240 protein-coding genes and 3 pseudogenes (1 of these 243 running past the window's edge) are annotated in these 219,326 nt (G+C 73.6%); 133 read left to right on the top strand and 110 right to left on the bottom strand.

Going from position 1 to position 219,326, the window contains the following annotated elements; translation table 11 throughout:
• On the top strand, positions 1-187 hold the end of the coding sequence (locus ACFPBZ_RS07095) for a uracil-DNA glycosylase family protein (protein WP_378035316.1). The gene continues 476 nt to the left of window position 1, outside the view; 187 of the gene's 663 nt are visible here — the last part of the coding sequence; its start codon lies beyond the left edge, outside the window; the stop codon is at positions 185-187.
• Positions 187-612: a hypothetical protein gene (locus tag ACFPBZ_RS07090; protein ID WP_378035315.1), complete on the top strand. Its 426-nt coding sequence runs from the start codon at positions 187-189 to the stop codon at positions 610-612. The genes ACFPBZ_RS07095 and ACFPBZ_RS07090 overlap by 1 nt, the downstream gene beginning before the upstream one ends.
• 188 nt (positions 613-800) lie before the next feature.
• On the opposite strand, the gene ACFPBZ_RS07085 is transcribed toward ACFPBZ_RS07090, so the two are convergent.
• Positions 801-1,178, bottom strand: a complete 378-nt coding sequence (locus tag ACFPBZ_RS07085) for a hypothetical protein (RefSeq protein WP_378035314.1) — start codon at positions 1,176-1,178, stop codon at positions 801-803.
• A 191-nt stretch (positions 1,179-1,369) separates the two neighbouring features.
• On the opposite strand from ACFPBZ_RS07085, the gene ACFPBZ_RS07080 reads away from it, so the two are divergent.
• Positions 1,370-1,807 carry a hypothetical protein gene (locus tag ACFPBZ_RS07080; RefSeq protein WP_378035313.1) on the top strand — a complete coding sequence of 146 codons (438 nt, stop codon included), beginning with the start codon at positions 1,370-1,372 and terminating at the stop codon, positions 1,805-1,807.
• A 56-nt stretch (positions 1,808-1,863) separates the two neighbouring features.
• Here the strand turns inward: ACFPBZ_RS07080 and ACFPBZ_RS07075 are convergent, their stop codons facing one another.
• A complete protein-coding gene (locus tag ACFPBZ_RS07075; RefSeq protein ID WP_378035312.1) occupies positions 1,864-2,328 on the bottom strand; it encodes a hypothetical protein in 465 nt (154 codons plus the stop codon).
• A 674-nt stretch (positions 2,329-3,002) separates the two neighbouring features.
• Between ACFPBZ_RS07075 and ACFPBZ_RS07070 the strand changes: the two genes are divergently transcribed.
• The 3 genes from ACFPBZ_RS07070 (at position 3,003) to ACFPBZ_RS07060 (ending at position 7,476) form a co-directional block, all read left to right on the top strand.
• The gene (locus ACFPBZ_RS07070; RefSeq protein WP_378035311.1) at positions 3,003-3,188 is read left to right on the top strand and encodes a hypothetical protein; all 186 of its coding nucleotides are present in this window, start codon (positions 3,003-3,005) and stop codon (positions 3,186-3,188) included.
• Between the two features lie 899 nt (positions 3,189-4,087).
• Positions 4,088-6,379 carry a hypothetical protein gene (locus ACFPBZ_RS07065; RefSeq protein WP_378035310.1) on the top strand — a complete coding sequence of 764 codons (2,292 nt, stop codon included), beginning with the start codon at positions 4,088-4,090 and terminating at the stop codon, positions 6,377-6,379.
• Complete coding sequence (locus tag ACFPBZ_RS07060) at positions 6,361-7,476, top strand: hypothetical protein (RefSeq protein ID WP_378035350.1); 1,116 nt, start codon at positions 6,361-6,363, stop codon at positions 7,474-7,476. Before ACFPBZ_RS07065 ends, ACFPBZ_RS07060 begins: the two co-directional genes overlap by 19 nt.
• On the opposite strand, the gene ACFPBZ_RS07055 is transcribed toward ACFPBZ_RS07060, so the two are convergent.
• Positions 7,377-8,390, bottom strand: a complete 1,014-nt coding sequence (locus ACFPBZ_RS07055; protein ID WP_378035309.1) for an NlpC/P60 family protein — start codon at positions 8,388-8,390, stop codon at positions 7,377-7,379. The two genes, ACFPBZ_RS07060 and ACFPBZ_RS07055, sit on opposite strands and share 100 nt — an antisense overlap.
• 131 nt (positions 8,391-8,521) lie before the next feature.
• Between ACFPBZ_RS07055 and ACFPBZ_RS07050 the strand changes: the two genes are divergently transcribed.
• From ACFPBZ_RS07050 to ACFPBZ_RS07035, 4 genes are all read left to right on the top strand, one after another.
• A complete protein-coding gene (locus ACFPBZ_RS07050) occupies positions 8,522-9,037 on the top strand; it encodes a DUF4760 domain-containing protein (RefSeq protein WP_378035308.1) in 516 nt (171 codons plus the stop codon).
• Positions 9,038-9,060: 23 nt separating this feature from the next.
• Entirely contained in the window at positions 9,061-9,990 is a 930-nt protein-coding gene (locus tag ACFPBZ_RS07045) for a hypothetical protein (RefSeq protein ID WP_378035307.1), read from the top strand.
• A gap of 82 nt (positions 9,991-10,072) precedes the next feature.
• Complete coding sequence (gene murD / locus ACFPBZ_RS07040) at positions 10,073-11,416, top strand: UDP-N-acetylmuramoyl-L-alanine--D-glutamate ligase (protein ID WP_378035306.1); 1,344 nt, start codon at positions 10,073-10,075, stop codon at positions 11,414-11,416.
• Between the two features lie 223 nt (positions 11,417-11,639).
• A complete protein-coding gene (locus ACFPBZ_RS07035) occupies positions 11,640-12,053 on the top strand; it encodes a hypothetical protein (protein WP_378035305.1) in 414 nt (137 codons plus the stop codon).
• Between the two features lie 37 nt (positions 12,054-12,090).
• On the opposite strand, the gene ACFPBZ_RS07030 is transcribed toward ACFPBZ_RS07035, so the two are convergent.
• The 4 genes from ACFPBZ_RS07030 to ACFPBZ_RS07015 form a co-directional block, all read right to left on the bottom strand.
• The gene (locus tag ACFPBZ_RS07030) at positions 12,091-12,657 is read right to left on the bottom strand and encodes an Eco57I restriction-modification methylase domain-containing protein (protein ID WP_378035346.1); all 567 of its coding nucleotides are present in this window, start codon (positions 12,655-12,657) and stop codon (positions 12,091-12,093) included.
• Positions 12,585-12,809, bottom strand: coding sequence for a hypothetical protein (locus ACFPBZ_RS07025; RefSeq protein ID WP_378035349.1), 225 nt, complete (start codon positions 12,807-12,809; stop codon positions 12,585-12,587). Before ACFPBZ_RS07025 ends, ACFPBZ_RS07030 begins: the two co-directional genes overlap by 73 nt.
• A gap of 279 nt (positions 12,810-13,088) precedes the next feature.
• Complete coding sequence (locus ACFPBZ_RS07020; protein WP_378035304.1) at positions 13,089-15,221, bottom strand: hypothetical protein; 2,133 nt, start codon at positions 15,219-15,221, stop codon at positions 13,089-13,091.
• A 407-nt stretch (positions 15,222-15,628) separates the two neighbouring features.
• Complete coding sequence (locus ACFPBZ_RS07015) at positions 15,629-17,779, bottom strand: NACHT domain-containing protein (protein ID WP_378035303.1); 2,151 nt, start codon at positions 17,777-17,779, stop codon at positions 15,629-15,631.
• Between the two features lie 1,072 nt (positions 17,780-18,851).
• Between ACFPBZ_RS07015 and ACFPBZ_RS07010 the strand changes: the two genes are divergently transcribed.
• Positions 18,852-18,974, top strand: coding sequence for a hypothetical protein (locus tag ACFPBZ_RS07010; RefSeq protein WP_378035302.1), 123 nt, complete (start codon positions 18,852-18,854; stop codon positions 18,972-18,974).
• Between the two features lie 625 nt (positions 18,975-19,599).
• Complete coding sequence (locus tag ACFPBZ_RS07005) at positions 19,600-20,412, top strand: hypothetical protein (protein WP_378035301.1); 813 nt, start codon at positions 19,600-19,602, stop codon at positions 20,410-20,412.
• Positions 20,413-20,541: 129 nt separating this feature from the next.
• On the opposite strand, the gene ACFPBZ_RS07000 is transcribed toward ACFPBZ_RS07005, so the two are convergent.
• From ACFPBZ_RS07000 to ACFPBZ_RS06990, 3 genes are all read right to left on the bottom strand, one after another.
• Complete coding sequence (locus ACFPBZ_RS07000; protein WP_378035300.1) at positions 20,542-21,105, bottom strand: DUF4760 domain-containing protein; 564 nt, start codon at positions 21,103-21,105, stop codon at positions 20,542-20,544.
• A 491-nt stretch (positions 21,106-21,596) separates the two neighbouring features.
• The gene (locus ACFPBZ_RS06995; protein WP_378035299.1) at positions 21,597-22,832 is read right to left on the bottom strand and encodes a glycosyltransferase; all 1,236 of its coding nucleotides are present in this window, start codon (positions 22,830-22,832) and stop codon (positions 21,597-21,599) included.
• An 88-nt stretch (positions 22,833-22,920) separates the two neighbouring features.
• Entirely contained in the window at positions 22,921-23,820 is a 900-nt protein-coding gene (locus ACFPBZ_RS06990) for a chitosanase (protein WP_378035298.1), read from the bottom strand.
• Positions 23,821-24,053: 233 nt separating this feature from the next.
• On the opposite strand from ACFPBZ_RS06990, the gene ACFPBZ_RS06985 reads away from it, so the two are divergent.
• The 7 genes from ACFPBZ_RS06985 to ACFPBZ_RS06955 are packed head-to-tail and all read left to right on the top strand — an operon-like array spanning position 24,054 to position 28,240.
• Positions 24,054-24,806 (top strand): alpha/beta fold hydrolase, encoded by a 753-nt coding sequence (locus tag ACFPBZ_RS06985; RefSeq protein ID WP_378035297.1) that lies wholly within the window; start codon positions 24,054-24,056, stop codon positions 24,804-24,806.
• 54 nt (positions 24,807-24,860) lie between these two features.
• The gene (locus ACFPBZ_RS06980; protein WP_378035296.1) at positions 24,861-25,148 is read left to right on the top strand and encodes an SAV_915 family protein; all 288 of its coding nucleotides are present in this window, start codon (positions 24,861-24,863) and stop codon (positions 25,146-25,148) included.
• Positions 25,145-25,417: a hypothetical protein gene (locus ACFPBZ_RS06975; RefSeq protein WP_378035295.1), complete on the top strand. Its 273-nt coding sequence runs from the start codon at positions 25,145-25,147 to the stop codon at positions 25,415-25,417. The genes ACFPBZ_RS06980 and ACFPBZ_RS06975 overlap by 4 nt, the downstream gene beginning before the upstream one ends.
• A 1-nt stretch (position 25,418) precedes the next feature.
• Positions 25,419-26,531, top strand: coding sequence for a hypothetical protein (locus ACFPBZ_RS06970; protein WP_378035294.1), 1,113 nt, complete (start codon positions 25,419-25,421; stop codon positions 26,529-26,531).
• Positions 26,528-27,193: a hypothetical protein gene (locus ACFPBZ_RS06965; protein WP_378035293.1), complete on the top strand. Its 666-nt coding sequence runs from the start codon at positions 26,528-26,530 to the stop codon at positions 27,191-27,193. Before ACFPBZ_RS06970 ends, ACFPBZ_RS06965 begins: the two co-directional genes overlap by 4 nt.
• A 7-nt stretch (positions 27,194-27,200) precedes the next feature.
• Entirely contained in the window at positions 27,201-27,728 is a 528-nt protein-coding gene (locus tag ACFPBZ_RS06960; protein ID WP_378035292.1) for a GNAT family N-acetyltransferase, read from the top strand.
• 32 nt (positions 27,729-27,760) lie between these two features.
• A complete protein-coding gene (locus ACFPBZ_RS06955) occupies positions 27,761-28,240 on the top strand; it encodes a cupin domain-containing protein (RefSeq protein WP_378035291.1) in 480 nt (159 codons plus the stop codon).
• On the opposite strand, the gene ACFPBZ_RS06950 is transcribed toward ACFPBZ_RS06955, so the two are convergent.
• The 5 genes from ACFPBZ_RS06950 to ACFPBZ_RS06930 form a co-directional block, all read right to left on the bottom strand.
• Positions 28,237-29,571, bottom strand: coding sequence for an MFS transporter (locus ACFPBZ_RS06950; protein WP_378035290.1), 1,335 nt, complete (start codon positions 29,569-29,571; stop codon positions 28,237-28,239). The two genes, ACFPBZ_RS06955 and ACFPBZ_RS06950, sit on opposite strands and share 4 nt — an antisense overlap.
• 93 nt (positions 29,572-29,664) lie before the next feature.
• Positions 29,665-30,567 carry an alpha/beta fold hydrolase gene (locus ACFPBZ_RS06945; protein WP_378035289.1) on the bottom strand — a complete coding sequence of 301 codons (903 nt, stop codon included), beginning with the start codon at positions 30,565-30,567 and terminating at the stop codon, positions 29,665-29,667.
• Positions 30,564-31,406, bottom strand: a complete 843-nt coding sequence (locus ACFPBZ_RS06940; RefSeq protein ID WP_378035288.1) for a short-chain dehydrogenase/reductase — start codon at positions 31,404-31,406, stop codon at positions 30,564-30,566. The genes ACFPBZ_RS06945 and ACFPBZ_RS06940 overlap by 4 nt, the downstream gene beginning before the upstream one ends.
• The gene (locus tag ACFPBZ_RS06935; RefSeq protein WP_378035287.1) at positions 31,403-33,388 is read right to left on the bottom strand and encodes an SDR family NAD(P)-dependent oxidoreductase; all 1,986 of its coding nucleotides are present in this window, start codon (positions 33,386-33,388) and stop codon (positions 31,403-31,405) included. The genes ACFPBZ_RS06940 and ACFPBZ_RS06935 overlap by 4 nt, the downstream gene beginning before the upstream one ends.
• Complete coding sequence (locus ACFPBZ_RS06930; protein ID WP_378035286.1) at positions 33,385-34,179, bottom strand: alpha/beta fold hydrolase; 795 nt, start codon at positions 34,177-34,179, stop codon at positions 33,385-33,387. Before ACFPBZ_RS06930 ends, ACFPBZ_RS06935 begins: the two co-directional genes overlap by 4 nt.
• A gap of 144 nt (positions 34,180-34,323) precedes the next feature.
• Between ACFPBZ_RS06930 and ACFPBZ_RS06925 the strand changes: the two genes are divergently transcribed.
• From ACFPBZ_RS06925 to ACFPBZ_RS06880, 10 genes are all read left to right on the top strand, one after another.
• Positions 34,324-34,482, top strand: a complete 159-nt coding sequence (locus ACFPBZ_RS06925; protein ID WP_378035285.1) for a hypothetical protein — start codon at positions 34,324-34,326, stop codon at positions 34,480-34,482.
• 216 nt (positions 34,483-34,698) lie between these two features.
• Positions 34,699-35,385, top strand: coding sequence for a GntR family transcriptional regulator (locus ACFPBZ_RS06920; RefSeq protein WP_378035284.1), 687 nt, complete (start codon positions 34,699-34,701; stop codon positions 35,383-35,385).
• 100 nt (positions 35,386-35,485) lie between these two features.
• Positions 35,486-36,415, top strand: coding sequence for an acyl-ACP desaturase (locus tag ACFPBZ_RS06915; RefSeq protein ID WP_378035283.1), 930 nt, complete (start codon positions 35,486-35,488; stop codon positions 36,413-36,415).
• A gap of 124 nt (positions 36,416-36,539) precedes the next feature.
• A complete protein-coding gene (locus ACFPBZ_RS06910) occupies positions 36,540-37,358 on the top strand; it encodes a DUF4397 domain-containing protein (RefSeq protein ID WP_378035282.1) in 819 nt (272 codons plus the stop codon).
• 41 nt (positions 37,359-37,399) lie between these two features.
• A complete protein-coding gene (locus tag ACFPBZ_RS06905) occupies positions 37,400-38,008 on the top strand; it encodes a class F sortase (protein ID WP_378035281.1) in 609 nt (202 codons plus the stop codon).
• A 67-nt stretch (positions 38,009-38,075) separates the two neighbouring features.
• Positions 38,076-38,687: a sigma-70 family RNA polymerase sigma factor gene (locus ACFPBZ_RS06900; RefSeq protein WP_378035280.1), complete on the top strand. Its 612-nt coding sequence runs from the start codon at positions 38,076-38,078 to the stop codon at positions 38,685-38,687.
• Positions 38,668-39,462 carry an anti-sigma factor domain-containing protein gene (locus ACFPBZ_RS06895; protein WP_378035279.1) on the top strand — a complete coding sequence of 265 codons (795 nt, stop codon included), beginning with the start codon at positions 38,668-38,670 and terminating at the stop codon, positions 39,460-39,462. Before ACFPBZ_RS06900 ends, ACFPBZ_RS06895 begins: the two co-directional genes overlap by 20 nt.
• A gap of 46 nt (positions 39,463-39,508) precedes the next feature.
• Complete coding sequence (locus tag ACFPBZ_RS06890; RefSeq protein WP_378035278.1) at positions 39,509-40,057, top strand: TetR/AcrR family transcriptional regulator; 549 nt, start codon at positions 39,509-39,511, stop codon at positions 40,055-40,057.
• Positions 40,054-40,746 (top strand): GAP family protein, encoded by a 693-nt coding sequence (locus tag ACFPBZ_RS06885; RefSeq protein WP_378035277.1) that lies wholly within the window; start codon positions 40,054-40,056, stop codon positions 40,744-40,746. The genes ACFPBZ_RS06890 and ACFPBZ_RS06885 overlap by 4 nt, the downstream gene beginning before the upstream one ends.
• Before the next feature lie 83 nt (positions 40,747-40,829).
• Positions 40,830-41,039, top strand: a complete 210-nt coding sequence (locus ACFPBZ_RS06880; protein WP_378035276.1) for a DUF4236 domain-containing protein — start codon at positions 40,830-40,832, stop codon at positions 41,037-41,039.
• On the opposite strand, the gene ACFPBZ_RS06875 is transcribed toward ACFPBZ_RS06880, so the two are convergent.
• Positions 41,028-41,780: a GAF and ANTAR domain-containing protein gene (locus ACFPBZ_RS06875; RefSeq protein WP_378035275.1), complete on the bottom strand. Its 753-nt coding sequence runs from the start codon at positions 41,778-41,780 to the stop codon at positions 41,028-41,030. The two genes, ACFPBZ_RS06880 and ACFPBZ_RS06875, sit on opposite strands and share 12 nt — an antisense overlap.
• Before the next feature lie 393 nt (positions 41,781-42,173).
• Between ACFPBZ_RS06875 and ACFPBZ_RS06870 the strand changes: the two genes are divergently transcribed.
• A complete protein-coding gene (locus ACFPBZ_RS06870) occupies positions 42,174-42,800 on the top strand; it encodes a hypothetical protein (protein ID WP_378035274.1) in 627 nt (208 codons plus the stop codon).
• Between the two features lie 172 nt (positions 42,801-42,972).
• Positions 42,973-43,449, top strand: coding sequence for an STAS domain-containing protein (locus ACFPBZ_RS06865; protein ID WP_378035273.1), 477 nt, complete (start codon positions 42,973-42,975; stop codon positions 43,447-43,449).
• A 48-nt stretch (positions 43,450-43,497) separates the two neighbouring features.
• On the opposite strand, the gene ACFPBZ_RS06860 is transcribed toward ACFPBZ_RS06865, so the two are convergent.
• The 4 genes from ACFPBZ_RS06860 to ACFPBZ_RS06845 all read right to left on the bottom strand — a co-directional run bounded on the left by ACFPBZ_RS06860 (position 43,498) and on the right by ACFPBZ_RS06845 (position 46,480).
• Positions 43,498-44,256: a GAF and ANTAR domain-containing protein gene (locus tag ACFPBZ_RS06860; RefSeq protein WP_378035272.1), complete on the bottom strand. Its 759-nt coding sequence runs from the start codon at positions 44,254-44,256 to the stop codon at positions 43,498-43,500.
• The gene (locus ACFPBZ_RS06855) at positions 44,253-44,960 is read right to left on the bottom strand and encodes a GAF and ANTAR domain-containing protein (RefSeq protein ID WP_378035345.1); all 708 of its coding nucleotides are present in this window, start codon (positions 44,958-44,960) and stop codon (positions 44,253-44,255) included. Before ACFPBZ_RS06855 ends, ACFPBZ_RS06860 begins: the two co-directional genes overlap by 4 nt.
• A 276-nt stretch (positions 44,961-45,236) precedes the next feature.
• Complete coding sequence (locus tag ACFPBZ_RS06850; RefSeq protein ID WP_378035271.1) at positions 45,237-45,863, bottom strand: Asp23/Gls24 family envelope stress response protein; 627 nt, start codon at positions 45,861-45,863, stop codon at positions 45,237-45,239.
• The gene (locus ACFPBZ_RS06845) at positions 45,860-46,480 is read right to left on the bottom strand and encodes an RNA polymerase sigma factor (protein WP_378035270.1); all 621 of its coding nucleotides are present in this window, start codon (positions 46,478-46,480) and stop codon (positions 45,860-45,862) included. The genes ACFPBZ_RS06850 and ACFPBZ_RS06845 overlap by 4 nt, the downstream gene beginning before the upstream one ends.
• Before the next feature lie 129 nt (positions 46,481-46,609).
• On the opposite strand from ACFPBZ_RS06845, the gene ACFPBZ_RS06840 reads away from it, so the two are divergent.
• The 3 genes and pseudogenes from ACFPBZ_RS06840 to ACFPBZ_RS06830 form a co-directional block, all read left to right on the top strand.
• Complete coding sequence (locus tag ACFPBZ_RS06840; RefSeq protein ID WP_378035269.1) at positions 46,610-47,848, top strand: PP2C family protein-serine/threonine phosphatase; 1,239 nt, start codon at positions 46,610-46,612, stop codon at positions 47,846-47,848.
• Between the two features lie 286 nt (positions 47,849-48,134).
• The gene (locus ACFPBZ_RS06835; protein WP_378035268.1) at positions 48,135-48,404 is read left to right on the top strand and encodes a DUF2277 domain-containing protein; all 270 of its coding nucleotides are present in this window, start codon (positions 48,135-48,137) and stop codon (positions 48,402-48,404) included.
• 30 nt (positions 48,405-48,434) lie between these two features.
• A pseudogene (locus tag ACFPBZ_RS06830) lies at positions 48,435-48,704 on the top strand (winged helix-turn-helix transcriptional regulator); the annotation flags it as partial.
• Here the strand turns inward: ACFPBZ_RS06830 and ACFPBZ_RS06825 are convergent.
• Complete coding sequence (locus ACFPBZ_RS06825; protein WP_378035267.1) at positions 48,687-49,304, bottom strand: TetR/AcrR family transcriptional regulator; 618 nt, start codon at positions 49,302-49,304, stop codon at positions 48,687-48,689. The pseudogene ACFPBZ_RS06830 and the gene ACFPBZ_RS06825 overlap by 18 nt on opposite strands.
• 103 nt (positions 49,305-49,407) lie before the next feature.
• On the opposite strand from ACFPBZ_RS06825, the gene ACFPBZ_RS06820 reads away from it, so the two are divergent.
• Genes ACFPBZ_RS06820 through ACFPBZ_RS06810 form a run of 3 tightly spaced genes read left to right on the top strand, consistent with a single transcriptional unit; the run spans position 49,408 to position 52,471 of the window.
• A complete protein-coding gene (locus tag ACFPBZ_RS06820) occupies positions 49,408-50,541 on the top strand; it encodes a cytochrome P450 (protein ID WP_378035266.1) in 1,134 nt (377 codons plus the stop codon).
• A complete protein-coding gene (locus ACFPBZ_RS06815) occupies positions 50,541-51,491 on the top strand; it encodes an MBL fold metallo-hydrolase (RefSeq protein ID WP_378035265.1) in 951 nt (316 codons plus the stop codon). The genes ACFPBZ_RS06820 and ACFPBZ_RS06815 overlap by 1 nt, the downstream gene beginning before the upstream one ends.
• Positions 51,488-52,471, top strand: a complete 984-nt coding sequence (locus tag ACFPBZ_RS06810; RefSeq protein ID WP_378035264.1) for a fumarylacetoacetate hydrolase family protein — start codon at positions 51,488-51,490, stop codon at positions 52,469-52,471. Before ACFPBZ_RS06815 ends, ACFPBZ_RS06810 begins: the two co-directional genes overlap by 4 nt.
• A 4-nt stretch (positions 52,472-52,475) precedes the next feature.
• Here the strand turns inward: ACFPBZ_RS06810 and ACFPBZ_RS06805 are convergent, their stop codons facing one another.
• Positions 52,476-52,658 carry a hypothetical protein gene (locus tag ACFPBZ_RS06805; RefSeq protein ID WP_378035263.1) on the bottom strand — a complete coding sequence of 61 codons (183 nt, stop codon included), beginning with the start codon at positions 52,656-52,658 and terminating at the stop codon, positions 52,476-52,478.
• 77 nt (positions 52,659-52,735) lie between these two features.
• Here ACFPBZ_RS06805 and ACFPBZ_RS06800 point away from each other — a divergent pair, with 77 nt between their 5' ends.
• Complete coding sequence (locus ACFPBZ_RS06800) at positions 52,736-53,539, top strand: PrsW family intramembrane metalloprotease (RefSeq protein ID WP_378035262.1); 804 nt, start codon at positions 52,736-52,738, stop codon at positions 53,537-53,539.
• Here ACFPBZ_RS06800 and ACFPBZ_RS06795 read toward each other — a convergent pair.
• Entirely contained in the window at positions 53,527-54,432 is a 906-nt protein-coding gene (locus ACFPBZ_RS06795) for a hypothetical protein (protein ID WP_378035261.1), read from the bottom strand. The two genes, ACFPBZ_RS06800 and ACFPBZ_RS06795, sit on opposite strands and share 13 nt — an antisense overlap.
• A 1,062-nt stretch (positions 54,433-55,494) precedes the next feature.
• Between ACFPBZ_RS06795 and ACFPBZ_RS06790 the strand changes: the two genes are divergently transcribed.
• Complete coding sequence (locus ACFPBZ_RS06790; RefSeq protein WP_378035260.1) at positions 55,495-55,881, top strand: nuclear transport factor 2 family protein; 387 nt, start codon at positions 55,495-55,497, stop codon at positions 55,879-55,881.
• On the opposite strand, the gene ACFPBZ_RS06785 is transcribed toward ACFPBZ_RS06790, so the two are convergent.
• Positions 55,869-56,312: a nitroreductase family deazaflavin-dependent oxidoreductase gene (locus tag ACFPBZ_RS06785; RefSeq protein ID WP_378035259.1), complete on the bottom strand. Its 444-nt coding sequence runs from the start codon at positions 56,310-56,312 to the stop codon at positions 55,869-55,871. The two genes, ACFPBZ_RS06790 and ACFPBZ_RS06785, sit on opposite strands and share 13 nt — an antisense overlap.
• Positions 56,313-56,503: 191 nt before the next feature.
• Between ACFPBZ_RS06785 and ACFPBZ_RS06780 the strand changes: the two genes are divergently transcribed.
• The 3 genes from ACFPBZ_RS06780 to ACFPBZ_RS06770 all read left to right on the top strand — a co-directional run bounded on the left by ACFPBZ_RS06780 (position 56,504) and on the right by ACFPBZ_RS06770 (position 58,457).
• Positions 56,504-56,932: a nuclear transport factor 2 family protein gene (locus tag ACFPBZ_RS06780; RefSeq protein ID WP_378035258.1), complete on the top strand. Its 429-nt coding sequence runs from the start codon at positions 56,504-56,506 to the stop codon at positions 56,930-56,932.
• 75 nt (positions 56,933-57,007) lie between these two features.
• Complete coding sequence (locus tag ACFPBZ_RS06775) at positions 57,008-57,532, top strand: hypothetical protein (RefSeq protein WP_378035257.1); 525 nt, start codon at positions 57,008-57,010, stop codon at positions 57,530-57,532.
• Between the two features lie 31 nt (positions 57,533-57,563).
• Positions 57,564-58,457: an alpha/beta fold hydrolase gene (locus ACFPBZ_RS06770; RefSeq protein ID WP_378035256.1), complete on the top strand. Its 894-nt coding sequence runs from the start codon at positions 57,564-57,566 to the stop codon at positions 58,455-58,457.
• A 49-nt stretch (positions 58,458-58,506) separates the two neighbouring features.
• Here the strand turns inward: ACFPBZ_RS06770 and amaP are convergent, their stop codons facing one another.
• The 8 genes from amaP to ACFPBZ_RS06730 form a co-directional block, all read right to left on the bottom strand.
• Positions 58,507-59,079 carry an alkaline shock response membrane anchor protein AmaP gene (gene amaP, locus ACFPBZ_RS06765; protein WP_378035255.1) on the bottom strand — a complete coding sequence of 191 codons (573 nt, stop codon included), beginning with the start codon at positions 59,077-59,079 and terminating at the stop codon, positions 58,507-58,509.
• Between the two features lie 9 nt (positions 59,080-59,088).
• On the bottom strand, positions 59,089-59,637 hold the full coding sequence (locus tag ACFPBZ_RS06760) for a DUF6286 domain-containing protein (protein ID WP_378035254.1): 549 nt from the start codon (positions 59,635-59,637) through the stop codon (positions 59,089-59,091).
• The gene (locus tag ACFPBZ_RS06755; protein ID WP_378035253.1) at positions 59,634-60,173 is read right to left on the bottom strand and encodes an Asp23/Gls24 family envelope stress response protein; all 540 of its coding nucleotides are present in this window, start codon (positions 60,171-60,173) and stop codon (positions 59,634-59,636) included. Before ACFPBZ_RS06755 ends, ACFPBZ_RS06760 begins: the two co-directional genes overlap by 4 nt.
• A 10-nt stretch (positions 60,174-60,183) precedes the next feature.
• Positions 60,184-60,378, bottom strand: coding sequence for a hypothetical protein (locus ACFPBZ_RS06750; protein ID WP_378035252.1), 195 nt, complete (start codon positions 60,376-60,378; stop codon positions 60,184-60,186).
• 53 nt (positions 60,379-60,431) lie between these two features.
• Entirely contained in the window at positions 60,432-60,908 is a 477-nt protein-coding gene (locus ACFPBZ_RS06745) for a hypothetical protein (protein WP_378035251.1), read from the bottom strand.
• Positions 60,905-61,420: an Asp23/Gls24 family envelope stress response protein gene (locus ACFPBZ_RS06740; RefSeq protein ID WP_378035250.1), complete on the bottom strand. Its 516-nt coding sequence runs from the start codon at positions 61,418-61,420 to the stop codon at positions 60,905-60,907. Before ACFPBZ_RS06740 ends, ACFPBZ_RS06745 begins: the two co-directional genes overlap by 4 nt.
• A gap of 139 nt (positions 61,421-61,559) precedes the next feature.
• A complete protein-coding gene (locus tag ACFPBZ_RS06735) occupies positions 61,560-62,729 on the bottom strand; it encodes a glycosyltransferase (RefSeq protein WP_378035249.1) in 1,170 nt (389 codons plus the stop codon).
• Positions 62,726-63,709, bottom strand: coding sequence for a glucosyl-3-phosphoglycerate synthase (locus ACFPBZ_RS06730; protein WP_378035248.1), 984 nt, complete (start codon positions 63,707-63,709; stop codon positions 62,726-62,728). The genes ACFPBZ_RS06735 and ACFPBZ_RS06730 overlap by 4 nt, the downstream gene beginning before the upstream one ends.
• 64 nt (positions 63,710-63,773) lie before the next feature.
• Here ACFPBZ_RS06730 and ACFPBZ_RS06725 point away from each other — a divergent pair, with 64 nt between their 5' ends.
• The 3 genes from ACFPBZ_RS06725 (at position 63,774) to ACFPBZ_RS06715 (ending at position 66,588) form a co-directional block, all read left to right on the top strand.
• Positions 63,774-64,727, top strand: coding sequence for a Gfo/Idh/MocA family protein (locus ACFPBZ_RS06725; RefSeq protein ID WP_378035247.1), 954 nt, complete (start codon positions 63,774-63,776; stop codon positions 64,725-64,727).
• Positions 64,720-65,814, top strand: a complete 1,095-nt coding sequence (locus tag ACFPBZ_RS06720; RefSeq protein WP_378035246.1) for a zinc-dependent alcohol dehydrogenase — start codon at positions 64,720-64,722, stop codon at positions 65,812-65,814. The genes ACFPBZ_RS06725 and ACFPBZ_RS06720 overlap by 8 nt, the downstream gene beginning before the upstream one ends.
• A gap of 108 nt (positions 65,815-65,922) precedes the next feature.
• Entirely contained in the window at positions 65,923-66,588 is a 666-nt protein-coding gene (locus ACFPBZ_RS06715) for a DUF3159 domain-containing protein (protein WP_378035245.1), read from the top strand.
• Positions 66,589-66,605: 17 nt separating this feature from the next.
• Here the strand turns inward: ACFPBZ_RS06715 and ACFPBZ_RS06710 are convergent, their stop codons facing one another.
• Complete coding sequence (locus ACFPBZ_RS06710; RefSeq protein WP_378035244.1) at positions 66,606-67,130, bottom strand: L,D-transpeptidase; 525 nt, start codon at positions 67,128-67,130, stop codon at positions 66,606-66,608.
• Positions 67,131-67,256: 126 nt separating this feature from the next.
• Positions 67,257-68,423: an MBL fold metallo-hydrolase gene (locus tag ACFPBZ_RS06705; RefSeq protein ID WP_378035243.1), complete on the bottom strand. Its 1,167-nt coding sequence runs from the start codon at positions 68,421-68,423 to the stop codon at positions 67,257-67,259.
• 70 nt (positions 68,424-68,493) lie between these two features.
• Here ACFPBZ_RS06705 and ACFPBZ_RS06700 point away from each other — a divergent pair, with 70 nt between their 5' ends.
• Entirely contained in the window at positions 68,494-69,744 is a 1,251-nt protein-coding gene (locus ACFPBZ_RS06700; protein WP_378035242.1) for an APC family permease, read from the top strand.
• Here the strand turns inward: ACFPBZ_RS06700 and ACFPBZ_RS06695 are convergent.
• The 4 genes from ACFPBZ_RS06695 to ACFPBZ_RS06680 form a co-directional block, all read right to left on the bottom strand.
• Complete coding sequence (locus ACFPBZ_RS06695; RefSeq protein WP_378035241.1) at positions 69,731-70,363, bottom strand: TetR/AcrR family transcriptional regulator; 633 nt, start codon at positions 70,361-70,363, stop codon at positions 69,731-69,733. The two genes, ACFPBZ_RS06700 and ACFPBZ_RS06695, sit on opposite strands and share 14 nt — an antisense overlap.
• Before the next feature lie 314 nt (positions 70,364-70,677).
• On the bottom strand, positions 70,678-71,091 hold the full coding sequence (locus tag ACFPBZ_RS06690; RefSeq protein WP_378035240.1) for an arsenate reductase ArsC: 414 nt from the start codon (positions 71,089-71,091) through the stop codon (positions 70,678-70,680).
• On the bottom strand, positions 71,084-72,187 hold the full coding sequence (arsB, locus tag ACFPBZ_RS06685) for an ACR3 family arsenite efflux transporter (protein ID WP_378035239.1): 1,104 nt from the start codon (positions 72,185-72,187) through the stop codon (positions 71,084-71,086). The genes ACFPBZ_RS06690 and arsB overlap by 8 nt, the downstream gene beginning before the upstream one ends.
• A complete protein-coding gene (locus tag ACFPBZ_RS06680) occupies positions 72,184-72,549 on the bottom strand; it encodes an ArsR/SmtB family transcription factor (RefSeq protein WP_378035238.1) in 366 nt (121 codons plus the stop codon). Before ACFPBZ_RS06680 ends, arsB begins: the two co-directional genes overlap by 4 nt.
• A 72-nt stretch (positions 72,550-72,621) precedes the next feature.
• On the opposite strand from ACFPBZ_RS06680, the gene ACFPBZ_RS06675 reads away from it, so the two are divergent.
• Positions 72,622-73,038: an ArsI/CadI family heavy metal resistance metalloenzyme gene (locus ACFPBZ_RS06675; RefSeq protein WP_378035237.1), complete on the top strand. Its 417-nt coding sequence runs from the start codon at positions 72,622-72,624 to the stop codon at positions 73,036-73,038.
• A 4-nt stretch (positions 73,039-73,042) separates the two neighbouring features.
• Here ACFPBZ_RS06675 and ACFPBZ_RS06670 read toward each other — a convergent pair whose 3' ends face one another.
• Entirely contained in the window at positions 73,043-73,390 is a 348-nt protein-coding gene (locus ACFPBZ_RS06670) for a hypothetical protein (RefSeq protein ID WP_378035236.1), read from the bottom strand.
• Between the two features lie 165 nt (positions 73,391-73,555).
• On the opposite strand from ACFPBZ_RS06670, the gene ACFPBZ_RS06665 reads away from it, so the two are divergent.
• On the top strand, positions 73,556-73,801 hold the full coding sequence (locus ACFPBZ_RS06665) for a hypothetical protein (protein WP_378035235.1): 246 nt from the start codon (positions 73,556-73,558) through the stop codon (positions 73,799-73,801).
• 12 nt (positions 73,802-73,813) lie between these two features.
• On the opposite strand, the gene ACFPBZ_RS06660 is transcribed toward ACFPBZ_RS06665, so the two are convergent.
• Positions 73,814-74,680, bottom strand: a complete 867-nt coding sequence (locus tag ACFPBZ_RS06660) for an amidohydrolase family protein (RefSeq protein ID WP_378035344.1) — start codon at positions 74,678-74,680, stop codon at positions 73,814-73,816.
• 252 nt (positions 74,681-74,932) lie between these two features.
• Here ACFPBZ_RS06660 and ACFPBZ_RS06655 point away from each other — a divergent pair, with 252 nt between their 5' ends.
• From ACFPBZ_RS06655 to ACFPBZ_RS06645, 3 genes are all read left to right on the top strand, one after another.
• Positions 74,933-75,526 carry a hypothetical protein gene (locus ACFPBZ_RS06655; RefSeq protein WP_378035234.1) on the top strand — a complete coding sequence of 198 codons (594 nt, stop codon included), beginning with the start codon at positions 74,933-74,935 and terminating at the stop codon, positions 75,524-75,526.
• A 46-nt stretch (positions 75,527-75,572) separates the two neighbouring features.
• Positions 75,573-76,667: an alpha/beta hydrolase fold domain-containing protein gene (locus tag ACFPBZ_RS06650; RefSeq protein WP_378035233.1), complete on the top strand. Its 1,095-nt coding sequence runs from the start codon at positions 75,573-75,575 to the stop codon at positions 76,665-76,667.
• 88 nt (positions 76,668-76,755) lie between these two features.
• The gene (locus tag ACFPBZ_RS06645) at positions 76,756-76,911 is read left to right on the top strand and encodes a hypothetical protein (RefSeq protein WP_378035232.1); all 156 of its coding nucleotides are present in this window, start codon (positions 76,756-76,758) and stop codon (positions 76,909-76,911) included.
• On the opposite strand, the gene ACFPBZ_RS06640 is transcribed toward ACFPBZ_RS06645, so the two are convergent.
• Together ACFPBZ_RS06640 and ACFPBZ_RS06635 are read right to left on the bottom strand one after the other, a co-directional pair.
• Positions 76,908-77,657: a GAF and ANTAR domain-containing protein gene (locus ACFPBZ_RS06640; RefSeq protein WP_378035231.1), complete on the bottom strand. Its 750-nt coding sequence runs from the start codon at positions 77,655-77,657 to the stop codon at positions 76,908-76,910. The two genes, ACFPBZ_RS06645 and ACFPBZ_RS06640, sit on opposite strands and share 4 nt — an antisense overlap.
• Before the next feature lie 296 nt (positions 77,658-77,953).
• Positions 77,954-78,361, bottom strand: coding sequence for a VOC family protein (locus tag ACFPBZ_RS06635; protein ID WP_378035230.1), 408 nt, complete (start codon positions 78,359-78,361; stop codon positions 77,954-77,956).
• 246 nt (positions 78,362-78,607) lie between these two features.
• On the opposite strand from ACFPBZ_RS06635, the gene ACFPBZ_RS06630 reads away from it, so the two are divergent.
• Positions 78,608-79,141, top strand: coding sequence for a hypothetical protein (locus ACFPBZ_RS06630; RefSeq protein WP_378035229.1), 534 nt, complete (start codon positions 78,608-78,610; stop codon positions 79,139-79,141).
• Positions 79,142-79,156: 15 nt separating this feature from the next.
• Here ACFPBZ_RS06630 and ACFPBZ_RS06625 read toward each other — a convergent pair whose 3' ends face one another.
• Entirely contained in the window at positions 79,157-79,501 is a 345-nt protein-coding gene (locus tag ACFPBZ_RS06625) for a cupin domain-containing protein (protein ID WP_378035228.1), read from the bottom strand.
• A gap of 193 nt (positions 79,502-79,694) precedes the next feature.
• Here ACFPBZ_RS06625 and ACFPBZ_RS06620 point away from each other — a divergent pair, with 193 nt between their 5' ends.
• On the top strand, positions 79,695-80,270 hold the full coding sequence (locus ACFPBZ_RS06620; protein ID WP_378035227.1) for a TetR/AcrR family transcriptional regulator: 576 nt from the start codon (positions 79,695-79,697) through the stop codon (positions 80,268-80,270).
• Here ACFPBZ_RS06620 and ACFPBZ_RS06615 read toward each other — a convergent pair.
• A complete protein-coding gene (locus tag ACFPBZ_RS06615) occupies positions 80,267-81,070 on the bottom strand; it encodes an alpha/beta fold hydrolase (RefSeq protein ID WP_378035226.1) in 804 nt (267 codons plus the stop codon). The genes ACFPBZ_RS06620 and ACFPBZ_RS06615 overlap by 4 nt on opposite strands.
• Before the next feature lie 109 nt (positions 81,071-81,179).
• On the opposite strand from ACFPBZ_RS06615, the gene ACFPBZ_RS06610 reads away from it, so the two are divergent.
• The 3 genes from ACFPBZ_RS06610 to ACFPBZ_RS06600 all read left to right on the top strand — a co-directional run bounded on the left by ACFPBZ_RS06610 (position 81,180) and on the right by ACFPBZ_RS06600 (position 83,009).
• Positions 81,180-81,788, top strand: coding sequence for a TetR/AcrR family transcriptional regulator (locus ACFPBZ_RS06610; RefSeq protein WP_378035225.1), 609 nt, complete (start codon positions 81,180-81,182; stop codon positions 81,786-81,788).
• Between the two features lie 89 nt (positions 81,789-81,877).
• On the top strand, positions 81,878-82,618 hold the full coding sequence (locus ACFPBZ_RS06605) for an SDR family NAD(P)-dependent oxidoreductase (protein ID WP_378035224.1): 741 nt from the start codon (positions 81,878-81,880) through the stop codon (positions 82,616-82,618).
• A 1-nt stretch (position 82,619) separates the two neighbouring features.
• Positions 82,620-83,009: an ester cyclase gene (locus tag ACFPBZ_RS06600; protein ID WP_378035223.1), complete on the top strand. Its 390-nt coding sequence runs from the start codon at positions 82,620-82,622 to the stop codon at positions 83,007-83,009.
• 5 nt (positions 83,010-83,014) lie between these two features.
• Here the strand turns inward: ACFPBZ_RS06600 and ACFPBZ_RS06595 are convergent, their stop codons facing one another.
• The 8 genes from ACFPBZ_RS06595 to ACFPBZ_RS06560 form a co-directional block, all read right to left on the bottom strand.
• Positions 83,015-84,604, bottom strand: coding sequence for a Na+/H+ antiporter (locus ACFPBZ_RS06595; protein ID WP_378035222.1), 1,590 nt, complete (start codon positions 84,602-84,604; stop codon positions 83,015-83,017).
• Positions 84,605-84,624: 20 nt separating this feature from the next.
• Positions 84,625-85,764: a PucR family transcriptional regulator gene (locus tag ACFPBZ_RS06590; protein WP_378035221.1), complete on the bottom strand. Its 1,140-nt coding sequence runs from the start codon at positions 85,762-85,764 to the stop codon at positions 84,625-84,627.
• A 53-nt stretch (positions 85,765-85,817) separates the two neighbouring features.
• A complete protein-coding gene (locus ACFPBZ_RS06585; RefSeq protein WP_378035220.1) occupies positions 85,818-86,243 on the bottom strand; it encodes a nuclear transport factor 2 family protein in 426 nt (141 codons plus the stop codon).
• Positions 86,240-86,698, bottom strand: a complete 459-nt coding sequence (locus ACFPBZ_RS06580; RefSeq protein WP_378035219.1) for a VOC family protein — start codon at positions 86,696-86,698, stop codon at positions 86,240-86,242. Before ACFPBZ_RS06580 ends, ACFPBZ_RS06585 begins: the two co-directional genes overlap by 4 nt.
• 174 nt (positions 86,699-86,872) lie before the next feature.
• Entirely contained in the window at positions 86,873-87,916 is a 1,044-nt protein-coding gene (locus ACFPBZ_RS06575) for a 2,3-butanediol dehydrogenase (protein ID WP_378035218.1), read from the bottom strand.
• A 29-nt stretch (positions 87,917-87,945) separates the two neighbouring features.
• Positions 87,946-88,704 carry an SDR family NAD(P)-dependent oxidoreductase gene (locus ACFPBZ_RS06570; protein ID WP_378035217.1) on the bottom strand — a complete coding sequence of 253 codons (759 nt, stop codon included), beginning with the start codon at positions 88,702-88,704 and terminating at the stop codon, positions 87,946-87,948.
• A 330-nt stretch (positions 88,705-89,034) separates the two neighbouring features.
• A complete protein-coding gene (locus tag ACFPBZ_RS06565; RefSeq protein ID WP_378035216.1) occupies positions 89,035-89,544 on the bottom strand; it encodes an Lrp/AsnC family transcriptional regulator in 510 nt (169 codons plus the stop codon).
• A 22-nt stretch (positions 89,545-89,566) separates the two neighbouring features.
• A complete protein-coding gene (locus ACFPBZ_RS06560; protein WP_378035215.1) occupies positions 89,567-89,872 on the bottom strand; it encodes a hypothetical protein in 306 nt (101 codons plus the stop codon).
• A 324-nt stretch (positions 89,873-90,196) separates the two neighbouring features.
• Between ACFPBZ_RS06560 and ACFPBZ_RS06555 the strand changes: the two genes are divergently transcribed.
• From ACFPBZ_RS06555 to ACFPBZ_RS06545, 3 genes are read left to right on the top strand one after another with little or no spacing between them, the layout of a single operon-like run.
• Positions 90,197-92,140, top strand: coding sequence for an acetoacetate--CoA ligase (locus ACFPBZ_RS06555; protein WP_378035214.1), 1,944 nt, complete (start codon positions 90,197-90,199; stop codon positions 92,138-92,140).
• A gap of 55 nt (positions 92,141-92,195) precedes the next feature.
• Positions 92,196-92,804 (top strand): hypothetical protein, encoded by a 609-nt coding sequence (locus ACFPBZ_RS06550; protein WP_378035213.1) that lies wholly within the window; start codon positions 92,196-92,198, stop codon positions 92,802-92,804.
• Complete coding sequence (locus ACFPBZ_RS06545; RefSeq protein ID WP_378035212.1) at positions 92,801-93,202, top strand: hypothetical protein; 402 nt, start codon at positions 92,801-92,803, stop codon at positions 93,200-93,202. Before ACFPBZ_RS06550 ends, ACFPBZ_RS06545 begins: the two co-directional genes overlap by 4 nt.
• A gap of 71 nt (positions 93,203-93,273) precedes the next feature.
• Here ACFPBZ_RS06545 and ACFPBZ_RS06540 read toward each other — a convergent pair whose 3' ends face one another.
• The 5 genes from ACFPBZ_RS06540 to ACFPBZ_RS06520 form a co-directional block, all read right to left on the bottom strand.
• A complete protein-coding gene (locus ACFPBZ_RS06540) occupies positions 93,274-93,684 on the bottom strand; it encodes an NUDIX domain-containing protein (protein WP_378035211.1) in 411 nt (136 codons plus the stop codon).
• A gap of 17 nt (positions 93,685-93,701) precedes the next feature.
• The gene (locus ACFPBZ_RS06535; RefSeq protein WP_378035210.1) at positions 93,702-95,213 is read right to left on the bottom strand and encodes a class I adenylate-forming enzyme family protein; all 1,512 of its coding nucleotides are present in this window, start codon (positions 95,211-95,213) and stop codon (positions 93,702-93,704) included.
• A gap of 64 nt (positions 95,214-95,277) precedes the next feature.
• Positions 95,278-98,145: an AfsR/SARP family transcriptional regulator gene (locus ACFPBZ_RS06530; RefSeq protein ID WP_378035209.1), complete on the bottom strand. Its 2,868-nt coding sequence runs from the start codon at positions 98,143-98,145 to the stop codon at positions 95,278-95,280.
• A gap of 15 nt (positions 98,146-98,160) precedes the next feature.
• Positions 98,161-99,807 carry an FAD-dependent monooxygenase gene (locus ACFPBZ_RS06525; RefSeq protein WP_378035208.1) on the bottom strand — a complete coding sequence of 549 codons (1,647 nt, stop codon included), beginning with the start codon at positions 99,805-99,807 and terminating at the stop codon, positions 98,161-98,163.
• Between the two features lie 104 nt (positions 99,808-99,911).
• Positions 99,912-100,367, bottom strand: coding sequence for a limonene-1,2-epoxide hydrolase family protein (locus ACFPBZ_RS06520; RefSeq protein WP_378035207.1), 456 nt, complete (start codon positions 100,365-100,367; stop codon positions 99,912-99,914).
• A 202-nt stretch (positions 100,368-100,569) separates the two neighbouring features.
• On the opposite strand from ACFPBZ_RS06520, the gene ACFPBZ_RS06515 reads away from it, so the two are divergent.
• A complete protein-coding gene (locus ACFPBZ_RS06515; RefSeq protein WP_378035206.1) occupies positions 100,570-100,980 on the top strand; it encodes an ATP-binding protein in 411 nt (136 codons plus the stop codon).
• On the opposite strand, the gene ACFPBZ_RS06510 is transcribed toward ACFPBZ_RS06515, so the two are convergent.
• Positions 100,975-101,718, bottom strand: a complete 744-nt coding sequence (locus ACFPBZ_RS06510) for a GAF and ANTAR domain-containing protein (RefSeq protein WP_378035205.1) — start codon at positions 101,716-101,718, stop codon at positions 100,975-100,977. The genes ACFPBZ_RS06515 and ACFPBZ_RS06510 overlap by 6 nt on opposite strands.
• A gap of 364 nt (positions 101,719-102,082) precedes the next feature.
• Between ACFPBZ_RS06510 and ACFPBZ_RS06505 the strand changes: the two genes are divergently transcribed.
• Positions 102,083-102,418 (top strand): hypothetical protein, encoded by a 336-nt coding sequence (locus ACFPBZ_RS06505; protein ID WP_378035204.1) that lies wholly within the window; start codon positions 102,083-102,085, stop codon positions 102,416-102,418.
• A gap of 6 nt (positions 102,419-102,424) precedes the next feature.
• Here the strand turns inward: ACFPBZ_RS06505 and map are convergent, their stop codons facing one another.
• A complete protein-coding gene (gene map / locus ACFPBZ_RS06500) occupies positions 102,425-103,207 on the bottom strand; it encodes a type I methionyl aminopeptidase (RefSeq protein ID WP_378035203.1) in 783 nt (260 codons plus the stop codon).
• A gap of 50 nt (positions 103,208-103,257) precedes the next feature.
• Here map and ACFPBZ_RS06495 point away from each other — a divergent pair, with 50 nt between their 5' ends.
• Positions 103,258-103,521, top strand: coding sequence for a helix-turn-helix domain-containing protein (locus ACFPBZ_RS06495; RefSeq protein ID WP_378035202.1), 264 nt, complete (start codon positions 103,258-103,260; stop codon positions 103,519-103,521).
• 14 nt (positions 103,522-103,535) lie between these two features.
• Here the strand turns inward: ACFPBZ_RS06495 and ACFPBZ_RS06490 are convergent, their stop codons facing one another.
• Together ACFPBZ_RS06490 and ACFPBZ_RS06485 are read right to left on the bottom strand one after the other, a co-directional pair.
• A complete protein-coding gene (locus ACFPBZ_RS06490; RefSeq protein ID WP_378035201.1) occupies positions 103,536-104,390 on the bottom strand; it encodes a GAF and ANTAR domain-containing protein in 855 nt (284 codons plus the stop codon).
• A 135-nt stretch (positions 104,391-104,525) separates the two neighbouring features.
• A complete protein-coding gene (locus ACFPBZ_RS06485) occupies positions 104,526-105,344 on the bottom strand; it encodes an ANTAR domain-containing protein (RefSeq protein WP_378035200.1) in 819 nt (272 codons plus the stop codon).
• Positions 105,345-105,636: 292 nt separating this feature from the next.
• On the opposite strand from ACFPBZ_RS06485, the gene ACFPBZ_RS06480 reads away from it, so the two are divergent.
• From ACFPBZ_RS06480 to ACFPBZ_RS06470, 3 genes are read left to right on the top strand one after another with little or no spacing between them, the layout of a single operon-like run.
• Positions 105,637-106,119: a hypothetical protein gene (locus tag ACFPBZ_RS06480; protein WP_378035199.1), complete on the top strand. Its 483-nt coding sequence runs from the start codon at positions 105,637-105,639 to the stop codon at positions 106,117-106,119.
• Complete coding sequence (locus ACFPBZ_RS06475) at positions 106,109-106,678, top strand: GAF domain-containing protein (protein ID WP_378035198.1); 570 nt, start codon at positions 106,109-106,111, stop codon at positions 106,676-106,678. Before ACFPBZ_RS06480 ends, ACFPBZ_RS06475 begins: the two co-directional genes overlap by 11 nt.
• On the top strand, positions 106,657-106,818 hold the full coding sequence (locus ACFPBZ_RS06470) for a hypothetical protein (protein ID WP_378035197.1): 162 nt from the start codon (positions 106,657-106,659) through the stop codon (positions 106,816-106,818). The genes ACFPBZ_RS06475 and ACFPBZ_RS06470 overlap by 22 nt, the downstream gene beginning before the upstream one ends.
• A gap of 9 nt (positions 106,819-106,827) precedes the next feature.
• Here ACFPBZ_RS06470 and ACFPBZ_RS06465 read toward each other — a convergent pair whose 3' ends face one another.
• Positions 106,828-107,649, bottom strand: coding sequence for an LLM class F420-dependent oxidoreductase (locus tag ACFPBZ_RS06465; RefSeq protein ID WP_378035196.1), 822 nt, complete (start codon positions 107,647-107,649; stop codon positions 106,828-106,830).
• A 323-nt stretch (positions 107,650-107,972) separates the two neighbouring features.
• Here ACFPBZ_RS06465 and ACFPBZ_RS06460 point away from each other — a divergent pair, with 323 nt between their 5' ends.
• On the top strand, positions 107,973-109,406 hold the full coding sequence (locus tag ACFPBZ_RS06460) for a collagen-like domain-containing protein (RefSeq protein WP_378035195.1): 1,434 nt from the start codon (positions 107,973-107,975) through the stop codon (positions 109,404-109,406).
• Between the two features lie 49 nt (positions 109,407-109,455).
• Here the strand turns inward: ACFPBZ_RS06460 and ACFPBZ_RS06455 are convergent, their stop codons facing one another.
• A complete protein-coding gene (locus tag ACFPBZ_RS06455; RefSeq protein WP_378035194.1) occupies positions 109,456-110,295 on the bottom strand; it encodes a helix-turn-helix transcriptional regulator in 840 nt (279 codons plus the stop codon).
• A 177-nt stretch (positions 110,296-110,472) separates the two neighbouring features.
• On the opposite strand from ACFPBZ_RS06455, the gene ACFPBZ_RS06450 reads away from it, so the two are divergent.
• Positions 110,473-111,459 (top strand): SDR family oxidoreductase, encoded by a 987-nt coding sequence (locus ACFPBZ_RS06450; protein WP_378035193.1) that lies wholly within the window; start codon positions 110,473-110,475, stop codon positions 111,457-111,459.
• Here the strand turns inward: ACFPBZ_RS06450 and ACFPBZ_RS06445 are convergent.
• Positions 111,444-113,042: an ABC-F family ATP-binding cassette domain-containing protein gene (locus tag ACFPBZ_RS06445; RefSeq protein ID WP_378035192.1), complete on the bottom strand. Its 1,599-nt coding sequence runs from the start codon at positions 113,040-113,042 to the stop codon at positions 111,444-111,446. The genes ACFPBZ_RS06450 and ACFPBZ_RS06445 overlap by 16 nt on opposite strands.
• A gap of 325 nt (positions 113,043-113,367) precedes the next feature.
• On the opposite strand from ACFPBZ_RS06445, the gene ACFPBZ_RS06440 reads away from it, so the two are divergent.
• The 5 genes from ACFPBZ_RS06440 to ACFPBZ_RS06420 all read left to right on the top strand — a co-directional run bounded on the left by ACFPBZ_RS06440 (position 113,368) and on the right by ACFPBZ_RS06420 (position 116,341).
• Complete coding sequence (locus ACFPBZ_RS06440; protein ID WP_378035191.1) at positions 113,368-114,663, top strand: DUF222 domain-containing protein; 1,296 nt, start codon at positions 113,368-113,370, stop codon at positions 114,661-114,663.
• 169 nt (positions 114,664-114,832) lie between these two features.
• Positions 114,833-115,123, top strand: a complete 291-nt coding sequence (locus ACFPBZ_RS06435; protein WP_378035190.1) for a hypothetical protein — start codon at positions 114,833-114,835, stop codon at positions 115,121-115,123.
• A 25-nt stretch (positions 115,124-115,148) separates the two neighbouring features.
• Entirely contained in the window at positions 115,149-115,397 is a 249-nt protein-coding gene (locus tag ACFPBZ_RS06430) for a hypothetical protein (RefSeq protein WP_378035189.1), read from the top strand.
• Between the two features lie 28 nt (positions 115,398-115,425).
• Positions 115,426-115,692 carry a hypothetical protein gene (locus ACFPBZ_RS06425; RefSeq protein WP_378035188.1) on the top strand — a complete coding sequence of 89 codons (267 nt, stop codon included), beginning with the start codon at positions 115,426-115,428 and terminating at the stop codon, positions 115,690-115,692.
• 166 nt (positions 115,693-115,858) lie between these two features.
• A complete protein-coding gene (locus ACFPBZ_RS06420; RefSeq protein WP_378035187.1) occupies positions 115,859-116,341 on the top strand; it encodes a hypothetical protein in 483 nt (160 codons plus the stop codon).
• A gap of 5 nt (positions 116,342-116,346) precedes the next feature.
• On the opposite strand, the gene ACFPBZ_RS06415 is transcribed toward ACFPBZ_RS06420, so the two are convergent.
• From ACFPBZ_RS06415 to ACFPBZ_RS06380, 8 genes are all read right to left on the bottom strand, one after another.
• On the bottom strand, positions 116,347-117,183 hold the full coding sequence (locus tag ACFPBZ_RS06415; RefSeq protein ID WP_378035186.1) for a CHASE3 domain-containing protein: 837 nt from the start codon (positions 117,181-117,183) through the stop codon (positions 116,347-116,349).
• Positions 117,184-117,203: 20 nt separating this feature from the next.
• Positions 117,204-118,397 carry an RNA polymerase sigma factor gene (locus ACFPBZ_RS06410; protein ID WP_378035185.1) on the bottom strand — a complete coding sequence of 398 codons (1,194 nt, stop codon included), beginning with the start codon at positions 118,395-118,397 and terminating at the stop codon, positions 117,204-117,206.
• Positions 118,398-118,405: 8 nt separating this feature from the next.
• Positions 118,406-118,753 carry a YciI family protein gene (locus ACFPBZ_RS06405; protein WP_378035184.1) on the bottom strand — a complete coding sequence of 116 codons (348 nt, stop codon included), beginning with the start codon at positions 118,751-118,753 and terminating at the stop codon, positions 118,406-118,408.
• Between the two features lie 28 nt (positions 118,754-118,781).
• Complete coding sequence (locus ACFPBZ_RS06400) at positions 118,782-119,201, bottom strand: DUF6069 family protein (RefSeq protein ID WP_378035183.1); 420 nt, start codon at positions 119,199-119,201, stop codon at positions 118,782-118,784.
• Positions 119,202-119,250: 49 nt separating this feature from the next.
• Complete coding sequence (locus ACFPBZ_RS06395) at positions 119,251-121,734, bottom strand: PEP/pyruvate-binding domain-containing protein (protein ID WP_378035182.1); 2,484 nt, start codon at positions 121,732-121,734, stop codon at positions 119,251-119,253.
• A 61-nt stretch (positions 121,735-121,795) separates the two neighbouring features.
• Positions 121,796-123,055: a cytochrome P450 gene (locus tag ACFPBZ_RS06390; RefSeq protein WP_378035181.1), complete on the bottom strand. Its 1,260-nt coding sequence runs from the start codon at positions 123,053-123,055 to the stop codon at positions 121,796-121,798.
• 276 nt (positions 123,056-123,331) lie between these two features.
• The gene (locus tag ACFPBZ_RS06385) at positions 123,332-123,796 is read right to left on the bottom strand and encodes a hypothetical protein (protein WP_378035180.1); all 465 of its coding nucleotides are present in this window, start codon (positions 123,794-123,796) and stop codon (positions 123,332-123,334) included.
• Positions 123,797-123,837: 41 nt separating this feature from the next.
• A complete protein-coding gene (locus ACFPBZ_RS06380) occupies positions 123,838-124,761 on the bottom strand; it encodes a LysR family transcriptional regulator (protein WP_378035179.1) in 924 nt (307 codons plus the stop codon).
• Between the two features lie 113 nt (positions 124,762-124,874).
• Here ACFPBZ_RS06380 and ACFPBZ_RS06375 point away from each other — a divergent pair, with 113 nt between their 5' ends.
• Positions 124,875-127,232 carry an arylsulfatase gene (locus tag ACFPBZ_RS06375; RefSeq protein ID WP_378035178.1) on the top strand — a complete coding sequence of 786 codons (2,358 nt, stop codon included), beginning with the start codon at positions 124,875-124,877 and terminating at the stop codon, positions 127,230-127,232.
• A gap of 10 nt (positions 127,233-127,242) precedes the next feature.
• On the opposite strand, the gene ACFPBZ_RS06370 is transcribed toward ACFPBZ_RS06375, so the two are convergent.
• The 4 genes from ACFPBZ_RS06370 to ACFPBZ_RS06355 are packed head-to-tail and all read right to left on the bottom strand — an operon-like array spanning position 127,243 to position 129,976.
• The gene (locus tag ACFPBZ_RS06370; protein WP_465251508.1) at positions 127,243-128,049 is read right to left on the bottom strand and encodes a formylglycine-generating enzyme family protein; all 807 of its coding nucleotides are present in this window, start codon (positions 128,047-128,049) and stop codon (positions 127,243-127,245) included.
• Positions 128,050-128,099: 50 nt separating this feature from the next.
• Positions 128,100-128,339 carry a hypothetical protein gene (locus tag ACFPBZ_RS06365; protein WP_378035176.1) on the bottom strand — a complete coding sequence of 80 codons (240 nt, stop codon included), beginning with the start codon at positions 128,337-128,339 and terminating at the stop codon, positions 128,100-128,102.
• Between the two features lie 11 nt (positions 128,340-128,350).
• Complete coding sequence (locus tag ACFPBZ_RS06360) at positions 128,351-129,295, bottom strand: molybdopterin-dependent oxidoreductase (RefSeq protein ID WP_378035175.1); 945 nt, start codon at positions 129,293-129,295, stop codon at positions 128,351-128,353.
• Between the two features lie 39 nt (positions 129,296-129,334).
• Positions 129,335-129,976, bottom strand: a complete 642-nt coding sequence (locus ACFPBZ_RS06355; RefSeq protein ID WP_378035174.1) for a LysR substrate-binding domain-containing protein — start codon at positions 129,974-129,976, stop codon at positions 129,335-129,337.
• A 162-nt stretch (positions 129,977-130,138) separates the two neighbouring features.
• Between ACFPBZ_RS06355 and ACFPBZ_RS06350 the strand changes: the two genes are divergently transcribed.
• The 5 genes from ACFPBZ_RS06350 (at position 130,139) to ACFPBZ_RS06330 (ending at position 134,697) form a co-directional block, all read left to right on the top strand.
• Positions 130,139-130,489 (top strand): STAS domain-containing protein, encoded by a 351-nt coding sequence (locus tag ACFPBZ_RS06350; RefSeq protein ID WP_378035173.1) that lies wholly within the window; start codon positions 130,139-130,141, stop codon positions 130,487-130,489.
• A 178-nt stretch (positions 130,490-130,667) separates the two neighbouring features.
• Complete coding sequence (locus tag ACFPBZ_RS06345) at positions 130,668-131,270, top strand: TetR/AcrR family transcriptional regulator (RefSeq protein WP_378035172.1); 603 nt, start codon at positions 130,668-130,670, stop codon at positions 131,268-131,270.
• Between the two features lie 231 nt (positions 131,271-131,501).
• On the top strand, positions 131,502-132,653 hold the full coding sequence (locus tag ACFPBZ_RS06340; RefSeq protein ID WP_378035171.1) for an acyl-CoA dehydrogenase family protein: 1,152 nt from the start codon (positions 131,502-131,504) through the stop codon (positions 132,651-132,653).
• Positions 132,653-133,498 (top strand): phosphate/phosphite/phosphonate ABC transporter substrate-binding protein, encoded by an 846-nt coding sequence (locus ACFPBZ_RS06335; RefSeq protein ID WP_378035170.1) that lies wholly within the window; start codon positions 132,653-132,655, stop codon positions 133,496-133,498. Before ACFPBZ_RS06340 ends, ACFPBZ_RS06335 begins: the two co-directional genes overlap by 1 nt.
• On the top strand, positions 133,495-134,697 hold the full coding sequence (locus tag ACFPBZ_RS06330; protein WP_378035169.1) for a ferritin-like domain-containing protein: 1,203 nt from the start codon (positions 133,495-133,497) through the stop codon (positions 134,695-134,697). Before ACFPBZ_RS06335 ends, ACFPBZ_RS06330 begins: the two co-directional genes overlap by 4 nt.
• A 15-nt stretch (positions 134,698-134,712) precedes the next feature.
• Here ACFPBZ_RS06330 and ACFPBZ_RS06325 read toward each other — a convergent pair whose 3' ends face one another.
• The gene (locus ACFPBZ_RS06325; protein ID WP_378035168.1) at positions 134,713-135,186 is read right to left on the bottom strand and encodes an ATP-binding protein; all 474 of its coding nucleotides are present in this window, start codon (positions 135,184-135,186) and stop codon (positions 134,713-134,715) included.
• Between the two features lie 108 nt (positions 135,187-135,294).
• Between ACFPBZ_RS06325 and ACFPBZ_RS06320 the strand changes: the two genes are divergently transcribed.
• From ACFPBZ_RS06320 to ACFPBZ_RS06280, 9 genes are all read left to right on the top strand, one after another.
• Entirely contained in the window at positions 135,295-135,792 is a 498-nt protein-coding gene (locus ACFPBZ_RS06320) for a protein-tyrosine phosphatase family protein (protein ID WP_378035167.1), read from the top strand.
• An 81-nt stretch (positions 135,793-135,873) separates the two neighbouring features.
• Positions 135,874-136,782: an alpha/beta fold hydrolase gene (locus tag ACFPBZ_RS06315; protein ID WP_378035166.1), complete on the top strand. Its 909-nt coding sequence runs from the start codon at positions 135,874-135,876 to the stop codon at positions 136,780-136,782.
• A gap of 19 nt (positions 136,783-136,801) precedes the next feature.
• Positions 136,802-137,041, top strand: a complete 240-nt coding sequence (locus ACFPBZ_RS06310; RefSeq protein WP_378035165.1) for a hypothetical protein — start codon at positions 136,802-136,804, stop codon at positions 137,039-137,041.
• 56 nt (positions 137,042-137,097) lie between these two features.
• A complete protein-coding gene (locus ACFPBZ_RS06305; RefSeq protein WP_378035164.1) occupies positions 137,098-138,114 on the top strand; it encodes an acyl-CoA dehydrogenase family protein in 1,017 nt (338 codons plus the stop codon).
• The gene (locus ACFPBZ_RS06300) at positions 138,111-139,304 is read left to right on the top strand and encodes an acyl-CoA dehydrogenase family protein (protein WP_378035163.1); all 1,194 of its coding nucleotides are present in this window, start codon (positions 138,111-138,113) and stop codon (positions 139,302-139,304) included. The genes ACFPBZ_RS06305 and ACFPBZ_RS06300 overlap by 4 nt, the downstream gene beginning before the upstream one ends.
• Positions 139,305-139,329: 25 nt before the next feature.
• Complete coding sequence (locus ACFPBZ_RS06295; RefSeq protein ID WP_378035162.1) at positions 139,330-140,934, top strand: class I adenylate-forming enzyme family protein; 1,605 nt, start codon at positions 139,330-139,332, stop codon at positions 140,932-140,934.
• 194 nt (positions 140,935-141,128) lie between these two features.
• On the top strand, positions 141,129-141,458 hold the full coding sequence (locus ACFPBZ_RS06290) for a DUF6247 family protein (RefSeq protein ID WP_378035161.1): 330 nt from the start codon (positions 141,129-141,131) through the stop codon (positions 141,456-141,458).
• Positions 141,459-141,719: a hypothetical protein gene (locus ACFPBZ_RS06285; RefSeq protein ID WP_378035160.1), complete on the top strand. Its 261-nt coding sequence runs from the start codon at positions 141,459-141,461 to the stop codon at positions 141,717-141,719.
• A gap of 107 nt (positions 141,720-141,826) precedes the next feature.
• Positions 141,827-142,054 carry a hypothetical protein gene (locus ACFPBZ_RS06280; RefSeq protein ID WP_378035159.1) on the top strand — a complete coding sequence of 76 codons (228 nt, stop codon included), beginning with the start codon at positions 141,827-141,829 and terminating at the stop codon, positions 142,052-142,054.
• A 229-nt stretch (positions 142,055-142,283) separates the two neighbouring features.
• Here ACFPBZ_RS06280 and ACFPBZ_RS06275 read toward each other — a convergent pair whose 3' ends face one another.
• On the bottom strand, positions 142,284-143,414 hold the full coding sequence (locus ACFPBZ_RS06275; RefSeq protein WP_378035158.1) for a CaiB/BaiF CoA transferase family protein: 1,131 nt from the start codon (positions 143,412-143,414) through the stop codon (positions 142,284-142,286).
• A gap of 18 nt (positions 143,415-143,432) precedes the next feature.
• Between ACFPBZ_RS06275 and ACFPBZ_RS06270 the strand changes: the two genes are divergently transcribed.
• Positions 143,433-144,179 (top strand): SDR family NAD(P)-dependent oxidoreductase, encoded by a 747-nt coding sequence (locus ACFPBZ_RS06270; protein ID WP_378035157.1) that lies wholly within the window; start codon positions 143,433-143,435, stop codon positions 144,177-144,179.
• Here ACFPBZ_RS06270 and ACFPBZ_RS06265 read toward each other — a convergent pair.
• From ACFPBZ_RS06265 to ACFPBZ_RS06250, 4 genes are read right to left on the bottom strand one after another with little or no spacing between them, the layout of a single operon-like run.
• Positions 144,176-145,282, bottom strand: a complete 1,107-nt coding sequence (locus ACFPBZ_RS06265; RefSeq protein WP_378035156.1) for an LLM class flavin-dependent oxidoreductase — start codon at positions 145,280-145,282, stop codon at positions 144,176-144,178. The genes ACFPBZ_RS06270 and ACFPBZ_RS06265 overlap by 4 nt on opposite strands.
• A gap of 7 nt (positions 145,283-145,289) precedes the next feature.
• On the bottom strand, positions 145,290-146,462 hold the full coding sequence (locus tag ACFPBZ_RS06260; RefSeq protein WP_378035155.1) for a thiolase family protein: 1,173 nt from the start codon (positions 146,460-146,462) through the stop codon (positions 145,290-145,292).
• Between the two features lie 5 nt (positions 146,463-146,467).
• On the bottom strand, positions 146,468-147,331 hold the full coding sequence (locus tag ACFPBZ_RS06255) for an SDR family NAD(P)-dependent oxidoreductase (RefSeq protein ID WP_378035154.1): 864 nt from the start codon (positions 147,329-147,331) through the stop codon (positions 146,468-146,470).
• A 25-nt stretch (positions 147,332-147,356) separates the two neighbouring features.
• On the bottom strand, positions 147,357-147,809 hold the full coding sequence (locus ACFPBZ_RS06250; RefSeq protein ID WP_378035153.1) for a MaoC family dehydratase: 453 nt from the start codon (positions 147,807-147,809) through the stop codon (positions 147,357-147,359).
• Between the two features lie 73 nt (positions 147,810-147,882).
• Here ACFPBZ_RS06250 and ACFPBZ_RS06245 point away from each other — a divergent pair, with 73 nt between their 5' ends.
• Both ACFPBZ_RS06245 and ACFPBZ_RS06240 read left to right on the top strand, forming a co-directional pair.
• Positions 147,883-149,199: a phytoene desaturase family protein gene (locus ACFPBZ_RS06245; RefSeq protein WP_378035152.1), complete on the top strand. Its 1,317-nt coding sequence runs from the start codon at positions 147,883-147,885 to the stop codon at positions 149,197-149,199.
• Entirely contained in the window at positions 149,196-149,993 is a 798-nt protein-coding gene (locus ACFPBZ_RS06240) for an enoyl-CoA hydratase-related protein (protein WP_378035151.1), read from the top strand. Before ACFPBZ_RS06245 ends, ACFPBZ_RS06240 begins: the two co-directional genes overlap by 4 nt.
• Position 149,994: 1 nt before the next feature.
• Here the strand turns inward: ACFPBZ_RS06240 and ACFPBZ_RS06235 are convergent, their stop codons facing one another.
• Together ACFPBZ_RS06235 and ACFPBZ_RS06230 are read right to left on the bottom strand one after the other, a co-directional pair.
• Positions 149,995-151,689, bottom strand: coding sequence for a class I adenylate-forming enzyme family protein (locus ACFPBZ_RS06235; RefSeq protein ID WP_378035150.1), 1,695 nt, complete (start codon positions 151,687-151,689; stop codon positions 149,995-149,997).
• A 109-nt stretch (positions 151,690-151,798) separates the two neighbouring features.
• Positions 151,799-152,566, bottom strand: coding sequence for an enoyl-CoA hydratase/isomerase family protein (locus ACFPBZ_RS06230; protein ID WP_378035149.1), 768 nt, complete (start codon positions 152,564-152,566; stop codon positions 151,799-151,801).
• Positions 152,567-152,619: 53 nt separating this feature from the next.
• Between ACFPBZ_RS06230 and ACFPBZ_RS06225 the strand changes: the two genes are divergently transcribed.
• The 7 genes from ACFPBZ_RS06225 (at position 152,620) to ACFPBZ_RS06195 (ending at position 160,123) form a co-directional block, all read left to right on the top strand.
• The gene (locus ACFPBZ_RS06225; RefSeq protein WP_378035148.1) at positions 152,620-153,834 is read left to right on the top strand and encodes an enoyl-CoA hydratase-related protein; all 1,215 of its coding nucleotides are present in this window, start codon (positions 152,620-152,622) and stop codon (positions 153,832-153,834) included.
• Positions 153,835-153,853: 19 nt separating this feature from the next.
• Positions 153,854-155,122, top strand: a complete 1,269-nt coding sequence (locus ACFPBZ_RS06220) for an aromatic ring-hydroxylating oxygenase subunit alpha (protein WP_378035147.1) — start codon at positions 153,854-153,856, stop codon at positions 155,120-155,122.
• On the top strand, positions 155,119-155,658 hold the full coding sequence (locus tag ACFPBZ_RS06215) for an aromatic-ring-hydroxylating dioxygenase subunit beta (protein WP_378035146.1): 540 nt from the start codon (positions 155,119-155,121) through the stop codon (positions 155,656-155,658). The genes ACFPBZ_RS06220 and ACFPBZ_RS06215 overlap by 4 nt, the downstream gene beginning before the upstream one ends.
• Entirely contained in the window at positions 155,655-155,930 is a 276-nt protein-coding gene (locus ACFPBZ_RS06210) for a hypothetical protein (RefSeq protein ID WP_378035145.1), read from the top strand. The genes ACFPBZ_RS06215 and ACFPBZ_RS06210 overlap by 4 nt, the downstream gene beginning before the upstream one ends.
• An 11-nt stretch (positions 155,931-155,941) precedes the next feature.
• Positions 155,942-156,577, top strand: coding sequence for a TetR/AcrR family transcriptional regulator (locus ACFPBZ_RS06205; RefSeq protein ID WP_378035144.1), 636 nt, complete (start codon positions 155,942-155,944; stop codon positions 156,575-156,577).
• A gap of 33 nt (positions 156,578-156,610) precedes the next feature.
• A complete protein-coding gene (locus ACFPBZ_RS06200) occupies positions 156,611-157,762 on the top strand; it encodes an acetyl-CoA C-acetyltransferase (RefSeq protein WP_378035143.1) in 1,152 nt (383 codons plus the stop codon).
• 114 nt (positions 157,763-157,876) lie between these two features.
• Positions 157,877-160,123, top strand: coding sequence for an HNH endonuclease signature motif containing protein (locus tag ACFPBZ_RS06195; protein ID WP_378035142.1), 2,247 nt, complete (start codon positions 157,877-157,879; stop codon positions 160,121-160,123).
• Here ACFPBZ_RS06195 and ACFPBZ_RS06190 read toward each other — a convergent pair.
• Both ACFPBZ_RS06190 and ACFPBZ_RS06185 read right to left on the bottom strand, forming a co-directional pair.
• Positions 160,120-160,929, bottom strand: a complete 810-nt coding sequence (locus ACFPBZ_RS06190) for an enoyl-CoA hydratase/isomerase family protein (RefSeq protein WP_378035141.1) — start codon at positions 160,927-160,929, stop codon at positions 160,120-160,122. The two genes, ACFPBZ_RS06195 and ACFPBZ_RS06190, sit on opposite strands and share 4 nt — an antisense overlap.
• A gap of 15 nt (positions 160,930-160,944) precedes the next feature.
• On the bottom strand, positions 160,945-162,213 hold the full coding sequence (locus ACFPBZ_RS06185; protein WP_378035140.1) for a cytochrome P450: 1,269 nt from the start codon (positions 162,211-162,213) through the stop codon (positions 160,945-160,947).
• 73 nt (positions 162,214-162,286) lie between these two features.
• On the opposite strand from ACFPBZ_RS06185, the gene ACFPBZ_RS06180 reads away from it, so the two are divergent.
• Genes ACFPBZ_RS06180 through ACFPBZ_RS06170 form a run of 3 tightly spaced genes read left to right on the top strand, consistent with a single transcriptional unit; the run spans position 162,287 to position 164,949 of the window.
• Positions 162,287-163,081 (top strand): SDR family NAD(P)-dependent oxidoreductase, encoded by a 795-nt coding sequence (locus ACFPBZ_RS06180; RefSeq protein ID WP_378035139.1) that lies wholly within the window; start codon positions 162,287-162,289, stop codon positions 163,079-163,081.
• Between the two features lie 58 nt (positions 163,082-163,139).
• A complete protein-coding gene (locus ACFPBZ_RS06175; RefSeq protein WP_378035138.1) occupies positions 163,140-164,312 on the top strand; it encodes an acyl-CoA dehydrogenase family protein in 1,173 nt (390 codons plus the stop codon).
• Between the two features lie 31 nt (positions 164,313-164,343).
• Positions 164,344-164,949 carry a TetR/AcrR family transcriptional regulator gene (locus ACFPBZ_RS06170; RefSeq protein WP_378035137.1) on the top strand — a complete coding sequence of 202 codons (606 nt, stop codon included), beginning with the start codon at positions 164,344-164,346 and terminating at the stop codon, positions 164,947-164,949.
• A gap of 18 nt (positions 164,950-164,967) precedes the next feature.
• Here the strand turns inward: ACFPBZ_RS06170 and ACFPBZ_RS06165 are convergent, their stop codons facing one another.
• The 6 genes from ACFPBZ_RS06165 to ACFPBZ_RS06140 are packed head-to-tail and all read right to left on the bottom strand — an operon-like array spanning position 164,968 to position 170,281.
• Positions 164,968-165,627, bottom strand: a complete 660-nt coding sequence (locus tag ACFPBZ_RS06165; protein ID WP_378035136.1) for an NADPH-dependent F420 reductase — start codon at positions 165,625-165,627, stop codon at positions 164,968-164,970.
• 41 nt (positions 165,628-165,668) lie between these two features.
• Complete coding sequence (locus ACFPBZ_RS06160; protein ID WP_378035135.1) at positions 165,669-166,703, bottom strand: NAD(P)/FAD-dependent oxidoreductase; 1,035 nt, start codon at positions 166,701-166,703, stop codon at positions 165,669-165,671.
• Positions 166,700-167,218, bottom strand: coding sequence for an isoprenylcysteine carboxyl methyltransferase family protein (locus ACFPBZ_RS06155; protein WP_378035134.1), 519 nt, complete (start codon positions 167,216-167,218; stop codon positions 166,700-166,702). Before ACFPBZ_RS06155 ends, ACFPBZ_RS06160 begins: the two co-directional genes overlap by 4 nt.
• Positions 167,215-168,285: a type III polyketide synthase gene (locus tag ACFPBZ_RS06150; RefSeq protein WP_378035133.1), complete on the bottom strand. Its 1,071-nt coding sequence runs from the start codon at positions 168,283-168,285 to the stop codon at positions 167,215-167,217. Before ACFPBZ_RS06150 ends, ACFPBZ_RS06155 begins: the two co-directional genes overlap by 4 nt.
• Positions 168,273-169,451, bottom strand: a complete 1,179-nt coding sequence (locus tag ACFPBZ_RS06145; protein ID WP_378035132.1) for an NAD(P)/FAD-dependent oxidoreductase — start codon at positions 169,449-169,451, stop codon at positions 168,273-168,275. Before ACFPBZ_RS06145 ends, ACFPBZ_RS06150 begins: the two co-directional genes overlap by 13 nt.
• The gene (locus ACFPBZ_RS06140; protein ID WP_378035131.1) at positions 169,448-170,281 is read right to left on the bottom strand and encodes a UbiA family prenyltransferase; all 834 of its coding nucleotides are present in this window, start codon (positions 170,279-170,281) and stop codon (positions 169,448-169,450) included. Before ACFPBZ_RS06140 ends, ACFPBZ_RS06145 begins: the two co-directional genes overlap by 4 nt.
• Before the next feature lie 115 nt (positions 170,282-170,396).
• On the opposite strand from ACFPBZ_RS06140, the gene ACFPBZ_RS06135 reads away from it, so the two are divergent.
• Entirely contained in the window at positions 170,397-170,843 is a 447-nt protein-coding gene (locus ACFPBZ_RS06135) for a MarR family transcriptional regulator (RefSeq protein ID WP_378035130.1), read from the top strand.
• A 6-nt stretch (positions 170,844-170,849) separates the two neighbouring features.
• Here ACFPBZ_RS06135 and ACFPBZ_RS06130 read toward each other — a convergent pair whose 3' ends face one another.
• Entirely contained in the window at positions 170,850-172,151 is a 1,302-nt protein-coding gene (locus ACFPBZ_RS06130; RefSeq protein WP_378035129.1) for a PP2C family protein-serine/threonine phosphatase, read from the bottom strand.
• Positions 172,152-172,456: 305 nt separating this feature from the next.
• Here ACFPBZ_RS06130 and ACFPBZ_RS06125 point away from each other — a divergent pair, with 305 nt between their 5' ends.
• The 3 genes from ACFPBZ_RS06125 (at position 172,457) to ACFPBZ_RS06115 (ending at position 174,283) form a co-directional block, all read left to right on the top strand.
• A complete protein-coding gene (locus tag ACFPBZ_RS06125; RefSeq protein ID WP_378035128.1) occupies positions 172,457-172,690 on the top strand; it encodes a hypothetical protein in 234 nt (77 codons plus the stop codon).
• Entirely contained in the window at positions 172,687-173,121 is a 435-nt protein-coding gene (locus ACFPBZ_RS06120) for a hypothetical protein (RefSeq protein ID WP_378035127.1), read from the top strand. The genes ACFPBZ_RS06125 and ACFPBZ_RS06120 overlap by 4 nt, the downstream gene beginning before the upstream one ends.
• A gap of 178 nt (positions 173,122-173,299) precedes the next feature.
• Complete coding sequence (locus tag ACFPBZ_RS06115) at positions 173,300-174,283, top strand: alpha/beta fold hydrolase (RefSeq protein WP_378035126.1); 984 nt, start codon at positions 173,300-173,302, stop codon at positions 174,281-174,283.
• 32 nt (positions 174,284-174,315) lie between these two features.
• Here ACFPBZ_RS06115 and ACFPBZ_RS06110 read toward each other — a convergent pair whose 3' ends face one another.
• On the bottom strand, positions 174,316-176,046 hold the full coding sequence (locus ACFPBZ_RS06110) for a sigma-54-dependent Fis family transcriptional regulator (RefSeq protein WP_378035343.1): 1,731 nt from the start codon (positions 176,044-176,046) through the stop codon (positions 174,316-174,318).
• Between the two features lie 122 nt (positions 176,047-176,168).
• Between ACFPBZ_RS06110 and ACFPBZ_RS06105 the strand changes: the two genes are divergently transcribed.
• Both ACFPBZ_RS06105 and ACFPBZ_RS06100 read left to right on the top strand, forming a co-directional pair.
• Positions 176,169-177,086 (top strand): alpha/beta hydrolase, encoded by a 918-nt coding sequence (locus ACFPBZ_RS06105; RefSeq protein WP_378035125.1) that lies wholly within the window; start codon positions 176,169-176,171, stop codon positions 177,084-177,086.
• 34 nt (positions 177,087-177,120) lie between these two features.
• Positions 177,121-178,725, top strand: coding sequence for a flavin-containing monooxygenase (locus ACFPBZ_RS06100; RefSeq protein ID WP_378035124.1), 1,605 nt, complete (start codon positions 177,121-177,123; stop codon positions 178,723-178,725).
• Between the two features lie 26 nt (positions 178,726-178,751).
• On the opposite strand, the gene ACFPBZ_RS06095 is transcribed toward ACFPBZ_RS06100, so the two are convergent.
• Positions 178,752-179,372, bottom strand: a complete 621-nt coding sequence (locus ACFPBZ_RS06095; protein ID WP_378035123.1) for a trimeric intracellular cation channel family protein — start codon at positions 179,370-179,372, stop codon at positions 178,752-178,754.
• 57 nt (positions 179,373-179,429) lie between these two features.
• Positions 179,430-180,182: an MIP/aquaporin family protein gene (locus ACFPBZ_RS06090; protein ID WP_378035122.1), complete on the bottom strand. Its 753-nt coding sequence runs from the start codon at positions 180,180-180,182 to the stop codon at positions 179,430-179,432.
• Between the two features lie 220 nt (positions 180,183-180,402).
• On the opposite strand from ACFPBZ_RS06090, the gene ACFPBZ_RS06085 reads away from it, so the two are divergent.
• Genes ACFPBZ_RS06085 through ACFPBZ_RS06065 form a run of 5 tightly spaced genes read left to right on the top strand, consistent with a single transcriptional unit; the run spans position 180,403 to position 184,559 of the window.
• Positions 180,403-181,161: an OmpA family protein gene (locus tag ACFPBZ_RS06085; RefSeq protein WP_378035121.1), complete on the top strand. Its 759-nt coding sequence runs from the start codon at positions 180,403-180,405 to the stop codon at positions 181,159-181,161.
• Positions 181,162-181,167: 6 nt separating this feature from the next.
• Entirely contained in the window at positions 181,168-182,190 is a 1,023-nt protein-coding gene (locus ACFPBZ_RS06080; protein ID WP_378035120.1) for a DUF1206 domain-containing protein, read from the top strand.
• A 58-nt stretch (positions 182,191-182,248) separates the two neighbouring features.
• The gene (locus tag ACFPBZ_RS06075) at positions 182,249-183,247 is read left to right on the top strand and encodes an isopenicillin N synthase family dioxygenase (RefSeq protein WP_378035119.1); all 999 of its coding nucleotides are present in this window, start codon (positions 182,249-182,251) and stop codon (positions 183,245-183,247) included.
• 38 nt (positions 183,248-183,285) lie between these two features.
• The gene (locus tag ACFPBZ_RS06070) at positions 183,286-184,269 is read left to right on the top strand and encodes a ring-cleaving dioxygenase (protein ID WP_378035118.1); all 984 of its coding nucleotides are present in this window, start codon (positions 183,286-183,288) and stop codon (positions 184,267-184,269) included.
• Positions 184,266-184,559, top strand: coding sequence for a hypothetical protein (locus tag ACFPBZ_RS06065; protein WP_378035117.1), 294 nt, complete (start codon positions 184,266-184,268; stop codon positions 184,557-184,559). The genes ACFPBZ_RS06070 and ACFPBZ_RS06065 overlap by 4 nt, the downstream gene beginning before the upstream one ends.
• Before the next feature lies 1 nt (position 184,560).
• Here the strand turns inward: ACFPBZ_RS06065 and ACFPBZ_RS06060 are convergent, their stop codons facing one another.
• Positions 184,561-185,358 (bottom strand): SAM-dependent methyltransferase, encoded by a 798-nt coding sequence (locus tag ACFPBZ_RS06060; protein ID WP_378035116.1) that lies wholly within the window; start codon positions 185,356-185,358, stop codon positions 184,561-184,563.
• A gap of 176 nt (positions 185,359-185,534) precedes the next feature.
• Between ACFPBZ_RS06060 and ACFPBZ_RS06055 the strand changes: the two genes are divergently transcribed.
• Both ACFPBZ_RS06055 and ACFPBZ_RS06050 read left to right on the top strand, forming a co-directional pair.
• Positions 185,535-185,663, top strand: a complete 129-nt coding sequence (locus ACFPBZ_RS06055; RefSeq protein WP_378035115.1) for a hypothetical protein — start codon at positions 185,535-185,537, stop codon at positions 185,661-185,663.
• Complete coding sequence (locus ACFPBZ_RS06050; protein ID WP_378035114.1) at positions 185,656-186,852, top strand: CaiB/BaiF CoA transferase family protein; 1,197 nt, start codon at positions 185,656-185,658, stop codon at positions 186,850-186,852. The genes ACFPBZ_RS06055 and ACFPBZ_RS06050 overlap by 8 nt, the downstream gene beginning before the upstream one ends.
• A gap of 6 nt (positions 186,853-186,858) precedes the next feature.
• Here the strand turns inward: ACFPBZ_RS06050 and ACFPBZ_RS06045 are convergent, their stop codons facing one another.
• Together ACFPBZ_RS06045 and ACFPBZ_RS06040 are read right to left on the bottom strand one after the other, a co-directional pair.
• Positions 186,859-188,025, bottom strand: coding sequence for an acyl-CoA dehydrogenase family protein (locus ACFPBZ_RS06045; protein ID WP_378035113.1), 1,167 nt, complete (start codon positions 188,023-188,025; stop codon positions 186,859-186,861).
• A 17-nt stretch (positions 188,026-188,042) separates the two neighbouring features.
• Positions 188,043-189,167 carry a helix-turn-helix domain-containing protein gene (locus tag ACFPBZ_RS06040; RefSeq protein ID WP_378035112.1) on the bottom strand — a complete coding sequence of 375 codons (1,125 nt, stop codon included), beginning with the start codon at positions 189,165-189,167 and terminating at the stop codon, positions 188,043-188,045.
• Between the two features lie 141 nt (positions 189,168-189,308).
• Here ACFPBZ_RS06040 and ACFPBZ_RS06035 point away from each other — a divergent pair, with 141 nt between their 5' ends.
• The gene (locus ACFPBZ_RS06035) at positions 189,309-190,811 is read left to right on the top strand and encodes a flavin-containing monooxygenase (RefSeq protein ID WP_378035111.1); all 1,503 of its coding nucleotides are present in this window, start codon (positions 189,309-189,311) and stop codon (positions 190,809-190,811) included.
• Positions 190,812-190,837: 26 nt separating this feature from the next.
• The gene (locus tag ACFPBZ_RS06030; protein ID WP_378035110.1) at positions 190,838-191,653 is read left to right on the top strand and encodes an alpha/beta fold hydrolase; all 816 of its coding nucleotides are present in this window, start codon (positions 190,838-190,840) and stop codon (positions 191,651-191,653) included.
• Here the strand turns inward: ACFPBZ_RS06030 and ACFPBZ_RS06025 are convergent.
• Complete coding sequence (locus tag ACFPBZ_RS06025; RefSeq protein WP_378035109.1) at positions 191,650-192,435, bottom strand: NAD-dependent epimerase/dehydratase family protein; 786 nt, start codon at positions 192,433-192,435, stop codon at positions 191,650-191,652. The genes ACFPBZ_RS06030 and ACFPBZ_RS06025 overlap by 4 nt on opposite strands.
• Positions 192,436-192,616: 181 nt before the next feature.
• Between ACFPBZ_RS06025 and ACFPBZ_RS06020 the strand changes: the two genes are divergently transcribed.
• The 7 genes from ACFPBZ_RS06020 to ACFPBZ_RS05990 all read left to right on the top strand — a co-directional run bounded on the left by ACFPBZ_RS06020 (position 192,617) and on the right by ACFPBZ_RS05990 (position 198,338).
• On the top strand, positions 192,617-193,483 hold the full coding sequence (locus tag ACFPBZ_RS06020; RefSeq protein ID WP_378035108.1) for a DUF2188 domain-containing protein: 867 nt from the start codon (positions 192,617-192,619) through the stop codon (positions 193,481-193,483).
• A 261-nt stretch (positions 193,484-193,744) separates the two neighbouring features.
• Entirely contained in the window at positions 193,745-194,242 is a 498-nt protein-coding gene (locus ACFPBZ_RS06015; RefSeq protein WP_378035107.1) for a hypothetical protein, read from the top strand.
• A gap of 482 nt (positions 194,243-194,724) precedes the next feature.
• The gene (locus ACFPBZ_RS06010; RefSeq protein WP_378035106.1) at positions 194,725-195,573 is read left to right on the top strand and encodes a hypothetical protein; all 849 of its coding nucleotides are present in this window, start codon (positions 194,725-194,727) and stop codon (positions 195,571-195,573) included.
• A 61-nt stretch (positions 195,574-195,634) separates the two neighbouring features.
• Positions 195,635-196,246 carry a TIGR03086 family metal-binding protein gene (locus ACFPBZ_RS06005; RefSeq protein WP_378035105.1) on the top strand — a complete coding sequence of 204 codons (612 nt, stop codon included), beginning with the start codon at positions 195,635-195,637 and terminating at the stop codon, positions 196,244-196,246.
• A complete protein-coding gene (locus ACFPBZ_RS06000) occupies positions 196,243-196,995 on the top strand; it encodes a DsbA family protein (RefSeq protein WP_378035104.1) in 753 nt (250 codons plus the stop codon). The genes ACFPBZ_RS06005 and ACFPBZ_RS06000 overlap by 4 nt, the downstream gene beginning before the upstream one ends.
• A gap of 7 nt (positions 196,996-197,002) precedes the next feature.
• Positions 197,003-197,878 (top strand): cytochrome c biogenesis CcdA family protein, encoded by an 876-nt coding sequence (locus ACFPBZ_RS05995; RefSeq protein WP_378035103.1) that lies wholly within the window; start codon positions 197,003-197,005, stop codon positions 197,876-197,878.
• 67 nt (positions 197,879-197,945) lie between these two features.
• Positions 197,946-198,338 carry a hypothetical protein gene (locus ACFPBZ_RS05990; protein WP_378035102.1) on the top strand — a complete coding sequence of 131 codons (393 nt, stop codon included), beginning with the start codon at positions 197,946-197,948 and terminating at the stop codon, positions 198,336-198,338.
• Positions 198,339-198,345: 7 nt separating this feature from the next.
• On the opposite strand, the gene ACFPBZ_RS05985 is transcribed toward ACFPBZ_RS05990, so the two are convergent.
• Complete coding sequence (locus ACFPBZ_RS05985) at positions 198,346-198,720, bottom strand: helix-turn-helix domain-containing protein (protein WP_378035101.1); 375 nt, start codon at positions 198,718-198,720, stop codon at positions 198,346-198,348.
• Between the two features lie 186 nt (positions 198,721-198,906).
• On the opposite strand from ACFPBZ_RS05985, the gene ACFPBZ_RS05980 reads away from it, so the two are divergent.
• Complete coding sequence (locus ACFPBZ_RS05980; protein ID WP_378035100.1) at positions 198,907-199,782, top strand: mechanosensitive ion channel family protein; 876 nt, start codon at positions 198,907-198,909, stop codon at positions 199,780-199,782.
• A 77-nt stretch (positions 199,783-199,859) separates the two neighbouring features.
• On the opposite strand, the gene ACFPBZ_RS05975 is transcribed toward ACFPBZ_RS05980, so the two are convergent.
• Positions 199,860-200,663 carry an MBL fold metallo-hydrolase gene (locus tag ACFPBZ_RS05975; RefSeq protein WP_378035099.1) on the bottom strand — a complete coding sequence of 268 codons (804 nt, stop codon included), beginning with the start codon at positions 200,661-200,663 and terminating at the stop codon, positions 199,860-199,862.
• 74 nt (positions 200,664-200,737) lie between these two features.
• On the opposite strand from ACFPBZ_RS05975, the gene ACFPBZ_RS05970 reads away from it, so the two are divergent.
• The 4 genes from ACFPBZ_RS05970 to ilvD all read left to right on the top strand — a co-directional run bounded on the left by ACFPBZ_RS05970 (position 200,738) and on the right by ilvD (position 204,249).
• Positions 200,738-201,175, top strand: coding sequence for a TIGR03618 family F420-dependent PPOX class oxidoreductase (locus ACFPBZ_RS05970; protein ID WP_378035098.1), 438 nt, complete (start codon positions 200,738-200,740; stop codon positions 201,173-201,175).
• A complete protein-coding gene (locus ACFPBZ_RS05965) occupies positions 201,172-202,203 on the top strand; it encodes a Gfo/Idh/MocA family protein (RefSeq protein WP_378035097.1) in 1,032 nt (343 codons plus the stop codon). The genes ACFPBZ_RS05970 and ACFPBZ_RS05965 overlap by 4 nt, the downstream gene beginning before the upstream one ends.
• A 61-nt stretch (positions 202,204-202,264) precedes the next feature.
• The gene (locus tag ACFPBZ_RS05960; protein ID WP_378035096.1) at positions 202,265-202,492 is read left to right on the top strand and encodes a hypothetical protein; all 228 of its coding nucleotides are present in this window, start codon (positions 202,265-202,267) and stop codon (positions 202,490-202,492) included.
• A gap of 47 nt (positions 202,493-202,539) precedes the next feature.
• Complete coding sequence (gene ilvD / locus ACFPBZ_RS05955; protein ID WP_378035095.1) at positions 202,540-204,249, top strand: dihydroxy-acid dehydratase; 1,710 nt, start codon at positions 202,540-202,542, stop codon at positions 204,247-204,249.
• A 46-nt stretch (positions 204,250-204,295) separates the two neighbouring features.
• Here ilvD and ACFPBZ_RS05950 read toward each other — a convergent pair whose 3' ends face one another.
• The 3 genes from ACFPBZ_RS05950 to treS all read right to left on the bottom strand — a co-directional run bounded on the left by ACFPBZ_RS05950 (position 204,296) and on the right by treS (position 209,161).
• Positions 204,296-205,495, bottom strand: a complete 1,200-nt coding sequence (locus ACFPBZ_RS05950; RefSeq protein ID WP_378035094.1) for a hypothetical protein — start codon at positions 205,493-205,495, stop codon at positions 204,296-204,298.
• 213 nt (positions 205,496-205,708) lie between these two features.
• Positions 205,709-206,881 carry an MFS transporter gene (locus tag ACFPBZ_RS05945; RefSeq protein ID WP_378035093.1) on the bottom strand — a complete coding sequence of 391 codons (1,173 nt, stop codon included), beginning with the start codon at positions 206,879-206,881 and terminating at the stop codon, positions 205,709-205,711.
• A 48-nt stretch (positions 206,882-206,929) separates the two neighbouring features.
• Positions 206,930-209,161, bottom strand: coding sequence for a maltose alpha-D-glucosyltransferase (gene treS / locus ACFPBZ_RS05940; RefSeq protein ID WP_378035092.1), 2,232 nt, complete (start codon positions 209,159-209,161; stop codon positions 206,930-206,932).
• Between the two features lie 214 nt (positions 209,162-209,375).
• Here treS and ACFPBZ_RS05935 point away from each other — a divergent pair, with 214 nt between their 5' ends.
• The 3 genes from ACFPBZ_RS05935 (at position 209,376) to ACFPBZ_RS05925 (ending at position 212,312) form a co-directional block, all read left to right on the top strand.
• Entirely contained in the window at positions 209,376-211,028 is a 1,653-nt protein-coding gene (locus ACFPBZ_RS05935) for an adenylate/guanylate cyclase domain-containing protein (protein WP_378035091.1), read from the top strand.
• A gap of 2 nt (positions 211,029-211,030) precedes the next feature.
• A complete protein-coding gene (locus ACFPBZ_RS05930) occupies positions 211,031-211,825 on the top strand; it encodes an enoyl-CoA hydratase-related protein (RefSeq protein ID WP_378035342.1) in 795 nt (264 codons plus the stop codon).
• Between the two features lie 100 nt (positions 211,826-211,925).
• Positions 211,926-212,312: an STAS domain-containing protein gene (locus ACFPBZ_RS05925; protein ID WP_378035090.1), complete on the top strand. Its 387-nt coding sequence runs from the start codon at positions 211,926-211,928 to the stop codon at positions 212,310-212,312.
• 32 nt (positions 212,313-212,344) lie between these two features.
• Here the strand turns inward: ACFPBZ_RS05925 and ACFPBZ_RS05920 are convergent, their stop codons facing one another.
• On the bottom strand, positions 212,345-213,763 hold the full coding sequence (locus ACFPBZ_RS05920) for an alpha,alpha-trehalose-phosphate synthase (UDP-forming) (RefSeq protein ID WP_378035089.1): 1,419 nt from the start codon (positions 213,761-213,763) through the stop codon (positions 212,345-212,347).
• 144 nt (positions 213,764-213,907) lie between these two features.
• Here ACFPBZ_RS05920 and ACFPBZ_RS05915 point away from each other — a divergent pair, with 144 nt between their 5' ends.
• The 3 genes from ACFPBZ_RS05915 (at position 213,908) to ACFPBZ_RS05905 (ending at position 216,856) form a co-directional block, all read left to right on the top strand.
• Complete coding sequence (locus ACFPBZ_RS05915) at positions 213,908-214,633, top strand: GAF and ANTAR domain-containing protein (protein WP_378035088.1); 726 nt, start codon at positions 213,908-213,910, stop codon at positions 214,631-214,633.
• 23 nt (positions 214,634-214,656) lie between these two features.
• Complete coding sequence (locus ACFPBZ_RS05910; RefSeq protein ID WP_378035087.1) at positions 214,657-215,835, top strand: zinc-dependent alcohol dehydrogenase; 1,179 nt, start codon at positions 214,657-214,659, stop codon at positions 215,833-215,835.
• A gap of 127 nt (positions 215,836-215,962) precedes the next feature.
• Positions 215,963-216,856 carry a type IV toxin-antitoxin system AbiEi family antitoxin domain-containing protein gene (locus ACFPBZ_RS05905; protein ID WP_378035086.1) on the top strand — a complete coding sequence of 298 codons (894 nt, stop codon included), beginning with the start codon at positions 215,963-215,965 and terminating at the stop codon, positions 216,854-216,856.
• A gap of 196 nt (positions 216,857-217,052) precedes the next feature.
• Here ACFPBZ_RS05905 and ACFPBZ_RS05900 read toward each other — a convergent pair.
• From ACFPBZ_RS05900 to ACFPBZ_RS05885, 4 genes and pseudogenes are all read right to left on the bottom strand, one after another.
• Positions 217,053-217,637, bottom strand: a pseudogene (locus tag ACFPBZ_RS05900) (glycosyltransferase family 2 protein); the annotation flags it as partial.
• Positions 217,634-218,263, bottom strand: coding sequence for an SAM-dependent methyltransferase (locus tag ACFPBZ_RS05895; protein ID WP_378035085.1), 630 nt, complete (start codon positions 218,261-218,263; stop codon positions 217,634-217,636). The gene ACFPBZ_RS05895 and the pseudogene ACFPBZ_RS05900, both read right to left, overlap by 4 nt.
• Positions 218,251-219,024, bottom strand: a complete 774-nt coding sequence (locus tag ACFPBZ_RS05890; RefSeq protein WP_378035084.1) for a PIG-L deacetylase family protein — start codon at positions 219,022-219,024, stop codon at positions 218,251-218,253. The genes ACFPBZ_RS05895 and ACFPBZ_RS05890 overlap by 13 nt, the downstream gene beginning before the upstream one ends.
• A pseudogene (locus tag ACFPBZ_RS05885) lies at positions 219,021-219,326 on the bottom strand (hypothetical protein); the annotation flags it as partial. The pseudogene ACFPBZ_RS05885 and the gene ACFPBZ_RS05890, both read right to left, overlap by 4 nt.

Below are 219,326 nucleotides of genomic sequence, written 5' to 3'. Positions count from 1 at the left end.
GGATCGCGGCCAGGGGCTGGAAGTGATCGAGACCTACCACCCCGGCCGCAGGGCCCTGCTCAGCAAGGGGTCGAGAGAGGAGATGGCGGCTAAGCGCGCTGCGCGGCAGGCCCATCGCCGGCAGGCCTGGCTACGCGCCGGGGAAGTCCTCAACCGTCCGCAAAGCTCCTACCGCGAGGAAGTCTGATGCCGCAGCGATGGTTGTGGGTGGCCGATATGGATCGCTGTTTCGACGAGGCCGGGGAGTTCCTGCCCGACATCGAGCCCGGCACGCAGAAGCGGGGCGACTGGTGGTCGTGCGACGAGCGGACCCGGACGGGAGACACGGCGCTGCTCTACGTGACCCGTCCCCTCTCCCAGATTGTGGCGTTCGTCGACGTCAAGTCGCCTGCGCGGGAGCCGCGGCCCTACGAGCACGCCGAGCGCCGCTGGCCGCATGTCTGCGACTACCGCGTCTCTGAGCTCCTCGACGGGCCGACCTACCGGACGATCGGCGCAGACGCCGAACTCGACGCATGGCGTAAGGAGTGCCGGAACTTCCAGGGAAGCGCCTTCGAGGTTCCCCCACCGATCTGGGGGAAGTTGGTTTACCTCGCCCGCTCCGGACCCTGACGTGCTCCGCAGCTGCAGGGAGTAGCCGTGACCGACCTCGACCCCAGGGCCCCTTGCGGCGGACCCGAGAACCGGGTCCGCCGCTCGCGAGCCTCAGCTCGCCGTGGTGGCTCCGGCAACTTGGAGCGACCACATCGGGTCTCGACGAGAGCTGTTCGGATCAGCTCGTGACGCCGCGCCTACGAACTTCAGACGTGCACGAACTTGCGGAACTGTGCGCTGCGCCGGGTGCCGTCGTCGCTGTCGAAGACGGCGATGCCGGTTCCGGGCCGCACGCTGCAGAGCACACCGCGGCGGCCGTTGGCCAGGACGCGGTCACCGAGGCGCAGCTCGACACCGTCGGCATCGACCGGGATCGGCACCGGGGGACTGTCCGGGCCGAAGCCGTGGGCGACGACGAACTTGGCGATGCTGCCGTCGTAGCGGGCGGCGAGAACCGCGGTCTCGGCCTTTCGGTCGTGGTGGGCCAGGAAGTATCGGCCCGGCTCAGCGGCGCCTCCACAGCCGCAGAAGCAGCGGCCCGTCGGCGCGACCTCGGCGGGCACCGACACCTGGAACTCCGTCACTAGCTTCTCCATTCGCTTCTCCGGAAGCTTGTCTTCCGGAAGACACGTTCCACGCTAGCTGCCCGTCGTGCCTTCGTCTAGACGTATTTCTTCCGGAAGACTTTGGCCGTGGTGTAACAGCGGAGGGCACAGCTGCGAGTCAACAGCGATCGCAGGTGTGCGCTCGGAGGTGTACGGAGGTCGGGGGACACATGCTGCTCGAGGACGACCAGATCGACGAGGCGTGCGATCGCTACGCGGCGGCAGACAAGACGCAGTGGGGGTTCGACGACGCGAGCTGGCGTCTCCTCGCCCGCGAGCTCCGCGACCGGCAGGAGCAGATCGCACGGCGAGGGCGGACGATCTCCTACAGCGAGCTCGTGGCCGGCACCGCTGTCGCCGATCTCGATCACTGGTACCGCGTCGTTGGCGACCTGCTGCTCGTCGTCGCCGATGCCGCCCACGAGGCGCGGCTGCCGATGCTCACCGCGGTCGCGACGAAGAAGGCCGGAGATCGACCCGGAGGCGGCTTCTACGACGCCGCCCGCCACTTCGGCGCGCTCTCGCCCGGTACCGGTGACGACGAGGGCTTCTGGATCAAACAGCTCAAAGACGTCTACGCGCACTGGCACAAGACGCGCAGCGCCTGACCACCGGAGAACCAGCCGGTCTCGATCTCGTGGACGCGGCTGCTGCTCGAATCTGGTCAGGGCGCCAGGGTCTCGCACACCACTCGGGCGGCTCGATCCTGCGTGGCGTAGACGTCCATCTGGGCACCCCAGGTGGCCCGCTGCAGTTCGTCGTAGCGCGGCTGCAGCTCGGCGAGCCGGGCCCAGGACGCCCGTGCCGGCCCCTCGGACTCCTCGAACCCTCGGGTGGTGCGGTCGAGCTCGGCCCGGGCCCGGTCGACCCGGTCCTGCGCGGCCGCGATCTGCTCGGCATCGCCGCCGGCCTGGGCCGCGACGAGAGCCTCGGAGGCGCGGTCGAGCTCGTACCGGGCCGCCCCCTGAGCGTTCTGGGCTCCCCCGCGGACATTTTGGTCGTTGGCGAACTGGCTCTGGGCTGCGAACAGGGGGCCGCGCCGCTCGTCGAGCTCGGCGTTGATCGCGTCGAGGCGAGCCTGCGCGGCGTCGGCCTCGTCCTGGGCGGCGACCGCAGCCGCGCACGGCACGTCGACGATCGGATCGGTCGGCGCCGGCTGGCTCGGCGATCCCGAATCCGGCGTACCCGGCGTCGACGGGGAGGTCGGAGCGCTCGGGAGACCCGGCAGGTTCGGCAGCGATGGCCCGGTGGGCGAGCTGTGCCTCGGGATGGACGGTGGACCGTTCGTCGCCAGCGCGACCCCGCCGCCCGCGGGAAGCAACGCCACCCCGACCAGCGCTCCCAGACTGATCCGCTGCGTCCAGCCCAGATCCTGTCCCCGCCTGCTCCGCACACTGCCCCCTGACCCGATCGAGTGACCCCTCAACGACACCGGGCGTTGAGCAGTGACGGCCGCTTACCCAGCCTGGGCCTTAAGCTCGCTGAGGCCGACCGGGCGTTCCGTAACCCGTCGGTGGTGGCGCGCTGCCGTAGCACTAGCGAAGGTCCTCGACGTCTCCACCGACCCTTCAGCCCTGATGATCGAGTGGGCCGACCGGGTCGGTGAACCGCACCCACGAGCCCCAGGTCCCCGAGCAGTGAAGGGGCGCTCTTGCAGGGCTTTCCCGGCGCGCTCGTCCTCGGCTAACGGGCAGGAGCTTCGAACTCCGAGGGACTCGCCCTCAGGACCAGGTCTCCGCATACCGCGTGCCGGTCTACCGAAACCGCACTCGCAGTGGGGCGTCGCTTCGTAGCGTCCCCGACGTGTCCGACGACCTGATTGGCTTCCTCAACGCAGTCGGGCCTGCGCGCGGGCTTCTACTCGTCGCGACTGCCGTCGCGGCCTGGCGCGCTGTCGTCCTCGACCGGCTCGATGGCTACCGCAGCCCTCTCCCCTGGGCCGTCCTAGTCATCGTCTGCGTCGCCACACTTGCACTGCTGAGCCTGTGAGTGTCCCGGGCACTGCGCCGGCCAGCGAGCCGCAGGACATTCATCCACCGACGTAGGTGGCCGGTCGAACCCGCCGGACGGCCAGCGCCGAGGCTGCTCGCTGATCGGCCTCTTGGACGAAGGCCGTGTATGTCCGCAGAGTGGTCGCGCCACCGCCCGCGTGCCCAAGTCGGCCAGCCACCAGTACGAATGTCCAACCCCGCAGCGATCAGCTCCGTCGCCGAGTAGTGGCGCAGGCTGTGCAAGCGAGTGTCGATCCCGAGTCGCGCAGCGAGTCGCCCGTATCGCTCCGTCACACTGTCGGGCTTCGTCGGCTCCGAGCCGGCGAGAACACGTAGGGCTCCCGCGCGAGCGAGAGCCTGAGACTCGCCGCCCGCGCCTCACATCGAGCCCGGTGCTCCGCCAGCACCTGCACGATCTCGGAGTCGAGCGTGACACGGCAGTCCTGATGGGCCTTGGTGTCCTTCTCCCAGAGCTCGGCGCCGACGGCGTTGGGTCATGACTACTCTCGCCTCCGGAAACCGGAGATCGCCCCGGACGACTCAGTGCGCATGACCGGTTGGTCCCGCCGCTGGTCAACGACGCGGTCGCGGTCCTGGCCGGCACGCCGCCGCCGGTGACCACTGGGCCCCAAGCCCGCCGAGCCCGAGCCTCGTCCCCGCGATGTGTAGCGCTCAGTCCCTTCGAGCCCCGGCCATCGGAGGCCGGGATCCAGTCCGCGACGCGTGACCCGCATCATGGAGAACTTGGACCCCTACTGGACTTGAGAGGTCAGCGGATGCGGGAGCGGCTGTGCCGAGTCACATGGAGTGCCACGCAGCCTGTACTCAGGCAGGACGGCCGCGTCCGACGGGTCATGTCCCCGCAGCGATCAGCTCTGATCCCCTACTTGCGCATGGATGGATGACGACTTGCCCGACCGACGTGTTCGTGACGTAGACGAAGTGACCCTTACTGAAGTGCCGATTGCGGTTCTTGTAGGCAAACGCAAGATAGTTCTGCAGCTCTGCCAGCTGGACGCGCCGCTGACGGAGACGCTGCGCCCGGACGCGGCCCATGTGGAGCGACAGATCCAGGCGACCCTCGACACGGCGCACGCAACGAGTTGCGGCCTTGGGGTCACGGTGTACCCGGAGGCCTCCGTCCCGGTGTCGGGCTACGAGATGGTTGTCGAGGCTCACCGCAGCCTGGGACGGCCCGCTATATCAGTAGTCGGCCTGGAACTATTGCGAGCGGACGCAATGAAGGAGGCGCTCGACTTCGAGGCTTTCAATGATGTTTCGCGCGACCAGCTCCAACTCATCGACCGGGCCGAGCCGGATCAGCTGGTGAACCTAACCGCCATTGTGGTCACCGACTCCGAAACGAACGTGACGTCCTACGCGCAGCTGAAGTTGGCTGCCTCGAGCGAGGAATTGACTCCCTATAGCGAGTCCTCCCTACTCTGCGGTGAAGAGCTGCTCGTGCTCCGAGGAAAAGACATATCACTCGCAGCTCTCACTTGCTCAGACTTCTTCTCGCGAAGCCCGACTCGCGACAAACGAAATCTCGATGAACTCGAATATCAGTATATTCGCACCACCCTACCCGGAAGCGGCTTAAACTTTTTGGTGAACCATCAGTACAACAGATCGCCCGATCACCCCTTTTTCAATGAAGGACTCACACGTCTCTTCGCGGATCGCGACTACGCTCGGCGCCTCGTCGTGGCCACGGCGAATGCAGTGGACAGCAAGGCTCGCGTCGTCGGGAGGTCCCGTGCGTTGTTTCACGCCGAAGTTCGGGTGTTACCCACAGACGCCATCACAGAAGCCTCTGCGCCGGTCCGTGGCTACCATCTCGGATCGACTCCCGGCTCGATGCTCGTGACACTGGAGTCGCCACCTCATTACTGGATCGATGATCAACCGCTTATCTCGTGCAGAGCGGCCGACGTAGGCGGGAATACTCAGCAAGTCGGCACCTACGTTCCTCCGATAAGGCGAACTCCAATACGATTCTCTGGCGAGTCGCAACTAATTTCCCGACTAAGCGCCCTCGGCGATTACAAGGGCGCCGAGGGCCTTGCCAAGGAAGCTCTCGCTAGAGTTCCCAAGTGGGAGCACCTGCGTCGCGCCGAATCGTGTCGGATCATTGCACAGCAGCGACGGAATCGGGGAGAGACCCGCACTGCGCTCTCAGCACTTGCCGCAGCGGAGACAGAACTCGCCGAGATCGAATCCGAGGCGACCCGAGTACGACTCGAGCGCTGGCGAATCGAGTACCAGAGGGTCTTTCTCGAGACGCTGCAAGAGCGGGGGCAGTATTCGCTCGCCCTACAACGGTACCGCTCAATCGAAGAGTCGATCAAAACGGCGGTCGAGCAGGAGCCCGAAGGCCCCGATCGCCAGCAGCTCGTAACTTATCTCGGACACGCTGAGAGGCAGTGCGCCGAAGTTCACTACCTGTTGGGCGATTACCGCACCAGTCTGAAGATGCATCAAGACGCGAGGAAGTCGTACTCCTGGTTTAACGTGCGAGAGATCGCCTACGCCAAGAAAGGAGAAGCGGACTCTCTTCGAATGCAGGGGAAATCGACAGAGGCGCGGGCCCTATACCGCGACATCATCAGATATTGCGACGCCGAAGGCAATCTGCGGCTGCGTAATCGCGCCTCCATCGGACTGCTTGAGCTGGATCGCACTGAACCCGGACTGACGTTGAGTTCGACCGAAGATCTCCTCGAGCGAGTGAGTGAAGCATCGGAGCGGTCGATCTCAGACTCATATCGATTGGGAAACATTCAGTGCCTTCTCATCGAAGCGGCCATGCTACTCGAGAGAGATCCGGAGGCGTCTGCGGCTCGATTCAAAGAAGCCGCGGCGCTCTGTGAGGGCGTGCAGTCCGGTCGAGGAGGAAGGGACCGCCTCGCGTCTGAACTTCCACACTGCGTCTTGGGGTCCGCCGAGGCGAGTCGTTACATGGGTGACCATGCGGGCGGGCTCGCACAATACGCGAGAGCGTCGAAGCTCTATCGACAGTCCGGGATGCCGTGGGGTGAGAGGCGAGCCGATCTAGGCATCGAGGTGTGCTCGGCTAGTGGCGCGCCGGCTAAAATACCACGCACCGCCGATTACTACTTGCGAAAGATCGCTCCCGGCGTCGCGAACGGTGTTGGTCCAACATTATTCGGATGTGTGCCGTGGCGCTAACGACAGGCCGCATAAAGCTTCGCGTTCCCGAACTGGAACGGGCCGGGCTCGACCCCGACCCGGATGTGAATTATCGCCATGCTTTCGCCGACCTGGCGATGCGCGACGGCTCCGACCCGTATCTCGCAGTTGGAAGGGCTGAGGTCGCCCGTCGACTGGGGCGACCGGACGAGGCGCTGCACCTCGCGAAGGGTGCGGCCGAGACTTTCGTTAGAGCTGGCGACGTCGGCGGTGCAGCGTGGTCGCTCTGGTCTGTCGGGTCGACCCTACGACAGGTCGGAGCACTCACCGAGGCCACGCACGTCCTCCGCGATGCCGTCGCGGGCTCTGCCTACGCCCAAGACGAGACGGGATATCGATACGCGGTCGCCGGAGTGGCCGAGTCCTTGCGGACTCGGGGCGAGTACCGGCCCGCCTGGCACGGCCACATCAGGGCGTTAAGCCTGTTCCGCCAAGCCGGTGACATCCGAGGCGTTGTATGGGCCCTTGAAGGTCTCGGCCAGATCAGACGTATGCGACGTGACTTTGTACGAAGCAAGGACCTCTTCGAACGAGCGCTGCACTGGTCTGAGGTCAGTGAGGATGTACGAGGTCGCGGATACGCGCGCAAAGGCGTTGGCGAAGCGTTATCGTCCATGGGAGACCACGCGAACGCCGTTCGTTATCTAATCGACGGCTGCGTGGACCTCGAGCGCACCGGCTCCATCATTGCGCACGGCTATGGACGAAAGGCGCTAGGAGATGGTTGTCGACGGGCCGGGCGCTTGAACGAGGCGTTGCAGGAATATTCGAGGGCACGCACGTTGTTCGTGGCTGCTAACGACCCGCGTGGTTGGGGCTACGTTGAGGACGGCATCGGCGACGTGCATCGTGCTACCCGAGACTTCTCGGCAGCGATCGAGCATTATCAGCTGGCCATCTCGCTGTTTCGCGCGTCGGGCGCACAATCCGGTCTAAGAATTTCGTGCACATCCCTCGCAGCGGTGGGCGGAGAGGATTACTGGGAAGGGGACCACACAATTGAGCCGGTTGCAATGGGTGGCGCGATCGCTCCCGTCCGAATAGCATACAGAACGTTGATCGGGTCGGGCCCGTAATCCCCTGGCCGCTTGAGTGGCCAAAGCGTCTGCTGATACGGCAGTTCGCTGGACTGGACATTGATGTGCAAGTGCTTCTGACCTGTCCTAAAGGTGTTGCAACCGACTCTAGTTGTGTGATGACCCGCACTGACGCCAAGGACCGCCCCGGGCCGCACTAAGTCCCCCACCGTCGGCGCATCGTTGAGGTCGACCGGGCCGATTTCGACGATTGTACTACCCGAGGCCGAGGTGATGGATAAATCGCAGGCGCCCCGTCCGCGGGAGACCGATGTGACGGTACCCCGAATTGGAGCCAGCACCTCGACCGCCGAATTCAGGTGAATGTCGAATCCTTCATGTCGACCGCCTCCTGCGGTCAGGCGCGCTCCGTACCGCGCCAACTTCGGGGTGGCGATAGCGAGCTCCCTCCACCCGAGATGGCGTCGCTCGAACTCGGCATTGCGTGTTTCCGGACGATCGATTACAAAGCGACGGGCGGAAACCACCGGCCCGAAGCAGCCCAGGGTCGACATCGAGACTCCGGTTTGTTCGGTGGATTCTATCAACAACGGTTCATCGTCCACCGTCCAACCACCCATGAGCGCTACGTGATTGTGCGGCCGTGTCGCGGTCACTCCAGCGTACTTGAACACGAGATCGCCGGGGATCAACGCATCAACTGGGACCACACGCCCCAATCCCGAGGTACGTTGGTTCTCTGCAAGGAAAGGAATGAGTAGTCCAGCGCCCTCCCATAAGGCTTGCGACGTCAAAGTCGAACAATCCATGCGCTCGGATACGTGGCGAGAAATACCGTACTCCCGCCCGAGGAATCTCAGGCCCTCCTCGACGACGAGAGCACCATCGTGATGTTGATCGAATCCTCGCCGGTCCCAGGATTCGCGCAGGAACTGCTGAGAGTGTCGAATCATGACGCCAGCTCGCCACAGATGCTGTCCGCGGGAAGGGGCGATCTCGCGCCACCATGCCGTTGAAGGCAGTGGTGTGCCACGCGCCTGGTAGCGTACGCTCGCATTCTAACCTCTCGAAAGGGAGCCGCTCCGTGACCATCGCTACGACCGTCTCGATCGTTTCTGTCCTGGTGACGCTCTCGCTGGCAGTCTGGGGATTCCGGCGGACCTCCAACGCGGACCAACTGCGTGCATTCTCGGTTGTGCACGACCGCTATCTCGAGGAGAGGGTTCGCATAGGGCGACGTGCCATCCATCAGCACGTCGCGAGCGGCGGAAAGGCGACGCTCTCAGACGAGATGCGCTCGAATATGACGTACGCCCTCGCGGTCATGAATTCGGTCGCGGTCTCGTGTGACACTGGCTTCGTTGACCAGAAGCTCATCGCGAGAACCATGGGGCGGTCGTTCGTCTCCGCGGTCGACGGGGCACGGTGGTTCATCGATGAGTCGGAGCAGGTTCGTGGGTATCGACCTTACGGCTATGCGGAGCAGCTCGCTGATCAGCTGCGGCGCCGGGTTGACCTCGGCGGCTCCAAGCCACCGCAGGACGGGGTAGAAGATCGCAGAGCGGAGGACCGCAACTCCGGCCGGAATGATGAGGCGTGACACCGCGGGGGAGGGCGGGGAACATGGTCAACCCCCTCAGGTTCACGCCAGGGTCGGACCCGACCGAGATGATCGACGCGTGGTTGGCCCGGCCCGCGTTGCGAGCGATGGTTGAAGCGTACGGCGGCGAGTGGCCCGACGGCAGCCTTCTAAGCCGCCTCGAACAGTTGGTCGAGTTTTCTGCTGTCTGGGATCTCCGCGGCGGCAGCTCTCGACTGGGTATCAACGTCGCCAGTGGGCCCGGGCGGGCAGATCGGACGCTCGGGTGGGCGCAGGACCTCGGTTTGATCCAGTTCGCGGCTCCGACCCGACGCGAGGTCGACGCGGTACTAGTCCTTGGAGGGCTCGTAACAGGATGCGTGAGCAGGGTCGAGTACCTCAGGGACTTGCTGGCGGACGGTCTGGTGAGCACGGCGCACATCGCGCTGCTCGGATCGTTCCGAGGGCTGCAAGACCAGGAACGCAGCCTCGTAGATGAGTTCGCCCCAGGCGCGGAAACAGAGGTCGACGTGCTTATGGCCCTGGCCGCTCACCTCGACGCTCGCCCCACGGAGTGGGAGCTAACTGTGACCGGCAACCCCGCTTCAGCGGGTGCGCTTACGGAGCTCGTCGGACGGCGTGGAGGGCGACCGCAGACCTGGTTGCTCGCCGCTCGCAGCAGCGACCCCGACCGTCGTTCGGCGAACACTGCCGATACCTACCGCTTGGCGGCTGACCATCTGAAGTTCGCTGCCGGCACCCGGCTGCTGATCGTCACGAACCAGATTTACGCCTTCTTCCAACACTGGGACGCGGTTCGCGTACTCGGCCTGCCCTTCGACGTCGACCTGGAGACGATCGGTACACCGCCGTCCTCGAACCGCCGCACGTTCGGCCCCGAGTGGTACGCCCAGGAGGTACGCAGCACGCTGCGGTCGGCGCGGGACCTCGCGAAAGCGTGGACGGCCCGATGACCGTTTCGGATGGCTAGGTAACGAACGTGTGACATCTAGCGACGGCACGATCGCTGTAGGTCGCGACTAGCGCTTCCCAAGCGTGGGAGGAGTCAACATCAAGATTGCCATCGTTGGCTGGTGTGAGCAGGGCCGCTCTGCGTGCCGGTATTGGAACCCCGACGAGCACGAAATCGTGGTTCATTCGCTCGTGCGCCCTGCGGACCTCCCTGTGGGTGTCCGGCACATCGATGGTCCAGACCACGTGCGCGCACTCCGAGGTGGCGGCTACGACAAGGTGCTGCGGGTGCCAATCGTCCACCCAGAGGAATTCAATCTTTCGGACGGCCGAGCCGTTGCCTCGGAGAAAGTCACGACCGCCACAGACGAGTTTCTCCGCGCCTGGCAGCGATCGCGGGTCATCGGGGTCACTGGGACCAAGGGCAAGTCGACAACCTCGGCTCTCATCGCGAGGCTTATCGCTGCCACGGGGGCAGCTGTCAGAACCGGTGGGAACAACGGGACCTCGCCACTAGATCTTCTCACGTCAGCTTCCGCCGCGGGCGAGTGGGTTGTACTTGAACTGGCAAACTTCCAGCTCATCGACCTAGACTCCAGAATTCCGAACATGGTGCTTCTGCCTGTCGATTTGGACCACCTCGACTGGCATCGCAGCGAGCAAGAGTATCTCGACGTGAAGTTTAGGCCCCTCTCAGCGCAGTGCGCTGACGACTGGGCTTTCATGCACGAAAGTCACCGCTCACGATCGCAGACGCGCCAGGCCCTGAGTCGTCGAGTCTTCTATCCTGGGTCTGATACCGCTCATGTCCGCGAGGGTTGGGTCTTCTTCGGCGAGTATCGCGTCATCCCGGTAGACCGGCTCGCGATCCCTGGGGTGCACAATCTGATCAACGTCTGCGCAGCGCTGACGACGGCGATCACGCTGCTGGGCTGGCATCAGGAGTTCGTCGACGTACTTGAGTCATTCGCGGGGTGTGCACATCGGTTGGAGAAGATCCCGGGAGCCTCCGATCTCTGCTGGGTCGACGATTCGGCGGCTACGACGCCAGCCGCGGCCGCCGCTGCGTTGCGAACGGTCTCGATTCCTATGGTCATCATCCTGGGCGGGAGTGATAAGGCGTTGAGCTGGTCACCATTACTGGAAGCCATGGTTTGGGCCCGTTCTGCGGGACGGCTCCGCGCCGCGATTACGGTGGGAGCGGTCGCTTGCGGGCTGGCTGATGCGATATACGACCGTCTCCCAGGACTCCCGGTCATAACCGTGACCCCGCCGGGACGGATGGACATGGCAGTCGACGCCGCCCGGTCGCTCGCGTCCCCCGGCGATTGCGTCCTGCTGAGCCCGGGCTTTGCTAGCCTCGACCAATACGAGAGCTATTCCCATCGCTCAGAAGAATTTCGCAAGTCCGCGGCCGGCGCCGATTAGCGCGACAGCCTGTTGCATACCTTGACGTCCCTGCCGCAAGAGCTTCACGTCGAGTTGCGTGCGAATCCCGAAATAGGTTCGCCATGTCGGTCGTTTACGAGGATTGGTCCACCATGGGCCCTGCACGTCACAGCGATCCGTCGCTTAGTCTCGACGAGGTCTTGAGGCAGCAACTCGGCCGGGACGCCTCGCTTTGCCGGACAACGAGGGTCATCCTGAGTACGTGGATGTGACGGAATCGGACGTCGCCGGGCTCCCGCCCGGCAACATCCGCGTGGCCCGCCAGGAGTTCGCCTCGGTCTGGCGCACGGCGTCCGCCCACGACCTGGAGAGCCCCGGCGACTGGTACGCCGCCGCCGTGGCGACGACCTGCCGGTGGCTCGCCACTGCTCCTGCGCGGTTACCCAATGGGACCGCGGGCCTCCTTCGCTCCCCCGCCACCCGGCGCGAGGGCGTGGCATACGAGGAGCTCGTCGAGGCTGAGTACCTCGCGGCCGAGCGGCTCGAGCAGCGACGACCCAGCCTCGCGCGGTCCCGCCCTGGTTGGTGTGACGGCGTGCGCGACACCCTCCGCTGCACATGGCGTCGCGAGGGTCCCGCGCCCTACGAAGTCAGGCAGGAGCAGGTCGCCGGCTGAATCGGCTCAGACCTCCAGCGGCTCCTCCTCGGCGTAGTCAGCTTCGTCGTTCACCTCCAAGGTGTCGTACTACCTCTTCAAGGACTCCGGGAAAGACTCGCTCAGTGAAGAGTACAAGCCGTACTTGAGCGAAGCTCTCCGTTAGAAATCGACGAACACCTGCTGCGTAATTTACACTAAGTAGCTCGGCTGGTAGCACTAGGCCGAGGCGGCCTCCGGGCTTACAGAACAGCGCCGCATGCACGGTGAAGGTCGCCCAGGACGAGGCTAAATCGGACACCTGGACACCCGCGCGCAGAGCAGCTTCACGCGCTCGGGCTCGAGCTGCACCGCTAAAGTCCTGGTAGCGCACGTATGGCGGGTTCCCGACGACCGCGTCATACGTCGGTTGGGGGGTAAACTCGAAGAAGTCTCCAGCACGGACCTGCGAGTCGTACCCAGCGTCCCGCAGCAGCTGCTCGGCCTGCAGCGCACTTTGAGCATGGAGTTCGACGCCGTCGAGCTGGGTGCGAGCGCCCGCTAGTACCGGATCTACTTCGAGACCGGGTAGCTCGGGTTGTTCGCCGCCGGCGAGGTCACGAAGGCGTGCCCCTGCAGCAAGCAGGAACGCCGCTTCCCCGCAGGAGGGTTCAGGACCGTGTCCTGGCTGGTCTGCACCGCCCAGTCGACGACGTAGCGCGCGAGGCTGGGTGGCGTGAAGAACGCGCCACGTGCCTTGCGTGCACTCGCGCTGTCGTTCGTCGCCAAGCCGGTCACCAGCGGAGTGTCCCTCACGGCACCGACAGTGTCGCGGGCGCGCGCCGATAGTGCCCCTTGTGGTCGGGCTGCTAGCTTCCCCCACCTCCAACGGCAGGCAGGCCAGCATGTGAGGGCCCGGCCCTTGACGACTTGGCCGACGATGAGCTGCGGAGCAGCCGCAGGAGTCCGGGCTGTCATCGTCCAGCAGCTCGCACGACGAGCCCACGGCGTGATCCCGCCGAGGTCGATGCCCAGTGGGCGCTCACGTCCATCAACTCAGCTACGTGGCCGAAGCAACTAGGGGGCGTTAAGCCGGGCGATTAGTTCTAGGACCTCGTTGCTCGGTGATCCGTCCACCACTGCCCCCCAGCTGATACCAAACTTGCCGAGCTCGCTGGTCGAAAGATAGTAGTGCCCTTCTTGTCGAACCACAATCTTGAGTTCGACCATCCGGTTCAGGAATTTCAGGCGCACCGGACTTTCTTTTACAATCCTCTTATCAAGTAATTCTCCGTACACGCTGGGCATGCTACCTGCACCTTGACGGAAAGCCTTGATCAGGGCTCGAAGATGTACGTAGTCCGAGAACGATGCTTTGTCTCTGACCTCGATCTTGCGCTGAAATGCTTGAAGCCGCGGCCAGACGGTATCCCCATAGACCACCAAGCTGCCCTCTCCATAGGAGTCGACACCTGTGAGGTAGTTCGCCTGAACGGTATCGCGACCAAAAAGAATGCTCGGCGGGCGGACAGTCCCTAAACCTGGCTCTACAGACAAACGCTCAGCTTCGATGAGAATGTCGGCGGCCACCACAGTGACATAAGGACCGAGAACTAGAACCTGGCGACGGGTCCCCAATACGACCGTATCGTCACACAGAATCAGACCGCGGGTCAAACGATCTGGGAAGCTGCTGACGCCCGAGGGGTCCTCAACAATGAAGGATAGCGGGAACAGTGAATCGTCGTATTCGAGTTCCATCAGCGAGACTTCTTGCCCTTGCATATAGGTGTATGCAATATACCTGGGACTACGGTGCATAGAACTTATATGCGAATCAAGCAAAAGAGGTAACAGATCCTCGTGGACGGAGGCTGACTGAGCGACGACCGGGGCAAATCGGTGCACGAAACGGGCGAAGAATGGGCCAGCCCCTATGACCGCTGCAGCAGGGTCCGGGGTGAGTGACAACTTGCACTTCGCATCTATCGACGCTTTGGCTTTGATAAAATCGCCAAAAACCACATTCAACGCTTCCCTACCCGCAAGAAAAGGATGGTCAGCGGTAAATTGCTTCGCGGCCTGCTCGTAGGAGTCTCTAATAGACACCGGGACGCTAGCAGGGAGTTCGACTCTAAGTTCTAAGTCGAGATGTCGGGATACCAACCTTACGGCTTGTTCGTCGGCGGAGTAGACGTCTGACCGGTTTGGCCAATCAACGTTTGCTGGCAACTTGGCGTAGAGCTGCGTTAGTTTATTGTCGTGAAATTTACCCTGCTCGCGATCGAGAATCTCAGTAATGATCTGAAGTAGTATCTCATCAGGCGCCACATCACGCGCTAGGTCTGACTTCAAAGAAGCGTGAGGGTTGGGAACAGCTAAGAATTCCGCGAGAACACTAAGGACTGGCGCGTACCCCAAGAACTCCCGAACAGACTCCCAGACCACAGCAACGTCGTCTACACGGTCATTCGTAAGCGCGCCGGCAATCTCATTTAGTTGCGCGTCTCGAAATTGACCGAAGGGCACGGGCGCCTTCGCCGATACGTCATAATTGCGTCCAGGCTTTGCAGAGTTCTTTCTGGCTAAATGCGAGTCCATAAAGGAGTCCGCTTGCGCTTTTGTGAAGAATGATATTGTCGCACAATCAAGAGGCAGCCCTGTCTCTTCAAATTGTGCACGTATCAGGTCTGCCGTGTCGGGTCTCGAAAAGAGAAAGATATTTACAACGTTGGCAGTCGTCCCATTAGCAAACCAGGCAATATTCTCTAGGAAAGCTTGGAAATTCGAAGTACCCGCTTTGAGGTGCGCCTCATCAAGCGCATCAATTACAAGACCCACTTCACCGCGCGACATCTTGGGTAAAAATTCAGAATCCATGCCGAAGGCGGCAAATACCTGACCCGTAAGCGTATAATCTCCTACCTGCATTCTTGCGGAGTCGATTAGCGGCCAGTTCAGGTGTTGAGATATTGCCCTGGCGGCCTCTGACTTGCCCACGGCACCTGCAGCCTCGACGAGCATAACCTTCGCCGATTGCGACCGAACAATCCCGCTCAGGTCGGGCCATACGTAGTCACCGCTGGGGACCGCTCGCGCCGAGAGCGCGGGAGCCTTACCCTCGAGCTTGGCGAGCGGCGTCGTTAGCCGAGGAAAATCCCCGATGAAGTCTAGGAGATTCGTCACGCTGCGTTCCTCCTGATTTATCATTTTGTTGCCGCTGATCCTACCGTGTCTGGTTGATTGGGCTCGCGTTCTGGAGAGACGAACATGTGCCGCCACGGCGCTTACGATCGAACAGCTTGTGAGACTTGCGAAATCCCACGAATGTCCGGGAGTTGCTCGCTTGCTGGTGCAGACGTTGGCGTCGAGACCACTCCGCAGGAACAAAGTCCACCTTGATGTGCACCTGAGCCCGACCGCAGGAGATGGTGCGGCTGCAGGGCATTAGGGTGTCGCGCCCGTCGGCGTAGTCGTTCGGGTCGAATGAGTTCTTGACCGGGAAGCACTGATTGTCCTCAGGGCTCTCACCGGCGGTCGTCACTGCTGCGTCCCTTGTTGGGCGGCCAGTTGCTGCCAAGCTCCGTTTGGGGAAAGACCCTACGTCGATACGCGAATCACTCGCGACCAGTTTTCTTATCTATGGGTACGCAGAAGAGGTCGCCGGCAAGATGCTTCCTAATTCGCTCGTGCCCGAACTGGTATTGCCAGCCAGCAGAGTGAATAACCGCGTTGCGTCGGAGGCTATCAATAGCCTTATCATTGAGCCCCGGATCGGAACGTAGACCTAGGGTCTCTAGGACGACCTTGCCGCAGGAAGCACTCATGGCAAGCATTATGTGCACCAACGAGAATCCAGCGACAATAGAAACTATAGAAGTGATCACTCCGACAACAACAAGCCACAACACGGGAGAAGCATTCAGCAGGTCGCCCGATGGTGTGGCATCTACAAAATGAAGATATTCGGCGGCTAAGTTGAGCAGCCACACGTCCCGATGGCGGGCAGGGTTGATATCCCTTATAGTAGCGATTAACAACCAGGTTATTGATCCGCCTGCGAGCCCAATGGCCATCCCACCCAGACCAAATATTAGCCCGGCGGGTTCCTCTTTCGTGTCCAACCTGAGTCGGTGCGACTCCTCTACCACCTCGCGCTTGAGGACGGTCTTACCAATCGCCCACAGACCAGCCATTATCACTATGATCCACATGGCAATGATCTTCGGGTCGGCTCGCGAAGAGATCTGCGTCAGAATAGGAAAGGCTATAGTGACTAAGATTGCAAAGAGGGAGCCAAGCACTTCCCAAAAAGACAGTTCAGTCAGTCGCTTGAACGCAAATCTTCGCTCGGGTTCCACCTCGGCGGGCTTCGCGCTGGTGGCGTCCATGTCTTGGCCAATCGATCGAATTGCGAGGGCAAACAAGGCTGCGCCGATCGCACCGAGAATTGCTACAACCGCAGTACTGCCCGTTAGGAACCAGCCGCATCCCATTCCGACTGCGAGACCCAACAGAGCGTTCAACGCTGCGTAGGTTCGCAGAATCTTTCTGGCTTGGGAATCTGCAATCATGCCGAGGTCGTACATCCCGGACATATAGAAGTAGTGACTCCGGCTAGTCATGAGCCGAGCGAGCCACTGTAGATAAATCGAAAGAGTAGATGTCGGTTCGGCAGCTGCGGCCTCGGCGCGGTCTAGAGCGTCTTCCAACCAATCGTTCAGGACAATTTCCCGCGTTAAGGTTTCCGAGCCTCGCAGCCGGTGCCTTGTATCCGTAAGGGTCATAGCAGCAGCATTATAAATAAGAGGATTCGACAAGACTTCGACGGTCTCGTGAGCGATACCATCGAGAAGCCTTCGGTGCTGGCCTGTGTTGGCGAGTGAGCGCCGCACAACTGATGGTTCCGGAGGCAGCAGGTCAATGTAGGTGATGCGCTCGGGAAGTCGAGCAGCAACGGCCAACGTCAGCGGCTGGACAGCAAGGGCAATCGATCGTTGAGGGTGGCCTTCGAGAAAGTCACCAATGCTACGGAAAAGAGTCGCCAACTCCCCTGGCCCCAGCTCTTCTACATCGTCGAGCAGCACTATGGCGTCGTCGTCAAGCAACCACCTCGCGACGGCGAACTCGTCGATCTGATATCGAAGCGAAACAGACTTGACCACCCACCTCAACAAGTCAGTCTCGGCTTCGTACTGACTAGCTGAAAGCAGCAGCGGAACTGGAGAGAGCGGGTTGGCTTCGGCACGCTGTGCAGCCTCACCTGCCAGTTTTCGCAACTGATGCGACTTTCCGGAACCGCTAGGACCAACGAGACAAAGTTTCCCGTGAGTTGCATTGAACAGCTCAATTGGATCGAACACGAGCGGCAGTGCAGGCAAACTCCGAAGTTCCTCACTTGTGGAGTCGTTTAATTCCCACGGCAGAGGCAACGCGTCGACGGAGAATTCGAGCCGGACCATCTCCCCTAGAGCGGTATCACGCAGAACTGCAAGGTCCTGCTTGACTGACGCTATTAGACGTCCACGGTCACGCTGGATGCGGTTGCTTCGGCGAGCATCATCCTGTGATTGGTGTCCAGAGTAGTGCGCGGCCTCATCGTCGCGCGAGCTAGACGCCACACGAGCAGCCCAACCGGACAGTAACGCGGCCGCTAGCAACAGCACACCAACCAGCGCCCACGCGTTAAGAGGAGTCTTAATCCAGCTTAAGATATCTGGAACATCTGCTGTTGCAAAATTTGTAGCGATGGCCAACGCGCCGAGCACAAGGGCAATCAGTATTGCTAAGGTCGAAGCGGTCCACCTCGATGACGACCGGCGTCCTCTCCGCAAAGCCAACCCCCAATCATCTGCCGCGAACTATAGCCAACTTCCTCCACCACTCAACCGACCCCTTGGCTACCGCGTTCCCTAGCGCTGTCCACTTGACACCGTGCCTCGGTCCTACGGCTCGAGACCCCGGTCCGTCCAGACACCCCTGACTCGTGAACTCCGGCGACCGGTGCCGCAAGACTGGCTCGCGCATGATCGGTGGGAGTCGCCGCCGGCGGCTCCGTGATCACCCCGTCGCGAGTCCGAGCTCGTACGGGCTGGACCGCAGGGTCTCGCCCGCGGTCCTTGGGGGATAGCACCTGCTCCCCCCTCCCCCGCAGCGCCCGCTCCGGCCTGCTTGCAGATTCGGGGCTGGTCATGCCGCGCCCCACGGCGGAACGGTGGCCATCCTCGGCCGGCCCCTGGCACGCATTCCCGAGCGCCCTGGTGTTCTCGACCGTCACCCATCGACGACGGCTTCGCTCCAAGGATGGCAACCAAAGAGTCCGAGGAGCTCAAGCGTCTGCGACGGGAGAACGCCGAGGTCCGGCGGGCGAACGAGATCTCAAGACCGCCTCGACGTTTTTCGTGGCGGCGGAGCTCGACTGCCTGATCGTCAACTACATCGATCTGCACGAGGCCCGGTTCGGGGTCGAGCCGATCTGCGAGGTCCTCACCAGCGAGGGCATCGCGGTCGCCCGAAACAGAGCTAGTACGCTCATCAACCAGTCCGAGCCGGACCATGCCCGAGCTAGAGCACTCGTCCAGCCCACGGTGAAGCTTCCTGACGCGGTCGCCACCCTCAGCGTTGCTCGGCCACCCCGTCCTGGTCACGCTCGATCTGAGCATCGCGGCACTGCGCGCCATCCTCCCCTGAGCCCCGGAAGGTGCCCCACGTCACCTTTTGACCTGCGGCGCGGGAAAAGCAACTCGGGCGCCGACCCACCGATCGCGTGCTCTACCTGTAACGACGGTCGCCATTGCGGCGACACCCCATCGGTGAGGGCATAGCAGGCCTGGGGGTGTCGTGAGCAACGAACCGCGACCGCTGGGGCGACCGGAGAAGACGGTACTGCTCGGCACCGCCGGCCTCATCCTTGCCGCCTGCGCCGTGGTCACCTTCGGCCACCAGGCAGGGCCGCCGCCCTGACCCCACGCGGTCACCTACGCAGTGCGGACCACCGCCCCGAGCGCCACGACGACGACCACACCGCCGGTAACGACGACGACGTCGACGACGACCCCGACGGGCAGGATCGACGTGGGCGCGGACATCGACGACGACGACCTGCCGGACGGGGCCCTGACCGGCGGCTACTGCCCACAAGTGGTGCTAGCCCCGAGCGGCCCTACCGGGCCCGCTGCTCAAGGTGCAGCATCACATCGCCACATGCGGTACTGGGGCAGGTGCCAGCCTTCGCGCCGGTCACGGGCGCACCGCGCCTCGTGTGGGCTCAAACCCACACCGTCACTGGCAGAAGTTGCAAGAGAAGCTGTGGCGACCTTAACCGAGAGCTACCAATCATCGCGCCTCACCGGCCGGCCACTCGTCCATCGCGACGATCCCGGCCTCGTCGTCGACGCCATCCTGAGCGCCCGCCGCGACGTCGGCCGCACCAGCGTCAGTATCCGTAACGTTCAGGCTGTGAGCACGCGATAGTCCATCTGCATCGGCGCCAGCACTGCCCGACCCAGGGGGGAAGCGTATGGCTTGTCCAGAATGCCATGGCAGCCAACGAGTGGCGATCGCACCGAGCTACTTCGAGTGCCGGACGATGGTCGAGAACTTCGCAATGGGCGGGGACGGCAACATAGTCGGTTTGCTCGACCCCTGCGGTGCCCGCTACCAAGAGGGCCCGCCGCCGACTAGCGGCTCCCCCGTGTGCTCCTGTCGCACGTACGCCATCCGCAGTTGCACGACTTGCTCGGCGCCACTGTGCGGCGACCACAGCGAGATATACAACAGGTCGTGGACCTGTTCACGCTGCGTACGTATTCTACGGAAGGTCGACGTCCAGCGCAGCCAACAGCGACGCGACGCCGCCCTCGCTCCCTACCTGGCGCTCCCCCCGCTCGACACCGCCACCATGAGGGCTTACCTCGACGGCCGAGTCGACGACATTGAGGACGGCGTCACGCATCAAATATGGAACTGGAGCAACGGCGACGTCGCCCGGATCATGCGGGAACTCCTGGGCGACGATCTCCTGCTCGGATGTCAGTACATCGGCATTTACGGCGGAGAAGAGCTCACCCAGAACGGCGACCGCGTTATGTCTGAAGTGGACACCAGCAGCGACAGCTGGCGGCCCCACTACGCTGCTCCCTCCACGGAGGTCGTAGAGAGAGCAGGCCCAACCGAGCGGTTCAACGCCCCATTCATCCGCGATTCCGAAGCTGACGGACCGCAAGTAGTATTGGACCGCCTCCAACTGCTTAGGAATGCTATAGCAGAGCAGCGCAAGCACGGTGACTACCGAAGATGGGCCGAAGCGGAGGAGTCGCGACGCCTCCTGGTCAAAGTTTGTTTGATCATCGCTCTGGCCCTCGTGGTGTTCGTGTTACTCGTCATAAACGCGCAGTCGTAGAACCAGGTGCGCCCGGTACGTGGGCGTCCGCAAGACGTTCTACCGTAGCCCTCGGTAGTGCGTTCGAATGACCATCGGCGAGCCCGACACGTGGGATAGAGACCCTCTGCTGCCGCCAACAAGGTGAAACTATTCACTGTTCCTCACCACCTGTGAACGCAGTGCAATCGGAACGTAGGAATTCTCAGGGCCGCGCAGATGTTGTATCTGTAGACCTAGCCGTTCTAGCTCCACGTAGTGTGCTGAACGTCCGGGAGTGGCCCTGACAGCTTCAAAGAAGTGCTGGTAGCTGTCCGCGATGTAGCGGATACTGGCACCGTCCATTGCATCCAATGTCTCAAGATCGTATACATCTGAGGCGATAGCCACGGCCATCGTCTCGTAGAATCCAAGGTAGTCTCCGATTAGTCGGCGACAACGCGCGTCACCATCTAGAGCGCGCTTCACGGCATCCTTGACGTCTGCCGATGCACTTGGGTCGGGTAGTTCACTAGCCAGCTCAGCTCTCTCGACGACAGTACTCATAAAATAGTCGATCGTTGCCTGACGCTTTCGTCGTCTTATCTCGGCTTCATTGGTGTGTTGAGCATGCTTTAGTTGGCGGTTTGCGATTGCGACCTGCCCCGCAACGAAGAGAAGCGCTAGGAAGTTCACACCAGCACCAACGAATGCTGCAATAGCCTCGGCCGACACGGCGGTCTTTATACACGAGAGTTGCTGTCGCTGTCCGCTGGCGACCTACCAGCCGCTGGCATCCGCGGTTCGACGGCGCCAGGTGGTCGGGTGTGGCTGGGCCAACTTCTCGGGGCTGGTGGACCGAGCGACGGCGTGGTCTGGGTACGTGCTCCTCAGCCTCGACGTTATCTTCGACGGTCAGTCGCGGGGCTGCGAACGGCCAACTGGGGCCCTGATTGGGGACCGCTTACGCCACGCCATCACTGTTCGTGGGGGCCGAGGGCACAAGATCACACGGGCTCGATCATGTCGCTGAGCAGCACAGATGCACTCCATGGCCTACGACGGCCGACGTGAACCCTGTCCACTGGGTTCGGGGGTCGAGTCCCTGCCGGCGCACTCTTCTTCGAGCTCTCCACCCGAGTTCGGAGTCGAGAAATCCTCACCCACAACGGTCAGGCGTGGTGAGCGGCCCGGTATCTGTTCATCGGCGTCCGTGTCCTGGCTCCTCAGCGGGCGCCTCGTGCCGACGAGGTGATCACCGCGACGGCCTCGTCGGTCGGCGGTAGCGCGTCGATCTCGCGCGCCACGCGACGTGCCACCTCGGCCGGGTCGGGGTCGGCCAGCACATCGGTGATCGCACGCCGCAGGTCGGCCGGCTCGATGGCGCTCGTCGGAGCATCGTGGGCGCGAGGACCGACTGCCACGCCGGCGCCGAGGTCGGCAACCCGTCGGGCGTTCTCCGGCTGGTCGGCGAACAGCGGGGCGATGACCAGCGGGACCCCGGCCGCCAACGCCCCGAGCGTCGTTCCCGAACCTCCGTGGCAGACCACCACGCTCGCCGACGCGAGGACGTCGGCCTGCGGTATCCACGGGGCGATGCGCACGTTCGGTCCCGGCGGGACCAAGGGGCCGTCTTCGAACCCATGGCCGGTGGTGAGCAGCACTCGGGCCGGGAGGTCGGCCACCGCCTCCAACGCGACCTCGTAGATCGGGGCCGCCCACGGGACGCCCGCCGCCACGCTGCCGAACGTCACGTAGACCAGGGGGCGGTCGTCGCCGTACCAGTAGTCGGGCAGTGGTGCGGGCGCGGCCTGCGGGACCCGGAAGCGGAAGGTCGGCGACGCCTCGCGATCGCCGTCGAGCGACGGCGGGAAGAACGTCAGGTACGGCGTGGCCGCGATCCGCGCCGACAGCGCCGGGCGCCACGCCTCGACCGCGTCCGCCGCCACCTCCATGATCTGCCGTTGCGAGGAGATCAACCCGATGCCGACCTGGACGTGCGGAATCCCCTCCTCGTCCGCCACCACCGCGGACGCGACCTCGGCGGGCTCACGGACGATCACGTCGGGCCGCCACCCGCGCACGGTGTCGCGCATCGCGGGAAGCATCGCGCGGACGTTCAGCGTCGCGAAGACCTGCCCGATGACCAGGCGTTCCGCCTCGGCATAGGACAGGTCCGGGACCCGGGCCCACACCGGACCGGTCTCTGCCTCGTCCGGCAGCGCGCCTGCGGCGAAGGCCAGACCCTCCCGCTCCGCGGTCCCCTCAAGGCCGGGCGGACCCACCAGCAGGACGTCGTGCCCAGCCCGCCGACAGACCTGGGCGAGCGGAAGCATCGGAGTGATGTGCCCCGCCCCGCCGGTGCTGGCGAACAGAATGCGCATGGGTGACGGTATCGCCGTTGAACGTGGTGATCGCCGAACAGAGCGGCCGGACGAGGACCCATTTGCGTCACTGCGCAATCAAAGACCGGTAACCCTTGCAGAACATCGATTCCTGCAGATCAGGCCAGGGATCGCCGCCTCGGGGAACCGCACACACGCGGCCCGCTCAGGGGATCGAGTAGGGATCTCCGTAGACCGACCACGTCAGCGGAGTCCGCAACGAGTAGTTGCCCTCCCTCGCGAACTTCTGCTGGAGGTCGGTGATGCGGGAGACGTCCTGGTGGGCGGGTTCGGAGCGCATCACCGCGATCCTCGCCTTCCAGAACGCGTCCAGGTAGCGAGTGAGGCTGCCGCCCTGGGCGGGGGTCTTCGCCTGCTTCATCGCCGCGGAACGGATGCCCCCGAAGCTCTCGGAGTCGGTGCCCGGACCGTGCACCACGGCGGCGTCGTAGTAGACGAACTGCCCGAGGAGCGGCAGCCCGTCGGTCACCGCCGCGTCGACCGCGGGATCGAAGTAGGCCTTGTCCCGGAGGCGGTCCTGCGCGGCGACGAACGTCGCCGCGAACCGGGGGTCGGTCGCGGTCTGGCGCCAGGCGTCCTCGAACGCCTCGCCGAGACCGTCGTGCGAGTCGCTCCCGTTCACCGCCCGCAGGGCCGGGAGGAACGGGGCGAGCGGGTTCTTCGGGGCGGTGGCGGTGAGGTTCTTGACCAGGGTCAGCATGTCGCCGGTTCCCGAGGTGAAGCCGATCAGTCCGCCGGTGTAGCCGCGCCCGTCCCCGATGTCCTCGAGGTAGCCGTACTGCCCCCGCCAGTTCAGCGTCGAGTTCTCGGCGCTGGACACCAGCGCCATCGCCAGGTCCTTCTTCGCCGGATCGCGGAGGCTGGCGGGCTCGCTCGGCGTCGCCTCGACGACAGGGCTGGGGGCCGCCGGCGGAGCACTCGCGGGCGCCAGGGGCGCCACGCTCAGGGGGGCGACGGCAGGCGCCTCCGTGCTGCCGCACGCGGACGAGAGCAGCACCACGGCGAAGATCGCCGCCGCCACGCTCACGCGGTGCGTCCTCGTCATTCCGTCCCTCCTCGGCCGCCGGCGACGATCAGGGCCCCCGATGCGTCGACCTCAAGGATCGCGGATCACCCGGAGCCGGCTCGACGCGGGTCATGTCGCTCAGGACCGTCGAGCGGTCGTGCGTTCCCGGAGCTCGCACCCACGCGGGGGAACGGTCCCGAGAACCCGGGTGACAGGACTCCCTGCCGTTCGTCGTCACCGGTACGGTCTCCTGCTCCGGCAGGGGGGACCACATGGGCGAACGCCAGGTCGTGCTGGGTGGGATCCCGACCCGCGTGGTCGACGAGGGCAGCGGTCCGGTGGTCGTGCTCGTGCACGCCACCCCGTTCGACCTCGAGGGCTGGGACGGGCTGGCGGCGGCCCTCCGCCCCGACCACCGCGTGATCCGCTACGACCTGCCCGGGCACGGGGCCGCGGCGGGCGCAGCGTTCCCCACGGCCGACGGCCTCGCCCGTGGCCTCGTCGAACTCCTCGACCTCTACGACGTACCGACGGCGCACGTCGTGGGGCACTCCCTGGGCGCGACCATCGCGCAGCGCTGCGCGCTCGACCATCCCGGACGGGTCGGGCGGCTCTCGCTGCTCAGCGCCCGGGCTACTCCCTCGCCGGTGTTCTCCGCGCTCGCCAACGCCCTTCGTCGGGATCCCGCCGCCGTGGACCTGCCGATGGACCGGTGGTTCACGCCCGAGCAGCTGGCCCGGAACGGCCGCGTGGTGCGGTACGCCCGGCGGCTGGCCGAGACGATCTCGATCGAGGCCTGGGCTGCCGGCCTCGACCTGCTCTCCGAGTCCGACTTCCTCGCGGAGCTCCCCCGGCTGACGATCCCGGTGGACGTCGTGGTCGGCGAGGAGGACCACGGGGCCAAGCCCGAGCACGGTCGCGAGATCGCTGATGCCATCCCGCAGGCCCGGTTCCACCTCGTCGAACGCGCCCGGACCCTCGTGGCGCTGGTCGACCCGGAGCTCGTGGCTCCCCTGCTCATCTGAGGAACCACCCGGAACGGCCCCACGCTCCTCGGCGGTCTTGCCAGACTGTCGACCATGACGCCCGGGGAGCAGCGGCTCCTGCTCGACACGGTGGTGGTGCCGCTGCACGAGCTGCCGCGCGACGACGAGGCCGTGTGCGAGCTGCGGCGGTCGACCGACGGCCAGCTGGCGCTCCCGGTCTACGACACGGTCGAGGACCTCGTGGCGTGCTGCGGGCGGGCGCAGCCGTGGATGGCGGTGCGCACGGACCGGGTGGCCGAGCTGGCGGACGCCACGGGGGCGGACCTCGTCGTGCCCGGCCTCGAGCTCCCACCCGAGCTGCGTCACGGGGACCGACAGTGAGCGCGCCGGGCTTCGACGTCGACGTCGCCCGGGTCGAGGGGATCGCCGCCGGCCTGGACGCCGCGGCCACCCCGTTGTCCGGTGCGGCGGGCGCGGCCCCGGACGTCCCGCAGGCGGGTCCCGTTACCGGGGAGGTGATCGCCTACGTCGCAGCCCTCGCGCGGGCGGTGTCGGGGCTGATCGAGGGCACCGCCACGACGGCGGACGCGGTGCGGTCGGCCGCGTCGTCCTACCGCGGCGCCGACGCGAGCGCGATCCTCGGGTCCTGACGTGCCCATCGACACCACGGTCGACGCCGAGGCCGGGTCGTGCCGGGCGACCGCGGCCTGGCTCGACGCGGTCTCCCGGGGCGCCGAACAGACCGCCGACGGGGTCAACGCCGCCCGCCGGCAGTCGTCCGGTGCCTGGGAGGGCGCCGCCGGGGACGGCTTCCGCGACCGGGCGGCCCAGCTGTGCGCGGACGGGGACGAGGTGGCCGGCCACGCCCGCGACGCCGCCCGCGCGATGACCGACTTCGCCGGCGCCGTCGACGCGGTCGAGGCCGACATGGCGCGGGCCCGGGCGATCGCGACCGGGGCCGGACTCCCCGTGGTCGGGAAGGTCATCGGCGAGCCGACCACGCTCACCCCGGACGGGGCCGCGGCCCAGCAGCGGGCCTTCGACGAGGCGGACGCCGTCGCCACGCACGCCCGCTCCCGCTACGTCGAGGCCCAGGACCGACTGCGGGCCGCCCTCGCCGAGCCGACCGGCCTGCTGAACACCCGGGGCTTCACGTGGACCTACCGCGGCGCCCTCGTGCCGCTGGCCACCGGCTCCACCCTGCTCGGAGCCGCCGACCGGTGGGCGAAGGTCGGCGCGCACTACGACGACGAGGCCCGCCGGTGGCAGCAGGCCCTCCACGTGGCGCCGGCGGCCCCCGGCGCGGGTTCGGTCGCCCCCCGGGCGCGGTACGACGAGGCCCGGCGGCTCGCCGCGCGCGCCGACGCCGCCGCCGCGTCGAACCGCCGCCTCCTGCTCGGGCTGCAGGACAGGCCGGTGATCGGACCTGCCCTCCACGGCGCCCGGGCCGCCCCGGAGCTCGAGGGCGCCACCGGCGTGCTGGGCAGGGCCGCGCCGGTGCTGCGCAGCGTGCCCTACCTGAGCCTGGCGACGACGGGCCTCGGCATCGGTCTCGACACCGCGGCGGGTCGCTCCGTGGAGTCGGCCACCGCCAAGAACGTCACCCAGACCGCCGCCTCGATCGTCACGACGGCCGGCGTCGCCGCGCTCACCGGACTCGCCATCGCCGGCGGCCCCGCCACCCTGGTCGCCGTCGGCGCCGGTTTCGCCGTCTCCTGGGCCATCGGCGACCACTGGGACACCATCGAGGGCTGGGTCACGTGAGCACCCGGACCTGGGGCCTCGGCGACCGGCCGCTGCCCGCCCGTCCCGACCCCGCCACCGGACTCCCCCGCCCGCCCGCCGGCCCCCGGTGGTCGCTGGCCGGGCCCCTCCCCCACGGCGCCCTGCACCTCGGCGGCGACGGCCCCGACCCGGTCGACGACCGGCTCCGCCCACCCCCTCCCGGCCGTGGCCGCGTCCTCGAGGTCCACCGCGGGACCCGGTGGGACGGGCTGGTCTTCGTCGGGATGACGGCCGCGCTCCTGGGCCTCGGCGCCCTGCTCGACAGCCGCATCCTCGGGTTCTGGTGGCTCTGGGCGCTCTTCGGCGTCGTCGCGGTGCTCGGCGCCCGCAACGTGTCCCGCACCTACCTCGCCGCCGGCGCCGACTACCTGCAGGGCCGGCGCACGTGGGTCGACCTCTACGCCCTCACCGAGATCACGGTCGCCGCCGGCAACGGGCAGCACTGGATCACCCTCGTCGACCGCGACGAGCGTCGCACCACCGCCGGCACCAACGACCTGCACGCCAACCCCGCGCTCTGGGACCTCGTCTACAACGGCATCCGCCACAGCGTCGCCGCGGGTGCGCACGTGAAGGGCAGCGGAGCCCGCAACCTCCGGCCTACCACCGCCCGGGACGAGGCGGACGGGCACGGGAGATAGGGGACGGATGTCGACCCGTCGACGGATCAGGGACGTCGCCGAAACGGACTCGGCGAGCATCGCGGCGATCCACGGGTACTACGTGGTCAACTCGGTGCTGCCGATCACGGCGCCGAGCCCGCTGAGCCCGGAGCAGTGGCGGGCGCGCATCGTCGAGACGAGGCGGGCGGGCCACCCGATGCTCGTGGCCCTGGAGGACGACGTCGTCGTCGGCTACGCCGAGCTCTCGCGCTGGTTGGGACACGCGGTGTTCAGCTCGAGCGCGGAGGACTCCGTCTACGTGGCGCCGTCCGCCCTGCGACGAGGTCACGGCGGTCGCCTGCTGGACGTCCTCCTCGAGAAGGGTCGCGACGTCGGGTTCCGGGAGGTCGTGGCCGTCATCGCCGACGCTGACGACGAGGGTCGCGCGTCGCGGGCGTTGCACCTGGACGCCGGTTTCCTGCCGGCGGGGCAGCTGCGCCGGATCGCCCACAAGCGCGGACGGTGGATCGACCTGACCCTGCTTCAGCGAACTCTCGGGCCCCGCGAACGATGACCGGCGGCCGGTCCGAGCACTACGGTCCGGGCATGTTCGACGGTGACGAGATCGTGCTGGGTCCCCTGCCCAAGGGCATCGTGCGCGCCGGGGAGGGTCAGCACCGGCGGGTGTGGAACGTGCTCGGCCACACCTACTGGGCGCGGGCGGTCAGCGAGTCGAGCTTCGCGTTCGAGACCCTCGACCCGCCCGGCACCGGCGTCCCGCCCCACGTGCACCCGACGCAGGACGAGCACATCCACGTCCTCGACGGGGTCTTCACGCTCTACCTCGACGGCCAGTGGGAGACGGCGGGGCCCGGCGACACGGTGCTGATGCCGCGCGGCCTCCCGCACGCCTACTACAACCGCACCGAGGCCGACTCCCGCGCGCTGTTCTGGGTGAGCCCCACGGGCAAGCTGGCCCACCTGTTCGACCAGCTGCACGACCTCTCGGATCCCGCCGAGGTGGTCCGGCAGTCGGCGCTCCACGACGTGGAGTTCCTCCCGCCCGGCTCGGTGCCGGGCGCCTAACTCCCCACCGGGACCGGCTCGCGCGCCTGCTTCAGCGACTCCCGGTACGGGTCGGGCGACAGGAACGCCGTGACGATGGTGATCAGCACCATCGCGGACATGTAGACCGCGATCCAGTCGTAGCCGCCGGTCGCGTCGAGCAGGGCGGTCGCGATGACGGGGGCGAGGCCGCCGGCGAATACGCTCGCGCCCTGGGCGCCGATCGAGGCCCCGCTGTAGCGGACCTCCGGCTCGAACAGCTCCGAGAAGTAGGCGGGCTGCGGGGCGTAGACCGCGGAGTTCCCGACGTTCACCGCGATCACCGTCGCGAGCACGATGAGCGGCAGGGAGCGCGTGTCGAGGGCCCAGAAGTACGGCCAGCTCATCGCGAGCAGCACGAACGATCCCCAGAGGACGACGGGCCGCCGGCCGAACCGGTCGCAGGCCCAGCCGTAGAACGGGATCGTCGCGAGCCCGATCGCCGAGGAGACGATCACCGCGAACAGCAGGTCGCTGCGCGCCATTCCGAGCACGACGGTGCCGTAGGTCAGGACGAACGTGGTGTGGATGTAGAAGGTGCTGTTCTCCGCGAACCGGAGGCCGGCGGCTCGCAGGACGTTGAGCGGCTGGCGGCGGAGCACGGCGATCACCGGCTGGCGCTCGATCCGCCCCTCGGCGCGGGCCGCCTCGAAGACCGGCGACTCGGCCACCTTGAGCCGGATCGCGATCCCGACCGCGACCAGCACGATGGAGGCGAGGAACGGCACCCGCCAGCCCCACGAGAGGAACGCGGCGTCGGACATCGCGGCCGACATGATCAACAGGGACACGTTCGCGATCAGCATCCCGGCCGGGACGCCGATCTGCGGGAAGCTGCCGAAGAACCCGCGCCGGTTCGGCGGCGCGTACTCCACCGCCATCACCGCGGCCGCGCCCCACTCCCCGCCGAGCCCGATGCCCTGGATGATCCGCAGCAGCACCAGCAGGATCGGCGCCGCGAGACCGATCGTCTCGTAGGTCGGGAGCAGGCCGACGACGAAGGTGCCGCCGCCCATCATGCAGACCGACAGCACCAGCATCGACTTGCGGCCGATCCGGTCGCCGAAGTGCGCGAAGATCACGCCGCCGAACGGCCGGGCGACGAAGCCGACCCCGAACGTCGACAGGGCGAGCAGGGTCCCGGTGAGCGGGTTCGCCGTCGGGAAGAAGACCTTGTTGAACACGAGGGCGGCCGCGGCGCCGTAGACGAAGAAGTCGAACCACTCGATCGACGTGCCGATCAGCGTCGCGGAGGCGACGCGGCGCGTCTCCTTCGCCGTGGGCGCGGGCCGTGAGGTCTGAGCAGGGTGCATCGACGGACTCCCGACCTGAGCGAGGCGGCAGAATGTGACCTACACCATACGGCCGCCCGGCACGACGACGCCAGGTTCGTCCTCGATGTCCGCTCAGGCCGCGCCGGTGGCCCAGCGGTGCAGCCGGTCGGAGAAAAGCTGCGGCTGGCGGACCCAGTCGACGTGCGGGCGCCCGACGGGCAGGGCGTGGTGCTCCAGCGTGACGGGCGCGCCGGTGAACAGGCCGGCGAGCGCGGTCGTCGTGGACCGGGGGGCGAGCGGGTCCCCCTCGAAGGACACCGCGAGCACCGGGACGTCGACCCGCGCGGCACCGGCGTCGACGTCGAGCCCGGCCGCGCCGCTCGATGACCCGACGACGAACCTCCCGGTCCGGCTCCAGCGGGCCCACTCGGTCATCTGGGTGCGCGCCTCGCGGCCGGCGAAGCCGACCCGCTGCCCGGGGAAGTGCCCGACGACCGTCGTCAGGACGAGCAGGGCCTGGCTGCGCAGCAGGTGCCACGGGGCGAGTCGGCCCCAGGCGCGCCAGGCCACGCTGCCCGTGGCGACCAGGGCGAGGGCGTCGGGTCGGGCCGGGTCACCGGCCGCAGGGTGCGCGGCGGCCTGCGCGGTGGCGACGTGTCCCCCGAAGCTGTGCCCGAGGGTGACCACCCGCGCGTCGGGCCACTTCTCCCGGACCGCGAGCACGGCCGCGGACAGGTCCTCGACGAGGTCGGCGTAGCCGAAGTCGTAGCGGCGGCCGGGCAGCGGTGCCGCGGCCCGCTGGTGCCCGCGCAGCTCGAGCACCCCCGCGTGCACCCCGCCGCGGGCGAGGGCCTGCAGCAGCGGGGCGTAGAACGACGCCCGCATCCCCATGGCGGGCACCACGACGTACGCCGGCGCCGCCGGGTCGGCGGCGGGCCACACCGTCAGCTCGACCGGGGTCGGGGCGGGACGGTCGAGCTCGACGACGACCGGTCCGGCCTCCGGTTCCCGGGCGTCGTCGACGGAGCGGGTCACCGGCCCACCGCCTCGTGCTCCATCGCCGGCACCGTGTCGTGCGCGCGCAGCCCGACGGCCCGGTCCCAGAGCGCGCCGGTGAACACGCCCCGGACCTTGTCGACGTAGCGCAGGGCCTCGGGCACGTAGATCTTGCGCTGCCGGCGCTCGATGCCGCGCAGGAAGGCGGCACCGCACTCCTCGACCGGGGAGACCACGTTGAAGGGCCACGGCAGACGCCGGATGCCGTCGTTGAACGCCTGCGACGCCGTCTGGGCCTCGAACATCGGCGTCCGCACCCATGCCGGGTGGGCCACGCCCACGGCGACGCCCCGGTGGGCCACCTCGAGGCGCAGCGCCCCGCCGAAGGCCTCGACGCCCGCCTTCGAGGCCGCGTAGCACGATCCGCCCGGCACGTTCTTCAGCGCGGCCGCCGAGGAGACGAGCAGGAGGTAGCCCCGACGCTCGACGAGGTGGGGCAGGGCGGCGTGGGCGGTGCGGACCACGCCGCCGAGGTTGATGTCCACCGTGCGGAGCAGCGCCTCGACGGGCCGGGTGGCGACCGTGCCCGCCTCGCCGATCCCGGCGTTCGCCACCACGACGTCGAGCCCGCCGAGCCGGGCCGCGACGTCGTCGACGGCGGCCGTGACGGCGGCGGAGTCGGTGACGTCGAGGGCGAGGCCGAGGTGGTCGGCCCGGCCGGGCAGCGCCGCGGCCGTGGCGGCGGCCGCCTCGCCGTCGACGTCGAGCAGGGCGCACACGGCGCCCCGCCCGGCGGCCTGGCGCGCGGTCTCCGCGCCGATGCCGTGCGCGCCGCCGGTGATCAGGACGACGGCGCCGTCGAGGCTGCGAGCGGTCATGTCGTGCTCCCGGGACTGTCGTGGGCGGAGGGGTCGGCAGGGACGGCCGGACCGGACAGGCGCCGGATCTCCGGCGCCGCGGCGCGGGCGCTCGCGGTGAACGGGCGGGTGGGCAGCAGCGCCCGGGCGGCGTGCAGCGCCCAGCCGACGCGCGGGTGGACCACCTTCGCGGCCCGCCGGGCGATCGCGTCGGCGAGCACCTCGGCGAGCTCGTCCACCGGGGTCAGGGCGCCGAGCGGACCGGGGAGGCTGTCGAGCAGCACGCCGAACGCCGGCTGGGTGCGCTGCTTCTCGGTGACCATCCGGGTGTCGATCCAGCCCGGGTGGAACACCCCGACGCGCACCCCCTCGTGGTCGAGCTCGCTGCGCAGGCCGTCGGCCAGGGCCTCGATCCCCGCCTTCGAGGCCGCGTACGCGGAGTGGCCCGGGGAGTGCGCGAAGGACGCCCAGGACGCGGTGAAGGCGAGGTAGCCCCGGTGGGCGACGAGCGCGGGCAGAGCCGCCCGCGCCACGTGGTAGGAGCCCAGGAGGTTCACCTCGACGACCTGCCGCCAGGTGTCGGGGTCGACCGTGGCGAGCGGCCCGAAGGCCGAGACGCCGGCGTTCGCCCAGACGACGTCGAGGCGGCCGTGGTGGTCGAGGGTGGCCTGCACCGCCGCGGCGCACGACGCCGGCGAGGTGACGTCGAGGGCGAGACACAGCGGCTCGTCGTCGGGAACCGCCTCCGCGGCGGCCTCGCGGGTCCGCTCGGCGTCGAGGTCGGCCCACACCACCCGGGCGCCCGCGTGGGTCAGGCGCCGCGCGGTCGCCGAGCCGATGCCCCCGGCCGCGCCGGTGACGAGCACGACCTGCCCGGCCAGGGTGAAGCGCCGGACCTCGGTGCGGGTCGGCAGGGACCGAGCCGGTGGATCGTCGGGCCCGGTCGGCACGTCGAGCCGGTAGACGCGTCGGGCCACGTCCGCGAACAGCGCGTCCGGGCGGGCGTCCCCGCCGAGCACCTCGGTGAGGACCTGCGCGCTCGCCGACAGCGGCTGCCCGGGACGGTCGATGGGGAAGTTCGACGCCCACATCGTGCGGTCGGGGCCGAAGCTCTCGTGCAGGCCCCGCACCAGCGGCGCCACCCGGTCGACGAAGGCGGGGTCGACGCCGACGACCGGTTCCCCGCCGAGCAGGCTCATCCCGAGCCCCGAGTGCTTGGCGACGACGTTGGGGGCGGCCGCGAGAGCGGCGATGCCGTCGCGCCAGCGGGCGAGGAGGTCGCGCCGGGCGGCGGGGGTGGCTCCGGTGTGCCGGCCGCGGGGGCCCAGGACGCCGACGGGGGTGGCGTAGTGGTCGAGGACGAAGGTCGTGTCCGGGTACTCCGCGACGAGCGCGACCGCGTCGTCGAGCTGGTGGGAGTAGAGCCAGAGGTCGACGACCAGGTCGCGTTCGGCGATCGCGGCGACCCCACGGACGAACGCAGGGTCGCGCAGCAGGTGGGGGACGTCGGCGAAGTCGCGCACGCGGTCGTCGGGATGGGCGGCCGCGCGCAGGCGCACCCCGCGGACCCGGGGGTCGACGGTCCGGTGCGCGTCGAGGACGGAGCCGACGTCGGGATCGCGCGGGTCGGCGTGCACCAGGAGCGCGCCCAGGCGGGGCGCCCCGGCGCGTCCGGACGGCAGCTCGCGCACCCAGCGCGTCTCGGCGACCGCGTCGAGGGGCCGACGCAGTGGCCACGCGGCCTCGACGTGCACCACCGTGTCGACCGGCACGCCGTCGAGGTCGTCGCGGTAGTCGGTCGGCAGGTAGGGCCGCAGCACCGCGCGCGGGTCCCCGACGAACTCCCGGTCGGCCCGGGTGGCGAGGCGCCCCAGGCCGCGGGGCAGGCGGGGCAGCGGGCGCAGCAGTCGCGCCCGGGCGGCGGCCTCGCGCGGCACCGTGTAGGGGTCCCACAGGTGGATGTGGGGGTCGACGAAGCTCGCGGGTCCCGGGCCGGCCGTCACCGGGCCGCCCCGTCCGCCAGGAGCCGGGCGACCTGCTGCGGGGCCTCCCAGGCCGGGCTGTGCCCGACCCCCTCCCACCGGAGGAGTCGCACCCCGGGCAGCTCCGGCTCCCGCCAGGACGACGGGTCCACCCGCTGGTCGTCCGTCCCGACGACGACGTCGACCGGTACCGGGGCCAGCGTCGCCAGCCGGGCGGGCAGGTCCCGGGCGGCGAGGTAGTCGTCCAGGGACGCCGACGCCCCGACGAAGGCCCGGTGCGACGTAGCGGCCAGGTCGTCGACCAGGACGTCGGGCACCTCGGTGCCGCGGGCGACCGCGGTGCCCAGGCCACGGCGCAGGGCGGCGCGGGGGGCGAGGGACCACAGGACCCGGCCGAGCCCGGGGACGGCGAGCAGGCGCTCCCGGGGCGATCGCGCGGTGAGGCGCGAGGCGGGTGTCGGCGGGGTGTCGAGGAGCACGAGGCGGCCCACCAGGTCCGGACGGGCCTCGGCCAGCGCGACCGCGACGGCGCCGCCGCGGGAGTGCCCGACCACCGTGGCGGCCCGGACACCGGCGTCGTCGAGGGCGTGCGCGAGCGCCGCGGCCTCGTCGGGAACCGCGGCCCCGCGGGGCAGCTCGACGAGGACCGGCACCGCGTCGTCGGGCAGGAGCGGGAGGAGCCGCCCGAAGCTGCGCCCCGTCGCCCCCAGCCCGTGCACGAGGACGACCGCCCCCTCCCCCGCGCCCTCGGCGCCGCGGAGCTCGACCAGCCCGTCGACGTCCGGCCGGGACCGTCCGCGACTGTGCGCCATCCGCGCTCGTCCTCCCCTGGGTCCACGACTACCGGGGACCGAGAGTACCTAGATGTCACCGGGCGCCATGTCGGAAGGCTCACGGTTCTGGGTACAGGGAGTCAGCGGTATCTTCTCCTCCCCCCTCACGACCCCAGGAGCGTCATGATCATCCGCGGCATCGCCCTCAAGGGCGCCGGCGTCGTCTCGAAGTACGTCGCGATGGCGCTGGCCCCGGTCGTCGCCGTCCTCGCCTGGGGCGCGGTCGAACAGGCCATGGACGACCGGCACAACCAGATCTCCCGCACGACCAAGGGCGTCTGACCCCGTCGCGAGCCTGCCCGACGAGGCCGCGCGTGCGGCCTCGTCGGGCGGTGCCGGTCCGCGCGCGGTCAGACTGCCGCCGAGGCCCGGAGGATCACGTCGGCGACGACGTCGGGCTGCGAGGCCGGGAGTGCGTGCGAGGCGCCCGGGAACCAGGCGACGCGCCGGGTCGACCTCGCGTTGACAGGTGCCGGGACGCGGGATGCGATGTGCTGCATGCCGGTACCCGTGGGTCGCGGACTCGTCGCCCGGTCGCTCCTGCGCGAGGACGCCTACCGGGCCATCCGCGACGCGATCGTCGAGGGCACGCTCGCGCCCGGCGAGCGCCTGAACGACAACGACCTCGTCGCGTGGCTGGGGGTGAGCCGCACGCCGGTCCGCGAGGCCCTCGCCCGGCTGGAGCAGGCGGGTCTGGTGCAGACGAGGCCCGGCCGGTACACGATGGTCAGCCCGCTCGACGTCCGCGCCGCCCGCAACGCCCAGTCGGTCACGGCCGCCATGCACGAGCTCGCGGTCCGGGAGGCGCTGCCGAACCTCTCCACCGCCGAGCTCGACGCGATGCGGGACGCCAACGAGCGCTTCGCCGAGGCCCTGCGCCGCGACGACGCCGACGCGGCCATCGCGGCCGACGACGACTTCCACGGCGTGCTCGTCACGGCCAGCGCCAACGACGCCGTCCGCGACGTCCTCGAGCGGTACACGCCCGTCCTGCGCCGCCTGGAGCGGCTCCGCTTCCGGTCGCTGAGCGGCCGGGGGTCGGTCGCGCAGCACGAGCGGATCGTCGCGCTCTGCGAGGCCGGGGACGCCGAGGGCGCCGCCGCCGCGACCCGCGCCAACTGGCAGACCCTCGCCCCCTTCATCGAGGACCTCGCCGACGCACCGGCGGCGGAAGCCTCGTCCTGACGCCGGGCGGGTCGACACCCCGACCCGGCGGTGTCATGGTCGAGGGGTACGTCGCCGCCCCGGACCCTGCGGCTCGGCCCCGGTGGATGAGAGCGACAGCATGACGATCACCGACAGCACCCGCCTGCTCCTCGACCTCGAGCCCGTGGTCGCCGAGAACCTCGACCGGCACCTCGGGATGGCGAAGGAGTGGATGCCGCACGAGTACGTGCCCTGGAGCCAGGGACGCGACTTCGCCGGCCCGGACGGGGAGGTCTGGGACCCCGAGCAGTCGTCGTTGTCGCCGGTGGCCCGGACCGCGCTCGAGGTCAACCTGCTGACCGAGGACAACCTGCCCAGCTACCACCGCGAGATCGAGCGGGCGTTCGGGCAGGACGGGGCCTGGGGGACGTGGGTGCACCGGTGGACCGCCGAGGAGGGGCGCCACGCCTACTGCATCCGCGACTACCTCCTGGTCACCCGCGGCGTCGACCCCGTCGAGCTGGAGCAGGCGCGGATGCAGGTGATGCAGACCGGCTACGACACGGCGGAGAAGCCGATCCTGCAGGTGCTCACCTACGTCTCGTTCCAGGAGCTCGCCACCCGCGTCTCGCACCGCAACACGGGGAAGTTCGCCGACGACCCGATCGCGGAGAAGCTGCTCACGAGGGTCTCGACCGACGAGAACCTGCACATGGTCTTCTACCGGAACCTCGCGAAGGCGGCCCTCGAGATCGCCCCCGGCCCGACGATGCGGGCGATCACCGACGAGGTGATCGGCTTCGAGATGCCGGGAGCGGTCATCCCCGGTTTCACCCGCAAGGCCGTCCAGATCGCCCAGGCCGGCATCTACGACCAGCGCGTGCACCTGGACGAGGTGCTCCGGCCCCTGCTGCGCCACTGGAAGGTGTGGGAGCTCGAGGGCCTCGACCGCGAGGGTGAGAAGGCCCGCGACGAGCTCGACGTCTTCCTGACGACCGCCGAGGCCCAGGCCGTGCGGTTCGAGGAGCGGCGCGAGCGCACCCGGGCCAAGGCGGCCGCCGCGGGCTGAACGTCCGGGGCGTGGTCCCCCGTCGAGGAGATACGGTGCGGGTGCATCCGTGGGAGGGCCGCCGGCCGTAGTGGAGGTGTCGGTTCCGTCCCGGTTCCGACCTCCCCCCACCTTGGAGGACCCGATGCGCCGTCTCACCCGCGCCGCCGGCGTCGCCCTGGTGGCGTCCGCGGTCGCCCTCGGCACCGCCGGTGTCGCCAGCGCCCAGGACACCGCCACCGGCACCGTGTACGTCGTCCACGGCATCCCGAAGACCCCGGTCGACGTCTACGTCGACGGGGAGCGCGCGATCGACGACTTCGAGCCCGGCACGGTCGAGGGCCCGCTGCCGCTGCCGGCCGGCCCGCACCAGGTGGCCGTGTTCCCGGCCGACGCCGCCGACGACTCGGGCAGGGCGCTGCTGTCCGCGCAGGCCGACCTGCCGGCCGGCGGGAACGTCACCCTGGCGGCCCACCTCGACGCCCAGGGGCAGCCCGCCCTCACCCCCCTGGTGAACGACGTGTCCGCGGTCCCGGCCGGTCAGGCCCGCGTCGTCGTCCGGCACCTGGCGGCAGCCCCCGCCGTCGACGTCCTGGCCGACGGGAAGCCGGTGGTCAGCGGCATCACCAACCCGAGGCAGGAGGCCCTGGTCGTCCCGGCCGGCACCGTCTCCGCGTCGGTCGCCGCCGCCGGCACCACCGACCCGGTGATCGGACCGGCCGACCTGCCGCTGCGGGAGGGCACGACGACGTTCGTGCACGCGATCGGCTCGCTGCAGGACGAGTCGCTGGACCTGGTCACCTTCAGCACGAGCTCCCATTCCGCTCCCTCCGGGGTCCCCGCGGGCGCCCCGTCCGGCGCCCCGGCCGACGGCGCGCCGGGCTGGTGGGCCGGCCTGACCGCCGCCGGCATCGCGATCGTCGGGCTGTCGCTGGCCCGTCTGCGACCCGCGAGCCGGCGCTGAACCGTCGCCCGGCGGCCTGGATCGGGCTGATCGTCGGCCTCGTGCTGACGCTCGGCTCGATCCTGGCCGCGACCACCGACCCGACCGGGGTCGTCGCCCCGTCGGCCGCGCCCCCCGCGGCGGTGCCGGCGGCCCGGGCCGGGCCCGTCCCGGTGGCCGACACGGCCACCGGGACGGTGCCCGGGGCCGTGGTGCCCGCCGAGGCGGCCGCGCCCGTGCGCCTGCGGGCGCCGGCGATCGGCCTCGACGCCCCCGTGGTGGCGGTGGGGGTGGACCCCGACGGCCGGATGGAGGTCCCGGCACGGATCGCCGAGGTCGGGTGGTACCGGTTCGGGCCGGCGCCGGGCGACCCGGCCGGGTCCGCGGTGCTCGCGGGCCACGTCGACGACCGGGTCCAGGGCGAGGGGGCCTTCGCGACCCTCGGGCGCCTGGACCCCGGGGACGAGGTCCTCGTCGACGGCCCCCGCGGGACCGTGGTCCACCGCGTCACCGACGTGCGCCGGTGGAGCAAGCAGGACGTCCCCCTCGACGAGCTGTTCGCGAGGACCGGTCCGGGTCGGCTCACGCTGATAACGTGCGACGGGCCGTTCGACCGTGACCAGCGCAGTTACCGCGACAACCTCGTCGTGACCGCGACACCGATCGGCTGAGGAGTGGCCGCATGCGACCTCCGTCCGGCCCGTGCCCGGCGACCGGGTAGGGCATGAGGAGCGCCCGGTGACCGACAGCGCAGCGCGCCCGCACGAGGGTGCCCGGGGCACCGGCACCACCGTGCCCGACGACGAGCGGATCGGGCGCCGCCTGCGGGCGGGCGAGGCGGGCGCGCTGCGCGAGGCCTACGACCGCCACGGCGGCTGGGTGTTCGCCTCCGCCCGCCGCGCCGTCGGGTCGCACCACGACGCCGAGGACGTCACCCAGCAGGTGTTCGTCGACGCGTGGCGGGGCCGCGCGGGCTTCGACCCCGACCGGGGAGCCCTCGGCGCCTGGCTCGCCGGCATCCTGCGCCGCCGGGTCGCCGACCGTCTGGCCGCCCGCGGACGCGACGCCGGGACGGTCACCCTCGCGGACCCGGCGCCCCTCGAGGACCCGGGGCCGCGGACGTCGCTGGCCGACCAGGTCGTCGAGACACTGCTCGTCGCCGACGAGCTCGCGCGGTTGCCCGCCGATCAGGGGTGGGTACTGCGCCTGGCGGTGTTCGACGAGCTCACCCATCCCCAGATCGCGGCGGCCACGGGGCTGCCGCTCGGCACGGTGAAGAGTCACCTGCGGCGGGGTCTCTCGCGGCTACGACGACGGTGGGAGGTGACCGGTGCCCCACCCGACGCGTGACCAGCTCACGGCGGCCGCACTCCCCGGCGAGCCCACCGACGAGGTGGTCACCGCGCACCTCGCCGGGTGTCCGGCGTGCGCGGCCGAGGTCGCGGCCCTCGGCCGGACCGTCGGCCTCGCCCGCGACGGCCTCGCCCTTGCCGGTGAGCCACCCCCTCCGCCCGCAGTCTGGAGCGGCATCCTGGCGCAGCTCGACGACGACCTCCCCGACGGCGCCCTCCCCGGCGACCTCCCCGGACGTCCCGGGACGGTCGGTGGCGGCCGTCGTCGGAACGGGCACCGCCACCCCGGTCCCCGGTTCGCCCAGGACGTCGCGCAGCCGGCACCGCGGCGCCGACGACGGGTGGTGGTCGCCGGTCTCGCGATCGCGGCCGTGGCCGCCGCCGTCGCCGTGCTCTCCCCCGCGCTCGGCGGCCTCCTCGACCCGTCCGGGGGTGCCGGCCCCACCGCGGTGGCGCGGGTCGCCCTGGTCTCCGCCGACCCGGGGGTGAGCGGCGAGGCCGTCATGGGGCCGGGGCCGGTGATGCACGTCGACGTCGTCGTGCCCGCCGGGGTTCCCGCCGGCCACACCCTCGAGGTCTGGGCCGTCGAACCCGGGGGGATGCGCCCGCTCGGTGCCCTGGCCCCCGCACCGGACCGCAGCCGCTGGGCCGGCGAGCTCGTCCTGCCCGCCGATCCGGCGGACGCCGCGCAGCGCCCCGCCCTCGACGTCTCCGTCGAGCCCGCCGGCCCCGACCCGCGGCACTCCGGACACAGCCTCGCCCACTCCCCCTGACGACCTGTCCCGACCGTCTGGACGGTTTGTCAGGTAGCGTGGAGGCGTGGCCAGGCGATCGGATGCGCGGGACCGGGTGCTCGCCGCGGTGCAGGAACTGGTGCTCGCGGGCGACGCGGCGCCGACGTTCGACGCGATCGCCGCGCGGTCCGGGGTGAGCAAGGGCGGGGTGCTCCACCACTTCCGGGACCGGGGCGCGCTGGTCCGGGGGCTGGCCGAGCGCGCCGTCTCGGCGACCGACGAGGTGATGACCGCAGCCTCGGAGCGGGGCGACGCGGCGCGGACCTGGTTGCGCATGTCCGCCGCGCAGGGCCCGGATCACCAGGCGGCCCGCGCGATGCTGTCGCTGATGCGGGTCGAGGCCGGCGGCCGGATCGAGCTCGGCCACGGCATCGACGAGGCCGTCACCCGGTGGCAGGCCATGATCGCGGCCGAGCTCGGGGACGAGGTCCTGGCGGCGGTCGTCCGTCTGGTCGGCGACGGACTCTTCGCGGCGACCCTCGCGGACACCGTCCCGGCGCCCGGGGAGCTGGAGGAGATCTACAGCCGTCTCCTGGGCCCCGGCCCGGTGCGCACCGGGGCGGAGGAGCCGTGACGGCCGGGCTGCTCGCCGGGATCGCCGGGCTGGCGCTGCTGGACTCGTTCAACCCGGCCACGATCGGCCTGGTCACGCTCATCCTGCTGCTGCCCGGGGGCAGGTCACACGCCGGTCGGGGCCGCCGCGGGACCGGCCAGGTCGTGCTCGCGCTGGGCATCGTCGCCGGGGCGGCGCTCACCGTGTTCGCCCTCGGCGCCGCGATCTACGCCGCGGCCCAGGGCGCGGCCGTGGCGGGCGGGCTGCTCTGGGTGCGCCGGGCCGCCTTCGGCCTCGCCGCCCTGGCGCTGCTCGCGGTCGGGCTGCGTCGGCTGCGTCCGCGCCATCGCGCCGCGGTGGCCCTGCCGAGCTGGTTCTCCCCCTGGACCGCGGTCCCCGTCGGGGCGGTGATCACCGCGGTGGACCTGCCCAACGCCTTCCCCTACTTCGTCGCGATCGAACGGCTCGTGGCGGCCGGGACGGGATGGCCGGTGGCCCTGCTCGTCCTGGCCGGGTACGCCGTCGTCTACTGCCTGCCCTGCCTGGTCCTGCTGGTCGTCGGGCTGCTCCGCGGCGACCGTGTCCGACAGCGCCTCGACCGCCTCTACCAGCGGTTCGGCGCCGCCCGCGACCTGCCCGCCAGCCGCACGACCGCGACCGTCTACACGCTCGGCGCCCTCGCGGTGGCCGGGATCGCCGTCAGCGTCTGATGCGGGAGCGGCGACCGGGCCGATCGCCGGGTTCGGGAGGCCACCGACCGGGCATTCCGGACACTTCCACCTAGGAGGACCCCTTGGGATTCCGTCTCTTCCCCCGTATGAGCCCGCGCCACCACATGCGCCGGACCTTCCGCCTCGGGCCGCTGCGGCTCAACGTCGGCGCCGAGGGCGTCAGCTGGGGTCTCGGGTTCGGCCGGTGGTCGTGGAACGCCAAGAGCCGGCGGCACACCGTCGACACCCCCGGCCCGGGTCGCTGGGAGAGCCGGGGACGGTCAGACCGCTGACGTCCAGAGCGGGGTCGGCCTCGCGGCCGACCTCGACTCCTGGTCGCGGGTCAGCCACCGGGCGACGTCGACCAGCTTCACGTTCGTCTCCTGCGACGAGTTGATGAGCATCTCGAACGCCTGGTCCGCGGTCACGTCGAACCGCTCCATGAGGATCCCCTTGGCCTGCCCGATCAGGTCCCGGGACTCGACCGCCCGCTGCAGGTAGTCGGCCTGGTCGGCGCCGTAGAGCAGCAGCGACGCCTGCGCGGAGTAGAGGCCGGCGATGTTCTGCGCGTGGGCCGTGAAGACGTCCGGCTCGTGGGCGTACAGGTTCAGCGCGGCGTGGCGTCCCCGCCCGCTGGAGGTCAGCTGCGCGGACATGATCGAGCGGTACCCGGCACGCACCGCGGCCGGCGCGAAGGACGGCCACCGGTCCGAGTCGGTCCGGCTGGCCAGGTCGTGGGCGATGACGACGCCGCCGGCGGGCGGGTCGTCCGCGGCGAGCGAGCTCGGGCCCTGCCCCCGGTCGACCTGCAGCCGGTCCAGGTCCCGGATGACCTCGTGGGTCGCGTGGCAGGCGCGCACGGTGCCCTGCTCGGTCCGCGAGATTCCGCCGCCGTCGGCGCCCGGGACCGTCTGGGCGGCCGAGGCGACGATCTGCGTCAGCACGTTGTCCATGTCGCGGATGTTCTGACGCACCAGGCCGGACGCGGCGGTGCGGAGGGCGACGACGAGTTGGTCGTCGAGAAGGCAGGTCATGGTGCGCGCCCCGTCCCTGGAAGCCTCGGCAGAGGAGGCGATGCGGAGGACCGGGTCTGGGGGCGCCGCTCGTCGATTCGCCCCCAACCGTACAAGCCGTGGGGACGCTGTCCAGGCGTATCGGAACTTGTTCATGACGGGGTGACGGTGCGACCCGCCCGGGACGGGTTCCCCGGGCGGACCCGGCGTCGTGCGTCACGTCCCGCGACTTCCCGGTGTCGAGCCGGGGTGAAGCGGGGCAGCCCGGTCGGCCGCACCCGGTCGCGTCACGACCGGTGCGGCACGGTGTCGTTGACGTTCACTCCCCGAGATTCGGCGCACCCCTCCTCCCGCATGTCCCTCGCGCGCACTCCGTGCGCCGCCGGTGCATGCCGTCCGAACGAAAGGGATCCCATGAGCACCGCCTACGAGACCGGACAGGCCGGCAACGGCCGACCCACCAACGAGCCCGACGGCCGGGGCCCGCGCCACACCAACGCCCCCCGGCCCGAGCGCATGCAGGACCGGGTGCACTGGGGCCCGGTGTGGGCCGGCGTGCTCGTCGCCCTGCCCGTCTTCCTCGTCCTGCAGCTGCTGTTCTTCGCGCTGGGCATCCTCGACCTGGGCACCGACGGCGAGGGGCAGGGCACGGCCGCCAGCATCGTCAGCGCGGTCCTCGCGCTCATCGCCTTCTTCGTCGGCGGACTCATGGCCGGCTCCACGGCCGCCTCGCGCGACTCCGACGAGGGCCTGCTGCACGGTGTCCTCACCTGGGCCGTCGGCATCGTCTCGATCCTCGGCCTCGCACTGCTCGGTGCCGGCGCCCTGCTCGGCAGCCTCTCCAGCGTCGCCGGTCAGCTCGGCGGGCAGGCCGGCCAGGCCGGCCAGGCCGCGGGCCAGACCGCCGGCCAGATCGACCCCGCCCAGGCCCTCGAGGCCGCGCAGCAGGGGGCCGGCTGGGCCGCCCTCGCGCTCGGGCTGACCGTCCTCGCGTCGGCGCTCGGCGGCATGGTCGGACAGAAGATCGGCTCCAAGAGCTGATCTCGAGCCCCGGGCGATGCCCGGGGCGGACGGACCCCGGGCCGGCACGTGCGGACGACCGCGCGTGCCGGCCCGTCCTCGCAGGGTCGACAGCCCACAATCGATCTGGCACTGTCGACTCTCGTCACCCCGGTCCCGTGTGGCTCCGCATCGGACCCACCGGGAGGCACCCGTGAGACGGACGCAGACACCTGTCAAGGACGTCGGCGAGCGGGCGACCGTGTCCCAGCCTGTCCTGTGGATGGAGCTGCAACGCTCGTATGCAGCGACGGACGACGGGCGGCAGGTGCCCGTCGAGGTCGTCCGGGTGATCGGCGAGGTCGACCTGACGACGGCCGGCCAGCTCGCGTCGGCCCTCGCCGAGCTCGTCGCCCGTCCCGCCGCCCGGATCGTGGTCGACGCGACCCGGATGACCTTCTGCGGCCTCCGCGGACTGGGCGCGCTCCACGACGGTGCCCGCCTCGCGGCCGCACACGGCGCCGGTTTCGCGATCGTCGGGCTCTCCGGGCAGCTGACCCGGCTCTCGCGAGAGCTCTGGCCCGCCCCGCACCCCGCCGTGTTCCCCGACCGGGTCGGCGCCGTCGCGTCGCTCGTCGCCGAGCCGCAGCCGTCACGTCCGCGACCGGCCCGCCTCCTCGAGCATCGCTAGGCCCCCGCCCGACCCCGGAGATCCGGGGTCGGGCCGCTCACGGACCGGTCAGGCACTGACGCCGAGGACGGTGGTCGGGTCGACGGAGCGGTCGACGAGGCCGCGGGCGAGTTCGGTGAGACGCTGCCCGTGCGCCCGGGCGTGGCTGCGCAGCAGGACGAACGCCTCGTCGGGACCGATCGTGGCGTGCGGCCCGAGATGGGAGTGGGCAGCCAGCACGCCCTTGGCCTGCTCGACGATGATCCGGCTGTTCAGGGCGCCCTGGAGCTGTTCCTGGACCGTCTCCGCCCGGCGCACCGCACGCTCATGGACCAGTCCGACCGTGGCCGCGTCGGCCAGGGCCTGCCCGAGGCGGGCGTCCTCGGTGGTCAGGGTGTGCGGGCCGGTGTGCAGCAGGGTCAGGACCCCGATGACGTCGTCGCGCAGCCGCATCGGCAGGGCGTGGGTGGCGCGGAAACCGGCCTCGGACGCGCCGCGGGCGTAGCGGGACCACCTCTCCTGCGCCTCAGCACCGAGGAGGTCGTCGCAGAGCACCTGGACCCCGCCGCGGACGCAGTCGACGCAGGGGCCGCCGTCGATCGCCACCGCGAACACCTCGAGCAGCCGCGACCGTTCCGAGGACGCTGCGGCGACCGAGAGCCGGCCCTGCCCGTCGGCGAGGATGATGCCGGCGGCGGACACGTCGAGCAGCTCGGTGCACCGCTCGGCGAGCATGGTCAGGATGTCCAGGGCGTCGAAGTCGTGGACCAGGGTGTCGGTCAGGGCCAGGAAGGTGTCGACCACCTGCGCCTCGCGGGTCTCGCTCATCGGTCGTCGTCCTCCGGGTCCGGGGCGGGCTGTCGGTCGTCTGGTGGTTCGGGTGGGTCGTCGTCGAGGTTGCCCCCGGCGAGGACCAGGGTGTGCTCGATGACCCGGCGGGCCACCTCGTGCAGGGGTTCGGCGTGGGCGAAGGCGTACGCGCGCAGCCGCAGCAGCGCCGCGCCGACGTCCACGCCGGACTGCACCGAGACGACGCCCGAGGCGATGTGGACGTCGGCGTGCACGCCGGACAGCCACCCGACGTCCTCGCCCGGGTCGGCGTCGGGATCGGAGTTCTCCAGGAGGAGCTCGGTGGCGGTCTCGGCCACCGCGAGCGCCGCGGCGAGCTGCTCCCGGCTGAGGTCCCCGGGGCGCGACCGGTACAGGTCGAGGGTGCCCAGCCGGACCGCACCGACCTGCAGGGGCAGCGAGAACACCGCCGACGCTCCCGCGGCCTGCGCCTCCGGGGCGAACGCGAGCCACGGCGTGAAGCCCGACGCCAGATCGGCGACCAGCACCGGCATCCCGGTGGCGTAGGCGTCGAGGCACGGGCCCTCCCCCACCGTCAGCTGCAGCTCCTCGAGCCGGCGGGACACCGGACCGGTCGCGGCGACCTGGTCCCGAGCACCCTCGAGCCCGCCGGCCAGACTTCCCATCACCGTGATCCCCGCCCCGTCGACCCCGGCCGTCGCAGGGACCCCTGCGCACACCATTCCCAGCCGATCGCCGGGCACCGGGATCGCGCCGCCGTCGGCTCCCCGCGAGCCGAACGCCGACGCGTCGCCGGGAGAGGTGTCGGCGCCGTCGTCGCGCACCAGGGACCCCCTCAGCCGCGATCGGGCGAGTGTCGCCGCGACCGGGTCCGGGGCCAACTGTGGAGTCGCTCGACTCCACTACGACGAGCACCACCCTAGTCCGTCCCTCGCCGACTCGGGGGCAAGATCGTTCCGGCATGTCCCTCCGGCGCCGTCCGGGCGCTGCCGCGTCGGTCAGGCGGCCCGCGGCGGCGGTGGGGTCGGCGGCTCGAGCGGCGGGAAGACGTCGGTGATCGCCACGTCCACGACGACGACCTCGAGCCCGGTCTGGGCACGGACCTCGGAGACGACCCGCTCCCGCAGGTGCTCGGCGAGGCGCCGGAGGTCGTGGCCGTACTCCGCGGCCACGGTGAGGTCCACCGCGACGCTCTGCCCGCTCACGCCCGCGCCGACCGCCGCCCGGGTCTCCGCCCCGGTTCCGGGGTCGACCAGCTCGCCGAGCGCGCCGAGGGCCATGCGGACCCCGGCGCTGGACCGCGCGGCGTGCCCCACGACGGCGACGATCGCCCGCGCGGCCACCAGGTACGGCCCCTGCTCGTCGGGGACCCGGCCGAAGTCGACCGGACCGGCCTGCTCGCGGACCGAGGCCAGGGCCCGGTCGAGCAACCCCGCCGGGGCCCGCACCTCGGTGGCGGCGAGCTCGTCGAACGGCTCCCAGAGCCGGGCGTACTCGGCGAGGGTCGCCCGGCAGTGCGGGCAACCGGCCTGGTGGGCGTCCCGCTCGTCCCCCCGACCCTCGCTGACCTGGGCCAACAGCGCGTCGGGATCGGCGCCGCACGCCAGTCTCCGGTCGCTCCTCATGCCCACTCCTGCATCGCCGCGGTGAAGTTCCGACGCCCTCGCTCGAGACGACTGCGGATCGCGGCCTCGGTGACGCCGGTGGCCGCCGCCGCGTCACGGTAGGACAGACCCTCGATCTGGCAGAGCACCAGTGCAGCACGCTGCTCGGGGGGCAGCCCGCCGAGCGCCGCCGCGGCCGCGTCCACCCGCGCCCCGTCGAGCACGCGCTTCTCCGGACCCACGACGCGGGGATGGTCGGACTCGAGCAGCGGCTCGGTCCGGCGTCCCGCGACCTGCTGCGCCCGCAGGTGGGTCAGGCAGCGGTTGACCACGATGCGGTACAGCCAGGTCGAGAACGTCGACGAGCCGGTGAACGTCGCCAGCATCCGCCACAGCTGCACCGCGACGTCCTGGGCGACGTCCTCGGCGTCGGCGGTGCTCCCGGTCATGCGCAGCGCGATCCGGTAGATGCGGTCCTGGTGGCGGCGCAGCAGCACCTCGAACGCCTGCCCCGAGAACCGCGAGCCCGCCACCGCCTGCCCGACGAGCCACTCGTCGGCCTCGGCGTCCCAGGCGTGCGGGGACGCCGCGGCGACCGGACCGGCGGCACCGGTCGTCGGTCGGCTCGAGGCGCACACGGTCTCTCCCCGGGCCTGGTCTCCCGAAGGCGCGTCCTCCGATGTGCACGCGGCCTACCCCGGCGGCCCTGGCGGGTAACCGCCCCGGACGGGGCGCGGAACCGGGCCGGGCGCCTACTGTCCCCTGCCGTGGACGATGCGGGCGAGCGGATGGCGGCCTCGGCGGTGTGGGCCGACGTCTTCGCCGAGGTGGCCGACCGGTCGCACCTCGCGACCGGCGACCAGCTGTCGGTGATGGTCGACCACGCGGTGGCGCCGCTCGGACTGACCGCCGAGGTGATGCTGGTGAACCTCGCCCAGCGGGCCCTGGTGGTGATCCGGCCGGGTCACGACGAGCGCATCGACGTCGAGGCCACCCTCACCGGCCGGGCGTTCCAGCTCGGCGAGCTGATCGCCGGCACCGGCCCGGACGGAGAGCGGCTGCTCCTCGTCCCGATGCTCGACGGCACCGAACGGGTGGGGGTCCTGCGCCTCGGGCTGCCCGCGTCCGTGGTCGACGACGCCCGCTTCCGCGCCCGCTGCTGGTCGCTGGCCGGGCTCGTGGGCCACATCGTCATGATCAAGGTCGCCTGCAGCGACCGGCTGCGCCGCCTGCGCAGCGACTCCGCCCTGTCCACGGCGGCGGAGCTGCTGTGGCAGCTGGTGCCGCCGCGGACGTTCGCCACCGACCGCGTCGTCGTCACCGCGCTGCTCGAGCCGTGGGACCAGGTCGCGGGCGACGCCTACGACTACGCGGTCGACGAGGACGTCGTCGACCTCGCGGTGTTCGACGGCGTGGGTCACGACCTGTCCGCGGGCCTGTCGACGGCTCTCGCGCTGACCGCGATCCGCAACGCCCGTCGCGCGCACGTGACCGGGCTCGTCGAGCTCGCGGGACAGGCCGACCGGTTGCTCGTCGGGCGCCCCGGACCCACGCGGTTCGTCACCGCGGTCCTGGCCCGGCTCGACACCCGCACCGGGGTGCTCGACTACCTGGTGGCGGGCCACCCGCCGCCCCTGCTGGTCCGCGACGGGCGCATCGTCAAGGAGCTCGACGCGCCCGTCGGCCCGCCGCTGGGGGTCCCACCGGCCGCGGGGCGCGCCGCCACCCAGGGCCGCGAACAGCTCGAGCCCGACGACCGGCTGCTGCTCTACTCCGACGGCATCGTCGAGGCCCGCGACCCCCAGGGCGCGTTCTTCGGGGTCGAGCGCCTGGTCGATCTCACCGAACGCACCGAGATGTCCCGGGTCTCCGCGCCAGAGACACTGCGGCGGCTCACCGCCGCGGTGCTCGAGCACCAGGCCGGCGAGCTGCAGGACGACGCTACCCTGGTGATGGTCGACTGGTCGACCGACGCCTCCGACCGCATGCTCCGCGACCCGCACTGAGCCGTGTCCCGGCGTCGGGCCGGGGACGTGGGGGGCAGGGAGGTGGGGGGCGGTCCCGCCGCCCGAGGGGGCCGGGCGACGGGACCTCGCCGGTGCCCCTGGGGGGCAAGGGAACCGACGTGCCTCCCATCGTTCCAGAAGCCGTCCGCTCCCGGACAGCGACACCGGAAACGTCTCAGAGCACTCGCCGGGTCGGGCGGACCTCGACGTTCCCGGCCGGGAGATTCTCCCCGCTCCCGCCGTCCGGGTCTCGATCCGCCCCCGGCCCGTGCGGCACGATCGCGGCATGTGCCGCAACATCCGGGTCCTGCACAACTTCGAGCCCCCGGCCACCGCCGACGAGGTGCACGAGGCCGCCCTGCAGTACGTGCGCAAGATCAGCGGTGCGGCGCGGCCCTCGAAGGCCAACGAGGAGGCGTTCGCCCGGGCGGTCGCCGAGGTCACGGCGAGCACCCGCACGCTCCTCGACGAGCTCGTCACCACCGCCCCGCCGAAGGACCGCGAGGTCGAGGCGGTCAAGGCGCGGGAGCGGGCCCGCGAGCGCTACGCGCGCTGACCGGCGCCCGCCTCCGCGGTCAGCGAGGGTGAGCACCGCTTCTCCCACCTCGCCCGCCGGGTCGAGGGGGTCTCGCAGAAGATGCTGACGCAGACGCTCCGCGCGCTGGAGCGCGACGGGCTCGTGCGCCGCACCGTCCACCCCGAGGTCCCGGTGCGCGTCGAGTACGCCCTCACCGACGCGGGGCGCAGCCTGTGTGCGCCCCTCCAGGCACTCCAGGACTGGGCGATCACGCACGCGGCGGAGGTGGCGGCCGCCCAGGACGCGTACGACCGCCCGGCCTCAGACCCGGAGAGCTGACAGGACGAGCTCGATCCCGCCGTCCGCCACGCCCTGGAAGGGACCGAGCGCGTCGGGATCGCGGACCCAGCGGAACACCACGCCCATGAAGACGTCCGACAGCGTGCGGGCGGCCTCGGCGACGTCCGCGACCGGGTCGATCTCGCCGCGCTCCTGGCCGTCGCGCAGCAGGGGCTCCAGATCGGCGAGCAGCTGCGACTCGTACCGGATCGGACCGGCCGCCGCCGTCCAGCCGAGCATCATCTGGCGGGTGAGCTCGGGCTCGGCCTCCACCAGCCGGCCGATCAGCCGGAAGTAGGCGCGGGTCCGCTCGGGCGCCGCTTCCTCGGAGGACCCGGTGACCGCGTCCACGGCGACGTCCGCCATCCGCCGCGTCCACAGCATCGGGATGTCGCCCTTGCTGGGGAAGTGGTTGAACGCCGTGCGGCGGGAGGTGCCGGCCCGCTCGGCGATCTCGGCCATCGTCGTGTCCTCGTAGCCCCGTTCGACGAACAGCGCCGCCGCGGCCTCGTAGAGGAGGTCCTTGGTCGTGGGCGGGCTCGTCGCTCCGCCGTCGTGACGCTTGACACGCTCTGCACCCGGGTGCAAATCTCTCGACACCGCCCGTCTGCACTCGAGTGCAACCCCCTGACCAGGGAGAAGTATGTCCAACGTAGCTCCACCGACACACCGCGGCTCGCACGACCTGTATCGGGAGGAGGCGTTGCGCGACCCGTACCCGCTCTACGCGGAGCTCCGCGGGCAGACTCCCGCGATCTACGAGCCGGAGCGGGGGATCTGGCTGGTGCCCGGGTACGCCGAGGCGGCCGCGGTGCTGCGGGACCACCGGTCGTTCGTCTCCGGCGACGGGGCGACCTACGAGAGCGCCCTGGACCGCACCGACCGGTACCCGTTGATCGAGACCGACCCCCCGGAGCACACCCGGATCCGGCGCGCGGTGCAGCCGCCGTTCGCCCGGGCCGAGATCGAGCACCTACGCCCGGGCATCGAGACCGCGGCGGCGGAGATCGTCGGGACGGCGGTGGCCCTCGGCGAGGTCGACGCCGTCCCGGCGGTGGCCCAGCCGATGCCCGACCGGGCCATGGAGCTCCTGACCGGCCTCACTCCCCCGAGCTGTCAGGCCCTGGTCGACTGGAGCGACGCCGTGGTGCGCGCCCAGGAGCCGGCCGCGAACCCGCGCCACACGGAGCTGCTCCTCGAGTCCCTGACCTGGCTCGGCCAGGAGGGGATCCCCGGCCTGCCCGCGCACTGCCTGGGGCGGCTGATCATGGAGTCCGGCGGCGCGACCGGCGGGCTCGCGGCCGAGGGCCCGGAGCGGCTCATGACCCTCGCGTCGATCTGGCTGGCGGGCGTCGACTCCACCGGGGCGCTGCTGGGCAACGCGATCGACGCGTTCATCGAGCAGCCCGACCAGTGGGAGCTGCTGCGCGAGCGCCCGGACCTGATCCCGAACGCGGTCGAGGAGCTGCTGAGGTTCGAGGCGCCCTTCCGCGTCTTCTACCGCCGCACGCGCGCCGAGGCCGAGATCGGCGGCGTCGCGATCCCGGCCGGGGCCACGGTCTGCGCGGTCCTCGGGTCGACCGGCCGCGACCCCCGCCAGTTCCCCGACCCGGACCGGCTGGACGTGACCCGGGAGAACGCCCGTACCCACCTGGCCCTCGGGACCTCGATCCACCTGTGCCTCGGCGCCCCGCTGGCGCGCCTGGAGGCGACGTCGATGCTGACGGAGCTCGTCCGTCGGGTGCGGCGGTTCGAGCGCACCGGCGACGCGGTGCGCAGCCCCAGCGGGACGATGCGCAAGTTCGACGTGCTCCCGGTGCGTCTGGTGGCCGCGTGATGGCCGCCTACCCGCAGGGCCCCCACGACCTGGGGGGCGACTGCCACGCCTGGCTGATCCCGGAGGGCCGGTGGGGCGAGAGCAACGCCGGGCTGGTGCGCGGGGCGGGGGTGTCGCTGCTGGTGGACACCCACTACGACCTCCCGCACACCGCGGAGATGCTCGAGGGGTACGCCCCGCTCACGTCGGGCCACCCGATCCGCACCCTGGTCAACACCCACTCCGACGGCGACCACTGGTTCGGCAACCAGCTCGTCGCCGGTCCCGAGGTGGAGATCGTCGCGTCCGAGGCGGCCGCGGCCCTGATGACACCGGCCGCGGTGTCCGAGCTGGCCGGCCTGTCCGAGCGGACCGACCGGCTCGGCACGTTCATCCGCGGCATCTCGGGCCCCTTCGACCTGTCCGGCATCGTCGCCACCCCACCCACCCGCACCTTCACCGGCGAGCTGGACCTCGACGTCGGCGGCCGGCAGGTGCGGCTCGTCCAGGTCGGCCCCGCCCACACCCCGGGCGACGTGCTCGTCCACGTGCCGGACGCGAAGGTCCTCTACAGCGGCGACATCCTGTTCATCGGCGGCGCCCCGCTCGTGTGGACGGGGCCGGTGGCCCGGTGCATCGCCGCCTGCGACCGGATCCTCGACCTCGAGCTCGCCGCGATCGTGCCCGGGCACGGCCCGGTCACCGACAAGGACGGCGTCGGGTGGGTCCGGGACTACCTCGTGTTCGTCGAGCAGGAGGCCACGAAGCGGTTCGAGGCCGGCGAGAGCGTCGAAGAAGCCGTCGCGTCGATCGACCTCGGCCGCTTCGCGGCCATGTCCGAGCAGGGCCGCATCGCGGCGAACGTGCTCAACGTCTACGAGGAGCTCGACCCGACCAGGCCGCGCGCGGACCGCCTGGAGCAGTTCGGCCGCATCGCCGCCTGGGAGCTCGACACGGAGGAGACCGCATGAGGATCGCCCGGATCGAGATCGACGGCGGGACCAGGGTCGGTGTCGTCGACGGTGAGCGCGTGCAGCCGCTCGCCGTCGGCACCACGGTCGAGGAGGTGCTCGCCGCGACCCCGGCCGAGCGGGCCGACCTCGTCGGGAAGGCCGCCGAGGGCGGACCGCGCCCGCTGTCGGAGGTGCGGCTCCTCGCGCCCGTCCGGCCCGGGACGCTGCGCGACTACATCACGTTCGAGGAGCACCTCGAGGGCAGCCTGAAGCTGCTCGGGCGCACCGCACCGCCTCAGGAGTGGTACGAGCAGCCCGTCTTCTACTTCTCCAACACCAACGCCGTGATCGGACCGGACGAGCCGGTCGCGGTGCCGCCGGGGTGCGAGAGGCTGGACTTCGAACTGGAGCTCGCGGCCGTCGTCGGGAAGCCCGGGAAGGACCTGACCCCGGAACAGGCCGCCGACCACATCGCCGGGTACACCCTGTTCAACGACTGGTCGGCCCGCGACCTCATGGCCCCGGTGATCCCGGTGGGGCTGGGGCCGGTCAAGGGCAAGGACTTCGCCAACACCCTCGGACCGTGGGTCGTCACCTCCGACGAACTCGCTCCCCACCGCCGCGACGACCGGTTGGCCCTGGAGATGCACGCCGAGGTCAACGGCGTGCCGCTGCCCGGGGGTGGCGACACCTCGGCGAACATGGCCTGGTCCTTCGAGGAGATCGTCGCCTACGCCTCCCGCGGCGCGGAGCTCCGCACCGGCGACGTGCTCGCCGCCGGGACCTGCGGCGCGGGCTGCCTGCTCGAGCACTGGGCCCACCTGGGCGACGAGGCTCCCCCGCCGCTGCGGCCCGGTGACGTGGTGACCCTGGTCGTCGAGCACATCGGCTCGGTCTCGAACCGCGTCGTCGCCGGGGTGGAGCCGGTCGCGATCCCGAAGGCCCGCGTCGGACAGGTCCGCCGGCCGCGCCCGTGGAGCAGCGCGACGCGGGGGTGACGGGTCAGGCGAGCCGGGACACGGCCTCGTCGGCGATCACGCGGGCGGGCGCCGAGAGCCGGCTCCACCGGGCGACCGAGGTGGTGCGCGTCCAGTCGGCCGCCAGCTCCGCCTCGGCCGTCGTCGCGCTCTCGGTGGCGCCGTCGGCGAGCCAGTCGGTCAGGGCCAGGAACTCCACGTCACGCATCGGCACTCACTATTCCACGTGGCGGCCGGTGGCCGGGCACGTTCCGGACGATCGTGGGCCCGCGCCAGAATGTGCCCGTGACGCAGAGCGGGGCGCCGACCCGGGTGGGGCGCCAGGTGTGGTTCGTGGTCCTCGTCGTCGGGATCGTGCTCTTCGAGCTGGTCCGCCGGACGCTCGTCGCGACCCAGAACCCCAACTTCCTGCCCTCTCTGATCCTGCTCGGCGCCGCCGTCGTCCCCGCGGCGTTCCTGACGTTCGTCGCCAGCCGGCGCCTGCCCACCGACCTCGGCGCCGGCCCGATCGCGATCACCGCACTGCTGGGCGGGGTGCTGGGCACGGTCGTCGCCGGCACCCTCGAGTACGACGCGCTCCAGCGCCTCGGGGCCCTGCCGATGCTCGTGGTCGCGATCATCGAGGAGGCCGCCAAGCTCGTCGTGCCCGCCGTGATGCTCGCGCTCCCCCGCTACCGGCGGGGACCGGCCAACGGCCTCGTCCTGGGGGTCGCCTCCGGCGCCGGGTTCGCCGCCCTGGAGACGATGGGCTACGCGGTGACCGTGCTGGTGAAGACCCGCGGGAACATCGCCGCGGTCGACGGCGAGCTCCTCCTGCGCGGCCTGCTCAGCCCCGCCGCGCACATGGCCTGGACCGGCCTCACGGCCGCCGCGCTCTGGTACGCCGCGCGGGGTCGCTCCGCCCGCGCGGCCGGGTGGTTCGTCCTCGTCTACCTCGTGGCGGTGGGGCTGCACACCGTGTGGGACTCGGTGGGCGGGGTGCTCGTCTACGTCGTGCTCGCGCTCGTCGCGTTCACGCTGCTGCTCCTCACGACCCGCCGGCTCACGCGTACGTCCCACCCGGGCGAGGCCTCGCGTCAGGCTCCGTAGACCCAGGTGATGGTCAGGGTGCCGTCGGCGGGACCGTCCGCGGCGAGTCCTCGCGTGGGGTTCGTGGCGGCGGGGCTGGTGTAGGAGCCCCCGGCCGAACCGCCCGCGCCACCACCCCCGCCGACCTTGCCGCCGCCGCCGCCCTGGCCCCCGCCCCAGCCGGCGCCCCCGCCACCGCCACAGCCGCCACCGGCGTCGCCGGGACCGCCCACCGTCCCACCGGCCAGGGCCGTCCCCGAGCCGCCCGGGTGGTTGTCCCCGTGGCCCGGCCCGGTCCCGTTGTCACCGCCCGCACCTCCCTTGCCGCCCCAGCCACCGTCGTCGGAGCCGGGGAAGATGCCCTGGGCGCCACCGCCGCCACCGCCGCCCGCGACGATGACGGGGGTCCCGTCCAGGCTGACCTCCGAGGCGCCCCCGCCCCCGCCGCCGTCGGTGCAGCCGGCAGCGCTGCCGGTCGCGGCCCCCACCCCACCGAGACCCGAACCCGGGGTCGTCCCGCCGGCCGCCCCCTGCGCCCCGACGAACGCGCTGACGGTCTGGCCGCCCGTGACCGACCAGGTCCCCGTGACGGCGGTGCCGGCCCCACCGTGAGCGGGGTTCGACTGGCCGCCGCTGCCGCCGCTGAGGGCGATCGTCATCCCCGTGGCGCCCTGCGGCACGGGGTAGGACACGGCCGAGCCGATGGACCGGCACCCGAGGGTCGTGGGCTGGGCCCAGTAGTCGCCGCCGGTCGTCCAGCAGCCGACCGGCGGGGCGGGCTGCAGCCCGCCGCCGACGCTGGCGGCCGCCTGGTCGTCGGGGCCACCTCCGGCACACGCGACGAGCACGGCGGCGCAGGCGGTCAGGCCCACGAAGGTGGTGATGGTCCGGGCGTGGGTGCGGGTGCTGGTCATGGCCTCGGCTCTCGTCCTGACCGTCCGGGGTGGAAGGTCCGTGCGAGAACCATGGACGGCCCGACTTCAAGGTCGCGCCAACCGATCGCGGCCCGAGGTGGCCCCGTGTTGGAGACGACTCGACCTTCGTCCCGTCCCGCCGAGGGATCGTCGGGCTCCGGTAGCTTCCGACCCTCCTCCGGGGTCGGACGTGAGCGCGGCGGGAAGCAGCACACGGCCGGGGACCTCGAGCGGTGGGGCAGGTCGCCGGCGTGTCCCGTCTCATCCGGGGGCCGGGGGCCCTGTCGACGAGGGGTCGGAGCGCATCGCCGAACTCGGCGGTCCGGGCGAGCGCCTCCCCGGGAGTCGACGAGGCCCCGATCGACCTGATCAGGTCGAGCAGCGCCTGCACGTCCCCCGCGCTGATCCGTCGGTCGGTGAGCCGGTCGCCGGCAGCGGCCACGGTGTCGACCGCGCGCTCGACCGCCACGGCGACCGGCAACCAGTCCTCGGCCGCCCGGGTGGGGTCGGACAGGGCGCGTTCCAGCTCCGCACGCCAGGTGTGGGCCTGCCGGTAGGACTCGTCGCGGGTGGCTGCCTTCGTGCTGTACGGCAGCGCGAGGTCGAGCTCGGCGCCCAGGTGCGCCGCGGTCGCGCCGGGTGGGACGGGTACCGACTGGGCCGCCGGCCCGTCGTAGTGCAGCGTCACCGACGTCGCGGGCTCCGTGGCCCCGAACGACTGCGGGGCCGACCCCTCGGCGGCACTGCTGCCGCACGCGGCGCTCGCCAGGGCGAGCGCGCCGGCCGCGGCGAGCAGACCGACGCGCCGGCACAGGTGCGCCGGGAAGGTCGAGGTGGACGGTGGGACGGGCGCAGCCATCGGGTGGCTCCTCGCTCGGGGCCGCTCTCCGGCCCGGACACCGACGACGGTGCGCCCCGGGGCCGCAAGTCGGGTCCAACGCGATTCCAACCCCGGGTGGAGCGGCAGGATGTGCCCGTGACGCGGAGCGTGGCGCCGACCCGGGTGGCACACCACCTGCCGGCTCACACGCACGTCCCCACCCCGATGAGGAGAGGTCCGCGATGTCGCTGCGGGAGCGCATGGAGGAGATGTTCACGCGCATGGTCGAGGCCAAGGACGCCTCGCTCGTGGACACCTACTACGACCCGGACTTCGTGCTGACCACCAACGGCCAGAGCCAGGACCTCGCCGAGTTCCGGGCGGGCCACGAGCGCGTCTACCCGACCGCGATCACCTACCGGGTGGAGTACGACGAGGACGCGTGGGTCGAGGCGGGGGACCGGCTGGCGGGGCGGCTCTGGATCACGATCGGCCGGCCCGGCGAGCCGGAGCGGCCGCTCGAGGTGGTGTTCGTCGCGACCTTCCGCGAGGAGCGGCTGCTGCGCCTGAACGAGCTGACCTGGCCGGACTGGTCGAACCTCGCGGCGTTCGAGACCTACGGCTCCTGACGGACCAGCCGGAACATCGGGATGACGCGGTCGGTCCTCGCCTCGTAGCCGGCGAAGGCCGGGCGCATCGCCGCCAGCCGCGCGTAGAGCTCGTCGCGCTCCGCGCCGGTCACCTCGACCGCCTCCACCGCGACCGTCTCGGTGCCGACCTCGACGACGACCCGCGGGTGTGCCTTGAGGTCGTGGTACCAGGCCGGGTGGTGCGGATCGCCGCCCTTGGAGGCCGAGACGACGAGGTCGTCCCCGTCGCGCAGGTACACCAGCGGGTTGACCCGCTCGATGCCCGTGCGCGCCCCGACGTGGTGGAGCAGCAGCATCGGCGCGCCGGCGAAGTAGCCGCCGACCTCACCGCCGTTCGCGCGGAACTCCTCGACCACCCTCGTGTTGGCCTCGACGATGCCGTCGTTCCACCGGCTCCACTCCTCGGTCATGCCGGTCTCCGATCTCGATGCGGTCGGCGGGTCCGGCGCGCTGCGCCCACCGTGCGGTGCGGCCCTCCAAGGGCCCTCCAACGACGGGCTCGGAGGCCTCGGCGGCGGCGCTGACGGGCGAGATCCACCGGTTGGAGCGCAGTTGGAGGACCGGGTGCCAGCGTCATGGCAACCCCGGACAAGGAGCACCCATGACGTCCCCGACGACGACCGACACCACCACCGACCGGACCCGCCGGTTCCTCACCGACTGGTTCGACCAGCTCGAGGCCACCGGCTTCGACGGGACGGTCTTCCTCGGCGCCCTGTCCGACGACCTCGTGTGGACCGCCACCGGCACCTCGCCCGTGTCCGGGACGTTCCGCGGCAAGCAGGCCTACATCGACGGGGTCTGGCGTGCGCTCGACAGCCACCTCGTGACGTGGCCGAAGGCCGAGGTGCAGCGCATCCTCGCCGACGGCGAGTGGGCCGTCGTCGAGTTCCACGGCGTCGGCGGCGTCGGCCGCAACGGGACCGACTACACGCTGCAGTACTGCTGGGTGGTGCGCGTCGTGGAGGACCGGATCGTCGAGGTCGTCGGCTACTACGACCAGGTCAAGGTCACCGAGCTCTTCGCCTGAAGGCCTGTCCCGCCGGCCTCGTGTGCTGAGCGGCTCACCCCTGCATCCATCGATCCCGATCACGAAGGACCACCCGTGCGCCCGTTCCACCCGGCCCTGGCCGCCGCCCTGGCCGCCACCGCCGCGCTGACCGTCACCGCCTGCTCGTCCGCCCCGAGCGGCCCCGCCGCCGAGGACCTCACCTCCTCGAAGAACTACTCGGTGACCCAGACCGTCACCAACGACACGCCGGTGACCCTGACCGTCGAGTCCGTGACCGCCGACAACGGCGGGACCGTCGTCCCCGGCTATCCCGGCACGATCGGCCCGGACTCGCCCGGGACCTTCAGGGCCACCAACGTCGGCAACGGCGTGCAGATGAAGATCACCTTCTCGATGAGCAACGGCCAGAAGCTGCTCGTCGACTCCGACGTGCCGCGCACGAACAACAACTGGTCGACCGCCACGCTCTCGGGTCCCGTGGCCGGGGTGTGCGCCACCGACCAGAACATCGGCATCAACGGGGGCGACAACCCCGCGGCGGGCTTCACCCTGCAATCCTCGAAGCCGGGGGACGAGTGCCCGCAGAGCGCCTCGAGCATCCCCGACGTCGGCCCCTGACCACGGTCGGCCCCGAGAGAGGACGGCACCGATGGACCAGCCCCCGGAGTACGTCAGTCAGATCGTCGAGACCTCCCGAGGGCCGGTCGAGTACGCCGAGGTCGGCACCGGCACCCCGGTGCTCGTCGTCCACGGCACGCCGGGCGGCGTCGACGCGGCCGCCCTCATGGCCCGCGTCCTGCCGCGCGAGGGGGTCCGGGCGATCCTGCTGTCGCGACCCGGCTACCTCGGCACCGCCCTCGACGGACGCACCATGATCGACGAGCAGGCCGACCTCCTCGCCGCGCTCCTCGACCACCTCGGGGTGGACCGGGCCGGCGTCTACACCTGGTCCGGGGGCGGCCCCGCCGGGTACCGGCTCGCGGTGCGCCACCCCGGGCGGGTCACGGCCCTCGTCGCGAACGCGGCCGTGAGCCAGGCGTACCACCTGCCCGACCAGGACCTCGCCACGCGGCTGATGTTCAGCACCGCTCCCGGGCAGTGGCTGCTGCGGGTGCTCGCCGCCCACCAGCCCGCGAAGTACGTCGAGGGTGCGCTCTCGGGCGAGGGCGACCTGACCCCCGCCCAGCTGGAGCAGCGGGTCGCGGAGGTCCTCGCCGATCCGGAGAAGCGGCGGTTCGTGCTCGACCTCGGACCGACGTCGGTGGCGGACGCCGCCCGCCGCGCGGGCTACCGCAACGACCTCGCCCGGTTCGCCGCGATCACCTCGCTGGAGCTGGAGCGGATCGCCGCGCCCACGCTGCTCGTGCAGGGCAGCGCCGACAGCGACCTCCCGCCGGAGCAGAGCGACTTCGCCGCCGCCACGATCCCCGGGGCCGAGCTGCTCACCCTCGACACCGGCACCCACCTCGCGCTCTACACCCACCCCGAGGCCGCCGCGGCCCAGGCCCGGGTGGTGCAGCACCTCACCGACGCGGCGCACTGACCTGCCGGGCGTCCCCGGCCCGCTCACGCGAGCGGGGGCCGGCCGCGGGTCAGTTCAGACGGGCGCTGCGGGCGTCGTCGAGGCGGAAGAGCACCTCGGCGGGCAGGGCCGGGAGGTCGAGGGCCTGCCGGAGCCGGGCGACGGCCTCGGTGTCGATGCGGCGGCGGACCTCGGTGATGTCGGCGGCGTCCTCCGTGCCGACGGTGAGGTAGAGCCGGGGCCGCTGCGCGGTGCCGGCCAACCGGGCCGACGCGCGGTGCACCCCGGGGTAGCCCTCGATCTCGTCGACCATCGGCGCGACGGCGTCCTGGGCGGACAGGGAGGTGCTGCCGCCGCTGGGGTCGGCCTCGAGGCGCCAGGTGCCGGTCTTGGCCTTGCGCTGGGTCTGGGCGAGCAGCCAGCGCAGGGCGAGCAGCCCGACGACCACCGCCACGACGACGGTCACGTACGGGACCCAGTCGGGCGGGGACAGCGACGACGGCGTCAGGGGCTGCTCGGGGGGGATCACCCGGAGGACCTCGAAGGCGGTGAGCAGGACGAACGCCGAGACGGCGAGCAGGACGACCGCCGTGAGCAGCAGCAGGGTGCGGTTGAGCCGGGCGGGGCGGTTCGGGCTGGCCATGGCCGGCTCCTAGGAGTTCTTGGCGGTGCGGGCGCGCACCCGCACGGAGGGGCGGGCGGCGGGGCCGATCTCGGCGAGACGCTGCTCGAGACGCTCGCGGACCTCGCCGGGCACCGAGGCGGGGTCGGCCGCGGCCACCTGCACGGTCGCGGTGACCCGCTTGCGGCGGGCGACGACGTCGGCGGACGTGACACCGGGGACGGAGCCCGCGGCGGCGGCGAGGTCCTTGACGAGGGTGGGGCGGCGGACGCCCGCGACGGCACCGGGCGTGCCGTCGTCGTCGACCAGCTGGCGCAGCGGCAGCACGGTGGGCTTGCCGGGGCGCAGCGCGGCGAACAGCAGCACCAGGCCCAGGATCGCGAGCACGATCGCCGCGGTGACGGTGCCGGCGCTCGACCAGGTCTGGGAGGACGAGACCTCCAGCAGCTGGGACAGCGACAGGAACGGCGTCCGCCCGAGCAGGGACTGGACGACGGCGACGACCACGAGCACGCAGATCGCGAGGATCAGCAGCGCGACGATCGTGGCCGGGATGCTGCGGCGGGGACGGCGGATCACGCGATCACCCGTCCCTTGCTGACCTTGCCGGCGGTGAGCGCGGCGATCGAGATGTCGACGCGGGTGACGGTGAGGTCGGTGAGGGCCTCGACGCGGTCGCGGACGTGGGCGCGCACCGCCTCGGTGGTGGCCCGCACCGAGGCCGGGTAGGCGACGGTGAGACGGACCTCGAGGACGGCGGTCTCGCCGCTGACCCGGGCGGTGGCGCGGGGGCGGCCGTCGCCGTCGTTGCTGCCCGCGGACACGCCGAGCACGCGGCGTGCGGCTCCGCCGACACCGTCGATCTCGCCGGCGGCGGCCACGGCCACCTTCTCCACGACGACGTCCTCGATGGACAGCGAGCCCCGCTCCCCCGCCGGCTCCTCGGCCGCGTGTCGGCCGGTCCCGGGGGTGGGGGTGTTCGCGGTGGAGGTGACCCGCTCGGTCACCGGCACGAAGGTCGCCGGCGCGGGCGGGATCACGGGGACCTGCCCCGTGGGGGTGTCGTCGGGGGCCGGTCCCGACCGGTCGTCGTCGTTCCCGAGGGGGGTGCTCATGGCGGCGGCCTCAGAGCCTGCTGCTGGAACGGCCGCGGCCGGTGAGGCCGTCGAGGTCGAGCTGGCCGTCGAGGAGACGGCCGACGAGCAGCCCGAGCGCGCCGAGGACCAGCACGATCAGGAAGGCACCGAAGCCCCCGAAGGCGCCGGTGACGCCGAGGACGAGCCCGACGGCCAGGCCGAGGACGGTGTTGGAGACAGGCATGGGACTCAACTTCCGGAAGGGGTGCGGACACGGCGTCCGCGGTGAGGGGTGGGTCAGGGCCGGGCGGGGTCGGGCTCGCCGGTGTCGATGTCGTCGACACCGAGGTGGACCGGCACCCCGGGCACGAGCGCGGAGACCGCGCCGCGGACCTGGGTCTCCAGGCTCCGCAGGGGCACGGGATAGGAGACGACCCGCACGGTGACCTCGGTGTCGGTGATCTGCACGCCGGCCACCCGGCGGCCCGGCAGGTAGGTCCCGACGGTGCCGAAGGGCCCGGCCGAGAGCCGGGAGACCGCGGCGCACGCCAGGACCGCGGCGGCGACCGGTTCGACGAGGGCGTCCGTGTCGCGCCCGATCGGCGCCGCGACGGCGCCGGCCGGGTCGAAGGTCGGCGGGCCCGCCGGGGCGGGACCGGGCACGGAGCCCGCGGTCGACGGCATCGGCCCCGGGCCGGTGGTGGCCGGGGCGACGCCGCCGTCGCCGGGCCGGGGACCGGACGAGGGCCGGTCTCCGGCGGGGGGGACGGTCACTGGACGCGGTTGACCGGGCGCGACGAGGTCTGGTCGTCGTTGTCGCTGCTGTTGTTGTCGTCGCTGGGCAGGTGCAGGTCGACGACGTTGATGTTGACCTCGACGACCTGCAGGCCGGTCATCTGCTCGATGGCGCCGATGACGTTGCGACGGATGGCGCGGGCCAGCTCGGTGATCGCGACGCCGTACTCGACGACGATCGTCAGGTCGACCGCGGCCTGGCGCTCGCCGACCTCGACCGACACGCCCTGCGTGGTGGACGCGCGGCCGCCGGGGATGCGCTCGGTGATCGCACCGAAGGCGCGGGCGGCACCGCCGCCGAAGCCGTACACGCCGGGCACCTCGCGCGCGGCGATGCCGGCGACCTTGGAGACCACCGCGTCGGAGATCGTGGTCTTGCCCTGCGAGGTGTCGAGCGGGTTGCCGGCGCCGCCGGACGTGGTGGACACGGCGGACCCACCGGTCGAGGCGCCGGTCGTCGAACCGGTGGTGGAGGTGGTGGGGGTCGTCATGGTGGAGCTCCCTCGGGAATCGGTGTCCCCTCCGGCCCGGTGCCGGGGAGATGGACCGGCCCGCCGGGGCGTTCCGGTCCACTGTCGGTTGGACGCGCCCCGCGCCCGATTCCTCTCGGTCGGTCTCCCGTGTCCCCCGTCACACCGCCGAGCGGACGGGGCCGCGGCGGACCGCGGCGCGCTCCAGGACCTCGTCGTAGAGCTCCCGGTAGCCCCGCGCCATCACCTCCGGCGTGAAGCGGCGCCGGGCCTCGGTGCGGCAGGCGTCGCGGTCGAGGGTCCGCTCGGCGCCCTCGGCCAGCAGGGCGGCGAGGGCGTCCTCGTCGTCCCGGCCGACCAACAGGCCGGTCCGGCCCTCGTCGAGCAGCTCGGGGAGGCACCCCCGGGCGTACCCGACCACCGGCGTCCCCAGGGCGAGGGACTCGACGATGCCCGTGCCGCCCGGCTCCTCCCACTGCAGCGGGCACAGCTGCGCGGACGCCGTGGCGACGAGGTGGTCGCGCTCGGCGCCCTGCAGCGTCCCGACCCAGCGGACGCGGTCGTCGTCGAGCAGCGGGGCGACCTCGTCGAGGAACCACCGGACGTCGGGGTGCTCCCGGGCCTGCGGGCCGGCGGCGGCGAGGGCGGCGGCGTCGCGGTAGGGGCCGACCGGGCCGGCGAGCACCACCCGGCGGCCCGTGCGGTGCGCGAGCCTCGCGGCGACGTCCTGGCCCTTGGCGGGCGTGAGCCGGGCGAGGACGACGAGGTGGTCGCCCGGGTCGGCGTCGGGGCCGGTCCGCGCGGCGAGGGGGGTCGCGAGGTGCACGTGCCCGAGCGCGTGGCGCCGGAGCGCGGCCGGGGCGCCCGCGAGCTGCGCGGCGGACACTCCGTTGACGTGGACCCGGCCCCCGCCGTCGAACGAGCCGTAGAGCTCCGGGTGCTTGGCGAGGTCCCAGTGCAGGGTGTGCAGGACGGGCACGCCGGAGTCGGCGTAGGCGACGAGCCCCCACGCCTCGAGGTGGGAGTGGACGAGGTCGACGTCGTCGCGGCCGCGGAGCTCCTGCAGGACCCGGTCGACGTGGGCGGCGGCCACGCCCATGACCCGGTTGTACGGCGCGGCGATGTCGGCGAAGCGAGGCCCGGGGAACGTCGTGATCTGCTCGTCGACCTCGAGGGTGCTGGTCCCCACGGTCGCGAGCACCACGCGGACCCCGAGTCGCCGCAGCTCCGGGATCAGGGTCGCGAGCACGGCCTCGATCCCCCCGTAGCCCTCCGGCGGCACCGGGAGCCAGGGCCCGGCGTCGATCAGGACCGTCGGACGGCCGGTCATCCCGCCACCGGGCGGCGCCGGTCGAGGACCTCGCGCAGCGGGGGGCGGTCCTTGACGGCGATGTCGGTCTCCACGATCTCGCGGTCGAGCCCCCCGACCCCCGGGACCGACGGGCGACGGAACTGCACCAGCGTCGACGTCTCCGGGGACCGCACGAGCACGCCCTGGCGCGCGAGCCGCGCCGAGGCCGCGAGCTGGATCTGCGCCGACATCCGCCCGAGGGCCTGCAGGTCGTGGTGGCGGTGCACGCGGACGCCCAGGTCGACCTGGGCCATCGCGTCGAGCCCGACCCGGTCGAGGACGTCGACGAGCATGCCCAGCTCCACCCCGTAGCCGGTGGCGAAGGGGATCGCCTCGAGGAGCTCGCGACGCGCGGCGAACTCGCCGGCCAACGGCTGGACGAACCCCGCCAGCTGCGGCCAGGCCAGGTTGAGCAGCGGGCGGGCGACGAGCTCGCTCACCCGGCCCCCGCCGTCGACGTCGACGACCCCGTCCCCGATCAGGGGCCGGTGGTAGAAGCCCTTGACGAACGCGATGCCGGGGTTGTCGAGCAGCGGGCCGAGGAGGCCGCTGACGAACCCGGGCTGGACGTCGTGCAGGTCGGCGTCGATCGCCACGACGAGGTCCCCGGTGCTCGCCGCGAGGCCCTTCCACAGCGCCTCGCCCTTGCCGTGGGCGGGCGGCATGTCGGCGAGGACCTGGTCCTGGTGCACGACGGTGGCGCCGGCGGACTCCGCGATCCGGGCGGTGTCGTCCCCGGACCGCGAGTCGACGACGAGGATCTCGTCGACCAGACCGGCCCGCTCGACGAGGGCCTCGCGGACCGTGGTGACGATCTGCCCGATCGTCGCGGCCTCGTCCCGCGCCGGCAGGACCACGCTTACCCGCTGCTCACCCTTCTGCTCGACCATACGGGCGACCGGCCACTGGTCCACTCGGCTCGTGCGATGAGCCAGCCAGCCACGTACCTGAGAGTGCATGCCTGGTGGTGCCCACTTCGACCGATCGGGTAGCCGCCACTTTGTGAACAATGAGCAGATTCGAGTGGGCGTCGTCGGCGCGGGCGGCGTGGCGCAGCGGCACGCCGGGGCCCTGGCCGCGATGCCGGACGTGACGCTCGTCGGGGTCACCGACCCCGACACCGCACGGGCCGAGGACCTGGCCACGACCGTCGGCACCACGCCCGCCCCCGACCTCGACGAGCTGCTGGCCCGGGGGGTCGACGCGATCTGGGTCTGCGTTCCGCCGTTCGCGCACGGCGAGGTGGAGGAGCGGATCGCGGCCGTCGGCGCGGCGATGTTCGTCGAGAAGCCGCTCGGGCTCGACGTCGCGACCGCGGAGAAGGTCGGCGCCGCGATCGCCACCGCCGGGGTGCCGACGTCGGTGGGCCACCACTGGCGCTCGTCGGCCGCCGTCGCCCGTGCCCGCGAGCTGCTCGAGGGCCGCACCGTCCACCTGGTCACCGCGACGTGGCTGGACAAGGTGCCGCCGGTGCCGTGGTGGGCCCGGCGCGGGTCGTCGGGCGGGCAGGTCGTCGAGCAGGCGGTGCACGTCCTCGACCTCGCGCGGCTGCTGGCCGGCGAGGTCACCGCGGTGCACGCCGTCGCCGACTCCGCGCCGCCTCCCGGCGGCGACGTCGACTCGGCCACCGCCGGCACCCTCCGCTTCGCGGACGGGGGCGTCGGGACGCTCGCCGCCACCTGCCGGCTCGCGTGGAAGCACCGCGCCGGCCTGGAGCTCTATGCCGACGACCTCGCCCTGACCCTCACCGAGGACGCGCTGACCGTCCGCGACGGCGACGGCACCCGGACGGTGGAGGTCGACCCCGCCGAGGCCCGCACCGCGGCCGACCGCGCCTTCGTCGACCACCTGGCGGGCCGCGCCCCGTCCGGGGCGGGGACGGTCGTCGACTACGCCGAGGCCCTGCGCACCCACCGCCTCGCGTGCGCGATCGCCGAGTCGGTCGCCTCCGGCGCCCCGGTGACGCTCGATGTCTGAGGCCGCCCGCGTCCTCGTCGTCGACGGTCCCGGCAGCGTGCGCCTCGTTCCCGACGAAGCGCCCGGTCCCCTGCCCGACGGCGGCTTCGACGTGCAGACCCGCTTCTCCGGGCTCTCCGCCGGCACCGACCTGAGCTGGGTCAAGGGCACCAACGCGATGCTCACCAGCGCCTGGGACGCCGACCTGGGTCTGTTCGACGACACCCGGCCGGGCCAGGGCTATCCCGTGCGCAAGGTCGGCTACATGCAGGTCGGCGAGGTGGTGGCCGCGGGACCCTCGTCGGGACGCGCCGTGGGCGACCTCGTCGCGATGACCTACGGGCACCGCACCGCGCACCGCGCCGACCCGGCGTCCGAGCGGGTGGTGGTCCTCCCCGCCGACCTCGACCCGGTGCTCGGGATCTACGCCGCCCACATGGGGCCGATCTGCGCCAACGGGGTGCTGCACGCCGCCGCCGAGGAGGGCTCCGACGAGCTCGACGGCGGGGTGCGCGGCCGCACGGTGGCCGTGGTCGGCGCCGGTGTGGTCGGGCTGCTCACGGGCCTGTTCGCCGCCGAGCTGGGTGCGGAGTCGGTGACCGTGCTCGACCCGACCCCCGACCGCCGCGAGGTCGCCGAGAAGCTCGGGCTCGCCGCCCGCGACCCCGACGACCCGCACACCGTCGCCGACCTCAAGCGCACCTGGCGCCACGGCCCCGGCGACCACGGGGCCGACGTCGTCTTCCAGTGCCGGGGACGGTCGGCCGCCCTCGCGACCGCGCTGCGCCTCCTGCGCCCCCAGGCCACGGTGATCGACCTGGCCTTCTACGCGGGCGGCGCCGACGACGTCCGCCTGGGCGAGGAGTTCCACCACAACGGGCTCGGGGTGCGGTGCGCGCAGATCGGGCGGGTGCCGCGCTCGCTGCGCGGCACGTGGGACCGCGACCGACTGTCGGCCGCGACGCTCGACCTGCTCGCCGCCCGCGGCGGCGCGCTCGTCGAGAACGTGATCACCGACCGGGTCCCCCTCGACGAGGCCCCCGAGCACCTGATCGCCCTCGCCGACGGGAAGCGCCACGCCGGGGTGCAGACCGTGTTCACCGGCTGAGCCGACGGGCTCGTCGTGCGCGCAGCCGGGGATCGGTGGGCCGTGGTTGTCCCGACCGGACCGGGCGAGGGTCGACGCCACACGCCCCCCGCATCGGAGGACCACCTCATGACGAACGACTCCGCCCCGGCCGACCGCCCCGAGGACGACCACCCGACGACGCTCTCCGCCGCGCTGCGCGGGAGCCTCGCGCGGTCCGGTGGTGTGGCGGGCATCCTCCTCGCCGCCGTCCCCGCCGTCGCGTTCGTCGTCGCCGACGCCCTCGGCGGGCTCGGCGTCGCGTTCGTGGCCCTCGCCGTGGCCGCGGTCGTGGCGTTCGGTGTGCGGCTCGTCCGCCGCGAGTCCCTGCGCAGTGCCGTGATCGGCCTCGCCGTCGCGGGCGTGTGCGCCGGCGTCGCCGCGTTCTCCGGCGAGGCCCGGGCCTTCTTCCTGCTCCCCACCCTGATCCCGGCCGCGCTCGGCGTGGTGTTCCTCGCCTCGGTGATCGTGCGCCGCCCGGTCACCGGGGTGCTGTTCAACCGGCTCGTCGGCGGGCCCACCGACTGGCGCGACCACGCCGCGCTGCTGCGCGTCTACACCCTCTCCACGCTCGCGGGCGTCGCGCTGCACGTCGTCAACCTCGGGCTGCGCGGCGCGGCCTACCTCGCCGACCAGCCCGCCGTCCTCGCGGTCCTCGGCGTCGCCGCCGTGCCCGCGTTCGCCCTGCTGGCCGCCGTCACGCTCGTCGCCGCCCGCCGCACGATCTCCACGGACCCGACCCCCGCCGTCGCCTAGACCCCGCCGCGACCGGCTCAGCGATGGGCACGCTCCACGGAGCCGTTGACGACCTGGACCTTGTCGCCGATCTGGAGCTCGGCGAACGTCGCCTTCGCGTCGTCGTCCTCCATCCGGACGCAGCCGGCCGAGGACCGGGCCGGGTCGCCGGCGTGGAAGGCGATGCCGCCGTCGTTGAAGAAGACCGAGTACGGCATCGGGGCGGGACGGCCGTCGGGCGTCCTCGACTCGCCGCTGACGTGGTCCTTGTCCTTGCGGTAGACGCGCAACGAGTGCCCGACCGGCGTCGCGTACCCCTCGCCGCCGGTGGCGATCGTCATCGGGCCGCGGACGACCTCCCCGTCCCGGGCCAGCCAGGCACGCTGGGTCTCGAGGTCGACGCAGGCCCGCACCGACACCGAGCACGGGGTGCCCGGGACCGCCGCCTCGGCGTGGGCCGCCCGGGCCACGGAGTTGTTCTCGGTCGAGACGGCATCGGCCAGCGCCGGCACCGCGAACGTCCCCGCGGCGGCGACGGCCACGCTCGACAGCGTCAGCGCCATCCACCAGCGTCGTCGGGAGGGGCGCGGGGCCGTCGGGGCGTGGTGCCGTCCGCTGGGGCTCGTGATGTCGCCGAAGATGGTCCGACCTCCTCATGACCGGGAGGAGTGGTTTCCCCTCGTCTGCCGTCACGCTCTGGATCGGCACGACACGGAAGGATCCCGAGGGGCCAAGCGGGCGAACCGTCGTCGCCACGAACGGCCGCGCGTGCGCACGTCCCGCCACCAGGGCGCACCGCGGTCGTCGGGACGCGTGAGGTCGAGGCGCTCGCCGGGCCGCGGGAGCGCCAGCACCACGTCGTGCTCGGCGGCCGCCCGGAGCGTGCGCTCCCCCGGCTCGTCCCACGGGTGGAAGCCGAGCGCGTAGGTCGCCCAGTGCACCGGCAGCATCACCCGGCCGCCGAGGTCGACGTGGCCCGCGACGGCCTGCTCGGGCGTGGTGTGGACGTCGGGCCAGATGTCCGCGTAGGCCCCGACGGGCATGAGGGTGAGGTCGAACGGGCCGTGCGCCGCGCCGGCCCGGGCGTGGGCGGTCGTCGGGCCCGTGTCGCCGGCGACGTAGACGGTGTGGCCGGGCCCGGCCACCTTCCACGCCGCCCACTGCGTGGTGTTGCGGCGGAGGCCGCGGCCCGAGAAGTGCCGGGCCTCGAGGCAGGTGAACGTCAGGCCGACGACCCCGACGGCGTCGTCCCAGTCGGCCTCGACGATGCGGGCGGCGGCGACGCCCCAGGCCCGCAGGTGGGCGCCGACCCCGAGCGGCGCGACGAACACGGCACCGGTGCGCCGGGCGAGCCGGGTGACGGTGGCGCGGTCGAGGTGGTCGTAGTGGTCGTGGCTGAGCAGGACGACGTCGATCTCGCCGAGCTCGTCGACCGCCACCGCGAACTCGTGCAGGCGCTCGGGTCCGAAGCCCGGGACGGGCGAGGTGCGCCGCGACCAGACCGGGTCGACGAGCACGCGGCGGCCGTCCACCTCGAGCAGGGTGCTCGCGTGGCCGAACCACGTCGCCGCGAGGGCCGCGCGCCCCGGGGTGTCGCGCCGGAGCGGGATCTCCCCCGGCGGCCGGCCCAGCGCGCGACGGCGGAGCACCATGGTCGCCACCTGGCGCAGCGTCACGTCGGGGCGCGGCAGCCCCGGCTCACGGTTGGCGAAGGTCCCGTCGGGCGCGTTCACCGACCCCGCCGCGGCCCGCCGGAGCTCGGCGCGCCGCGCCCCCAGGTTGCGGCGGACGTGCACCCCGAGGGCGGCGACGGGCAGGGCCGCGACGGCGAGCAGGGCCCGGGGCGTACCGATCATGGCGCCGAGGATAGGGACGACCCCGTCGCACCGAGGAGTACGCGGGCCACCCGCCGGGCACCGCAGCCCCGTGACCGCCTCGTCCGGCCCCGCTCCCGACGACCCGCCCTCCCTGGAACGTCGGCTCGGGCTCGGGGACGCCGTGGTGATCGGTCTCGGCTCCATGCTCGGGGCCGGGGTGTTCGCCGCCTTCGGCCCCGCCGCGGCCGTGGCGGGGTCGGGCCTGCTGATCGCGCTGGCGCTCGCCGCGGTCGTGGCCTACGCCAACGCCACCTCCTCGGCCCGCCTCGCCGCGGTGTACCCCGAGTCGGGCGGCACCTACGTCTACGGGCGGCGCCGCCTCGGTGACCCGTGGGGTTTCCTGGCGGGCTGGGGGTTCGTCGTCGGGAAGACCGCCTCCTGCGCGGCGATGGCCCTGACCCTCGGCGCCTACGCCTGGCCCGAGCACGCCCGGACGGTCGCCGCGGCCGCGGTGGTGGTGCTCGTGGTGGTCAACCTGCTCGGGGTGTCGAAGACCGCGGGGGTGACCCGGGTGCTGGTGGTCCTCGTGTTCCTCGCCCTGGCCGCGGTGGTCGCGGGCGCCGTCACCACCCCGGACGCCGGCGCCGACCGGCTCGTCGACTGGTTCCCGCAGGGCCCGCTCGGGGTGCTGCAGGCCGCCGGGCTGCTGTTCTTCGCCTTCGCCGGCTACGCCCGTATCGCCACGCTGGGCGAGGAGGTGCGCGACCCCGCCCGGACGATCCCGCGGGCGATCCCGCTGGCCCTGGGCATCGTCGTGGTCGTCTACGCCGTGGTCGGGGCGACCGCGCTGGCCGCCGTGGGGCCCGCCGCCCTCGCCGCGTCGCCGACCCCGCTGGCCACGGCCGCCGGTGGGCCGTTGGCAGTGGTCGTGCGCGTCGGCGGCGCCGTGGCCGCGGCCGGGGTGCTGCTCTCCCTGCTGGCCGGGGTCGCGCGCACCACGCTGGCCATGGCGCGCGATCGCGAGCTCCCCCACGTCCTCGCCGCGATCCACCCCCGCTCCCGCGTGCCGCACCGCGCGGAGATCGTCGTGGGCGTCGTCGTCCTGGTGCTGGTGACGACGACCGACGTCCGCGCGGTGATCGGGTTCTCCAGCTTCGCGGTGCTCGTCTACTACGCGATCGCGAACGCCTCGGCGCTCACCCTGCGCGAGGCCGGGCGACGGTCCACCGCGATCGCCGTGACCGGGCTGGTGGGGTGCGTCGTGCTCGCCGCCACGCTCCCCCCGGTCAGCCTGCTCGCCGGGCTGGGTGTGCTCCTCGTCGGGCTCCTGGGACGGGCGGTCCGGCTCAGGCGGGGGTGACGGCCACGTCGAGGAGCCGGCAGGCCAGCCGGTGGAGCCGGGCGACGGCCGCCTCGGGGTCGTGGTCGGGCGCGGTGAGGTGGCTGAGCGTGGCCCGCACGACGACGTCGGCGGCATCGTCGAGCACGGCCGTCGGGAGCCGCGGGCGGCGCGACCGGAGCGCGGTCGTCAGCATCAGCCGTGCCCGGGCGATGATCGGGGCGCTGCCCGTGGTGAGCAGCGGGAGCAGCGCGGTGTCGCCGTGGTCGGCGTCGAGGACCGCCGCGAGGAAGGGCTGCCCCTCCCGCGCGGATACGGCGATCCGGAGCGCGGTCAGCAGCCCGGCCTCCAGGTTCGGGGCGTCGAGCAGGGCCTGGCCGACCCGGGCGATGACGCGGTCGGCCTCGTGGGCGACGAGCGCGGTCGCGATCCCGTCCTTGTCGCCGAAGACCCGGGCCAGCGCCGAGCGCGAGACCCCGGAGAGCTTGGCCAGGTCGGCGATGCGGACGCGTTCCCAGCCGAACTGGGTGGCGGCGGTGGAGGCGGTCTCGAGGACCCGCTCCCGGAGCAGGTCGCGGTACTGCTGGTGCAGCCCGTCCTGGCGGTGCCCCGGGACGGGTCGGGGAGGTGGCGGGGTCACGCGTCACGCCCCTCGGAGGACTCGACCGCCGGGGGTGGCGGGGGCCGGCTCGCGGCCGGCCCGTGGAGCGGGCAGAGCGGATTGACGAAGTCGTTCCCGCGTCTGTCGGTGGGCATCCGGTTGAGCAGCACCGAACAGAGACAACCGCCGTCGAGAGCCTCGGGGCTCCCGGGCGGTGCCGCGGGTGGGGTGTCGGACAGGGGATCGTGCATCGTCTGCCTCCCGTCGGGGACGACGTCGGGCGCGGTCACTTCCATGTCGTCTATCGGCCGCCGGCCCGCCACCGTTACCGATTCGAGACAATGTGACGTGGGTCAGTCCGAGCCGGCGGTCAGCTCGGCCAGGAGGCCGCGGACCCTCCGGTCGATGTCGTCGCGGATCGGGCGCACCTCGTCGACGCTCCTCCCGGCCGGGTCGTCGAGCTCCCAGTCGAGGTAGCGCTTGCCCGGGAAGACCGGGCACGCGTCGCCGCACCCCATCGTGATGACGACGTCAGCGGCCTCCACGTCGTCGGACGTCAGCCGGGTCGGGACCTCCCGGGACAGGTCGATGCCGAGCTCGTCCATCACCTCGCGCACCGCCGGGTTGATCGTGTCGGCGGGGGCGGAGCCCGCGGAGCGCACCGCGACCCGGCCCGCGGCGTGGTGGGCGAGCAGGGCGGCCGCCATCTGGGAGCGCCCGGCGTTGTGCACGCACACGAACAGGACCTCGGGACGTCGGTCAGCCACGGCGGGCCTCCTCGGGAGGGACGGCCGGGAAGAGCCGGCGACGCAGGGCGAGGGACACGTAGACCAGCGCCACCAGCACGGGGACCTCGATCAGCGGCCCGACGACCCCGGCGAGCGCCTGCCCGGACGTCGCGCCCCAGGTGGCGATCGCGACGGCGATGGCGAGCTCGAAATTGTTGCCCGCGGCGGTGAACGCGAGCGTGGTGGTGCGCTCGTAGCCCAGCCCGACCGCGCGACCGAAGGCGTAGGACCCGGCCCACATCACGGCGAAGTAGATGAGCAGGGGCAGGGCGATCCGGACGACGTCGAGGGGCCGGGAGACGATTGCGTCGCCCTGCAGCGCGAAGAGGACGACGATCGTGAACAGCAGCCCGTAGAGCGCGAACGGGCCGATCCGCGGCAGGAAGGTCGTCTCGTACCAGTCGCGGCCGCGCGCCCGCTCCCCGATCCGACGGGTCAGGTAGCCGGCGAGCAGCGGGATCCCGAGGAAGATCAGCACGGAGCGGACGATCGCCCAGGGCGAGACGTCGAGCCCCGCGGCGGGCAGGCCGAGCCAGGCCGGGAGGACCGCGAGGTAGAACCAGCCCAGGGCGCCGAAGGCGATCACCTGGAAGACGGAGTTGAGCGCGACCAGCACGGCGGCGGCCTCGCGGTCGCCGCAGGCCAGGTCGTTCCAGATGACGACCATGGCGATGCACCGGGCCAGCCCGACGACGATCAGGCCGGTGCGGTACTCGGGCAGGTCCGGCAGCAGCAGCCACGCCAGCGCGAACATCAGTGCCGGACCGAGGATCCAATTGAGGATCAACGAGGAGACCAGCAGGCGCTTGTCGGAGGTGACGGTACCGAGGCGGTCGTAGCGGACCTTCGCCAGCACCGGGTACATCATCACCAGCAGCCCGAGGGCGATCGGGAGAGAGACCCCGTCGATCGCGACCGCGCCGAGGGCCTCGCCGAGGCCGGGGACCAGACGTCCGGCGAGCAGGCCGACCACCATCGCGGCGAGGATCCACACGGGCAGGAACCGGTCGAGCGTCGACAGCGTCGCGACGACGCCGGCGTCGCCCTGATCGGTCCGCGTACCGAAGGCGCTCACGCCGTCATCTCCGGGACGAGCACGTCGGACAGCCGCCCGAGCAGCTCCGGCCGCACCCGGTAGTAGATCCAGGTTCCCCGTCGCTCCCCGGTGATCAGACCGGCCTCGCGCAGCACCTTCAGGTGGTGGGAGATCGTCGGGCCCGACAGCTCGAAGACCCCGGTGAGGTCGCAGACGCACGCCTCGCCGCCCGCGTGGGACGCGATCAGGGAGAGCAGCCGGAGCCGCACGGGGTCGCCCAGCGCCTTGAACACCCGGGCCAGCTCGGCCGACCGGTCCGCCGACAGCGGCTCCCGCACCAGCGGGGAACACCCGACGGCCCCGGCGGGCCGGTCGAGGACCCGCTCCTCCTGCTTCGACATCGTTCTATCTTGACGCACGTCGAAGCAGGCCGCACGGTGGGCCTCGACCGTCGTCGAACCGGGGAGTGCGTGATGTCGCGAGTGCAGCTGGCCCTGCGGGTGTCCGACCTCGAGGGGTCGGTGCGCTTCTACACGTCGTTGCTCGGCGTCGAGCCGGCCAAGCGCCGGCCCGGCTACGCCAACTTCGCCGTGGCCGACCCGCCGCTGAAGCTGGTGCTGCTCGAGGGCGAGCCCGGCCGGCCCACCGTGATGGACCACCTCGGGGTCGAGGTGGCGACCACCGGCGAGGTCGACGCCGCCACCGCCCGCCTGGACGAGCTCGGCCTGTTCACGCAGGTGGAGGACGACACCACCTGCTGCTACGCCCGCCAGGACAAGGTCTGGGTGCACGGCCCCGGCGCCGAGCCCTGGGAGGTCTACACCGTCAAGGAGGACTCGGCGGTCTACGGGACCGACGGGGTCCTCGCCCGGGAGGACGGCTGCTGCTGACCCGTCAGCGGGGAGTCGCGGGCTCCCAGCGGCGGACCGCCTCGAAGGCGAGACCCAGGCCCAGGGCGACCGGCGGGTCGATCAGGCCGGTCACCAGCAGCGCGGTGGTCCCCAGGAACACCGGCAGCCGCGAGGGCAGCAGGTCGCGCACCGTCCGCACCGTCACCGCGAGGGTCTCCCCCACCGGCTCCACCCATCCCGACGAGGCCGGGTGCGCGTTCGGCACGTCGACCGGGCGGGAGATCTCCACCGCCGCACCCACCGGGGCCGCCGGGGTGGTGGGCGGCGGCGTCCCGGCGTTCGTGGGGTGCTTCGCCGCGGCGACGGTCTCGTCCTTGTGCTTCTTGGCCATCTTCTCGACGCTACGCCGACACGGGCCGTCCACCGGCCCCGTGATCACTCCGGGGACGGGCTGCGGCGGCGGAGTGACGCACGAGACGGAGCCGGTGGAGCCACCGCGCCGATATCGTTCACGGAGCGGGCGGGCAGACCGTCGCCGGTCGACGATGGAGGACACGTGGAGCCCGACCTCGAGATCGCGGGACGCGGGCTCGACCAGTTCGTCCCCGGCCTGCGCGACGCCGCGATCGACCTCTTCGACGCCGTCCACGACAAGGTCGACGAGCTCGGGCCCGCACGCCCCGACCTCCTCACGACGTTCGGGGAGCAGCTCGGCCGCGTGTGGGACCGGACCCCGGAGCAGGAGCGCCCCATCGCGGTCCTCGACGTGCTCCGCGCCGTGCTCACCGGCACGAAGGTCTGACCCTCCCCGCCCTCAGGCGCCGAGCCCGAGGACGCGCACCGCGTTGTCCTTGAGGATCTTCGGGCGCACCTCGGGCTTGATCTCCAGCTGGTCGAAGGCCTTCATCCACCGCTCCGGGGACAGCAGCGGGTGGTCCGACCCGAAGAGCACCTTGTCCTGCAGCATCGTGTTCGCGGCGCGCACCAGCTGGGGCGGGAAGTACTTCGGCGACCAGCCCGACAGGTCGATGTGCACGTTCGGCTTGTGGGTCGCCACCGCGATCGCCTCGTCCTGCCACGGCACCGACGGGTGCGCCATGACGATCGTCAGGTCGGGGAAGTCGACCGCGACGTCGTCGATCAGCATCGGGTTCGACAGCCGCAGCCGGATGCCGCCCCCGCCGGGCATCCTCGACCCGATCCCGGTCTGCCCGGTGTGGAACACCACCGGCACCCGGTGCGCCTGCGCCACCTCCAGCAGCGGGTACGCGCTGCGGTCGGTGGGGTCGAAGTCCTGCAGGCTCGGGTGCAGCTTGAGCCCGCGCACCCCCTTCCCGACGATGAGGCGCTCCAGATCCGCGGCCCCCGCGGCGCCCTTGGCCGGGTCGATGCCCGCGAACGGGATCAGGACGTCGGGGTGGCGGGCGGCGCCCTCGGCCACCTCGTCGTTGGACAGCGCGGGGTGGCCCAGGAACGCCTCGGCGTCGACGGTGAACACGACCGCGGCCATCCGCGCCGCGCGGTAGTGCTCGGCGATCTCGTCGATCGTGGGGGTGGCGGGGTGGGCGCCGAAGTAGGCCGCGGCGGCCTGCAGGTAGGCCTCGGGCAGGCTGCGCCGCCCGGCGGCGTCGACCTCGATGTGGACGTGGACGTCGATCGCGTCCAGCTGCCCGGGGTCGATGCTCACGGTGTCGGTCACGGGCGGCCTCCGGGGTGTGTCCGTCGCTGGGCGTTCGGCGACGAGTCTGCCGGGGCGGATGCGATGCTCGTCGGGAAGATCGAGGTCGACACGGGGAGCGGACACGTCGGATGAAGATCGACGCACGGCTCGCGATGTCCGCCGTCGGCTCCCCGCGCGAGGCCGCCGGCGTCCTCCGGGCCCGCTCCCGGCCCTGATCGCGACCGGTCGGACCCGGCGGGCAGCATGTCGACCATGACTTCCCGACGTGCCGGACGGCTGCGGCTGCTCGCGGGCATGGTGATCGCGAACCGCCCGTGGCGTCTGGTGCTCGGCATGCGCAGTGCGCTCGCGGCGGTCCTCGCCACCAGCGCCTACCTGATCATCACCTCGACGATCTGGCAGCTCGCCGGCGCGCTCAGCACGACGAAGCTCGTCATCACGATGGTGGCGGCCGTGGTGATGATGGTCGGCTGGATCCTCGGCGCCCACCGTCTCTGGCGCAGCCGTGAGGAGCTGGGCGACCGCTGGGACCCCGTCCTGTGGAACCTCTCCACCGTGCTCACCCTGCTGATCGGGGTGGTGACGATGGCGGCGGCGGTGTTCGCCTTCAACATCGTCGTGACGGTGTTCTTCCTCGAGCCGCCGGTCTACTCCAGCGACGCCGCGACGTGGGAGGGCTTCGTCGACCACGTGCGACTCGCCTGGCTCGCCACCGGCTTCGCGACGGTCGCGGGGGCGATCGGCTCGGGGCTCGACAGCGACGCCGCCGTCGAGGCGGCCACCTACGAGGGAGAGCAGGAGCGCGAGGCGTCGGGCAGTCGCGAGCGCGTTGACCGTCGTTCGTGACCGTCGTCATACTCCGGCGGGCCCCAGCGCTCGTCGAGGAGCAGACATGACCGGCACGACGACCACGCCCGTCCCGCCCGGTCGCCTCGGCGACCCCGACCGGAGCCTCGGCACCGACCCGCGGGCCGATCCGCGGATGATGGCCGTGCTCGGCCCGCTCGGGCTCGGCGACCAGGCGGCGGGCGGAGCGCCCGGCCCGGACACGCCGCTCGAGGAGCTCCGCGACTTCGTCACGGCGACCGAGGTCGGGTTCGAGGGCCTGTTCACCGTCCTCGCCGAGGGTGCGCCGCGGGCGCAGGGCGTCGTGTCCGAGGAGCGGACGATCGACGGCCCGGACGGCAACGCGATCACCCTCTACGTCGTCCGCCCCGCCGATGCCGACGGCCCTCTTCCCGGCCTGCTCCAGATCCACGGCGGCGGCATGGTGATGCTGTCGGGCTCCGGACCCGTCTACCGCAACTGGCGCGAGGAGCTCGCGGCCGCCGGCACGGTCGTCGTCGGGGTGGAGTACCGCAACGGCGGGGGCGTGCACGGGCCGCACCCGTTCCCCGCCGGGTTGAACGACTGCGCCGCGGCCCTGCGCTGGGTCGGCGAGAACCGCGCGGAGCTCGGCATCACCGACATCGTCGTCACGGGCGACTCGGGCGGCGGCAACATCGCCCTGGCGCTCGCCCTCAAGGCGAGGCGGGAGGGCTGGCTCGACGTCATCGCCGGGGTCTACGCGCAGTCGCCGTACATCGTCGGGGACTGGGAGGGCGCGGTCGGCGAGCTGGCGTCGCTGACCGAGAACGACCGGTACTGGCTCAACCGCGAGCTCTTCACGCCCCTGGCCGAGGTGTACGACCCGGGCGCCGCGAACCGCGACGAACCGACCTGCTGGCCCTACCGGGCCACGGGCGCCGACCTCGCGGGGCTGCCGCCCCACGTCATCGTCGTGAACGAGCTCGACCCCCTGCGCGACGAGGGCCTGGCCTACCACCGGCGGCTCCTCGCCCACGGGGTGCGGTCGGTCGGCAAGGTCAACCTCGGCCTCTGCCACGTCGGGGAGATCCTGTTCCGCGCGGCCATGCCCGACGTCTACCTCGACGCCGTCCGCGCCGTCACCGGCTTCGCCCGAGGCCTGCAGGACGAGGCCCGGTAGCTCCGGCGCCCTGTCCGGGCGGGGACCGGGCCGGACTTCAGTCGTTCGACGGTTCCCCCGGAGGACGAATCGGACCAGGGTTGTCCGCATGGACATCTCGCCTGCCGACCCCTCGCCGTCCTCGGCCCACGACCCGGCCTCCGGCGAGCTCCACCCCACGTACGAGCACGAGGTCGGCCACGACGCGGAGCTCGAGGCGTTCCTCGCCGCCGAGCGGACCGCGAACGACTACCACCCGGACTAGCGCCCGGGTCGGTCGACGCGTCCGGCGTCGGGTCGGGCCGAGTTCGCCGCCTCCGTGGGGAGCCAGCGGGCGACCGCCGTGAGCTTGAGGTTGGTGTCCTGCGAGGACCGCACCAGCATCTGGAACGCGGTCTGGTCGTCGACCCCGAACCGTTCCATGAGGATGCCCTTGGCCTGCCCGATCACGTCGCGGCTGTCGACGGCCTTCTGCAGGTTCGCCGCCTGGTTGACGCCCACGAGCACCAGCGCGGCCTGCACGCCGAAGAGCCCGGCCAGGGTGCGTGCGTGCTCGTCGAACGCGTCCGGTTGCCGCGAGTACAGGTTCAACGACCCGCGGACCCCGCCGTCGGAGGTCAACGTGGTCGACATCAGACCGCGGTACCCGGCGGCGACGGCCCCCGGGGCGAACCGGGGCCAGCGCGCGGCGTCGCCGCCGGCGAGGTCCTGGGCGATGACGATCCCGCTGTCCGGCCGGTCCTCGAGCGCGCTGATGCACGGGCCCTCGAACAGCCGGCTCTGGATGTCGTCGATCTTCCGGATGGCCTCACTCGTGGGGTGGCGCGTCTCGATCCGCCCGTGCTCGGTCATCGAGACGCTGGCCGCGTCCACCCCGGGGATCGTCTCCATCGCGCACGAGACGATGCGTCCGAGCGTCTCCTCCAGGTCACGGATGCTGCGGCGATCGGTCAGCGATCGCGCGGCGGACCGCAGGGCGACGACGAGTTGGTCGGTCCGGCCGGGCTCCATGGACGGGTCCCACCTTCACAGGTTGCTGCGAGAGACGGGGCACAGCAACGAGGAAGTGAGTGCTGGCGAGGCAGAGCCGAAGAGGCATGCACGACGCTCTGCCCCCACCGCTACCGGTGGCACGGGAAGCACATGAACCGCGGGACCACCGGGCGCGCGCACCCGCCTGAGCAGGGCTGCGTCCCGAGTCCGATCACGGTCCGTGGTGTCGAACCGCCGGACCGGACCCTACACCCCGGACGGACCTCCCGACCGTCACGCCCGGTAACGACCCAGGAGTGAGGGCGACCGGCCGGTCAGCGCGACGTCGTCGCGAACTTTGCGACCGCGGCGTCGGTCACGGGCGTGAAGAGGTTGACGAGGTTCCCGTCCGGGTCCCGGAGGAGCAGGGCGCGGTTGCCCCAGGGCATCGTCGTGGGCGCGGTGACGAACTCCGCGACCCAGGACCGCAGGGCCTCGTACTCGGCGTCGACGTCCTCGACGATGAACTCGAGGATGACCGAGCGGTTGGCTGCGGACTCGGCCGAGCCGGGCCCGAAGAGCCCTACGGTCCGGGTGCTGCCGATCGCCAGGGTGCCGGACGTGGTGCCGATCTCGGCGAACTCCGCGTTCCCCCAGATCGCCGACCGCCGCGTCACGCGTTCGTAGAAGTCAACGAGGCGGGCGACGTCGTCGGTGATCACGCGGACGGAGACGAGGTTCATGGAGGTGCTCCCGGTCGGTGGGCGCTCCGACCGTCGGGTCGGCGCGTCCCCGACGCTAGATCGGGAGCCGGTCAGGTCCTGTCCTGGTCCGAGCCCGGGCCCGACGGGTCCCGTTCCGCTTGCAGGGCCATGACCAGCATCGATACTCTCGAGGCACGTGACGCCCCGGACCCGGCGCCGCCAGTGCTCGCGCGACCGAGCGACCAGGCCGGGGGGCCGATCATGGCGCAGGGGTTCCAGGACGAAGTGACACAGGCGCCCGACGACCGCGGGTCCGGGCCGCCGCCCCGGCCGGGCGTCGAGGTGATCTCCGCGGGCGGGCGGGTCACCGTGGTCGTCACCGGTGTCGTCGACCGTGCGAGGGCCACCGAGGTATCGGGCGCCCTGCGGGGTCTCGTGGCCGGGAGGGCCGCCGAGGTGGTCGTCGACCTCACCCACGCCTGCGACGGCGCCGCCCTGTTGCCCGCCCTCGCCCGCACCCGTGCCGACCTCGTCGAGCGGGGCGGGGCACTGTGGCTGGCCGGGGTCGCCGTCCCGGAGTTCCTGGCGGCCCTCGTGGCCGCGCCGCTCGAGGAGGTGTTCCTCGTCTACGACGCGGTCAGCCGGGACGCCGAGGGCACCCGGCGCGCATCGGGACGTGGCGGCGCCGCCGGGTCGGCCCGGCGCCGCACCGACTGGCCGCACCCGTCGAGGGCGGCCACGGGCCGACCTCGGGCGCTCCGGGCGGTCACGGACTGGTGGACCGCCTCCCAGGGCCGGGGGGCTCACCGCGCGCGGTGAGCGACGTCCCGTCGCTCAGGCGCCCCGCCGGTGGGCGCCCACGGTCAGCAGGACCGCGGAGTCCTCGAGTGCCGACAGGCCGTGCCGCTCCGGCGGGACCACCAGCAGGTCCCCGGCCAGGCCCTCCCACACGAGGTCGCCGGCGGTGAGGCGAACCCGTCCGTGCAGCACGTGCACGGTGGCCTCGCCGGGGCTCTCGTGCTCGGCGAGATCGCGGCCGGCGGCGATGGCGATGAGGGTCTGGCGCAGGACGTGCTCGTGGCCGCCGTAGACGGTGTGGGCGCTGCGCCCACTGGACACGCGCCGGGCGATCTCGAGGTGCTCCCGCACCAGTGCGGTCAACGACGTCTTGCTCGACACGGCGTCACCCCTCCCGCAGGGCGGTCATGGGCGCAGAACCCTACTCGCCCCGGGAAGCCGTGACGACGCCTCGGATCGAGCGACGAACGGACTCGTTGTCCTCCTCCTGACAGGAACAGGTGGACCCCTTGATCGGCTGAGAACGGATCGCGCGTCCGGTTGACCGGACAGTATGTCCAGTAGCATCGCCGACGTGACCCCCTCGACCGGCACGTCCCGGCGTCCCGACGCGGCCCGCAACCGTGCGGCGCTGCTCGAGGCGGCCCGCGCCGAGCTCGCCGAGAACGACGGGCCGCTGCGCCTGCGGGAGGTGGCCCGTCGCGCGGGGGTCGGGCAGGGCACGTTGTACCGGCACTTCCCCACCCGCGCCGACCTCCTCGGCGCCCTCGTCCTCGACCGGCTCGAGCAGCTGGTGCTCCGCCTCGAGGAGGCGGCCGAGGTCGGCGACGGCCCGGACCTCGCCCGGTCGCTCCACGAGTTCGTCGTCGCCGGCCTCGAGACCGGGCGGGACCCGGTGTTCATCGACGTCCTGGCCGGGGACGCCGAGCAGGGGACGCCCGTGGGTGCGCTGCTCGACCGGTTCGACGAGGCCCTGGCCACTCTCGTGGAGGACGCCCAGGACGCGGGCCTCGTGAGCGACTCCCTGGAGCCCACCGACGTCCTGCGGCTGTTGTGCGGAGTCCAGCGGGCCGTGGCGTTGGCGCCCGACCTCGAGGACCTCCCGGAGCGCTACGCGCCGGCGCTCCTCGCCGCGCTCCGCGAGGCCTAGGGCGGGGTCGTCGAGCGGGCAGCGGCCTCGTCCACCAGCCGGACGATGTCGTCGGGGGTGTCCGACTGCGGGGCGTGCCCGGCCCCGAGCAGCAGCTCGAAGCGGGCGCCGGGCACGGCCGGCACGTAGCGGACGGTCTGTCCGCCGGAGACGCCGTCGAACAGGCCCTGCGCGAGGATCACCGGGCAGTCGACGTCGCCGAGCCCGGTGGGGCGGTCGGTCAGGATCGCGCTCCAGAGCGTCCGCCAGAAGTCGTCGGAGTCGGCGAACCCGTCGCGGACGGCCAATGCCTCCTCGCGCGTCGCCCGCAGGGGTCGGGCCCGGAGCCCGCCGAGCAGGAGGGCCCGTCCCAGGCGGACGCGGGACAGCGGCTCGATCACCGGTCGGACGCGCTGCAGGACCACGCGGGCCACGCTGAGGACCGAGCCCTGGTAGACGCGCTCCAGGGGCATGCTCATGCCCGACGGCGCGATCGCCACCACCGAGCGGGCCCGGTGGCGCCGCGCGAGCTCGAGCCCGACCCGGGCGCCGAGCGAGTTGCCCAGGACGTGGACCCGCGACAGGCCGAGCGTGTCGAGGTCGGCCTCGACGACGTCGGTGATCGCGCCGACGGTGGGCTCCTCGATCAGGGAGGGCGACCCGCCGTGACCCGGGAGGTCTGCGGCCAGCACGTCGTAGGAGGCCTCGAGCCGGCCGCGCAACCCGGCGAAGTCGTCGTGCGAGCTGCCCATGCCGTGCAGCAGGACGAGCGGCTCGCCCGCGCCCCCGCGCTCCCAGAGCAGTGTGGTGCCCACACCCACCGGATGACCATGACACGGTGTCCGCGACACCTGCACGTGCGCCGCGGCACACCGGCCCGCGCGATGTCGCCTTCAGGATCGATCGATGCGCAAGCAGTACCGTGGAGGGATGGCAACCGGAAGCCGCCGTCCGACCGGTCGACCCCGGGGCTTCGACCCCGACGAGGCCCTCGAGCGCGCCCTGCAGGTCTTCTGGGAGCGGGGCTACGAGGGCGCGAGCCTGACCGACCTCACCTCCGCCATGGGCATCTCCACCACCAGCATGTACGGGACGTTCGGCAACAAGGAGGCGCTGTTCCGCAGGGCCCTCGAGCGCTACGACGAGGGCCCGAGCGCCTACCTCCGGCAGGCCCTCGATGAGCCGACCGCCCTCGACGTGGCCCGCGCGGTCCTCGCCGGCACCATCCGCACCACCACCAGGCCGGAGCAGCCCCACGGCTGCCTGGGGGTGCAGGGCGCCCTGGCCACCAGTGATTCGGGGAGCGAGGTCCGCGACCTCCTCGTCGGCTGGCGGGACGAGGGCTACTCCCGCATCCGGGAGCGCTTCCGCCGCGCCGTCGACGACGGCGACCTGCCGCCGGAGACCGACCCGGGGCTCCTCGCCCGCCTGGTCACCGCCGTCGCGTACGGCTTCGCGGTGCAGGCGGCGAGCGGGGTGCCCGCCGAGGAGCTCCAGGAGGCGGCCGACGCCGCCCTCCGCCGCTGGCCGCTCTGCTGACGGCGACCTCACCTTTCCGCATCGATCGTTCCGCAACGTGCTAGCGTCGATTTCTGCAACGATCGATGCGGAACGAAGGAGATCGACCGATGGGACTGCTCGAGGGCAGGACGGCCGTGGTGACCGGCGGCAGCACGGGGATCGGGCTGGCGGCGGCCCAGCGGCTCGCCGCGGAGGGCGCGCACGTGTTCGTCGTCGGGCGCCGGGAGCCGGAGCTGGAGAAGGCGGTCGCCGCCATCGGCGACGCGACCGCCGTGGTGGGCGACGTCAGCGTCGCGGCCGACGTCGAGCGCCTGTACGAGCAGGTGCGCGCCCGCGGGAAGGGCCTGGACGTCGTGTTCGCCAACGCGGGCGTGAACCACCTCGCCACGCTGGAGGAGGTCACGGAGGAGGACCACGACCGCGTCTTCGCCGTCAACGTGAAGGGCGTCCTCCTGACGGTGCAGAAGGCCCTGCCGCTGCTCAACGAGGGCGCCTCGGTGATCCTCGCCAGCTCGACCGCGGCCCAGAACGGCGCCGCCGGGATGGGCGACTACGGCGCGTCGAAGGCGGCCGTGCGGGCCTACGCGCGCGCCTGGACCAACGAGCTCCGTGGACGGGGCGTCCGCGTCAACGTGATCTCGCCGGGCCCGGTCGACACCCCGATGTTCGAGGACGTGTTCGGGGAGCGGGCCGACGAGATGAAGGCCGCGATCGGGGCCGCCATCCCCGCCGAGCGGGTCGCCCACCCCGAGGAGCTCGCCGCCGCGGTGGCGTTCCTCGCCTCCTCGCAGAGCAGCTTCGTCCACGGCGTCGAGATCGTCGTCGACGGCGGGGAACTGGCGGCCTGACGTGAGCACTGAGGACCTGCGATCGTTCTACGGGCGCTATCTCGCGGAGCTCAACGCCCACGAGACCGGGCGGATGGACGAGTTCATCCACGACGAGCCCACCCTCAACGGCTCCCCCGGGACCCGCGACGACGTGCTCGCGGTGCAGCGGCAGGCGATGGCCGCCGTGCCCGACCTGCACTGGGAGCTCCAGGAGCTCCTCGTCGACGGCGACCGGCTCGCCGCCCGCCTCGTCAACACGGGCACCCCGGCACGGGAGTGGCTCGGCGCGGCCCCCACCGGGGCCTCGTTCCGGATCGTCGAGTTCGCGATCTACCAGGTCCGGGACGGGCGGTTCCTGCACATGACCGCCCTGCACGACGGCGAGGAGCTGCGTCGACAGCTCGCCTGAGCCGTCTACTCCGGGCCGGGAGCGCCGGTCAGGCCGAGCTCCTCGTTGTCCAGCTCGGCCTGGACCCGGAGCACCACCTGATCGTCGATCAGGCCCTCGTCCCGCAGCCCGACGAGGACCCGACGGCGCTCGCGCAGCAGGGCCAGCCGCACCGCCGACTCGACGTCGTCGTCGGCCCGGCGCCGCTCCTCCTCGGCAGCGGCGCCGGACCGCCGCCGGCGGCTCTCGTGCTCGGAGCGCAGCTGCTCGACGAGGGCGTCGGGCGCCCCGTGGTCGGCGGCGGCCCGCGGGAGGATCGCCAGCGCGCCGTCGATCGTGCGGGACTGCGCGAGCGCCATCTCCTCGTCCGCGGCCGTGTCCGGGCCGTAGTGGGCGAGGCGGATGACGGCGGGCAGGGTCAGGCCCTGCACCACGAGCGTCACCAGGATGACGCCGAAGGTGACGACGAGGAGCAGGTCGCGGTCGGGGAACGGCGCCCCGTCGACCGTGGTGAGCGGCACCGCCAGGGCGATCGCCAGCGACACCGCGCCGCGGAAGCCCGACCAGGCCAGCGGCAGTCGCTGCCGCGCGGTCATCCGCCGCGCCCGCTGGCTCGTGCGCCGGTCGAGCAGCCGGATCACGTAGGGCACCACGTAGAACCACGACAACCGCGTCAGCACCACCGCCGCCGCCACGAGCAGGGCCGCCACCACGCCGAACCCGAGCGTCCGCGACGAGAACCCGGTCAGCGCCGCCGGGAGCTCGAGCCCGACCAGCAGGAAGAGGGCCGCGTTGAGCAGGAAGGTCGTGATGCGCCAGAAGGCGTGGGCCTGCGCGCGGGTGCGGGCGCCGATGGAGCGCGGACCGACCCGGCCCAGGGCGAGCCCGCACACGACGACCGCCAGCACGCCGGACGCGTGGATCTCCTCGGCGATGAGGAACGCGACGAACGGGGTGAGCAGGCTGACCACGCTCTCGAGCAGCGCGTCGCGCGCGAACTGCCGGACCTTGATGGCCACCCACGCCACGACGAGGCCGATCGCGATCCCGCCGAGGTAGGAGACGCCGAACGCCTCCAGGACGCCGAGCGCCCGGAACGGCTCGGCCCCGCTCGCGACGCCCACCGCCACGCCGAAGAGCACGAGCGCCGTCCCGTCGTTGACCAGGCTCTCCGCCCGCAACATCGTCAGCGGGCGACGCGGCAGACCGCGGGCCACGGCCGTCACCGCGGTCGCATCCGTCGGCGCGACGATCGCGCCGAGGACGAACCCGACCGGCCAGCTCAGGCCGAGCGCGACGTGCGCCACGGTGGCCACCACGGCGGCGGTCGCGATCACGAGGAACACCGACGACAGCACGAGCGTCCGGAAGTCGTTGCGGATCTCGCGCAACGAGACCGTCAGCGCCTCCCAGTAGAGGAGCGCCGGCAGGAACAGCAGCACGACGAGCTCGGGCGGGACCCGGATCGTCGAGGTGAAGGGCAGGAACCCGAGCCCGAGCCCCCCGACGATCAGCAGCACGGGACCGTTGAACCCGGTCCGCTTCGCCAGCAGCTCGGCCACCAGGATGGCGACGCCGAAGAACACGAGCACCGCCAGCCCCGTGATGTCGTACACGCGCGCTCCCTTCGAACCCGTCAGACCACCCGCGCCGCGACGCCGAGGGCGAAGCTCACCTCGACGATCGTGTCGGTGGAGTCGAGGCGGCATCCGGTGAGCTCCTCGAAGCGGCGCAACCGGTACCGCAGTGTGTTGACGTGCACCGGCACGGCCCGGGCGGCCCGCGGGACGCTCCGGTCCTCCGCGAGGTAGACCGCCACGGCCTCGAGCACGAGCTGCCCGAACTCGCCCTGGTCGGCGAGCGGGGCCAGGTAGCGCTCGCGGAGCAGCGCGGTGACCTCGTCGGCGTTCGCGGCGGCCGCGCGCCAGCTCAGGTCCGCGAGGTCGTGCACCCCGGACAGGCCGAGGGTGGTCGCGGCCGCCAGCACCGCGTGCGCGGAGCGGAACGAGACGGCGAGCTCGGTGACACCGACGGCGGGGCCGAGCGCGACCACGCCGTCGTCCCCGACCGCCTCGGGACGGAACGCCACCACGCCCACGCACTGGGCGCCGATCGCCGCGAACACGCTGACCCCCTCGTGCCGCGCGCCCTGGCGCTGCAGCTCGAGCAGCAGCGGCCCCACCTCGCCCCGGGCCGGCCGGGCCCGCACGGCGCGGTACGACGATGCCGGGTCCAGCAGCAGCGCGGACGCCGCCGCGGTGAGGTCGCCGCCCTCGAGCGTGCCGTCGAGCAGGCCGAGCAGGAACTGCTGGGTGCGCCGCGCCTGCTCCAGGGCGCTCTCGATGTCCGACTGCCGGTACACCGCGACGACCTTCACCGTGTACGCGTCGCTGTAGGACCACATCAGCGTCAGCAGGCGCACCGTCTCCGCCGCGTCGAGAGCGGTCTCCGCCGCTATCGCCGACACGGCGTCCCGGATGGCGCCCATCGAGAAGCGGAAGGCGTGCATGATGTCGTGGATCGGGACGCCCTGCTTGGCGCGTGCCCGGGACGACTCCTCGGCCTGCGCGATGCTCGCCGGCGGCGGGACGGCACCGGCGCGGAGCACCGCCTCGACGTCGTCGACGATCTGGACCACCGACGCCTCGACGTCGGCGCGGGGCACCCGCCCGTAGGTCGGGATGTGCGCCGAGATCTCCGCGTGGACGTCGCGGGCGATCCTTTGGGCCCGGGCCGCGAGGGCCTCCGACACGGACCCGGCCGCACGATCCGCCATCGACGGGACGGTAGCGGCACCGGGCATCGTCGGGAAGGAACTCCGGGTGCCGTTCAGGCCGGCGTCACCCGCTCCCACAGGTCGGCGAACTCGATGCTGTCGAAGAAGGCGACGGCCTCGACGATCGCGCCGTCGACCAGCCGCAGGTACCAGGTGTAGGTGTTGCGGTAGGGGCGGCCGTCGCAGGCGGTCGCCGACGCGTCGAACAGGGCGACCACCCAGTCCCCGTCGGCGTAGAGCCCGCGGACCACCGGGACGAGGGGCGCCGACATCCGGGCGTTGAACGGGTCGATGACGACGTCGAGGAACTCCCGCCGGCTCTCGTACGTCCGCGAGACCGGGCTGTTCCCGACGATCGTCCAGCGCGCCTCGTCGGCGAGCAGGGCGAACGGTCCACCCCGGCCGGCGGCCCAGTCGTCGAAGGCCGAGCGCACGAGCTGCTTGCGACTCTCTTCCGCCTCGAGGTCACGGCCGGTCACGGCGCGATCCGTTGCGAGAGCTCGAACATGTTGCCCCACGGGTCGCGGAAGAACGCGAGCCGCGCGCTGATCGCCTCGAGCTCGAAGGGCTCGTTCACCACCTCGACGTTCCGGGCGCGGAGCTCGGCGAGCGTGTCGTCCACGCTGTCGACCTCGAGACAGACGTGGTTGAGGCCGTGGACGCCGAGACTCTCGTCGACGTCCGCGAACTCGGGCTGCGCGACGGCGCCGGGGCCGGCGAGGATCTCGAGGTGGAAGTCGTCATGGTCGGGCGGCATCACGTAGGCCAGCGTCAGGTCGCCGTACGGCCAGGTCTGCAGCACGCGCCAGTCCAGCTTGTCGACCCAGAACGAGCGCGCGTCCTCGAAGTCGGGGTAGCGGATGCCGGTGTGGTGGGGCCGCATCGAGGCGAACGGCGAGTCGGGGACACGGGGTGGGTTCTCGGGGAGTGGCACGCGGTCGACGCTAGGAACCGGGAGAGCCCGAGTCTTCGTCTGCGCGTACGTCTCTGGGCCGAACCATTCGTCCCGGGCGACGTTGAGGCCTCCGGCCTGTGTGCGTGCCCTATCGGCGTGCTGTGTTGCTGTCGTGCTGCAGCACGGAAACGCACACGCACAACGGCGGAGCCGTTAAAGGTCGATCAGCACCTTCATCCGGGCACCGCGGCGCAGCTCGTCGTAGACGGTGAGCAGGTCGTCGAGGGGGGCGTGGTCGACCCAGCCCTCGCCGGTGATCTCGCCGCGGGACATGCTCGCGATGACCTCGCGGTAGTCGTCGTCGGTGTAGACCAGCGACGCGACGATCTGCGCCTCACCGAGCAGCAGCGCCGTGGGGTTGAGCTCCATCGCCTGCTCGTGGATCCCCACGACGACGATCTTCCCGCGCGGCGCGAGCGCCCCGATGCCGGTGATGATCGCGGCCCCGACCCCGGCGGCGTCGAAGACGACGTGGGCACCGAGTCCGTCGGTGACCTCGGCGGCGGCGGTGGCGACCTCGGTGACCGTGGGGTCGATGACGTTCTCGGCGCCGAGCTTCGTCAGGATCGCGCGGCGCTCGGCGGACGGGTCGCTGGCGATGATGTTCGTGACGCCGTGGGCCCGGAGGGCGAAGAACAGTCCCACCCCGATCGGGCCGAGGCCCGCGATCACGGCGAGCTGCCCCGGCTGGATCTCCGAGAGCTTGACGGCGTGGTACGAGACGGCCATCGGCTCGACGAGCGCGCCGAGCTCGAGGGACACGTTCTCGGGCAGCGGGAACACCATGCTCTCCGGGAGCACGGTGTACTCCGAGAGGCCGCCGCCGAACCCCGAGAGCCCGTGGAAGGCGAGCACCCGGCAGGTGTTCGGCGCCCCCGCCCGGCAGGACGGGCACTCCCCGCAGGTGTAGGTCGGCCGGGCCGCGACCCGGTCGCCCACCGCGACCCGGGTGACGCCGTCGCCGACGGCCTCCACGGTGCCGGAGAACTCGTGGCCGAGGGCCACCGGCGCCTGCACCCCGGTCTGCGGGTGCGGCTGGACCGGCACGAAGGTCTCCGACGAGAAGTACTCGTGCAGGTCGGAGCCGCACACGCCGTTGTGGGCGACGCGCACCTTCACCTGGCCCGGGCCCGCCTCGGGGACCTCGACGTCGTCGATCCGGACGTCGTGGGGCCGGTAGTACACCGCAGAACGCATCATCGGGCTCCTCTCGTCGGGGTGCGGCTCTAGCCGCTCATACCGCCGTCGATGGCGAAGGTGCTGCTGGTCACCATCGAGCTGGCGTCGGAGGCGAGGTAGAGCGCGGCCTTCGCGATCTCCTCGACGGTGGTGTGGCGCCCGAGCGGGATCATCGCGTCGAAGTCCTTCGCCGCGTCGGCCTGCGACTTCCCGGTCGCGGTCATCTCGATGTCGTCCTGGAACGGGGTCGAGGTGGGTCCGGGGTGCAGGGTGTTGACCCGGATGCCGCGCGGGGCGACCTCCTTGGCGGCCGAGCGCATGAGCCCGACCTGGCCGTGCTTGGCCGCGACGTAGGCGGACAGGTCGCCGAACCCGACGAGCCCGACGACGCTCGAGGTGATGATGACGCTGCCGCCGTCGTTCATCACCGGCAGCGTGTGCTTGAGGACGTGGAACGCGCCGCCCACGTGCACGGCGAGGGTCCGCGCGAAGACGTCCTCGGGGTAGTCGACGATCTTCGCGACCGCGCCGGAGATGCCGGCGTTCGAGAACACGACGTCGAGGTTCCCGAAGCGGTCGACCCCGGTCCGCACGGCGGCGGCCACGGCGGCCGAGTCGGTGACGTCGGCGACCGCGGAGACCGCGTGGTCCTCGCCGATCTCGGCGACGGCCGACTCCAGGCCGTCCTCGCCGATCCCGACGAGCACCACCTTCGCGCCCTCGGCGACGAACAGCTTCGCCGAGGCGAGCCCGATCCCGCTCTCGCCTCCGGTGATCAGGGCGACCTTGTCCTGCAGCTGGGCCACGGTTCTCTCATCTCTCGGTCGGACGGACGTGCGGTCACGCGATCGTGTCGCCCCCTCGCGGCCACGCCGCCGTCCCCGTCCCGTCGGAGGGGTCGACCGGTCTACGAGTCTGCCGTGTGACCCGCGTCTCCGGCAATGCCCGCTCTGAACATCGAGCGCTCGAGGATCGGTTCCACTGGACAAACGAGGCTCACAGCGTGCAGAATCTGGTCATTCGGTCAGTCGGACGATCTCCGGTGGCCGCGCCCGGCCGTCCGGTGATCCCGGGGTCCGGACAGGGGCCTGCACGCCGCGATCCGGCGACGAGCCCGACGGGGAGTCCCCACCGGGCTACGGCTCGACCGACCCGGTGCGGGCCGTCTCCTCCCCGACCGGCTCCCGCGCGCTGCGCCGCCGCGTCTCGAGGATGATCATCGTCTCGCTGTGCTGGAAGTCGGCCACCGACCACACGTCGCCGAGCAGCACCTCGCGCAGGTGGTGCTGGTCGCGGACCAGCAGGGTCAGGACGAGGTCCCAGCGGCCGGTCACGAGCTGGATGGCCTGGACCTCGGCGATACCCGCGAGCAGGTCGATCGTGCTCTCCACGGGGTTGCCCTGACGGAGCTCGATCGCGACGAGCACCTCGAGGCCGAAGCCCAGCGCGGCCGGGTCGACGTCGAGGGTGAAGCCGCGGATCACCTCGCGCTCCTGCAGGCGCTCGAGCCGCTCCCCCACCGCGCCGGCCGACATCCCGATCGCCCGCGCCAGGGCCCGCACCGACGCCCGGGGGTCGGCGCCGAGCAGCTCCAGCACGCGGCGGTCGACGTCGTCGATCCGCGGCGGCCTCTCGCGACCGGCCATCAGTGCCCCTTTCGGTCGATGCTCACGCCCGACGATCCGCGGTGCCGGCCGCGACGCGGACCGCGAGCACCCCGGGCAGCCGCTCCAGCCGCCGCACGACGAGGGCGTCGTCGTCCCCGCCGTGCAGGTCCTCGCCCCACACGACGATGCGGGCGAGGTCTCCGTCGAGGTCGCACGACAGCCCGGCCACCGGGTGGCGGCGCCCCCGGAGCAGGCCCACCACCCGATCGAGGTGGGCGAGACCCTGACGGCCGTCGACCTCCAGCACGAGGTGGTCGACGGCGGTGAGGTCGGGGAGTTCGACGAGGTCGGGGCTGCAGGTCATCACGGGGGCTCGCATTCGGTGCGGCGGGACGAGGCGGACCGCAGGGCCGGTCGGCGAGGTGACGCGCGCCGGCTCCCTGGATCAGCCGACGCGCCGGGGAATGTCCACCCGGCGCTGCATCGTGCTCGTCATCGTCGCTCCTTCGTCCGAACAGTTGCACTCTAGCGCGGCACCAGGAGTGGTCAATCGTTCGGTCACCCCGGGGGGCGGCCGGGTGGGCACCTCAGCGAGTGTGCGTGCGTTTCCGTGCCCCAGCACGGAAACACACGCACGAGGCCGCAGGCCGAACCCCTCGCGGTGAGACGGCGGTCACGGCACGATCGGACCATGACCGCCGTCGAGGGACCCCAGCTGTTGCGCGCGCCCGGCCCCCTCGACGGCACGGGGATCGGCGCCTACCGGGACCACCTGGCGTCCGTCCGCGGGCTGGAGTTCGAGGACTACACCGACATGTGGCACTGGTCGGTGGCCGACCCGGAGGCGTTCTGGGCGTCGATCTGGGAGCACTACCGGGTGCCCGGCACCTACGAGCGGGTGCTGGGGTCCACGACGATGCCCGGGGCGCAGTGGTTCCCGGGCGCCCGACTGAACTACGCCGCGCACATGCTCGGCACCGACGCCGACCTCGACCGCCCCGCGATCATCGCCCGCTCGCAGACCCGCGGGCCCCGGGACCTCACCTTCGGCGAGCTGCGCGACCAGGTGGGGCGGGCCCGCGCCGGGCTGCAGCGCCTCGGCGTCGGCCGGGGCGACCGCGTCGTCGGGTACCTCCCGCACGTCCCCGAGACGATCGTCGCGTTTCTCGCCGCCGCGAGCCTCGGCGCCGTCTGGGCGGCGTGCGCGCCGGAGTTCGGCGCCCACAGCGTGGTCGACCGGCTCGCCCAGGTGGAGCCGACGGTGCTGCTCGCCGTGGCGTCCTACCGCTACGGCGACAAGGAGATCGACCAGCGCGACGAGCTCGCGCGCATCCGCGAGGGCCTGCCGACCGTGCGGTACGTCGTCGGCCTGGACTACGGGCCGCACCCGGTGCCCGACGCGATGACGTGGGACGAGCTCCTCGCCGAGCCCGGGCCGCTCGAGTTCGCGGAGCTCGACTTCGACCACCCGCTCTACGTGCTGTTCTCCTCGGGCACCACGGGCCTGCCGAAGGCGATCGTCCACGGCCACGGCGGCATCCTGCTCGAGCACCTGCGGCTCTTCGGCCTGCACTTCGACATCCGGCCCGGCGACCGGACGCTGTGGTTCACCACCACCGCCTGGGCGATGTGGAACATCACGATCTCGGTGCTGCTGCACCGCGGCGCCGTCGTGCTGCTGGACGGCAACCCGCTCTGGCCCGACCTGGAGGCGCAGTGGCGGCTCGCGGCCGAGACCGGCGTCGCGCTGCTGGGCGCGAGCCCGGGCTTCCTGTCGGCGTGCCGCAAGGCCGGGGTCGTGCCGCCGCGGTGGCCGCAGCTGCGCCAGCTCGGCACCACGGGGGCGCCGCTGCCGGCGGAGGTGTTCGACTGGGTCTACGAGCACCTCGGCCCCGACATCGTGCTCAACCCGCTGAGCGGCGGCACCGACGTCTGCAGCGGCTTCGTCGGCGGCAGCCCCTGGCAGCCGGTGTACCGCGGGGAGATGTCCGGCCCGTGCCTCGGCCACGACGTCGCCGCGTTCGACGAGGACGGCCACTCCGTCGTCGAGCAGCTCGGCGAGCTCGTCGTGCGGGCCCCGATGCCCTCGATGCCGGTCGGGTTCTGGAACGACCCCGACGGCGAGCGCTACCGCGAGGCCTACTTCGACACCTACCCGGGCGTCTGGCGCCACGGTGACTGGGTGCGCTTCACCGACCGCGGCAGCTGCGTGATCACCGGACGTTCGGACGCGACGCTGAACCGCGGCGGGGTGCGGCTGGGTACCGCCGAGTTCTACGACGTGGTCGAGGCGATGGCGGAGGTGGCCGACTCGCTCGTCGTGCACCTCGAGGACGACGAGGGCGGCGCGGGCGAGCTGCTGCTGTTCGTCGCGCTCGTCCCCGGCGCCGAGCTCGACGACGACCTCCGCGCCCGGATCGCGACCGCGCTGCGCCGCAACCTCTCCCCGCGCCACGTGCCCGACCTCATCGCGGCCGTCCCGGCGGTGCCGCGCACCCTGACCGGCAAGAAGCTCGAGCGCCCGGTCAAGCAGGTGCTGCGCGGGCGCCCCGTGGACGAGGTCATCAGCGCCGACGCGGTGGCCGGGGCCGACGCCGTGCCGGCCTTCCTGGAGGCCCACCGCGCCTCGCGGTAGCGGGTCCGGCGCCGTAGGTTGACCTCTCGCGACGATGCGGTCGGGGGTGGTCGGGGTGACGTCGGTGTCCGGCCCGCGCGCGGATCCCGCGCCGCTGTTCGACCTGGTCACCGGCTTTCCGCCCGACGACGCCGTCGACGTCACCGTGCCGATGCCGCTCTCGCTGGCCGTCCACATGACGATGCTCGAGTCGACCGGGCACTCGGGCGACCTGGCCCTGCTCCGGAAGATCTACATCCGGCAGGCCCGCGTGACCGCCCGCCTCGTCCAGGACCGCCACCTCGCCGACGCCCCCGCGTCCGCCCGGCTGCGCATCACCCACATCGTCGAGGAACGCGTCCCCGGGACCAACGGGCTCCGCCCGCACGTGCACGCCTACGTCGGCGCCACCGTCCTCTCCCCCGACGGCGCGGCCGTCCCGGTCGACCTCGAGCGGCTGGCCGTCGTGGCCGACGCCGAGGTGTTCCCCGACCACCGCGACCGGCTCGCCGAGGCCACCGCGGAGCAGTGCGGTCTGGTGTGGGGCGAGACGCCGTGGGGGGCGCGCGAGATCGCCGGGCCGCGCTGGCTCACCGAGCGCGTCGCGGATCTGCGGCACGACGACCTGTCCTGCCGCGGCCCGTACCCGCGGCACCAGATCGTGGCGGGGAGGGCGGCCGGATGACCGCGTTCTCCGTGCCGGGCGAGGGTCCTGACGGCGCCGAGGCCCGCTACGCCGAGCTCGCGGGGATCGCCGGCGCCGAGGTGGCGCCCCCGACGGACCGGGTCCGCTCGGTGCGGTTCGCGCACGGCGCCGAGGAGTGGACCGCGACGGTCGGGCAGGCCCTGTCGGGGCAGCTGGCGGCGCGCACCGATCGCCGGCCCGGCCGCCGGGGTCCCGCGTCGGCGCCCGGCCGCCGCGTCGCCGACACCGCGACCGTGCAGGCGATCTTCGACACCGGGGAGGCCTACGTGGTGGTGACGAACGGCCCGCCCGTCGGCGAGGTCGACGACTCGACCTGGGACAACCCCTTCTCGATCCGCCGCCCCACCGTGCGCCACGTGGACCGCTTCGACGGCTGAGCCTCACGCCTCCCGCGTGACGAACTTCCGCGCCGCGGCGTTCACCGCGTCGCCCACATCACCACGGGGGCTCACCCCGCGGACAGCACCGGCAGCACCTGCTCGGTGAAGAACCGCCCGTCGGCCGGGTTCGAGAGCAGCCCCGCGACCTCGTCGGGCGGCACCCACCGGGCCTCCGGGTTGGCCGGGTCGAGCGGCCGCAGGTCGGCCTCGGGGCTGCGGAACAGGTAGAGCGTGATCGTCTTCCACTCGGGCAGGCCACGACCGACGCCGAGCCGGGAGAACGACCCGAGCTCGCGCACCAGCTCCAGGTCGGCCAGGCCGCACTCCTCGTGGATCTCCCGCCGGGCCGCGTCGAGCACGCCCTCGCCGGGGTCCACGTGGCCCTTGGGCAACGACCACGTCCACGCGCGTTGGCGCACGACGACCACCCGACCCCGCGGGTCGACGACCACCCCACCGGCGGCACGGCTCCGGATCACCGTCGCAGTCTGCCCCGTCAGGGGCGTCCGGCCGAGGAGGCGGTCGTCCGGAACAGCTCCAGCAGGGCCCGCCGGTCGGGCTTGCCCTGCTCGGTGAGGGGCACCCGGTCGACCGCGAGGACTCGCAGCGAGTCGGCCACGCCGTCCCCGTACTCCGCGCGGACCGCGGCCACGCACGCCTCGTCGTCGACCTCGGCGCCGGGCCACGGGACGACCGCCGCGAGGCGCACGCCGTCGGAGAGCACCGGGACCACCACGGCGTAGCGCACCGCCGGCACCCGGCAGAGGACGTCCTGCAGGGTGGTCGGGGTGACGAGCACGCCGCCGACCACCTCCGAGTCGACGCCGCGGCCCAGGAAGTGCAGGTAGCCCTCGTCGTCGAGACGGCCCAGGTCGCCGCTGCGGTACCAGCCGTCGACGAAGTGGTCGGCCTGCTCGTCCGGGCGGTTCCGGTAGCCCTGCGCCATCTGCGGGGAACGCACCTCGATGGAGCCCTCGCTCGGGTGCAGCGACCCGTCGGGCAGGCGGAACCGGACCTCGACCCCGGGGACGACGTGCCCGGCGCAGGTGAACAGGTCGGGGTGGTGGAGGTCGTGCTCCTCGGGACGCAGCGCGCTCACGATGCCCATCTCGCTGGCGCCGTAGGTGTGGGCGACCACCGGGCCGAGCCGGGCCCGGGCGCGCATCCGCAGGGTGGGCGCCGCGGAGGCCCCGATGTGGGTCACGGCCCGCAGCGACGACAGGTCGCGGCGCTCGACGTCGGGGTGGTCCATCACCTCGAAGAGCTGGGGCTCCACCAGGAACAGGTCGGTGATCCGCTCGGCCTCGATCGCGGCCAGGACCTCGTCGGCGACGACGCCGTCGGCCAGGACCACCGTGCCGCCGCCGAGCAGCGTCTGGTCGACCAGGATCTGGGTGAGGTAGGCCAGCGCGCCGTCGGCGAGCTGGCGACGCTCGGGCCGGCGCGGCGGGGTCACGGCGGCGGTCCAGGTCGCGAAGTCGCGGACGCTCGCCTTCGGGACGCCGGTGGTGCCCCCGGAGGAGACGAGGACGGCGAGGTCGTCGGGACGGGCCCGCGGGGCGAGCGGGGCGTCGGAGGCGGCCGCAGCGAGCTCGTCGAGGCGCAGCCCGACGCCGGGCACGGCCCCCACGGCGGCGACCGGCGCGGTCGTCGTGGGCAGCAGGTGCCGGGTCTCCGGGAAGACGACCACGAGCCGCGGCGCGTAGTCGACGAGCATCCGGGCGCGGATGTCGGGGTCGGGCGGCGCGGAGAGGTAGACGGAGGCGGCACCGAGGACGTGGGTCGCGTAGCGCACCGCGAGGGCCTCGACCCGGTTCGGCGCGTACATCGCGACGAGGTCGCCGCGGCCGATCCCGAGCTCGTCGAGCGCCCGGGCGTAGCGGTGGATCGCGCCGGCCAGCTCCGCGGCGGAGGTGTCGACGCCCTCGCGCCGCACGACGGTGCGCTGCGGGTCGGCGGCCAGGACCTCGAGCAGGTCCTCGACGTAGGGGCGCGGGTCCTCGGTCATGTCGGTCTCCCTCCGGGTCGACCCTCGTCGCGACGGCCGTAGGGCCACCGTGGCGCACGGCGCTTCAAGACCTCTCCAACGTCACCACCGCCGGGGCGCCCGGGGGCGTCGACGGCTCGAGGTCGGTCAGCGTCAGACCGCTCCCGCTGCGCCATGCGTCCTCGTAGCGGGTGCGGTCGACGAGGTCGGCGGCCCGCGCCAGCAGCGCCGCCGTGATGTCCCGGCTCGGCCACGGGAGCCCCGCCCGCCGGTTGTGGGCCCGGGCCGCGGCGTAGAGGCGCACGGCCCCGAGCGGGTCGCCGGCCATCGTCAGGAGGTTGGCCCGCATCTCCAGGACCACCGGCGCCTGGGCGACGCCGTGCCGGCGGTGGAGGTCCAGGATCCGGTCGGACCACGCGAGGCCGGTCGCGGCGTCCCCGCGGGCGACCGCGGCCAGGGTCGCCGCCGTGGCGGCGAGGTGCGCCGCGTAGTGGTTCTCCTCCTGCGCCGCCGCGTAGATCTCCGGGGCGGACGCCGTCGCGGCCGGATCGCCCGGGAGCATCGCGAGCCGGGCCCGGGCGATGAGGGCGAGCCGCTCGTCGTCGTGCCGGTCGGCGATCCCGAGGGCCCGCCGCGCGAGGTCCGCGGCGCCCGCGAGGTCGCCCGCGAGCTGCACGCCCCCCGCGAGCTCGAGGAGGCTCTCGCCGAACCGCACGTCGCCGTCCGGCGTGCGGTCCTCCCCCACCCGCAGCGCCTCGGCGATCAGCGGGTCGGCGACGTCCATCCGCTGCGCCAGCGCGCGCTCCCCCGCGAGGCCGACCAGGACCAGCGCGCGCTCGAGGGGCGACGCCGTGGGCACGTCACGGGCGAGCGCGAAGAACCGGCCGCCCTCCGGCACGAGGCCGCGGTGGTACCAGAACATCGTCAGGTTCCCGACGAGCCGGCAGCCCAGGGGATCTGCGGTGAGGGCCAGCGTGTGGTCCAGCGTCGCGCGCACCGCGGCCAGGTCGTCGTCCAGGGCCTGGAACCAGCGGCGCTCGTCGGGATGCCCGAGCCGGGGCCGGGCCCCGACCAGCTCGGCCACCCGGGCGTCGCGGGCGCGGACGGCCGCCTCGGACTCGTGGAGGGCGGCGAGCTCGTGCTGCCCGTGCGCGCGGATCGTCGTGAGCTGCGCGAAGCGCGACGGCCCCCCGGGCCGGGCGGGGCCGAGCGCCCCGAGCATCGACCGGTGCACCAGCCCGACGAGCACGTCGTCGACGTCGGCGCGCTCGACGCCGGCCACCCGGGCCGCGGCGTCGGCGGTGAAGGGACCGGGGACCACCGCCGTGCGGCGGTGCACGAGCTGCTCGGTGGCGGTGAGCATGCGGTAGCTCCACTGGACCGCGGAGCGCACCGTCTCCTGCCGGGAGGGACCGCGCCGCAGCTGGCGCAGCGCCGCCGGGTCCCGGGCGACCTGCGCGGCGATCTCCGCCAGTCCGTAGGCCCGGGTGCGGCCCGCGGCGAGCTCGACGGCCAGCGGCACGCCGTCGACGGAGCGGCAGATGTCGGCCACCAGGGCGAGCTGCTCGGCGCGGCTCTCCTCGGTCGGCAGCGGCCCGGCGATCCGGTCGAGGAACAGCCGGACGGCGGGGACGTCCTCGGGCCCACCGGGGCCCGAGGTCGCGAGCGGCTCGAGGAGGAGCACCACCTCGGGGTCGACCTGCAGCGGCTCCCGGCTGGTGGCCAGGATCGAGAGCTCCGCGCCGGGCACGTGGAGGGCGTCGACGAGCTCGGCGACGCCGTCGAGCACGTGCTCGCAGTTGTCCAGCACGAGCAGCATCCGGCGGTCGCGGACGGCCATCCGGACCGCGTCGGTGGGGCTCCCGGCCGGGGCGGGCGCGAGGCCCAGCGCCGAGACGACCGCGTCGACCACCTCGGCGTCCCGCGCGGCGGCCGTGAGGTCGACGAACCAGATGCCGTCCACGAACTCGTCGGCCGCGCCGGCGGCCGCCTCGACCGCCAACCGCGTCTTCCCGCACCCCGCGGCCCCGACGAGGGTGACCACCGGGTGGTCGCTGCACAGGGCGAGGACCTGACCCAGCTCCTCCTCCCGCCCGATCAGCGTCCCGTGGCGGCGCGGGAGGTCCACCGGTGCGGACCGGGCCGGCGGCGGGGTCGGCCGCGCGGGGGCGCCGACCAGGCCCTCGTCGTCGGCGAGGATGCGGGCCTGCAGGTCGCGCAGCTCCCGCCCGGGCTCGACACCGAGCTCGTCGAGCAGGGCCCGGCGGATCCGCTGGTACGCGTCCAGCGCCTCGTCGGTCCGGCCGCACCGGAACGCGGCCAGCATCCGCTGGCCCCACAGCCGCTCGCGCAACGGGTGCTCGGCGAGCACGGTCCCGAGCTCGCGCAGGGCGCCCTCCGGGTCGCCGCAACCCAGCAGGGCCTCGACGTGGGTCTCGCACAGCTGCGCGTGGACCTCCTCGAGCCGCGACACCGCGGCGGCCGCCCACTCCTGGTCCGACGCCGGCTCGAAGGGCCGTCCCCGACGCAGGGCCAGGGCCTCCTCGCTCTTGCGGCGGGCCCGCTCGGGCTGGCCGCTGCGGAGCAGCTCCGCGGCGTCGGCGGCCAGCGCGGCGAAGCGCAGGGAGTCGACCCGGTCGGGCGCCACGACGAGGCGGTAGCCGCCGGGCTCCGAGATCACCGCCGACGGCGCCTGGCCCGCGGCCCGCTCGGGCTCCACCACCCGGCGCAGCCGGAACATGTGCGACTCGAGCGTGGACGCCGCCCGCCGCCCCGTCGCCTCGCCCCACAGGGCCTCGCGCAGGGCGTCGGCGCTCACCCGTCGGTTCGCGTGGATCAGCAGCAGCGCCAGCGCGAGCGCCGGGCGCCCCGTCGGCGACGCCTCGAGGCCGTCGGTCTCGACCACCAACGGGCCGAGGTCGCGGAACCGGGGGGAGGGAGATCCGGAGGCCACGGCCCAGAGTCTGACCTACCGGGCGCCGGACGTCTCCGGTCCGAGCACGACGGACGACGCGGTGCCGCCGGTCAGACCGGTCTCGTCGAGAAAGTCCCGCAGCTCACCGCCGTCGCTCGAGGTGGACACGTAGCCGAGGTAGCCGTCGGGGCGGATCAGGACGAGGCCGTCGTCGCCGAGCCCGTAGCGGGTGGCGAGGGCACCGGTCGGGTCGACGACCGCGTCGGGTGCCGCTCCGGCGGCCCGCGGGACGACGGGCACCACTGTTCCCAGGTCGCCGAGGGCGGCCCGGAGCCGCGCGAGGCCGTCGTCGTCGGCGGTGCGGGTGAGGAGGAGGTGCCCGGGCCGGTCCCGCAGGAGCTCCTCGATCAGCACCGGGGTCCCGGCCGGGTCGGTCAGCTCGGCGAGGTCGTCGAGGTGCTCCCCGGGCCGCAGGGCACCGTGCGGGGCGTGGCCCACCCGCCGGACGATCGGGCTGTTCCGGTAGGCGACGGTCAGCTGGGCGATGTTCCTCGCCATGGCGTGCGCGAGCCGGTCGCTGTGCCCGACGATGCGCATCCCGGTGTTGCGCGCGACGGCCGGGAGGCCGGTGAGGGTCATCGACCGGGCCATCGCGGTCGCCTCCCGGACGACCGCGGCGCCGACCGGGTGCCGTTCGGCGTGGTAGGAGTCGAGGAGCTGCTCGGAGGCCAGGCCGCGTCGGACCAGGGCGAGCTTCCACGCGAGGTTGGCCGCGTCCTGCAGGCCGGTGTTCATGCCCTGCGCGGCGGCCGGGCTGTGGATGTGCGCGGCGTCGCCGCCCAGGAAGACGCGGCCGACCCGGTACTGCGGGATCTGGGCCTGGTGGACCGAGTAGTAGGTCAGCCAGCTGGGATCGGACACCCGCACCGTGCGGCCCATCCGCGCCGTCGCCAGCTCCTGGACGAGCTCGAGGGTCGGCTCGCCGGCGTCGGGCCCCGGGTCGGGGACCTGGAACAGCAGCCGCGTCCGCCCCCCGAGCATGCACATCATCACCGTGAGACCCCCGGGCGAGGCGAAGAGGCGCGTCACGTCCCGGGCGTACTCCGATTCGACGACGACGTCGGCCATCGCGAAGTGGCTGCCCGTGAAGGTGCCCTGCAGGGCGCTGCCCACCAGCCCACGCACCGTGCTGTGGCCGCCGTCGGCCCCGAACACCCAGTCGACGCGCGTGCGCTCCTCGCCCTGGTCGGAGCGCAGGACGACCTCGACCCCGTCGGCGTCCTGGCGCAGGTCGGTCAGCGTGACGCCACGCTCGACGGTGACCCCGAGCTCGGCCGCCCGGTCTCCCAGGAGCGCCTCGGTCGCGGTCTGCGGCAGGTCGAGGATGCTCGGGTGCCGCGTGGGCAGGTGCGCCAGGTCCATCCCGGTCAGCCGCCGGAACCCGTCGCCGTCCGGCTGGTCGATCTCGATCCGCTGCTGGGGCAACGACGCCGCGAGGAACCGGTCGAGCACGCCCAGGGTCGCGAGCATCTCCTGCGACCGGGGCTGCACGCCGACGGCCCGCGACTGCACCGTCGGCACGGCCAGCGCCTCCACCACCCGGGGGACGACCCCGTGCCGGGCCAGCTCGCACGCCGCCACCAGGCCCACCGGCCCGGCACCGACCACCAGCACCCGACCGTCCTCCGCACTCTCCGACATCACGACCTCCTCGATGAAGCGATTGAGGAGACCGTCCCCGGAGGGGCTTCAACTCTGCTTCGACGCTCCTCCCGGCCGGGACGCGGAGGGAGCTGCGGCCCCGGTCACCGGCGCGGCCTGCCGCGCAGCAGCGACCCGACCGCGCGGGTGACGCCGGAGACGAGCGCGCCCGTGGTGGCCGCCCAGTCGAAGTAGTCGCGCCACAGCGTGATGCGCCCGCCGTGCACCTCGAAGGTCCCGCACACCCAGAACGCCACCCGGACCCGGCCGACCACCATGACGTCGGTCCGCTCGGTCAGCACCACCGGGCCCGCCGCGGCCAGCCGGTGCGTGTGCACCTCGAAGCGCGACAGCGCGCGGGGCATCGAGCGCAGCAGCCGCAGGGTGGCGGCGCGCCCGTGGGCGGCCGGCAGCGAGACGTTCTCGTAGACGACGTCGGGATCGAGTAGCTCGCCGGCGGCGCGGACGTCGAACCGTTCGAGCGCGGTGAGGAAGGCGCGCACGGTGTCCGCGCTGCTCGGGGCGTCGGTCGCGGGGAGGACGTCGGCATGGTCGCTCATGGCGCTCCACCCTGCCCGTCCGGGCGACGGGCAGCAGCACGACCTGTGACCGACCCGGTCCGCGGTGGTCCGCCGCCGGAACGGGAGGTAAATTCGCGATCAATCCGCCCCAGACCCCGGTGGACCCCGTTCCTGTACACCAGCGGTGACGGTTCGCGGAGGTTCACGTGGTCGGGAGATCCCTGTGGTTACGGCTGTCCCGGTGACGGGCGACCCGACGGCGGTCGCGCCGGTCCGCTCGGTCCAGGCCGCGCGGACCGCGACGCGCGACGCCGTCTCGGGCCTGCGGCGGCTCCTCCGGACCTGGATCCGCGAGGACGGTCTGCACCCCGACCTCGCCGAGGACGTCGTCCTGGCCGTCGACGAGGCCGTCACCAACGTGGTGGAGCACGCCTATCCCGGGCAGTGCGGGGAGGTGCGCCTCCGGCTCGCCCGTTCCGCACCCGGCGAGCTCGAGGTGACGGTCGAGGACGACGGCACGTGGCGGCCGCCGCCCGAGGATCCGGGGTTCCGCGGACGGGGCGTGCAGCTCATCCACGGCCTCGCGGACCGCGCCCGGATCACGCACTCGCCGCGCGGCACGACGGTGTCCATGTGCTGGGACGCGTCATAGCGTCGCCGACGGGCCCTCCCCCCGCGCGGTGCCCGGCCCGGTGCTCTCGGTCAGCCACTGGGCGACCGCGGTGAGCTTGAGGTTCGTGTCCTGGGACGACTTCACCAGCATCTGGAACGCCGTGTCGTCGTCGACCCCGAACCGCTCCGAGAGGATGCCCTTGGCCCGCCCGATCAGGTCGCGGCTGTCCACCGCCTTCTGCAGGTGGCCGGCCTGGTTGACGCCGTAGAGCAGGATCGCGGCCTGGATGCCGAAGAGCCCGGCCAACGTGCGTGCGGTGGCGTCGAAGGCGTCGGGGCTCGTCGCGTAGAGGTTCAGCGCGGCCCGCACCCCGCCCTCCACCGAGAGGTGCGCCGACATCAGGCCCCGGTAGCCGGCCTCGACCACGACCGGCCCGAAGCGGGGCCAGCGGTCGCCGTCGGCCCCGGCGAGGTCCTGGGCGACCACCATGCCGCTCTCGGGCGGGTCCTCGATGGCCGTGATGCAGGGCCCCTCGTGCAGCTGGCTCTGCTTGTCGTCGAGCTCGCCGATGTCGTCGCTGGTCGGCTGGCGGGTCTGGACCTGCCCGCTCTCGACCATCGAGATGCTGCCCGCGTCGACCCCCGGGATGGTGTCGACCGCGGCGGCCACGATCTCGCCCAGCGTCTGTTCGAGGTCCCGGATGCTGCGGTGCCTCGCCAGCGTCGACGCGGCGGAGCGCAGGGCGATGACGAGCTGCTCGTCCTTGTCGACGTTCACGATGGGGCTCCCGTCCCGTGGTGGTGGATCGGGGCCGTGTGGTCGACCGACCGGCGACGATACCGAAGGAGCGGTTGCCGTGCGGTGCGGCACGATCCCGTCCCCGGCATGCCGAAGGCGTCGACCGAAGACGGGACCGGCCTCCGGCTGCGCTGCTGAACCGGACCTACGACGGTCGTGCCATCGCCCGGTCCGGCCAGCAACGCCCGCCGGCGCGTTCCGTGTGCCCGGGGCCGTGGCGCGCCGAAACGGCCACCCGTCACCGGGATCACGACGACCCGTCCGGGGCGTGGGAGCGCCCGCGGGGCGACGCGCCGCGCGGTCACGCTTGTGCCGTCCCGGGAAGCGCGGGAAAATTCGCGGCGTGACTCAGCACGCGACCAGGCTCGAGCTGGATGATCTCGGACTCGCCGCAGGGCTCCCCCGGCCCACCGGCGCCCACGACCGCGTCGAGGACGTCCCCTACCGCGCCGTCGAGTTCCGCGACGACGAACTCCCCGCGGCCCTGGAGCGGTGCGCGGCGTGGCTGCGGGAGGCCGAGAGCTGGCTGGGCGAGCCGCTCGACATCCTCGCCATCCACCTCGACTACGACAACACCCAGGGCTCGCCGTACTTCAACCTCAAGGCCCTGTGCAACGAGGAGGACCTGGCCGGCGCCCCGCTCGCCCGCCAGGACGGCGACACCCGCCAGACCGGCTGACCGGCCTCAGGCGGCCACCTCGTCGTCGCGCCGGGTGAGGACGAGCGGGCCCTCCTCGGTGACGGCGATCGTGTGCTCGCTGTGGGTGGTGCGCGACCCGTCGGCCGAGCGGATCGTCCAGCCGTCGGGGTCGTAGACGATCCGGTCGGTGGTGCGGGCGAACCACGGCTCGAGGGCGAGGGTGAGACCCGGGCGCAGGACGAGGCCGCGCCCGGGCCGCCCGTCGTTCGACACGTGCGGGTCCTCGTGCATCGTGCGCCCGAGGCCGTGGCCGCCGAACTCGAGGTTCACCGGGTAGCCGTGCCGCGCCGCGACGGCGCCGATCGCCGCGGAGACGTCGCCGAGGCGCTGCCCGGGCTGCGCCGCCGCCACGGCCGCCGCGAGGGCCTCCTCGCTCGCCCGCACGAGCCGCACGTCCTCCTCCGCCGGTTCGCCGACGATCACGGTCAGCGCGGAGTCGGCGACCCAGCCGTCGATGCCCAGCGCGAGGTCCATGCTCAGCACGTCGCCGCTGCGCAGCACGTAGTCGTGCGGGAGGCCGTGCAGCACCGCGTCGTTCACCGAGAGGCAGACGACGTTGCGGAACGGGCCCCGGCCGAAGGACGGCGAGTAGTCCCAGTAGCAGGACTCGGCGCCCCGCTCCGTGATCATCGCGCGGGCGTGGCGCTCGAGGTCGAGCAGGTTGACGCCCACCTCGGCGCGCCCGGCGAGCTCGGTGAGCACCGCGGCGACGAAGCGCCCCGCGACGTGCATCCTGTCGATCTCGGACCGGGTCTTGAGCTCGATCATCGCGCACCACCTGAGAACGGGATAACTATCCCGGTATTACTATCACGCCCATGGTGCGTCTGCCGCTGACCCCCGAGGACCACGAGCGGGGCCAGAAGCTCGGCGAGCTCCTGCGCCGGGCCCGGGGCGAGCGCAGCATGACCTCGGTGGCCGCCGCGGTCGGGATGTCCCCCGAGACGCTCCGCAAGATCGAGAGCGGCCGGGTGCCGACGCCGGCGTTCTTCACCGTCGCCGCCCTGTGCAGCGAGCTCGGGGTCTCCCTGGACGACCTCACGGACCGGTGCGCGCCGGCCGCGTCGAGACGCAGCGCCTGACGCTCCGGCGTGGGTCAACCGGCGCCCGTCCCGGTCGCGCCGGGGCGCAGGATCGCGGCCGGGACCGTCCGCCCGTCCACCACGGCCCGGCAGAGCGGGACGAGGCGGCTGTCGTGGCTCCGGGCGTACCGGCGCAGCGCCACGAGGGCGGCGTCGGGACCCACGGCACCGTGCGCGGCCAGGACGCCGGTCGCCTGGTCGACGACCCTCCGCTCCTCGAGAGCGAGCGTGAGGGCGTCGGCGACCGCGCCGGCCCGACCGGCGGCCCGCTGGTGCAGCAGCCCGACCGTCGTCGCGTCGGCCAGGGACTGGGCCAGACGCAGGTCGGTGGCGTCGAGCAGGTGCGGCTCGGCGTGGTGCAGGGTCAGCGCGCCGACGGTCTCCTCCCGCAGGCGCATCGGCAGGGCGTGCACCGCCCGGAACCCCACCTCGCCTGCAGTGGTCGCGACCCGGGGCCACCGGTGGCGCCCGGGGACGGTGGTGAGGTCCGCGACGGAGACGGCCCGCCCGGTCGCCACGCAGTCGACCCCCGGACCGGACGCGAGCTCCACCGCGAACGACTCGAACCAGCGCGCCCGCTGCGAGGACGCGGCCGCCACCGTCAACCCGCGGGGACCGGTCGGGCCGTCGCGGTAGGCGTCGGCGAGCACCACCGCCGCGGCGGTCACGTCGAGCAGCTCGACCGCCTGCTCGACGAGCATCGACATCAGTTCGGGCACGTCGCAGCCCGAGACCAGGCCGTCGGTCACGGCGGTGAACGTCTCCACCAGGCGCCGTTCGCGGACCCCCGCGGCCACCTCGGGCGGGGGTGGCGGTGGCCCGACGCGCGGGGCGGCGGCGGTGGGCGCGGGGCCCGTCGGTGGCTGCATCGGAACCTCACGGCCGGAGAGCGCGGGGCGCCGGGGCCGGGGCACCACATCGATGCACCACATCGACGACACCCTCAGTGTAGCCGCGCTCACACCGCCTCGACGCCGTTCCGCACACCGGCCGTCGTCCCGCGGTCACCCCCCGTCGTCGTCGTCGAGGACGGTGCCCGCGTCGACGCCACCCTCCACGACCCGGCGGGCGAGGTCGGTCAGGTGCTCGCCACTCCTGCGGGCATGACGGCGGAGCAGGACGAAGGCGTCGTCGGGAGATCCTCCGGTGCGGGCGGCCAGCACCCCCTTGGCCTGCTCGATGACGACCCGACTCGCGAGGGCGCCCTCGAGGTGTCCGACGACGGCCTCGGCGCGGCGGAGGGCACGATGGTGGAGCAGCCCGATGGTGGCGGCGTCGGCGAGGGCCTGCCCGAGCCGGGCCTCCGGCCCGGCGAGCACGCCGGGCTCGGTGTCCAGCAGCGTGAGCACCCCGAGGGTGTCCTCCCGCAGGCGCAGGGGGACGGCGTGCACGGCACGGAACCCGACCTCACGGGCCTTCGCACAGAAGTCGGGCCACCGTCGTTCGACCGCGAGGTCCTCGCTGACGACCGGCTCCCCCGTGCGCAGACAGTCGATGCACGGACCGACCGCCACCGTCGCGGCCATCGTCTCGAGCAGCCGGCTGCGCTCCGAGGAGGCCGCGGCCACGGACAGCCGGACCGGGTCGTCGCCGGCACGGCTGCCACCGTCGATAAGGAGGATGCCCGCGTCCGCGACCCCGAGCAGTTCCACCGAGCGATCGCAGAGCATCGTCAGCATCTCGAGGGCGTCGAAGTCGCGCACCAGGGTGTCCGTCAGCGACACGAAGGTCTCGACCAGCCGCTGCTCCCGGACCATGACCGTGTAGATCGGGGTGCCGCCGGGCCGGTCGACCGGCGCTCGGGTCGGTTCCTCGTTCGGCACAGACGCCTCCCGCAGGAGGACGCTCCGTAGGGCGGAGCATCCGGTCGGGTGAGACGTCGGGTCCGGGACGCCGTGGGGTGCGGCAGCGTATCGGACGGTCGGTCACGAAGGGCACACGGTGGCCGTCGCCCCGCTCCGGGGAACCCCTGTCCCGGACCTCCCGCGCGAGTTGCCGGACGGATACCCCGCGCCTACCGTCGATCGTGAACGGGCCGTCACGCAGCCGGCCGGTGCCAGCTTCACCCCGGACCTCGGTGAGCGTCGATCGACCGCACCGAGAGGACCCGTCGTCATGTCGTGGCGCCGTCTGAGAACCGCCCTGCTCCTCGCCCCACCCCTGGGACTGGCGGCCCTCGGCCTGCTGTTCCTCCTCGCCAACGCCCTCCTCCCCATGGTGCTGGTGCTGGCGGGCATCGGAGCCGTGACCGGGACGGCCATGGTGTCCTCGGCCGGAGGGGCGGCGCTCGGTCTCCCGACGACCGTCCGGCCCCGGTTCGGGTCCTCTCCCGGTGGGCGCTGGTCCCCCGTGCCGGGCGCGTCGGCGGCGGAGGCCCGCCGCCACGGCCTGCGCACGGGCGGGTTCGCCGCGCTCTGGACGGCCGGGACCGTGCTCGTGGTGTCCGGGCTGGTGGCGGTCGCCGGCGCCGCGACCGTCCCGCTGCTCGTGGTCGTCGGCATCATCGCCGCGGGAGTGTTCTGGAGCCGCCGCGGGTGGTTCGAGGACGGCACCCCGGACGAGGTCGGCGAGCAGGGGCCGGCCGGTCGTGCGACCTAGACGGCACCCGGCCCCGCCCCGCTCCCGGCCCGACCGCCGGTACCCCGACCCGCTGTTCGCGGCCCTGGTCCTGCGGTGCGTGGCCGACCTGGACACGGCGGCGGCCGGGGTGCTGCTGGCCGAGGTCGGCGGCCGGCTCCGCGTGGCCGCCTCGTCCTCCCCGCAGGGCCGTGCCCTCGAGATGTTCGCCGCCGTGCTGTGCACCGGGCCCGCGGTCGACGCGCTGTCCACGGGCGCCCAGGTGCGCTGCCCGGACGTCGACCTGGACACGGCGCACTGGCCCGGGTACGCCGCGGCGGCCCGGGCGGCCGGGTTCCGCGCGGTGCACGCCGTGCCCCTGCGGCACGGCGGGGTGGTGCTCGGTGCCCTGAGCCTGCTCGACACCCGGCCGCAGACCCTCGGGGACGACCACCGGGACCTCGCGCAGCGCTACGCCGACGACGCCGCGGCCACGTGGCACCACACGTCCGGGCGACCCCGCCCGGAGCATCGTCCCCGGTGGGAACCCCGACCCACCACGACCGTAGGAGAACCACCGTGCTGCTCAGGATCATCGTGATCGCGCTCGTCGTCTGGGTCGTGCTCGCCGTCATCGGCTTCGTCGTGAAGGGCCTGCTCTGGCTCGCGTTCGTCGCGCTCGCCCTCTTCGTGGTGACGGCCGTCGTCGGCGCCGTGCGACGTCGGAGCCACACCGTGTGACGGCCGCGGTCAGCGGACCCAGCGCGCCGCGATCTCGTCGAGCCGGGTCAGCACCTCGCGTTCGGGACCGGGGTCGACCCAGAACGCGACCCGCTCCACCCCCACCTCGTCGAACCCGGTGACGTCGAGGTCGTCGGGGTCGGCACCGAAGGCGGTGAAGGGCACGTCGGGACGGCCCTCGTCGGCGAGCCAGGACCGGACCCGCCGGAAGGTCCCGAGGTCGAACCGGTCGCGCAGCCACGCGTCCCCGTGGTCGCGCAGGCGCCGCAGGGCGGCGTCGCTCTCGCCACCGACGTAGACCGGCGGGTGCGGGGCCTGCACGGGCTTGGGCCAGCAGTACATCGGGTCGAAGTCGACGTACTCGCCGTGGAACTCGGCGAGCTCCGAGGTCCAGATGCGGGCCATCGCCGCGAGCTTCTCGTCGAGGACCCTCCCCCGCTTCCGCGGGTCGACGCCGTGGTCGCGGACCTCCTCGCGGTTCCACCCGACCCCCACGCCGAACAGCGCGCGCCCGCCGGAGACCAGGTCGAGGCTCGCCACCTGCTTCGCGGTGTGGATGACGTCGCGCTCGGCGGGCAGCGCGACGCCGGTCCCGAGGAGCAGCCGGGACGTCGTCGCGGCCACCACCGAGAGCGTCACGAAGACGTCGACGGTCCGGTAGAAGTGCCGCGGCAGGTCCCCGCCGCCGGGCGCCGGGCTCTCCCGGCTCGCCGGGATGTGCGAGTGCTCGGGGACGAACAGCGAGTCGAAGCCCCGCTCCTCGAGGGCCGGGCCCAGCACCGCCGGGGCGATGGTCTCGTCGGTGGCGAACAGGACGACGCCGTACTTCACACCCGGGATGGTCGCGCGCCACCGAGGTCGGCGCCAGGGCGCGGGCGACCGCCGTCACTCGGAAAGACTGTTGCCCCACCGTCGCGCTGGGCAACCGAAGGGAGTGTCGGCGGCCCCTCGTGGCCCGGCGACATCCGTGCAGTCGGTTCAGCAGGAGCGTTCACACCAGACGTGCTCCAGCCGTGGCGATCCCTCGCGAACACCGCCGCCGGGCCTCCCGGGCCCGACCCCGGAACGCCACCACCCCTCCCGGCGATGCACCCCTCCACCATTCGGCCGCGCCCTCCGGCGACGGCTGCCCCCCTCCTGTCCGAGGAGTCCTCTTGGCAGAGAACGACAAGACCGGCACCACATCCACCAATACGCCGAAACGCGCAGCGAAGCGCGACGAGCCGACCGTCGCGCGCACCACGCCGCGTGCCGCGGTCGCCGCGACCGACGAGCCCACCCCGCAGCGCACCCGCCCGCAGGCCGCGGCGACCACCGAGGCGCCGACGAGCCGGCCGGGGCCGCAGGGCCCGGTGGGCGAGAAGGGCCCGCCCGGCGACAAGGGCCCGACCGGCGACCCGGGCCGCGACGGCACCGATGGCACCGACGGCTCGACCGGCGACAAGGGCCCGACCGGCGACGCGGGCAGGGACGGCGCGAACGGCACCGACGGCTCGGACGGCGACCAGGGCCCGACGGGTCTGCGCGGCGAGCAGGGTCTGCGCGGCGAGCAGGGCCTGCAGGGCCCGGTCGGCGAGCAGGGCGACGATGGCGAGGACGGCTACCGCGGTGAGCAGGGCGAGGCCGGCCCGAAGGGACCCCAGGGCGACCAGGGCCTCCTCGGCGCGCAGGGCGTGCAGGGCGAGCAGGGCCTGACCGGCGAGCAGGGCAGCGACGGCCACCCCGGCCCGCAGGGCGAGCGCGGCGAGAAGGGTGAGCTGGGCGACAAGGGCTCGCGCGGCGACATCGGCCCGCACGGCCCGATGGGCGAGCAGGGACTGCGCGGCGAGCAGGGCTTCCCGGGCGAGCAGGGTCCCGAGGGCGAGCAGGGTGTCCACGGCTACCCCGGCGTCCAGGGCGCGCCCGGTGAGCAGGGCGTGCAGGGCATCGAGGGCGAGCAGGGCCTCGACGGGGAGCAGGGTCTCCGCGGCGAGCAGGGCATCGAGGGCGAGCAGGGCGTCGAGGGCGAGCAGGGCCTGACCGGCGAGCAGGGACGGCCGGGGCCGCAGGGCCTCGTCGGACCGCGCGGCGAGCAGGGCCCGCTGGGCGGACCCGGCCCCGCGGGGCCGCAGGGCAGCCCGGGACCGCAGGGCGAGGCCGGCCCGGTCGGTGCCCCCGGACCCCAGGGCGCTCCCGGCGAGCCCGGACCGGCCGGACCCCAGGGCCCGGCAGGCCCGCAGGGCGCTCCCGGCCCGGCGGGTCCCCCCGGACCCGCAGGTGCACCGGGCCCGCAGGGCGCCCCCGGCCCCGAGGGCCGGCAGGGTTGGGCCCCGGAGTCGAACGGGACCTCGAACGGGACGTCGGACGCACCGCGGCAGCGGGCGTCGTCGAACCGGGTGCAGTCCAACGCCGACCGGGTCGGCACGGCCCCGTCGAACGGGCGGAACGGGCACGAGTCCCACGACTCCCACGACGCCGAGGAGCAGGCACCCCTGACCGCCACCGGCGCGATCGGGACGGTCGTCGGCCTCCCGGTGCAGGTGGCGAGCTCGATGGTGCGGTTTGCCGTGGGCGCGCTGTCCACGGTCGTCCGGGGCGGCCGCTCCTGATCCACGCGACGGCGGGGGCCCGACCGGCCCCTGCCGTCGTCGGGACCTCTCAACGCAGGGCGCCGGCCCCCAGGACCGAGAGCAGCTGGAGCTTCTCGTAGCTCTCGCTGCCGGGCACGGCGGTGTAGACGAACAGCAGGTGCGACTGACCGGGGTCGACCAGCGTCTGGCAGTTCAGCTCGAGCGGGCCGACCTCGGGGTGCACGAACCGCTTCACGTCGTGGACGCGGAGACCGACCTCGTGGAGCTCCCACAGGGTCCGGAACTCCTCGCTCGACTCCAGCAGGAGATTCGCGAGGTGGGCCGCGCGCGACCCCGGACCGCGGAGCGTGACGAGCCCCCGCAGCCCCGAGGCGTAGAGCCGCGAGAGGTACGGGTGCTCCGCGGGCTCGTAGATCGCACGGGAGGCGGGGTCGGCGAACCACCGGTAGCCCCGGCTGCGCGACGGCCCTGTGTAGGCGGTGGCGTCGCCGACGAGCGCGCGCCCCAGCGGGGACTGACGCAGCGTCTCGCCGAGCTCCGTGACGATCTCCGCGGGCGTGTCGTCGAGGCGGTCGAGGATGCGCAGCATGCCGGGGCTGATGTGCTCGCCGCCGTCCCCGCGGACCGGGGGCTGCTGGCCCGCGAGCCGGAAGAGATGGTCGCGCTCCTCGATCGAGAGGTGCAGACCCTGCGCGATCGACGCCAGCATCTGCGGGGACGGGTGCGGCCCGCGCTCCCGCTCGAGCCGCGAGTAGTAGTCGGTCGACATGTGGCAGAGCGCCGCCACCTCCTCGCGGCGCAGCCCGTCGGTGCGACGGCGCTGCCCGCGCGGGAGCCCGACGTCCTCGGGCTGCAGCGCCCCCCGGCGATTCCGCAGGAACTCGGCCAGGCCGGCTCGATCGATCACGTCGTGCTCCCGTCGGTCGGTACGCCCCCGTCCTACCGTCCGGGCCGATCACGAGCCACGGTCCGCCGGTCCCCCCATCGCGCAGCCACGGATCGACGGGCCGTGGCTGACCGGCCCCGCAGGGACCACCGTCGGTGGCACACCGAGTGATCCACCGACGAACCCCGGAGTCCTCCCATGGCACGCACCCGTCCCGACCTCACCCTCCCCGACCTCTCGGGGAGGCGCGCCGTCGTCACCGGAGCCAGTGACGGCATCGGTCTCGGCATCGCGACCCGGCTCGCCGCCGCGGGCGCCGAGGTCGTCCTCCCCGTGCGCAACCAGCGCAAGGGCGAGACCGCGATCGCCCACATCCACGACCAGGCGCCCGCCGCGACGGTCTCGCTCCGCGCGCTCGACCTGTCCTCGCTCGGCTCCGTCGCCGCCCTCGGCGCGACCCTGCGCGAGGAGAACCGCCCGATCCACCTCCTGATCGACAACGCCGGGGTCATGACGCCCCCTGAGCGCCAGACCACCGCGGACGGGTTCGAGCTCCAGTGGGGCACCAACCACCTCGGCCACGTCGCCCTCGTCGCGCACCTGCTGCCGCTGCTGCGCGCCGGCCGCGCCCGGGTCGTCTCCCAGCTCAGCGTCGCCGCGAACTCGGGGCAGATGAACTGGGACGACCTGAACTGGGAGCGCTCCTACTCCGGCATGGGGGCCTACAGCCAGTCGAAGATCGCGTTCGGGCTCTTCGGCCTCGAGCTCGCCCGGCGCAGCCGCGCCGGCGGCTGGGGCATCACCAGCGCCCTCTCGCACCCGGGGGTCGCGCCGACGAGCCTGCTCGCCCCGCGCCCCGAGGTCGGGCGCGAGCGGCAGACCCGGGGCCGGGGGCTCATCGGCGCCCTGTCGGCCCGCGGGCTCGTCGTCGGCACCCCCGACAGCGCCGCGCTCCCGGCCCTGCTCGCGGCGACGGCCCCCGACGCCGGCGGCCGGTTCTACGGCCCGGGCGGGCTCGGGCACCTGGGCGGCGCCCCCGCGGAGCAGAAGCTCTACTCGCGCCTGCGCAGCGAGGAGTTCGCCCAGCGCGTCTGGCACGTCTCCCAGGAGCTGACGGGGGTCTCCTTCCCCCCGACCGACGAGCTCGCGGGGCGATCGGGGGCGATGCGTCACCGCACGGCATGAGCGCCGCCCGGGACCTGGGGGTCGCTGCCGACCCCCAGGTCCAGCCGGGGCCAGTCCGCGAGGTCGGCGAGCAGCTGCCGGTCGTGCGTGGCGACGACGACGGCCGCCGGGGTCACCCGCAGAGCCGCCGTGAGCTCGTCGACCAGCCCGGCCGACAGGTGGTTGGTCGGCTCGTCGAGCACGAGCAGCTCCGGACGCGCCGCGAGGACCAGGGCCAGGTGCAGGCGTCGACGCTGGCCCTGCGACAACCGGTCCACCGCCGTGCGTCGCGCCTCCGCGTCGAGCAGGCCGGTCGCCGACAGCGGCACCGCGTCGGGACCGGCCCGGTGCTCGTAGAGCCGGGCGGCCGGCACGCCGCACGGCCACGCCGGGGCCTCCTGCGCGAGGAACCCGACCCGACCGCGCGTCCGCACCACCCCCGTCGTCGGGACCTCCTCCCCCGCCACCAGGGCGAGCAGGGTCGACTTTCCCGCGCCGTTCGGGCCGGTGACCAGCAGGCGGTCGCCCCCGGCGAGCCGACGCGTGACCGACCGGCGGAGTCGGCCGGGCAGTGCCGCGCCCTCGAGGTCGACGACGGTTCCCGACGACGAGGGCAGCGCCGGCCACCGCAGGGACGGCGGCGGTTCGGGGACGTCGACGCGATGGGCCTCGAGCGCCTCCTGGTGCCGGCGCAGGGACTGCACCGCCCCGGGGGCGCGCGACTGGCGCTGGTGCTTCCCCGTCCCCTTGTCCGGACGCCACCCGGTGCTCAGGCGGGTCTGCGCCTGCTCGACCGCCTCGGCGAGGCGTCGGTGCTCGACCTGCTGGTCGGCGTGTTCGGCCTCCCACCGCTCGCGGGCGCGCCGCCGGGCGGTCCGCCATTCCTCGTAGCCGCCGGCCGCGGTGAGCGGGCGGCCGTCGCGGGTGGGGTCGAGGTCGACGAACTCGTCGACGACCGCGCGGAGCAGCGCCCGGTCGTGGCTGACCAGTGCGAAGGCCCCGTCCCGCTCGCGGAGCCGGTCGGTGAGGAACGCGAGACCGTCCGCGTCGAGGTGGTTGGTGGGTTCGTCGAGCAGCAGGACGTCGTGCCGGGCCCCGAGCAGGCAGGCGAGGCGGACGCGGTAGCGCTGCCCGACCGAGAGCGTGACGAGCGGGCGCTCCCGGTCGGTGCAGGCGCCCAGGGCGTCCAGGGCGAGGTCGACGCGCCGCTCCGCGTCCCAGGCGTCGAGACGGACCGCGCGGTCGAGGGCGTCGGCGTAGCGGTCCTCGTCGAAGGGGATCGTGGCGCTCGCGAGGTCCGCCAGGGCCGCACGGGCCGGCCCGACCGCCTCGTCGGTGAGGGTGCCGACCGTGGAGGAGGCCGTCGGGTCGAGGGCCTGCTCCGCGAGGCCGACGGTGCCGCTGCGCGTCACGCTGCCTCCGTCGGGGACCAGGCGACCGGCGAGGACGTGCAGGAGGGTGGTCTTGCCGCGACCGTTCTCCCCGACGACGGCGAGACGCGAGCGCGCCGAGACCGTGAGGGACACGTCGTCGAGGACGCGCCGGCCCCCGAGGGTGACGGTGACGTGGTCGGCGCGCAGGTGGGTGGGACGGGTGGTGTGCACCAGGGGCTCCGCGAGGTTCTCGGATCGGAGCCGGGCAGCACGAGGGGCCGCCCGGCGGAGGCCGGGACGGCGGAGCTGGATCGAGAGGGCCGCCGCCGTCAGCGGCGGCTGCGGAGCCTCATCGCCTGGATCGACACCCCGGGCACGCTAGCGACGGGTCGGTCGTCCGGCAGCTCATTTCTCGGGGCTCCGGGTGTCAGCGATGGCACGTCGCTGACGTCGGATGTCAGCGATGTGCCATCGCGGACATGCCGTCCCGACGACGGCCGCCGCCGGCCTGCTCGTTCCGACCGTGACTGTCGGAGGGTCCCGCTATCCTTCGAACATGCGTTCGAACGGTGCGGTGGGTGAGGCGGCCAGCGACGAGCTGACCGCTCTCCTCGCGCGCCTCGGCGAACTCGCCGACCTCCCCACCGACCCGATTGCTGACGGCGGCGTCGCCCTCGTCGACCAGATCGCCACCCTGGAACGCCTCCGCGGCGCCGTCGCCGCCGCCCAGCACACCGCCATGGTCACCTTCGCCCGCAGCCAGGTCGAACTCCAGGCCGCCCAGGTCGCCGCCGGACAACTGGACCCGCGCGCGGTGGGGCGAGGTATCGGTGACCAGATCGGATTGGCCGCGCACGTCTCTCCCCACGTCGGGTCCCGCCGGTTGGGGGTCGCGCGGGTGCTGGCCGAGGACCTGCCTGCGGTCCGGGGGTTGTTGGTGGCGGGGCGGATCAGCGAACAGCTCGCCGAACACGTCGTCGCCCAGACCAGCCACCTCGAACCCGAACAGCGCCGCCTGGTCGACAAACAGCTCGCCGGGGCCGGGCTCGAGGACCAGGGGCGCCGGGAGGCCGAGGAGACGGTCAAGAAGACCGCCTACGAGGTCGACCGCGCCGGATACGTGAACCGTGGGCGGACCGCCCGCAAAGACCGCCGCGTCACCCTGCGCCCCGCCCCGGACACCATGAGCGTGCTGTCCGGGCTGCTTCCCGTCGAGCAGGGCGTCGCGTGCATCGCCGCGCTGCGCCAGCACGCCGACTCCCTGATCGCCACCGGTGAGGCCGGGGACCGGACCCGGGACCAGATCGTCGCCGACACCCTCGTCGAACGGATCACCGGCCAGAAGACCGCGACCGACGTGACCGTCGAGCTGGAGATCGTCCTGCCGATCGACGCCCTGCTCGACCCCGACAGCGACACCCCGGGCGAGCTGGTCGGGCACGGGCCGCTCCCGGGCGACATCATCGCCGACATCCTGGCCACCACCACCGCCAAGACGTGGTGGCGGCGGCTGTTCGCCCACCCCAAGACCGGGTGCATCGTCGGCGGCGAGTCCAAGCAACGGTTCTTCGACGGGCTCCTCGCCAAGCTGATCGACATCCGGGACCACGGACGCTGCCGGGAGCCCTACTGCGACGCCCCCATCCGGCACCGCGACCACATCCGCCCCCGCCGCGCCGGCGGACCGACCAGCCTCTCCGGCGGCCGCGGGAACTGCGTGCGCCACAACAACACCAAGGAGATGCCCGGCTGGCACCACCGGGTGATCCACGACGGACTCGGCGACCACCCCCACACCGTCGAGGCCACCACCCCCACCGGACACACCTACACCAGCCGCGCCGGACCATGACCCGCTGCGGTCCTGTTCGGCCGGTCGCAAACCCAGGTCGTCGGGCCGAAATTCGAGGAATTCCTACGCTTGGATCGTCGACACACGGTCTATCCCGTGGCATCGCAGGATGCACCGGGTCGATTCCACGGCCGGTGCCCCGAACTCCACACTCCAGGGAGGCCATTCGATGGCCGATGTCCAGGACAATTTCGCGGTACGCCAGGTCACCGACGTGCACTCCAACTGGAGCGCGCAGGGCGACGGCAACGAGGGCAAGTTCTCGTTCCAGCTCATCCTCGACGACGGCGCCGCCGAGGCGGTCATCCGGCCGCCGGCCGAGGACAGCTTCGTGGTGCTGCAGCTGCTCGCCCTGACCAAGGACCTCTTCTTCGACAGCGAGAACCGGGTCCTGATCTTCGGGCGGGTCGCCTTCAACGCCCCGCAGGCCGCCGCCGCGGCCGCCGCAGCCAGCCGCTGACCAGCGAGATCTCCCGAGGAGCAGCATGACCAGCACCGAGCAGAACCCCGTCGCCGTCCGTCAGGTCACCGACCTGCACGCCAACTGGAGCGAGCAGGGCGACGGCGAGAGCGGCAAGTTCTCCCTGCAGCTCATCCTCGACGACGGTGCGGCCGAGGCCGTCATCCGGCCGTCCGCCGAGGCGACCAAGACACTGGTGGCGCAGTTCGTCGCCGGCCGGAGCTTCTACTGGGACACCCAGCGTGAGGTTCTCCTGCTGCGCGGATTGAAGTAGTCGTGCAGCCCTCTGACGAGGAATCGACATGACCACCGCGGAAACACTTCCGGTCCGTCAGATCACGCAGTTGCACGCCCGCTGGCAGGACAATGGCGACGGCGTGCCCGGCACTTTCCAGTTGTCGGTCCTGTTGGACGACGGCGCCCAGGAAGTGGTGGCCGTCGCGGACGTCCGTGACATTGAGGCCCTCCTCCCGCTGTTGACGGGCGGCGCCGAGAGTGCCGTCCTCGACCTGGAGCGTGGAGCCGTGATCATCGGAGGCGTCGGCCTCCCGATCCGCCGGCGCACCTGACCCCGCACCACCCGCACGAAGCGAACGGGCCGATGGGAGACCATCGGCCCGTTCGTCACGTCCACGGCCTCTGCGGGGCGAGGAAACAGGTCCCGGTCCCGCCCCCGGGGCTCCTACGCTGGCGAGAGGCGACCGCGACGTGCGGTCCCGGGGGGAGCCGGCCGCCATGCTGATCGAGGCGTTCTACGTCGAGCGCGACATGCTCGAGCTGGTGAACGACGAGCGGGTCCTGAGCGAGGCACCCCCGCTGCAGGAGCATCCGGGGGTCCGCCACGAGTACTCGGAGCAGCTCCGGGACTGGCTGCGCCGCGACGACCCCGACGAGCTGTGGGACCCCCCGCCGGCCGCCGACGAGCGGGCCCGGGCCGTGCGGGGCCTCGGCGTCGAGGTGGTCCACGACCGGCTGGCCTGCTTCGACCTCGACCTGGGCGACATGCTCGATCCCGACGTGGACGTGCCGCGGGGACTGACCGCGGCGATGGTGGAGAGCCTGCTCGAGGGGCCGTCGTTCGCCGCGCCGCTGCGCGATCCCGCGGCCACGCAGGTCGGCCTCGTCGTGGTGCACCAGAGCATCGCCACCACCCCGATCAGCTGGACGACGTGGGTCGGCGCGCTCCTGGTCCGCGCCTCCCCGACCGGCGGTGGATAGCCCGCTCATCGGTCGAGCAGGTGCACCTCGCGCTCGAGCTGCCCCATCTGGTCCCTCTTGGTCGGCGCTTCCATCGGCGTCGGCGACCCGTTGCGGCGGTCCCGCAGGTTCTCGGTGAGCCGGTCGACCCGCCGCAGGATGCCGCGGCGGAACAGGAACCACGCCAGGAAGCGGGTGGCCAGCGCGGCGACCAGGGCGAGCCCGACCGACACGTAGTCGCGGACCCGGATGGCGTTGATCTCGGCGATACGCGCGTCGAGGAGCTCCCGCTCCTCCGCCTGCATCGCGCCGACCTCCGCGCGGATCCGGTCCATCAGCTGCTTGCCGTACTCGAGGTGTCGACGCAGCTCGGGGTCGGTGACGGCGAGGCCGGACGCGACGGCCGCGCGCTGGAACGACAGGTCGGCCATCTGCCGCGCGGACAGGTCCTCCACGTCCCCGAGGCGCCCGAGGATGTCGGTCCGGGGCCCCTCCCCCGGCTCCGCCGAGGCGAGACCACGCAGGGACGCCACCGCCGGCGCCAGCTCGCGGGACGCCTGGTCGAACGGCTCGAGGAACTCGGCCTGCCCCGTCAGCAGGTAGCCCCGCATGCCGGTCTCGGCGTTGACCATCAGCGACGACAGCCCACCGAGTGCGGCGCTGACCTCGAACTTGCGCTGGATGTCGGTCTCGATCGCGACGCGCTCGGAGTTGCCCGAGATCGCCAGCAGCGCGGAGATGATCACCGCGACCAGCGGCAGCGCGATCGTGATCCGCGCCTGGACCCGGATCGGCACCCGTTCCCACTGCCGGATCAGGGCCTGTACCCAGGTCACCGGCCGGTCGCGGACTCCCTGCAGCACTCCGGGGACTCTAGGTCAGCTCAGGCCCCGAGGCCTGCCCGACGATCACGCAGGAAGGCCCGTTCGGTGTCGTTGCCCGCCAGGGCGAGGGCCTCGTCGTAGGCCTCCCGGGCCTTGTCGGGACGGCCCAGCCGGACCAGCAGCTCGGCGCGGGTGGCCGGCAGCAGGTGGTAGCCCGGGATGTCGAGCTCCTCGACCACCGCGAGCGCGGCGGCCGGCCCGTGCACCTCGGCGAGCGCGACGGCCCGGTTGAGCGCAACGATCGGGGTCGGGGTGACGCGCAGGAGCTGGTCGTAGAGCGCGAGCACCTGCGCCCAGTCGGTCGCCTCGCCGTCGGTGTGCACGGCGTTGATCGCGGCCTGGATCTGGTACGGACCGGGTCGGTCGCGGCGCAGGCACCGGCGGACGAGCTCGTGGCCCTCGGCGATGAGCTCCCGGTCCCACAGCGTGCGGTCCTGCTCGGTGAGGGTCACCAGCTCCCCCGCCGGCCCCACCCGCGCCGGGCGCCGCGCCTCGACGAGCAGCAGCAGGGCCAGCAGGCCGAGCACCTCCGGCTCGTCGGGCATCAGGTCGGCGAGGGCCCGCGCCAGCCGCACGGCCTCGGCGGTGAGATCGGTGCGCAGCAGCGGGCCCGTCGTCGCCGCGTAGCCCTCGTTGAAGATCAGGTAGATCACGGTCAGCACCGGCGGCAGCCGGTCGGGCAGCTCCGCCTCCCCGGGCACCCGGTACGGGATGCGCGCATCGCGGATCTTCTTCTTCGCCCGCACGATGCGCTGCGAGATCGTCGCCTCCGGCACGACGAAGGCCCGGGCGATCTCGGGCACCTCCAGCCCGCCGAGCAGTCGCAGGGTGAGCGCGGTCTGGGCGAGCGGGGAGAGGGCCGGGTGGCAGCAGGTGAAGATCAGGCGCAGCTGGTCGTCGCGCACCGGTCCCACCTCCTCGTCCGGCTCGTCGGGGGTCTGCAGCAGCAGGGCCTGCGCGTGGCGGGCCTCGCGGGTCGACTCGCGGCGCAGGCGGTCGATCGCCCGGTTGCGGGCGGTGGTGACGATCCAGGCGCCGGGGTTGGGCGGGAGCCCACCTGCCTCCCACTTCGTCATCGCCACCGCGAACGCGTCCTGCACGGCCTCCTCGGCGAGCCCGATGTCGCCGAGCAGGCGGGTCAGCGTGGCCACGCAGCGGCCGTACTCGGCGCGGTAGACGTCCGTGAGGTCCATGGAGCGGCTCAGGCGAGCCCGTCGAAGGGGCGGACCTCGATCGGCGTCTCGCAGGCCTCCGCGCACGTCACGGCCCAGGCCAGGGCCGCGTCGAGGTCGTCGACCTCGATGACCCAGAACCCGGCGAGCTGCTCCTTGGTCTCGACGAACGGCCCGTCCGTCATGGTCGTGCTGCCGTTCTCCACGCGGACGACGGTGGCGCTGTCGTAGGGCAGCAGGCCCCCGGCGAACACCCAGACCCCCTGCTCCTTCATCCGGTCGTTGACCGGCCCCACCCGGGAGAAGGAGCGCTCCAGCTCCTCCTCCGACGGCGGGCCCTCGCTCTGGTCGAGCTCGACGCTCAGCAGGTAGTGCACGGCGGTGCTCCTCGTCTCGGGGTGCGGCTCAGACCAGCCGGCGGGCGACGGCCGGGATGACGATGGCCGCGGCGACGACGTGGGTGAGGATCAGCAGCGCCTTCGTCGCGATCGTGGCGTCGACGAGCACGTCCGGCACGAAGGACAGCACGGTCAGTGCGACCGTGGTGCGCAGCCACGCCGTGCGCGGGTGGCGGGCGAACCGGCGCAGCGCCGTGGCGATGACCAGCCCGAGAGCCGCGAAGATCAGGGTGAGGACGGCGAAGCCCGACACCGGGATCGGCGCCCCGGCGACGTCGGTGCCGATGCCGACGGCCACCCCGGCCGCGGCCACGGCGGAGGTGGCGGCCGCCGCGAGGACGGAGGCGGCGGCGCCGTGCAGGAGCATCGAGCCCAGGCCCGGGGCGGTGGTGACGTCGGTGGGGGTGGTCGGCGCGGTGATGGTCATCGGAACCTCCGGGGTGTGGCGGGGGGCGGCTCGTTCCGCTCCCTCACCCCTACGACGAACCGCGTCGCCGGCTTTCGACAGGGTCGGAGAAAATTTCCTGGAGGACGACGACCGTGCCCGCGTCGCCGTCGACGCGCACCCGGTCGCCGGTCCGGATCCGCTCGGTGGCCGAGCCCGTGCCGAGCACCGCCGGGATGCCGTACTCGCGGGCCACGATCGAGCTGTGGCTCAGCGGGCCGCCGATGTCGGTGACCACGGCGGCGGCCCGGGCGAACAGCGGCGTCCACGCGGGCGTCGTCATCCGCGCGACCAGCACCTCGCCGGGCTGCATCGCACCGAAGTCCTCCTGCCCCCGCAGCACGCGCGCCACCCCCGTCGCCGTGCCCGACGAGCCGGCCCGCCCGGTCAGCTCCTGCCCCGCCGGACTCACCGCGCCGGGCATGAACGGGCCGATCACCCTCTCGGCCCACCGCGACCGCGGCAGCATCTGCGGCGGGGAGACGAGCGCCCGGCCACGCCGCAGGGCCCGGCGGTCGGCCACCGGCGGGTCGACGGTCTCCCCGCGGATCGCGGCGCGCAGCTCGGCCTCCGTGAGCCAGAAGACGTCGTCGGGACCGACCGGGAGGCGCCCGCCGAGCTCACGCAGCATCCGGCGCATGACCGGCCACGCGAGCCCGACGTCGGTCAGCGCGTCCTCCCGGACCGGCCCGAGCGTGCGGGCGCGGGCGAGCAGCGCGTCGAACACCCGGCGGCGGACCGGGTCGAGCCGGGCGCGCATCCTCCGGACGTGCGCGTCGCGCTCGGCCCGGAGCCGCTGCTGGCGCACGTCGGGATCGGTGCCCAGCCCGGAGGCCTGGAACCGGACGGTGTCGAGCAGGGTGCCCGGGTCGTCGGCCGCGGTGGGTTCGGCGAAGTCGAGGTCGAACACGGCGTGCCCGAAGCGGTCGAGGTGCTCGCGGAAGCGGGCCTGCCACTCCTCGGTGTCGGTCCCGGTCTCGCGGGCCAGCACCGAGAGCGCCCACAGCGACCGCTCGGCCCGGATCGGCTCGCTGTCCTCCCCCAGCAGCAGCACGTTCGCCGGCGGGTCGCCGGCGCGGCGGACGAGGCGGTCGTAGAAGGTGCTGAAGGTGATCTCGGCGGTCGCCGCGAGCGGGATGACCGACTGCACGGCGGTGTAGTAGGTGGTGCCCGCCCGCAGCAGCACGGTCACCGCGTCGAGCAGCTCCTCGGCCGACAGGGTGGCGAGGTCGACCGCCTTCCAGTGCTCGACGACGGCCGTGTAGGCCGGGTGGGCCCGCTCGCGCCAGCCGCGCACGCCCCCGAGCGTCTCCGGCCGGTTCAGCGCGAGGATCGCCCGCGGGGTCATGAGGGTCATCCGCAGGAGGCCGCGGGTCCGGTAGAAGTAGTACGCGTAGCCGTTGATCGTCGGGAAGGTCAGGTCGCCCTCCGGGACGGGCCGGCCGAAGGCCTGCGCGAGCAGGTCGCGGATCGAGCCGGTCACCGCCGGGTCGATCAGGTCGGCGAACAGCGGCGTGAGCGGGCTCGGCATCTGCTCGACGATGCTGGCGCGGAAGTAGAGCCCGCCCGGGTACGGCAGCGGCCAGGTCTCCGGCGGCGGGGCCGCCGGTGGGGGCAGCGCCGTGATCGGCCGCGACTGCACCAGCGCGAACGCGCCGTCCGCCCGGACCCACTCGAGATCCTGCGGGACGCCGAAGTGCTGCTGGGCGCGCGCACCGAGGCCCGCGAGCTCCGACACCCCGGCCGCGTCGAGCACCGGCGCCCGTCGCCGCTGTCCGGGCACGACGACCTGCGCGGTGCCGCCGCCGGTCGACACCGTCATCTCGGCCTTGTCGGCGATCGTCCGGCCGACCTCGGTGAGCGTCCCCGCGTCGACGACGAACTCGTCGGTCGCGACCAGCCCGCCCACCACCGACTCCCCCAGGCCCCAGGCGGCGCTCACGACGATCCGGTCGCGGCGGCCCGTCGTCGGGTCGGCGGTGAACAGGACCCCGGACGCCTCCGCGTCGACCATCGTCTGGATCACCACCGCGAGCCGCACGTCCGCGGGCGCGATCCCCTGCCGGTCGCGGTAGTCGACGGCCCGCGCGGTCCACAGCGAGGCCCAGCACCGGACGACCGCGTCGAGCAGCGCGTCGGCGCCCCGCACGTCGAGGTAGGTCTCCTGCTGGCCGGCGAAGCTGGCGTCGGCGAGGTCCTCGGCGGTGGCCGACGAGCGCACCGCGACCGGCGGCGCGCCCAGCTCGGCGTAGGCGGCGCGGACCTCCGCGGCGACCGCGTCTGGGACCGGTGCGGCGAGGAACGCGGCGTGGATCGCCTCGTCACCCTGCTCGGCGAGCGCGGTGACGTCGAGGCCGGCGGCCGCCACGAACGCCGCGTACGCGTCGGTGGTCAGCACCACCCCCGGCGGCACCGGGAGCCCGGCCGCCACCAGCTCGCCGAGGTTGGCGCCCTTGCCACCGGCGAGCGCGACGTCACCCGCTCCGACCTGCGCGAACGTCCGGACGAACTCCACCTCGACGAGTATCCGCGCGGCGTGGCCGGCCGCTACGGCCCGAACGGGGGACGGCGCGCGGTCACCCGGTGGCGAGCGGGAGTCGCTCGTACTCGCTCAGCAGCAGGGACCGTCGTCGTCGGGCTCCCGGGAGCAGCCGGAGCCGGGGTATCCGGGTGGCCAGGGCGGCGAAGGCGGCCCGCGCCTCCAGGCGGGCCAGGGGCGCCCCGAGGCAGTAGTGGACGCCGCCGGAGAACGCGAGGTGCTCCCCCGCGGTCGCCCGGCGCGGGTCGAACGTGTCGGGGTCGGCGTGGACGGCGGGGTCGCGTCCGGCCGCCCCCAGCATCGCGAGCACGGTGGTGTCCGGCGCCAGGGTCCGGGTGCCGACCTCGACCTCGACGTGCGGCACCCGGGCCGTGAACTGGACGGGAGGGTCGTACCGCAGGGTCTCCTCGACGACGCCCGCGGCCACCGACGCCGGGTCGTCCACCAGCTGCCGCCACGGGTCGCCGTGACCCAGCATCGCGGCGATCCCGTTCCCGATCAGTCCGCTCGTGGTCTCGAACCCCGCGAGCAGCAGGAGCACCGCCAGGCTGACCGCCTCGTCCCGGGAGGCGTCCCCGGCGGCGAGCACGTCGAGGACGGTGCCGTCGGGACTCCGCCGGTGCGCCAGCAGGTCCGCCATGAGGGCCCGCAGCTCGACGACCGCGCGGTCGAGACGGTGCAGCGCGCGCAGGGACCGGACCCCGCCGAGGCCGGCCCCGACCGCCCGGCCCCAGTGGGCGAAGGCGTCCGCGTCCGCGTCGGGCACCCCGAGGATGTCGGCGATGATCGCGACCGGCAGGGGCACCGCGACGGCGGCGACGAGGTCGAAGCGGCCCTGTCGGGCGGCGGCGTCCACGAGGCGCTCGGCCACCCGCACGGCCAGGTCCTCGCGGGCCGCGATCCTCGCCGGGGTGAAGGCCGGGGCCACGAGGCGCCGCAGCCGGGTGTGCTCCGGCGGGTCGAGGCCCAGCACCGAGAGGTCGACGGGCTCGAGCAGCGGGTCCCGGCCCCCGTCGACCGCTCCCCCCGGCGTGCCGCCCGCCCGGGTGCGGACCCCGAACCGACGGTCGCGCACCACCCGGGCGCACGCGTCGGCCGTGGCCACCACCATCACCCCGCTGCGGCTCGCGTACGGCTGCGGGCCCTCCCGCAGCCGGTGGTGGAGGCGGTGCGGGTCGTCGGCCCACGGCCGGTACATCAGCCGCAGGACCGGGTCGCCGGCCAGCGCGAGCAGCCGCCCGCCCGCGTGCATCGCCGCCAGGCGCCCGCCCAGTCGGAGGTCCCGCTTCACGTCCACCCGGTCCTCCTCCCGCCCACGGGCCCGACGGCCTCCAGGGTCCCGGTCGCCGGTCCGGAGGTCCACCACCGCCGGGCCCGGGTCGGCGACCCGCCGTGCGCCCGTTGCGCCCCGCACACGGCCGGCCGAGTTGGCGGCGCGCCGTGGGCCCGTTGCGCCCCACAACACGGTGGTGGGCCCGCACGACGTCGGCCCGCCGTGTGCGCCACGCAACGAGGCCGGAGCAGGCCCCTCGTCGCGACCGAACCGTCGGAGCACCCGGGCGGGCGAGGAGGGTCAGGCGTGCACGCCCCGCTGCCCCACCGCGCCGCGCAGACCGACGCACCCGATGCAGCCGACACAGTCGACGCAGTCCGCGCAGGCGATGCACCCCACGCACCGGATGCAGTTCGCGCACGCCAGGGTGCCGAGGCAGCGGCGGAGCCCGACGCCGAAGACGGTGAGCACGCTGCCCACGATCCCGACGCTGCCGGCGGTGGCCACGCTCCCGGCGACGGCGACGCTGCCCGAGGTCGCCACGCTGCCGGCGACGGCGACGCTGCCGGCCGTCGCGACACTCCCGGCCACGGCGACGCTGCCACCGGTGGCGACGCTGCGGACCACGCCGACACTGCTGTTCGTCCCCACGCTCCCGGCCACCGCGACCGTGGTGCCCGCGTCCGTCGTGCCCGCGTCGAGGACGGCGGCGACCACGCCGTCGTCGGGCGCGGGTGCGGGGTCCGGTTCGTCCCGTTCGGTCACGACGGCAGCGTGCCCGACGGGGCCGCGACCGTCCAGCGTCGTCAGGCCGGGACGAGCCCCTGCGCCGGGGCGGCCCGGACGAAGGCGTCCAGGACGGCCCGCGCGGTCGGGCGCTCGCCGGTGTGCGGGAGGTGGGCGAGCAGGATCGTGCGGGTGAGCGGCCGCGCGAGCGGCACGACGGCCACCCCGTCGGCCGGGCAGAACACGCGGCCCAGGTCGCTGACGAGGGTCACGCCGAGCCCGGCCGCGACCATCGCGAGGGCGGTGGCCGAGCTGTCGACGCGGTGCCGGACGTGCGGCTCGAAGCCCACCCGGCGGCACGCCGTGCGGACCGCCCGGCCCCAGTAGGTGTCGGGCCCCGAGAGGATCCAGCCCTCGTCGGCGAGCGCGGCCAGCTCGGTCCGCGGCCCGTACGACGAGTCCGCGGGCGCGGCGAGGTGGATCTGGTCCTGCCCCAGCGGGACGACGGCCAGGTCGGACTTCCAGGGCTCGGGGGCGTCGGGGTAGTCGAGCAGCAGCGCCAGGTCGAGGTGGCCGTGGCGCAGGTCGGCCACGACGTCCTCGCCGTCGGACTCGGTGCTCTCGAGGGTGATCCCGGGGTGGCGGGCCGCGAGGTCGGCGATCACGGCCGGCAGCAGCCCGGCCCCGGCGGCCGCGAACACCCCGACCGTGAGCCGCGCGGACAGGCTCTGGCGGGCCTCCTCGACCGCGGCGCACGCGCGCTGCTCGGCGGCGAGCAGCACCTCGGCGTGCTCGATCAGGACCCGCCCGACCTCGGTGAGCCGCACGCCGCGCCCCACGCGCTCGATCACCGGCGCTCCCACCTCGGTGCCCAGGGCCTCGAGCTGCTGGGACACGGCCGAGGGCGAGAAGTGCAGGGTGGCCGCGGCGGCGTTCACGCCTCCCTCGCGGGCGACCTCCCGTAGGGTCCGCAGACGTCGCAGCGACAGCTCCATGCGGTTCATCTTCACACCCGTGTGCGTAAACGTCCGCTGGTTCTGAACAGTGCTCAAGAACCACCCTGGTCCCGGTGGCCGAACGGCATGCCGTGATCGACCGAAGGGACGCGGGCGCAGGGATGAGCAGGTTCAGCGGGGGCCGACACGTGCTGCCCGAGCCGGAGGTGCCCGCCGGGGTGGTCACCGCCCTCGGGATCGACGAGCAGATCGGGGCGTTCGAGCCGGTCCGGCCCACCGCCGCCCCCGACGCCGCGCCGAACGTGGTGGTCGTCGTCCTCGACGACCTCGGCTTCGGCAGCTCCAGCGCGTTCGGCGGTCCGTGCCGGATGCCGACGGCCGACCGGCTGGCCGCCGACGGGCTGCGCTACACCCGCTTCCACGTCACGGCCCTGTGCTCCCCCACCCGCCAGGCGCTGATGACCGGCCGCAACCACCACTCGGTCGGCATGGGCGGCACCACCGAGATGGCGACCTCAGCGCCCGGCTACACCGGCTACCGGCCCCGCAGCGCGGCCACGATGGCCCGGACCCTGCAGGCCAACGGGTACTCGACGGCCGCGTTCGGCAAGTGGCACCAGACCCCGCCGTCGGAGATCAGCCCGGTCGGGCCGTTCGACCGCTGGCCCACCGGCGAGGGCTTCGACCACTTCTACGGCTTCATGGGCGCCGAGATGAACCACTGGTCGCCCCTCCTCTACGAGGGCACCACCCCGATCGACCCGCCGCGGAAGCCCGGCTACCACCTCTCCGAGGACCTCGTCGACCACGCCGTGGACTGGGTGCGCACCCAGCGGACCATGACGCCCGACCGGCCGTTCTTCACCTACCTCGCCTTCGGGGCGTCGCACGCGCCGCTGCACGTCGAGCCGGAGTGGCCCGAGCGCTACCGCGGCCGCTTCGACGAGGGCTGGGACGCCGAGCGCGAGCGGACGCTGGCCCGGCAGAAGGAGATGGGCGTCGTCCCGCCGGACGCCGAGCTGGCGCCGTGGGCCGAGGGCGTGCCGCACTGGGACGAGCTCGGCGACGACCAGCGCGCGCTCGGGGCGCGGTTCATGGAGACCTTCGCGGGCTTCACCGAGCACGCGGACACCCAGCTGGGGCGCTTCGTCACCGCGCTGGAGGAGCTCGGGGAGCTCGACGACACGGTGTTCGTCTACCTGCTCGGCGACAACGGCGCCTCCGGCGAGGGCGGCATCGAGGGCACCCTCGTCGAGCACCGCCTGGGCCACGGCATCGTCGACGACCCCGCGGAGATGATCGGGCGGATCGACGAGCTGGGCGGGCCCGCGAGCTACCCCATCGCCCCCGTCGGCTGGGCGCTCGCGATGAACACCCCGTTCCAGTGGACCAAGCAGGTGGCCTCCCACTTCGGCGGCACCCGTGACGGCCTCGTCGTGCACTGGCCGCGGGGCATCACCGACCGCGGCGGGCTGCGCGACCAGTTCCACCACGTCATCGACGTGCTCCCGACGATCCTCGACTGCGCCGGGATCCCCCAGCCGGGCTCGGTCGACGGCGTCGCCCAGAAGCCCATCGAGGGCGTGAGCATGCGCGAGACGTTCACCGCGCCGGCCGCCCCGGACCGCCGCCGGACCCAGTACTTCGAGATGTGCGGCAACCGCGGCATCTACCACGAGGGCTGGACCGCGGTGACCCGCCACGGCGTCCCCTGGGACATGGTGCCGACGGGCCCGCGCTCGTTCCGCGACGACGTCTGGGAGCTCTACGACATCCGCACCGACTTCAGCCAGGCCCACGACGTGGCGGCGGAGCACCCGGAGCGGCTCGCGGCGCTGCAGGAGCTGTTCCTCATCGAGGCCTCGAAGTACCAGGTGTTCCCGCTCGACGACCGCGTGACCGAGCGGGAGAACCCGCGGCTCGCGGGCCGGCTCGACCTGCTCGGCGACCGCCGGTCGATCACGTACCACGGCCGGACCCGGCGACTGACCGAGGAGACGACGCCGAACGTCAAGAACACCTCGCACTCGGTGGTGGCCGACGTCGAGGTCGGGGGGCTCGACACCGCCGACGCCGACGGCGTCGTCGTCGCGCAGGGCGGGCGCTTCGGGGGCTGGGCGCTCTACTGCGTCGGGGGCCGCGCCTGCTACGTCTACAACTACTTCGGGATCACCGTGCACACGCTGCGCGCCGAGGAGCCGATGACGCCCGGGCGTCACGAGATCCGCATGGACTTCTGCTACGACGGCGGCGGGTTCGGCCGGGGCGGGGAGGCCGTGCTCTCGGTCGACGGCGTCAAGGTCGCGCACGGCACGGTCGACGCGACGGTGGCGTACTACTTCTCGTTCGACGAGACCCTCGACGTGGGCGTCGACCTCGGGACCCCGGTGAGCGAGGACTACCCCGCGGTCGGCAACGAGTTCACGGGCACCGTGCACACGGTGCGGATCGACCTCTGGGAGTCCGAGGACGGTCCCGACGACGGCGGGCGCTACCGCCGCATCATGGCGGCGCAGTAGGTCGGCCGGCTCAGCTCGCGCACCGGAAGCCGAGGTTGCCCGAGCTGGAGTCGGGGGTGTTCGACGACCGCGCCGCCACCCGGTAGCGGTAGCAGTACGACTCGTGGCACAGGTACGACCCGCCGCGCATCACGTGGGCGTGGCCCTCCGTGGGGCCGGTGGGGTCGACCGGCGCCGCGTGCCGGTAGGCCTCCGGGTCGAACCGGTCGGAACACCACTCCCAGACGTTGCCGACCATCTGCCAGAGCCCGTGGCCGTTGGGCCGGAACGACTTGACCGGGGCGGTCGTCAGGAACCCGTCCTCGAGGGTGTTCCGCGTGGGGAAGCGGCCCTGCCAGATGTTCAGCGGCCAGCGCCCGCCCGGGCGCAGCTCGTCGCCCCACGGGAACCGGGCGCCCTCGAGCCCGCCGCGGGCGGCGTACTCCCACTCGGCCTCGGTGGGCAGACGCTTCCCGGCCCAGGCGGCGTAGGCCTGCGCGTCGTTCCACGACACGTGGACCACCGGGTGGTTGGCGCGGTCGCCCACCCCCGACCCCGGGCCCTCCGGGCGGCGCCAGCACGCGTCGCGCACCCCGAGCCACCAGCCGGCGCCCTCGACGCTCGTCAGGACGTCGGCGCGATCCCCGTGGAAGGCCAGGTGGAACACGGCCGACGAGCCCCACCGCTCGGCGTCGGTGACGTACCCGGTGGCCTTGACGAACGTCGCGAACGCCGCGTTGGTGACCGCGGTGGCGTCGAGGTGGAAGGGCGAGAGCCGGACGTCGTGCACCAGGTGCTCGCCGTCGGCGGCGTAGCCCTCGCCGAAGTGATCGCCCATCGCGAAGCGGCCGCCCGGGATCGCGAGCTGGCCGCGGGTGCTGCGGGACGTCACGCGGGGCTGCAGGTGGGGCAGAACTCCGCGCGCTTGTCGGGCGCGGTGCCGGCGGGGAACTCGTGGGTGAACCCGGCGCGGGGCAGGCCGCAGCGGGTCTCGGCGGCGTCGGGGCCGTCGACGACGTGCGTCTCGCCGGTGGGGTGCCGCGTGATGTCGGACTTGCCGGCGTAGACCCGCCCGGCGCGCAGGCCCGGGTAGTGCGACCAGACGAACGCCGAGGCCACCAGGATCATGGTCACCGAGTCTAGAGCGGCACCGGCACCGCGTGGCACGCGTTGCGCACGCCCTCCAGCGGCTGCCGACGACCGGCGTCGTCCCGGGCCCGCACGACGACGACGTCCTCGCCCGGCCCGGGCACGACGGTCGTCGTGAACCCCCGCCAGCCGTGGGGCCCGCCGACCGGGGCCGACAGCGCGGCCTCCGCCCACCGACCGCCCAGACCGACCTCGACCCCCACCACCGGCGCCGAGCCCCACGCCCAGCCGGTCACCCGCACCGTCGCGCCCTCGCGGTGCACGTCGGTGACGAGGCTGGTGACGTCGAGGTCCCGGACCGGCTCCGGGTCGCCGCCGCCGGGCGGGACGCGCTGGTAGAGCGTCGTCGTGAACAGGTGCTCGGGGCGGCGGTCGGCGACGGTGAGCGAGCGGAGCCACTTCACGTTGTTCGTCCCGAAGTAGCCGGGCACGAAGAGCCGCACGGGGAAGCCGTGCTCGGCGGTCAGGGGCTCGCCGTTGCACTCGTACGCGAGCACCCCGCGGTCGCGGACGACGTCGAGCGGCAGGTCCTTGAGGTACTCGGAGCAGGGGGTGCCGTCGAAGACGCCGGAATCGGCGCCCTCGGCCCACAGGAGCGGCCCCTCCGGGGCGTCGGCCAGGTCGAGGACGGTCGCGACCGGCACCCCGCGCCACACGACGTTCCCGGCCCGGCGCACGGGTTCGTCGGGACGCAGCGGGTTGCCGAAGCACTCCAGGACGGCCTGGACCTCGGTGCCCGGCAGGGCCCGGAGCTCGTCGAGCGTGAACTCGCGCCCATGCACCCGCAGCCGCCACGAGTGCCCGGGGACGCGGGCGATCCCGAGGTGGCCGATGACGTAGAGGTCGTCGACCCCGGTGGTGGGCGGGGCCAGCCGCTCCGGCGCCGGCTGCCACTTGGTGGTCGCCGCGGGCTCCATCCGCACGTCGTCCGGCACGGAGCCACGATCCCGCACGACCGCGCCCGACGGGAGTCCTCAGGCCCCGGTCGCCTCCCGCGCCAGGGCGACGAACGTGGTCGCGGCGGCGGGGAGGTCGTCGTCGCGGCGCAGGACGAGGTAGAGGCAGCGCTCGACCGGATCGCCCTCGACGCGGACCTCCCGGACGTCGTCGCGGCCGTGGCTCCGGAGCGCCCAGGAACTGACGACCCCGACGCCCTCGCCGGCGGCGACGGCCTCGATGAGGCCCTCGTTGGTGTCGCGGATCGTCCACTGCTGGTCGGTGATCAGCGGGGTGCCGCGGCTCGCGAGGGCGTCGGTGAAGGAGCGGCGCGTGCCCGAGCCCTCCTCGCGCTCCACCAGCGGCGTCGCGGCGAGCTGCGCGACACTCACCGGCCCCGTGCCGTCGAGGGCGTGCCCCCGAGGCACGGCGAGGACGATCTCGTCGGCGGCCACCACCTCGGCGACGAGGTCGTCGTCGTCGGGCTCGGCGCCCGCGAGGCCGACGTCGGCGCGCCCGTCGCGCAGGGCGGCGAACACCCCCGCGGAGTCGGTGACCTCGGTGGTCACCGTGAACTCGGGCTGCTCGGCGGCGAAGCGCTCCACGAGGTCGGGCACGAGGAACTCGCCCGGGATGCTGCTGGCCGCCACGGTGACGGTGGTGGCGTCGGGCTCGGTCATCGGGACTCCTGAGACGTCGGGGGCATCGCCCGGGCGTACCCGACGACCGGCCGCGGGACCCGTCCGGCGGATGACCGACGTCACGCGGGCCGCCCGTGAGGATCGGCGGCGGCCCGGCGTCCCACGGCGATGGTGCGACGACCCGGGAGGCGGAGGATCCGCGTGACGCTGGGCGAGATCCCCCTTCCCGACGACCTGCAGGTCGACGTGGCGCACCCGCGACCCGGCGTCGTCCGCGTGGTCGTGGCCGGCGAGCTCGACGGCCTGACGGCCCCCCGCCTGGCCGCCGGGCTCGACGCCGAGCTGGGCGTCGCCCCGCCGACGGTCGTCGCCCTCGACCTGTCGGGCCTGGGCTTCTGCTCGGTGGCCGGGCTCGCCGTGCTGCTGCGGGCCCGCGAGCGCGCCGCCGCGGCCGGGCACACCGTCGTCCTCACCCGGTTCTCCCGGGCCGTGCACCGGGTCGTCCGGGCGTGCGGTCTCGGGGCGGTGCTCGTCGAGGAGCCGGACGCCTGACCGGCGTCGTCGCAGGTCCGGACCACTTTGTCGCGGTTCGGTAACGGCAAGCGCTTCACACCCGATACACGCGGTGGAAGTGAACGCGCCCGACGTCGTCGATGACGGGAGCCCGGCGATGACCTCGCCACCTCGCACCACCCGCCAGAGCCCGATCCGACCCGTCCGGACCCCACCAGTGAGCGGGGCGTCCGGGCTGCACCAGCAGTACCGGGAGCTCCTGCGCTCCCGGGTCCTCGAGACCGCCTCCGCGGCAGCGGCCGAGCACGGCTGGCAGCGGGTGCGGATCGCCGATCTCGCCCGGGTCTCGGGCATCTCCCGCTCCGCGCTCGCCCGCGTCTTCGGCGACAAGGACGGGGTGGCGAGCGCGCTCGTCGCCCACGAGGCGGACCGCCTCATCGCCCGGGTCGGCGAGGCCCTGGCCGGGGCCCCGAACCTCGAGGCCGGGCTGTTCGCCGCCCTCCGGGTCGCCGTCGGGGCGCGCGAGGGGCACCCGTTCCTCGCGGCGGTCCTCGACGCCGAGCACGGCGACGTCACCCTGCTCCCACTGCTGACCACGGGCAGCGCCCCGATCATCGCGCGGGCGCGGCTGCTGCTCACGACGCACATCCGGACACGCCGCCCGCGCCTGCCGGCCGCCCAGCTCGACGACGCCGTCGACATCCTCGTGCGGGCCACGCTGAGCCACCTCACCGCACCCGATCCCGACCCCGAGGCGGCCGTGGCCCGGCTGCACCGGCTCGCCTGCCGCCTCCTGGACGTGGCCGTCACCCCGCCGTGAGCTCGGGCCTCGCCTTGTCCTGATCCGGTCGTGGCCACAGGATGGGCGCGGCCCCGGACCGCGGGCCGCGCCGGCCACGGGGAGGAGGACGCCGTGCTCCACCGCCGTTGAGCAGTCGTCGTGCCGCCCGGTCGGGCGGCGTCCTCCCGGTCACGGCGGCCGGCGGCACCCCGGTAGCGGGTGCGGCCCGGGCTCCGCCGTGATCGTCACCCGCGTTCACGAGGAGTCCCCTTGTCCCTCACTGCTGCGCCCACGACCTCCGAGGTGCTCGACGCGGCCACCGCCGTCGTCGAGCAGACCGTCGCCCCCGCCGCCGCCGAGGTCGACCGCACCGGCACCTACCCCCGCGCCGACGTCGAGGCCCTCGCCGGCGCCGGCGTGCTCGGCCTGCTCAGCGCCCCCGAGGTCGGCGGGGCGGGCGGGTCGCTCGCCGACGTCGCCGCCGTCCTCGAGACCATCGCCCGCACCGACGCCTCGACGGCGATGGTGACGCTGATGCACTTCGCCGCGGTGTCGGTGATCGAACCGCACGGTCCCGACGACGTCCGGCGCGAGATCGCCGGCGGCACGCACCTCTCGACCCTGGCCTTCTCCGAGCGCGGCTCCCGCAGCCACTTCTGGGCGCCCGTGAGCACCGCGACCGCCGTCGACGACGGTGTCCGCCTCGACGCGGCGAAGAGCTGGGTCACCTCCGCCGGGGAGGCCGACAGCTACGTCTGGTCGAGCCGCCCGGTGTCGGCCGAGGGCCCGATGACGCTGTGGCTGGTGCCCGGCGCGACCCCGGGGATCGCGGTGGCCGGCTCGTTCGACGGGTTCGGCCTGCGCGGGAACGGCTCGTCACCGATGAGCGCCGACGGGGCGGTGGTGCCCGCCTCGGCCCGGCTCGCGGACGACGGCGCGGGCCTCGACGTCGCCCTCGGCACCGCCCTGCCGACCTTCCTCGTCGGGAACGCCGCCGTGTCGCTGGGGCTGATGGAGGCGCTGATCGACGAGGCCGCGACCCACCTGACGACCGCCCGGCTCGACCACCTGGGCCAGACGCTGGCCGAGCAGGCGCCGACCCGGCTCGCCTTCGCCGCGCTGCGCACGAAGGTCGACACCACGCGCGCGTTCCTCGCCGACACGCTCGCGGCGCTGGGGTCGGGCCGGCCCGACGCGACCCTGCGGGTGCTGCAGGTCAAGACGGTGTCCGCGGAGGCCGCCTCCGACGTCGCCGACGGGGTGATGCGCCTGTGCGGGGGCGCCGCGTTCCGCAAGGAGCTCGGGATCGAACGGCGCTACCGCGACGCCATGGCCGCCCGGGTCATGGCGCCGACCACCGAGGCGCTGAACGACTTCGTCGGCCGGGCCACCCTGGGCCTGCCGCTGTTCGGGGGTGCCTGATGACCACGCTGCGGATGGGCGGGGTCGCCTACGACCCCAAGGTCGTCACGATCTGGGACGGGTTCCGCCGCTGGCTGCGCGCCCAGGGCCTCGACTTCGACTACGTCCTCTACTCGAACTACGAGAGCCAGGTCGAGGACCTCGTCGCCGGCAACGTCCACGCCGCCTGGAACTCGCCGCTGGCGTGGATCCGGAGCGAGCGGCTGGCGGCCGCCCGCGGTCGCCGGGTCACCTCCGCGGTCATGCGGGACACCGACCAGGACCTGACCTCGGTGGTGGTGGTCCGCGCCGACTCCCCCGCCCGGTCGGTGGCCGACCTCGCCGGGTCGACGGTCGCGGTGGGCGCGGTCGACTCCCCGCAGTCGACGCTGATCCCGCTGTCGTTCCTGCGCGGCGAGGGGCTGACCGACCTGCGGGTGCAGCGCTTCGACGTCGGCGTCGGCCTGCACGGCGACCACGTCGGCGGGGAGCGCGACGCGGCGCGGGCGCTGGTGGCCGGCGAGGTCGACGCCGCGTGCATGATCGACGGGAACCACCTGCTCTTCGGGCAGGAGGGCACACTGCCCGCCGGGTCGACCCGCGTGCTGGCGCAGACCCCGGTCTACGACCACTGCACGATGGCGGTCGTCGACACCGCGCCCGCCGCGGAGGCCGCCGAGTTCGTCCGGCTGTTGGAGTCGATGTCCTACGCCGACCCGGAGGTCCGGCCGCTGCTCGACCTCGAGGGCCTCACGCAGTGGGTGCCCGGCCGCACCAGCGGCTTCGGCCCGCTGACCCGGGCGGTCGACGAGGTCGGGTTCTACGACGCGGACGGCGCGGTCACCGCCGCGGAGTACGCACCGTGACAGGGTCCGCTCCGCTCGACCTCGGGTTCCTGGGGTTCGAGCGGGGCGCCCACCTCCTGGTGGACCGGGCCCTGCGCGCGGTGCCGGTCGGCGGCCGGGTGGTGGTGACCGGCGGGGACCCGGCCCTCGGGGTCCACCTGCGGGCCTGGGCTCGGAGGCGGGGACACCGCTTCACGACGAGTCCCGACCGCAGCGCGGTGTTCGAGCTCGTCCGCGGGTCGGCCGACACCGACCGGTGGGCGGGGGCCGAGCGGGCGGGCGGCCCGGGGGTCGACGGCATCGTCGCCCGGCCACCGGCCCGGTGGGGCCTCGCTGCGCGCGGTGCCCTCGTGGAGGCGGGCGGCCCGGTGGGACGGTTCGACCTCGACGACCGCGACGTGGTGTGGGCCGACCTCGCGCCGCGGCTCTACGCCCACGCGGCCGCCGCCCAGTGGGACCCGGCGACGGCCGTCGACTGGGACGCCCGACCCGAGGTGCCCGTGCCGCCCGACGTGGAGGCAGCCGTCGTCCAGGTGATGACCTACCTCGTCGAGAACGAGCAGGCCGCGATCGTCGTGCCGGCCGGGCTGCTCGCCCGCGTCCACCCGCACTTCCGGGAGGTCCAGCAGCTCCTCGCCGTCCAGGCCGCGGACGAGGCCCGGCACATGGAGGTGTTCACCCGCCGCGCCCTGCTGCACGGCACCGAGATGGGCACCTCCTCCGCCGGAGGCCGGTCCTCGCTCGCGACGCTGCTCGCCGAGCCGGACTTCTCGCTGGCGACGTTCCTGCTCTCGGTGCTCGGGGAGGGCAGCTTCCTCGCCCTGCTGGCCTTCCTCGAGCGCCACGCGCCCGACCCCGTCACCGCGCGGATCACCCACCTCGCCCGGATCGACGAGGCCCGCCACGTCGCGTTCGGCGTCGCCCACCTCGAGCACCAGTCCCACCGCGACCCGACCCTGCCCGGCAAGCTGCGGGCCGCGATCGAGCGCCGGCACGACGCCCTGGTCGACACCGCGGGGCTCAACGCCGACGTCTTCGACGCCCTCGTCGTGCTGGCCGCGGGCGACTGGACGCCCGAGGCCGTCGCCCGGGGGTACGACGCCGTCCAGGACCTCCACCACGCCATGGACGACGGGCGCCGTCAACGCCTCGCCCGCCTCGGGTTCCCGCCCGACGAGGCCGCCGAGCTGTCCGCGCTGCACACCCGCAACTTCATGTAGCGGGGACGAGATGACTCAGTGCACGCCGGGGACCGCGGGCTCGGCCCAGCACATGCGCACGGTGGTGCCCTCGTAGCTCGTCTCGATGGCGCTGCGCTCGGCGATCCGCCGGATCATCCCGAGGCCGCGGCCGCGGAACCCGGGGTCGCCGGGCGGCTGCCACTCGCCGGTGTCGGCCACCATCACGGCGAGCCCGCGTCCGCAGGCCCGCGAGCCGACGACGAGCTCCACGTCGCACTTCTTCCCGGGACAGGCGTGCTCCACGGCGTTGGTGACGGCCTCGTCGACGACCAGCAGGATCGACTCCGCGGCCTCCTCGTCGGCGCCGATCTCCTCGAGCCAACTCCGCACCCGACGGCGCAGCGTCCGTACCGCCGACGGCTCCGCACCCATCCGCGCCCGCACGCCGAGCCGGTCGTCCGCGCCGGTCTCGGGCGAGCACACGCAGCGGGGGCCCTCGGTGTGCAGTGCGGAACTACCCGCCGTCACCGGTGATCGCCAGGAGTTCTTTCGAAGCGCGTCATAACCTCGGATACCCACCTTTCCCCGGACCGACCGTGCGACGGCGCACTTCCTCCGCCGGGGAGGATGGGGCGCATGTCCCCTCGCAGCGAGTCCCCCGACGACTGGCGCGGCGGCCTCGTGCTGCCCGGTCGCACCGTCGTGCGGGGACGCGGCGTCCAGTACCGGGTGCCCGCGGGCCGGGAGCCCGACTTCGGGCTCTACCTCGGCGTCGACTACCACCCCGCCTGGGAGCACGACCGGCTCGAGTGGCCCGACTTCGGGCTGCCCCGCGACCCGCTCGTCGCCGTGCGCGCCATCGAGGACCTCCACGCCCGGGCCCGCGACGGCGAGTACGTCGAGACCGCCTGCCGGGCCGGGAAGGGACGCACGGGGACCGTCGTCGCGTGCCTGGCGATCCTCGACGGCCTGCCCGCCAGTCACGCGGTCGGCTGGACCCGGAAGCACTTCCACCACCGCGCCGTGCAGACGCCGTGGCAGCGGCGCTGGGTCCGGGGCTTCGAGGCCCTGCGGGGACGGCACGGGGCCGAGGTCACCGCACGGTCGCGCTTCCCCGGGCGCGGGACGGGGTAACAACCCCCGCGGAGCCGTCCCAGCCCTCGAGGACTCCTTCACCGCTTTCCCGGAGCCTCAGGGGGCCACCCGATGTCGATCGTGAGCGCACTCGTACCCCGTCAGCGGTCCGCCCGGCCCGTCCTGCCCGAGCGCCGGGTGAGGGTGGACGGCGAGGACGTCGGCTACGTCGAGGCCGGCAGCGGTCCGGTGCTCGTGCTGCTGCACGGGCACGAGCAGGACGCCACCACCTGGCGCCGTGTCATGCCGGCGCTCGCCGAGGACCGTCGCGTGATCGCCGTGACCCTGCCCGGCCACGAGCGGACCCAGGTCCCGGTCGACGGGTACGCCGCCACCCGCGACCTGGCCCGCTCGGTCGGTGGCTTCCTCGACGCCCTCGGCATCGGGGACGTCGACCTGGTCGGGCACTCCATGGGCGGCGCGGTGGCCCTCCACCTGGCCCTGACCGACCCGTCGCGGGTGCGGACCCTCACGCTCGTCGCCGCGGCCGGGCTCGGGCGGGAGGTCAACCCGCTGATCGCCTTGGGGACGCTCCCGGGCGTGGGCGAGTGGGCCATCCAGCTCAGCCGTCTGCCCGGTGGACACGTGCAGCGCACGGTGCTCTCGATGGCGATGCTGTTCGCCCGCCCGTGGCGCGCCCCCGCCGGCTTCCTCCGCGAGGCCCACGCCATGGGTCGTCGCCCCGGGCAGCTCGAGGCGTCCACCGCGCTCTCCCGGGCCCTGTTCAACGTGGCCGGTCAGCGCGAGGTCCTGCTCGGCGAGCTCCACACCCTGACGATGCCGAGCCTCGTCGTCTGGGGGGCGTGGGACCTCGTCCTGCCCGCCCACCACGCCCGCGCGGCGACCGGCAGGCTCCCCCGGGCCCGCCTGGCGATGTTCCCCGCCTGCGGCCACCTGCCCCACGTCGAGCAGCCCGACCGGTTCATCGCCGAACTGCGGACGCTGTTGACCCAGCCCCAGCCCCAGACCCGGCGGCACCACGCCGCATGACCCCCAGGAGCGCCACCCCGTGAGCACCGAGAACGACGCGTTGGACCCCGACCGCGCCCGCCACCACCCCGAGGCCGCGGTCGACGCCCTCGAGGAGCGCGTGCTCGGCGGGCCCGACCACCGCCTCGACAGCGGGTACGCCAACGACACCCCGCCCGGCGAGGAGCAGCCGGAGCCCGAGTCGGGCGCGGTGTTCGACGTCGACCTCGACCCGGAGGACCAGGGCGAGGTCGACGAGTCGACCACCGCTCCCGACTGACCCCGTGACCTGCTCCTGTTTCTAATGTAGATTCAGAGCCGTCGGGAGGGGCGGCCGTGGTCTACGCGCAGGAGCACGACGAACTCCGGGCCTCGGTACGGGCCCTGGTCGAGAAGGCAGGCGTCCGGGCGACGATCGAGGCCGGCGGGTACGACGAGGCGCTGTGGCGGCGGATGGTCGACCTCGACCTCCCCGCCCTCGCGATCGCCGAGGAGGACGGCGGCGTCGGCTACGGCATCGTCGAGCTCGCCGTGGTGCTCGAGGAGATCGGGCGCGCCAACCTCCCCTCCCCCTTCCTGACGACCGTCGTGGCCGGCCTCGCCCTGGAGGCCGGGCGCGACGGCGCGCTGCCCGCCCTGGCCCGCGGCGACCGCCGGGCGACGGTGCACCTGGGCTGCCTCGTCGACGGGGCTGCTCGTCACGTCCCGGACGGCGACTCCGCCGACCTGCTGGTCCTCGTCGGCGACGGCCTCGTCGTCGACCTGACCGACGACCGGGTCCGGCGCACGCCGCTGACGACCATGGACCTCACCCGCGGCCAGGCCCACCTCGACCTCCACGACGTCCCCGCACGGCGCCTGGATCTCTCCACCGGCGCGGCCGACCGGATCGCCTCGCTCGCGGCCGTGCTCGTGGCCTGCGAGCAGATCGGCGGCGCCGAGCGGGTGCTGGAGCTCTCGACCGGCTACGCGAGGGAGCGGGTGCAGTTCGGCCGGCCGATCGGGTCGTTCCAGGCCGTCAAGCACCTGCTGGCCGACATGCTGATCGAGCTCGAGCTGGCCCGCTCCGCCCAGCAGCACGCCGTCGCGCTGGCCGCCGACCCGGCGACGCCCCCGTCCGTCCTCGACGCGGTGGCCCGCACGGCCCGGGTCGCCTGCTCGCGGGCGTTCACCCAGCTCACCGGCGACGCGATCCGGGTGCACGGGGGCATCGGCTACACCTGGGAGCACGACCTGCACCTCTACTTCCGCCGCGCCCGCGCCTCCGCCGTGCTGTTCGGCGGCAGCGCCGACGCCGACGCGCTGGCCACCCACGCGGGGCTGGTCCCGACCACCGCCGGGGAGCGCTCGTGAGCCCCGAGGACTTCCGCCGCCGCTGCGCCGCGTGGTTCGCCTCGTCCGGGTGTCCCGCCGGGAGTGCGCCGAGCCGGTCGCGGCAGCCCGGCGAGTACGTGGCGGCCGGCCGCGCCCATCAGCGCGCACTGGCCGACGCGGGCCTCGTCGGGATCACGTGGCCGGTGGAGTACGGCGGCCTCGGGCTCGGCCCGGAGTACCGGCAGGTGTTCGACGAGGAGGCGGCCGGGTTCGAGACGTTCTCCGCCCTCTTCACCATCGGGATCGGCATGTGCGGCCCGGTGCTGCTCGCGCTCGGCTCCGAGGAGCAGCGTCGGCGCCTCCTCCCGCCCCTGCTGCGGGCCGACGAGATCTGGTGCCAGCTCTTCTCCGAACCCGGGGCGGGCTCCGACCTCGCCGCGCTCTCGACCTCCGCGGTCCGCGACGGCGAGGGCTGGCGGCTCCGGGGCCAGAAGGTCTGGACCACCTACGCCCACCACAGCGACCGCGGCCTGCTGCTCGCCCGCACCGACCCCGACCGTCCCAAGCACCGCGGCATCACGATGTTCGTCGTCGACATGGCCGCGCCCGGGGTCACCACCCGCCCGCTGCGGCAGGCCACCGGCGACGCGGAGTTCAACGAGGTCTTCCTCGACGACGTCGCGGTGGGCCCCGACGACGTCGTCGGCGCGGTCGACGACGGCTGGCGCGCCGCGACCCTCATGCTGGCGAACGAGCGCGTGGCGTTGGCCGACAGCCCGATCGGCTCGCCCGTCACGCTCGCCGCGGTGGTCGAGCTCGCCCGGCGGCACGGCCGCGCCGACGACCCGATCGTCCGCCGCGGGGTCGCCGACGCCTACGTCGCCGAGCAGCAGGTGGACCTGTTCGCGCGGCGGATCGCCCGCGAGGTGCGGGTGGGGCGCGACCCCGGCTCCCTCGCCTCGATCGGGAAGCTCGCCGCCGGACGGCTGGCGAAGCAGATCGCGGCACTGGCCCACGAGATCGCCGGGCCCGACGCCGTCGCCTGGGACCCCGCCGAGCCCGACGGCGACCTCTGGGCCTACGGCGAGCTCTACGCCCCGTCGCTCTCGATCGCCGGGGGCACCGAGCAGATCCAGCGCACCGTGCTCGGCGAGCGCGTCCTGGGGCTGCCCCGCGAGCCGGCGACCGACCGCGACGTCCCCTTCCGGGAGCTCCGCCGCTCGCCCTGACCCAGCCACTGAGACGGAGTCGACGATGACCACCTCCTTCCTGCCCGGTACGACGACGCCGCCCCTGTTGGAGGAGACCGTCGGCGCGCTGCTCGCCCGGCGCGCGGCCGAGGACCCGGAGCGGCTCGCGCTGGTGGGCACCCGCCACGGCGACGGCGAGCCCGTCCGCCTGACACGCGCGGAGCTGCTCGCGGAGGCACGGTGCGTCGCGACCGCGCTCGCCGGGCTCGCCGCCCCCGGGGAGCCGGTCGCGCTCTGGGCGCCGAACGTCGTCGAGTGGCCCGTCATCGAGTACGGCGCCGCGCTCGCGGGGGTCGTGCTCGTGGCGCTCAACCCGGTGCTGCGCCGCCCGGAGCTCGAGTACGCCCTCGGGCACTGCCGCGCGACGGTGCTCCTGCACGCCGACGCCAGCCGCGGCTACGACATGGGCGCGGTGGCGCGCGAGGTCGCGGACGCCGCCGGACTCACACGGGTCAGCCTCGCCGAGACGTCGCGCTGGCGGGCGGAGGCGCCCGACGACGCGGTGGTCGCCGCCGAGCCGACCGACCCGTCCGCGCCGGTGATGCTGCAGTACACCTCGGGCACCACCGGGAACCCGAAGGGCGTCCTGTTGCGCCACCGGTCCCTGGTCAACGTCGCGCACCTGACGATGGAGGCCGCGAGAGCACCGTCCGGGGCGGTCTGCGTCAACCCGCTGCCGATGTTCCACACGGCGTCCTGCGTGATCGGCACGCTCGGGCCGCTCGTCGTGGGCGGCACCGAGGTGCTCGTCGAGCAGTTCGAGCCGAACTCGGTCCTCGACCTCCTGCGCCGCGAGGAGGCGTCGGTGCTGTTCTACGTGCCGGCGGTCCTCGGGGCCCTCCTCGAGGCCCAGCGCGCCTCCGACTCCCCCGCACCGACCCTGCAGGTCGCGATGGGCGGGGCCGCCACGGTCTCCCCGACGATGATCCAGGCCGCCGAGGACGTCTTCGGGGCCTCGGTCATCAACCTCTTCGGGCAGACCGAGCTTGCACCCGTCCTCACCGCGACCCGGCCCGACGACGCCCACGCCGATCAGCTCGAGACCGTCGGCCGGCCTCTCCCCCACGTGGACGTGAAGATCGTCGACCCGGCATCCGGAGAGGTCGTCCCGCTCGGCGAGCCCGGCGAGATCTGCGCCCGCGGCTACCAGCAGATGATCGGCTACCTGCACGACGACGCGGCGACCGCGGCCACCGTCGACGCCGACGGCTTCGTCCACACCGGCGACCTCGGTGCCCTCGACGAGCGCGGCTACCTCCGGCTCACCGGCCGCCTCAAGGAGCTGATCATCCGCAAGGGCGAGAACATCGCCCCGCCGGAGATCGAGAACTGCCTCGACGCCCACGCGGCCGTCGCCGCGGTCGCGGTGGTGGGTCTGCCCGACGAGCAGGCGGGCGAGATCGTCGCGGCGGTCGTCCGGCTGCGCGGCGAGCCGTCGGCCGGGCTCCGGGACGAGCTGGTCGCGCACTGCCGCGAGCGGCTCTCCCCGCACAAGATCCCGGCGTGCTGGTTCGTCGTCGACGAGTTCCCGATGACGCCCACGCAGAAGGTGCAGAAGTTCCGCCTCGCCGAGGCCGCGGGCCGCGGCGAGCTGCGCGAGCTGGTCTGATCGGGGTTCGGCACGAGAGGACCCTCACGGGGCTGGAGGGACCCCCGCGAGCCTCGTGAGGGCCTGTTGATCATCCAGCCGCTCTCGGTCTCGCAAACAGCTCCGGGGGGACCGTGTCCATCGGACACGGTCCCCGACGGAGCCTTCGGTCCGAACGAGGCCACGGTGTCGGTGGTGAGCGCTACCGTGACCTCGTGACCGCACCCGAGCCCGGCGGCGACCCGGGACAGTCCCGTGAGCCACTCGCCCCTGGTGCATCCCCTCGCGCGATCGCGGCGTCCCTTCTCGACCGGGACCGGGCCGAGTTCCTCGCCGAGTACGACACGCTCGTCGAGCGGGCCCGCGTCGACCTCGACCTCACCGAGGTCCTGGACATGCTCGAGCACTGGCGCGGCATCGCTGCGCTGCAGGCCGACCCCGAGCGCTTCGCCCGCAACATCCGGCGCGCGGCCGAGCTCATCACCGGCGAGCCCGCTCCCGACGACGAGCCGCTCGAGGTGACCCGGACCAGGGCGGGCGCGTAGGTGGCCTACGCGGCTGACGCCTTCGCCGTCGCCGAGCAGGTCGCCGAGTGGCCCGATGATGCCCGAGCCCGCTTCGACGAGGTCCTGGCTGTCCTCGAACTGACACCGTGGAACAGCAGGCCCGTCAATCGGTCGAACCCGAGCGGACAGTTCCGCTTCCTCTCTTTCGACACTTCCCGTGGCTCCGGTCTCGTCTACTTCGTGATCGTCGAACACGCCCTCGAGGTGACAGTCACTGACGCCGTCTGGCTCGGCTACTGAAGAAAGCAGCAGACCGCAGCGCCCGAGTCGGCGCCGGTAACGACGTCGCATCGTCCCGCGATGCCCCGTGCGGTGCGTCCGGATCGACACAACGGGGGAGATACGACGTGAGCGCTTTCTGTGGTCTGGTTCCTGGAGCGGACGGACGGCTGCTCGCCGTCGGCGATGAGGTGAGCGGCGAGATCGGCAGGAACGACGCGAATCGTCGCTGGGTGCGCGGAGACGTCACCAGCATTCGCGACGGCGCGAACGGTCCGATCATTGTGGTCTGGAACCTGCACGGTGAGCGCCCGCGCTACCGCTCCGGTCTCCACTACCGGTTCACCAAGATCTAACCTACGACAGATACGACCTGCCGCGGGAAGAGAACAAATATGGAGGAGCATTCTCGGGGAAGATCCCTGTGCCGCAGGCGCGAGAGGATCCTCGTCGGGCACGACCGGCCCTCGCGAGCCGGACGAGGGCCCGCTGATCATCGGATTGCTGTCGGTCGGGCACCCCGAGGACTCCGCGGGGACCGTGTCCATCGGACACGGTCGCGGCGGAGTCCTTCGGTCCACGGGCTCAGGCCTGGTGACTGACCCCGGCCGCGAGCAGGGCGTCCGCGTCGAGACCGGCAGCCGCGAGCACCTCGCGCGAGTCAGCTCCCGGCACGGGCGACGACGCGACGCCGCCGGGGACGGGGTGGCTCGAGAAACGGGGCGCGGGGCCGGGCTGGAGGACGCCGTCGTGCTCGACGACGCTCCCCCGGGCCGCGACCTGCGGGTGCGACGCCGCCTCCCGGAGCCCGAGCACGGGTGCGACGCAGGCGTCGGTCCCGTCGAACACCGCGGCCCACTCGTCGCGGGTCCGGGAGGCGAACGCCGTCGCGATGGCGGCCCGCAGCGCCGGCCACTGCGCGCGGTCCTGCTGGTCGGCCGGGTCGACGTCGATGCCCAGGAGCCGGACGAACTCGGCGTAGAACTTCGGCTCCAGCGCCCCGACCGCCATGTGGTTGCCGTCGGAGGTCTCGTAGACCGCGTAGTACGGGGTGCCGCCGTCGAGCAGGTTCGACCCGCGTCGGTCGGTCCACCGGCCCGAGCCGAGCAGCTGGTGGATCGCCGCGAGCAGGTGGGAGGCGCCGTCGAGGATCGCGGCGTCGACGACCTGGCCGCGCCCGGTCCGGGCCGCCTCGGCGAGGGCGGCGAGGACACCGATGACCAGGTAGGTGGAGCCGCCCCCGAAGTCACCGACGAGGTTCAGCGGCGGGACCGGCGGGCCGTCGGCGGGGCCGATCGCGTGCAGGGCGCCAGTGAGGGCGAGGTAGCCGATGTCGTGGCCGGCGGTGTGCGCCCAGGGTCCGTCCTGGCCCCACCCCGTCATCCGCCCGTAGACCAGCCGCGGGTTGCGGGCCCACACGTCGTCGGGCCCGACCCCGAGGCGCTCGGTGACCCCGGGCCGGTTGCCCTCGATGAGGACGTCGGCGGTCGCGGTGAGCGCGAGCAGTGCCTCGACGGCCTCCGGGCGCTTGAGGTCGAGGACGACCGAGCGCTTCCCGCGGCCCAGGACGTCGGCCGCGGGGGCGGGCGCAGAAGGTCGGTCCACCCGGATCACGTCCGCCCCGAGGTCGGCGAGCAGCATCGCCGCGAACGGACCTGGCCCGATCCCGGCCAGCTCGATCACCGTCACGCCCGACAGCGGCCCCGTGTTTCTCATGCAGATTAGAATAGGGCGATGGGCGGACGCTGGGCACTGGTGGCGGGCGGTTCGGGCGGGATCGGGCGGGCCGTGTGCCGGGCGCTCGCCGAGGACGGCCGGGACGTGGTCCTGACCTACCGGCACGGCGCCGAGGCCGCCGCGCTGGCCGCCGCCGAGGTGGAGGCGGCCGGTCGAGAGGCGATCACCGTGCAGGTCGACCTGTGCGATGCCGAGGCGACCGCGGACGTCGTCCGGAACGCGGCTCCCTTCGACGCTGTGGTGTACGCGGCCGGACCGCACATCCCCATGCGCTACATCTCGGCCGTGACCCCCGCTCAGTACCGCGAGCAGATCCTGGGCGACACCGTGGCCGCCTACAACCTGCTGCACCCGTCCATCGAGGTCCTGCGTGGCACGCAGGGATCGATGGTCGCGCTCGTGACGCCCGCGGTGGAGCGCTACTCGAAGAAGGACATGCTCTCGTCGGCGCCCAAGGCGTCGGTCGCGGCGACGATCCGCGGGATCGCCGCCGAGGAGGGCCGCTACGGCGTGCGGGCGAACTGTGTGGGGGTCGGTCTGCTCGAGGGCGAGGGCATGTGGCGCGAGCTCGTCGCGCGGGGCGACTACACCGACGAACTGCTGGCCACCGCGCGGGCCAATCTCGCCCTGCGCCGCTTCGGGCGCGTGGAGGACGTCGCCGAGGTGGTCCGCTTCCTGGTCTCGGGCCGGGCCGGCTGGATCACCGGCCAGACGGTGAACGTCGACGGCGGCTACGCCCTCTAGATCTGGGCCCTCTGAAGCACTCGCCCGACGTCGCGGAAGGCGTCGACTGCCGCCAACTGCGGGAGCACCTGTTCGACGTAGACGTCGAGCGAGCGCTGCGCGACCTCCTGGGGCATGCCGCCGAAGGCGAACAGGTTGAGCACGCCGCCGGCGCCGAGCGCACGCACCCGCTCGACGGTCTGCTCGACGAGCTCCGCGGGCGTGCCGCCCATCTGCAGGTCGGCGAGGAACCGGTTGAACGCGGGCAGCCCGTGCTTCTCGATGTTCCGGCGCAGCCCGGCGTAGTACTCGTAGCCCGGGACGGTCTCCAGCCGCGGGTCGGTGAACCCGTAGTGCTCGATCGTCGAGCGCGCGTAGGCCGTCGCGTACTGCTCGTGCAGCTCGCGGGCGCGGCCCGGGTCGGGGTCGACGGTGGTGAAGTTGACCAGCACCGGCGCCGGCGGGTCCTCGCCGTGGATCTCGTGGAAGAGCTCGCGGTACTCCGCGGTCTCCCGCACGGTCACCTCCCACGGCTTCTGCGCGATGAGCATGAGCCCGTACCCGAGCGTCGCCATGATCCGGGCCGATTCCGGCGACACCGCCGAGGCGTAGGTGCGCCCGCGGAACGAGGTGAACGCCGGAGGGTGCAGCTCGGCGCGGGGCTGCCGGTAGAGCTCACCCTCGAACTCGATCGCGCCGGACTCGAAGGCCCCGGAGATCGCGTGCGCGTACTCGACGAACCGCTGCCTCGACTCCCCCATCTCGAGCCGGAAGTCGTCGAACTCGATCGCCCCCAGGCCACGCCCGAGACCGAGGACCACCCGTCCGCCCGACACCGAGTCGAGCCACGCGATCTCCTCGGCCACGCGGACCGGGTCGTGCCACGGCAGCACCATGACCATCGTGCCGAGCCGGACCCTCGTCGTGCGGCCCGCGAGGTAGGTCAGGAGCTGGGCCGGGTTCGGCATCATGTGATAGCGCGTGAAGTGGTGCTCGGCGGTCCAGATCGAGTCGAACCCGCGCGGCTCGGCCTGGTCGGCGAGGGCCAGGCCGCCGCGGACCACGTCGTGGTCGTCGCGCCCCGGCTCCAGGCCCTGGAAGAACAGCCCCATCCCGACGTGCATCGCGTCCTCAGATCCGCTCGATGATCGTGCCGTTGGCCATGCCGCCGGCCTCGCACATGGTCTGCAGGCCGTAGCGGCCGCCGGTCGCCTCGAGGTGGTGCAGCAGGGTCACCAGCAACCGCGTTCCCGACGAGCCCAGGGCGTGGCCGAGTGCGATGGCGCCGCCGCGCGGGTTGAGCCGGGCAGGATCGGCACCGAACTCGCGCTGCCAGGCCAGCGGCACCGACGCGAAGGCCTCGTTGACCTCGTAGGCGTCGATCCCGTCGAGCGTGAGCCCGGCGCGGGAGAGCACCTTGTGGGTGGCCGGGATCGGCCCGGTGAGCATCAGGAGCGGGTCGTCGCCGACCACCGAGAATGCGTGGAACCGGGCCCGCGGCCGCAGGCCCAGGGCCTCGGCGCGGTCGGCGTCCATGATCAGGACCGCGGAGGCGCCGTCGGTCAGGGGCGAGGAGTTGCCCGGGGTGATGCTCCAGTCGATCTCCGGGAAGCGGGACGCCATCTCGTCCGTGCGGAACGAGGGCCGCAGCCCGGCGAGGCCCTCGGCGGTCGTCGTGCCCCGGACCGTCTCGTCGGTGCGGTGCTCGCCGATACTGGAGACGACCGGGACCACCTCGTCGTCGAAGAAGCCGGACGTCCAGCTCTCGGCGGCGCGGCGATGCGACTCGGCGGCGTAGGCGTCGAGGTCCTCGCGCCCGAGCTTCCAGCGCTGCGCGACGAGCTCGGCCGAGACGCCCTGGTTGACGAGGCCCTCGGGGTAGCGCCGGGCGGTGCGCTCACCCCGGCTCGTGGGGCGGGAGCTGCCGATCGGCACGGCGCTCATCGACTCGACCCCGCACGCGACGACGACGTCGTAGGCCCCGGCGATCACCCCCTGGGCGGCGAACGCGGCGGCCTGCTGGCTGGAGCCGCACTGCCGGTTGATCGTCGTGCCGGGCACCGTCTCGGGGAAGCCCGCGGCCAGCGACGCGTTGTGCCCGATGTTGCCGGACTGCTCGCCGACCTGCTGCGCGCACCCGCAGATGACGTCCTCGACGAGCGCCGGGTCGAGTCCGGTGCGCTCGACGAGGGCCTCGAGCGTGCCGGCGAGCAGGTCGATCGGGTGGACCGCGGCGAGGGCGCCGCCCGCCCTGCCCCGGCCGACGGGAGTGCGGACGGCGTCGACGATCACGGCCTCGCGCACGCCTCTCACCCGACCGGGTTCACGCCGGGAACGGCCCCGGACAGGTCGGTGATCTCGGCCCAGCGGTCGGTGACCTGCTCCGGGGTCGGGACGTCGGCGAAGGTCACGCCCTTGCTCTGGAACTGGGCGACCCGGTGGACCTGGCCGCCGCCCGCGACGATCACGGAGCCCGAGTCGGTGCACTCGTCGCCGAGCAGGTGGGCCACCACCGGGGCGACGTGGGCCGGCCCCAGCTTCTCGAGCACCTCCGCGGGTGCGATGTCGGCCGTCATCCGCGTCGCGGCCATCGGAGCGATTGCGTTGGCGAGGATCCCGTAGCGGCCGCCCTCGATGGCGAGGGTCCGGACGAGTCCGATCAGCCCGCCCTTGGCCGCGCCGTAGTTCGCCTGGCCGAAGTTGCCGTAGATGCCCGAGGTCGACGTCGCGACCACCACCCGCCCGTGCCGCTGCTCGCGGAAGTGCGGCCACGCCTCGCGGACCACGTGGAAGCTGCCGTAGAGATGGACCTTCAGCACGGCGTCCCAGTCGGCCTCGCCCATCTTGTGGAAGGCGCCGTCGCGCAGGATGCCCGCGTTCGCGACGACGCCGTCGATGCGCCCGAAGGCCTCGACCGCGTCGGCGACGACCCGCGCCCCGCCGGCCTCGTCGGCGACATTGTCGTGGTTCGCGACGGCCTCCCCGCCGGCGGCGCGGATCTCCTCGACGACGGCGTCGGCGGCCGTGCTGGCCGCGCCCGTCCCGTCGCGCGCGCCCCCGAGGTCGTTCACGACGATGCGCGCGCCGTGCGCGGCGAGCAGCAGGGCGTACTCGCGCCCGAGCCCGTTGCCCGCGCCCGTGACGGCGACGACGCGTCCTTCGACTCCCGACATCCCGATCTCCCTTGTTCCGCGGGCACTACACGAAGAAGCGGCCGACGCTCTCGACCACGCAGGCGGGCTTGGTCGAGCCCTCGATCTCGATGACCGTGGCGAACACGACCTGCACGGCGCCGTCGAGCGGCGTCGCCTCGGCCACCGTCGCGGTGGCCCGGACCCGCGACCCGACGGGCACGGGGGCCGGGAAGCGGACCTTGTTGAACCCGTAGTTGACGCCCATGCGCACGTTCTCGATGCGGTAGAGCCCTCCGAGCAGCACCGGCAGCAGGGAGAGCGTCAGGAGGCCGTGCGCGATCGGCCCACCGAACGGCCCCTGCGCGGCGCGCTCCGGGTCGACGTGGATCCACTGGTGGTCCCCGGTGGCGTCGGCGAACGTGTCGACGGTCTTCTGGTCGACCTCCACCCACTCCCCCGGCCCGAGCGACTCCCCGACGGAGGCCACCACCTCGTCGACCCCGGCGAAGGTCCTCATCGGCGCTCCTTGCTGCTCCGCGACCGCTTGTTCTAATCTCGATTAAAACATGACGTCGACGAGGAGGACACCCATGGCGCCGGAGCACCGGTTCGACGCGCTCGTGATCGGCGCGGGAGCGGGCGGGCTGTTCACGGCCGCCCGCCTGACGCACCAGGGCTACCGGACCCTCGTCGTCGAACGCCTCGACCGGGTCGGCGGCCGCGCCTCCAGCGAGGTGATCGACGGGTTCACCGTGAACAACGGGGCCATCGTCATCGAGCTCGGCGGCATCACCGAGGAGACGTTCGCCGAGGTCGGGGCGCGCTTCGACGTGCGCCGCCCGAAGCCCCCGATCCTGTACCGGATCGGCGGCAAGGACGTCGACGTCACCGGGGGCGGCTGGGGCTTCCTGCTCTCCAAGCTCACCCGCCAGGGCGCGAAGCTGCTCGACGGCCTCGGCGCCGCGCGCACCGACGAGGGCATGCCCACCGGCTCGCTGTCGACCGCGGAGTGGATCCGCCGGTACACGAGCAACGAGAACGTGCACGGCATCTTCCGCAACATGTGCGGCTCGGTGTTCGCGGTGGGCTCCGAGGAGCTGCCCGCCCAGGTCTTCCTCACCTACTTCACCCGCAAGAGCGCCTTCAAGAAGTTCGGCTTCTGCCCCGAGGGCACGATCGGTATCTGGCAGTCGCTCGCCGACGTCGTCGTCGGGAACGGCGGGGAGGTGTGGCTCGACAGCGAGGTCGTCGACCTGCGCCTCGACGAGTCCGGCGAGGTCGGCGGCGCCACCGTCGCCCGTCCGGGCGAGCGGGTCGAGGTGGCCTGCCGGTTCGCGGTCAGCGACGTCGGACCGGCCGCGACGGCCGACCTCGTCGGGCGCGAGCGGCTGGCGGCCGACTACGTGGCGACCGTCGACACCGATCCCTGCGCGATGATCGTCGTGAACTTCGCGAGCCGGGAGCCGCTGGTCGAGGCGCCCGGGCTGCTGAGCTTCGCGAAGAGCCGGCGCATGGCCTACGTCGCGAACTTCACCGCCACGTGCCCGGAGATGGCGCCCGAGGGCTGGCACCTCTACAACGGCACGTCGGTCCCGCAGCCGGCGACGGGCCCGTTCGACGAGGCCGAGGAGACCGAGCTCCTGCACGCCGACCTGCACGAGCACGTCCCCGGTTTCGCCGACGCCCGCGTCCTGTCGACCACGGTGTGGCGCGACGGCTGGCCGCCCCAGCGCGCGGTGGCGGGCTTCGACATCCCGCACACCACCCCGGTGCCGAACCTGTGGAACGTCGGCGACGCGGTGAAGCAGTACGCGAACGGCGGCACCACCGCGTGCGCGGAGACCGCGAAGCTCGTCGTGGACGAGATCGCGGCCCGGTTCCCGGCCGCCGCGCCGGTCCGGGCGTGACGCCCCCGTACGACGATGTGCGCGTCGCCGACCTCGCGGGCGCCCGGCACATCCAGCTGCACCGGCCCGGGTCGTTGAACGCGTGGACCCCGGCGATGGGGCGCGAACTGCTCGAGGCCGTCACCGACGCCGCCGGCGATCCGGCGGTGCGCGCGATCCTGATCAGTGGCGCCGGCCGGTCGTTCTGCGCCGGGGCCGACGTGAAGAACGCCCGCGAGACCACCGCCGACGGCACACCCGATCTGTCGGGCCGCCTGCGCGAGATCTACAACCCGGTGATCCTCGCCGTGCGGACCGCGCCCAAGCCGGTCGTCGGGATGGTCCACGGAGCGGTCGCGGGCCTCGGGGCGTCGCTCGCCCTGGCCTGCGACCTGCTCGTGGCCGCGTCGGACGCCTACTTCCTGCTCGCCTTCGCCCGGATCGGGGTGATGCCCGACGGCGGGGCGCTGACCTTCCTCGCCGAGCGGGTCGGGCTCACGCGGGCGGCCGAGCTGGCGATGCTCGCCGAGAAGCTCCCCGCCGACCGCGCCCTCGACTGGGGTCTGCTCACCGCGGTGCACCCGCCCGACGAGGCCTTCGACCGGGCCGTCGCGCTCACCGAGCGCCTCGCCGCCGGCCCGACCGTGGCCCTCGCCTCCATCAAGCGCACCCTGGGCGCCGCGGCACAGCGTGGGCTCGCCGACGCCCTGAGCGAGGAGGCCGACGCCCAGCAGGTCCACGGCGCGACCCACGACTACGCCGAGGGGCGGGCCGCCTTCGCCGAGAAGAGGACGGCCCGCTTCCTCGGGCGCTGAGTCAGACCGCCGCGCGCTCCGCGACCATCCGGGCCAGGCGGAACTTCTGGATCTTGCCGGTGGGAGTGGCGGGGAGCTCCTCGGCGGTGAGGAACACGACGCGGCGCGGCACCTTGAACCGGGCCAGCTGCTCCTTGCACAGCGCGATCAGTTCCTCGGCCTCGACCTCCACACCCGGCTTCCGGACGATGCACGCCGCGCCGATCTCGCCCCAGCGGTCGTCCGCGACGCCGACCGCGTAGGCCTGGCTGACCCCGGGGTGGCGGGAGAGGACCTCCTCCACCTCCTTGGGCATGACGAGCTCACCGCCGGACTTGTAGAGCTCCTTGCTACGCCCGGTCAGGACGAGGTAGCGGTCCTCCCGGACGATGCCGAGGTCGCCGGAGCGCACCCAGCCGTCGAGCGAGAGGGCCAGCGCGGTCTCCTCGGGCTTGCCCCAGAAGCCGAGCATGTTCGTCGGTCCGCGGGCGGCGAGCTCGCCCTCCTCGCCGTCCGGCAACGGCTCGCCCGAGAACACGTCGATCGTGCGGAACTCGGTGAGGTCGCCGTCCCGCTCCGGGATACCGGCGGCGCCCGCCATCTTGACCCGGCCGACCGTGGTGGCCATGACCTCCAGCGGGTCCTCGGGCAGCGAGAGGGTCATCGCACCGCCCTGCTCGGTCATGCCGTAGCCGGTGACGATCTCGTCGACGCCGAGGCCGTCGCGCACCTTCTCCCAGAGCCACACCGGGGCGGGCGCCGCGCCGGAGAGGATGGCGCGCAGGCTCGAGAGGTCGCGCGTGGTGACGTCGGGGTGCTCGAGCAACGCCACGGTCATCGTCGGGACGCAGAGGATGTCGGTGGCCCGGTGGCGCTCGATCCCCTCGAGGTAGCGGCCCGGGTCGAACGCGGTCTGCGGGATGATCGCCCCGCCCACCATCATCGCCGCCATGAGGCCCTCGACGTAGCCGAACATGTGGTAGCAGGGCAGCGAGAACAGGATGCGGCGCCCGTCCTCGAACGCCCGGGTCAGGGCCGAGGCGTAGCCGGTGCGCTGGCTGGCGTCGTGGGTGATCAGGACGCCCTTGGGCGACCCGGTGGTGCCCGAGGTGTAGAGGATGTCGGCGACGTCGCCCGGCCCGGCCCCTCCGCCGTCGGCCGCACCCGGGTCGCCCAGCTCCTCGAGGTCGGCGACCGTGCGCACCCCCTCGCGGGACCGGCCATCGGTGGACAGGACGACGACCTCGCGCAGCTCCGGCAGCGCGGTCTGGTCGCCGCGGTCCCAGCCGGGCGCGATCTCGTCGAGCATGCCGAGCTGGTCGAGGCCCATGAAGCCGGTCATCGTCACCAGGACGTTGCAGCCCGACTGCTCGAGGACGTAGCGCAGCTCCTCGGTCCGGTACAGGAAGTTGAACGGGACGGCGACGGCGCCCGCCCGCGAGATCGCGAACTTCAGCGGGACGAACTCGAGGTAGTTGGCCATCACGAGCCCGACGCGGTCGCCGGGCCGGACGCCGAGGGCCACGAGACCGTCGGCGAGCCGGCGCGACCAGGCGTCGACCTCGGTGTAGGTCACCGTGCGGTCGTCGGTGATGACGAACGGCCGGTCGGCGAACTCGTCCGCGCAGTGCCCGAGCCGCTCGTGCAACGTCATCGGGGTCCACTCGGGGAACCGCCGCCGCAGGGCGTCGCGACGTTCGTCGAGGCTCTCGGTCATCTCGGCATCCACTCCAGCGCGTCGCCCGACATCTTTTAATCGAGAGTAGAGAAAGAACGTGAGCCGGGCCACGGCCAGTTTCGTCACCGTTCGTCACGGTCCGTGGCAACTACTCGGGGCGCACCGCACGCACCAACCGTTCGGCGGCCCCGTCGGCGAGGTGCTCGACGACGACGTCGGTCTCCATCGCGAGCCCCTCGTCGAGCGGGCGGCGCAGGCCCTCGTACACCAGCCGCTTGGTGCGGGCGGTGGCCTTCGGGTCGCGGCGCGCGAGGCGGGCGACGGTGGTCTCGACCAGCGCCTCGAACTCCTCGGCCGGGGCCGAGCGGTAGGCGAGGCCCCACTCCACCGCCTGCCGGCCGTCGAGCCGGTCGCCCAGCAGTATGTGCGAGAGCGCCCGCTGCGGCCCCACGATCCGCGGGAGGCGCTGCGAGCCCCCGCCGCCCGGCACCTGGCCGACCGCGCTGTGGTTGTCGGCGATCACGGCGTCGTCGCGCACCAGGACGACGTCGCTGGCCTGCATGAACTCGAAGCCTCCCGCCATCGCGTACCCCTCCACCGCCGACACCACCGGCACCGGCAGCGTGGCGACCACGGAGCACGCCCGTCCGAACCGCTCGAAGAGGACCCGCAGGGCCTCGGGCCCCTCCGCGGCGAGGCGCGCGACCTCGTCGACGTCGCCGCCGGCCGAGAACGTGCCACCCGCGCCCCGCACGACGATCACCGCGACCCGGTCCGCGAGATCGACGAGCGCGTCGTGCAGGCCGTCGGCGAGTGCGATCGTCACGGCGTTGCGCGCGTGCGGGCGGTTCAGGGTCACGTGCCCGACGCGGCCCTCCACGCGGGCGAGGACCGGGGGCTCGTCGACGTTCGTCATCCTGACCTCCTCGTGTTCTAATCTGGATTAGAACACAGCGGAGGGATCACCTGATGACGCTCGACGAGTCCGGCCGGGAGAAGCTCGCGCGCAGGCTCTACGAGGCGCTCGCCGGCGGCGACGCCGACACCCTCGCGGGGCTGCTGCACCCCGACTTCGTCGGCGAGACCACCGAGGGGCTCCCGTTCGGCCTCGGCGGCCGGCACGACGGTCCCGAGGCGATGACCCGCGACTTCTGGTGGTCGATCGGGCGCCACTACCGCGCCCGCGCCGAGCCGGAGCAGGTGCTCGCCCTGGCCGACGGCGGTCTCGTCGTGCTGGGGCGCTACACGGGCAGCGCCCGCGACGGCGGCGCCCCGCTCGACGCCGCCTTCGCGCACGTCCTGCGCTTCACCGACGACCGCATCTCCGGCCTCGCGCAGTACACCGACAGCGCGCGCTGGACCGCCGCCGTCCCGGCACCGCCCGCCGGGCAGCGTCCGCTGCGCGTCGTCGAGTACTCCGTGCAGGCCGGGGTCGCGACGATCCGACTGAACCGGCCCGACGCCGGCAACGCCATCGACCCGACGATGGTCGAGGACCTCTACGAGGCCGCCTTCCGCGCCGGCGAGGACCCGTCGGTGCGTGCGGTCCTGCTCTGCGGGGCCGGGCCGCACCTCAGTGTCGGCGGCGACCTGCCGTTCTTCGCCCGCACCGACGACGACGCCCGCGGGTCCCGTCTGCGGCAGATGACCGACCTCTACCACCTCGCACTCGACCGGCTGGCCGCCCTCGACGCGCCGGTGGTCTGCGCCGTACGCGGGGCGGCCGCGGGCGGCGGGATGGGGCTCGTGCACGTGGCCGACCTCGTCGTCGCGGCCGAGGACTCCGCGTTCGCCCTCGGCTACGCGGCGATCGGCCTGGCCTCGGACGGGGCGAACAGCTGGTACCTGCCGCGCGTCGTCGGGATGCGGCGCGCGCAGGAGATGTTCCTGCTCAACCGGCGCCTCACCGGGCGGGAGGCGCTCGAGTGGGGCCTGGTCACCGAGGTCCTGCCCGCCGACGAGGTCGATGCGCGGGCCCGCGCGATCGCCGACCGCCTGGCCACGGGCCCGACGAAGGCCCTGGGCAGCATGAAGCGTCTGCTGCGCGAGAGCTGGACGAACGGCCTCACCCAGCAGGTGACCACGGAGACCGACGAGATGAGTGCCGCCGGAGCCACGGACGACGCCGGCGAGGGGATCCGGGCCTTCGTCGGGAAGCGCAAGCCCGAGTTCCGCGGGCACTGAGAGCAGCAGGAGGCATCCGTTGACCGTCACCGACCTCACGCCCGGCGATCTCCGGGAACGGGTCCGGCCCGACCGCGTGCACGGGTCGCTCTACACCGACCCCGCGCTCTACGCCCGCGAGCTCGAGCGCATCTGGTACTCGACGTGGGTCTACGTCGGGCACACCAGCGAGATCCCCGAGCCCAACGACTACGTGCGCAAGAACATCGGACCCCAGCAGGTCGTCATGACCCGCGACCGGACCGGCGCGATCCACGTGCTGCACAACCGGTGCTCGCACCGCGGCAACCTGGTGTGCGACGCGGACAGGGGGAACTCCGGGTCGTTCCGCTGCCCCTACCACGGCTGGACCTTCGCGAACACGGGCGAGCTCCTCGGCTTCCCGTTCAACCGGGGCTACGGCGGCGCCCAGGCCCGCGAGCGGCTCTCCGGGCTCGGGGCCGCCCCGCGCGTCGAGAGCTACCGCGGCTTCGTCTTCGCGAGCCTCGCCGCGGAGGGACCCACCCTGCACGAGCACCTCGGGGCCGCTGCCGAGCGGATCGACCAGCTCGTGCGGCTCTCCCCCGTCGGCGAGGTCGAGCTGACGGCCGGCTGGGTCAGGCACGAGGTCACCGCGAACTGGAAGATGCTCGTCGAGAACGAGACCGACGGCTACCACCCGCAGTTCGTGCACTCGTCGATCTTCTCGATCTCCAACAGCGGCATCGGCGCGCTCTACAGCGACAAGTCGACCGCGGTCACGCGCGCCCTGGGCGGAGGGCACTCGGAGAACGACCTCAGCCCGGAGTTCCGCCGCCTCGGCGTGCCGATGGGCTGGGCCGGTACGCCCGAATCGAAGATCCCCGACTACTTCGCGGCGATGCGCGCGGCGTACGGGGCCGAGAACGGCGACGAGATCATGATCAACGGCTCACCGCACATCATGATCTTCCCGAACCTGTTCATCGCCGAGATCCAGCTGTTCGTCATCCAGCCGGTGGCGGTCGACCGCACCGTCCAGCACGTCACCGCGATCCAGTTCAAGGGCGCCCCCGACCTCAACCGCCGGCTCGTCACACAGTGCGTGGGGTCGGTCGGGCCGGCCGGGATGCTGCTGGCCGACGACGCCGAGATGTACGAGCGCAACCAGCGCGGCGTCGCCCAGCTCCAGCCCGAGTGGCTCGACCTCAGTCGCGGCCTCCAGCGCGAGCGGACCGACGAGAACGGCTTCACCATCGGCACCGCCACCGACGAGACCTCGATGCGCGCCATGTGGCAGCACTACCTCACGCTCATGGACCCGGCGTGACCGCCGCGGCGCCGCAGATCGTCGACGGCACCCCGGCCCCCGTCGGGCACGCACCCGGTGAGGGGACCCCGATCCCCCTGGGCGAGGCCGAGGCGTTCCTCTACCGCGAGGCGCGGCTGGCCGACTCCTGGGAGCTCGAGGCGTGGGAGTCGCTGTGGACCGACGACGCGCTCTACTACGTCCCGGTCGACGACACCCAGGACCCGCGAACCCACATGTCGATCATCTTCGACAACCGCAACCGCATCGCCACCCGCATCAAGCAGTTGCAGACCGGCAAGCGGCACTCGCAGCGCCCGTTGTCGCGGCTCTGCCGGTCGGTGACGAACGTGGAGGTGCTCGGGACGGAGGGCGCCGACACCGTCGTCACGTCGGTGGTCCAAATCCTGGAGTCGCGCGACCGCGGCACCACGTGGTGGGTAGGACGGGTGACCCACCGCCTCCGCCGGGTCGACGGGGAGGTGCGGATGGCGGCGAAGAAGGTCGTGCTCGTCGACTCCGACCGGGCCCTGCCGTCGATGTCCTTCCTCGTATGACGATGCCGGAGGGCTCCGGCGTCGTTGCCAGCGAGTTCGCGGCCGTGTCGGTCTCGATCGACCACAGCGGGAACGGGCCGAGGTTGCGCCTGGAGGACCTGCGCTCCGGGGCCGTGCGGTACCTCGACGCGCTCGAGCTGGAGTCGATCGTCTGGGCGCCACCGGAGTGGATCCGGGAGCTGCTCGACCCGTCGAAGCACCGCTGGCGCGACACCGACCCCGGGCCCGCCCCCGAGTCGATGCGCGAGGACCCCGGACCCACCGGCCCGTAGGCTCTCCCGCCGTGGCCCGAGAACGCTCCCCCGGCACGGTGCGCGAGGGGCCGAAGTCGGCCCGGACGCGCGAGCGCATCCTGCTCGCCGCCGCCCAGGTACTCAGCCGCAAGGGCTACGCCGGGACCCGGCTCTCCGACGTCGCGGCGGTCGCGGAGGTCCAGGCGCCCGCGCTGTACTACTACTGGTCGTCGCGGGAGAGCCTCCTCGAGGAGGTCGTCACCGTCGGGCAGCAGGCGACGATGGAGCACGTCGTCGCGAGCCTGGAGGCGCTGCCCGACGGCACACCGGCGATGGACCGGATCGCCCGCGCGGTCGCCGCGCACCTCGAGGTGGTCCTCGGCCGCTCCGACTTCTCCCAGGCCGCCATCCGCAACGCCGGCCAGCTGCCCGCCGACATCCGCGAACGCCAGCTCGTGGGGCAGCGCGCCTACGCCGACGTGTGGCGCGCCCTCGTGGACGAGGCCGTCGCCGCCGGCGAGATGGCCGCCGACGTCGACGCCCGGGCGGCACGGATGCTCGTGCTCGGCGCGCTCAACTGGGCCCCGGAGTGGTGGGACCCCGAGCGGAACTCGCTGGAGGAGGTCGTCGGGACCGTCCAGCAGATCGTGCGGAACGGGCTGCGCCCGCTTTCTAAATCTGATTAGACTCCGGGGACCCCACTCTCACGGAGGTGCCCCATGCCCGAGGCCTACATTGTCGAGGCCGTCCGGAGCCCGGTCGGTCGGCGCAACGGCGGCCTGGCCAAGGTCCACCCGGCCGACCTGGGTGCCCACCCGATCCGCGAGGTCGTGGCGCGCACCGGCATCGATCCGGAGGCCATCGAGGACGTCATCCTCGGCTGCCTCGACACGATCGGCGCGCAGGCCGGCGACATCGCGCGCACCGCGGCCCTCGCCGCCGGGCTGCCCGAGAGCGTCCCGGGCGTGACGGTCGACCGGCAGTGCGGCTCGTCGCAGCAGGCGGTGAGCTTCGCCGCGCAGGCGGTCATGGCGGGCACGGCCGACGTCGTCCTCGCGGGCGGCGTCCAGGTCATGAGCCAGTACCCGATCCTGTCGTCCTTCGCGGCCGGGCAGCCCTTCGGCGCCGTCGACCCGTGGACCGGATGCGAGGGCTGGGAGGCCCGCTACGGCACCCAGGAGATCTCGCAGTTCCGCGCCGCCGAGATGATCGCCGACCGGTGGGGCATCTCCCGGGAGGACATGGAGGCCTTCGCCTACGAGAGCCACCGGCGGGCGCTGCGCGCGATCGACGAGGGCCGCTTCGATCGCGAGATCGCCCCGCTCGCGGGCCTCTCCGCCGACGAGGGCCCCCGCGCCGACACGACCCCGGTGAAGATGGCCGGCCTGAAGACGCTCGCGCCGGGCGGGAAGATCACCGCCGGGGTCGCCAGCCAGATCTCCGACGGCGCCGCCTGCCTGATGATCGCCTCCGAGCAGGCCGTGGCCGACCACGGCCTCACTCCGCGCGCCCGGATCCACCACGTCTCGGCCCGCGGCACCGACCCCGTCATCATGCTCACCGCCCCCATCCCGGCCACCGCGTACGCCCTCGCGAAGACCGGCCTGACGATCGGCGACATCGACACCGTCGAGATCAACGAGGCCTTCGCGAGCGTCGTCCAGGCCTGGCTGATCGAGACCGGCGCCGACCCCGCCCGGGTCAATCCCAACGGCGGCGCGATCGCCCTCGGCCACCCCCTCGGCGCGACCGGCGCCCGGCTCATGACGACGATGCTGCACGAGCTCGAGCGGACCGGCGGACGCTACGGCCTGCAGACGATGTGCGAGGGCGGCGGTCAGGCGAACGTGACCATCATCGAACGCCTCTAGACGGCCGTCCGCGCTGCTCGGAAGGCGTTCGGATCTGGGTTGCTCCGTTCGGCAGTGATCAAGTTGATGCGGACGGCTCTCGCCTTGTCCGAACATATGTTCGATACTTGAGGCATGACCGCCCCGACCGACGACGACCCGGCGACCACCGCCGCGTCGGCTGACGACGGTGGCGTGGCGGCGGTCCTGGAGGCCCGGGTCCCCGGCGTCGAGCTGCTGGCCGCGCTGTCCACCGACCCCGGGCTGGTGGTCGGTGAGGTGGCGGAGGCGGGGCTGCGCGCGGGGTTCGCGTTGGAGTGCCACGCCACCTGGCTGCGGTGCCGCTGGCTGCTCGAGGCCTGCCGGGCCCGCGCCGGGACCACGAAGCGGGTGCTCGACGACCCGTACGCCGCGCAGATCGCGGCGGCGACGCTGGGGTGTTCGTCGACGATGGCGTCGATGCGTCTCGAGCTCGCGGCCGGGGTGCTGGAGCGCCTCCCGCGCCTGGGGGAGGAGATGGCCGCGGGCCGGTTGGAGGAACGCAAGGCCTGGCACTTCGTGTCGATCCTGCGGGACCTGGACGACGAGACCGCCCGGGAGGTCGTCGAGGCGCTGCTCGGGCGCGCCCAGGTGACGCCGCACGGGAAGCTGGCGGACCTGATCGAGGCCAAGGCCGGACAGCTCGACCCGGCGTGGGACGCGGTCCGCCGCGCCGCGGCGGTCGCCCGGGCGCGGGTGGTGGCGCGGCTGCGCAGCACCGGCGCCGCCGAGCTTTCGGGCCTGGATCTGCCGTGGGAGGCGGCGAAGGAGGCCTACGACCACCTGGTCGCGGTCGCCGACGCCGTCCGCCGGGAACTCGGCATGCGGGGGATCACGGTCGCGGAGGGGCGGGTGCAGTCGCATGTGTTCCTGCGGCTGCTCGGACGCGGTCACCTCGGGGCCGATGACCCCGACATCGTGGCCCGGCTGGTCGAGGAACTCGCCGCCCTCCCGCACCCCGACGACCCCGACCCCGAGGACCCCGACCCCGAGGATCCCGACCCCGAGCCCGATCCGGATGACGACGGGCCCGATGGCGGTCCCGGACCCGACGCCGGTCCCGACGCCGGACCCGACGATCCGCGTGGCAGCAGCCCTGACGGCAACCCGGACGACAGCTCTGACGACAGCGGCCCGGACGACAGCGGCCCGCACGACGAGCCCGGCCCGAACCTCGACGACCTCGACGGCGCCTCGAACGGCAGCCTGAGCGACGACGGCCCGAACGACAACGGCGACGGCGACGACAACGGCGGCGGCGACGACGACGGCGGCGGCGACGACGACGGCGGCGGCGGCGACGACGACGACGGGCCTGACCTCGACGACCCGGGCTCGGACGGCGGTCTCTTCGACCCCGAGTCCACCTCCGGTCCGGCGGGCGCGGTGGCGGCCGGTGGAGTGGCGATGGGGGCGGGGCGGCGGTTGGCCTACCGGCGTCGGGTCGCGGTCCGGCTCGGGCTGGCGACCCTGCTCGGCCTCGACCACCACCCCGGGCAGATGACCGGCTGGGGCACCGTCCCCGCCCCCATCGCCCGACACCTCGCCGACCACCGCCACGCCGCGACCTGGCGACTACTGCTCTACAACACCCTCGGCGCCCTCGAACACGTCCTGCTCGTCCACCCACCCGGCACCAGCGGCACCAGCGCCGGCGGCCTCGCCCCGGACGACCCGCACCGCCGCCAGATCGTCGAACTCACCGCCCCCACCACCGACCTCGACACCCTCGTCGCCGACGCCTGCCTGCACCCCGACCTGGTCGCGAGCGCCCAGGCCGCACTCGCCGCGGCCCGCGCCCACCCCGACCGGCATCCCGCGACCAGCCTCGCCGACGCCGCCGAACGTCACCCCCGCACCGCACTGGACACCTGGGTCCGCGCCCGCGACCGGTCCTGCCGCTTCCCCGGCTGCGACCGCCCCGCCCACGGCGCCGACCTCGACCACACCCTCGCCGTCACCGACAGCGGGATCACCATCGCCGACAACCTCGGCGTCCTGTGCCGCCGCCACCACCGGCTCAAGCACCACCCCGCCTCCGGCTGGACCCTGCACCAGCCCGCACCGGGCACGTTCGTCTGGACCGCGCCCACCGGCACCATCCACCTCGTCGAACCCGACCCCGTCCTCCCACCACCGGCACCGCTCAACACCGACCCGAACCGCCACCTCGGGCTGCTCCACGCCCCCGGCGAGTACCAGCCGCGGCCGTGGACCCCACGCCGCGACCGCCGCGGCCGGATCAGCGACGCCGCCCACCGCACCGCCATCAAGATCGACCAGCACGAACGCCGCCGCCAGGCCGCACCGCCCAACCCCTTCGACGACGACCCGCCCTTCTAGTGCCCCGTGAACGTCGGCGACCGGCGCTCGATCACCGCGGCGAGCCCCTCGAGGGAGTCGGCGGTCCCGGAGAGCTCCGCGACCGTGCGGGCCTCCTCCGGGAGCTGCGCCTCGACCCGGGACCCGAGCCCCGACCACAGCAGCCGCTTCGTCGCGGCCAGGGCCAGCGGAGCCCCCTCGACGAGCCGGTCCACGAGCTCGTCGGTGGCCTTCGCGAGCTCGTCGTCGGGGACGACACGCGTCAGCAGACCCAGGTCGAGGGCCTCCGCCGCCGTCAGTACGGGGTTGGTCAGCGCGATCTCGAGCGCCTTCCGGAGCCCGACCAGGGCGGGGAGGGTCACGGTCGTCCCCGCGTCGGGGGCCATCCCGACCCGGGTGGCACCGCCGAGGAACTTGGCCGACTCCGCCGCGACGACCAGGTCCGAGGCACACACGAGTCCGAATCCGCCGCCGCCCGCCGCGAACCCCTGCACCGACGTGACCACGGGCGCGGGCAGGTTGAGCAGGCCCTGGACCACGATCTGCAGCCACGACGTGGCCTCCCGCAGGTAGTCCGGCAGCCCCTCGCCCTTGCTCGCGAACGTCTTGACGTCCCCGCCCGCGCAGAAGTGCCGGCCCTCCCCGGAGAGCACGAGGACGCGCAGGCCCGGGCGGCTGTGGCAGGCCATCACCGCGTCGTAGAAGGCACGGAGCAGGGGGACGTCCAGACCGTTGGACGCCTCGGGCCGGTTCAACCGCAGACGGGCGACCCCCCGGTCGTCGACGTCCAGCAGGACCGGTCCCGATCCCATGAGCTGCTCACTCACCGCGTCATCTCCTCGTCAGGCCTGCAGTCGGTACGGCATGGACTTGATCGCCTGCATGAAGTTGCCGGCCAGGTAGACCGGCTCACCCACCTCGAGGCCGGGCGCCCGGGTCAGGATCTCCCCGGTGATCGCCCGGAGCTGGGACTTGGCCAGCTGGTTGCCCAGGCAGTAGTGCGGCCCGCCGCCCCCGAAGCCCACGTGCGGATTCGGGGAGCGGGTGACGTCGAAGCGCATCGGGTCGGCGAAGACCTCCGCGTCGCGGTTGCCCGAGCCGTAGAAGAGCACCACCCAGTCGCCGGCGCGGACGTGCTGCCCGTGCAGCTCGACGTCGCGGGTGGCGGTGCGGCGGAACGTCATCACCGGGGTGGCCCACCGGACGAACTCCTCGATCGCCGGGCCGATGCGCCCGTCGAAGTCCTCCACGAGCAGGTCGCGCTGGTCGGGGTGCAGGGTGAACTGCCGCATCGTCGAGGAGATGGTGTTGCGCGTCGTGTCGTTGCCGGCGACCGAGAGCAGGACGAAGAAGGCCGCAATCTCCTGGTCGGTGAGGTGCTCGCCGTCGACCTCGGCGAGGACCAGGTTGCTCATGAGGTCATCGACCGGGTGGGCGCGCCGGGCCCCGGCGTGCTCGAGGGCGATGGAGATGAGCGTCATCAGCGACTGGGCGAGCAGCTGGGCGGGCTCGCGCCCCTGCCGGACGTCCTCGTCGCCCCAGCTGACCATGCCGTCGGCCGCCTCGGTGGCGCGGTCGCGGGCGTCCTGGTCCTCGAGACCCATCATCTCGAAGATCGTCCACTGCGGGAGCCGGCGGGAGACCTGCGCGACGAAGTCCCCGTCGGTCGTCGTCAGGAGCTCGTCGACGAGCCGGCGGGCCTGGCCGCGGATCTGGTCCTCGATGGTGCGCACCCGCTTCGGGGTGAAGGCGGCCGAGACGAGCTTGCGCAGCTTCGTGTGGCGGGGTGCGTCCAGGGCGAGGAAGGAACTCGCCGCCTCGAGGATGTCGGGCGGGACGTCCTCCATCTGGATCCCCCGGCCCGAGCAGAACGTCTCCGGGTCCTTGCTGACGGCGACGATGTCCGCGTGCCGGGTCACGGCCCAGAACCCCGCGCCGTCCGCCGGCGGCATCATCGTGCCCTCGGCCGGCGGGTGCCAGCTGATCGGCCGCTCGCGGCGCAGCACTGCGAAGTCGGCCTCGCGCTCCTCGGGCGAGCGCGCCCAGAACGAGGTCGGCGAGAGGGACAGCTCGTCGTAGGGCGGGTGGTCGGTGGTCGTGGTCGGCGTCATCGCACACTCCTCGGATCGCACCGTGGTCTAATCCAGATTAGAAGACGGCGCAAGGCCGAGGGAAGGACGACGCGTGGACCTGGGACTGGGGGGCGCCCGGACGCTCGTGACCGGCGGTGCGTCGAACATCGGCCGGGGCATCGTCCACGGGCTCGCCCGCGAGGGCGCCCGGATCGTGCTCGCCGACCGCGACGCCGAACAGGCGGAGCGGGTGCGCACCGAGGCCCTCGACCTCGGGGCGGCCGAGGTGCGCGTCGTGGTCCTCGACCTGACCGCCGAGGGGTCCGGGGCGACGGTGGTGGGCGAGGCCGTCGACGCCTGGGGCGGCGTGGACGTCCTGGTCAACAACTGCGGGTGGAGCGTCCCGGGCTTCCTCACCGAGCAGACCGACCGCGCCCTCTGGCAGCGCACGATCGAGACCAACCTCTACACCGCGATCGACGCGACCCAGGCGGTGCTCGGTCCCATGGGTGAGGCGCGCTCGGGGTCGATCGTGTTCATCTCCAGCGACGCGGCCTTCGGCGCGGTCCGCCAGGGCATCTACGGCACGACGAAGGCCGGCCTCATCGCCCTGGCCCGCACCACGGCCCGTGAGCAGGGCCGACGCAGCATCCGCGCCAACGTCGTCTGCCCGGGCCTCGTCCTGCCCGACGAGGGCGGGGTCGGCTCCGAGAGCCTCTGGGCGGCCGGCCGCGACGCGATCTTCGACGCCGACCAGATCGAGCACGTCACGAGGCAGACCCCGCTGCGCCGCCTGACGACACCCGAGGACGTGGCCGCTGCCGTCGTCTGGCTCTCCTCCCCCACCGCCGCGCGACAGGTGACCGGCCAGGTCGTCGCGGTCGGGGGCGGCTCCTCCATGCCCTGAGTTGACGACCACCGCTCCGTTTTTTACTCTGCATGAGAATCGACCGCCGGGAGCTGCAGTGAACAAGTCCTCGATCGTCCCCGAGACCGACGAGCGCGCGACCCTCCGCGAGAGCGTCACCGCCCTCGTCAGCCGCTACGGGCACGACTACTTCGTCGAGCGGTCGCACGCCCACGAGGAGCCCACCGAGCTGTGGAAGGAGCTCGGGGCCGCGGGCTTCCTCGGCGTGCACCTGCCCGAGGAGTACGGGGGCGGGGGCGGGACGCTCGGCGACCTCTCGGTCGTCGTCGAAGCGGCCTCGGCGGCCGGCTGTCCCCTGCTGATGACGGTCATCTCGCCGGCGATCTGCGGGACGATCCTCGCGCGCCACGGCTCGCACGAGATGAAGCAGCGCTGGCTGACCGGGATCGCCGACGGGTCGACCAAGATGGCCTTCGCCATCACCGAGCCCGACGCCGGGTCGAACAGCCACGAGATCACGACGACCGCCCACGCCGAGGGCGAGGGCTGGCGCCTGTCGGGCACGAAGTACTGGACCTCGGGGGTCGACGAGGCCGACGCGATCCTCGTCGTCGCGCGCAGCGGGTCGGCGGCCCAGAGCGGCGACCGCAGGCCGCTCTCGCTGTTCGTCGTGCCGACCGACTCCCCCGGGCTGACCTACCAGCCCATCCCCGCCGCGCTCGTCCAGCCCGAGCACCAGTTCACGGTGTACTTCGACGACGTCCCGCTCGGCCCGGAGCACCTCATCGGCGACGACGGCAACGGCCTGCGCCAGGTGTTCTCCGGCCTCAACCCCGAGCGCATCACCGCGGCCGCGATCAGCAACGGCATCTCCCTCTACGCCCTCGAGAAGGCCACGGCCTACGCGAACGAGCGCGCGGTGTGGAAGGGCGTCAAGATCGGCGCCCACCAGGGCGTGGCCCACCCGCTGGCCGAGTGCTACATCGGCGTCACCCAGGCCCGGCTGATGGCCACCCGCGCGGCCGAGCTGTTCGACGAGGGCGCGGACGCCGCCGAGGCGTCGAACATCGCCAAGTTCGCCGCCGCCGACGCGTCGCTGCGCGCGCTCGACCAGGCGATGCAGACCCACGGCGGCAACGGCATGGCCCTCGAGTACGGCCTGGCCGACCTGTGGTTCCTCGCGCGGATGCTCAAGACCGCGCCGGTCAGCCGCGAGATGGTGCTCAACTTCGTGGCCCAGCGCAGCCTGGGGCTCCCGGCGTCGTACTGACGCGTGGGGGGCGGGGTCCTACGCTGATCGCGTGGCCCCGGCTCCCGCCCGTGACTCGAAGTCGGCGCGCACCCGTCGACGGATCGTCGACGCCGCCGCCCACGTGCTCGTGCACCGCGGCTACGCCGGGACGCGGCTCGGCGACGTCGCCGACGTCGCGGAGGTGCAGGCGCCGGCCATCTACTACTACTTCGGGTCCCGCGACGAGCTCATCGAGGAGGCCGTCGCGGTCGGGCTCGCCCGGGCCCGGACCCTCGTCGAGGAGGCACTCGCGCAGGCGCCGGACGACTTCTCCGCGGTCGACCGGCTGGGCGTGGCGGTCGCGGCGCACCTGAGCACGCTGCTCACGCACTCCGATCACGCCGCGGCCGCGATCCGCACCGTCCCCCAGCTCCCCGAGACCATGCGGGCCCGCCACCGCCAGGCGGAGCGGGACTACATCGAGATCTGGCGGGGCCTGATCGCCGACGCCCGGGCCGCCGGCGAGATCGACACGACCCTCGACGCGGGGGTCTCCCTCATGGTCGTGCTCGGCGCCCTGAACTGGACCGCCGAGTGGTGGGACCCGTCCCGAGGCTCGCTCGAGAGCGTCATCGCCACCGCCCAGCGGCTCGTCCTGCAGGGGCTCGCGGCCTGACGGCCGAACCCCTGACTGCTAGACGCTGAATTCCGCCGGACGCTCCCGCGGGGCCTCGGCCAGGGCCTTCCGGACGCCGTCGGCGTCGAGGTCCTGCCCGTAGACCGGGGTGCCGGGCTGCTGGCGCCACGACTCCTCGAGCGGGCCGGCGTCGACCGGGTCGAACCCGAGCTCGTCGACCAGCGCGAGGACGGTGTCCTTCGCGGGCCCGTCGGCCCCGGCGACCGGCAGCGCGATCCGGCCGGGCTCGCCGGCGGGGACGCCCTTCTCGAGCAGGTGCTTCCAGTAGATGCCGTTGAAGACCTTGTAGACCGGCACGCCGAGGTGCTGCGAGACCCAGACGCTCTCCGGGGTGCCCTCCTCGAGGGCGTCGATCCGGCCGTCGCGCTGCTGCGGGTAGTAGTTGTTCGTCTCGATCACGGGCGCGCCGGGCTTCGCGGCGGCGACGATCGCCGGGTCGAGCAGCGGGGTGTTCTTCTGCGGGATGCTGATGATCACGAGGTCGGCGTCCGCCGCGGCCTCGCCCGCCCACACCGCGGTGGCCCCCGTCTCGGCGGCCAGGTCCGCCAGCGTCTCGGGGTCGCGGGAGTTGGCCACCCGCACCGCGTGCCCCAGGGCGGCGAGCCGCCGGGTCAACGTGCCACCGATCAAGCCCACACCGATGATGCCGATCTTCATGCTCGGGCCAACCACCACCGGCGCGGGGCTGTTCCCGGGGATCAGGCGGGGCGGGCCATCGAGTTGACCGCGCCGTCGAAGAGCGGGGGCAGTGCCCGGGCGACCGGCACCAGCGCGCGGCGGGCCAGCGGCGAGCGGGTGCCGACGAGCAGGCCGGTGGTGAGCCACCGGTAGCGGCGGGTCAGGCGGGCCCAGTCGCGCTCGTAGCGCTGCGGGACGCCGTCGGTGATCGCGGCGACGGCCGCCCCCGCCTGCGCGAAGGCGAGCGCCAGGCCCTCCCCCGTCAGCGCGTCGACGTAGCCGGCGGCGTCGCCGACGAGCAGGACCCGCCCGGCCACGCGGCGCCGGGCACCCTGGCGCAGCGGACCGGCCCCGCGGACGTCCGAGGCGGGCTCGGCGCTGACCACGCGCTCGGCCAGCTCGGGCAGGGCCCGGAGGCGGTCCTCGAACGAGCCCCGTGTCGAGGCCAGGACCGCCACCCCGACGACGTCCTCGGCCACCGGGGTCACGTAGGCCTCGACCTCGCGGCCCCAGTGCACCTCGACGTAGGGCGACCAGGGCGCGGTGCGCACGTGGCGGCGCAGCCCGAAGCGCGGGTGCCGGGCGGCCGGGACGGTCAGGCCGAGCGCACGGCGCAGCGGGGAGTGCAGCCCGTCGGCGGCGACCAGGTGCCGAGCGCGGACGTCGTCGACCGTGACCGCCTCGTCGTCCTGGACCAGCCGGCCGACGGAGCGCTGCTCGATGCGGGCACCGGCGGCGAGCACGGCGTCGTGCAGGGCCCGGTGCAGGACGGTCCGCCGGATCCCGCGGCCGGGGCCGCCGTGGAAGTCGGCGTCGGCCACCCGACCCGACCCGACGTAGCGGATGCCGTGGAACGCGTGCCCGGCCGGGTCGACGCCGAGGGCCTGCAGCTCCGCCAGCGCCCCGGGCATGAGGCCCTCGCCGCAGGCCTTGTCGACGTCGCCGGGACGCGGCTCCCACACCTCGACGTCGAGGCCCGCGCGGGCGGCGTGCAGGGCGGTGACGAGGCCGGCGGGGCCGCCGCCGGCGACGAGCAGGTCGATCGTGCGGGTCATGCCGTGGCCTTCCGGAGTGCCTCGCGCTCGGTGCGCAGGCGGACGCGCAGGAGCGCGGCGTCGGCGACCGTGAAGGCCGCCGCGGTGATCCACGCGGAGTGCACGAGCGGCAGTGCGGCGCCCTCGAGCACGACGACCGCGTAGTTCGGGTGGTCGAGCAGGCGGTAGGGCCCGGTGCGCACCGGGGGCATCCCCGGCACGACGATGACGCGGGTGTTCCACCGCGGTCCGAGGGCGTGGATGCACCAGTACCGCACGGCCTGGCAGCCCGCGAGCACCGCGAGGAGCGGCCCGCCGACCCGGGGCACGAAGGGACGGCGCGCGAGCCACACCTCGGCGACGCTCCCGGCGAGCAGGCCGGTGTGCAGCACCATCATCGCCGGGAGGTGTCCCCGGCCGGTCTCGACGCCGCCGCGGGCGAACGCCCAGGCCGCGTTGCGGCGGGACACCACCAGCTCCGCGAGGCGCTCGACGCCGACCAGCACGACGAGCGCGGTGTACCAGCGCCGGCTCATCCCGGCACCCGCAGCAGCACCAGCTCGGAGCAGAAGCCCGGGCCCATCGCCAGCATCAGGCCGTACGCCCCGGGAGGCGGCGGGCGGGACTCGAGGGTGTCGGCGAGGACGTGCAGGACCGAGGCCGAGGAGAGGTTCCCGATGCGGCGCAGCGACTCCCAGGTGACCCCGAGCGCGTCGCGGTCGACGCCGAGGGCGTCCTGCAGCGCCTCGAGCACCTTCGGGCCACCCGGGTGCGCGACGTAGAACCCGATGTCGTCGCGGGTCAGGCCGTTCTCGGCGAGGAAGCGCGCGACGTCGTCGCCGAGGTAGCGGCGCACGACGTCGGGGACGGCCCCGTCGAGCACCACCTTCAGTCCCCCGGCGCCGACGTCCCAGCCCATCGTGCGCTCGGAGTCGGGGTAGAGCCGGCTGCGCGCGGCGAGCACCTCGGGCTGCACCGCGGTCGTCGGGCCGGTCTCCCGCCCGTCCCCCACGGCGACGACCGCGGCCGCACCGTCGCCGAACAGCCCGCTGGCCACCAGGTTGGCCATCGAGCCGTCGCCGCGCTGCAGCGTCAGCGAGCACAGCTCCACGCTCATGAGCACCGCGACACCGTCGGGGCGGCCCGCGAGGAGGTCGCGCAGCCGGGCGACCCCGGCCGCGCCGGCCACGCAGCCCAGGCCCACCAGCGGGACGCGCACCACGTCGTCGCGCAGGCCGATCACGCCGGCGACCCGCGCGTCGAGGGAGGGGACGGCGAGACCGGTGACGGTCGCCGAGACGATGACGTCGACGTCGCTGGGCGCGAGGTCGACGGCCTTCAGCGCGTCGACGACGGCCCGGGCCCCGAGCTCGACGCCGGCGGCGATGAAGGCGTCGTTCGACTCGCCGAAGTCGCGCAGCGTCCCGTAGCGCTCCAGCGGCAGCGCCGTGTGGCGGTACTCGACGCCGGCGTTGCGGTGGAACCGCTCGACGAGCCGGTGGTCGGCGTCGCCGGTGAGCATCGACGAGACGAACGCGTCGGTGATCTCCTCCTGGCGGTACCGGTGGTCGGGCAGCGCGCCGCGCACGCTCAGGATCCGCACGGTCGTCCCCCTCCGTGGTCGGGGCGCAGCAGGGCGCCGGCGAGGCCGCGGGCGACGGCCGGGGTGATGCGGCCGCGGGCGAGGCCGAGCTCGACGAGGTCGTCGAACACCCGCTGGTCGCGGGCGGCGGCCCGCAGTCCCGCGTCGAGCATCGGCGGGCGGCGGCTGAGCAGCCCGGCGGCGGCGGTGTGCCGCAGGTGCGGGAAGAGGTGGGCGCGCGCGGCGCGCCGGTAGCGGCGCCCGGCATCGTCGGGACGGCCCGCGGCGATCGCCTCCGCGGCGGCCCGGCCGGCGGCGAGACCCGTGGCGACGGCGTAGTAGATGCCCTCGCCGGTCATGGGGTTGACGAGACCGGCGGCGTCACCGACGAGCAGCACCCGTCCCGTCGGCGGGCTCCAGCGCCAGCCCGAGAGCGGCAGGTGCGCGCCGCGCCAGTCGCCGGCACCGCGCGTGGCGCCGGGCAGGAGCGCCTCGAGGTGCGCGATCAGCTCGGTGCGCCCGGGGACGCCGCCGGGCGTGCGACCGAGAACCTCGCCGTAGCCGATGTTCGCCCAGCCGTCCCCGCGGTCGAACGACCACGCGTAGGACGGCTGCCGGAGGGTGCCGAAGGTGATGACCTGCGCGCCCTCGCGCCCCGGGGTGACCGGGGCGTAGCCGCGCAGGGCGAGCGCCACGTCGCCGTCGGGCCGGCCCAGGTGCCGGCGCAGCACCGAGCGGGCCCCGTCGGCGCCCACGACGAGCGTCGCGCCGACCTCGTCGGGGCCGGGGTCGAGGACGACGCGGTGGTCGTCGTGGGCGAGGTCGCGGACGCGGTGGCGCACGAGCGTCGCGCCGGCGGCGCACGCGGCGTCGACGAGGCGGGCGTCGAGGACCCGGCGGGGCACGACGTACGAGGGACGGGCCATGACACGCTCCGCGCCGCGCCCGTCCCGATCGAGGCGCAGGCGGGCCGCGGGGACGTGGTCGTCGAGCAGGCCCGTGACCCCCACCTCGGCGAGCCGGTCGAGCACGTGCGGCGCGATGCCGTCGCCGCACGCCTTGTCGCGGGGGAAGTCGGCGCGGTCGAGCATCGCGACCCGCAGGTGCGGCGCGGCGTGCAGGGCGCCGAGCGCGGCGGCCGCCCCGGCCGGGCCCGCCCCGACCACCGCGACGTCCCAGGTGCTCACGAGCCCGCCACGAGCAGCACGACGTCGACGAGCGCGATCGCCATCGCCGCCCGGAACGGCGCCCGGCCCCGGCCGGTCAGGGCCACTACGGCGAGTGCGACCACCACGACGAGCGCACCCCACACCCACGCCGCCGGTGCGCCCGCGGGGCCCAGCGCGGCGAGCAGCGACGCGGCCACGAGCAGCCCGGCGGCCAGCGGCCGCGAGGCCCGCTCCCCCAGCCGGTGCGGCAGCCCGCGGACACCGGTGCGCGCGTCGTCGGCGAGGTCGGGCAACGCGTTGACCACGTGCGCGCCGACACCGAGTGCGGCGCCGGCGGCGGTCGTCCACCACGGGGGCCACGCCGGGGCGTCGGCGGCGAGCGTGACGACGGCGGGCAGCGTGCCGAAGGCGAGCGCGTAGGGCAGCCAGGAGAACCGGGTGGCCTTGAGGCCGAGGTCGTAGGCGTGGCCCCACGCGATGCCGAGCCCGAGGTGGACCAGCCCGCTGCGCCACCCCGCGGCGAAGGAGAGCGCGACGCACGCCACTGCGGCGACGGCGAGGGCGGCGGTGACCGCGCCCGTCGTGGTCCGGCCGGTCACCAGCGGCTTGTCGGTGCGGCCGACGGCGCGGTCGCGTGCCGCGTCGGCGAGGTCGTTGGCCCAGCCGATGGTGAGGTGCCCGGTGAGCACGGCGAGGGTCACGACGACGGCCGGGAGCGGCCGCAGGCCCGCGGCGACGGCGAGCAGCGCGGCGATCGTCGTGACCGCGGCGGCGGGGCCCGGGTGGGACGCGGACAGGAGGCCGACGGCGCCCGGGCGGGACGCGACCCGCCGCGTCGTCGTGCTCATCCGCCGGGTTCGGACCTCGGGGCCCTCCCTCAAACCCCCGCAGGCGTCGTCGAGATCACTAGGCTGGGGGCACGGCGGGCGCGATGGTCCGCCCGGACGCCCCGGAGCCAGCGACGTGAGCCGACCCGAGTCCCAGGACACCACCGTGTCGACCCCCGCCCGGCTGCGCCTCGCCATCGGCCGGCTCAACCGCCGCATGCGCCTCGAGTCGAGCACCGACCTGACCCCGCTGCAGACCGCGGTGCTGGTGGCGCTCGAGGAGCACGCCCCGCTGCGCCTCACCGAGCTCGCCCGCCGCGAGGCGGTCACCCCGCCCACCATGAGCCGGGCGATCGCCTCGCTCGACGAGGCCGGCCTGCTCGAGCGCCGCGCCGACCCCAGCGACGCGCGGTCGGCGTTGATCGAGCTCTCCGAACCCGGGCGGGCCGCCATCGAGCGCGCCCGCACCGCCCGCACCGCGACGCTGAGGAGCCGCCTCGACCGGCTCTCGGCCGAGCAGCGGGCCGCCCTCGCTCGGGCGCTGCCGGCCCTGGAGGCGCTGGCGGACGTCGAGCCCGGCTGAGCCCCGTCAGATCCGCGAGGGCAGGAGCCGCTCGTGGGAATCGGCGAACCAGTCGACCATGAGCAGGGTCGCGTCGTCCTGGAGCCGGTCGCCCTGGTGGGCGAGCACCGCGGCGGCGAGGCGGCGCAGCGTCTCCGGGGCCGAGAGCCGCGAGAGCTCCGCCCGCTCGGTGAAGTCGACGAGCCGCTCCACCCCGAAGAAGCTGCCCGTCGCGTCCCGGGCCTCGACGATGCCGTCGGAGTAGAACAGCAGCCGGTCGCCCGGCTCGAGCTGCTCGCGGAGGCCGGTCCGGCGGTGACCCTCCCGGGGCAGGATGCCCAGCGGCGGCCCGATGACGGTGTCGAGCTCCTTGACGATGTGGCCCCCGCGGACCAGCAGCGGCGGCGGGTGCCCGGCCACGAGGTAGTCGAGCATCCCGGTCCGGGTGTCGAGGCGGGCGAGCACGGCGGTGACGAAGCGGACCGGGCCGGGCCGCTCGGCCAGCAGGTCGTCGGTGCGGGTGGCGAGCTCGACGAGGTCGACGGACTCGGGCTGCGCGCGGCGGCGGGCGTTGCGCACGCCCGTCACGGCCAGCGTGGTCGCGAGCCCGGCCGACAGGTCGTGCCCCACGCCGTCGTAGACCGCGAGGTCGACGACGTGGTCGTCGATCGCGTAGTCGTAGGCGTCGCCGGCCACCCGGTCCCACGGCTCGAGCAGCCCGGTGACCACCACCCGCTCGGTGGCGAACGTGCGCGGCGGCACCAGCTGCCACAGCATCTCCGCGGCGGTGCTGAGGTCGCCGTCGCAGCGCAGGCGCCGCAACCGGTCGCTGTAGGCGAGCTTGGCCATGACGACGTGCCCCACCAGCCCGGCCAACGACCAGCAGCAGGCCCGGAACTCCTCGTCGTCCACCACGTCGTCGTGCAGGGTGAGGCCGAGGACCCCGACCCGTTCGGTCCCGTCGAGCGACGGCACCCAGAGGAGGCGGTGACCGCCGGGATCGGTGCCGATCAGCGACTCGCTGTGCTGGAAGGAGCGCCCGGCGAGGGTGCCGTCGACGTCGATCCGCTGGGTGGTCAGCGGGCGCACCGACAGCAGCGACTGCTGCGCCAGGTTCACCATCAGCACCTCGGCGGTCATCCCGACCGCGGCGACGGCGTCGTCCACGATCTCGGAGATCTCGTCCCCCGTGGCGAGGTGCGCCCGGTCGATCACCGCGGCCAGCACCCCGGCCCACGGGGCGGACCACCGCGAGCCGCCCACCTCGGCGGCCGACAGGACCGGCCGACCCGACACCACGGCAGGACGGCGGGACTGCTCGGGTGGCACGGGCTCGTTCCCCGATCAGTCGCTCGTGGTGGGCACGGAGGGCAGGGCCGTGGTGGCGCGCCCGTGCCCGGGCGTGGCCGAGGGGTCGACCGGCAACGATGGTGGCACACCCGGACGGCACCGGAGCACCCGCAGTCACGGTGATCCGGACGATCGTGCCGAAGGCGACCTCGATCGCCGGGTTTCGGCCCGGACGGCCGCGCCGATCCGGGACGTGCTGCCCCGGACCCGGCCGCTCCCGGGACCCGGTCCGCCCTCGTGCGTGATGTCGGGCCCTCCGCCGCACGAGCAGTCAGGGGTCTCCCATGACCAGCAGCACCACGTCGCGCCCCACCGACATCCGCGAGTTCGGCCACGAGCTGTGGACGTTCCTCACGGGCAAGGGCGCCACGATCGAGTACGTCCTCGACGACATGACCGTCGAGGTCCCCCAGACGACGGGCCCCGAGTCGCCCCGGGCGACCTGGAAGATGAGCGGCACGATCCGCATCCGCACTAGCGACAACGACGACGCGGGCTCGCTCGGCCGTCAGGCGTGAGCACCCCCGGCCGTCCCGACGTCGCCGTCGACCTCGTCCTCGAGGTCACCGACGCGGCCGGTCGCCGGACCTCGGGACACCTCGTCGGGTCGGGCGAGCACGTGCGTATGACCGTGACCGACCCCGCCGTGGTGGTCGCCGCGGCGGGGCGGGGCGCGGGCCACTCGTTCGCCGACCGGCTCGCCGACGCCGGGGTCCGCGCCGAGCTGCACGGCCCGCGCGGTCGGGTGGCGACCATCGACCCCGCCCGCACGAGCCGGCTCGGTTCGCTGGTGACCGGGAGCAGCCACGTGGTGCTCGACCGGTCCGCCTGGACCCTCGCGGCACGCACGCGGCTGCCGTCCGCCCGGGGCCTCGCCCTCGGGGCCGCGGCGGCCGTCGTCGTGATCGCGGCTCTCCGGTGGAGGTCGGGGGCCCGCACCGGGGCGTGATCACGAGGAGTGCGGCAGGGTGCTCGCCGGGCGAGCACCCTGCCGCCACACCGGCGCGATCCGGGCGGGAGACGTCCGCCGGGCCCCGGCCGGAGGCCTGGTGGGTCACACCCACCGGAGTGACCAGGAACCGTCGTCCGGAAGGGGCACCCGGCGTCCGCGGCGGGAACCCCAGGGTATGGAGCTCGAGACCACGACCACCCCCGGACGCCGGACCCGTCGGCGCACGGTCACGGTGCACGGCGAGAGCGTCGGGTTCTGGGAGTCGATCCCGGCCGACCACGTCCCCGACGGGCACGACGACCCGTGGACGCACCCCGACGGCGACGTGGTGGTGCTGGTGCACGGCATCGCCGGCAGTGCCGCGACGTGGCAGCCGGTGCTCGCCGAGCTGGCGCGCCGCCGCGACGGCCGGCACGTGATCGTGCCCGATCTCGTGGGCCACGGGTCCTCGTCCGCCCCCTGGGCCGACTACTCGCTCGGCGGCTACGCGACCGGCATCCGCGACCTGCTCGCCGTGCTCGGCTACGAGCACGCCTCCATCGTCGGGCACTCCCTCGGCGGCGGGGTGGTGCAGCAGTTCGCGCTGCAGTTCCCCGAGCACTGCGACCGGCTGGTGCTGGTCTCCTCCGGCGGGCTCGGTCGCGAGGTCAGCCCGGTCCTGCGCGCGGCCACCCTGCCCGGCGCCGAGTGGGTGCTGCCGATGCTGACGAACCGGCACGTCGTCGACGCCGTCGGCAACGTCGCGCAGGTCCTGCCGCGGAAGATCTGGAAGGGCTCCGTCGGCGAGTCCGCCCGCTCGTTCGTCTCGCTCACCGACCCGGTGCACCGGCAGGCGTTCCTGCACACCGCGCGCAGCGTCCTCGACCCCGGCGGGCAGCGCGTCCGTGCCACCGAGCGCCTCTACCTCACCGAGGGGCTGCCGACGCTGATCGTCTGGGGCACCGCCGACTCGATGATCCCGGTCGCCCACGCGCATCGCGCCCACACGCTGATCCCCGGCAGCCGGCTCGAGCTGTTCGAGGGGGCCGGGCACTTCCCCCACGCCGACGACCCGGTGCGCTTCACCGAGCTGCTCGTGGAGTTCCTCGACGACACGCGGCCCGCGCACCGCAGCAGCCGGGAGCAGGCGGAGCTGATGCGGGGAGCCTCCGGCTTGTGAGCACTGATCCGTGTCCGGACACGGATCAGTGCTCACGAGGCCGTCGGCCCCCTCAGCCCGAACTCCCGCATCTTGCGGTAGAGCGTGTTCCGGCCGATCCCGAGCGCGGCCGCCGCGCGGGTGCGGTTGCCGCCCGCGGCCCGCAGCGCCTCGGCCACCGCGTCGCGCTCGGCCGACTCCAGCAGGCCCCGCACCCGGCCGGACCCGCGGAGCTCGTCGGGAAGGTCCTCCGTCCCGACGAGGCCGCCGCCGGCCCGGCGGGCCAGCGCGGCGATCGTCGTGTGCAGCTCGGCGAGGTTGCCGGGCCAGTGCCAGGCGAGCAGGCGGTCCCACGCGGCCGGGGAGAAGCGCGGGCCGTCCGCGACCATCGCGCGCACCAGCGCGGGCAGGTGCTCGCGGGAGTGGGCGAGGGCCGGGAGCGCCACGGTCGTCGCGAGCCGCCGGACGAGCCCGACGAGGGCGTCGTCGGCGGCGTCGAGGTCGGCGGTGAGCACCACCGGGCCGCCGCCCTCGAGCAGGGCCTGCAGCCGGGCGGCCGAGGGGGACGGGCGCTCGTGCAGGCGCCGCACGACGAGACCCCGACCGGCGGTGACGGCGTCCCGCGCGTCCGCGAACCACTCCGGGTCGAGGTGGGGTTCGACGACGAGGGGGTCGGCCGCGCCCCGCCGGCGCAGCACCGCGCGGGCGGTGTGCAGCTTCCCCGACCCGCCCGGCCCGACGAGGGCGACGACCTCGCCGTGCGCGAGCGCGGCCTCGAGATGCCGGCCCACCCCGGGGTCGTGGTGCAGGGGCTCCCGGGCCACGGCGGCGATCGTCCGGGTGCGGGGCGCGACCTCGTCGGGCAGGAGGCGGAGGCTGAACGCGGGCCGGTCGCCGTCGGCCACCGGTTCGACGAGTGCGTCGTGGAACCCGTCGGAGAGCGGCACCCGCATCCGCCGCGGCCGGTCGTGGCCGTGCTCGCAGAGGTGGCGCCAGAGCACGGGGTGCAGGTCGGGGCCGACGTGGGCCAGGCCCGGGCGGTTGGCCAGCACGGTCTCGGCGTCGACGACGAGAGCGGGGCCGCTCGCCGCGTCGACGGCCAGGTGGGCCTCGACGAGCCGCCGGCGCCGCGCTCCGGCCTGGTCGAGCAGGGCCGCCTCGATCTGCCGCCCGACGTCCCCGGCGAGGGCGGTCATCAGCGGGTGCACGTCGCGGGTGGAGCAGGCCAGCGAGAACGAGCCGACCACCCGGCCGGTGAACGGCTCGAGGATCGGGGTGCCCGCGCAGGTCAGGCTCTCCAGCTCGGCGTTGTAGTGCTCGGGGCCGCGGACGAGGACCGGGCGCCGCTCGACGAGCACCGTCCCGATGCCGTTCGTGCCGATCGAGTGCTCGGAGAAGTCGAAGCCCTCGGCCGCGTTCGCCCGGTCCATCTGCGTGCGCTGGCGGCGGACGTCGACGTGGCGCGCGACGATCCGGCCGCTCGCGTCGGAGAGCACCATCGCCACGGGGACGTCGGTGAGGCTCCGCCGCAGGCGCTCGAGCACCGGCGCCGCCGCCCGCCGCAGCGGTGATTCGTCGTCGGGCTCGCGATGGTCGATCCGGTCGGGGGCCACCGGCACGCCCTCGCCCGCGCAGCGCCGCCAGCTCTGCTCGATGACGTCCGGCACCCCGGTGCTGCCCGGCGGGACGTCGAGCAGACCCCCGCCGACGAGCGTCTCGCGGCTGCGCCGCACCCGCGCGTGCTCCCTCGGCGACAGGGCCGGCAGCCGGTCGGTCCGCGACATCGTCGTCACCCGCCGATCGTCGCTCCCGGCACCGCCCCGGGAGGCGTTCCAGAACGGAACACCCCACCGATGGTGCCCCGCCGTCACCGTGAGGTCCAGGTCACAACGACACGGAGGACACCATGACGACGGCGCCACAGACCATCTCGGCGGGGGCCGAGGCGCTCCGCGCCCTCTACGCCGACTGGTCGGAGATCATCGCGACCACGCCCGGCCTCACGACGAGGCTCTTCCGCAGCATCTTCGACGAGTGGCACCAGCCCACCCGCGAGCCGGAGGACGTCACCTACCGCGAGGACACCGTCGGCGGGGTCCCCGGGATCTGGACGCTGCCGATCGGGGCGGACACCACGCGGGTCCTGCTGTACACCCACGGCGGCGGCTTCGCCGTCGGCTCGGCGGCCAGCCACCGCAAGCTCGCCGGGCACCTGGCGAAGGCGCTCGGGGTCACCGCCTTCGTCCTGGACTACCGCCGCGCCCCCGAGCACCCGCACCCGGCGCAGGTGCAGGACGGCGTCGCGGCCTTCCTCGCGCTGATCGAGCGTGGGATCGCTCCGACCGCCATCACGACGATCGGCGACTCGGCCGGGGGCAACCTCGCGGTCGCGATCGCGCTGTCGCTGCGCGAGCAGGGCCGGCCGCTGCCCGGCGGGGTCGTCGCGTTCTCCCCGTGGCTCGACATGGAGAACCGCGGCGAGACGCTGGTGACCAACGACGCGACCGACGCGCTCATCACGGTCCCCCTGCTCGAGGGCATGATCGCCGGCGTCCTGGCCGACGGGGCGGTCGACCCGCGCACGCCGCTGGCCAACCCGCTCTACGCCGACCTGTCCGGCCTGCCCCGGCTGTACCTGAACGCCGGCGGCGCGGAGTCGCTGGCCGACAACGCGACCCGGCTCGCGGAGAACGCGCGTGCCGCGGGCGTCGACGTGACCCTCTCGGTCGTCGACGACATGCAGCACGTCTTCCCGTTCTCCGCCGGCAACGGGCCCGAGGCCGACGCCGAGATCGCCGCCGTCGCGGCCTGGTACCGCGGCTGACGCCGCCCCTTCCCCACCACCGTCAGGAGACCCCGTGAGCACCACCACCACCCCGGACGTCGATGCCGTCGTCATCGGAGCCGGCTTCGGCGGCATCTACATGACCCACACGCTGCGCGACGAGCTCGGCCTGCGCGTGCAGACCTTCGAGAAGGGCGGCGGGGTCGGCGGCACCTGGTACTTCAACCGCTACCCCGGCGCCAAGTCCGACACCGAGGGCTTCGTCTACCGCTACTCCTTCGACGCCGATCTGCTCCAGGAGTGGAACTGGAACCGCCGCTACCTCGACCAGGCCGACGTCCTCGCCTACCTCGAGCACGTCGTCGAGCGCTACGACCTCGCCCGCAGCATCCAGCTCGACACCGAGGTGACCGGCGCGGTGTTCGACGAGGACACCGACCTCTGGACCGTCTCCACCGCCGACGGGACCACGCGGACCTGCCGCTACCTCGTCAACGCGCTCGGGCTGCTCGCGCGGAGCAACATGCCCGCGATCCCGGGCGCCGAGAGCTTCGCCGGCGATCTGGTGCACACCAACGCCTGGCCCGACGACCTCGACGTCACCGGGAAGCGCGTCGGCGTGATCGGCACCGGCTCCACCGGCGTCCAGTTCATCACCGCCGCCGCCCCGCGGGCCGCCCACCTCACGGTCTTCCAGCGCACGCCGCAGTACGTCGTCCCCTCGGGCAACCGCCCGGTGGAGCAGGCCGAGGTCGACGAGGCCAAGCAGGGCTTCGCCGCGACGTGGGACCAGGTCCGCGACTCCGTCGTCGCCTTCGGCTTCGAGGAGAGCACCGTCCCCGCGATGAGCGTGACGGAGGAGGAGCGTCGCCGGGTGTTCCAGGAGAACTGGGACAAGGGCAACGGCTTCCGGTTCATGTTCGGGACGTTCTCCGACATCGCGAGCGACCCGGACGCCAACGCGGCCGCCGCGGCGTTCATCCGCTCCAAGATCGCCGAGGCGGTCGACGACCCCGAGACCGCCCGCAAGCTGACCCCGGACGACCTCTACGCCAAGCGGCCGCTGTGCGACCAGGGCTACTACGAGACCTACAACCGCGACGACGTGGAGCTGGTGTCGGTCAAGGAGAACCCGATCACCGAGATCGTCCCCGAGGGGGTCCGCACCGCCGACGGCGTCGTCCACGAGCTCGACGTGCTGGTCTTCGCCACCGGCTTCGACGCCGTCGACGGCAACTACCGCGCGATGGACCTGCGCGGGCGGGGCGGCCGGCACGTGGACGACCACTGGACCGACGGCCCGACGAGCTACCTGGGCGTCTCGAAGGCGGGCTTCCCGAACATGTTCATGATCCTCGGGCCGAACGGCCCGTTCACCAACCTGCCGCCGTCGATCGAGGCGCAGGTCGAGTGGATCACCGACCTCGTCCGGACCGCCGAGGAGTCGGGCGTGCGCACCGTCGAGCCGACGCAGGCGGCGGAGGAGGGCTGGACCGCGACCTGTCAGGAGATCGCCGACATGACGCTCTTCCCCCAGGCCGACTCCTGGATCTTCGGCGCGAACATCCCGGGCAAGAAGAACGCGGTCATGTTCTACATGGCCGGGATCGGGGCCTACCGCCGGCAGCTCGCCGACGTGGCGGAGAAGGACTACGAGGGGTTCGTGCTGGCGCGCTGACCTCCGGGTGGGTACTGGCCGGCGGGTCAGTGCCCACCCGTGCGCGGCGCGTTCAGCCGGAACCCGATCCCCAGCAGCCGGATCGCCAGGCACGCCCCCGCCCCGACGAGGGCCCAGACCGTGCCGCCGACCCCGAACCGCGCGGACAGCACCACCACGGCGGCCCCGACGAGCGCCGGGACCGCGTAGAGCTCGCTGCTCAGCACGCTCGGCACCCGCCGGACCAGCACGTCGCGCAGCGTGCCCCCGCCCACCGCGGTGATCGCGCCGAGCAGGATCGCCTGCCCCACCCCGGCGCCCAGCTCGATCGCGCGCCCCGCCCCGGTCACCGCGAACAGGCTCAGACCGAGGGCGTCGAACACCGCGATCGGGGTGGCGAGCCGGTCGAGCCGCCCACTGAGGACGAACGCGACCAGCCCGCCCACCGCGGCCACCACGAGGTAGCGCCAGTCGCTGAACGTCGCGGGCGGCAGCGCCCCGAGCAGGACGTCGCGCAGGATGCCGCCGCCCAGCGCGGTGATCATCCCCAGGGTCACCACCCCGACGATGTCGAGCCGCGCGGACCGCACCGCCGTCAGCGCCCCGTTGAGCGCGAAGGCGAACGTGCCGGCGAGGTCGAGCACGAGCGGAGGAGGTGCCGGCGGCATGTGAGCACTATTCCGTGCTTCGGCACGGAGTAGTGCTCACAGGCGCACAGCGCACCCCTAGGGGCTGTCGGCCTTGCGCACGAAGCGGTCGTAGATCACGGCGGCCACGACGCCGCCGACGATCGGGCCGACCAGGTAGACCCACCACGAAGGGAACGACCCCGAGACGATCATCGGGCCGAGCGCCCGCACGGGGTTGACCGCGCCGCCGGTGACCGGTCCGGCCACGAACACCCCGACGGTCAGCGCCGCGCCGACCGCGATCGGGGCGACCGCGTCGGCCACGCGGTCGTCGGTCGCCACCGAGATGACGACGAACACGAGGATGAAGGTCACGACGGCCTCGACGACGAGCGCCTGCAGCGGGCCGACGCCCACGGCGGGGACGGTCGAGGCGAGCGCCGCCCGGTCGCGGCCCGGCGCGCCGAAGGCCACCCACGTACCGAGCGCGCCGAGGATCGCGCCGACAAGCTGCGCGACGACGTAGACCGGCACGTACTTCCAGGGGAACTTCCGCGTCACCGCCAGGCCCAGCGTCACGGCCGGGTTGACGTGCGCGCCCGACACGTGGCCGATCGCGGCCACGACGGCGAGCAGCGCCACGCCGAAGGCCAGCGGGGTGGCGAGCGAGTCGTACCCCGCTCCCGCCACGGGCTGCGCCAGCGACGCCGCCGTCGCCACCCCGGTCCCGCCGAACACCAGGATCGCCGTCCCGATGAGCTCCGCGGCCCCGGCGGCCGCCATGTTCGTTCCCGTCCGGCTGCCGTACAGGCCCGCCGAACCCTCCTGCTGCCGCTGTGCGGTGTCCACCGCCATCGTCACTCCCCTCGCCCGTGCCGCCCTCGCCGGCGGCTGAAGAGCGCGGCTACCCACGGGTACTCCGTCTGATCCACGCGATTGCGCTGCGTACGGCGTTTCGGATTCCCGACGACAAGGGCAGCCCGCGCGCCGACCAGGCCCGAGACCAGGGCCCTACCCGGACACCTCCGGCCACCCCGGATCGTGTCCTCCCCCGGCGTGAGGAGCCCCCATGAGCAGTCCCGAACGGCGACCCGGTGCGGCCGGAGCGGCCGGAGCGGCCGGAGCCCCCGCGCGCCGCCGCCGTCCCGTGTGGGTGTGGCTGCTGCTGGCCCTGCTGGCGATCGTGCTGATCGTCGTGATCTCCCTGCTCGCGAGCCGCTGCGGCTCCGGCAGCACCACCGGCGCTCCCCCGGCCCCGCCGGCGAACGGGGCCCCGGCAGGCGCGGCCGGTGCGGCCCCCGGCGCACCCGGAGGGCCCCCGGCGGGTGCACCTCCCGCCGGTGCGGCCGGCGCAGTTCCCGGCGCGGCCGGTGCTCCCCCGGCCGGTGGCGCCCCCGGCACGGCCCCGGGCCAGCCCGGCTCGACGGCCGCCCCGGGTGCCGGCGGCGCCGCGCAGGGCCAGGCCGGCTCGACCGACCCCGCGGCGCTGCAGGCCCGCATCGACCGGATCGTCGCCGCCGACCCGATCAGCTTCCGCCCGAACAGCGCGCAGCTCAGCGACTCCGGGTCCGCGAGCCTGCGGCAGGTCGCCCGGGAGCTCGGGACCGTCCCGACGGTCCGCGTCGCGGTGACCGGCCACGCCGCTCCCATCGGCGGCCCCGGCACGCCCGACCCGCAGCAGCTCTCCGAGCAGCGCGCGACCGTCGTCGCCGACGAGCTCGCCGCGGCCGGCGTCGCCCGCGACCGGCTGCAGACCCGGGGCGTGTCGGACACCGACCCCGGTCCCAGCCCGGCCGTCGCGCGCCGCGCCGACGTCAGCGTGTCCTGACCGGTCGTGCCGGCCGACCAGGACACGGGTGACGCGGCGGCGGCCGACACCTCCCGCGAGGACGCGGCGTCGAACGCCACCGAGCGGCGGGCCGCGCGGGCGACCGCCGACGCGGAGGACCGGGCCGACGCGTCCGGGCGCCGCGCCGAGCACGCGGACGATGCCGGCGAGGCGTTCTCCGAGCGCGCCGGGCAGGCCGGCCACCGCCTCTACGGGCAGGTGGTCGGCCTCGGCGCGGCCGGGGAGGGCGAGGCGCCCGTCCGGGCCGTGGAGCTCCTCGGCCGGGTGGGCCTCGTCGGCTACGGGCTCGTGCACGTGCTCATCGGCGTGATCGCCGTCCACGTCGCGGTGGCGGGCGGCGGACAGCCCGACCAGCAGGGCGCCCTCGGCAGCCTCCTCGGGAACCCCGTGGGCGTCGCGGTCGTCGTGGTGCTGGTCGTGGGGCTGCTGGCCTTCGCGCTGTGGCAGGGCATGGCGGCCGCCGCCGGCTTCCGCTGGACCTCGGGCGGGGTCCGGTTCCGCAAGCGCGTGGGGGCGGGCGCCAAGACCGTCGCGGTGCTCGGCGTGGCGCTCGCGGGCGCCCGGCTCCTCGTGGGCTCGGGCGGGTCGAGCTCGGCGAGCTCCGAGGCCGCCACCGGCGGCCTGCTGGCCCTGCCGGCCGGGCGGCTGCTCGTGGTGGCCGTCGGCGTCGTGGTGCTCGTCGTCGCGGGTGCGACCGCCTACACCGGCATCGCTAGGAACTTCTCCGACGACCTCGACTACGACCGGCTCCCCGACCACCTCCGCCGCCCCGTCGAGGTGCTCGGCGTCGCCGGGCACGTCGCCCGCGCGCTGGCCTTCGCCGTGGTCGGTGTGCTGTTCGGGGTCGCCGCCCTCGCCGACGACGCCACCCGCGCCGGGGGGCTCGACCAGGCCCTCACGGCCCTGGCCGCCCAGCCCTACGGCCCGCTGCTGCTGCTGGCCGTCGCCCTCGGCTTCGTCGCCTTCGGGGTCTACACCTTCGCCGAGGCCTGGTGCCGGCGGATCTAGGAGGTGCGCTCCGCGCCCGTGAGCACTAATCCGTGCCCCGGCACGAAATAGTGCTCACATGCCTCCGGCACCTCTGGACATGACGATGCTCGACCGCGGCCCGGAGGCGGCCGCCCGGTTCCGCGACGAGATGCGCGCCGCCATGCACGAGTACGGCGTCCTCTCGCTGACCGGGCACGGGATTCCCGACGAGGTCACGGCGCGGGCCTTCGACGAGGCGCGGCGGTTCTTCGCCCTGCCCGACGAGGACAAGCAGCGGGTCGAGATGCTGCGCAGCCCGCACTTCCGCGGCTACACCCGCACCGGCGGCGAGCTGACCCGGGGCCGCGTCGACTGGCGCGAGCAGATCGACCTCGCCGCCGAGCGCGAGGCGTCGACCGACCCGGCGGCCCCGGACTACATGCGGCTCGAGGGCCCCAACCTCTGGCCCGAGGCGCAGCCCGACCTCCGGACGGTGTTCACCGACTGGGAGCGGCGCTGCGAGGTCGTCGCGCGGCGGCTGATGCGCTCCTGGGCGCTGTCGCTGGGCGCCCCCGAGGACCACTTCGACGCGATGTTCGGCGACCGCCCCTCCACGCTGATCAAGCTCGTCCGCTACCCCGGGCGCGAGGAGCGCGGCCAGGGGGTCGGGGCCCACAAGGACCCGGGGGTGCTGACGCTGCTGATGGTCGAGCCGGGGAAGGGCGGCCTGCAGGTCGAGCACGACGGCGGGTGGCTCGACGTCCCGGTGGTGCCCGGCGCGTTCGTCGTGAACATCGGGGAGCTCCTCGAGGTCGCCACCGACGGCTACCTCCGGGCCACCGTGCACCGCGTGGTGTCCCCGCCCGAGGGCGAGACCCGGCTCTCGATCCCGTTCTTCTTCAACCCCGCGCTCGACTCCACGGTGCCCCGCGTCGCGCTGCCGCCCGAGCTCGCGGCCCGGGCGCGCGGGGTCGACCGGGACCCCGACAACGTCATCTCCGGGACCTTCGGCGAGAACATGCTGAAGGCCCGGCTGCGCGCCCACCCCGACGTGGCGGCCGCGCACCACGCCGACCTCGTCACGCCGCGACCCTGATCACACCGTCCGGCCCCGCGATCGGGTATCGCCCCTGCATGACCGACCTCGCGCCGCACGGCCTGCACCACGTCACGGCGATCGCCTCGGACCCGCAGCGCAACGCCGACTTCTACACGCGCGTGCTCGGCCTGCGATTGGTGAAGACCACCGTGAACTTCGACAGCCCCGACCGGTACCACCTCTACTACGGCGACGAGGCGGGCCGGCCGTCGACGCTGCTGACCTTCTTCCCGTGGCCCGACATCGAGCGCGGGCGGCAGGGCACCGGCCTGACGACGGCCACGGCCTTCGCCGTCCCGCCGGACTCGATGGGCTGGTGGCAGCAGCACCTCGCCGGGCACGACGTCGACCTCGTCGAGGGCCCCCGCGACCGGGAGACCGCCGGGCGCGACGAGGAGGTCCTGACGCTGCGCGACCCCGACGGCCTCGTGATCGACCTCGTCGCCGCCCCCGGCGACACCCGCTCGGGGTGGGACGGGGCCGCCGGCATCCCCGTCGAGCACGCGGTGCGCGGGCTGCACTCCGTGACGCTCACCGAGCGCGAGCTCGACCCCACCGCCTCGCTGCTCACCGGGCTGCTCGGCATGACGGGCGAGGGCGGCGGCGGGCGCTCCCGCTTCGCGATGGGCTCCGACTCCCCCGGCACGGTGCTCGACGTGGCCGCCACGGCCGACGACGCGCGGGGCCTGCAGGCCGGCGGCACCGTGCACCACGTCGCCTTCCGAGCCCCCGACGGCGAGACCCAGGAGCGCTGGCGCCAGCAGCTCGTCGACGCGGGTCTCGAGGTCACCCCGATCCTCGACCGCCAGTACTTCACCTCGATCTACTTCCGCGAGCCCGGCGGGGTGCTCTTCGAGATCGCGACCGACCAGCCCGGCTTCGACGTCGACGAGCCGCTGCTCGAGCTGGGCCGCCACCTCAAGCTCCCGCCGTGGCTCGAGCCCGACCGCGAGCAGATCGAGCGGTCGCTGCCGCCGCTGCGGCTCGAGGACGGCGGGACGGTCGAGGGCACGGCGTGACCGGCGACCTGCTGCGCCGCGCGGCCGACGAGGTCGAGCGGCTGGCCCGGCAGGCCCCGCCCGGCCGCTGGACGGCGCGGGGCCTCCTCGCGACGCGCCCGGAGATCGTCGCCGACGACGACGGCCGCACCGAGCACGTCGCCGAGGCCCGCTCCCGCAGCGCGCCCTGGATCCTGACGATGTCCCCGGCGGTCGCGCCCGCGCTCGCCGCCTGGCTGCGCGAGGCCGCGGACGACCCCACCCCGGCCGCGGTCGCGCTGGCCACCGCGGTCCTCGCGGGAGCGCCGTGACTCAGCCGGGGACGGTGGCGAAGGCGCCGTAGCCGCCGACCGGGGGCGCCGCGGAGGGCCCGGGCCAGTCGGTGACGTCGACGATCCCGGGCTCGGCCAGGTCGAGACCGTCGAGCAGGGCGCGCAGCTCGGCGCGGCTTCGCAGGGTGATGGGCGTGGCGCTGGAGCGGTACGTCTCGGCCCCGGCGCGCATCGCGTCCCCGACGGCGGGGTCGTCCTGGTCGTCGCTGGCGTGGCTGAGGGCGACGACGCTCCCCGGAACGAGCGCGCGGCGGTACCGGCCGAGGAGCCCGGCGGCGTCGTCGTCGACGAAGTGCAGGATCGTCATGGCCAGCAGCGCCACCGGGCGGGAGAAGTCGAGCAGCCCGGCCACCCCGGGTGCCCGCAGGACGCTCCCCGGGTCGCGGATGTCGGCGCGGGTGATGCTGACGGTGTCGAGACCGCCGATCAGTTCGGTGGCGTGGGCGACCGCGACGGGCTCGAAGTCGACGTAGGCCACGCGGGCATGCGGGTCGTGCCGCTGCGCGATCTCGTGGACGTTGCCCGCGGTCGGAACCCCCGACCCGAGGTCGAGGAACTGGTCGACACCGAGCTCGACACACCGCTGGACGACCCGGCCGAGGAAGTCGCGGTTGGCCCGGGCGGCGGTGACGATCCCGGGGTTCGCGGCCACGGCCGCGGCGACCATCGCGCGGTCGACCTCGAAGTTGTGGGCGCCGCCGAGCATGTAGTCGTACATGCGCGCGGCGTTCGCCCGCTCGAAGTCGATGCCGGTCTCCAGGAACTCCTCCGGTGGCACGTCAGCCTCCTCGACCGCCGCCGACCGGTCAGGGTAGGGCCTTCGAGCTCCGCTCTCGTGCGTGCGTTTCCGTGCCGGGGCACGGGAACGCACGCACACACGTCAGCGGGGTCAGGGCATGATCGGCTCCCACCCCACGGATCCATCGGGTCCTCACCCGTCGAGGGAGACGTCGCGTGCGCCGCTTCCGGCCGATGTCCTCGGTGTCCTCCGGGTCGTGGCGCCACCCGGCGGCCACGCCGGACCTCGGCACGACGCCGCGCGAGACCGCCGGTCTGCCGCGTCCGGAGCGCCTCCGTGCCTGAGCTCCCGCTGGACGGCCTGCGCGTCCTCGACATGGCCTCGCTCGCCGCCGGCCCGTTGGCGGCCACCTACCTCGGCGAGTTCGGGGCCGACGTCATCAAGCTCGAGCCCCCGGGCGTCGGCGACGCGATCCGCGGCTGGGGCGCGCAGCGCGACGGCGTCGGGCTGATGTGGAAGAGCCTCGGGCGCAACAAGCGCTCGGTGACGGTCGACCTGCGCACCCCCGACGGCCAGGACCTGACCCGCCGGCTCGCGGCCGGCTGCGACGTCGTCGTCGCGAACACCCGCCCGCAGACCCTGCGGCGCTGGGGCCTCGACCACGAGCGCCTGGCCGCGGTCAACCCGCGGCTGGTCATGCTGCACGTCACCGGGTTCGGCCTCACCGGCCCCAAGAGCGAGCGCCCCGGCTTCGGCACCCTCGGCGAGGCCATGAGCGGCTTCGCGCACATGACCGGCGAGGTCGACGGACCGCCGACGCTGCCCGCCTTCATGCTGGCCGACAGCGTCGCCTCGCTGCACGCCGCGTTCGCGGTGATGACCGCCCTCTACGACCGCGACACCCGCGGCGCGGGCGGCCGGCTGATCGACGTCAACCTGCTCGACCCGCTGGCGCGCATCCTCGAGCAGTCGGTGCTCACCTGGGACCAGACCGGCGTCGTCCCGCACCGCGCGGGCAACAAGTGGGACATCTCCGCGCCGCGCAACACCTACCGCACCGCCGACGACCGCTGGATCGCGATGTCCGGCAGCGCCCCCACCGTCGCCCTGCGGGTGTTCCGCGCGATCGGGCGTCCCGAGCTCGCCGAGGACCCCGACTTCGCCGACGCCCAGCGCCGCCTCGCCCGCGCCGGCGAGGTCGACGCGATCGTGGCCGACTGGGTCCGGCAACAGAACCTGGAGGAGGCGATGGCGGTGTTCGAGGCCGCCGAGATCGCCGCGGCCCCGGTCTACGACGTCACCGACCTCGTCGCCGACGAGCAGATGGTCGCCCGCGAGGTGTTCCGGCGCATTCCCGACGAACAGCTCGGCAGCCTGCTGGTGCAGGCACCGGTCCCCCGGCTCTCCGGCGTCGAGGGGCGGATCGACCACCTCGGCCCCGAGCTCGGCGCCCACACGCGCGAGGTTCTCACCGAGGTCGTGGGCCTCTCGGACGCCGAGCTCGACGACCTCGCGGCGCGGGGCGTGATCTGAGCGCGGTCAGTAGGAGCGCTCCAGCCCCAGCACCGACTGGGCCAGGTAGTTGAGCACCATCGCCTGCGGCAGCGGGGCGAGCCGCTGCAGCCGCGACTCCCGGAAGTAGCGCTCCACGTGGTACTCCTCCGCGTAGCCGAACCCGCCGTGGGTCTGCACCGCGACGTCCGCGGCGAAGAACCCCGCCTCCGCGGCGACGAACTTCGCGGTGTTGGCCGCCTCCCCCGCGGGCTCGCCCCGGTCGAGCGTCCACGCCGCCTCGCGGATCACCAGCTCGGCCGCGTGCAGCCGGGCGTGCGCCTCGGCCAGCGGGTGGGCGACGGCCTGGTTCGCGCCGATCGAGCGCCCGAACACCCGGCGCTCCTTCGCGTAGGCGACCGCGCGGCGCAGCGCCGCCCGTCCCGTCCCGAGCGCCTCCGCGGCGATGAGCACCCGTTCCGCGTTCAGCCCGTCGAGCAGCTGCCGGAACCCGTTCCCCTCCACCCCGACGAGGTCGTCGACGGAGACCTCGAGGCCGTCGTAGGCGACCTCGCACGAGGCGACGGCGTTGCGGCCCATCTTCGGGATCGGGGTGATCGTGACGGCGGGGTCGCGCAGGTCGGCCATGAGCAGGCTGAGCCCGTCGGTCCGCGTCGCGCACTCGGACACGGGCGTGGTGCGTACCAGCAGCAGCACCCGCTCGGACTCCAGCGCCTTCGAGGTCCACACCTTGCGCCCGGTCACGCGGTACACGTCCCCGTCACGGACCGCGCGGGTCGTGATGGCGGTGGTGTCGAGCCCGGCGTCGGGCTCGGTGACCCCGAACGCGACGTGCAGGTCGCCCGTGGCGATGCGCGGCAGGTAGCGCCGGCGCAGCTCGTCGCTGCCGTACAGGACCACCGGGTGCATCCCGAAGATCGACATGTGGACCGCGCTCGCGCCGTTCATGCACGCGCCCGAGGCCGCGACCTCCTCCAGCACGATCGACGCGGCCTCGATCCCCTGCCCCCCGCCCCCGTACTCCTCGGGGATCGCGATGCCGATCCAGCCCCCGGCGGCCATGGCGTCGTAGAACGCCCACGGGAAGGTGTGGGTGCGCTCGCACCCGGCCCAGTAGTCGTCGTCGAACCGCCGGCAGAGGTCGCGGACGGCCTCCCGGACGAGGCGGTGGTCCTCGGACTCGCGGAAGTCCATGGCGCGACCGTAGGCGCTCAGGCCTCGATGCCGTACTGCCCGATCTTGCGGTAGAGCGTCGAGCGGGCGAGCCCCAGCGCCGCGGCCGCGGCCACCCGGTTGCCTCCCGACTCGCGCAGGGCCTCGACGATCGCGTCGCGCTCGGCCCGGTCGAGCCGGCGCAGCCGGCTGCGCGGGGCGGGCGCGCCCGGCGGGTCGGGCGCGGCCCGGCGGCGGACCACCTCGTCGTCCCGCGGGACCGTCACCACCACGACGACCCCCGCGGCGTCGCCCCCGGCCGCGACGGCCGTGCCGCGCACGCGGACCACCGTCCCGGACGGCAGCACGGGGTGGTCGTCGACGTCGCCGCGACGCAGCCCGAGGAACCGGGCGTGGTCCTGCAGGGCCGCGAGGTCCTCGGGGTCGAGCAGCGCCTGCAGCGCGGCGTTCGCGAGCACCGTGCGCCGCCCGACGGCGAGCACCGCGTGCCGGGTGCGGGCCTCCACGCGGGTGTAGAGGTCGAGCAGCGCCTGCCACCCGGGGTCGCGGTCGCGCACCAGGGCGTCCTGGATATCGGCGGCCGCCGCACGGACCAGGGAGTGCAGGATCGGCGACGAGTGCTCCGCCCGGCAGCTGACGTCGAGGACCCCGGCGATCCGCCCGCTGACCGGGTCGCGCACCGGGGCGCCGGCGCAGGCGTAGTCGTGCAGCCGCTCGACGAAGTGCTCGGCGCCCACCACGTGGACCGGCCCGCCCGACTCGAGCACCGTGCCCACCCCGTTGGTGCCGGCCGCGGCCTCGTCGTAGGAGAAGCCCTCGGCGAAGTTGTTGACGTCCGCGGCCCGCCCGATCGACGCGGCGGTGTCCAGGCGCACCAGCAGCCGCGCCCGCTCGTCGGTGAGCACCACACATACCGGCACGTCCGCGGCCTGCTCGGCCAGGCGCGAGATCACGGGCCGGGCGCAGCGCACCAGGCGGGAGTCGAGGTCGAGGTCGGGGTGGAAGTCGTTCCCGACGACCGCCGGGTCGACCCCCCGGGCGAGGCTGCGGCGCCAGGAGGCCACCACGTGGCCGGGGATGCCGGGCAGCTCGACGTCCGGGTGCTCCAGCAGCTCCGCGCGGGCGGAGGCGAGCAGCCGTCGTCGTGCCAGGACGTCAGCCATGTACCACCCCTCGATGTGCACTAGGACACATCGCGGGCACGGGAGCAACCCCTGGCGGTGTCCGAACTTCGGACAGTCCGGGGGTGTGACGCGCGTCCTACCGTCGGGGCGTCCCGTCAACGACGACCCGGAGGACGGCTCATGAGCCTCACCGCCACCGCCGAGCAGACCGAGCAGCACGGCGAGCCGGAACACGTCGACGTGCTGATCATCGGGGCCGGCATCTCCGGTCTCGGTGCCGCGCACCGGCTGCGCGAGCAGTTCCCCGAGCGCAGCCTGCTGATCCTCGAGTCCCAGGACTCCCACGGCGGCACCTGGTGGACCCACCGCTTCCCGGGCGCGCGCTCGGACAGCGACCTGTTCACCTACGGCTACCGGCACAAGCCCTGGCGCGGCCCGTCCGTCGCCGCCGGTGGAGCGATCCGTGAGTACCTCGACGAGGTCGTCGAGGAGGACGAGCTGGCCGACCGCATCCGCTACCACCACGAGGTGACGGCGCTGCGCTGGTCGTCCGACGACGCCCGCTGGACCGCCGAGGTCACCCGCCGCGACACCGGCGAGCAGCTGGCGATCACGGCGTCGTTCCTGTGGATGTGCCAGGGCTACTACAACCACGAGGAGCCCTACATCCCCGAGTGGCCCGGGACCGAGCGGTACGAGGGCGTCATGGTGCACCCCCAGACCTGGCCCGACGACCTCGACCACACGGGCAAACGGGTCCTGATCATCGGTTCCGGGGCGACCGCGGCGACGCTCGTCCCCGCCATGGCGAAGACCGCGGAGCACGTGACGATGCTGCAGCGCTCGCCGTCGTACTGGTTCCCCAACCCGACCGTCCACGAGCTGTCGACGCAGCTCGAGCCGCTGGACCTGCCGCCCGAGTGGACCCACGAGATCCTCCGGCGCGCCTACACGGTGCAGCTCGACTGGCTCGCCACCGTCGGCAAGGAGGACCCCGACCAGCTGCACGCGTTCCTGCTCGACGCCATCATGCCGCTGCTGCCCGAGGGCACCGACATCGAGAAGCACTTCACCCCGGCGTACCGGCCGTGGCAGCAGCGGATCGCCTTCGTGCCCGACGGCGACTTCTTCGAGGCCATGCGGGACGGGAAGGCGTCGGTGGAGACCGACAAGATCGAGGAGTTCACCGCCACCGGCGTCCGGCTGGCGTCCGGTGAGGAGATCGAGGCCGACATCGTCGTCACCGCCACCGGGTTCAACCTCTCGGTGTTCGGCGACATCCCCTTCGCCGTCGACGGCGAGGCGGTCGACTTCTCCCAGCGGGTCACCTGGCGCGGGACGATGATCAGCGGCGTCCCGAACATGGCCTACGCCTTCGGCTACTTCCGCCACAGCTGGACGCTGCGCGTCGACCTGATCACCGACCTCGTCACACGGATCCAGCAGCACATGGCCGAGCGCGGCGCGCGCATCGTCGTGCCGGAGCTGCGCAGCGAGGACGCGGACATGCCGCTGCTGCCGTGGAGCGACCTCGACAACTTCAACCCCGGCTACGTCCAGCGCTCCCAGGACCGCCTGTTCAAGCAGGGCGACCGCGAGCCGTGGACGCACATGCACGAGTACTCCCACGACCGCGCCGTGCTGCCCGAGGCCGACCTCGACGACGGCCTGCAGTACCGCTAGTCACCCCCACCCCGAGAGGAGCACCCGTGCCCCAGGTTTCCGTCCGCACCGGCGTCACCCTGAACTACGAGATCACCGGTGACGGCGAGCCGTTGCTGCTCGCCATGGGGACCTCCGGGTCCCTCGGGCTGTGGGCCGAGATGGCCCCCCGCCTCGCGCAGACCCACCAGGTGATCGCCTTCGACAACCGCGGCCTCGGCGGCAGCGACCGCGGGGACGGGGCGATCACCGTCGCCTCGCTGGCCGAGGACGCCTCCGCCCTGCTGGAGGCCCTGCAGATCCCGAGGGCCCACGTGGTCGGGTGGTCGCTCGGGTCGGCGATGGCGCAGGAGATGGCGCTCGCGCACCCCGACCAGGTGGCCACCGCCGTCATGTACGGCACGTGGGGCCGCAGTGACGGGTTCCAGCGGGCCGTGCTCACCGCGCTCAGGACGCCCTACGTCCACCGCGACATGGACGCCGCGCTCGGCTCGGCCGGCATCGCGTTCTCCCCGCAGCTGCTCGACCACCCCGACTTCGCCTCGATGCTCGAGCCGATGCTCCCGTTCTTCCCGCAGGACGAGGCGCAGATGCAGGTGACCGTCGAGCAGTGGGACGCCGACCTCGCGCACGACACGCTCGACCGCCTCCCCTCGATCACCGCCCCGACGCTCGTCGTGGTCGGCGAGCAGGACCTGCTGACCCCGCCGTGGCAGGCGAAGAAGGTGGCCGACGCGATCCCCGGTGCCCGCTACGAGCTCGTCACCGGGCCCGGGTCGAGCCACGGGATGCACGTCGAGCGTCCCGACGACGTGCACAAGATCGTCGCCGGGTTCCTCGAGGAGCACCCGATCGGGCGCTAGATCCCCGGCTCGTCGTACCGGGGGCCGCAGAAGCCGCCCCCGACGAACGCGTCGGTCCACGGATCGGTGGGCAGGTCCCGGTCGGCGAAGACCTCGGCGTCGTCGCCCGACCGGTACCCCAGCTCGGCGGCGGCGGTCAGCGACCACCGCCGCCGGGTGTTGTCCGAGACGCCCCACACCACGCGGAACCCGGGCGCCCGGACGGTGACGGCCGCGTCGACGAGCCGCGCGACGTCGTCGGGCGAGAGCCACGTCGCGAGCGCCCGGGCGTCCGGCGGCTCCTCGAAGCAGGTCCCGATGCGCAGGCAGACCACGTCGAGCCCGTACCGGTCGTGGTAGAGGCTGCCCAGCGCCTCGCCGGTCACCTTGGAGACGCCGTAGAGAGTGTCCGGGCGCGGCGGCAGGTCGTCGGGCACCGGATCGACCGCGGGGTGGAACCCGACGGCGTGGTTGCTGCTGGCGAAGACCACGCGCGGGACGCCGGCGCGCCGGGCCGCCTCGAGCACGGTGAACGTGCCGCCGATGTTGACCTCGAGGATCTCGCTCCACGCCGCCTCGCCGCTGATCCCGCCGAGGTGCACCACGGCAGCGGCGCCCCGGCACGCCTCCGTGAGGGCGTCGAGGTCGGTCACCGACGCCGTCACCACCTCCTCGCGGTCGGTCGGGTCGTCGATCGCGACGACGTCGAGCAGGCGCAGCGTGCGGTCGGCGCGGACCAGGCGGGGGCGGAGCATGCCGCCGATCCGCCCGGCGGCACCGGTGACGAGCAGGGTCTCGGCCATGGTCGACATGGTGCCGGGCCCGCTGTGGCACCGCCCACACGGTCGTGAGGACGGACGCCTCGACTGCGTCGAACGGGTGGATCGCCCCGCGGCGTCCGTGCGGGATCTCCGCGCGCCCCGGGGTGAGGAGACCACTCGACACCACGGGAGGCAGACCATGTCCGATCGACACGTACGAGCGGTGGATGACGGCTGGGCGGTCGAGAAGACCGACGCGAGCCGGGCGAGCGCGGTGCTCGCCGTGCAGCCCGAGGCGATCGCGCGCGCCGTGGAGATCGTCGCGAACGACGGCGGCGGCGACGTGATCGTCCACGACCGCGACGGGAAGGTCGTCGAGCGCCGCAGCGTCGGGCGCGACGCCGACGACGCCGCCGCGATCGCCACCGAGCTCGCGACGGCGGTGACGGGGAAGAAGTCGAAGGAGGCCGCTCGCGCCGCCAAGCAGGCCGCGAAGGAGGACGCCGCCGAGATCTCCGCCGACGCGCGGACCGTCGCGACGAGGACGAAGGAGCAGGCCGAGGCCGGCGCCGAGCGCGTGCAGGCCACGGCCGCAGCGGCGAAGGACGGCGTCGGGCGCCAGATCGACGAGGTCCGCTCCGGCGACAAGTCGCTCCGCGCCGCGGCGGAGGACGCCACGACGATCGCCCGCACCACCGGGGCGCAGATCGTCGACCAGGCCGACCGCACCGGCCGCCGGCTCGCGGACGAGGCCCGCGGGTTGGGCCGTCGCACCGCGGACGTCGTCGACGAGCGCGCCGACCAGGCCGCGGACCAGCTCGCCGACGTCACCGACCGCGCCGCCCGCGAGGGTGCCCGCGCGCAACGGGAGCTCGACTCGGTCGCGTCGCGCACCGGCAACGCCATCCACGCCGCGACCGAGGCCGCCGCGAGCCCGCTCGACCGCGTGGCCCTGGCGCTGAACCCGGTCCGGGTCACCGGACGGCTGGTCGGGGCCCTCGCCACCGGCGGGCTGCGGCTCGTCGGCCTCGGCGCCGCCCGCGGCGCCGAGCAGGCCGACAGCGGCGCCCGCCGCCTCGCCGGACGCTGACCGCTCCCCGGCGCCCGTGACCGCCGGTCGCGGGCGCCGGGAGAGGTGCATCCGAGCGGACATCGATGGCTCGTTCACACTTTGCGTAAGCACATCTTTGCTTGTAGCCCGAACGGGTGGCGCGCCCCGCGAGGGCAACAGCCGTTGCCCCGGCACCTGTACAACGGTGAGTAGTTCGATGGTGCGCAACCAGATCGCTCCACGTCTACCGGCGCGTCGCGCCGAGCGTCCCGGCCGACTGCCGGAGGACCAGGAGCACCGATGGCCACCCTGACCGCACGCATCGACCTCCCCGTCGGCGAGCACACCGTCCGCGACGCGCGATCCTTCGCCTTCCTCACCGCCCAGGCCTGGGAGCCCGACGTCTCGACCGAGGACCTCGTGCTGCTCGTCGACGAGCTCGCCGCCGCGCTGGTGCGGCGCGCCGAGGGCGAGAACGGCCTCGTCCTCGAGCTCAGCGCCGCCGAGCACGGCCTGCGGGTCTCTCTGTGCGACGGGGCGGCGGCCCGCTCCGCCGCGGCGGCGGTCCTGCGCGGCGCCACCGCGCTCGTCGGGCTGCTCGTCACCGCGGCCGATCGCTGGGGCGACGAGCCCTACCAGGACGGCTACTGCCTGTGGTTCGACCTCGGTCCGGTCCGCCCCGCCACCCCGCTGGACACCCCGACGGACCCGGACGACGAGGACCCCGACGTCGCCGTCGAGGCATTGCTGCGATCCCGCCGGGCGCTGCCGCCGGAGGAGGACCTCCCCCCGCGGTAGGCGCGGCCCGAGAGCCAGCTCACTGCCGATCCGGCGTGACGACCCGGCGCCGGGCACTGTCGGACGGGGAGAGTTCGACGGGCGACGGGGCCGCAGCAGTGGCGGCGCCGGGTCCGTCGGGACGAGGAGGACCACGATGAGCACCCCGAACCCGTCCGGACGCCGCGGCACGTCGCGTCGAGCCGGGCGCGCCCTGGTCGTCGCCGCGGTGGTCGCCGCCCTCGGCGCCGCGTGCGCCGACACCCCGCTCGTCGTCCCGCCCTCGTCGTCACCCGGGGCCTCCGCCGCGCCCTCCGCGCCTCCCGGCGCACCGGCACCGGCACCGGCACCGCCCCACCCCGGCCCCGGCTCCCCCGCCGCCGCCCGCGACCGCGCAGCCCGCGAACTCCCCGGAGGCCACCGCCGCGCCGGCCGGACGGGTCGTCGAGCTGGGCACCGGCTCCGCCACCACCCTGACGGTCTCCCCCGCCGACCAGCGGGCCGTGGTCACGCTGACCCGCGACGACGCCACCACGGTGGTGCAGGTCGACCCCGACACCGCCGCGGTCGCCTCCCGCGAGACGGTCACCGGCGCCCCGCGGGCCGCCGCGGGGAGCGCGGACGGCTCCGGACTGGTCCTCGCCGACCCCGCCGGCGGGCTGACCGGCCTCACCCTGCCCGCCGGCACCACGACCACCGCCCCCACCGGAGCACCCTCCGGGCCGCAGGCCCTCGCGGCCGGCCCGGCCGGCGAGCTGCTGGTCGCCGCCACCGGGGCCTCCGGCGACGCGCGACGCCAGGCCGCGGGCGCCTCCGTCGACGGCTCGCTGAGCGTGCTGCGCGACGGCCGCCTCGCGGGCCGCGTCGGCGGGCTCGGCCGCCCCGTGGCCCTGGCCGTCGCCGGCGACCGCGTCGCGGTGCTCGACACCGCCCGCAACGTCGTGCACCTCGTCGACCTCGCCACCCTGCGCACCACCGCCGACCTCCCGGCCGGCGACGGCCCCACCGCCCTGGCGATCGACCGCCACGGCCGCCTCGCGATCACCGACACCCGCGCCGGGGTCATCCGTCGCTACGACCTCGTGGGCGACGCCCCCGCCCCGCTCGCACCGATCACCCTCGGCGGCCAGACGGCCCCCTACGGCACGGCCTACGACGCGGTGACCGACCGGCTCTGGGTCACCCTCACCGGGACGAACCGGCTCGTCGCGATCGACCTGGGCTCGGCCGACCAGCCGCGGGTGGTGCTCGACCTCCCGACCGTCACCCAGCCCGACCTGCTCGCCCTCGGTCAGGGCCGGGCCTACGTCGCGAGCCCCCGGACGGGTCAGGTGCAGGTCACCCTGGCCTGAGTGTCGAGGACGGGGGGCCAGGATCGACGTCCCGGTGAACCGACACCCCCGGAGGCCCCCCATGACCGACCTGTCCCCCGCCGACGAGTACCGCGAGATCGCCGGCCGCTTCACCGGCCTCGTCGAGGGCGTTCCCGACGATGCCGCGTGGCGGCTCCCCTCCCCCGTGCCGGCGTGGACGGCCCGCGACGTCGTCGGCCACCTCGTCGGCTGGTTCCCCGCGTTCCTGGAGGGCGGGACCGGAATCTCGCTGCCCCGGGGCCCCGCCGTCGAGGACGACCCGGTGGCCGCGTGGCGCACGATGAGCGACGGCGTGCAGGCCCTGCTGGACGACCCCGCGTCCGTCCGCCGGGTGCTGACCAACCCGTACCTCGGCGAGGTGGCGCTCCCGGACGCCGTCTCACGGTTCTTCACCGCCGACGTCTTCATGCACACCTGGGACCTCGCCCGCGCCACCGGACAGGACGACACCCTCGACCCGCAGCGGTGCGCCGTGATGCTCGAGGGGATGCTGCCGCTCGACGAGATGCTTCGCGCGAGCGGCCAGTACGGCCCGCGCGTCCCGGTGTCCGACGACGCCGACGTGCAGACCCGGCTCGTCGCCTTCATCGGCCGCGACCCCGCGTTCCAGGCCGAGCGGGCGGCCCCCGGAGGTGCGAACCTCGGGACATGAGCTCCCCCTCGTCGGTCGACGACCCGGCCCCGGCCCCGGCCCGACGGACGGTGCGGCTGCTCGTCGGCGCGGGGATCGCGCTGCTCGTGCTCGCCGTGCTGGCCGTCGTCACCGTGGTGTCGGGGACCGGCGGGTCGGGCCCGGGCGCGCCGGTCGCGGGGCCGGCGCCCACCTCCTCCGACCCGGTCGCGGCCGCGCGCCTGGCCGTCCCGCGGCGCCAGGCCGGCGACCCGCTGGCCCTCGGCCGGGTCGACGCGCCCGTCGTGATGGCCGAGTGGGGCGACTTCCAGTGCCCGTTCTGCAAGCTCTACGCGGGGCAGACCGAGCCCGCGCTGGTGCGCCAGTACGTCGACTCCGGTCAAGTCCGGATCGAGTGGCACGACTACGCCTACCTCGGCCCGGAGTCGGTCCTCGGGGCCCGCGCCGCGCGGGCGGCCGGGCGCCAGGACCGGTTCTGGCCGTTCCACGACGCCCTCTACGCCGAGCAGCCCGCCGAGAACCGCGGCGAGGTCACCGAGGGGTCGCTGACCGCGCTCGCCGGGCGCCTGGGGCTCGACGTGCCCCGCTTCCGGCAGGACCTCGCCGACCCGGCCATCGCCGACGCGGTGGCGGCCGACCAGGAGCTCGGGTCCCGGCTGGGCGTGGGCGGCGTGCCGAGCTTCGTGATCGGCGAGCAGCTGATCTTCGGGGCGCAGCCGGCCGCGACGTTCCGGCAGGCCCTCGACGCGACCCTCGCGCGGACCCGTTGACGCTCCCGTGCTGACCATCGGCTACGCCGCCGCGTTCGCCGGCGGGGTGCTGGCCCTGCTCAGCCCGTGCAGTGCGCTGCTGCTCCCCTCGTTCTTCGCCTACGCGTTCTCCGGGCGCACCGAGCTCGTGGCGCGGACCGCGGTCTTCCTCCTCGGCCTCGCCGCCGTCCTCGTCCCGCTCGGCGCGGGCTCCGGGGCGCTGGCGTCGCTGCTCACCCGGCACCGCGAGGTCGTCGTGACCGCCGGCGGGATCGTGATCGTCGTGCTCGGGGTGGTGCAGATCCTCGGCGGCGGGTGGGCGCTGGAGTCGGCGGCCCGGTTCGGAGGCCGCATGGCCCGGCGCGGCACGTGGTTCGCGACCCTCGGACTCGGCGCGGCCTACGGGCTGGCCGGGTTCTGCTCCGGCCCGATCCTCGGCGCGGTGCTCACCGTGGCCGCGGCGTCGGGCCAGGCGCTGCGCGGCGCCGCCCTGCTGGGGGTCTACGCCCTGGGCATGGCCGCGCCGCTGTTCCTGCTCGCCCTGGCGTGGCAGCGCTTCGACCTCGGGAACCGGCGCTGGCTGCGCGGGCGCCATTACCGGCTCGGGCCGTGGCGGCTGCACACCACCTCGACGATCTCCGGGCTGCTGTTCGTCGTCATCGGCGTCGTCTTCGTGGTCTTCGACGGGACCGCGAGGCTCACCGGCGCCGATCCGGCCACCGCGGCGGCCGCCGAGAACGCCGTGGCGGCGGTCGGCCGCTCGGTGCCCGACCTCGTGGGCCTGGCGGTCGCGGCCCTCGTCGTCCTGGCGGTCGTCGGGTGGAGCCTGCGGCGCCCGCGTCCCGACGACCGCGAGGCGTCCCGTCCCGACGACGCCACCGTGCCCGAGGGCGACCGGACCTGACCGCAGGTCTGGTCCTCACGCGTCCCGTGAGGAAACATCTGCCCCACGAGCGGACTCGGGGGGCGCGGTGCTGGTGCAGCGGGTGGTGGAGCTGGTGGAGGCGACGAGCTTCCCGGGGCTCGACCGCGCCCAGATCCTCGCCGCCCTCGTCGCCGTGCTGGGTGCCGCGGGTCTCGTGAGCGTCCGCGACTTCCCGCTCGGCGGGCGGCACCGGCTGGCGCTGCTGGTCGCGGAGCCGTTGCCGTGGGGCCGGTCCGCGGTGGGCGTGGAGCTGGCCTGGCCGGGACCCACCGACGCCCTGCTCGGGCGCCTGAGCCGCGACGCGGAGCACCCGGCGGTCGACGCCCTGGTGGTGGTCGGCACCTCGACCGGGCACCGGTGGGTGCCACGGCAGATCGCCGGGGTCCCGGTCCACCCCGCGACGATCCACCTCGCCCCCGACGCGTCGCTGCCCGGCTGACCCGGGGTCAGGTCCGGTCGGGGTCGCGGACCAGCACGGACGCGCGCTGGCGGGTGACCCCGAACAGCTCGGCGATCCGGCTGATGCTCATCCCGTCGGCGTGCAGGGCGCGCGCCTCGTCGCGGCGCCACCGGCTGCCGGCGCTGCCCAGGGTCTCGAGCGCCGCGCTGATCCGCTCCACGATCAGGGGGCGGTCCTCCCCCTGGACGACCTCGCTCCACCCCGCGCCGTCCCGGCGGCGGCCGCGGAGCTCCTCGGCGCGGGCCAGGACGTGGCGCAGGCTCTCGACACAGCCGGAGAGCTCCTCGACCAGGACGTCGAGGGCCGCGTCGGCGTCCCCGGGCGCCGCGTCGTCGACGGTGCGCACTGCCTCGTCGCTCACGATCGCTCCCGGCGTCCTCGGGCGCCACGGTCACCCGGCGGGGTGACGATAGCCGTGGCCCGCAACGGGGGTTGCGCCCGGCCCGGGAGCCACCGGGACGAGCGGATGCGGCATTTCGGCGGTTGACACGGGAACCGGATCGGGCATGTCGGGACGACCAAGACCTCGTTCGTACGGAGATCTCACATGCTTGCCCTTCCCACCCAGTCCGAGCCCTCCGGGAGCGGCGGCGGGTTCAACATCCTGCAGAGCCTGCAGAGCGCGTTCACCACGCTGCTCAGCTACATCCCCAGCATCATCGGGGCCCTGCTCGTCCTGATCATCGGGTTCATCATCGCCCGGCTCATCCGCGCCGCGATCAGCAAGGTGCTGAACAAGATGCGCGTCGACGAGAAGCTGACGCACGGGTCGGGTGGCGAGTACGTCGCGCGCTTCTCGCCGCAGGGCAAGCCCTCCCAGCTCGTCGGGCTGGTCGTGCAGTACGTCCTGATGGTGTTCGTCGTCGTCTCCGCGGTCGGCACGCTGAACATCCCCGCGGTCACCGGCTTCATGAACCAGGTGCTCTCCTACCTGCCGAACGTCATCGCGGCGCTGCTGATCTTCCTGGTCGCCGCCGCCGTGGCCGCCGCCGTGGGCGGGCTCGTGCACCGCACCATGGGTGACACCCCCACCGGCCGCGTCGCCCGCTCCGCCGCGCCGACGCTGGTCATGGCCATCGCCGTCTTCATGATCCTCAACCAGCTCGGCATCGCCGAGGTCATCGTCAACGCCACCTTCATCGCCCTCATCGGTGCGGTGTCGCTGGGTTCGGCGCTGGCGTTCGGGCTCGGTGGCCGCGACGCCGCCGCCGACCTGATCAACTCCGGCTACCGCAAGGCCCAGGAGCAGTCCGACCAGGTCCGCGCCGACCTGCAGACCGGCTACCAGCGCGGCCAGGCCGACGCGCAGCACTACGCGCAGACCCAGCAGTCGGGCCACGTCGGCAACGGCAACACCGGCGCCACGCCGGTCGCCGGCGACCCGCAGGCCCAGACGGTGGCCATGACGCCCCGCAGCGAGTAACCAGCACGATCATCGACGAAGGGCGGGCGCCGCAATCGCGGCGCCCGCCCTTTCTCGTGCCCGGGGCGAGGACGTGCCTAGAGCGGGATCGTGTCGCCCCGGTCGACGAGATCGACGCGGTCGGCCCAGCCGTGGCGCTCCACCTCCGCGACGAAGTCCGCCAGCGGCGACTTGAAGACGGTGTAGTCGTCGTAGTGCACCGGGGTGGCCCGCCGCGGCGACACGATCTCCAGGGCCTGCATCCCCTGGCGGGCGTCCATCGTCACGACGAGGCCGCCGGGCAGCGTGGTGCCGCCGAGGTGCAGCACGGCGCGGTCGATCTCGCCGACCCGGTCGCGGATGTCGGCCAGCCCGTCGAACACCAGGGTGTCCCCGGAGACGTAGACCCGGCGCAGCAGGGTGCCGTCGGCCTCGGTGAACTCGAGCAGGCTGCCCATCACCGGCGGCAGCAGCCGGCCGAGCGGCCGCGGCGCGTGGCGGCCCGGCAGCGCCGTGACCCGCAGCGTCACGCCGTCGGGCCCGGCGACGGTGTGCGACTCCCAGGTGTCCAGCCCGACCGCCCGCGGGAAGCCGTGGCGCGACTGCAGGCGCTTCGAGGCGTGCCGGGTGGTGACGATCGGGGTGGTGCCCGGCAGCCGGCGCCGCGTCTCGCGGTCCCAGTGGTCGCCGTGCAGGTGGGACAGCACCACCACGTCGACGGGCGCGAGCTCCTCGGGGGTCCAGTAGGGCTCGGTGAGCCGCCGCGAGGTCAGGCCGTGGCCGAGATAGGCGTGCTGGCCGCGGTGCAGGAAGTTCGGGTCGGTCAGCACGCGCATCCCGCCGCAGCGGAGCAGCACCGTGGCCGTCCCGACGAACGACAGGGTCGGATCGGATCCGGTCACGGGTCCTCCTCAGGGCTCGAAGGAGCGCGGGTGCCCGACCACCCCCGGTGCCGACACGCGGCAGACTGACGCCCATGGAGCTCTCGGACCTCTCCGCGCTGAGCAGCGCCGAGCACGGCCTCGTCGTGGTGGCCACCGCCCGCGCCGACGGCTCGATCCAGTCGTCGGTGGTCAACGCCGGCGTGCTCGCGCACCCCGTGACCGGCGCCGACGTCCTCGGCTTCGTCACCTACGGCCGCGCGAAGCTCGGCAACCTGCGCCGCCGCCCGTGGACGACGATCACCGCGCGCTCGGGATGGCAGTGGGCCACCGCGGAGGGCCGGGTGGAGATCAGCGGGCCCGACGATCCCCTCGAGGGCGTTCCCGACGAGGCCGTCCCCGGTCTCCTGCGCGCGGTGTTCACGGCGGCGGGCGGCACGCACGACGACTGGGACGCCTTCGACGCCACCATGGTCGCCGACCGCCGCGCCGCGGTGCTCGTCACGCCCGAGCGGCTGTACTCGAACCGGTGACGACCGCGCCACCCCTGCGCTGGGGGCTCGTCGGCGCCAGCGACATCGCGGCCACGGGGATGGTCCCGGCGATGCGCCGTGTCGGGCACGAGGTGACGGCCGTGCTGAGCGGCTCGGCGTCGTGGGCGCGGGAGTACGCGGACCGGGTCGGGGCGCGCGCGGGCCTCGCCGACCCCGACGCGTTCCTCGCCCGCGACGACGTCGACGCCGTCTACGTGTCCTCCACCAACGACCGCCACCACGACCAGGTCCTCGCCGCGGCCGCCGCGGGGAAGCACGTCCTGTGCGAGAAGCCGCTCGCGCTGACCCTCGACGAGTGCGCCGCGATGACCGCCGCGTGCGCCCGGGCGGGGGTCGTCCTCGCGGTGAACCACCACCTGCCCGCCGCGAGCACGCACCGCGCGATCCGGGACCTCGTCGCGGGCGGGGCGGTCGGGCGGCCGCTCGCGGTCGCGGTCACGCACGCGACGCTGCTGCCCGGGCGCCTGCGCGACTGGCGGCTCGGCGACGCTCCCGGGGCGGGCGCGGTGATGGACCTGACCGTCCACGACGCGTCGGTGGTCAACGCCCTGCTGGGCACCACCGCGGTCGAGGCCACGGCGCTCGTCGGGAACCAGGGGCCGTGGGCGGCGGGCCGCGAGGACGTCGCGATGGCGGTCCTGCGCCACCCCGGCGAGGTGCTGGTCCGGACGCACGACGCGTTCACCTCGCCGTACACCCCGACGACCCTCGAGGTGCACGGCGACGAGGGCAGCATCCGGGCGGTGGGGGTGCTGACGCCCGAGCCCGAGGGCACCGTGTGGTTGACCGACGCGGGCGGCACGCGGGAGCACGAGGTGCCCGACCGGCGCCACCCCTACGACCTCACGCTCGCCGCGTTCACCGACGCCGTGCACGGGGCGGGCCGCCCGGTGGTCGACGGCACCGACGGTGCGCGGGCCCTCGCCGTCGCCCTCGCCGTGCTGGAGTCGGCGCGGACCGGGACGCGCGTACCGGTCGCGGCGGTCGTCGGGAACCGGTCGGACTGATCGGTTCGCCCGGGACGGCCCCGGGGCGCATCCTGGGGCCCCGACCGATCGGAGGTGGGCCGTGCCCGACGACGTGCCCCGGCCCGAGGACGCCCCGCAGTCCGAGCCCGACGACCGGCTGAGCGAGGCCGTCGAGGACGCGCTGGGCCCCGCGAAGCACGACTCCGTGATGGCGATCTGGCAGCAGGTCGTCCTGGGCCGGCTCGACCGCGGGCAGCCGCAGCAGGACGAGGAGACCCGCGAGGCGCTGCGGCGGCTCTACGGGCAGACCGACCCGCCCGAGGGCTGAGGGCGCTCGCCCGTGTCGCCCGGACGTGGGGCGGTTACGGTCGCCCCATGACGGAGGCCACCACCGCTGCCACCACCGGACACGATCTCAAGCCGCGCAGCCGCGACGTCACCGACGGCCTCGAGCGGGCCGCGGCGCGCGGGATGCTGCGCGCGGTCGGGATGACCGACGACGACTTCCCCAAGCCGCAGATCGGGGTGGCCTCGTCCTGGAACGAGATCACCCCCTGCAACCTCTCGCTCGACCGCCTCGCCGACGCCTCGAAGCAGGGCGTGCACGCCGCGGGCGGCTTCCCGATGGAGTTCGGGACGATCTCGGTGTCCGACGGCATCTCGATGGGCCACGAGGGGATGCACTACTCGCTGGTCTCGCGCGAGGTGATCGCCGACTCGGTGGAGACCGTCGTCCAGGCCGAGCGCCTCGACGGCACGATCCTGCTCGCGGGCTGCGACAAGTCCCTGCCCGGCATGCTCATGGCCGCCGCGCGGCTCGACCTCGCGAGCGTGTTCATCTACGCCGGCTCGATCGCCCCGGGCTACGTCGACGGCAAGGAGGTGTCGATCATCGACGCCTTCGAGGCGGTCGGGGCCTGCGCCCGCGGGCTGATCACCCGCGAGAAGGTCGACGAGATCGAGCGGGCCATCTGTCCGGGCGAGGGTGCCTGCGGCGGCATGTACACCGCGAACACCATGGCCTCGGCCGCCGAGGCGATGGGCATGTCGCTGCCCGGCTCCGCGTCGCCCCCCTCGGCCGACCGTCGCCGCGACGGGTTCGCCCGCGCCTCCGGCGAGGCCGTCGTCGGGATGCTGAGCCGCGGGCACACCACCCGCGACATCATCACCCGCGAGTCGCTGGAGAACGCGATCGCCGTGGTCATGGCGTTCGGCGGGTCCACCAACGCCGTGCTGCACCTGCTCGCCATCGCCCGCGAGGCCGAGGTCCCCCTCGACCTCGACGACTTCAACCGCATCGGCGACAAGGTCCCCCACCTCGCCGACGTCAAGCCGTTCGGTCGCTGGATGATGAACACCGTCGACCGGGTCGGCGGCGTCCCCGTCGTCATGAAGGCCCTGCTCGACGCCGGGCTGATCCACGGCGACTGCCTCACCGTCACCGGGCGCACCGTGGCCGAGAACCTCGAGGAGCTGGCGCCCGCGGGGCTCGACGGCGACGTCCTGCGGCCGCTGTCGAGCCCGATCCACCCGACGGGCGGCCTGACGATCCTGCGCGGCTCGCTCGCCCCCGAGGGCGCCGTGGTGAAGTCGGCGGGCTTCGACTCGGCGTCCTTCGAGGGCACCGCGCGGGTGTTCGACGGCGAGGCCGGCGCGATGGAGGCCGTCTCGAACGACCGGCTCAACCCCGGCGACGTCCTGGTGATCCGCCAGGAGGGCCCCCGCGGCGGGCCGGGCATGCGCGAGATGCTGGCCGTGACCGGCGCGATCAAGGGCGCGGGGCTCGGCAAGGACGTCCTGCTGCTCACCGACGGGCGCTTCTCCGGCGGCACCACCGGGCTCTGCGTCGGCCACGTGGCACCCGAGGCCGACCACGGCGGCCCGATCGCGTTCGTGCAGGAGGGCGACCGGATCCGGCTCGACCTCGCCGCCCGGACCCTCGACCTGCTGGTCGACGACGACGAGATGGCGCGCCGCCGCGAGGGCTGGACCGCTCCCCCGCCCAAGCACCGCACCGGCGTGCTCGGGAAGTACTCGCGGCTCGTCGGGTCGGCGGCCGAGGGTGCGGTGGTGGGCTTCTCCTAGGGGTGCGCTGCGCGCCCGTGAGCACTACTCCGTGCCCTGGCACGGACTACTGCTCACGGGCCTCCGGCACCTCCTCGGCCTGCGCGTTGGGCTCGTCGGCGTCGATGAGCGCGCGCCGCTGCTGCTCGCGGGTGCTGTACGCGGCCTGCCGCACGGCCTCCGGGCTCGAGAGCCCCGAGCCGAGGGCGCCCGCGACGATGCCCATGGAGCCGGCCAGCACGCCGAGGCGCAGGTAGCCGAGCACGGCGCCCGTCCAGTCGTCGCCGCCGGGCAGCATGCCCGGCGGGATGACGAGGGCGGCCGCGAGCGTGGTGATCGTGACGAGCAGCGCCGCCATGCACGCCACCCCCAGCCCGATCGTCGCCGCGGTGGCCGCGTTGAACAGCGCGGCCTCCTCGCGGTGGTGACGGGCCGCGGGCCGCGCCCAGAGCCCGTGGTCGACGATGATCCACACGGCCATCGCGCTCACCGCCAGCACGACGATGGCGGCGAGCCGGACCGGGGACAGGGCGGCGGCGAGCTCCCAGATGTTCGAGTAGAAGACGCCGAACGCGGCACCGGCGGCCGCGGCGGCGAAGGCCCGCGACAGCGACGGCACGAGGCGCCACGGCCGGTTCGCCCGGACCAGGCCGCCGAGCAGCCGCAGCGTGCCGCGCGTGCCCTGCAGCGCGAGGTGGGAGTCGATGCCCTCCTCCTCCGAGGCCACGCGGGCCACCGGCGGGGCGAAGTGCCGGGCAGCCGTCCGGGCGGGCACCGGCTCGACGCCGCGGCGGGCCAGCAGCCCGTCGGCGACGAGGTCGACGACCGCGCGCCGCAGCCGGCGGCGCAGCGCCACCGCGCCGAGGGCGGGCAGGGAGACGAGCCCGACGCCCTCGTCGGACCCGAAGTCCGACACCAGCGGCTGCGTGCCCGTGCACCGCGGCAGGTCGGTGACCAGGACGACGACGTCCCAGCCGTGCTCGCGGCGCAGCCGGGCGCCGCTGCGCAGCATCGGCAGCAGCCCCTCGGAGTCGAGGCCCACCGGGCCCTGCGCGGTCTCGATCCGCCAGCGGTGCCCGGCGGCGACGGCGTCGAGGTGCTCGGGGAGGTCGAGGGCGACCCGGGCGGCGAGGTCGCTCGCGAGCCCGGGATCGGCGAGGAGTCCGACGACGATCTCGTCGGGCTCGGAGTGGTCGGTGTGCCCGTCGTCCCCGGCCGACTGGGGCGGGGAGGCGCGGGCGGTCGTCGGGGGGTCGATCGTGGTCATGCGTGGTGCTCCGTGACGACGCGCCGAACCACCACGCCCTCGGGCGCGGTGGGTCGGGACTGCTCGGGGAAGGGCCCGCGTCGGTCTGCACGGGCGGGCGGGACCGGCCGGACCCCGCCGCCGGAGTCGTCGCCCTCGCAGGCGCCGGCACTCCGTGGGCGTCGGGTGCCCGGCGGCCCCGGTCCGCACACGTCCGGCCGGGGCCGGCCGTCGTCAGGAAGGCTGCAGCACCCGACGGGCCCGGTGCGCGAGGAGCATGCGGCGCCCGAGCAGGGCGCAGCCGCCGGCCAGGACCATCGCGGCGGCGGCGAACAGCCAGGCGGCCGCGAACGAGACGGTCCCGGCGGTGAAGCCGAACCCGATGGGGCCGAGGAAGCCGCCGGCGTATACCCCGACCTGCACGATCGAGGTGGCGGCGGCCGGCGCCTCCGGGTTCAGCCGCACCACGGCGAACTGCAGCAGCCCGGGCCACGACCACCCCAGCCCGAACCCGAGCACCACCCCGACGACGAGCGCCACCGGTCCGGGCAGGGCCAGCAGCACCAGGCCGACCGCCCCGGCGAGCATGCAGCCCGCGACGACGGCGATGTGCCCGCCGGTCCGGCGGTCGGCCGCCCACCCGAGCAGGACACGTACGACGAGGCCGATGACGCTGCCCATCGTCAGCACCAGGCCCGCGACCCCGGGCGAGACACCGCCGTCGACCGCCGAGGCGACGAGGAAGATGCCGAGCCCGGTCGCGGCGCCGGCGCCGAGTCCCGCCGCCACGCCGATGACCGCGAGGGCGGCGGTGGCACGGTCGGTGTCGCCGCCCGGCTCGCCGTCCCGGGCCGCCGAACCGCGCGGGGCGCCGGCGAGGGCGGCGAGCGCGAGGACCGCGGCGCAGACGTAGGACCAGCGCCAGCCGACGGTGAGGGCGAGGCCGGGGACGGCCAGCCCGGCGAGCAGCGTCGCGAGCGGCACCGAGGCCTGCTTCACGCCGAACGACAGCCCGAGCCGGCGGGCCGGCATCGAGCGGGCCAGCGTGAGGTTCGAGGACAGCTGGCCCATGACGTTGCACCAGGCCGAGCACAGCAGGATCACCGTGAGCGTCGTCAAGGACCGGGCCAGCACGGCCGTGAGCAGCATCGCCACGGCCGCCCCGAGCACCGCGACCCGGCTGGTCACCCGCGACCCGAAGCGCTCGACGGCCTTCCCGACCGGCAACGACATCAGGGCCGACACCCCGAAGTAGGCCGCGACGAGCAGCCCCAGCGAGGCGGGCGAGAACCCGAGCTCGGCCCCCACCTGCACCGACGACGCCCCGAGCAGGAACACCGGGAGCACGGTCGAGGTGGTGATCGCGACGGCTCCGGCCCCGACCCGCCACGCGCTCTGCTCGCTCATCGTGAGCCACGCTAACGGACAATCGGGGCGCGGGGTCCCGAACGTGACCTACGGGGCCGGCGGCTCCACCAGCAGCACGGCCCCCCGGCGGGCGGGGAGGTCGACGGCGAAGGCGTGCAGGTCGTCGACCACGCCGACCGGCTCCTGGCTGAACATGTCGAGCACCGCGCCGCCCGGGGCGAGCACCTCGGAGCGCACGGTGCCCCGCACCGGCTCCCCCGCGAAGTTCAGCACCGTCAGCGCGAAGGAGCCCGACGCCAGCTCGTGCACCATCACCAGCACCCCGGGGTGCGAGACGTCGGGGATGTCGACCTGGCGGCTCGTCGCGATCCCGTAGTGCTTGCGGACGGCGAGGATCGCCTGCAGCTGGCGGGCGAAACTCGTCTCGTCGGCGAGCTGCTCCGGGAGCGGGCCGTAGAGGCTGCGCCCGCGGGGCATGCCCTCGGCCGAGCGCGTCGCCTCGGGCGCGACGCCCATGAGGTCGTGGGCGCCGCGGTGGATCCAGCGGCTGTCGCCCTCGGCGAGCAGCGTGGCGACCTCGTCGTGGGGCACCGTGAGCATGCCCATGAGGTCCCAGCCGGAGAGCGCGAACACCCCGGGCTGCATCGCGTTGAACATCGCCAGCATGAGGTGCACGGCCCGGATCTCGGCGGCCTCGGCGTCGCCGATGTCGTCGAGCGAGCGGATGCCGAGCGAGGCCGCGATGACGGTCGCGGTGGTGGAGGCGATGCCGTTGGTGGTGAAGACGAGGTTGTAGGGCGCGTTCTCCCCGGCGAGACGCTCGAGCAGCTCCGAGCGCACGATCTCCCCGAGCTGCGCGCCGGTCACCTCGGTGCCCCGGAAGGTGACGACGTCGTCGCGGTGCCCGGCCGACCAGTGGACGAGCTCGTAGGTCATCTCGTCGTGGTTCTGCAGCGCGTGCACCAGCGACGCCGGGTCGATCCCGAGGTCGCGGGCGGTGCGCAGCCCGAGGCGCAGGAACTCGGCGTCGCCGGTGGCCAGGGCGTGGTGGTAGCCCGGTCGGTTGACGAAGTCGTAGGACAGGTCCGCGCCGGCCCGCCCGACCTCGCGGATGTCGTCCATCGTCAGGTTCAGTTCCTGGAACGTGAACCCGCCGACCTTGCGCACCATGCTCGCGATGAGGTGGTTCGCGGCGCCGGAGAGCGGGTGGCCCTCCGACCAGGCGGGCCCACCGATGGCGCTCTTCTCCACCCCGAGGAACCCGTTGGCGTCGAGGCGCAGCGCGCCCGAACCGAGGTCGGCGAGCGAGTGCAGCGCGTCGCCGATCGTCAGGCGCATCCCGGCGAACGACGGGTCGAGCCAGTTGATCGAGGGCTGGCCCTCCTTGAAGTAGTGCAGGTAGACCCAGCGGCGCGCCACGCCGTCCACCCCGACGACGGCCTTCGTCGCGCTCCAGTTGGTCTCCTTGACCCCCGGCGCGTAGAAGATCACCCGCTGCAGGGCGCCGATGATGTAGCCGGCCTTCTCCAGGCGTTCCTCGGTGGCGACGTCGAGGTTGACCGAGTCGCGCCCGGCCGGGACCTCCGGCAGCTCCGACCAGTCCTCCGGGTCGATCTCGACCATGTGGAAGATGCCCGGGTAGTCGGCGTAGCCCATCTCGGCGAGCCGGAAGTCGGCGCCCTTGCCGGTGTGGCCGGGGACGACGTCGTCGATGATCGTCCCGCCGTGGAAGGTCGCCATGCCGCACATCGCGCGGAAGTCGGCCTCGGACCCGAAGGCCGGGTCGATCACCGTGGAGATCCGGTCGAAGTGTCCGTCGACGCTCGGGGTCTGCTCCCACCCCGAGATGCCGCCCGCGCGCTTCACCGGCCCGGTGTGCACCGCCTCGACGCCGATGGCGGCGAACGTGCGCCAGAGCTCCTCGTCGGCCATCGCGCCGAGGAACGACTGGTCGGCGCGCGTGATGAACGAGAGGGGGTAGGCGGTGAACCACACGCTGGCGGTGTCGACGGCGTTGCGGGGGTCGGGGTCGGCGTAGGGGTTCTGCCACATCGCGCCGCGGCCGGAGAACTGGCGGGAGATCGCGTCGGCGTCGGCGAGCATCGACTGCCCGCGCAGCCACGCCACGTAGGTGGGGTTGGTGCCGGTGGGCTCGCCGTCGCGGCCCGCGCTGCGCCGCTCGAAGGGCGAGCGCACCCGGGGGCGGTGCCGTAGCGACCGGGGTCGCGCGGGGTGGAAGTGCTCGGCGTAGGTGACCTCGCCGGCCCGGTCCGCGGGCTCGGGGACTCCTCCGTCGGCGTCGAGCGGTTCCTGCGCCACGCGTACCCCGTCCTCCCGCCCGATCCGGTCGGGCACCACTCCACCGCGTCACCCCGGCGAGGCGACATGGTCACACGGGCAACGCGCGACCCGGCCGCCGGGGAGCGGCTCCGAACGGGTGTCGGGAGCTGTTTCGATCCAGCACCCACAGGCGCGATATCTTCCCGGTACCCGCAGTACCGATACCTTCCCGACGAGCAGAGGCGGAACCCCCGTGACACGGCGTCGACACCCACGGCGCGACCGGTCCCACCGCGACGAATCGGCGCGCGACCGAACGGCACGCGACCGACCGGCGAGCCGCACCGACCCCCGGCCCGGCGACACCGGGCTCCGCGCGGCCACCCGGGCCCTGCTCGTGCTCGTCGTCGTGCTGCCCAACGTGATCGGAGCGGGCGTCGTCCTGGTCCTCGCCGCCTGGGTGCTGCCGCGCGACCTCGTCGAGACCCCGGGCCTGCTGCTGCGCAACCTCGTGGTGTTCGGCGCCTACGTGCTCTTCGCGGTGCTCGTCGGGGCGGGCTGGGGGCACCTCAGCATGCGGGTGCGCCCGCTGCCCGCCGACGCCGACGACCGCGCGCTGCGGCGCCGGGAGAAGCGGCTGCGGCGCGTGGTGCTGGGCGGGCCGCTGCGGCTCGCGGCCGTGCAGACGACGCTGTGGGCCGTCGCGGCCGTCGTGTTCATCCTGCTCAACGTCTTCGACTCCTGGCGGATCGCGCTCCAGGTGGGCGCGACGGTGCTGCTCGGCGGCCTGGCGACGGTCTCGCTGACCTACCGCCTCGTCGAGGTGGTGCTGCGGCCCGCGGCGCGGCAGGTGCTCGCCGACCGGCCGCCCGAGGGCCGGGTGCTGCCCGGGGTGCTCATGCGCACGCTCGGGGGCTGGCTGTTCGGCACCGCCACCCCGCTGCTCGGGGTGCTGCTGGCCGCCGTCGCCGCCCTCGCCCTCGGCACCTACGACGTCGAGCGCCTCGCGATCGCGGTCCTGGTGCTCGGCGGGGTCGCCCTCGTCCTCGGCGGCGCCGTCATCACGCTCACCGCGACCTCGACCGCGGCGCCCGTGCTGGCGGTGCGCCGCGCGCTCAAGCACGTGGAGCGCGGGGACTACGACGTCGACGTCCCCGTCTTCGACACCACCGAGCTCGGCCTGCTCCAGGCCGGGTTCAACACCATGGTCGGCGGCCTGCGCGAGCGGGAGCGGGTCCGCGACCTCTTCGGCCGCCACGTCGGCGAGGACGTCGCCCGCCACGCCCTCGAGCACGACCTCGACCGGGACCTCGAGCTCGGCGGCGAGGTCCGGGAGGTCGCCGTGCTGTTCGTCGACCTCGTCGGCTCCACCACCCTCGCCGCCACCCGGCCCCCCACCGAGGTCGTCTCGACCCTCAACCGCTTCTTCTCCGTGGTCGTCGACGTCGTCGAGGACCACGGCGGCTGGATCAACAAGTTCGAGGGCGACGCCGCCCTCGCCGTGTTCGGCGCCCCCACCGGGCTCGACGACGCCGCGGGCCACGCCCTCGCCGCCGGCCGCGACCTGGCCCGGCGCCTGCGCGACGAGGTGTTCACCGGCGACCGCGCCGAGCTCGCCGCCGGCATCGGCATCTCCGCCGGGGAGGCCGTCGCCGGCAACATCGGCGACCACCGCCGCTACGAGTACACCGTGATCGGCGACCCGGTGAACGAGGCCGCCCGCCTCTGCGACACCGCGAAGGACACCGCCGAGGGGGTCGCCGCGTCCGGGGCCGCCCTGGCGCGCGCCGCCGACGACGAGGCCCGGCACTGGACCTCGTCGGGCTCCCGGCAGCTGCGCGGGCGCACCGAGGAGACCGAGATCCTGGTGCCCGCGACCGAGGAGAAGGCGGAGGCGGGATCGTGACGATGCCCTGGCCCGACCATCCGGAGCCCACGGCGGAGGAGATCGCCGACCGGGTGCGCACCGAGCGGCACGGGCCGGTCCTGCTGGTGCGGATCCACCGCCCGGACCGGCACCAGGCGATCGACCCGGCGACGACGCTCGGCCTCGACGCCGCGCTGAACCGGCTCGACGACTCCGACGACCTGCGCTGCGGCGTCCTCACCGGCGGCGAGCGCGCCTTCTGCGCCGGCACCGACGTCACGGTCGGGCCCGGCGCCCCGACCCCGCGCGGCGGCAACTACGGCGTGGTCGCCCGGCGCCGCACCACCCCGCTGATCGCCGCGGTGGAGGGCGTCGCCTACGGCGGCGGCCTCGAGATCGCGCTGGCCTGCGACCTCGTCGTCGCGTCCCGGGACGCCCGCTTCGCCCTGCCCGAGGTGGGCCTGGGCCTCGTCGCGAACTGCGGGGCGCTCTTCCGCACGCCCCGGGCCCTCACCCCGGCGGTGGCCAAGCGGATGCTGCTGACCGGCGAGCCGCTCACCGCCGCCCGCGCCCACGAGCTCGGGCTGGTCACCGACCTCGTCGACCCGGGGGCGGCCGTCGACGCGGCGCTCGCCCTCGCGGCGACGATCGCCTCCCGCTCCCCCGTCGCCGTGCGGGCCACGCTCGCCGCGGTCGACTCGGCGGTCCTCGAGGCCGACGCCCGCGGCTGGGCCGACACCGACCGCGCCGTCGACGCGATCGCCGGCAGCGCCGACCGGGCCGAGGGACTGGCGGCCTTCGCCGAGAAGCGCCCGCCGCGATTCTCCGGACACTGACCGTTCTCGGCGCCGGGTGACCGCTCGGCTACTCTCGGGATGCTCCGTTTCACCACCGAGGCGAGCATCGACGACGGCCGACCCACCACGGAGCCGCACGATGCACCCCCAGGTACCCCCACGTCCGACCATCGGGGTCGACGCGCACCCCGACGGTGTCCGCGTGCGCGTCGACGGCGATCTCGACGCCGCCGACGCCCCCCGCCTCGAGCGCGTCCTCTCCCAGGTCGTCGACGCCGCCGGCCTCGAGGCCGACGAACGCGCCCGCGACCACCGGTGCGGTCACCGCGTCGTCGTCGACCTCGGCGCCGTCGACCTGCTCGCCGCGGCGGCGATGACCGTCCTGCACCGGGCGGGCCGGGAGGCCGGCCGCCGGGGCCTCGACTGGAGCGTGGTGGTCAGCCCGCAGGCCCGGCGGGCCCTGTCCCTCACCGGTCTCGACGACGAGCTCCTCCCCCGCGTCCCCGAGAACGCCCGCCAGGGCTGATCGACCGGACGCGGCCGCTCGGGGCCGACCGTTCAGCCGTCGAGGGCGGTGAGGAACGCGGCGGCCCAGCGGGCCACGTCGTTCTCGCGGACCTGCGCGCGCAGGGCACCCATCCGCCGCCGGGCCTCGTCGGTCCCGCGCCCGGCCACGGCCGCCTCGATCGCCGCCGCGACCCCGTCGAGGTCGTGGGGGTTGACCAGGTGCGCCTCGGTGAGCTCCTCCGCGGCGCCGGTGAACTCCGACAGGACCAGCGCGCCGTCGTCGTCGGACCGCGTCGCGACGTACTCCTTGGCCACCAGGTTCATCCCGTCGCGCACGGGGGTCACCAGCGCGACGTCGGCCGCGAGGTAGAGCGCCGCGAGCTCGGCGGGCGGCAGCGACCGGTGCAGGTAGTGCACCGCCGGCCGCCCGAGCCCGCCGTGGTCGCCGTTGATGCGCCCGACGGTGCGGTCGACCTCGTCGCGGGTGCGGCGGTAGGCCTCGACGCGCTCGCGGCTGGGGGTGGCCACCTGCACCAGCATCGTCCGGGCGGGGTCGAGCCGGCCGGTGTCGAGCAGCTCGCCGAACGCGCGCAGCCGGACGTCGATGCCCTTGGTGTAGTCGAGCCGGTCGACGCCGAGGAGCAGGACCTCGGGGTCGCCGAGCTCGGCCCGCACCTCCTTCGCCCGGTCCACGGTGGCCGGGTCGGCGCCCCGGTCGGCGAACGTGGCGCTGTCGATCGAGATCGGGAACGCCCCGACCCGCGTGGTGCGGCCCTCGAACCGGACCTCCCCGGGGGCCTCCCGCAGCCCGATCGGCGCGTCGTCGATCGTCGCGTCGCACAGCCGCTGCGCGAGCCACCGGAAGTTGGCGGCGCCGCCGGGGGTGTGGAACCCGACGAGGTCGGCGCCGAGCAGCCCCTCGACGACCTCGCGGCGCCACGGCAGCTGCAGGAACAGCTCCACCGGCGGGAACGGGATGTGCAGGAAGAAGCCGATGCGCAGGTCGGGCCGGCGCTCGCGCAACATCCGCGGCACGAGCTGCAGCTGGTAGTCCTGCACCCACACCGTCGCGCCCTCGTCGGCCACCTCGGCCGCGGCGTCGGCGAACCGCTCGTTGACCCGGCGGTGGACCTCCCACCAGTCGCGGTCGTAGACGGGGGCGACGACGACGTCGTGGTAGAGCGGCCAGAGCGTCGCGTTCGCGGCTCCCTCGTAGTGCGCGGCCACCTCGTCGGCGCCCAGCGGCACCGGGTGGAGCATCACGTCGGGGCCCACCGCGTCGTCGGAGAACGGCTCGGGCGCCACGTCGGGCACCCCGGGCCACCCCACCCACGCGCCGCGGCGGCCCTCGAGGGCGGGCGCGAGCGCCGTCACGAGACCGCCGGGAGCGGCCTGCCAGTGCTCGCTCCCGTCGTCGGCGGTGACGAGATCGACCGGGAGGCGGTTGGCGACGACGACGAGGTCAGGCACGGGTGCGCGGCTACCCGCGGGACCGCCCGGGGAACCGGGACGCTCGGACGGACGTGATCGTCTTCGGTGTCCTAGAGTGTTCCGGTCCTGGTTCAACAGCGAGGCGGGCGTTCCGAGCAGGCACGCACCTCGTGGGGGCCGCCGATGACGGTTGACGACCTGACCCCGGTCGCGGACGCGCTCACGCGCGGCGCCTCGGAGCTGAGTTCCGCGCTGGGCGACGAGCACGACGTCGTCGACCGGACCCTGCGGGCGACCGTCCGCTCGGCCGTCATGATCGTGCCGGGCGTCGAGCACGTGGGGTTCGCCCTCTGCGCCAAGGGGTCGCTCGAGTTCCGGTCGACCGGCGACGACGTCGCCGACGAGCTCGACGCCGCCCAGTCCTCCTTCGGCGAGGGCCCCAGCGTCCGGGCCGCAGCCACCGGCCGGCCCGTCGACGTCCCCGACCTCGCCGCCGACCCCCACCTCGGGGTCCTCGCGCGCGCGGCCGCCCGCCACGGTCTGGGTGCGGCCTACGCCCGGGTCCTGTCCGTCGGCGACGAGGTCGTCGGGGTGCTGACCCTCTACGCCCGCGAGGCGCTCGACGACCGGTCCCGCGCCCTCGTCGGGGCCCTGGCCGCGCAGGCGACCGTGGCGCTCTTCGGGGCGCAGCGCATCGCCGGGCTCGCCCGCGCGGTGCAGTCGCGGGACCTCATCGGGCAGGCCAAGGGCATCCTCGTCGAGCGCGACGGCGTGGACGCCGACGAGGCGTTCAGCCGGCTCGTCGGCGCCTCCCAGAGCACCAACCTCAAGCTCGTCGACGTGGCCCGCTGGCTCGTCACGGAGCGGGTGGAGCAGCGCCCCGCGCCGATCGACCGTTTGGGTCCGTAGCCGCGGCGGGGAGCCGACCGTCCATGAAGGCCGTCACCTGGCAGTCCCGCGGCAAGGTCAGTGTCGAGAACGTTCCTGACCCCCAGATCCAGCAACCGACCGACGCCATCGTGCGGATGACGAGCACCGCCATCTGCGGCTCGGACCTGCACCTCTACGAGGTCCTCGGACCGTTCCTCGACAAGGGCGACATCCTCGGCCACGAGCCGATGGGCGTCGTCGAGGAGGTCGGCTCCGAGGCCGGCGACCTGAAGGTCGGCGACCGCGTCGTCATCCCCTTCAACATCTCGTGCGGGCACTGCTGGATGTGCTCGCGCAACTACTTCTCGCAGTGCGAGACCACCCAGAACCACTCGCAGGGCATGGGCGCCTCGCTGTTCGGCTTCACCAAGCTCTACGGGCAGGTGCCGGGCGCGCAGGCCGAGTACCTGCGGGTGCCCCAGGCGCAGTTCGGCCCGATCGTCGTCCCCGACGGCCCGCCCGACGAGCGCTTCCTCTACCTCTCCGACGTGCTGCCCACCGCGTGGCAGGCCGTCGAGTACGCCCACATCCCCGAGGGCGGCAGCGTCGTCGTGTTCGGGCTCGGGCCGATCGGCCAGATGGCCTCCCGCATCGCGAAGTACCGCGGTTTCCGGGTGGTCGCCGTCGACTCCGTCCCGGAGCGCCTCGCCATGGCCGCGCGCCACGGCATCGAGACGATCGACTCCACGCAGGTCCAGGACGTCACCGGCGCGGTCCGCGACCTCACCGACGGCCGCGGTACCGACTCCGCGATCGACGCGGTGGGCATGGAGGCCCACGGCTCGCCCGTCGGCGAGGCCGTGCAGAAGGTGGCCGGGGTGCTGCCCGACGCGATCTCGGCGCCGCTGATGTCGACCGCGGGTGTCGACCGCACCGCCGCGCTCCTGGGCGCCGTCGACGCGGTCCGCCGCGCCGGCACGGTGTCGCTCTCCGGCGTCTACGGCGGGATGGCCGACCCCCTGCCGATGCTGAAGATGTTCGACAAGGGCATCGAGATCACCATGGGCCAGGCGCACGTGAAGCGCTGGACCCCGCAGATCCTCCCGCTGCTGACCGACGACGACCCGCTGGGCGTCCACGACCTCGAGACCCACGCGCTGCCGCTCGACCAGGCCGCGCACGGGTACGAGATCTTCCAGAAGAAGCAGGACGGCGCGATCAAGGTCGTCCTGAAGCCCTGACACGAGGCGCGACGAGCAAGATCGTCACCACGACGAGGATCCGGACGCCCAGCGTCCGGATCCTCGTCGTCTCGGTGATCATGGAACTCGGGGGAACCGATCGGGCCCCCTGACACTCCGAGTCGGTGTGAAGCTCGATCGTTTCCTGGCCTCCCACGACGGCGTCATCTCCCGCGCCCAGGCCCGCACGTGCGGCCTGAGCGAGGACCAGATCGCGCGCCGACTGACGAGCGGACAATGGGTCCGACGTGCCCCCGGCGTCTTCTTCGCGACGGCGTGGCCGTGGACCGCCGCGGCCCGGGTCCGGGTCGCCGCCGAGTGGGTCCGCCCCGTCGGGGCGGTGATCGGCGTGGCCGCGGCCTGGTGGCTCGGTCTCGGCGTCACCACACCGCATCCCCTCGTGGTGGCTCTCCCGCCCGGGTCCTCCCGCTCGCGGCCGCCGGGCGTCTCCCTGGTCCAGCGGGACCTGCGGGGCGACCGGATGACGCACCGCGGGCTGTGGGTGACCAGCCGCGCCCTGACCGCCCTCGACGCCGCGGTCGCCCTCGGGCAGGAGGGGCAGGCGTTCCTCGACCGGGTCCTCCAGCAGGGGACCGTCACCCTCGACGAGCTCCGGGGCACCCAGTCCCGGCACCTCGGCCGTCGCGGGTCGGGCGCCGCGCACCGGCTGCTGGTGCGGGCCGCGGACCGGGCGGCGTCGAAGGCCGAGCGGACGATGATCTCCCTGCTCCGCGAGAGCGGGGTCACCGGCTGGGCGGTCAACCTCGCCCTCGTGCTCTCCGACGGGCGGGAGGCGGTCCTCGACATCGCCTTCGCCGACGCGAGGTTCGCGCTCGAGGTCGACGGCTGGGCTTTCCACACCGACCCGGCGCGCTTCATCGACCGCCGAGCCCGGACGCGGGCCCTCGTCGCGGACGGCTGGGTGGTGGCCGAGGTGACCTGGGAGGACCTCGTGAGGCGCCCCGAGAAGATCCTCGACGAGATCCGACGGACGCTCGCCCACCGGCTCGCCCACTCATGATCACCAGGAGAACGAGGATCCGGACGCTGACCGTCCGGATCCTCGTCGTCCCGGTGATCATGGAACGAGGGACGTCAGTGGGGACGGGCTGCTGGGTGTCGAGCTCGACGAGGCGGTGCGCGAGCCCGCCGGTCGCGCGGCCGACCCGGCGCCCGCTGGTGAGCACGGGGCTGCGCCGGGTCCGGTGCACGGACGACCCGTGCGCCTCCAGCGCCGCCACCAGCGCGACGTCCTCCCCGGTGACGATCCCCCGGAACCCGCCGACCGCCTCGTACGCCCCGGCGCGCACCCCCAGGTTCGCGCCGTGGACGTGCGGGTGCGGGTCGCCCGAGGCGTCGTAGACCTCGCGGAACCAGCGCCGCGCGCCGGTCGGCTCCGCCTCCTCGTCGGGCTCCTCGATGTAGACGGTCCCGACGAACGCGTCGTCGCCCCGCTCGTAGGCCTCCAGGTGGGCGAGCAGCCAGTCCGGAGGGACGCGCGAGTCGGCGTCGGTGGTGGCGATCCAGTCGGGGCGGGGCCCGGGTCCGTCGAGCAGGGTCCGGCAGCCCGCGTCGCGGGCCCGACCCACCCCGGCGCCCGGCCCGGTCGCCGTCCCCACGCCGCGGAGCCGGGCGATGTCGGCGCTGGCGTCGCGGCACGCGTCAAGGACCACGACGGTCCGGACGAGCGCCCGTTCCCCGACCCACCGGGTGGCGCGGGCGAGCGCGTCGAGGCACCCGCCGAGCAGCTCCTGCTCGTCGTGCACCGGGACCACCACGCCGATCACGGGCGGAGGGCTCATCGCAGGCCCACCCGGAACGCCACCGAGCGGGCGGCCGGGGGGACGCGGGAGTACACGTCGAGCCGGAAGTCGCCCTCGCGGTGCTCGACGAGGCGCTCCAGGCCGGCGATTCCGGCCAGCTCGTCGTGGACGACGTCGCCGGTGACCGGGTACTCCGGCGCCTCGCGCACCCAGTGCACCGCGAGCAGCGTGCCGCCCGGCGCGAGCACGTCGAGCACCGCGGCCCACAGGGCGGCGCGGTCGGCGTCGCCGAAGTAGTAGGCGAGCTCGGAGACCACCACGAGGTCGAAGGGGCCCGCCGGGTACTCGCCCGGCACCGCGGCGCGCTCGACCCGCACGTGGTCCTCGCCCGCCAGCCGCCGGCGGGCGCGCTCCAGTCCGGTCTCGGCGAGGTCGGTGCACACGAGCTCGTCGCAGCGCGGCGCCAGCAGCACCGACAGCGCGCCGCCCGCGCACCCGGGCTCCCACGCACGGCCGAGGCGCTCGTCGGGCAGCGCGGCCATCACGAGCGACCGCTTGCGGTCCTCGTACCAGGAGCCCTCGAGCCCCCACGGGTCGTCCTCGTCGGCCCAGAGCCGGTCGAAGTGCTCGACGGGCAGCGAGCCCGCCCCGGTCAGGTCGTCCACAGCACCTCGATCTCACGCAGCAGCCGGGCGAGGACGCCGGGCGGAAGGATCACCCCGTCGCGGGGGTCGTCGGACAGCGGCCGCACCTGGGTGGTGAACTCGTCGACCGCGGCGCGCTTGGCCGCCAGGGCCGCGGCGTCGACGGTCACGGCCACCGCGCCGTCGCGGGGGACGTCGGGCCCGTCGGGGTCGGCCCAGTGCCACAGCCACACCGCGTACCGCCACACCGGGAGCGTGGTGGCCCCGGCGACGTCGGCGACGGCGTCGTGGTCGGGGTGGCCGTCGCCGGAAAGCGGCGCGAGGACGGTGTCGCCGGGGAGCAGCTCCCCGTGCAGGAGGTCGGCGAGCTCGTCGCGGTGGGCGGCCACGTGGCCGTCGGGCAGGCCCGCGCGCACCAGGCGCGAGCCCCCGAGGCCCAGCCGCTCCAGGGCGCGGCGCCGCTCGGCGTCGCGCAGGCGCACGAGGTCGGCCGGGACCAGCGTCGGGCTGCCCGGGTGGCTGCCCTCGCCGTCGGTCACGGCCACGACGACGACCTCGGTCCCCGCCGCCGCCCACGCGGCGAGCGTCGCGCCGGCGCCGAGCACCTCGTCGTCGGGATGGGGGGCGAGGACGACCACGCGGCCCGGCGGGCGGCAGGCGTCGGGCCCGACCCGCGGCAGGCCCGGCAGCAGGTCCGACGAGCGCCAGCGGGCCTCGTCGGTCCCGGTGCCGGTGAGGTCGCGGCCCGGGCGAGCGGAGCGACGGGGGTTCGGCAGAGTCACAGCCGCACCCCCTCGTCGGCCTCGCCGTCGACCTCGGCGGCGAGGTGCCCGAGGACCGCGAGGTCGCGCTCGGCGTGGCTCTGGCGGACGTAGACGGTGAGGTCCGCGACGTGGCGGGCGTGGGCCTCGTCGTGCGCGAGCGGGGCCGGCCCGGTGGCCCGGCCGGTGCTGCGCAGCACGGTCTCGACGGCCGCCTCGACGGTCGCGCGGGCTCGCAGCGCGCGGCGGCGGGCGTGCACGACCGGCTCGGACGGCGCGGTGGGGTGGTCGATCGCGACGGCCGCCGCGCGCAGCACGTCGGC

The sequence above is a fragment of the Actinomycetospora atypica genome (assembly GCF_042653685.1).
Taxonomy (GTDB): Bacteria; Actinomycetota; Actinomycetes; order Mycobacteriales; family Pseudonocardiaceae; genus Actinomycetospora; species Actinomycetospora atypica.
Note: the sequence above shows the minus strand (reverse complement) of the source record. Positions and strands in the feature narration are given on the sequence as shown.

Excerpts from the sequence above, each read along its gene's own strand:
- ACFPBZ_RS06915 (WP_378035283.1), top strand. The coding sequence starts at position 35,486 with ATGACGATCACCGACAGCACCCGCCTGCTCCTCGACCTCGAGCCCGTG.
- ACFPBZ_RS05945 (WP_378035093.1), bottom strand. The coding sequence starts at position 206,881 with ATGAGCGAGCAGAGCGCGTGGCGGGTCGGGGCCGGAGCCGTCGCGATC.
- ACFPBZ_RS06000 (WP_378035104.1), top strand. The coding sequence starts at position 196,243 with ATGAGCTCCCCCTCGTCGGTCGACGACCCGGCCCCGGCCCCGGCCCGA.
- ACFPBZ_RS06565 (WP_378035216.1), bottom strand. The coding sequence starts at position 89,544 with ATGGCCGGTCGCGAGAGGCCGCCGCGGATCGACGACGTCGACCGCCGC.
- ACFPBZ_RS05910 (WP_378035087.1), top strand. The coding sequence starts at position 214,657 with ATGAAGGCCGTCACCTGGCAGTCCCGCGGCAAGGTCAGTGTCGAGAAC.
- ACFPBZ_RS06645 (WP_378035232.1), top strand. The coding sequence starts at position 76,756 with ATGGACATCTCGCCTGCCGACCCCTCGCCGTCCTCGGCCCACGACCCG.
- ACFPBZ_RS06555 (WP_378035214.1), top strand. The coding sequence starts at position 90,197 with ATGACCGCCGTCGAGGGACCCCAGCTGTTGCGCGCGCCCGGCCCCCTC.
- ACFPBZ_RS06740 (WP_378035250.1), bottom strand. The coding sequence starts at position 61,420 with ATGACGACCCCCACCACCTCCACCACCGGTTCGACGACCGGCGCCTCG.
- ACFPBZ_RS06925 (WP_378035285.1), top strand. The coding sequence starts at position 34,324 with ATGATCATCCGCGGCATCGCCCTCAAGGGCGCCGGCGTCGTCTCGAAG.
- ACFPBZ_RS06490 (WP_378035201.1), bottom strand. The coding sequence starts at position 104,390 with ATGCAGCCACCGACGGGCCCCGCGCCCACCGCCGCCGCCCCGCGCGTC.
- ACFPBZ_RS06165 (WP_378035136.1), bottom strand. The coding sequence starts at position 165,627 with ATGAAGATCGGCATCATCGGTGTGGGCTTGATCGGTGGCACGTTGACC.
- ACFPBZ_RS07055 (WP_378035309.1), bottom strand. The coding sequence starts at position 8,390 with ATGATTCGACACTCTCAGCAGTTCCTGCGCGAATCCTGGGACCGGCGA.
- ACFPBZ_RS06525 (WP_378035208.1), bottom strand. The coding sequence starts at position 99,807 with ATGTCGGAGAGTGCGGAGGACGGTCGGGTGCTGGTGGTCGGTGCCGGG.
- ACFPBZ_RS06450 (WP_378035193.1), top strand. The coding sequence starts at position 110,473 with ATGGCACGCACCCGTCCCGACCTCACCCTCCCCGACCTCTCGGGGAGG.
- ACFPBZ_RS06015 (WP_378035107.1), top strand. The coding sequence starts at position 193,745 with ATGGCCACCCTGACCGCACGCATCGACCTCCCCGTCGGCGAGCACACC.
- ACFPBZ_RS06535 (WP_378035210.1), bottom strand. The coding sequence starts at position 95,213 with ATGACCGAGGACCCGCGCCCCTACGTCGAGGACCTGCTCGAGGTCCTG.
- ACFPBZ_RS06575 (WP_378035218.1), bottom strand. The coding sequence starts at position 87,916 with ATGCGTTCTGCGGTGTACTACCGGCCCCACGACGTCCGGATCGACGAC.
- ACFPBZ_RS06855 (WP_378035345.1), bottom strand. The coding sequence starts at position 44,960 with ATGGTGTGCGCAGGGGTCCCTGCGACGGCCGGGGTCGACGGGGCGGGG.
- ACFPBZ_RS06980 (WP_378035296.1), top strand. The coding sequence starts at position 24,861 with ATGACGCCCGGGGAGCAGCGGCTCCTGCTCGACACGGTGGTGGTGCCG.
- ACFPBZ_RS06075 (WP_378035119.1), top strand. The coding sequence starts at position 182,249 with ATGCCTCCGGCACCTCTGGACATGACGATGCTCGACCGCGGCCCGGAG.
- ACFPBZ_RS06495 (WP_378035202.1), top strand. The coding sequence starts at position 103,258 with ATGGTGCGTCTGCCGCTGACCCCCGAGGACCACGAGCGGGGCCAGAAG.
- ACFPBZ_RS06930 (WP_378035286.1), bottom strand. The coding sequence starts at position 34,179 with ATGGCGCACAGTCGCGGACGGTCCCGGCCGGACGTCGACGGGCTGGTC.
- ACFPBZ_RS06250 (WP_378035153.1), bottom strand. The coding sequence starts at position 147,809 with ATGAGGACCTTCGCCGGGGTCGACGAGGTGGTGGCCTCCGTCGGGGAG.
- ACFPBZ_RS06815 (WP_378035265.1), top strand. The coding sequence starts at position 50,541 with ATGGCCGCCTACCCGCAGGGCCCCCACGACCTGGGGGGCGACTGCCAC.
- ACFPBZ_RS06115 (WP_378035126.1), top strand. The coding sequence starts at position 173,300 with ATGGAGCTCGAGACCACGACCACCCCCGGACGCCGGACCCGTCGGCGC.
- ilvD (WP_378035095.1), top strand. The coding sequence starts at position 202,540 with ATGACGGAGGCCACCACCGCTGCCACCACCGGACACGATCTCAAGCCG.
- ACFPBZ_RS06850 (WP_378035271.1), bottom strand. The coding sequence starts at position 45,863 with ATGAGGAGCGACCGGAGACTGGCGTGCGGCGCCGATCCCGACGCGCTG.
- ACFPBZ_RS06210 (WP_378035145.1), top strand. The coding sequence starts at position 155,655 with ATGACGATGCCGGAGGGCTCCGGCGTCGTTGCCAGCGAGTTCGCGGCC.
- ACFPBZ_RS07065 (WP_378035310.1), top strand. The coding sequence starts at position 4,088 with ATGGATGACGACTTGCCCGACCGACGTGTTCGTGACGTAGACGAAGTG.
- ACFPBZ_RS06295 (WP_378035162.1), top strand. The coding sequence starts at position 139,330 with ATGACCACCTCCTTCCTGCCCGGTACGACGACGCCGCCCCTGTTGGAG.
- ACFPBZ_RS06785 (WP_378035259.1), bottom strand. The coding sequence starts at position 56,312 with ATGACCGAGGAGTGGAGCCGGTGGAACGACGGCATCGTCGAGGCCAAC.
- ACFPBZ_RS06105 (WP_378035125.1), top strand. The coding sequence starts at position 176,169 with ATGACGACGGCGCCACAGACCATCTCGGCGGGGGCCGAGGCGCTCCGC.
- ACFPBZ_RS06870 (WP_378035274.1), top strand. The coding sequence starts at position 42,174 with ATGAGCACCGCCTACGAGACCGGACAGGCCGGCAACGGCCGACCCACC.
- ACFPBZ_RS07060 (WP_378035350.1), top strand. The coding sequence starts at position 6,361 with ATGTGTGCCGTGGCGCTAACGACAGGCCGCATAAAGCTTCGCGTTCCC.
- ACFPBZ_RS06230 (WP_378035149.1), bottom strand. The coding sequence starts at position 152,566 with ATGACGAACGTCGACGAGCCCCCGGTCCTCGCCCGCGTGGAGGGCCGC.
- ACFPBZ_RS06920 (WP_378035284.1), top strand. The coding sequence starts at position 34,699 with ATGCCGGTACCCGTGGGTCGCGGACTCGTCGCCCGGTCGCTCCTGCGC.
- ACFPBZ_RS06650 (WP_378035233.1), top strand. The coding sequence starts at position 75,573 with ATGACCGGCACGACGACCACGCCCGTCCCGCCCGGTCGCCTCGGCGAC.
- ACFPBZ_RS06045 (WP_378035113.1), bottom strand. The coding sequence starts at position 188,025 with ATGGACTTCCGCGAGTCCGAGGACCACCGCCTCGTCCGGGAGGCCGTC.
- ACFPBZ_RS06635 (WP_378035230.1), bottom strand. The coding sequence starts at position 78,361 with ATGAACCTCGTCTCCGTCCGCGTGATCACCGACGACGTCGCCCGCCTC.
- ACFPBZ_RS06675 (WP_378035237.1), top strand. The coding sequence starts at position 72,622 with ATGTCGCGAGTGCAGCTGGCCCTGCGGGTGTCCGACCTCGAGGGGTCG.
- ACFPBZ_RS06430 (WP_378035189.1), top strand. The coding sequence starts at position 115,149 with ATGACCAGCACCGAGCAGAACCCCGTCGCCGTCCGTCAGGTCACCGAC.
- ACFPBZ_RS06320 (WP_378035167.1), top strand. The coding sequence starts at position 135,295 with ATGTCCCCTCGCAGCGAGTCCCCCGACGACTGGCGCGGCGGCCTCGTG.
- ACFPBZ_RS06610 (WP_378035225.1), top strand. The coding sequence starts at position 81,180 with ATGGCAACCGGAAGCCGCCGTCCGACCGGTCGACCCCGGGGCTTCGAC.
- ACFPBZ_RS06795 (WP_378035261.1), bottom strand. The coding sequence starts at position 54,432 with ATGACCAGCACCCGCACCCACGCCCGGACCATCACCACCTTCGTGGGC.
- ACFPBZ_RS06955 (WP_378035291.1), top strand. The coding sequence starts at position 27,761 with ATGTTCGACGGTGACGAGATCGTGCTGGGTCCCCTGCCCAAGGGCATC.
- ACFPBZ_RS06545 (WP_378035212.1), top strand. The coding sequence starts at position 92,801 with ATGACCGCGTTCTCCGTGCCGGGCGAGGGTCCTGACGGCGCCGAGGCC.
- ACFPBZ_RS06225 (WP_378035148.1), top strand. The coding sequence starts at position 152,620 with ATGACGCTCGACGAGTCCGGCCGGGAGAAGCTCGCGCGCAGGCTCTAC.
- ACFPBZ_RS06200 (WP_378035143.1), top strand. The coding sequence starts at position 156,611 with ATGCCCGAGGCCTACATTGTCGAGGCCGTCCGGAGCCCGGTCGGTCGG.
- ACFPBZ_RS06355 (WP_378035174.1), bottom strand. The coding sequence starts at position 129,976 with ATGACCGAGCCCGACGCCACCACCGTCACCGTGGCGGCCAGCAGCATC.
- ACFPBZ_RS06255 (WP_378035154.1), bottom strand. The coding sequence starts at position 147,331 with ATGTCGGGAGTCGAAGGACGCGTCGTCGCCGTCACGGGCGCGGGCAAC.
- ACFPBZ_RS06235 (WP_378035150.1), bottom strand. The coding sequence starts at position 151,689 with ATGACCGAGAGCCTCGACGAACGTCGCGACGCCCTGCGGCGGCGGTTC.
- ACFPBZ_RS06875 (WP_378035275.1), bottom strand. The coding sequence starts at position 41,780 with ATGACCTGCCTTCTCGACGACCAACTCGTCGTCGCCCTCCGCACCGCC.
- ACFPBZ_RS06155 (WP_378035134.1), bottom strand. The coding sequence starts at position 167,218 with ATGAGCCGGCGCTGGTACACCGCGCTCGTCGTGCTGGTCGGCGTCGAG.
- ACFPBZ_RS06270 (WP_378035157.1), top strand. The coding sequence starts at position 143,433 with ATGGGCGGACGCTGGGCACTGGTGGCGGGCGGTTCGGGCGGGATCGGG.
- ACFPBZ_RS07045 (WP_378035307.1), top strand. The coding sequence starts at position 9,061 with ATGGTCAACCCCCTCAGGTTCACGCCAGGGTCGGACCCGACCGAGATG.
- ACFPBZ_RS06960 (WP_378035292.1), top strand. The coding sequence starts at position 27,201 with ATGTCGACCCGTCGACGGATCAGGGACGTCGCCGAAACGGACTCGGCG.
- ACFPBZ_RS06730 (WP_378035248.1), bottom strand. The coding sequence starts at position 63,709 with ATGCACTCTCAGGTACGTGGCTGGCTGGCTCATCGCACGAGCCGAGTG.
- ACFPBZ_RS06095 (WP_378035123.1), bottom strand. The coding sequence starts at position 179,372 with ATGCCGCCGGCACCTCCTCCGCTCGTGCTCGACCTCGCCGGCACGTTC.
- ACFPBZ_RS06780 (WP_378035258.1), top strand. The coding sequence starts at position 56,504 with ATGACGTCCCCGACGACGACCGACACCACCACCGACCGGACCCGCCGG.
- ACFPBZ_RS06520 (WP_378035207.1), bottom strand. The coding sequence starts at position 100,367 with ATGAGCGACCATGCCGACGTCCTCCCCGCGACCGACGCCCCGAGCAGC.
- ACFPBZ_RS05925 (WP_378035090.1), top strand. The coding sequence starts at position 211,926 with ATGCACCCCCAGGTACCCCCACGTCCGACCATCGGGGTCGACGCGCAC.
- ACFPBZ_RS06810 (WP_378035264.1), top strand. The coding sequence starts at position 51,488 with ATGAGGATCGCCCGGATCGAGATCGACGGCGGGACCAGGGTCGGTGTC.
- ACFPBZ_RS06265 (WP_378035156.1), bottom strand. The coding sequence starts at position 145,282 with ATGCACGTCGGGATGGGGCTGTTCTTCCAGGGCCTGGAGCCGGGGCGC.
- ACFPBZ_RS06040 (WP_378035112.1), bottom strand. The coding sequence starts at position 189,167 with ATGGCTGACGTCCTGGCACGACGACGGCTGCTCGCCTCCGCCCGCGCG.
- ACFPBZ_RS06655 (WP_378035234.1), top strand. The coding sequence starts at position 74,933 with ATGACTTCCCGACGTGCCGGACGGCTGCGGCTGCTCGCGGGCATGGTG.
- ACFPBZ_RS06425 (WP_378035188.1), top strand. The coding sequence starts at position 115,426 with ATGACCACCGCGGAAACACTTCCGGTCCGTCAGATCACGCAGTTGCAC.
- ACFPBZ_RS06245 (WP_378035152.1), top strand. The coding sequence starts at position 147,883 with ATGGCGCCGGAGCACCGGTTCGACGCGCTCGTGATCGGCGCGGGAGCG.
- ACFPBZ_RS06480 (WP_378035199.1), top strand. The coding sequence starts at position 105,637 with ATGTCGTGGCGCCGTCTGAGAACCGCCCTGCTCCTCGCCCCACCCCTG.
- ACFPBZ_RS06275 (WP_378035158.1), bottom strand. The coding sequence starts at position 143,414 with ATGAGAAACACGGGGCCGCTGTCGGGCGTGACGGTGATCGAGCTGGCC.
- ACFPBZ_RS06435 (WP_378035190.1), top strand. The coding sequence starts at position 114,833 with ATGGCCGATGTCCAGGACAATTTCGCGGTACGCCAGGTCACCGACGTG.
- ACFPBZ_RS06705 (WP_378035243.1), bottom strand. The coding sequence starts at position 68,423 with ATGATCGGTACGCCCCGGGCCCTGCTCGCCGTCGCGGCCCTGCCCGTC.
- ACFPBZ_RS06160 (WP_378035135.1), bottom strand. The coding sequence starts at position 166,703 with ATGACCCGCACGATCGACCTGCTCGTCGCCGGCGGCGGCCCCGCCGGC.
- ACFPBZ_RS06715 (WP_378035245.1), top strand. The coding sequence starts at position 65,923 with ATGACGAACGACTCCGCCCCGGCCGACCGCCCCGAGGACGACCACCCG.
- ACFPBZ_RS05930 (WP_378035342.1), top strand. The coding sequence starts at position 211,031 with ATGCCCTGGCCCGACCATCCGGAGCCCACGGCGGAGGAGATCGCCGAC.
- ACFPBZ_RS06755 (WP_378035253.1), bottom strand. The coding sequence starts at position 60,173 with ATGAGCACCCCCCTCGGGAACGACGACGACCGGTCGGGACCGGCCCCC.
- ACFPBZ_RS07020 (WP_378035304.1), bottom strand. The coding sequence starts at position 15,221 with ATGATAAATCAGGAGGAACGCAGCGTGACGAATCTCCTAGACTTCATC.
- map (WP_378035203.1), bottom strand. The coding sequence starts at position 103,207 with ATGATCGAGCTCAAGACCCGGTCCGAGATCGACAGGATGCACGTCGCG.
- ACFPBZ_RS06950 (WP_378035290.1), bottom strand. The coding sequence starts at position 29,571 with ATGCACCCTGCTCAGACCTCACGGCCCGCGCCCACGGCGAAGGAGACG.
- ACFPBZ_RS06440 (WP_378035191.1), top strand. The coding sequence starts at position 113,368 with ATGCGTTCGAACGGTGCGGTGGGTGAGGCGGCCAGCGACGAGCTGACC.
- ACFPBZ_RS06990 (WP_378035298.1), bottom strand. The coding sequence starts at position 23,820 with ATGACGAGGACGCACCGCGTGAGCGTGGCGGCGGCGATCTTCGCCGTG.
- ACFPBZ_RS06185 (WP_378035140.1), bottom strand. The coding sequence starts at position 162,213 with ATGACGCCGACCACGACCACCGACCACCCGCCCTACGACGAGCTGTCC.
- ACFPBZ_RS06735 (WP_378035249.1), bottom strand. The coding sequence starts at position 62,729 with ATGACCGGCCGTCCGACGGTCCTGATCGACGCCGGGCCCTGGCTCCCG.
- ACFPBZ_RS06750 (WP_378035252.1), bottom strand. The coding sequence starts at position 60,378 with ATGCCTGTCTCCAACACCGTCCTCGGCCTGGCCGTCGGGCTCGTCCTC.
- ACFPBZ_RS06125 (WP_378035128.1), top strand. The coding sequence starts at position 172,457 with ATGACCAGCAGCACCACGTCGCGCCCCACCGACATCCGCGAGTTCGGC.
- ACFPBZ_RS05980 (WP_378035100.1), top strand. The coding sequence starts at position 198,907 with ATGCTTGCCCTTCCCACCCAGTCCGAGCCCTCCGGGAGCGGCGGCGGG.
- ACFPBZ_RS06085 (WP_378035121.1), top strand. The coding sequence starts at position 180,403 with ATGAGCAGTCCCGAACGGCGACCCGGTGCGGCCGGAGCGGCCGGAGCG.
- ACFPBZ_RS06070 (WP_378035118.1), top strand. The coding sequence starts at position 183,286 with ATGACCGACCTCGCGCCGCACGGCCTGCACCACGTCACGGCGATCGCC.
- ACFPBZ_RS06410 (WP_378035185.1), bottom strand. The coding sequence starts at position 118,397 with ATGGACCTCACGGACGTCTACCGCGCCGAGTACGGCCGCTGCGTGGCC.
- ACFPBZ_RS06375 (WP_378035178.1), top strand. The coding sequence starts at position 124,875 with ATGAGCAGGTTCAGCGGGGGCCGACACGTGCTGCCCGAGCCGGAGGTG.
- ACFPBZ_RS05970 (WP_378035098.1), top strand. The coding sequence starts at position 200,738 with ATGGAGCTCTCGGACCTCTCCGCGCTGAGCAGCGCCGAGCACGGCCTC.
- ACFPBZ_RS06710 (WP_378035244.1), bottom strand. The coding sequence starts at position 67,130 with ATGGCGCTGACGCTGTCGAGCGTGGCCGTCGCCGCCGCGGGGACGTTC.
- ACFPBZ_RS06005 (WP_378035105.1), top strand. The coding sequence starts at position 195,635 with ATGACCGACCTGTCCCCCGCCGACGAGTACCGCGAGATCGCCGGCCGC.
- ACFPBZ_RS06835 (WP_378035268.1), top strand. The coding sequence starts at position 48,135 with ATGTGCCGCAACATCCGGGTCCTGCACAACTTCGAGCCCCCGGCCACC.
- ACFPBZ_RS06035 (WP_378035111.1), top strand. The coding sequence starts at position 189,309 with ATGAGCCTCACCGCCACCGCCGAGCAGACCGAGCAGCACGGCGAGCCG.
- ACFPBZ_RS06380 (WP_378035179.1), bottom strand. The coding sequence starts at position 124,761 with ATGAACCGCATGGAGCTGTCGCTGCGACGTCTGCGGACCCTACGGGAG.
- ACFPBZ_RS06985 (WP_378035297.1), top strand. The coding sequence starts at position 24,054 with ATGGGCGAACGCCAGGTCGTGCTGGGTGGGATCCCGACCCGCGTGGTC.
- ACFPBZ_RS05915 (WP_378035088.1), top strand. The coding sequence starts at position 213,908 with ATGACGGTTGACGACCTGACCCCGGTCGCGGACGCGCTCACGCGCGGC.
- ACFPBZ_RS07005 (WP_378035301.1), top strand. The coding sequence starts at position 19,600 with ATGGTCGAGAACTTCGCAATGGGCGGGGACGGCAACATAGTCGGTTTG.
- ACFPBZ_RS06940 (WP_378035288.1), bottom strand. The coding sequence starts at position 31,406 with ATGACCGCTCGCAGCCTCGACGGCGCCGTCGTCCTGATCACCGGCGGC.
- ACFPBZ_RS07090 (WP_378035315.1), top strand. The coding sequence starts at position 187 with ATGCCGCAGCGATGGTTGTGGGTGGCCGATATGGATCGCTGTTTCGAC.
- ACFPBZ_RS06910 (WP_378035282.1), top strand. The coding sequence starts at position 36,540 with ATGCGCCGTCTCACCCGCGCCGCCGGCGTCGCCCTGGTGGCGTCCGCG.
- ACFPBZ_RS06590 (WP_378035221.1), bottom strand. The coding sequence starts at position 85,764 with ATGGCGGATCGTGCGGCCGGGTCCGTGTCGGAGGCCCTCGCGGCCCGG.
- ACFPBZ_RS05950 (WP_378035094.1), bottom strand. The coding sequence starts at position 205,495 with ATGACCACGATCGACCCCCCGACGACCGCCCGCGCCTCCCCGCCCCAG.
- ACFPBZ_RS06805 (WP_378035263.1), bottom strand. The coding sequence starts at position 52,658 with ATGCGTGACGTGGAGTTCCTGGCCCTGACCGACTGGCTCGCCGACGGC.
- ACFPBZ_RS06335 (WP_378035170.1), top strand. The coding sequence starts at position 132,653 with ATGACCACGCTGCGGATGGGCGGGGTCGCCTACGACCCCAAGGTCGTC.
- ACFPBZ_RS06640 (WP_378035231.1), bottom strand. The coding sequence starts at position 77,657 with ATGGAGCCCGGCCGGACCGACCAACTCGTCGTCGCCCTGCGGTCCGCC.
- ACFPBZ_RS06400 (WP_378035183.1), bottom strand. The coding sequence starts at position 119,201 with ATGACCATCACCGCGCCGACCACCCCCACCGACGTCACCACCGCCCCG.
- ACFPBZ_RS06670 (WP_378035236.1), bottom strand. The coding sequence starts at position 73,390 with ATGGCCAAGAAGCACAAGGACGAGACCGTCGCCGCGGCGAAGCACCCC.
- ACFPBZ_RS06605 (WP_378035224.1), top strand. The coding sequence starts at position 81,878 with ATGGGACTGCTCGAGGGCAGGACGGCCGTGGTGACCGGCGGCAGCACG.
- ACFPBZ_RS06680 (WP_378035238.1), bottom strand. The coding sequence starts at position 72,549 with ATGTCGAAGCAGGAGGAGCGGGTCCTCGACCGGCCCGCCGGGGCCGTC.
- ACFPBZ_RS06110 (WP_378035343.1), bottom strand. The coding sequence starts at position 176,046 with ATGTCGCGGACCGACCGGCTGCCGGCCCTGTCGCCGAGGGAGCACGCG.
- ACFPBZ_RS06140 (WP_378035131.1), bottom strand. The coding sequence starts at position 170,281 with ATGAGCACGACGACGCGGCGGGTCGCGTCCCGCCCGGGCGCCGTCGGC.
- ACFPBZ_RS07080 (WP_378035313.1), top strand. The coding sequence starts at position 1,370 with ATGCTGCTCGAGGACGACCAGATCGACGAGGCGTGCGATCGCTACGCG.
- ACFPBZ_RS06365 (WP_378035176.1), bottom strand. The coding sequence starts at position 128,339 with ATGATCCTGGTGGCCTCGGCGTTCGTCTGGTCGCACTACCCGGGCCTG.
- ACFPBZ_RS06860 (WP_378035272.1), bottom strand. The coding sequence starts at position 44,256 with ATGAGCGAGACCCGCGAGGCGCAGGTGGTCGACACCTTCCTGGCCCTG.
- ACFPBZ_RS06770 (WP_378035256.1), top strand. The coding sequence starts at position 57,564 with ATGGACCAGCCCCCGGAGTACGTCAGTCAGATCGTCGAGACCTCCCGA.
- ACFPBZ_RS06790 (WP_378035260.1), top strand. The coding sequence starts at position 55,495 with ATGTCGCTGCGGGAGCGCATGGAGGAGATGTTCACGCGCATGGTCGAG.
- amaP (WP_378035255.1), bottom strand. The coding sequence starts at position 59,079 with ATGGCCAGCCCGAACCGCCCCGCCCGGCTCAACCGCACCCTGCTGCTG.
- ACFPBZ_RS06420 (WP_378035187.1), top strand. The coding sequence starts at position 115,859 with ATGCTGATCGAGGCGTTCTACGTCGAGCGCGACATGCTCGAGCTGGTG.
- ACFPBZ_RS06720 (WP_378035246.1), top strand. The coding sequence starts at position 64,720 with ATGTCTGAGGCCGCCCGCGTCCTCGTCGTCGACGGTCCCGGCAGCGTG.
- ACFPBZ_RS06195 (WP_378035142.1), top strand. The coding sequence starts at position 157,877 with ATGACCGCCCCGACCGACGACGACCCGGCGACCACCGCCGCGTCGGCT.
- ACFPBZ_RS06025 (WP_378035109.1), bottom strand. The coding sequence starts at position 192,435 with ATGGCCGAGACCCTGCTCGTCACCGGTGCCGCCGGGCGGATCGGCGGC.
- ACFPBZ_RS06370 (WP_465251508.1), bottom strand. The coding sequence starts at position 128,049 with ATGGGCGATCACTTCGGCGAGGGCTACGCCGCCGACGGCGAGCACCTG.